Below are 227277 nucleotides of genomic sequence, written 5' to 3'. Positions count from 1 at the left end.
TCGGCGAATCGCTGACGCGCAACGTGCTGCTGAAGGTCGAGGGGCTTTCCGGCACCCAGCTTCCGCCGTTGCCGCTGCCCGACGTGCAAGGCCTGCGGCGCTACCCGGACCAACCGCAACTGGCCGACCAGAGCACCGACCAGGGCCTCATCGGCAGTCGCGAGGAGCGCGAGGCGCTGGTGCCCGAGCAGGCCGGGCGCATCGAGTTGCCGGCGCTCGAAGTGGTCTGGTGGAACACCCGCGAAGACCGCCTGGAGCGCACCAGCCTGCCACCGCGCACCCTGGAAGTGGCCGCCGCGCCGCAGGCCGAGGCGGAGCCGCCGGCGGCGGCGCTGCCGCTCGGCGAACGCCTGGAGCCGACGCTCTGGCCCTGGCAACTGGCTACCGCCGTGCTGGCCCTGACCACCCTGCTCGGCTTCGGCCTCTGGTGGCGCGCCCGCCAGCTGCCGGCGGTGATCCGCGCCGCGGCCAACGGCCCGAGCAGCCGCAGCCTGCTCGACGAGCTGCGCCGCGCCTGCCTGGCCAACGATCCCCAGGCGACCCGCCAGGCCCTGGACGCCTGGGCCCGTCAGCAACCCGATACCCTGGCCGACATGGCGGCCCGCTTCGTACCGCTGTCCGACGCCCTGGATGGCCTCAACGGCGCGCTGTACAGCGAGAGCGGCCATTCCTGGCAGGGCGAGGACCTGTGGCGGGCGATCCGCGCCCTGCCCACCACGGAACAAGCGCCGGCGGGAGCGGTCGACAATGGCGGCCTGCCACCGCTCTATCCGCGCTGAACGGCGCTATGGTTAGGACTGGCACGACATTCCGATTCCGCAAGAGGGCCCGCATGCGCTTCCGTACCCTGTACCTCGTCCTGTGCGGCCTGCTCCTGGGCCACGCCGCGACGGCCGCCGAACCGCCGACCGCGCCCACGCCGCCGACGCAGCCGGCCGAAGGGCCGGGCGGCGCGGACTATCGCCATGCCAGCGTGCATCAGTGGCACTTCGGCGAAGGCGCTCGCGAATACTGGGTGTTCACCCCCGAGCAACCGGTCCCCGGCAACGCTCCGCTGGTGATCTTCCTGCACGGCTGGAGCGTGATGCAGCCGGACCTCTACCGCGCCTGGATCGACCATATCGTCCGCCGCGGCATGGTGGTGGTCTACCCGCGCTACCAGCCGGACCTGAAGACGCCCAACGCAGACTTCCTCGACAATGCCGCCGGCGCCCTCGGCGACGCCCTCAGGCGCCTGCAGGCCGGCGAGCTGGGGGTGCGCCCGCGGCTGAACCAGGTCGCCTACCTCGGCCACTCCGCCGGCGGACTGCTCGCCGCCAACCTGGCGGCCGCCAGCGAACGCCTGAAGCTGCCGGCGGCGAAGGCGCTGATGGTGGTCGAGCCCGGCAAGAGCCAGGGCAAGCGCTGGGACGGCGTGGCCCAGGAACGCCTGTCGGGGCTGGCCAAGGGCACCCTGCTGCTGGCGGTCTGCGGCGACGAGGACAGCCACGTGGCCTGCACCGACGCCAAGCGCATCTACCGCCAGAGCCGGCACATTCCGCCCAGCGACAAGAACCTGCTGTTGCTGCGCAGCGATCGCCACGGCGCTCCGCCGCTGTTGGCCAACCACGCGGCGCCCACCGCGCCGGTATTCGGCCCGCAGTATCCGAAGGAAGAAGACAGCGACTGGTTGCTCGACCGCGTCGAGAAGCGCCTCGAAGTGCAGCAGGCCGAAGGCCGCTATACCGGCCACGACCCGCTGGTGATCGACGCCCTCGACTGGTACGGCACCTGGAAGCTGTTCGATGGCCTCACCGACGCGGCGTTCTACAACCGCAACCGCCAGTACGCCCTGGGCGCTACGCCGGAGCAGACCGGCATGGGCCAGTGGAGCGACGGCACCCCGGTGAAGCCGATCAAGGTGCTCAAGTAGGCGCGGGCAACGCCCGCGGCGAACCAGGCACAGCGTCCCATCCGTCATGCGAACAGATACCATGCATATCCACGTACTCGTCGTCGAAGACAACTTCGATCTCGCCGGCACCGTCATCGACTACCTCGAGGCCGCCGGGGTGGTCTGCGATCACGCCCGCGACGGCCAGGCCGGCCTCAACCTGGCGCGCGCCAACCGCTACGACGTGATCCTGCTGGACATCATGCTGCCGCGCATCAACGGCCGGCAGGTCTGTCGCCAGCTACGCGAAGCCGGCCTGCAGACCCCGGTACTCATGCTCACCGCCCTGGATACCCTGCAGGACAAGCTCGACGGCTTCGACGCCGGCGCCGACGACTACCTGCTCAAGCCCTTCGAACTGCCGGAGCTGCTGGTCCGCCTGCAAGCCCTCAGCCGGCGCCGCAGCGGCCAGGCCCAGCGCCTGCAGGTCGACGACCTGGTGATGGACCTCGACAGCCGCCAGGCCAGCCGCGGCGGCACGCCCCTGGCGCTGTCCCCCACCGCCTGGAAGATCCTTGAGTGCCTGATGCGCGCCAGCCCCGCGCTGGTCACCCGCGAGCAGCTGGGGCGCAGCGTCTGGGGCGACGAACCGCCGGAAAGCAACACCCTCAACGTGCACATGCACCACCTGCGCAGCACCGTCGACAAGGGGTTCGCCACCCCTCTGATCCATACCCTGCACAGCGTCGGCTTCCAGCTGGAGCGCAAATGAAACGCGGCCTGAGCCTGATCCCCATCGTCGGCGGCGGCGTCACCCTGATCCTCGCCGGGGTGTTGCTGGTCTACACGCGCATGCTCGGCGACTACGGCGAGACCGGCGCCCTCTACCTGCTCAGCATGATGATGGAAGAGGAAGGGCTGTACTTCGCCCAGCGCTACCAGGAAGACCCGGCTACGCCGGCGCCGGACAGCTACTACTTCAAGGGCAGCGTCGGCACCGCGGGGCTGCCGCCGAAACTCAGGGAGATGCTCGACACCCCGCCCTACAAGAGCATCGGCGCCATGCAACTGCTCGGCAACTGGGACGACGATGACGAAGAGGAGGATGACGACGTGCCCAGCGACGATGCCTACGTGGTGGTCCGCCAGCCACTGGCCGACGGCAAGACGCTCTACCTCTACGACAACGACGCCGCCGGCAGCATCGACACGCCGCTGTCCGACGCCATCATCGACGCCCGCGTCAGGCAGACCTGGATCGTCACCCTATCGGTCACCCTGCCTTCGCTGGCCGCCGTCGGCCTGCTGGTCTGGTTCATCGTCGCGCCGTTGCGCAAGCTGACGCGCTGGTCGATGACCCTCGACGACCTCGCCCCGGACAGCCAGCGGCCGCGCTTCAACTACCGCGAACTCAACGTGCTGGCGGATACCCTGTGGAACAGCGTGACCCGGATCAAGGACTTCAGCCAGCGCGAGGAACGCTTCCTGCGCTACGCCAGCCATGAGCTGCGCACCCCGCTGGCGGTGATCGGCATGAACCTGGAGTTGCTCGACCAACCCGGCCGCGCGCCCTCCCCGCATGCCTTGCAACGCATCCGCCGCTCGGCGCTGGGCATGCAGCAGATGACCGAGACCCTGCTCTGGCTCAGCCGCGAGAGCGGCGAACTGCGCGACGACGGACACATCGAGGTCGGCCGCCTGCTGGAGGAACTGCTCGAGGAACAGCAGGCGCTGAGCCAGCGCCGCGGCCTGACCTTCCACCTCGACGTGGAGCCACACAGCCTGCCGCAGACCCGCGCACGGATCATCATCGGCAACCTGCTGCGCAACGCCCTGCAGTACAGCGACGAGGGCGTGGTGGAAATCGTCGTGCGCGACCGCAGCCTGCTGATCAGCAACCCCATCGGTGCGGCCCAGGGCACGGAGGAGTCGATGGCGTTCGGTTATGGCCTGGGCCTCGACCTGGTCCAGCGCCTGTGCCAGAAGAGCGGCTGGCGCCTGCATTACAGCAGCGACGAGCAGCGCTTCCGCTGCGAGCTGCTGTTCCCCGCCACGCCGGACTGAAGCGCGACGGCCTTCCTCCGCACAAAAAAACCGCGGCCTGGGCCGCGGTCTTGGCGGGGCTCGGCGCGACTCAGTGAGCGAACACCGAGGCCTTCCTGGCCTGCAGCTTGGCCGGGTTGATCAGGAAACGCGCCAGGGCCGGCAGCAGCCAGAGGGCGCCGAACATGTTCCAGAGCAGCATGAAGGTCAGCATCAGGCCCATGTCGGCCTGGAACTTGATCGCCGAGAAGATCCAGGTGGCCACGCCGATCGCCAGGCACAGGCCGGTGAACAGCACCGCCTTGCCGGTGGAGCGGAGGGTCTCGTAGTAGGCCTCCTGCAACGGCAGGCCCATGCGCAGGAAAGACTCCAGGCGGGTGTAGATGTAGATCCCGTAGTCCACCCCGATGCCGACGCCGAGGGCGATCACCGGCAGGGTCGCGACCTTCACGCCGATGCCCAGCGCCGCCATCAGCGCGTTGCCGAGAACCGAGGTGAGGATCAGCGGCAGGACGATGCAGAGGGTCGCGGCGAAGGAACGGAAGGTGATCATGCACATGGCCGCCACGCAGATGTACACCAGAACCAGGATGATCAGTTCGGACTGCTTGATCACCTCGTTGGTGGCGGCCTCGATCCCGGCGTTGCCGGCGGCCAGCTGGAACTGCAGGTCGTCCTTGTCGTTCTCCGCGGCGAAGGCCTGCACCGCCGCCACCGCGCGGTCGAGGGTCTCGGCCTTGTGGTCGTTGAGGAAGACCAGCAGCGGCGCCAGCGAGCAGTCGGTGTTGTAGAGACCGTCGGCACGGGCGATGGAGTTGTTCAGCACGTCCTGGTTGCGCGACAGAGTCTCCCATTTCAGGTTGCCTTCGTTCATCCCCTTGATCACCTGCTTGGACACGGTGACCATCGAGATCGCCGACTGCACGCCCTCGGTGTTCTCCAGCTTCCAGGCCAGCTCGTCCATGGCCGCCAGGGCCTGGTGGGTGGAGCAGCCTTCCGGGGAGGTCTTGACCATCACCACCAGCACGTCCGAACTGGTCGAGTAGTTGCGGATGATGAAGTCGTTGTCGAGGTTGTAGCGCGAGTCGGGACGCAGTTCCGGCGCACCCTGGTCGAGGTCGCCGATCTTCAGGTGCTTGCCATACCAGAGGCCGCCGCCAAGCATCAGCAGGGCGATGGCGATGGACACCGGGGCCACCTTCGGGCTGGCGAAGTTCGACAGCAGGCGCCAGAACGGGTGCTCGCGCACCGCGTCATCCTTGCTGCGCTGCACCGCCTTCTTGCTGATGCCGATGTAGGAGATCGCCACGGGCAGCAGGATCAGGTTGGTGAAGACGATCACCGCCACGCCGATCGAGGCGCCGATGGCCAGCTCGCGGATCACCCCGATGTCGATCACCAGCAGGGTGATGAAGCCGACGGCGTCGGCGAGGATCGCGATCATCCCCGGCAGGAACAGTTGGCGGAAGGTCAGCCGCGCCGCCATCAGCGCATTGTCGGCGCCGCTGGACTGCAAGGCGATGCCATTGATCTTCTGCACGCCGTGGGAAATACCGATGGCGAAGATCAGGAACGGCACCAGCATCGAATAGGGATCGAGGCCGAAACCGACCAGGTTGAGCAGGCCGAGCTGCCAGAGCACCGCGACCAGGGTGGTGATCAGCACGGCGATGGTGCTGCGGATGCACTTGGTGAACCAGTACAGCAGGACCAGGGTGATCAGCAGGCAGATACCGAAGAAGCCGACCACCATCACCAGCCCGTCGATCAGGTCGCCGACCTTCTTCGCGAAGCCGACGATGTGCACCTTCACGTTGGGATTCTGCAACTGGTACTTGTCGCGGATCTTCTCTTCCAGCTCATGGGAGAACTGGCGGTAGTCGAGCTTGATCAGTTCGCTCTGGTTCTTCGGGTTCGGGTACATCTCCAGCAGCGGTACGTCGACGATGCTCGACTTGAAGTTGTTCGCCACCAGGCGGCCGATCTGCCCGGACTTGAGCACGTTGTTGCGCAGTTCCTCCAGCGCCCGCGGCGAACCGTCGTAGGTCTGCGGGATCACCTCGCCGCCGGCGAAGCCTTCCTCGGTCACTTCGGTCCAGCGCACGCTGGGGCTCCACAACGACTTCAGGCCGGAACGGTCGACGCCGGGGATGTAGAACACCTCGTCATGGATCTGCCGGAGCGTCTCCATGTACTCCTTGGTGAAGATGTCGCCGTTCACCGCCTCCACCGAGATGCGCACGGTGTTGCCGAGGTTGGCCAGGTCGTTGCGGTGCTCGAGCATTTTCTGGATGAACGGGTGCTCCAGCGGGATCATCTTCTCGAAGCTGGTGGACGGCCGCACCTGGGTGGCCTGGTAGAACAGGAAGACGCTGACCAGCACGCAGAGGAAGATCACCACCGGCCGGTTGTTGAAGATCAGGCGTTCGAGCAGGCTCGCCTTGTTTTGCTGATGCTGGTTCATGGCACTCATGCGACCCCCGCCTTATTGTTGTTGTTCGAGCGCGGCACCGTTCGCCGCAGCGAGGTGCACGCCGCCCTGGCCGACCAGGATCAGGTGGCCGTCGCCGGTGGCGCTGACGCCGGCCAGGGACAGCCGGTCGGGACGGTTGAACACGCTGAAGCTGCGCCCGCCGTCGGTGCTTTCGAGGACACTGCCGCCGTGGCCGACCACGACGATACGCCCGTCCGCCAGCAGCGCGCCGTCGGAGAGACCGAATTCCAGGTCGCCGGACGCCGCCTTCAGCGGTATCTCTTCCCAGCTGTCGCCGAAATCGGCGGAGCGGAACAGGTGGCCGCGCAGGCCGTAGACCAGCACGCCGCCCGCATCGGCGGTACCGATGGCGCCGAACAGCGAGCCCTCGTAGGGGCCTTCGAGTTTTTCCCAGGTGGCGCCCCAGTCCTTCGAGCGGAACAGGCTGCCGGCTTCGCCGACCACCAGCAGGCCGTTGTCCTTGACCGCGGCGATGGCGTTGAGGTGGAACTGGTCCTCGTTGTCCAGGCGCTCGCTGACGTCTTCCCAGTGCTGGCCGCCGTCGCGGGTCTCCAGCAGCGCGCCATAGGCACCGACGGCCAGGCCGTGCTGTTCGTCGGCGAACCAGATGTCCAGCAACGGCGCTTCGCGGCCGAGGTCCTCGAACTGCCTGGTCCAGGTGCTGCCGGCGTCGTCGCTGACGAGGATCTGCGCATCGTGCCCGACCGCCCAGCCCTTGCGCTCGTTGACGAAGAACACCGAGGTGAGCAACTGGCGGGTCGGCACCTTGGCCTGGGTCCAGGTCTTGCCGTCGTCGTCGGAGAGCAGGATATGCCCACGGTCGCCGACCGCGACCAGCCGCTTGCCGGCATGGGCGACGCTGAGCAGCAGGCTGCTGGCGGCCTTCGGCGACTCCACGGCGAATTGCGGCGGCGCGGCGGTTGGCGTCGACTCGGCCAGGACCGGGGTGGCGGCGAAGGTCAGAAGAGAAAGTGCCCCGAGAAACGACAGGGCCCTGCTGGCCAGGGGCGATCTGGAAGGAATGGCCGGATGCCGCGAAGCGTCCGCGGTTTGGCCGGGCGAAGTGCGCCACGTCATGGGCTCACGCATGGATACCGTCCCCGTTGTTGTTATTAGTGGTTCGTGGTGAGCGTTATATAGCCAGCGTTTGGCGACGGAGACAATTGAAGCCACGTTATCTTTTGTTAAGCGTGTAAGCCGTCTGTAACGGGGGGATCGGCGCCGCCCTCCTCCCCGGAGGGAAGCGGTCGGCGCCGGCGAGCGGAGCGATCAGCGGGTGCCGCGGCGGCGCAGGGCCGAGGGCTTGAAGTAGGAGTCGTCCGGTATCGCCTGGGTGAAGTCGATGGTACCCGGCTCCTCGTTGTCCAGGTTCTGCACGTGGTAGCGACGCGCCTGCAAGTCGTGAAACACGTCCAGCGCGCTCCAGGTGTACGGCAGGTCGTAGAAGTTCTTCAGGTAGGCCATCGACACCCGCCACAGTTCGCCGCGACCGTCGTACTGGTCAACCACCGCCGCGCTCCAGCTGTCCTCGTCGAGGTACAGGGTGCGCTTGGAGTAGATATGCCGCGCGCCCGGCTTCAGGGTACCTTCCACCACCCACACGCGGTGCAGCTCGTAGCGGGTGTATTGCGGATCGAGGTGGCCCGGCTTGAGCAGTTCCTCGTACTTCACCTCGGGGCTGCTGACCTTGTAGTTGTTGTAGGGAATGTAGATTTCCTTCTTGCCCAGCAGCTTCCAGTCATAGCGGTCCGGCGCGCCGTTGAACATGTCGGTGTCGTCGGCGGTGCGCAGGCCGTCGGCGGCGGCGATCGGCGTGTCGTAGGCAAGGTTCGGCGCACGCCGCACACGGCGCTGGCCGGCGTTGTAGCCCCAGGCCTGGCGCGGCTCCTTGACCTGGTCGAGGGTCTCGTGCACCAGCACCGCGCCGCCGGCCAGGCGCGCCGGGCTCTTGGTGAACGACAGGTAGTAGAACATCAGGTTGTTCAGGTCGGCGAAGCTGCCGCCCTTGAGGTAGTACTTGAACAGCGCTTCCTGCTGCGAGGTCACCAGCGAATAGCTACCGTTGCGCTGTACCGCGACTTCCGAAGCGCGGCGCACGACATAGGTGCCGCGGTAGCGGGCGACGTGGTTCCACAGCGCCTCCACGCCGCTCTTCGGAATCGGGAACGGCACCCCGCCATAGGCGTCGGCGAACCCGTTGCCGCCGTCCAGCAGCCTGGCGCTGGTGGCATTGGCGAAGGTGTTGTCGTACAGCCACTGCGGCGCCGAGCCGGAACGGCGGCTGGGGTAGACCGGCATCCGGAAGCTGTCCGGGTAGGTCTTGAACAGCGCCAGCTGGCCCGGGGTCAGGTGTTCCCTGTACTGCTCCAGGTTGGCCTTGTCGATGGTGAACAGCGGCTTGTCCGCGGCGAACGGATCCGGGTGGTGCTGGCCCGGCTTGTAGCCGGCCGGCGCCTGGGTGATGCCGCCGGTCCAGGCGGGAATGCTGCCGGCGGCGTTGCCGGCCTTCTCCGCGCCCAGCGGGGTGAGGCTCGACTTCAGTTGCGCCGCCTCGCCGGCGGAAACGCCGGCCAGCGCGCCGCCGCTGCCCAGTGCCAGCGCCAGGGAAGCGCCGATCAGCAGGTGCTTGTTCAACATGAGGGTTCTCCGTGTGAGGTGCCGGGCGCTCGCGGCGCCCGTGTCGTTATCGGTTCGGTCAGAAGGAGTACTTCACGGTCAGGCCGATGTTGTCGCGGTCGCGGATGTTGTTGTTCTGCCCGCCGCCGTAGAACTCGGTGTACTGCAGTTCGCCTTCCAGGCTGTTCAGGTAGGTGGCCTTGATCCCCAGGGTGTAGGCCTTGCGACCTTCGATGAAGTTGCCGGTCTGGTAGGAGTTGCCTTCGAAGTCGTCCTTGTAGACCACGTAGGGCGACACGTTGACCCCGGCGAACACGTCGTTCCAGGTGCCGCTGAGCAGCAGGGTGTAGCCGTAGGCGTTGCGGTTCACCTGGTCGCCACGGTCGCCACCGGAAACGTACGAGCTGTTGCCGCGCCCGGCATAGTAGCGGGTGCTGCCGTCGTAGGCGGTGTACTTCAGGCTGCTGCCACGCAGGTGTTCCGAGGCCAGCTCGGCGACGCCGGTCAACGAGTCGAAGCTCAGCGACGGGCCGAAGTTGTAGATGGTTCCGAGGGAGGTGTTGAACGCCTCGACCCGCTCGTAGTTGTGGATCTGCCCGCCGAGGCCGACCATCTGCCCGCCGACGTTGATCTGTCCGCCGTTGGCGGCTTCCGCCGCACCGTGGGCGAGGTCGCCGATCAGGTCGTTGGTGGCGGCGATGCCGATCGGCAGGTTCGGCCGATAGGCCAGCTCGCCGAACACCGAGGCGTCGCCCACCGTGGTGTTGAAGCTGAAGCCGTACATGCGGATGTCTTCGGCGAACTCGCGGCGGGCATTGATGTTGCCCATCACGTCGGCGGTCACCAGGCCGTTGGCCAGGGCTTCGGCGAGGTTGCCGGCGATCGGCCGCAGGGTGTTGGCCAGCGCCGCCAGGTCGGCCCCGGCATAGTCGCCGATGTCGGCGTACAGGGTCGGCTCCTTGGAGTGGTAGTTGACGAAGTAGAAGCCGAACTCGGTGCTGTTCAGTTCCTCGGCGATGTAGCGGAAGGCCACGCCGAACTGGCCGTCGTTGCGCGCGTTGATGTCCTTGCCGATGGACGACACCTTCATCACGTTGCCGTAGGCCGGGGTCACGCCGTTGGCATAGAGGCCGGTGTTCTTCAGCGCGCCGCTGAGCAGCGGATTGTTGCCCAGCGCCTGGTACAGGCCGATGACGTTGCCGAAGCCGGGCACCGGGGTGTCCAGCGCGGTACCGGTGAAGTCGCTGTAGCCGGTGTTGCCGCCGTCGGCGAACAGGTCGGTCTCGGAGAAGAAGGTACCGACCGGGTCGAGGCGGGTTTCCTTCCAGTTCCACTGGTAGAAGGTTTCCATCGACAGGTTGTCGGTCAGGCCGATGTTGAAGCTCAGCGCTTCCACCGGCATCAGCACTTCCTTGAGCTCGGAACCGGGCAGGCGGTACTTGGCGGCGTCCACCGGGTTGGTAGTGTTGACCCCGCCACGGTAGAAGATGCCCTCGCCCCAGTTGAACACCTGGCGGCCGAAGCGCGCGCTCAGCGGCATGTTGCCGATGTCCCAGCTGCCGTAGACGTAGGCGTCGAGGATTTCCGCCTTGTGCCCGGCGATGTCGCGGGTCTGGCTGGTGAAACGGTCGTCGTGGGGATAGCTCTGGCTCGGCTGCGATGGATCGTTGTGGCTGTAGTAGTCGTTGCGCTTGTCCATGATCTGGGTGTCATAGAACGCCGTGCCGCGGATGAACACGCCATAGTTGCGCCAGGTCGCCTCCAGGTCCGAGGTGATCTTGTAGACCTCGGAAACCAGGCCGGTATCGAAGTTGCGGTTGCCGTCGTTGGTGTTGATGTCGTTGTTGCTCTTGTCCTGCCCCTGCACCCGCCACAGGGTGCCGTAGGACAGGGTGGTGTCGAGCGAACCGGACACCTCGTTGTCGAGGAAGCTGAATTCGACGGCCTGGGCCTGGCCGCCCAGCAGCGGCAGCAGCCCGACGAAGGCGAAGCCGGCCCGGGCCGGCGCGGAGCGCAGCCGGGGCTGGCGGTTGGGGATGTACATCGGGAACTCACTCCATGTGGTCATGCGTTGGGCGCCGCCACTGCGGGCGGTTCGCCGTTCGGCCGTTTCTCTGCGGCCTTGTTATGGGTGGTCGCGGCGTCACCGGCCTAGCATCGACGAAAGGGAACCGCGCGACGAGGCAGTGCAACCGGGATGCCAATTCAACGGAATCCTCCAGGCAATTCAATGGATTGCGAAAAAAACAGGACTTCCTGCGGGATGACTGTTCATTCACTGACCAGAAAACAGGAAGTGTCCGACAAAACGCGCCAGGCGAATTTCGCCGGTGGCGCGAAAAGTCCCTTCGCAGAGCCTGCGCAGGGAGGTTCGCGAAACACGATTAAGCGGACTCCATCAATGGAAAACAGTGAAGCGATTCCCAGAAGTAACAAAGGGCGTTACCAGCCAGTGGCCAGTAACACCCTCTTCCGGGAGAAGCTGGCGGATCAGGCCAGGCTCTTGCTCACCACTTCGTAGACGTCGCTGGACAGCTCGCCGGAGGCCAGGATACGTTCCAGCTCGCCGCGCATCAGCGCCTGCCGCGCCTCGTCGTACTTGCGCCAGCGGGTCAGCGGCACCAGCAGGCGCGAGGCGATCTGCGGGTTGAGTGCGTTGAGCACGATCACCTGGTCGGCGAGGAAGCGATAGCCGGCGCCGTCAGGACGATGGAAGTTGACCAGGTTCTGGTTGGCGAACGCGCCGATCAGCGCGCGCACCTTGTTCGGGTTCTTCAGGGTGAAGGCCGGGTGCTGCATCAGCGCCTGGACCCGCTCCAGCCCGCCCGGCAGCGGCGAGCCGGCCTGCACGCTGAACCACTGGTCCATCACCAGCGGGTCGTCCTTGAAGTAGTCGGCGAACATGGCCAGGGCCTTGCCCTTCTCCGCCTCGAAGCCGGAATTGACCAGCACCGCCAGGGCGGTCAGGCGCTCGGTCATGTTGTCGCAGCCTTCGTACTGCTCCAGGCAGGCGGCGAGGATTTCCTCCCGGCCCGACAGCGACAGGTAGGACAGCGCGATATTCTGCAGGCTGCGCCGGGCGATGTGCGAGGCTTCGGCGAGGTAGGCGGTGTCGCGGGAAATCTTGCGGTTGGCCTGGTAACGCTGCCACAGCGGCTCGAACAGCGCTTCGCCGATACGCTGGCGGGCGAATTCGCGGGCGGCATGGATCGCGTCGACATCGGCGACTTCGCTGATCTCGGTGAGATAGGCCTCGCTGGGCAGCGAGAGCATCTCGGCGACCATCGCCTGGTCCAGCGCCTCGTCCGCCAGGAGGGTGCGGTAGGCCTCGATCAGGCGCGGGTCGAGTACCAGTTGCGCGCCGCGCTGGTGCTGGCCGATCAGCTCCTGCAGGACCTGCACCGAAAGCTGTTGGCCGGCCTCCCAGCGGTTGAAGCCGTCGCTGTCGTGCTGCATGAGGAACAGCAACTGGTCGCGGCTGTAGGGGAAGCTCAGTTTCACCGGCGCGGAGAAGCCGCGCAGCAGCGATGGCAGCGGCTGCTCCGGCACCTCGACGAAGACGAAGCGCTGCTCGGCCTCGGTCACCGCCAGCACGCGGTTGCCGCCCTGGGCCGCGGCCTCGCCTTCCAGGCGCAGCGGGAGTTCGTGGCCCTGGCCGTCGAGCAGGCCCAGCTCCAGCGGGATGACGAAGGGTTCCTTGCTCGGCTGGCCGGGAGTCGGCGGGCAGCTCTGGCGCACCGTCAGGGTGTAGCGGCGGGCGGCGGCGTCGTACTCGCCTTCCACCGCCAGGCGCGGAGTGCCGGACTGGCTGTACCAGCGCTTGAACTGGGTCAGGTCGACGCCATTGGCGTCTTCCATGGCCTTGACGAAATCGTCGCAGGTCACCGCCTGGCCGTCGTGGCGCTGGAAGTACAGGTCCGAGCCCTTGCGGAAGCCTTCGGCGCCGAGCAGGGTGTGGATCATCCGCACCACTTCCGAGCCCTTCTCGTAGACGGTCAGGGTGTAGAAGTTGGAAATCTCGATGAACGAGTCGGGGCGCACCGGATGCGCCATCGGCCCGGCGTCCTCGGCGAACTGGTTGGTGCGCAGGAAGGCGACGTCCTCGACGCGCTTGACCGTGCGCGAGTTCATGTCGGCGGAGAACTCCGAGTCACGGAATACGGTGAAACCTTCCTTGAGCGACAGTTGGAACCAGTCGCGGCAGGTGACCCGGTTGCCCGACCAGTTGTGGAAATACTCATGCGCCACCACGCCCTCGACCCGCTGGTGGGCGGCGTCGGTGGCGGTTTCGGCGCGGGCCAGGACGCAACTGGAGTTGAAGATGTTGAGGCCCTTGTTCTCCATCGCGCCCATGTTGAAGTCGTTGACCGCGACGATCATGAAGATGTCCAGGTCGTACTCGCGGCCGTAGACCTCCTCGTCCCAGCGCATCGACTTCTTCAGGCTGTCCATGGCGTGCTGGACCTTGTCGATGTTCTCCGGCTCGACGTAGATGCGCAGCGCCACGTCGCGCTGGCTCATGGTGCGGAAGCTGTCCTCGACGCACCAGAGGTCGCCGGCGACCAGGGCGAACAGGTAGGCCGGCTTCTTGAACGGGTCTTCCCAGGTCGCCCAGTGCCGGCCGTTGCCTTCGGAACCGCTGGCCACCGGGTTGCCGTTGGAGAGCAGCACCGGGTAGCGCTGCTGTTCGGCGCTGACGGTGGTGGTGAAGCGACTCATCACGTCGGGACGGTCGAGGTAATAGGTGATCTTGCGGAAACCCTCGGCCTCGCACTGGGTGCAGAACATCTTGCCGGACTTGTACAGGCCTTCCAGCGCGGTGTTGCTCTCCGGATGGATACGCACCGTGCTCCTGAGGACGAATTCGGCCTGCCGCGGTTGCACCCCGAGCTGCTCGTCGTCCAGTTGGTAGTCGTCCGCGCCGAGCGCCTGGCCGTCCAGTTCGAGCGCCAGCAGCTCCAGTTGCTGGCCATGCAGCAACAGCGGCGGCAGGCCGGCGCCGCGCTCGGGGTTGCGCCGCAGCTTCAACTCGGCGTGTACCAGGCTGTGGTCTTCGAACAGTTCGAACTTCAGGTGGGTCTCGTCGATCAGGTAGTCCGGCGCCTGATAGTCCTTGAGGTGGATGACTTTCGGTTGCTCGGTGCGCATGGCTTGTGGCCCTTCTGCTCAGTGATGCACGGCGATCTGGTAGGCCGTGTATTTGCGAATGTTGATCACCCCGGTGTCGAGGATCAGGTACTGGCCCTTGATACCGCGAAGCGTGCCTTCGACGATAGGCGTTTTTTCCAGGTCGAGGCTGGCGACCTTGCTCGGGTAGGCCTCGACCGGGTAGGCGATCTCGAGCGGATCGAGGTCGATAACCGGTTGGATCGCCTGCAGGCCGAAACGTTGCTGCAATTCGCGCAGGCCGTCGGCGCACTGGTCGAACAACTGCTCGCGGACTGCCGCCAGATCGACCGGCTCGGCTTCGCCCTTGAGCATGGCCCGCCAATTGGTGCGGTCGGCGACCTGGCTGCGCAGCAGGTCTTCCACCAGGCCAGACTGCTGGCGGGTGGCCACGCGCAGGATCGGCAGCGCCTGGCGCGCGCCCTGGTCGATCCAGCGGGTGGGAATCTGGCTGGCGCGGGTGATGCCGACCTTCACCCCGGAGGAGTTGGCCAGGTACACCACGTGATCGGTCATGCAGAACCGCTCGCCCCACTCCGGTTCGCGGCAGGTGCCCTGCTCGTAGTGGCACTTCTCCGGGCTGACGATGCAACTGTCGCACTGCGCCAGCCGGGTGAAGCAGGGATAGCAATAGCCCTGGCTGAAACTCTTCTTCGTCTTGCGGCCGCAATGGGTGCAGAAGATGCTGCCGAGGTACTCCAGGCGCAGCGGCCGGCCGATCAGCGGGTTCACCGCGACTTCGCGGTCGTCGAGGCGGAAGGCGTATTGCACGGGAGCATTGCTTTCCAGGCGCGCCGTCATCTTGCTCAGCGCGCCGCGGGCGATTTCTTCCATCAGTGCACGGAGTCCGACTTGAACAGGATGTTCGGGATCGGCTCGTCGGAATGCGAGGAGCAGTGCTGCGGGCCCATGTAGCCGGTGCGCTCCTCCTCGGGGAGGTTCTGCAGCTCCCAGGCGATCACCGCCTGCAGGCAGAGTTCCTTCTGCTCCTGGGTCAGCTTGCGGCCGTCCGGCCACTTGCCGATCTCGATGGCCAGCTTGAGGTTCTGGTAGATCTCAGGAGTGATGTTCTCGATCGCTTGATTGAAGGACGACATGGCCGGCTCCGGTGAAAAGGCGTACCGGCCATTCTACCGGGCCGGGGCCGGCGGCGCACATCGAAGCTGCCGCAGCCCCTCGCTCAACGGCGACGCCGCGCCAGCAGGCCGCCCAGCAAACCGCTGAGGCAACCGACCAGCAGCCCGCCAACGTGCGCGCCGTTGGCGATGGAGCCGAAGCCGAGCAGGTCGATCACCCCGGACAGGCACACCAGCAGCCAGATCAGCATCATCGCCACGACGCCCCTGGGCAGGCGATAGGCCTGGTTCGGCGCCAGGTACTGGAAGATCCAGCAGTGCCCGAGCAAGCCATAGAGCACCCCGGACAACCCGCCGAACAGGCTGGCGCCGCTCACCGCGTACTGCACCACGTTGGACACCAGGCCGAACAGCAGGGTCAGGCCGAGCAGCATCGGACGGCCCTGGCGGAATTCGATGCGCCGGCCCAGCTCCCAGAACCACATGGCGTTCATCGCCAGGTGCAGCCAGCCGAAGTGGATCAGCATCGGCGTGAACAGCCGCCACCATTGACCCGCCGCCAGGCTCTCGGCCAACGGCGTGAACAGCGCGTACTGGCCCTGGATACGGAAGTCCTGGAAGGTCAGCCAGCGCATCGTCGCGAAGTTGTCGCCAAGGTAGGTGACAGCGGCGACGACGAAGGTCAGCAGCAACACCGCGGCGGTCATCGGGCTCATCCGCAGTTGCCGGACGAAACCCTGCCCCGCCGGTCGCGGCGCGGCCTCCAGGGTCGCCTGCGGATCGCCTTCGGGATAACGCCGGTACAACTCGCGGACCTGCTCGGCGAGCCGCTCGTCGGGCACCCAGAGGACCTGCTGGCCGGATTCCTCGCTGACCCGGTGCGGCACGTTCAGCCGCCGCAGCAGGCCGACGAAGCCGGCCAGGTCGACCGACAGGGGAAACTTCAGGACCTGCACCGCGCTCACTCGTCAGCCTCCGGCCGCTTCACTTCGACCCAGACGAACTTGTGCCGGTCCAGGCGGGTTTCCTCATCCAGGCGATAGGCCGCCAGCTTGCCGTACATCACCGCGCTGTAGTCCAGGCAGGCCAGGTTCGGCCGGATCGGCGCCGGCGTGCCGCGTCGCCAGTAGTGGCCGACGAACAACAGCGGTTCGTCGGCGCCGTAGGTCAGCAGGCTGGACTTCTGCTCCTCGCTGAGCGGCTCGCGGGCGATCGCTTCGGGCAACGCGTCGGGCTGGAAGACGATATCGCCGTAGGTGCGCGGCGCCTCGTCCTCGACCCAGAACTTGGTGCGGAAGAAGGCGCGCGTATAGCCATCGCTGCTGGTCAGGGTGGCACCGTGCGGCAGGCGCATGTCGGTGCCGCGCAGCAGACGGTTGCAGGCCAGGTCGGCGAAGCTGCCGGGCTCCGCCGACTCCTGCAGGAAGGCTTCGCTGATCCGCCCGTCGGGGAACTGCCGGCGCAGGGTCGCGATCAGCTCGCCGTCCCAGCAGGCATGGACCATGCGGAAGCGCCCGGCATCGAGGAACAGCGGCAGTTGCTGGAACCAGCCGAGGAAGTCGCGCCAGTCGGCGTCGTGGCCCTCGAACTGCTCGAGGGTCTCCTTGATCAGCCGGGCATGCCGCGGCGTATGCTCGCGGACGTACTGGCGGCCGCTGCCGGGCGCCGCCGGGGTGCTCCAGCCGAGCGCGTTGAATTCGTGGTTGCCCATGATGCACAGCGCCTCGCCGGCGTCGACCATCGCGTGCACCCGGTGCAGGGCCTCGCGGATGCGCGGGCCGCGGTCGACGATGTCGCCGAGGAACAGCGCCTGGCGCCGCGGATGGCGCCAGACGCCGCCCTGCAGGCGGTAGCCGAGCAGGTCGAGGAGGCGGTCCAGGGTATGCGCGCAGCCGTGGACATCGCCGATCAGGTCGTAGCCACGTCCGGGGTCGAGTTGCATCAGTCGCCTCCGCCCAGGCGGCTGCCCCAGCCGAGCTTGGTCCGGCAGATCTCGTAGTAGTTGTGGTCGATGGGGTGGATCAGGCGCAGCTTCTGCGGCTTCTTGCTGATCGTCACGGTATCGCCGGGGGCGCAGGTGAAATGGTTCTGCCCGTCGCAGGAGACCTGCGGGTAGATCTGCATGTTCGGCGACACGACGATCTTCAGCTCGCTGTTGCCGTCCACCACGATCGGGCGGCTGGAAAGCATGTGCGGGTACATCGGCACGATGACGATGGCATCCAGCTTCGGATGCATGATCGGACCGCCGGCGGACAGCGCGTAGGCGGTGGAACCGGTGGGCGTGGCGACGATCAGGCCGTCGGCCTTCTGGCTGCAGACGAACTGGCCGTCGATATACAGCTCGAACTCGATCATCCGGGTCGACTTGCCCGGGTGCAGGACCACGTCGTTGAGCGCATCGCCCTGCCCCATCGAGTCGATACCGCGACGCACCTGGGCATCGAGGAGGAAGCGGCTCTCGACGATGTACTGGCCGTCCAGCACCTCGCCGACCTTGGCCTCCAGTTCATCCGGGCGGATGTCGGTGAGGAAGCCCAGGCTGCCGCGGTTGATCCCCAGCACCGGCACCTTGTGCCGGGCCAGCGCGCGGGCCGCGCCGAGCATGCTGCCATCGCCGCCGACCACCACCACCAGGTCGCAGATCTCGCCCATGATCTTCCGCGAGCAGGTCTGCAGGCCGTGTCCGGGCAGGACTTCGGCGATGGTGTCCTCGAGGATCACATGCAGGTGGCGATCGATCAGGAATTTCTTCAGCCGGCGAATGGTGTCCAGCACCTGGGTGCTGCCGAGGCGGCCGATGATGCCGATATTGCGAAAGGGTTCCATGCGGTTCCTGCGAAAAGCTGGCGGGCGGGATAGAGCGGATTATGGGCGAAAGCCGCGGACAGCGGCAAACCCGCGCATGTACGGGAAATCGCCGCGAGTGGCGCAACCCGGCTAACCTCTGGGTATGACGCTGCTGACCGAATTGCTCGACGAATTGCGCCACCCGGCCGTCCGCGACCTGGCCTGGACCCTGCTCGCCCCGCCGTTGCTGCGCCGGACCCCGGAGCCGCAGCGCCATCCGCTCGCCGCCAGCCGCTGGCGCCAGGAACCGGAGCGCCTGGCCGCCTGGTTGCGCGAACAGGAGCGACAGCCGCAGCATCTCGCCGCCTGGCTCGCGCAATGGCCACGGCAGCGTCTCGGCCTGTACTACGAACATCTCTGGCAATTCGCCCTGGAACAGGCCCCGGACGTGCGCCTGATCGCCGCCAACCTGCCGGTGCGCGACGGCGGGCATACCCTTGGCGAACTCGACCTGCTGCTGCGGGACGACGACGGCATCCACCACCTGGAACTGGCGATCAAACTCTACCTGGGGCCCCAGTCCGGCCCCGGCGACTGGCTCGGGCCCGGCGGCCAGGACCGCCTGTCACGCAAGCTGGAACACCTCTGCCGACACCAGTTGCCGCTGGCGGCGACCCGCGAGGGTCGCCAGGTGCTGGCCGCCCATGGCGCCGAATCGGCCGTTTCCGCATTGTGGCTGAGCGGCTACCTGTTCCATCCCTGGCCCGGGCCGGGCAGCCTGCCCGCCGACATCGAGCCACGGCATCTGCGTGGCCGCTGGCTCCGCCAGCGCGACTGGCCGGCGTACCTGGCCAGCCTGGCCGGACCGCAGACCGGGCAGCATTGGCTGCATCTGTCGCGCGAGCACTGGCTGGCGCCGGCCATGCGGCGGCAGGACCCGCTCGACCCACCGCGCGACGGCGCCTGCTGGAACATCGCCTTCGCCGACGAGGCACGTCCGCAAATGCTGGTAAGGGTGGTGCCGCGCGACGGCTACTGGGTAGAGGCCGAGCGCCTGTTCCTGGCCAGCGACGACTGGCCACCGGGGCTCAGCCTGTGGGGTAGCGCGCGCCAGGCCGCGGATGCCTGATCAGAGCAACGCCAGCAAACGCTCCTGCAATGCCCGGCGGCCCTGCAGACCTCCGCTGTGCAGCGCCACCAGCCGGCTGCCGCGAGCCACCGCGCCGCTCTCCACGGCCTCGCGCAGGGCGAGCAGCAGCTTGCCGGTGTACAGCGGTTCGAGGGCGACGCCGCTGGCCGTCTCGAACTCGACGATGAACCGCGCCAATTTCCCATCGAGGCGGGCGAAACCGCCACGGCTGGCGTCCAGCAGGCGATAGCCGGCATCGGCCCAGCCCGCCTCGGCAAGGGTCGCCGCGACCTGGGCGGCGACGCCGTGGTCCTCCGGCACCGCCAGCGCGCCCACCACGGGATGCCGCCCGGCCTCGCCGAGCACCAGGCCGGCCAGTGTCGTACCGGTACCGGCGGCCACCCAGATCGCGTCGTAATCGTCCCAGCCGAGCGTCGGCAACTGGGTCGCTATGCGCTCCACCAGCCCGATGCAACCGCGCGCGCCCAGCAGCCCGCCACCGCCCTCGGCGACCGGCAGCAAGCCTGGGTAACGTTCCCGCCAGGGAAGCCAGAAGCCGGCGGCATGCCGCTGGCGATAGCCGCCGTAGCCGAGCCAGTGCAGTTCCATGCCGAGACTGCGCAGGTCGCGCACCGTCGGCGTATCGACTTCGTGTCCGCGCAACAGGCCGACGCAACGGAAACCGAAACGCGCGCCAGCGCCGGCCAGCGCGTGCAGGTGGTTGGAATGGGCGCCGCCGAGGCTGATCAGGCCGTCCAGCCCCTGCTCGTGGGCCAGCGCCAGGTGTGGCGCGAGCTTGAACCCCTTGTTGCCGGAGATCAGCGGATCGGCCTGGTCCAGGCGCAGCAGCGCCAGTTCGACCCCGGCCCGTTGCAGCCAGTCGAGTTCGAGACGCTGCAAGGGTGTATGCGGTGACCAGTGGGGAAACGGCAAGGAGTCAGCTCACGGTGCGCAGGCGCCCCGTGGTCTTGTGCCGGGCGCAGCAGTTGGTGTCACCGGCGACGAAGCGCGCCGGGTTGTCGACCCGGTCGAGCGGCAGGTTGCAGCGTTCGCCGCCGGGCAGCAGCGCCTCGCAGCGCGGCTGCTGGAAGTGGTCCAGCCACTGGCGGTACTGGCTCTCGGAGACGAAGCACTTGGCCGCCGCGTAGGCCAGCGGATTGTCCTGGTAACGCGGGATGTCCTGCAAGGGGATGGTCAGGTGCCCGGCGCCGGGATGGTAGGCGACGAATACCACGCCCTGGCCGGATAGACGCTCCAGCAGTTGCTCCGGCCCCTGGGCGGCCAGACGGTCGCGCTCGGCGCGCAGCTCGGCCAGTTCCTGCTCCAGTTGCTGGTCCAGCTCGTTGCGGTAGGCCAGTTCGACGTCGCGGATCGAGACCTGCTCCTTGTAGCCGGCCACCGCCGCCGCCACCCGAGCCTCCAGTTCGTCGGCGAACTCCGAGCGCAGCAGGTCGGTCTCGTTGCGCCCCTGGTTCTCGATGAAACGCAGTTGCCGGGTCAGTTCCTCGCGGTTGCGCTGGAACTGCTCGCCCTGTTCCAGCAGACGCTGCTGCAATTCGGCGTTCTCCCGCGCCTGCCGTTCCAGGGCCTGTTGCAGGCTGAGCACTTCGCTGCGCAGGATGTCCAGTTGCCCGCGGGCGTCCTGTTCGCGCCTGGCCAGTTCCTCTTCGTGCTGCCGGGCGAGCCCGGCCAGGCGCTGCTCCTGCTGCCGGGCCAGGGCGGCGAGCTGTTGTCGCTGCTGCTTGACCAGTTGCGCCAGGCGCGCCGTCTGCTCGTCCTCCTGCTTGCGCGGAGGCTCCGCGGGCGGTGCCTTCGGGGCGGCGGGACCGGCGGCGTACCATTGCTCTTCGGCGGCCATCTGCAGCCGCTGCGGCTCCACCGCGGCAGGCTCTTCGTCCACCAGCAGGCCCAGCTGGTTGCGCCTGAGCGCGTCGCGGATGAGCACGAAATGGTTGCGTCCGGCGCTGCTCTCCGGGTCCCAGAGGTGCATCTGGTGCCAGGACACCGGGCACTGGCTGCGACAGGCCAGGCGGATCGGCCCGCCGCCCATGTCGGGGCCGCGTCCGGCGCGTTCGGCGAGGTTGCGCAGAGGCAGGTTCCAGCCGGTGTCGGCGCCGCCCTGCTCGTCGAAATCGAGATAGAAGAACACCGCCGCCCGCGCCTGCAGGCGCGGATTGATCAACACATAGGCCAGGTGCATCTGCCGGTCGGCGTATTCCGGCATGCGCACCAGGCCATCGAGCAGCGCCTCGAATTCGGGATACAGCATTTCCTTGCAGACGCCGCTGTCGTTGAAGAACAGCACGGCCTCCGCCATCTGTGGCTTTTTCTGCATGCTCATCGCTAACCCTCGAACGCCTGGCGAGGCGGCCCGCATCCGGCAGTACCCATCTGGCATGTCACCTGAAAAACAGGCGCTATCTCGTTGTTCGGGCAAGTCTAGGGGAAAAAATGTCGCGGGCAATGTGACTGGGTTGGCAGACACCCGGGCGATGCCGGACGGCCCGCCGAGCGGTAGGGGAAATTGTGAAGCGGTCGGGTTTTGAGCGGACGGAGATCACCGTGGCAGAGCGCCACCGTTCACCGAACCGGTGCGCAGCGCCCCGCCGCGCCGACGAGGGCGGACAGGGGCGATACGCAGAACCTGTGCGAGCTGGAGAAAAGCCGTTTTCAACGCAGTTTCTCCGCTACGCAACAGATCGCGGAAAGGCTCTCAGAGTTCGGCGGCCAGGCGCGAACCCTGGTTGATGGCGCGCTTGGCATCCAGCTCGGCGGCGACGTCGGCGCCACCGATCAGGTGCACGCTCTGGCCGGCCGCCAGCAGGCCGTCCTGCAACTCGCGCAGCGGGTCCTGGCCGGCGCAGACGATCACGGTATCCACCGGCAGCACCTGCGGCTCGCCCTCGGCAACGCGGATATGCAGGCCGGCGTCGTCGATCCCGAGATACTCCACGGCATTCACCATCTGCACCTGCTTGTTCTTCAGGCCGGCGCGATGGATCCAGCCGGTGGTCTTGCCGAGGCCGTCGCCGACCTTGCTCTTCTTGCGTTGCAGGAGGAACACCTGGCGCGCCGCCGGATGCACCTCGGCCTTGACCCCGGCGATGCCACCGCGGGCTTCCAGGCGAGTATCGATCCCCCACTCCTTCCAGAACGCCTCGCGCTCCAGGCTGGTGGACGGACCGGTATGGGTGATGAATTCGGAGACGTCGAAGCCGATGCCGCCGGCGCCGATCACCGCCACCTTGCCACCCACCGGCTTGCGCTCGAGGATCGCATCCAGGTAGCTGATCACCTTCGGATGCTCGATGCCGGGGATCGCCGGTGTGCGCGGAACGATGCCGGTGGCGAGGACGATCTCGTCGTAGCCGCCCGCGACCAGGTCGTCCACGTCGACCCGGCGGTTCAGGTGCAGTTCGACACCGGTGCTCTCCAGCTTGTTGCGGAAGTAGCGCAGGGTCTCGTGGAACTCTTCCTTGCCGGGAACCCGCTTGGCCACGTTGAACTGCCCGCCGATCTCGCCGGCGGCGTCGAACAGGCTGACCCGGTGCCCACGCTCGGCGGCCACGGTGGCGGCGGCCAGGCCGGCCGGGCCGGCGCCGACCACGGCGATCTTCTTCGGCCTGGTGGTGGGGATGTAGTTCAGCTCGGTTTCGTGGCAGGCGCGCGGGTTGACCAGGCAACTGGTCAGCTTGCCGCCGAAGGTGTGGTCGAGGCAGGCCTGGTTGCAGCCGATACAGGTGTTGATCCGTTCGGCGTGGCCGGCGGCGGCCTTGTTGACGAAATCCGGGTCGGCGAGGAACGGCCGGGCCATGGAGACCATGTCGGCATCGCCCTCGGCCAGGACCTTCTCCGCCACCTCGGGAGTGTTGATGCGGTTGGTGGTGATCAGCGGGATGCCGACCTCGCCACGCAGCTTGGCGGTGACCTTGGTGAAGGCCGCGCGCGGCACCTTGGTGGCGATGGTCGGGATGCGCGCCTCGTGCCAGCCGATACCGGTGTTGATCAGGGTCGCGCCGGCCTTCTCGACGGCCTTGGCCAGCAGCACGATCTCGTCCCAGCTGCTGCCGCCCTCGACCAGGTCGAGCATGGACAGGCGATAGATGATGATGAAGTTCGGCCCCACCGCCTCGCGCACCCGGCGGACGATCTCCACCGGCAGGCGCATGCGGTTCTCGTAGCTGCCGCCCCAGCGGTCGGTGCGCTGGTTGGTGTGCTGCACGAGGAACTGGTTGATGAAGTAGCCTTCCGACCCCATGATCTCGACGCCATCGTAGCCGGCGACCTGGGCCAGGCTGGCGCAGTTGACGAAGTCGGCGATCTGCTTCTCGATGCCTTCCTCGTCGAGTTCCTTGGGCTTGAACGGATTGATCGGCGCCTGGATCGCGCTCGGCGCCACCTGCTTCGGGCTGTAGGCGTAGCGGCCGGCATGCAGGATCTGCATGCAGATCTTGCCACCCGCCTCATGCACCGCCTGGGTCACGATCCTGTGCTTCTCCGCCTCTTCCGGCGTGCTCAGCTTGGCCGCGCCGGAATACACGCCGCCCTCCTCGTTCGGGCCGATGCCGCCGGTGACCATCAGGCCGACGCCACCGCGGGCGCGTTCGGCGAAGTACGCCGCCATGCGCTCGAAGCCCTGCGGCTTCTCTTCCAGGCCAGTGTGCATGGACCCCATCAGGGTGCGGTTGCGCAGGGTGGTGAAGCCGAGGTCCAACGGGGCGAGCAGGTGCGGATAGGGAACGGCGGCGGTCATCGGGGGTCTCCACATCGGGCGAAACGCGTTCACGGATATGCCGCGGCCTCGGGCGCAATGCGCGGGACGGGCAGCGGTCGGTATGGCGACGACTCTAAGGAGCGCCACCGGAGCGCTCAATGATCCTAAATGACAAGTTACTGATCGGAATGCACAGGGATGCTTGGCAAGCCGACGCCACTCCCCTACCCTGTGGGCTGCCTTGGAGACCCGCATGCGCAAGCTGATCTTCCTGATCCTCATCACCCTCTTCGCCGCCTACGCCGGCTGGGCCGAACGCCGCCCGGTAGGCCACTACCTGTCCGACCTGCGCAGCCAGGTCAGCGTGGTCCAGGGCCAGCCCGGCGAGCGCGGCAACCTGCTGGCGGTCCAGCCGGAACTGTTCACGCCGGACTACCAGAGCGCCGAACGGTTGCAACTGAAATTCCACGCCTACCTGGAAAATGCCCGCCGCCAGGGCCTGCTCAACGAGCGCACGGTGGTGGTGTTCCCCGAGCATGTCGGCACCTGGCTGGTGGCCAGCGGCGAGAAGCCCGAGGTCTACGCCGCTGCCGACTGGCCCACGGCGATGGACTGGATGGCCGCGAGCAACCCACTGAAGGTGGCGCGCGGCTGGATCACCGCGCGCGGCGATCAGCGTCTCACCGACACCCTGTTCCGGATGAAGGCGGTGGACATGGCCCACGACTACCAGACCCTGTTCGGCGGGCTCGCCCATGATTTCAAGGTGACGGTGGTCGCCGGCTCCATCGTCCTGCCCGACCCCGAGGTCGAGGACGGCGAGCTGCGTCCCGGCACCGGCCAGCTGTACAACGTCAGCCTGACCTTCGGTCCCGACGGCCGGCCGCTCGGCCAGCCGCAACGCAAGGTGTTCCCGACCCGCCACGAACTGAGCTACCTCAACAACGGTCGCGGCGAGCGCCTGCAGGTGCTGGATACGCCGGCAGGACGCCTGGGCGTGCTGATCGGCACCGACAGCTGGTACCCGGACACCTACGCCACCCTGGTCGAACAGGGCGTCGAACTGCTGGCGATCCCCGCCGCCCTGAACCAGAGCGGTCGCTGGCAGCAGCCCTGGCCCGGCTTCGATGCGGAGCTGGTTCCAGGCGACGTGCGCCTGGCGCCGAACAGCCTGAGCAACGCCGAGGCCTGGCAGCGCCTGGCGGTCGGCGAGCGCCTGCTGGCCAGCGGTGCGCGCGGCGCCGCCGTGGCCTTCGCCCATAGCCGCCTGTGGAACGTCACCGAAGACGGCCAGAGCCTGCTCGGTTCGTCGCAGGGCATGCGCCAGGCCAATCCCGGCGGCGGTGCGCAACTGGTCAATCTCTGGCTATGAGCGCGCCCCGGGTTCGCCTCGGCGACCTCTCGGTCGGCTTCGTCCAAGCGCTGGCCGACGCCCTGCTCGCCGCCGGCGTCGAGCCCGCACCACTGCTCGAGCAGTACGGCCTCGACCAGCGGCGCCTGGCCGAACCCGGGGCGCGCCTGTCGATCCCTCGCTACATGCGCCTCGGCCATGCCGCCATACAGCTCAGCGGCGACCCCGCCCTTGGCCTGCAGATGGGCCGCCTGAGCCGTCTCGGACAGATGGGCCTGGCCGGCGTCAGCGTCGCCCAGGCGCCCAACCTGCGCGCCGCCGCGCGGGCAATGATCCACCTGGAACCGCTTTACGCGCAGAACTACCGGGGCCAGTCGAGCCTGGTGGAAGACGCCGGCGGCGCCTGGCTGCGCTTCTATTCGATCAGCCCTTACAACGCCTATAACCGCTTCGTCGTCGATTCGGTGCTGGCAGGCTGGATCAGCCATCTCGGCGCCCTGGCAAGGCAGCCGTTGAAAGCGGAGCGGGTGGAGATCGAATATCCAGCGCCGCCTTGGGCCGAGCGCTACGAGGCATTCTTCGGCTGCCCGGTGGAATTCGGCGCGCCGACCAACCAGTTGCGCCTGAGCCAGGCCAGCCTGGCCCTGGCGAATGCCGAGCACTGTCCGAGCACCTGGAGCCAGATGCTGGAACTCTGCAACCGCGAACTGGAGCAGTTGACCCGCACCCGCAGTTGGCGCGAGCGCGTCAGCCGCCTGCTGGGGCCGATGCTCAATGGTCGCGAACCGGACCTCGAGGAAATCGCCGCGCGCCTCAAGTTGCCGACCTGGACCCTGCGGCGCAAGCTGGCCGAGGAAGGCACCCAGTTCCGCAGCATCCTCAACGACACCCGCCGCGACCTGGCGATGGTCTACATCCGCGAGACCGACCTGGCTTTCGGCGAAATCGCCTACCTGCTCGGCTTCGCCTCGGCGGAAGCCTTCCAGCGCGCCTTCAAGCGCTGGAGCGGGCAGACGCCCGGCGAATTCCGCCGCGCCCAGCGACAGAGCGCCTGATCACATCTCGGTGGCGTCGTCCGCCGGCTCTGGCAGATCGCATTCGGCGGCATGCTGCTCCAGCAGTTCTTCCTGGTAGTCGTCCATCGCGGATCACCTTCGTTCGTCTGTGTCTTTCAGCTGTAGACGAGGAAGATGACAGCGGGATTACCGCGCGCGGACCGACGGAGCAGGAAATCCGGCAAACAAGGAGAAAGCGGAAGGCGCAGGGGACGACGGAAACGAAAAAAGCGGCCATTGGCCGCTTTCTTCGTGGCTCACCCCGCCTCGGCGTGGTGAAGATGTATGGCGCAGCGGACGGGACTCGAACCCGCGACCCCCGGCGTGACAGGCCGGTATTCTAACCGACTGAACTACCGCTGCGCGTCGGCTGGGCAAGATGCCCGGTGAAGCGACTTCCTCTCGTTGCAGCCATGCTGCCCGCCTTCTGGTGGAAGACGGCGAGTTCGGGGTGGTGAACTCGGGAGGGGAAGTGAATGGCGCAGCGGACGGGACTCGAACCCGCGACCCCCGGCGTGACAGGCCGGTATTCTAACCGACTGAACTACCGCTGCGCGTAACTTGCGAGATTGGTGGGTGATGACGGGATCGAACCGCCGACCCTCTGCTTGTAAGGCAGATGCTCTCCCAGCTGAGCTAATCACCCTTCACTCTCGAAGTGGGGCGCATTCTACCGACCGAAAAACCTAAGTCAATGCCCTGATTGAATTTTTTTTGAAATTTCGGCGATCGCCTGTCGGCGCGGTTGGCGCCGGGGCCCAGGCCGGCCCCAGCCACGGGCCGCTCACTCGACCCGCAGGCTCAGGCGCGCCGAGACCCGGCCGTCGACCTGGCGGTCCAGGCCGGCCTCCGCCACCTGCACGCCCTGCCCGTTCAACTGCTCCAGCCAGGGCAGCAGCTTGGCGAATGGCGCCGGCTGCAGGGCCACCTGCACGGCGCCCTCGCCTTCGTTGTCGAGGCGCTCGACACTCAGTCCGGCCTGGGCCGCCGAAGCCGTGACCATGCCCTGCAGCGCCGCCGGGTCGATCTGCGCCTGTGGCGCCGCGGCATCGGCCTGGCGCACGTTGGGCGCCTGCTGCTGGATGTAGGCATGCAGCGCGCGCTGTTCGGTGAAGTACTGCCGCGCCGACTGCAGATGGCGCTCGGCCGGGCGCCACAGCGCCAGGTAAAGCACCACCAGCAGGAGGAACGCGCCGAGCCAGAGCAGCGCCAGGCGGTCCCGCGCCGGCAGCCCGCGCCAGCGGATCGCCAGCTGCGAGGTTTCCGCCTGGGCCCTGAGGCGCTCGTGGAATTGCGTCATCACCTTCATCTCAACCTCCTATCACCAGGCGCGCGCTGACCGTCGAGCCATCGCGGCTGGCCGAACCCAGCTGCACCGCCAGCCCGGACTCGCTGAGACGCGAACGCAGCCGTTCCAGCACGTCGAAACCGGGAGCCCGCACCTGGAGGGCGACGTCGCCGCGAGCGGCGCTGAAGTCCAGTTGCTCGACGCTCACCGTCGGCTCGCCGCCGATCACCGTGGCGGCCTGGCCAAGCAGGCCGAGCAACTGGCCCTCGCCGCCGCTGCTGGCGCTGTCGGCCAGGTGCTGGTCGAACTGCGCGCGCAGGTTGATCAGCTTGCGGTCCTCGGGAAACAACTGGCGGTAGAGCTCTGCGCTCTGCGCCGCGTAGCGGTCGCCTTCGCGCTGCAACTGCCAGGCCTGGACCAGGGTGAAGCCCCATTGCAATACCAGCCACAGCCCGACCAACCCCAGCAGCGGCCGCCAGCGGCGCCACTGGCTGCTCTGCTGGCGCGCGGCGAACTCGGCCTGGGCCAGGTCGGTGCCCAGCGGCTGCTCGCTCAGCCAGACGTGCGGATTGCCCGCCAGGGGCTGGACTTCCACCCCCTCCAGGGGCGCCACCTCCTGCGCGGCGAAGGCCCGCTGCGGCGGCGGGCAACTGTCGCGCAGTACCGGCCAATCCTCGCTGCCGCAGGCCAGGCGTACGGCGCCGCTGCCGCCGAGCAACCAGCGCTCTTCCAGCCAGAACAGGCAACTGCCCTCGCCCGGCAGGCAATCGGCATCGACATGCAGCGAAGCCGGCGCCTTGCCCGCGCCCTCGGCCAGCGCCAGCCAGGCGGCGAGCCAGGTGCGCTGCACGGCGAATACCCGGTGGCGGCCGTCGGCCAGCGCCGGACCAAGGGCAAGGTGCATCTGCTCGACATCGTCGGCCAGTTGTTCCTCCACCGCGAACGGCAGCGACTGGCGCAACCAGCGCGCCTTCTGTGTAGGCAGGTTCACCGCGCAGGCGGTCACCGCCTCCACCGGCAGGTACAGCCGCCAGGGCGCGCGGATCTCCGCCAGCGCCTGGGCGAACGGCGCGCGCCGGCACTCGCCATCCTGCACCCACCATACCGCCAGTTCCCCATCGGCCCCCGCCGTGCTGGCGGGCGGCAGGAACAGCGCACTCACTCCACTCATCGCTCGTCCTTCTTCCAATCGTCGCCGCCCGTCGACGGGATGGGCAGGCCGCCCTGCCCCATGTCGCGGGCCATCACGCGTATCTTGCCGTCCTTGCCCCGCTGCAAGGTACTCACCAGCACCTGCCGGCGGTCGCCCAGGCTGACCTCGCTGATCACCTGGAAGTAGCGGGTGCCGACGGCATAACTGACGTTTCCGGTCTTCGAACCCAACTGGGTCAGATGCTTGGTGAAATCGTCCTTGCTCTGGAAACCTTCCCGACCGCGGGCGTCCACGATGTTTTCCGCCTGTCCCGGATCGATCTCGAACATGGCGGCCAGCACCGGCACGCTGGCAGTGTTCACGTTCAGCGGCGCATCTTCGGGCAAGGCGCTGACGAACGGCAGCAGGCGTCGATAGTCGGCTTCCGACAATTTCAGCAGGCGCAGCTCGGACACGTCCTTGAAACTGCGGTTGGCGGCGCGGTAGGCCGGCGCCTCCAGCAGGTACTGGTTGTCCTCGGCGCCTTGCTCGCCCTGCGGATTCTGGTCGGCGTCGAGCCAGTCGGCCAGCCGGTCCGGCAAGCCCTGGACGATCTCTTCCTTCATCCCCAGGGTGGCCAGCAGGCGACGGAACTGCTTCACCGAATCCGGCTTGACCTTGCGCTTGCGCACCAGTCCGTTGAGATTGAAACGCCCGCTGGGGTCCTCGATCCGCACCCGCAGCTCGCCGCCGTCGTCCAGCTTGAACGGCGTCATCGGTCGAGCCCAGGCCTCGCCCAGGTGGTCCACCGGCTCGCGGGTATTCTCGCCGCCCTGGCGCAGGTCGCGGCGCAGCACCGCTTCCGCCAGGCGTTCGCCGCCCAGCGCATAGTGCCAGGCCTGGCGCACGTGCAACTGGTTGGCGCTGCTGCGTATCGCCAACTGCTGGCGGATGATCAGCCCGGCGCAGACGATGGTCACCACCGCCACCACCAGCAGCACGGTGATCAGCGCGACGCCGTTCTGCCCGCGCCTCATTCCGGCGCCCCCGGCATGCCTTCCGGCGGCTGCGGCACTCCGCCCTCGCCGTTCTCGCCATTCTCGCCGCCCGGCTGGCCCTGCGGCTGGTCCTGCTTGAGCGGCGGATCGAGCAGACGCCAGACGCGCACCAGCTTGCCGTAGTGGCGGTGCTCCAGGGTCATCTCCACCGCCAGCGGCAGGCTTTCCAGGCGCTCCTCCTCGCTGCCTTCGTCGGTCGGCCAGTGGCCCTGCCAGTTGTGCTCCTTGTCGAGGAAGCGCCAGCTCAGCGCGGTAACCCCGTCCAGCACCTGCTGCACCCGTGGCTTGCTGTCCTGGGCGCGGTCCAGAACCAGCCAGTAGCGGCGTTCGAGGGTCTCCCCGGACAGCGACCAGCGCACCCGCTGCAGGCGCGAGCGCGCCTGGCCGAGCGGGTTGCGCCAGCCACCACGGGTGAGTTCGACGATCTGGTCGTTCTCGCCCTCGCTGAGGAAGGCGCCACGGTTATCGCCCAGCTCGTCGCGTACCGGACGTTCGACCGCCTGGGTCAGGTCGCGCTCCAGCGCGCCCATCGCCCGCACCAGCTCGCGCATGCGCTGCTCCTGCACGCGAGTCGCCTGGTCGGTCTGCATCACGCTGTCGAACATGCGGTAGGTGGCCAGGGCCAGCAGGGCGAAGATGGCGATGGCGATCAGCAGCTCGAGCAGGGTGAAGCCCCGCTGTAGCCTCATGGCTGGCTCCCGAGGAAACCGACGAGGCGCGCCGCGGCGCGTTCCTCGATGCTGCCACGCTCGCGGCCGAGGGGCTTCGCCGCGACCCAGACGATCACCCGCCGCATATCCTGCTCGGCGGTGCTGTCGACCTGGGTGCGCCACTCCCAGCGGCGCCCGGCGAACTCCAGCTCGCCCTGGTTGCGGCCGCTGGAGGGCGGCGTCTGTTCCAGTTGCAATTCGTTGAGACGGTTGTCGGCGATCCACATCGCCAGGGTCTTGTCTTCCAGCCGCGAGGCGTTCTGCAGGCTGCGCGCGCTGGCACTGAGCACGCTGGCCGCGACCATGGCGAAGATCGCCAGGGCCACCAGCACTTCCAGCAGGGTGAAACCACGCGCGCGCTTCATCGCCGCGCCACCTCGACCCGTGGCAGGCGGAAACCGTCGCTGCTCAGCGACAACGCCCGCCCCTCGGGTCCGCGCTCGGCCAGGCGCAGGCGGAACGGACTGAGTTCGCCACTGGAGAGGATCAGCAATTGCGGCTGGTCGGTGCCTTTCTTCTGCTCCTTCTCGCCCTTGCTGCCGGCCAGCACCAGCGGCTGGCCGTCCAGCTCGAAGGTCAGCTCCGCCCACTCCGGCAGGCGGTGGCTGTCGCGCGCCACCGGCAACCAGCGCGCCTTCGCTTCGTCGTAGCGCAGTACCTGGTAGGCATCGCGCTCCAGGCGCAGGCCGTACTCGCGGTTGTCCAGCACGGCCTCGTCGGTCAGCACGCCGATCAGCCCGGCGAGCCGCTCGGCCTCGCTGTCCAGCTCCCGCGAGGTGCTGGCGAAGCCGGTGCTGAGCACCGCCAGGCCGATCAGCACGCTGATGATGACCATCACCACCATCAGCTCGATGAGGGTGAAGCCGCGCGAAGCCCGCATGTCCGGTCAGTTGTCCCAGTTGCCGATGTCGGCGTCGTTGTCGCTGCCGCCTTCCTTGCCGTCGGCGCCCAGCGAATACAGGTCGAACGGGCCCTTGGTGCCCGGCGCCAGGTACTGGTAGGGATTGCCCCACGGATCGACCGGCAGCTTCTTCAGGTAGCCGTCCTTGTTCCAGTTCTTCGGCTGCGGATTGCCGGTGGGCTTCTTCACCAGCGCCTCGAGGCCCTGCTGGGTGCTCGGATAGGCGAAGTTGTCCAGCTTGTACATGTCCAGCGCGGCAGCGATGGCCTTGATGTCGCCCTTGGCCACGGTGACCTTGGCCTGGTCGGGACGGCTCATCACCTGCGGCACCACCAGGGCGGCGAGGATGCCGAGGATGACCACCACGACCATGATTTCGATCAGGGTGAAGCCCGACTGTTGGCGACGCTGCAATGGGCGGCTCTGATTCACGCGATTACCCCACGAGTTGGTTGAGAGAAAGGATCGGAAGAAGAATGGCCAGGACGATGACCAGCACCACCGCGCCCATGAATATCAGCATGAACGGTTCGAACAGGCCGACCATCAGGCCGATCTGCGCCGCCAGGTCGTTCTCCTGGTTGCGCGCGGTGCGCGCCAGCATCTGGTCCAGCTCGCCGGAGCGCTCGCCGCTGGCGATCATGTGCAGCATCATCGGCGGAAACTGCCCGGTGGCTTCCAGCGAGCGGGTCAGGCTGGCGCCCTCGCGGACCTTCTGCGCGGCCTTGACCACTTCGTTGCGGATGATCCGGTTGGCGATCACCTCGGCGGCGATCGCCAGCGCCTCCACCAGCGGCACGCCGCTGCGGGTGAGGATCGCCAGGGTCGAGGCGAAGCGCGCGGTGTCGGTGGAACGCACCAGCCGACCGACCAGCGGCACGCGCAGCAGGAAGCCATGCCAGCGCTCGCGAAAGGCATCCTTGCGCAGCGCGTAGCGGAAGCCGATCACCCCGCCGATCGCCGCGACGAAGGCCAGCGCGCCCCAGGCCTTGACCCAGTCGCTGACGCCGATCAGCACGCGGGTCAACAGCGGCAGGGTCTGCCCGCTGTCGATGAACACCCGGACCACGTCGGGCACCACGTAGCCCAGCAGGAAGCCGACGATGGCCAGCGAAGCGCCCATCAGGATCACCGGATAGAGCAGCGCCAGCTGGATCTTCTGCCGCGACTGCTGGCGCTGCTCGGTGTAGTCGGCAAGTTGCTCCAGCACCGGGCCGAGGTGCCCGGCATGCTCGCCGGCAGCCACAGTCGCCCGGTACAGCTCGGGAAAGGCGGTGGGAAACTCGCGCAGGCTGCCGGCCAGGCTATGGCCTTCGAGGACCTTGGCGCGCACCGCGAGAAGCATCGACTGGATGCGCTGCGAGGTGGACTGCGCCGCGGCGGCGCGCAGCGCCTCCTCGATCGGCAACGCGGCCTGGACCAGGGTCGCCAGTTGCCGGGTCACCAATGCCAGGTCGCGCGCGGACAGTCCGCGGGCGAACGTCAGGCGCCCGCCCTGCCCGCTCTGCTCGCGGGTACGGGTGGGCTTCACGTCGAGCGGCGCCAATTGGCGCTCGCGCAGCAACTGGCGGACCTGGCGCGCGCTGTCCGCCTCCAGCACGCCCTTCTGCTGGCGACCGCTGGGGTCGAGGGCGAGGTATTCGAAGGCGGCCATTATTCTTCCCGGGTCACGCGCAGGACTTCCTCGACCGTGGTGACGCCTTCCAGCACCTTGCGCCGACCGTCGTCGCGGATGCTCGGTCCGCTGGTGCGTGCATGCCGGGTCATTTCCTGCTCGGAGGATTCGTTGTGGATCAGCGAGCGCATGTGGTCGTCGAACACCACCAGCTCATAGATACCGGTACGCCCGCGATAGCCATGCTGGTGGCACTCGCCGCAGCCGCGGGCGCGATGCAGGGTCGGCGGCGCGGCGGGATCGACGCCGAGCAGCGCGCACTCGGCCTCGTCGGCGCGGTAGGGCTCCTTGCACGCCGGGCAGAGCACCCGCACCAGGCGCTGGGCCAGCACGCCAAGCATGGAGGAGGACAGCAGGAACGGCTCGATGCCCATGTCCACCAGGCGGGTGATCGCACCGATGGCGCTGTTGGTGTGCAGGGTCGAGAGCACCAGGTGGCCGGTCAGCGAAGCCTGCACCGCGATCTCGGCGGTCTCCCGGTCGCGGATCTCGCCGACCATCACCACGTCCGGGTCTTGCCGGAGGATCGCCCGCAGGCCGCGGGCGAAGGTCATGTCGACCTTGGCGTTGACCTGGGTCTGGCCGATGCCCTCCAGGTGGTATTCGATCGGATCCTCGACGGTGAGGATGTTCCGCGTGCGGTCGTTGAGCGTGGTCAGGCTGGCGTACAGGGTGGTGGTCTTGCCCGAGCCGGTGGGGCCGGTGACCAGCAGGATGCCGTGCGGCTTGCGCACCGTTTCGTCCATCAGCTTGCGGTCGCGCTCGCTCATGCCCAAGTGTTGCAGGTTCAGGCGCCCGGCCTGCTTGTCGAGCAGACGCAGCACCACCCGTTCACCGTTGGCCGAGGGCAGGGTCGAGACGCGGATGTCCACCTCGCGCCCGCCGACCCGCAGGGAAATCCGCCCATCCTGGGGAATACGCTTCTCGGCGATGTCCAGCCGCGCCATGACCTTGATCCGCGATACCAGCAGGGCCGCCAGCTCGCGCTTGGGCTCCAGCACCTCGCGCAGCACGCCGTCGACGCGGAAGCGCACCACCAGGCGCTTCTCGAAGGTTTCCAGGTGGATGTCCGAGGCGTTCTCGCGGATCGCCTCGCCGAGGATCGCGTTGATCAGGCGAATGATCGGCGCGTCGTCCTCCTGCTCCATCAGGTCCTCGGTTTCCGGGACCTGGTCGGCCAGCGCGGCGAGGTCCAGGCTGCCGCCGAGGTCCTCGGCGAGCTGCATGGCCGCCGAGGAGTCGTGCTGGTAGGAGGCCGCCAGGGCCTGGTTGAAGGCGTCCTCGCCGAGCGCCCTGAGCGGCAGGCGGCGGCCGGCGAAGCGCTGCGCCTCGGCGATCGCCGCCAGCTCCACCTGCGGCCGGCAGGCCAGCCAGTACTGCTCCTCCAGGCACAGGAACAACAGGCCCTGGCGCTTGGCGAAGCTGAACGGCAGACGCCGTGGCGGTGCGGCCGGCGCGGCGATGTCGGGTAATGGGGCTGTCATCATGGATGCCTTATAGCGGTAACCTTACAGAAGTATCTTGGTCGTATATGACCACTGAACGGTTACCGTCAGTATTGTTAGTTGTTAGTCGTTTTGTGCGGCCGATCCCGAGTTCCTCTTGCAGAAGTATCCTGGCGAGCCGTTATCTTAAGCACAAGCGTGCCTGGCCCGGCCAGTCACACCTATTGATAGAAGTAGGTAGCCTACTGGCAACGAACTGCTATGATCCCTCGGCGATCTTCAGACATAACGATAAAGACCAGGAGTGATGTATTGCCTTTCTCCGGCGCCTCTTCCCGCTGGCTGCAGCGGTACGCCCCGGCCCTTCTGGCTGTTGCCCTGATCATCGCCATGAGCATCAGCCTCGCCTGGCAGGCGGCCGGCTGGTTGCGCCTGCAACGCAGCCCGGTAGCCGTCGCCGCCTCGCCGGTCAGCCACGAGTCGATCCGCAGCGATCCGACCCGCCTGGCGCGCCTCTTCGGCACCAGCGCCCAGGACCCCAACGCCCCGCCACCGGCCACCAACCTCGACCTGGTGCTCAAGGGCAGCTTCGTCCAGAGCGATCCCAAGCTGTCCAGCGCGATCATCCAGCGCCAGGGCGACAAGCCGCACCGCTACGCGGTCGGCGGCGAGATCAGCGACGGCGTGAAGCTGCACGCGGTCTACCGCGACCGCGTCGAACTGCAGCGCGGCGGGCGCCTGGAAAGCCTGCCCTTCCCGCACCGTTCCGGGGGACTGCTGGCCAGCGCGGACGACATTACAAGCGAGAACGACTCGATCGAACAACTGCAAAGCCTGCAGGATGAGAACGCTGCAGCATTGCGCGAGCGCCTGGACGCCTTGCGCCAGCAGATGGAAGCCACGCCCATCGCAGAACCCGCCGAAGAAGACTCGAGCGAGCCCACGACCACGCCTACGGAAAGCGACTGACCCGATGTCCCAGCCTTTGCTCCGCGCCCTGTTTGCCCCTTCCAGTCGTTCGTACGTTCCCGCCGTCCTTCTCAGCCTGGCCCTCGGCATCCAGGCGGCGCACGCCGAAAACAGCGGCGGGAACGCCTTCGTCCCAGCCGGCAACCAGCAGGAGGCGCACTGGACGATCAACCTCAAGGATGCCGACATCCGCGAATTCATCGACCAGATTTCCGAAATCACCGGCGAGACCTTCGTCGTCGACCCGCGGGTCAAGGGCCAGGTCAGCGTGGTCTCCAAGGCCCAGCTCTCGTTGAGCGAGGTCTACCAGTTGTTCCTCTCGGTGATGAGCACCCACGGCTTCACCGTGGTTGCCCAGGGCGACCAGGCGCGCATCGTGCCCAACGCCGAGGCCAAGACCGAGGCCGGCGGCGGCCAGAGCGCGCCGGATCGCCTGGAGACGCGGGTGATCCAGGTGCAGCAGAGCCCGGTATCGGAACTCATCCCGCTGATCCGTCCGCTGGTCCCACAATATGGCCACCTCGCCGCGGTGCCCTCGGCCAACGCGCTGATCATCAGCGACCGCAGCGCCAATATCGCGCGAATCGAAGACGTGATCCGCCAGCTCGACCAGAAGGGCAGCCACGACTACAGCGTGATCAACCTGCGCTACGGCTGGGTGATGGACGCCGCCGAGGTGCTCAACAACGCCATGAGCCGCGGCCAGGCCAAGGGCGCGGCGGGCGCCCAGGTGATCGCCGACGCGCGCACCAACCGCCTGATCATCCTCGGCCCGCCGCAGGCGCGCGCCAAGCTGGTGCAACTGGCGCAATCGCTGGACACCCCGACCGCGCGCTCAGCCAACACCCGGGTGATCCGCCTGCGCCACAACGACGCCAAGACCCTCGCGGAAACCCTCGGCCAGATTTCCGAAGGAATGAAGAACAATGGCGGCCAGGGCGGCGAACAGACCGGCGGCGGCCGACCGAGCAACATCCTCATCCGTGCCGACGAAAGCACCAACGCCCTGGTCCTGCTGGCCGACCCGGACACGGTCAACGCTCTCGAAGACATCGTTCGCCAGCTCGACGTGCCGCGTGCCCAGGTATTGGTGGAAGCGGCCATCGTCGAGATCTCCGGCGACATCCAGGATGCCGTCGGCGTGCAATGGGCGATCAACAAGGGCGGCATGGGCGGAACCAAGACCAACTTCGCCAATACCGGACTGTCCATCGGCACCCTGCTGCAATCGCTCGAGAGCAACAAGGCACCGGAATCCATCCCCGACGGCGCTATCGTCGGCATCGGCAGCAGCAGCTTCGGCGCGCTGGTCACCGCGCTCTCGGCCAACACCAAGAGCAACCTGCTGTCGACCCCGAGCCTGTTGACCCTGGACAACCAGAAAGCGGAGATTCTGGTCGGCCAGAACGTACCGTTCCAGACCGGCTCCTACACCACCAACAGCGAAGGTTCGAGCAACCCGTTCACCACCGTGGAGCGCAAGGATATCGGCGTCAGCCTCAAGGTCACTCCGCACATCAACGACGGCGCGGCCCTGCGCCTGGAGATCGAGCAGGAGATCTCGGCCCTGCTGCCCAACGCCCAGCAGCGCAACAATACCGATCTGATCACCAGCAAGCGCTCGATCAAGAGCACCATCCTCGCCGAGAACGGCCAAGTGATCGTGATCGGCGGCCTGATCCAGGACGACGTTTCCCAAGCCGAGTCGAAGGTTCCCCTGCTCGGGGACATCCCATTGCTCGGTCGCCTGTTCCGTTCCACCAAGGACACCCACACCAAGCGCAACCTGATGGTCTTCCTGCGTCCTACGGTGGTCCGCGACAGCGCCGGTCTCGCCGCGCTCTCGGGCAAGAAATACAGCGACATCCGGGTCATCGACGGCACTCGCGGCCCGGAGGGACGACCCAGCATCCTGCCGACCAACGCCAACCAGTTGTTCGATGGACAGGCCGTCGATCTGCGCGAACTGAAGACGGAATAACGGCGCCATACCGGCAAGGCGGCCTCATACGAAAAAAAGGCGCTGCTCCTTTCGGAACAGCGCCTTTTCCGCATCTCCCCACCAACTCAGTCGAGGTAGATCATTTTCCGGGTCATGCCGCCATCGACCAGGAATTCCTGGCCGGTGACGAAACCGGCGTCCTCGGAGAGCAGCCAAGCCACCAGCGACGCGACATCCTCCACCGTTCCGACCCGGCCGACCAGGTGCTGGTCGTGGTCCAGCTCGGTCAGCGGCGCAGCCTCGCGCTCGGCGGCCTCGCGGGTATCGATCCAGCCGGGGCTGAGCGCATTGACACGGATATCCGGGCCCAGGCTGGCGGCCAGGGCATGGGTCAGCGCCAGCAACCCGCCCTTGCTCGCGGCGTAGGCCTCGGAGTCAGGCTCCGACTGGTGGGCACGAGTCGAGGCGATGTTGACGATGGCGCCATTGTGCGCGCGCAGATAAGGCGTGCAGTACTTGGCCAGCAGCATCGGACCGGTCAGGTTGACCGCCAGGGTCCGGGTCCACTCGCCGAGACTCAGCGCCTCCAGCGGCGTATTGCGCGGATTGGCGATGGCGGCGTTGCAGACCAGGCCGTCGAGGCGGCCGAACTGACCGAGCACCTCGGCCACGCTCATCGCCACCTGGCCCTCCTGGGCCACGTCCATGGCCACGAACCAGGCGTGCTCGCCCAGCGCCTCGGCCACCCTGGCCCCGCGTTCACGGTCGTTGTCGGCAAGCACTACCTGCCAGCCCTCGGCGATCAGCCAGGCACTGATGCCCAGGCCAATGCCCCGGGCCGCCCCGGTGACCAGGGCGACCTTGCCGTTGCCTCGCAGGTTGGGTTCGATCACAGCGCAGCCAGCCCCCGAGCCATGTCGGCCTTGAGGTCGTCGAGGTCTTCCAGGCCGACCGCGACCCGGATCAGGCTGTCGCCGATCCCGGCGCGCGCGCGGTCCTCGGGGGACAGTCGACCGTGGGAGGTGGTCGCCGGGTGGGCGATGGTGGTCTTGGTGTCGCCCAGGTTGGTGGTGATCGAGACCATCCGGGTAGCGTCGATGAAGCGCCAGGCGGCATCGCGCCCGCCCTTCACGTCGAAGCTGACGACCGCGCCGAAGCCGCTCTGCTGGCGCCGGGCCAACTCATGCTGAGGATGGCTCGGCAGGCCCGCGTAGTAGACCCGCTCGATGCCCGGCTGGCGCTCCAGCCATTCGGCCAGGGCCAGGGCACTGGCGCTGTGCGCCTGCATGCGGATACGCAGGGTTTCCAGGCCCTTGAGGAACAGCCAGGCGTTGAACGGGCTGAGGGTCGGTCCGGCGGTGCGGAGGAAGCCGACCACTTCCTTCATCTGCTCGCCGCGACCGGCGACCACCCCGCCCATGCCCCGGCCCTGGCCGTCGATGTACTTGGTCGCGGAGTGGATCACCACGTCCGCACCGAGCTTCAGCGGCTGTTGCAGGGCCGGCGTGCAGAAGCAGTTGTCCACCGCCAGCAGCGCACCCTTGGCGTGGGCGATCTCGGCCAGCGCGGCGATATCCACCAGCTCGGCCAGCGGGTTGGATGGCGACTCGACGAAGAACAGCTTGGTATTCGGCTTGCACGCCGCCTCCCAGGCCGCGAGATCGCTCAACGGCGGATAGTCGACCTGGATACCGAAGCGCTTGAAGTACTTGTCGAACAGGCTGATGGTCGAGCCGAACACGCTGCGCGAGACCAGCACGTGGTCGCCGGAGCTGCACAGGCTCATCACCAGGGCGAGGATCGCCGACATGCCCGACGCCGTGGCCACCGCCTGCTCGGCTCCTTCGAGGGCGGCGATGCGCTCCTCGAAGGTGCGTACCGTGGGGTTGGTGTAGCGCGAATAGACGTTGCCCGGCACTTCGCCGGCGAACCGCGCGGCCGCGTCGGCGGCGGTGCGGAAGACGTAGCTGGAAGTGGTGAACAGCGCCTCGCCGTGCTCGCCCTCCGGCGTCCGCCGTTGCCCGGCGCGAACCGCCAGGGTGTCGAAGGCCGCGCCTTCCAGGTCGCTGTCGAGACGCCCGGCATCCCAGTCCTGAGTCATGCCGCTCTCCCCTTTGTCAGTCGTTGTACAGATCGATGATCGCGCTGACCGCCTGGCTCTTGGCCTTGGTCGCATCGTTGCGCGCCTGTTCGATCCGGCTCAGGTAGGCCTCGTTGACGTCGCCGGTCACGTACTCGCCGTCGAACACGGCGCAGTCGAAGTGATCGATCTTGATCTTGCCGCCGCCGACCGCGTCGATCAGGTCGGGCAGGTCCTGGTAGACCAGCCAGTCGGCGCCGATCAGCTTGCTGACGTCCTCGGTGCTGCGATTGTGCGCGATCAGCTCGTGCGCACTCGGCATGTCGATGCCGTAGACGTTGGGGTAGCGCACGGCCGGCGCGGCGGAGCAGAAGTAGACGTTCTTCGCCCCGGCCTCGCGGGCCATCTGGATGATCTGCTTGCAGGTGGTGCCGCGGACGATGGAGTCATCCACCAGCATCACGTTCTTGCCGCGGAACTCCAGCTCGATGGCGTTGAGCTTCTGCCGCACGGATTTCTTCCGCGCCGCCTGGCCGGGCATGATGAAGGTGCGGCCGATGTAGCGGTTCTTGACGAAGCCCTCGCGGAACTTCACGCCGAGCCGGTTGGCCAGTTCCAGCGCCGCGGTGCGGCTGGTGTCCGGGATCGGGATGACCACGTCGATGTCGTGGTCGGGACGCTCGCGGAGGATCTTGTCGGCAAGCTTCTCGCCCATGCGCAGGCGCGCCTTGTACACCGAGATGCCGTCCATGATCGAATCCGGACGCGCCAGGTAGACGTGCTCGAAGATGCACGGCGCGTACTTCGGCGCCTTGGCGCACTGGCGGGTATAGAGCTTGCCTTCCTCGGTGATGTACACCGCCTCGCCCGGCGCCAGGTCGCGGATCAGGGTGAAGCCGAGTACGTCCAGGGCCACGCTCTCGGAGGCGATCATGTATTCGACGCCATTCTCGGTATGCCGCTGGCCGAAGACGATCGGACGGATCGCATTGGGGTCGCGGAAACCGACGATGCCGTGGCCGGTGATCATCGCCACCACCGCGTAGCCGCCGACGCAACGGTCGTGCACGCAGGAAACCGCGGCGAAGATGTCCTCCTCGGTGGGCTGCAGCTTGTTGCGCACCGCCAGCTCGTGGGCGAACACGTTGAGCAGCACTTCCGAATCGGAGTTGGTGTTCACGTGGCGCAGGTCGGATTCGTAGATTTCCTTGGCCAACTGCTCGACATTGGTCAGGTTGCCGTTGTGCGCCAGGGTGATGCCGTAGGGCGAGTTGACGTAGAACGGCTGCGCCTCCGCCGAGCTGGAGCTGCCGGCGGTCGGGTAACGCACATGGCCGATGCCGACGCTGCCGATCAGGCGCTGCATGTGGCGCTGCTGGAAGACGTCGCGGACCAGGCCGTTGTCCTTGCGCAGGTACAGCTTATCGTCATGGCAGGTGACGATACCGGCAGCGTCCTGGCCGCGATGTTGGAGGACGGTGAGCGCGTCATACAGCGCCTGATTGACGTTCGACTTGCCCACGATACCGACGATGCCACACATGTGACGCAACCCCTACTTGGCTCAAGCTGGAAAGATGGGAAGCGCGATCGGTCCGTCCCGGACCATCGAGCTGACCAGGGCCTCGTGGGCCGCTGGCTCCCGCGAATCGGCGACCTTCGCCGCCGACTGGCTCGCGGCACGTCCTGTGCCGCCGGCGCCGCGCCATCGACGCGCCGCCCTGGAAAACCGCGGGACCCGGCCTCGGCCAGTGTCCCGCCAAAATCACTGGCTGGGAAGCAGCCCGCCGATGCCGCTCGGCGGCGTTATCGGCGCGGCCGGCAACCACTGGCCGGCGAAACCGAGAATGAAGTTCTTCGACCAGTCGGCAACCATCAGGAAATGCGGCATCAGCACCGACTGCTGCCACCAAGGGTCCTGCTGTACCGGGGCCAGGCTGAGCAGGCCGACCAGCAGCACGACCAGCAGTACGCCGCGCGCACCGCCGAAGACCATGCCGAGGAAGCGGTCGGTGCCGGAGAGGCCGGTGACCCGGATCAGTTCGCCGATGAGGTAGTTGACCAGCGCCCCGAGCAGCAGGGTCGCGATGAACAGCAGCGCGCAGGCTGCGATGATGCGGGCCGAGGGGGTCTGGATGTACTCGCCCAGGTGCTGCGCCAGCGCCCCGCCGAACATCCAGGCCACCGCGCCGGCGACTATCCAGGTAAGCAGGGACAAGGCTTCCTTGACGAAGCCGCGACTCAGACTGATCAGGCTGGAAACGACGATGATGGCGACCATCGTCCAATCGACCCAGGTAAATGCCACTATGCAGCCCACAAGCAGAAAAGGCGCTGCATTTTAGCAGAGCGCGCCCGCGACGGTAAGCCGCGGGTCGCGGTCAACCGCGTTCCGGCTGGAAGCGCACGACGAAGCCGTTGAGCTTCTGCTGCTTGCTCAACTGGTCGCGCAGGCGATCCGCCTCGGCGCGCTGGATCACCGGCCCGACGAAGACCCGGTTCATCCCGTCGAAGCTGCGGATGTAGGCGTTGTAGCCCTGGGAGCGCAGGGTCTTCTGCAATTCCTCGGCGCGCGCCCGGTTGGACAGGCTGGCAAGCTGTACCGACCAGCTCTGCGGCAGGTTGTTGGCGTCCAGGCGCTTCTCCGCGGGCGGCGGGCTCGGCGGCGCAGCGGGCGGTTGCGGCTGGCTTGGCGGCAGGCTGGCGGCCGGCGCCTGGGCCTGGGCCTGGGCGGGCGGCTGGGTGGCCGGCGGGGTCGCCGGCAGGCCGCCGATCGGCTGGCTGGGCTGGCCGGCGGCGGCCGGGGAGCCTTCCTCGACGATCTCGGGAGCGATGCCTTCCTCGCCGGGCTGCAGTTCCGGCACCTCGGTCGGCTGCACCTCGACACTGGGCATGGCCGGCGATTGCGGGCGCGGCGGCGCTTCCACCACGACCTGGCGCGACTCGTCTTCGCGGGTGAACAGCATCGGCAGGAAGATCACCGCCAGGGCGATCAGCACCAACGCCCCGACGATGCGCTGCTTCAGCCCTCTTTCCAGCAAGGCCATGATTTACTCCCCCTTATCCGTTCTACGGGCCAGCCATTCCAGGCCTTCGGCCACGCTATAGAACGATCCGAACAGCAGAATGACATCATCCGCGGTAGCCTTGGCGCACTGCGCGTCCAGGGCGGCGGCGATATCCGCATGACTGCTCGCCGGAACCTGGCGCAGGATCAGCGCCGCCTCCAGCTCCGCGGCCGGCCGCGAACGCGGAGTCGGCAACGGTGCAACGGCCCAATCCTGCACCAAGCCGGTCAAGGGTTCCAGTACGCCATCCAGGTCTTTGTCCGCCAGCAGGCCAAAGACCGCCAGGTAGCGTCCTCGTGGCGCTGCGGCACGCAGGCGTTGCGCCAGGTACTGGGCGGCCTGGGGATTGTGCCCGACGTCCAGCAGGAGCTGGCGTGGCTGGCCGTTCCAGGACAGGTCGCGGCGATCGAGGCGACCGGTCACCCGGGTCCGCCGCAGCGCCTCGGCCAGGCGCTCCGCCTGCCAGGGCAACTCGAGCAACGCGTAGGCCTGCAGGGCCAGCGCGGCGTTTTCCATGGGCAACCCGAGCAACGGCAGATCGTGCAGCGCCAGCGCCTGGCCGTCCGCGGCCAGCCCGCGCCAGTGCCAGCCATGATCGGCGAGCGCCAGGTCGTAGTCGCGACCGCGCAGGTAAAGCGGTGCCCCCAGCGCAGCCACCTGCTCCAGCAATGGCTGCGGGGGATCGAGATCGCCGCACAGGGCCGGTTTGCCGGCGCGCAGGATACCGGCTTTCTCGAAAGCCACGCTTTCGCGGGTATCGCCCAGCCAGTCCGCATGGTCCAGGCCGATGCTGGTGATCAGCGCCAGGTCGGCGTCGATCAGGTTGACCGCATCCAGGCGCCCGCCAAGGCCGACTTCCAGCACCGCGAAGTCCAGCCCGGCGCGCTCGAACAGCCAGAAGGCGGCCAGCGTGCCCATTTCGAAATAGGTCAGGGAAATCTCGCCACGTGCGGCCTCCACCGCGGAGAAGGCGTCGCACAGTTGCGCATCGCCGGCCTCGATGCCGTCGATCCGCACCCGCTCGTTGTAGCGCAGCAGGTGCGGCGAGCTGTAGACCCCGACCGACAACCCCTGCTCACGCAGCAGTTCGGCGAGCAGGGCGCAGGTGGAGCCCTTGCCGTTGGTCCCGGTAACGGTGACCACGCGTTTCGCCGGCCTTCCCAGGCCGAGCCGGCGCGCTACCTCGCGGGAACGCTCCAGGCCCATGTCGATGGCCGTCGGATGGAGTTGTTCGAGATAGCTCAGCCAATCGGCCAGGGAACGCTGGGTCATGCGGATACGGGGCTCGGCGAATGAGTGAAGGCCGACAGCAGATTGGCCAGGCGCGGCCGCAACTCGGCACGATGCACGATCATGTCGATGGCGCCATGCTCAAGGAGGAACTCGCTACGCTGGAAGCCTTCCGGAAGCTTCTCGCGGACGGTCTGCTCGATCACGCGAGGACCGGCGAAGCCGATCAGCGCCTTGGGTTCGCCGACGATCACGTCGCCGAGCATCGCCAGGCTGGCGGAAACGCCGCCGTAGACCGGGTCGGTCAATACCGAGACGAACGGGATGCCTTCTTCGCGCAGGCGCGCCAGAACCGCCGAGGTCTTGGCCATCTGCATCAGCGAGATCAGCGCTTCCTGCATGCGCGCGCCGCCGGAGGCGGAGAAGCAGATCAGCGGGCAGCGCTTCTCAAGGGCGACGTTGGCTGCGCGAACGAAGCGCTCGCCGACGATGGCGCCCATCGAACCGCCCATGAAGGAGAACTCGAAGGCGCAGGCGACCACCGGCATGCCCTGCAGCTTGCCGCTCATGGCGATCAGCGCGTCCTTCTCGCCGGTGTCCTTCTGTGCCGCGGCGAGGCGATCCTTGTACTTCTTGCTGTCGCGGAATTTCAGGCGGTCCACCGGCTCGAGGTCGGCGCCCAGCTCCTCGCGACCGTCCTCATCGAGGAAGATATCCAGGCGGGTACGCGCGTTGATGCGCATGTGGTGATCGCACTTCGGGCAGACATCCAGGGTCTTTTCCAGCTCCGGACGGTACAGCACGGCTTCGCAGGACGGGCATTTGTGCCACAGGCCTTCCGGTACCGAACTCTTCTGGGACTCGGAACGCATGATGGAAGGGATCAGCTTGTCTACCAGCCAGTTGCTCATGCTCTTTGTTCTCCAGTGCAAGGTCGGGATGGCCGCACCGATCCGGTGACGGCGTCCCTGAGCAAATTCATCTTCGTGACCGCCGGCAGCGGTGGGCCCCACGGCTGCGAAGCGTTTCGCGGCCTGTCCCATCCCCCGCCTGCGCGGTCACCTGGGCGATACCCGGCGAGCGGCTATCGCGAAATATCTGGCCTCCCTATCGGCGGCCGGGCGTTGTCGCGGAAACGGCGACACGCTAGTGGACGGCGGCGGGCCGCCCGTCGTCACATCATGTCTCGTCGCGGCGCCGCGAACGCACCGCGTCCACGAACGCACGGACCCTCGCCGCATCCTTGATTCCCTTGCTCGCCTCGACGCCACCGCTGACGTCCACCGCGTAGGGCTTGACCTGCTCGACTGCCCTGCCGACGTTATCCGGCGTCAGACCGCCGGCCAGCACCAGGGGTTTGCCCAGGTCGGTCGGCACCAGCGACCAGTCGAACGCCGCCCCCGTGCCGCCGGGCACGCCTTCCACATAGGTATCCAGGAGAATCCCGGCAGCTCCCGGATATGCCGCCGCGCGCCCGACGATGTCGTCGCCGGGCTTCATCCGCAGGGCTTTCAGGTAGGGTCGCCGATGTCCCTCGCAGTCCTCGGCGCGTTCGTCGCCATGGAATTGCAGCAGGTCCAGCGGCACCGCATCGAGAATCTCGCCCAGTTCGCAGCGGCTGGCGTTGACGAACAGGCCGACGCTGGTCACGAACGGCGGCAGGGCACGAACGATCTCCCGCGCCCGATGGATATCCACCGCCCGCGGGCTCTTCGCATAGAACACCAGGCCGATGGCATCGGCGCCCGCCGCGGCGGCGGCCAGGGCGTCCTCGACTCGGGTGATACCGCAGATCTTGATGCGAACGGCTGGCAACGACGGAGAATCCTCGGCGAGTGAGCGACGAACCGCCGGACGGCCGGTCCGGCGGGAATTCTCGATGGTAGCAAAAGCCCGATTCGACGTCAGCCGACGATATCGGGCAATCCGGAAAGGAAATGCGGCCCCAGGTAGCGCTCGGGCAACTCGAACTCCCCGGGGTACTCCACCCGCACCAGATAGAGTCCGTAGGGGTGAGCGGTGACCCCACCGGCGCGCCGGTCGCGCGCCTCGAGCACCTCCTTCGCCCATTCGATCGGCCGCTCGCCGGCACCGATGGTCATCAGGACGCCAGCGATGTTGCGCACCATATGGTGAAGGAAAGCGTTACCGCGGATGTCCAGCACGATCAACCGACCATGCTCCAGCAAGCGCACGTGATGCATGGTCTTGACCGGCGACTTGGCCTGGCACTGCACCGCCCGGAACGAGGTGAAGTCATGGGTGCCGACCAGTACCTGGGCCGCCTCGCGCATCCGCCCGATATCCAGCGGCCGATGGTTCCAGGTGACCTCCTCGGCCAGGTGCGCCGGGCGGATCGGATCGTTGTAGATGGCGTAGCGATAGCGCCGGGCCATGGCCGAGAAGCGCGCGTGGAAATGCGCCGGCATCACCCTCGCCCAGGTCACACTGATATCCGCGGGCAGGTTGGCGTTGGTGCCCATCACCCATGCTTTCAACGGGCGCTCCACCGCGGTGTCGAAATGCACCACCTGGCCGCTGGCATGAACGGCAGCGTCGGTACGGCCGGCGCAGATCACCCCGACCGGCTCGGCGGCAACCTTCGACAAGGCGCGCTCCAGCGCTTCCTGCACGGAAGGCACGCCGGCTTCCTGGCGCTGCCAGCCACGATAGCGGGAGCCCTTGTACTCGATGCCGAGGGCGATTCTGGAAACGCCAGCGGCAGCCGATTCGGCTGCCGCTGGCGGAACAACATCGTTCATGAGGGTCGCTTCATTTCCGGATCAGGCCAGGCGCTCCAGCAACTCGCGGGCTTCCGCCTGCTGGCTGTCGTTACCTTCGGCCAGGACTTCGTCGAGGATATCGCGCGCGCCTTCGCTATCGCCCATGTCGATGTAGGCGCGAGCCAGATCCAGCTTGGTCGCCGCTTCGTCGGCACCGGAGAGGAAGTCGAAGTCATCGTCGGCGTCTCCGTCCAGGGCGGAGGCGACCGCTGCATCCTCGGCGGAGAAACTCGGCGTCGCGCTCTTCGGCTCGTCAAGGTTGCTGGCCAACTCGTCCAACTGCGCACTCACCTCGTCCAACTGGGCGGCGAAACTGTCCTCGCCCTTCTCCGGAGCGGCCGGCTCCGTCGGCTCGTCGGCCAGCGACAGGTCGAAGTCGTCCGGCAGGGACAACGCCGGCTCTTCGGCAGCCTCGGTATCGAGGGTGAATTCGTTGTCGGCGGGCGCCGCGGCGGGCACTTCGTCGTTCAGCGAAAGCAGGAAGTCGTCGTCCGAAAGCTTGTCTTCCGGCGCATCGAGATCCAGGGAGAAATCGCCCAGGTCGTCATGCTTGGGTTGGCTCGGAGTCTCTGCCAACTCCGCGAAATCCAGGCCGAAGTCGAGATCGTCGACAGGCTTGTCCGCCGCGGTCGAGGCCGCCAGGTCCAGATCGCTGTCCAGGGTCAGGTCGTCCAGCGCCCCGCTGTCGGACTTGAGGTCGGCCTGCACGTCGTCGCCGCCCAGGTCGTCCAGGCTCAGGTCGAAGGCGTCGTCGAGATCCTGTCCTGCCGCATCCGGCTTGGCCGCGTGACCGCTGTCGTCGAGCGACAGATCGTCGAGGCTGAAGCTATCCAGCTCGTCCTGCGCCAGCTTGGCGCCGGCCAGGCCGGCAACCGCGGCGACCGCGACCATTGCCGGATAGCGCGACTTGAGCTGCTCGACCTGCGGCTGTGCGCCGCCGATTTCGCGCAGCTCGTTTTCCTGGCGAGCGAAACCTTCGCGATCGCCCATCTCGGCATAGACTTCCATCAGCTTGAGGCGCAGGTCGGTGCGCTGCGGCTCGTCGTAGATGGCGTTCTGCAACAGTTCGGCGGCCTGGTTGAAACGCCCGTAGGCGATATAGATGTCGGCCTCGCCCAGCGCATCGGAAGTCTGCGCGGTGGTCTTCTCGACCTGCGGAGCGACGGCTGCGACCTGCGGCTCAGGCTCGTCGAGGGTCAGGTCGTCGAAGCCGTCCTTTCCCAGGTCCAGCGCATCCTCCTGTTCCTCGCCGGTATCCGCGGCGAAAGCCTGGGCTTCTTCCTTCTCTTTCTGCGCATTGCGCCGCGACAGGATCATCAGCAGCACCAGCAACGCCAGCAGTGCGCTACCGCCGATCACCGCCAACCACAGCGGGTTGGCCAGCAGTTCGTCGAGGAAGCTCGGTGCCGGCTGCTCTGCCGCCTGTACCGGAGCGGGCGCCGGAACGGCAGGTGCCGGAGGCTTCTCGGCAGCTGGCGCGGGCGGCGGCGCCACCGGAGGCTGCGCCGGAGCGGCGGGTGCTTCTCCGGCTGGAGCAGGAGTCGGCGCTGCCGCAGCGGGAGTCCCGGGCTGAGCCGGCGCCTGCGCTGCTGCATTGGGCTGGGACGCATCCGGCAGGGCTGCGTTCGGCTGGGCTGCGCCCTGGCCTTCGGCGCCCAACTGCCCTTGCAGCTTGGCCAACTGGGCGTCCTTCAACTGGATCAACTTCTGCAGCTTGTCCAGCTGGCTCTGCAGATCCTGCATGCGGCTCTGCAGTTCTTCGTTCTCGCGGCGAGTGCTATCGAGGCTTTCCTTGGTCACCGCCAGGGTATCGGCGAGCGCCTTGCTGTCGCCCTTCCCGCCCTTGTCGGCACCCTTGCTGGCCTTGCCCTCGCCAGACACCAGGCGCAGGTTGTCCGTGGCGTCGACCTTGGATGGCGCCGACCCGGCGGCATTGCGCTGGGTCGCATCCAACTGCCTGGCGCCAGCGCTGCCCGCGGCCGGATTGCGGCTGCCGCGCCAGCTCTGGTTCTGCGCCTGCACCTGGGACAGCGCCTCGCGCGGCGAGCGCTCCAGCATCTGCTGTTCGGTGGGAATGCGCAGGACCTGGCCGCTCTTCAGCCGGTTGATGTTGCCATCGACGAAGGCGCCCGGATTCAGTTCCTGGAACGCGAGCATCGCCTGGGGTACGGAAACGCGATCGGTACGGTTGCGCTGGGCGATCTCCCAGAGCGTGTCGTTGGAAACGGTGCGATAGGTGTCGCTGCCTGCCGGCGCGGTGGTACGCACCGGAGCCGGAGCCTGCGGGGCTCGCGGGGCGCCGGTCGCGCGCGGCGCGCTGACCGGCGCTTGCGGAGCGCTTGCCGCGGCCTGCGGGGAGTACAGCGGCGGATCCAGCAGGACGGTGTACTCGCGCAGCAGGCGGCCGTTCGGCCAGAGCACCTGGACCAGGAAGTTCAGGTAGGGCTCCTGCACCGGCTTCGACGAGGTCACGCGAATGACGCTCTTGCCGTTGGGCTTCACCACCGGCGTGAACTTCAGGTCGGTGAGGTAGTACAGGCGATCGACGCCCGCCTTGCTGAACTCTTCCGGCGACGCCAGGCTCGGGATCACCTCGCCCGAACCCAGGTCACGAACTTCGAGCAGCTCGATCTCGGCATCCAACGGTTGGTTCAACGCCGACTTCAGGGTGATTTCCCCCAGTCCCAATCCATGCGCCATGCCGGAAGTCAGGACCGAGGCCGCCGCGATTGCCCGAACCAGTGTACGAAGCCGAACCATAGTGTAATCCCTTGGTTTTAATATCTTTTCTCGTTTCACGAGAGGGAGTGCGTCGGTGCTTGCTGTCCGCTCGCCCAGCCATGCATGGACGGACGCTCCCCGGCAGCAGCGGATCGAACCAGTATTAACAAGCTCGAATAATTCTACAAATCTGTGGGTAAGTATCTTTTACAGATAGTGTTTTATCAACAACTCACCCAGGAGCACGGCATTCAGCGCGGCACCTTTTCGCACATTATCAGACACAATCCACAAATTGACCTGACAGGGATCAGCCTGCCCCGCCCTCACCCGGCCGACATAGGTCTCGTCCTGGCCGAGGGCATCGCCGACCACCGTCGGATAATCGCCCTCGCCGACCCATTCGATACCTTTCGTCGCATCGAGGACCCGCGTCACCGCGGCCAGGTCCACCGGTTCCGCGCACTGCAGGGTCACGCTGAGGCTATCGCCGAAGAATACCGGCGCCTGGATGCAGGTAACGTTCAACGGTCCGATACGCTCGCCAAGCAAGGCCTGCACCTCCGCGAAGATGCGCCGCTCGATCGCGCTGTGTCCCTCGGCATCCACCGCTCCGACCTGCGCGAGCAGGTTGAAGGCGATCTGGCGGTCGAAGAGACGCGGCTCCAGGGGGCGCGCATTGAGCAGTTCGGCGGTCTGCCGGGCGAGTTCCTTGACCCCTTCGCGCCCCAGGCTGGAGACGGAGAGGCAGGCTGTCAGGTTCAGTTGCCGGCAATCCAGCGTGGCCAGGAGTGGCGCCAGCACTTCGCACAGTTCGGCGGCTACGGCGCAAGGACTGGACAAAAGGAACGGCGCCGCTTGCGAGGCCAGGCGTTCGGCATTCACCGAAACCATGACCGGCGGTGCGACGCTCGGTTCCAGGGCGCCGCTCAGGTCGATCACCGAACAACCCGCCGCGCGGGCGCGCTCGGCATGGGCACGCGACACCTCGGCTGCCGCGGCGAAGAAGGCCAGGCCGACACTGGAAAAATCGAAGCTATCGACATCGCCGACGCGCAGGCTGCTTTCGGCGAAACCCATGCGCTGCCCGGCCGACTCGGCGCTGGCCAGCAGGTGCAGACGATGAAGCGGGAAGTCGCGTTCGTCGAGGAGACCGACCAGAGCCTCGCCAACCGATCCGGTGGCGCCTACGACTGCGACATTGAGGGGCTGGGACATGGGAAAAGCCTCGGCGGTCTGCGAAATAGGCGTGGCACTTTACTTGCCCACCTTCGCCCAGGCAATCGAGGCGCCGCCCATTGCGGACGGCGCCGGATCGATCAGCGCTCCAGCAGGATGCGCAACATGCGCCGCAGCGGCTCGGCAGCGCCCCACAGCAACTGGTCGCCGACGGTGAAGGCGCCGAGATACTGGGAGCCCATGTTCAACTTGCGCAGGCGCCCGACCGGAACGCTCAGGGTGCCGGTGACGGCGGCCGGGGTCAGCTCGCGCACGCTTACCTCGCGGTGGTTCGGCACCAGCTTGACCCAGGGATTGTGCTGGCTGATCAGGCCCTCGATGTCGGTCAGCGGCACATCCTTGTTCAACTTGATGGTCAGCGCCTGGCTGTGGCAACGCATGGCGCCGACGCGCACGCAGATACCGTCGACCGGGATCGGGTTCTTGAAGCGGGCGAGGATCTTGTTGGTCTCCGCCTGGGCCTTCCACTCTTCGCGGCTCTGCCCGTTGGGCAGTTCCTTGTCGATCCAGGGGATCAGGCTGCCGCCCAGCGGCGCGCCGAAATGCTCGGTGGGGAAGGCTTCGCTGCGCAGGGTCTCCGCCACCTTGCGGTCGATGTCGAGGATCGCGCTGGCCGGGTTGGCCAGGTCATCCGCCACCGATGCATGGGCGGCGCCCATCTGCTTGAGCAGTTCACGCATGTTCTGCGCGCCGGCGCCGGAGGCGGCCTGGTAGGTCATGGCACTCATCCACTCGACCAGGCCGGCGTCGAACAGCCCGCCCAGGGCCATCAGCATCAGGCTGACGGTGCAGTTGCCGCCGATGTAGTTGCGGGTGCCGGCGTCCAGGGCCTGGTCGATGACCTTGCGGTTGACCGGGTCGAGGACGATCACCGCGTCGTCTTCCATGCGCAGGCTGGAGGCGGCATCGATCCAGTAGCCCTGCCAGCCGGCCTCGCGCAGCTTGGGGAATACTTCGCTGGTGTAGTCGCCGCCCTGGCAGGTCAGGATCACGTCGAGGGTCTTCAGCTCGTCGATGCTGTAGGCGTCCTTCAGCGGAGCGATGTCCTTGCCCACTTCCGGGCCCTGGCCACCGACGTTCGACGTGGTGAAGAACACCGGCTCGATCAGGTCGAAGTCCCGCTCTTCCAGCATCCGCTGCATGAGTACGGAACCCACCATCCCGCGCCAACCGATCAGACCTACACGCTTCATCGCAACTACACCTATATGAGAGAAGTGAGCTGGCCGGCAGCCATCATGGCGCCGGCCAAGCCCGTCAGATTACAGATTCTTGAGTGCCGCGACTACGGCATCGCCCATTTCCCGGGTGCCGACCTTGCGGCAGCCTTCGGACCAGATGTCGCCGGTGCGCAGCCCCTGGTCGAGGACCTTGCTCACCGCCTGCTCGATGGCGTCGGCGGCGGTCGCCTGGCTGAAGCTGTAGCGCAACATCATCGAGACCGAGAGGATGGTCGCCAACGGGTTGGCGATGCCCTGACCGGCGATGTCCGGGGCGGAACCGTGGCAGGGTTCGTACATGCCCTTGTTGTTCGCGTCGAGCGAGGCAGAAGGCAGCATGCCGATGGAACCGGTCAGCATGGAAGCCTCATCCGACAGGATGTCGCCGAACATGTTGTCGGTGACCATCACGTCGAACTGCTTGGGCGCGCGCACCAGTTGCATGGCGGCGTTATCCACGTACATATGGGAAAGCTCGACGTCCGGGTAGTCCTTCGCCACCTCTTCCACCACTTCCCGCCACAGTTGGCTGGAGGCGAGAACGTTGGCCTTGTCCACCGAGCAGAGCCTGTTGTTGCGTACGCGGGCCATGTCGAAACCGACGCGGGCGATACGACGGATTTCGCTCTCGCTGTACGGCAGGGTGTCGTAGGCCTGGCGCTCGCCGTTCTCCAGCACGCGCTGCTCGCGGGGCTGGCCGAAGTAGATGCCGCCGGTCAGTTCGCGGACGATGAGGATGTCCAGCCCGGCGACCACTTCCGGCTTCAGGCTGGAGGCCGCGGCCAGTTGCGGATAGAGGATGGCCGGACGCAGGTTGGCGAACAGGCCCAGTTGCGAGCGAATCTTCAGCAGACCGCGCTCGGGACGGATATCGCGTTCGATCCTGTCCCATTTCGGCCCCCCTACCGCGCCCAGCAGCACCGCATCGGCCTGGCGCGCGCGCTGCAGGGTCTGGTCGGCCAGCGGCACGCCGTGCTTGTCGATGGCCGCGCCACCGATGACGTCCTCGGCCAGTTCGAAGCCGAGCTGGAACCTGTCGTTGGCCAGTTCCAGCACCTTGACCGCTTCCGCCATGATTTCCGGGCCGATACCGTCACCGGGGAGAACCAGGATCTGCTTGCTCATAACACCCTCTTGTCCTTCATTCATTGAACGGCGGGCATGCGCCGCCGCGATCGAACCGTCACTCCCGACGCAGCCACAGCACCAGCACGTCGGTGCTGAACGAGCCGTCGTCGGCAATCTCGAAATACTCCCTGACTTCCTCGCCCACCGCCAGCTGCAGGCTGCGGATCGCCTGGCGGAACACCTCCGGCGTACGCATCCGCTCGACCCACGACTGGAACTCCAGGCGCAGGCGCTGGCGCCGGCTTCCGGTGACCAGCAACCCCGCCTCGCCGCTCAGGCGCGCCCACTCGGCCGGCGAGTAGTTGCGCACATGGCTGGTGTCGCGGAGCATCTCGACGGTCTGCAGGAAGGTATCCGGCAAGGCCTGCCCGGGCGCCGCCACGTCGACGAAGATCGCCACCCCGCCGGGCTTGAGCACCCGCCGCACCTCGCGCAGGGCCAGGCCGACGTCGCGCCAGTGATGGGTGGAATAGCGACTGAAGACGAAATCGAACTCGCCGTCGGCGAAGGGCAGGCTCTCCGCCTTGCCCTGTTCGGTACGGATGTTCGCCATGCCCCGTTCCGCGGCGCTCTGCGCCACCACGGCGAGCATCTCGGCGGAAAGATCGTAGGCCACCACCTCCCCTGCCAGGGCGGCGACCTGGAAGCTCACGTGGCCGGCGCCGCAGCCCAGGTCGAGGACCCGCGCTTCCGGGCGCCCGGCCAGGGCGTCGCGCAGCAAGGCGAATTCCTCGCCCTGGGCATGCACGGCGCTGCTCAGGTAGGCCGAAGCCTGGGCGCCGAACTGGCGCTGGACAACGTCATCGTGGTCGCTCATGAACCTACTCCGGGAGAAAAACCGGGCGCACCCTACCCAGGATGCGCCCGGCAAGGGGACTCGCGTGGCGCTCAGCGGAACAGCCAGGGCTGCTGCTGGCGGTAGCCGTCCTCGAAGGCACGGATCGTATCGGCGTCCTGCAGCGTCAGGCCGATGTCGTCGAGGCCGTTGAGCAGGCAATGCTTGCGGAACGGGTCGACCTCGAAACCCAGCACCTTGCCATCAGGACGGGTAACGGTCTGCGCCGCCAGGTCGATGGACAACTGGTAGCCTTCGTTCGCCTCGACCTGGCGGAACAGTTCGTCCACCTCGGCCTCGGGCAGGATGATCGGCAGCAAGCCGTTCTTGAAACTGTTGTTGAAGAAGATGTCGGCATAGCTCGGTGCGATCACCGTGCGGAAACCGTACTCGTCCAGCGCCCAGGGCGCGTGCTCGCGGGACGAGCCGCAGCCGAAGTTCTCCCGCGCCAGCAGTACGCTGGCGCCCTGGTAGCGCGGCTGGTTGAGGACGAAGTCCGGGTTCAGCGGACGCTTCGAGTTGTCCTGTCCCGGCTGCCCGACATCCAGGTAGCGCCATTCGTCGAACAGGTTGGGGCCGAAGCCGGTGCGCTTGATCGACTTGAGGAATTGCTTGGGAATGATCTGATCGGTATCGACGTTGGCGCGATCCAGCGGAGCGACGAGACCGGTCGTCTGGGTATAGGGTTTCATCTCGGTTCTCCTCAGGCGAGCAATTCGCGGACATCGATGAAGCGGCCGTTGACGGCCGCGGCGGCGGCCATCGCCGGGCTGACCAGGTGGGTACGGCCACCGGCGCCCTGACGGCCCTCGAAGTTGCGGTTGGAGGTCGAGGCGCAGTGTTCGCCGCTCTCCAGCCGGTCCGGGTTCATCGCCAGGCACATGGAACAGCCCGGCTCGCGCCATTCGAAGCCGGCCTCGATGAAGATCCGGTCCAGGCCTTCCTTCTCGGCCTGCTCCTTGACCAACCCGGAACCCGGCACCACCAGCGCCTGCTTGATGGTCGCGGCGACCTTGCGGCCCCTGGCCACTTCGGCGGCAGCGCGCAGGTCCTCGATCCGCGAGTTGGTGCAGGAACCGATGAATACCCGGTCCAGCTGGATGTCGGTGATCGCCTGGTTCGGCCGCAGGCCCATGTACTTCAAGGCGCGCTCGATCGAACCGCGCTTGATCGGGTCGCTCTCGCGGGCCGGGTCCGGCACGTTCTGGTCCACGGCCAGGACCATTTCCGGCGACGTGCCCCAGCTGACCTGCGGCTTGATCTGCGCGGCGTCCAGCTCGACCACGGTATCGAAGCGGGCATCGGCGTCCGACACCAGCCCCTGCCAGCAGGCGACGGCCTGGTCCCATTGCTCGGCGCTCGGCGCGAAGGGCCGGCCCTTCACGTAGTCGATGGTCTTCTGGTCGACGGCGACCAGGCCGACGCGGGCGCCCGCCTCGATCGACATGTTGCAGATGGTCATCCGCCCTTCGATGGACAGGTCGCGGATGGCGCTGCCGGCGAACTCGATGGCGTGGCCGTTGCCGCCGGCGGTGCCGATCCTGCCGATCACCGCGAGGACGATATCCTTCGCCGTGACGCCGGCCGGCAGCCTGCCTTCGACCTTGACCAGCATGTTCTTCATCTTCTTCGCCACCAGGCACTGGGTCGCCAGCACATGCTCGACCTCGGAAGTGCCGATGCCGTGGGCCAGCGCGCCGAAGGCGCCGTGGGTGGAAGTGTGCGAGTCGCCGCAGACCACGGTCATCCCCGGGAGGGTCGCGCCCTGCTCCGGACCGACCACATGGACGATGCCCTGGCGCACGTCGTTCATCTTGAATTCGGTGATGCCGAAGTCGTCGCAGTTCTCGTCGAGGGTCTGCACCTGCAGGCGCGAGACCTCGTCGGCGATGGCGGCGATGCCGCCCTTGCGCTCGGTGCGGGTGGTCGGCACGTTGTGGTCCGGGGTGGCGATGTTGGCGTCGATCCGCCACGGCTTGCGCCCGGTCAGGCGAAGACCCTCGAAGGCCTGCGGCGAGGTCACTTCGTGCAGGATATGGCGGTCGATGTAGATCAGCGCCGAACCGTCGTCGCGCTGCTTGACCAGGTGCATGTCCCAGAGTTTGTCGTAGAGGGTCTTGCCGGCCATCGGGATTTCCTCATCAGCTCATTTCTATGCCCACAGGGCTTGTGAGGATGATCCTATGGCTTGTCTACGAATAACTCAAATTCATATTTTTCATCCAAAGCATTCCCAACAGGAATCCATTGGCGCTAAGCTCCGGGCAGCCGAAACCAGCGGAGGCCCGCAATGGACCTGAACAGCCTCAACACCTTCATCGCCATTGCCGAGACCGGCAGCTTCTCCGAAGCCGGCGAGCGCCTGCACCTGACCCAACCGGCGGTGAGCAAGCGCATCGCCGCCCTCGAACAGCAGCTCAATGCCCGGCTGTTCGACCGGGTCGGCCGCGAGGTCAACCTCACCGAGGCCGGCCGCGCCCTGCTGCCGCGCGCCTACCAGTTGCTCAACGTGCTCGACGACACCCGCCGGGCGCTGAACAACCTCACCGGCGAGGTCAGCGGCCGGCTGGTCCTGGCCACCAGCCACCACATCGGCCTGCATCGCCTGCCGCCGCTGCTGCGCGCCTTCACCCGGGCGCATCCGCAGGTGGCGCTGGATATCCAGTTCCTGGATTCGGAAGTGGCCTACGAGGAGATCCTTCATGGTCGTGCGGAACTGGCGGTGATCACCCTGGCCCCGGAAACCGCCGAACCGGTGCGCGCAGTCCCGGTATGGGACGACCCGCTGGACTTCGTCGCCGCCCCGGAGCACCCGCTGGCCCGACAGGGCACGGTGTTCCTCGCCGACGTCGCCAAGCACCCCGCGGTATTCCCCGGCGGCAACACCTTCACCCACCACATCGTGCGGCGCATGTTCGAAGCCGAAGGGCTGACGCCGAACATCGCCATGAGCACCAACTACCTGGAGACCATCAAGATGATGGTCTCCATCGGCCTGGCCTGGAGCGTGCTGCCGCGGACCATGCTCGACGACCAGGTGGTGCGCCTGCCGCTACAGGACATCCAGCTCAGCCGCCAGCTCGGCTACATCCTGCACACCGAGCGGACCCTGTCGAACGCCGCGCGCGCCTTCATGCGCCTGCTCGACGAACAGGCATTCGGCAACGGCACTCCAGCGGCCTGAAGCGATTCAGGTCGGACGCCACGGGTAGGCCCTTCCCTCTTCGCCGTCCGCGGCCAGCGCTCACCCGACCTGCATGCCAATGCCCTCGCGACTCAGCCCTCGCCGACCCACGCCTGCACCTCGACCTCCACGTCGACCCCCAGCGCCAGCCCGGCGGTCACCGTCGAGCGTACCGGCAAGGCCCCCTGCACATGACGCTGGTAGACCTCGTTGAAACCGGCGAAGTGGGCCATGTCCGACAGCCAGACGGTGACCTTCACCAGTTGGTCGAAACGCGCGCCACAGCTCTCCAGGGTCTCGCCGATGCGTGCCATCACCGCTTCGGTCTGGGTCTGGATATCGCCACGTACCACCTCGCCGGTCGGACTCATCGGCACCTGTCCGGAAAGAAACAGGAAGCCGCCGGCCCACACCGCGCGGGAAAAGGGAAACGGCAGGCTGCTGGGGTAACGCTGGATGTCATCGCTCATCTGGATTGCCTCCTGTTACTGAAGCGCTAGGAAGAAAAGCTTTCGGCCGCGGAATCGGCGTATTCATGTAGCACTGCGATCAACCCTGGCTCATATCGACGCGCTCCGCCAGAAAGTCCAGGAACGCCCGCACGCGCAGCGGCAGATAGCCGCCCTGGCCGACGTAGACGGCGTGGACTTCCTCCAGGTCGCCCGGGTTGTATGCCTCGAGCACGGGAATCAGGCGACCGGCGGCTATGTCCTCGCGCACCTGGAACGCGGCCAGCCGCGCCAGGCCCAGGCCGGCCACGGCCAGACGGCGCAGCGCCTCGCCATCGCTGGCCTGGGCGTTGCCCGACAACGGCACCACGAGTTCCTCGCCGGCGTCCCGCAGCGGCCAGCCGGAGCGCGTTCGCACATAGTTGGCGCCGAGGCGGTTGTGCCCCAGCAGCGCCTGCGGCGTGGCCGGCATGCCATGCCGGGCCAGGTAGGCCGGCGCACCGACGATCAGCATGCGCGTGCTCCCCAGCTTGCGCGCCACCAGGCTCGAGCTTTTCAGCGGCCCCGCGCGCACGGCCACGTCGGTGCGCTGCTCGAGGATGTCGACGACCTCATCGGTCAGCACGATATCCAGCGTCACCTCGGGATGCTGCGCGAGGAACTCGGGCACCAGCGGCAGCAGGAAATGATGTCCGAAAGGCACGTTGGCGTTGACTCGCAAGCGCCCGCGCGGCGCCGCGTTTTCGCTCGCACACCGCTCGGCTTCCTCCAGGTCGGCCAGGATACGCACCCCGCGCTCGTAGAACGTGCATCCCTCGGGCGTCAGTTGCAATTGACGGGTGGAGCGGTTCAGCAAGCGGGTTCCCAGGCGCTGTTCGAGCCGGGTGATCAGCTTGCTGACTGCCGAGGGCGTCATGCCGCAACGTCGAGCGGCGGCGGAAAAGCCCCCCGACTCGACGACCCGGGCAAACACCTCCAGTTCGCCGGAACGGTTGACTTCAAGCCGGGCCATGGCGCCCTGCCTGATGATTTCGCTTCATAAATGATGTTCCCCGCTACGGTCTATTTCCCTTAAATCTTTGAATTCATCATCAGCTACAGGATAACCACTGAATTCAACGACATGAAACGACCCATCGAAAGACTTCCCGCCGCGACCTCCAGCGCAACCCGGGCCTTCGCGCTCGCGACGAGCCTGTTGTACGCCTGCGCCGCGCCGGCCGCTTCCTGGACCGCCAGCTGGCAGGCCAGCCCGCAGCCGGTCTGGGCTGAGGACTTCCTGTTTCCCAGCAACGTGCCGGCCGAACTGCACGACCAGACGGTGCGGCAACTGGCGCGAATCAGCCTGGGAGGAACACGCGTGCGCATCGTCCTGGCAAATACCTATGGAAAGCGCCCGATCCGGATCGGCCGGGCCACCCTGGCCAAACCCGGTTCCGAGCGCGCCGCGGTCGCCACCGGCAGCCTGCATGACGTGACCTTTGGCGGACGCCGGACGGCGACCATCGCGCCCGGCGCCACGCTACTCAGCGATCCGGTGGCGATGCCGGTGGCCGCGCTCTCGCAGGTGCTGGTGAGTCTCTACCTGCCGGCCGCCACGCCCATGGAAACCTTCCACTGGGACGGCCGCCAGACGGGCTGGATCGTCGCCGGCGAGCAGACCCAAAGCCACGCATTGCAGCTGGACGCGGCGGACAGCCAGAGCACCAGCGCGCGCCTGCTGTTGACAGGTATCCTGGTCGAAACCGAAACGGCAACGCGGACGCTGGTGACGCTCGGCGACTCGATCACCGACGGAGCCAGCGCCAGCCTCGACCGGAACAGCCGTTGGCCGGACTTCCTCGCCGAACGCCTGGCCCCGCATGGCGTCGCCGTGGTCAATGCGGGGATTTCCGGCGCCCGTCTGCTGAGCGACGGCATGGGCGCGAGCGCGCTGGCACGTCTGGACCGCGACGTACTGGCCCAGCCAGGCGCAAGCAGCATGGTGGTGATGCTCGGCATCAACGACATTGCCTGGCCCGGTACCGCTTTCGCCCGGAATGCCGCACCGCCCACCCTGGAAGCGCTGATCGCCGGCTACCGGCAATTGATCGAACGGGCGCACAACCGGGGTATCCGGGTCGTCGGCGCGACCCTCACGCCGTTCGAGGGCGCACTGCCCGGCACGCCGTTGAGCGATTATTACCATCCCGCCAAGGAAGCCCTGCGCAGGCAGGTTAACGAGTGGATCCGTCATGCCGGCGCCTTCGATGCGGTGATCGACTTCGACGCGGCATTGCGCGATCCGGAGCAGCCGTCGCGGCTCGCCGCGCGCTACGACTCCGGCGACCATCTGCACCCCAGCGACGAAGGCAACCGGGCGATGGCGGCCGCCGTCGACCTCGACGTCCTGCTGGACGAGGTGCCCGACGGCCTACCGGCGGAGCCCCGGGCCGATAGCGCAACGAAATGAAAAAAGGCGCCCGAAGGCGCCTTTTTTCGATCACCGCTGACGGTTACTGGTTGTCCAGTGCCGGGCGCTGGCCATTGATGGCGATACGCTTCGGCTTGGCTTCTTCCGGAACCAGCCGCACCAGGTCGATGTTCAGCAGGCCGTTGGCCAGCGAAGCCGCCTTGACCTCGATATGATCGGCGAGGCGGAACGACAGCTTGAAGGCGCGCTGGGCGATGCCCTGGTGCAGGTAGGTCACGTTGTCCGTGGACTTCTCGCGCTTGCCGCCACTGACGGTCAGCACGCCGCGCTCGACCTGCAGGTCCAGGTCTTCTTCCTGGAAGCCGGCGGCGGCGATGACGATGCGATACTCGTCGTCACCGTGCTTTTCGACGTTGTAGGGCGGGTAGGTACTCCCGGCCTCATTGCGCAGGGCCGACTCGAACAGATCGTTGAAGCGATCGAAGCCTACGGAATGACGGAACAGCGGGGCGAGGGAAAAAGCGTTGCTCATTGCGAATCTCCTGAATTATCAGCAAGTACTCTGGTGCGGAACCCGTCTTCGGCATCCCGCACGAACTAGATAGGGATCATCGGAAGTATTTCAAGAGCCTTGAGAACGACCGTTCGTCGTGCTCAGATCGAAACTCATCCTTTCGAGAACCGTCGCTATGGAACGCGCAATCCCGACCTTCCCCTGCCGCGATCTGGACAGCGCCAGCGCCTTCTACCAGTCCCTCGGCTTCCACCTTGGCGCTCGCTATCCGACCTACGCCATCCTCCAGCGCGGCGCCCTGGAGCTGCACCTGTCGCTGTTCGAAGCGCTCGAACCGAAGACCAATTGCAGCGCTGCCTACCTGCGCCTGGAGGACGCCCAGGCGCTGCATCGCCAGGCCGCGGCCCTCGGCCTGGGCGGCCAGGGGATTCCACGCATCACGGCCCTGGAAGACCAGCCCTGGGGTATGCGCGAATTCGCCCTGGTCGATCCCGACGGCAACCTGCTGCGGGTCGGCCAGGAGCTCGATGCGACGCCAGAGCAACACCGGGTTCGCCTGGCCAGCGCCGACGACGTCCCCGCGGTGGCCGCGCTCTGGCAAGCCAATGTCCGCGAAGCCGGGGAAACCCTGGATGCCGGCGACCAGCAGGCGATCCAGGCACTGCTCCTGGCCGCCTCGCGCAACCGCTTGCTCTGGCTGGCGGAGGCCCAGCAGCATCCCCGCGGTTTCGTCCTCGCCCACCTGTGGCAGATCGAGGACGGTCAGGCACGGGTGGGAGAGATCGCAGAGCTCTACGTACTGCCGCAGGCCCGCCGCCAGGGCCTGGCCCGGGAACTGGTGGGCAGTGCCGAGGAGGCCCTGCGCTCGCGCGGCGCCGGCCTGATCCGCGCGCAATCGGCCCTTGACGCGCCGCTGTCCAACCTGTTCTGGCAGGGCCTGGGCTGGGACGCCGACTACCTGACCTTCACTCGCTACTGACCTGGGGAGCATCATCATGCGCAACGTCATGCTGATCACCGGAGCCAGCCGCGGCATCGGCGCCGCCACCGCTCTGCTCGCCGCCGAGCGCGGCTATGCGGTCGTCCTCAACTATCTGCGCAACCGCGAGGCCGCCGAAGCGCTGCGCCAGCGCATCGAGCGCCAGGGCGGCGAAGCCCTGGCGGTGGCGGCCGACGTAGCCGAGGAAGGCGATGTCGAGCGGCTGTTCGCCGCCATCGACGAACGTTTCGGCCGCCTCGACGTGCTGGTCAATAACGCCGGCATGCTGGAAGCGCAGACGCGCCTGGAAAACATCGACGCGGCGCGCCTGCACAGGGTATTCGCGACCAACGTGACCGGCAGCTTCCTCTGCGCCCGCGAGGCAGTGAAGCGCCTGTCAACCCGCCACGGCGGGCGCGGCGGCAGCATCGTCAACGTATCCTCGATGGCCTCGCGGCTGGGATCGCCCAACGAATACATCGACTATGCCGCCGCCAAGGGCGCCATCGACAGCATGACCATCGGGCTGGCCAGGGAAGTGGCGGCGGAGGGTATCCGGGTCAACGCGGTGCGGCCCGGACTGATCGATACCGAGATCCACGCCAGCGGCGGCGAGCCCGGCCGTATCGAACGCCTGAAGGGCGGCATACCGCTAGGACGCGGCGGCACGGCGGAGGAAGTCGCGCGGGCGATTCTCTGGCTGGCGTCGGACGAAGCCAGCTACAGCACCGGCACCTTCATCGATGTCAGCGGCGGCCGCTAGGCCTGCTACGCAAGCTAGGCCGCCTGGCTGAACGACACCTGCAACAGCCGGTCGATGGTTTCGCAATCGCTTTCCCGGCGAATCCGCGCGAACAGCTCGACGGCTTCGGGATAGGTGCGCGTGAGCATGCCCAGCCACTGCTTGAGACGCCCCGGGGCATAGCGCGGGGCGAGCTTGCGCCGGGCCTGTAGCCAGAAGTCGCGCAGCAGCGGCAACAGCTCGCTCCAGGGCATCTCGCGGATTTCGCCGCCATCGCGCCAGGCGGCGATCTGCCGAGCCAGGCCAGGACGCGAGACCAGGCCGCGACCGAGCATGATGTCCTCCACCCCGCTGACCTCGCGACAACGCAGGTAGTCGTCGAGCGTCCACACTTCGCCGTTGGCGAACACCGGCACGCGCACCGCCTCGGCCACCCGCGCCACCCATTCCCAGTGCGCCGGCGGCCTGTAGCCATCGACCTTGGTCCGGGCATGCACCACTACATGGGCCGAGCCGCCGTCGGCCAGGGCCCGCGCACAATCCAGGGCGCCGTCGGGACTGTCGTAGCCCAGGCGCATCTTCGAGGTCACAGCAATCTCGCTCGGCACCGCGCGACGCACGGCGGCGACGATGTCGTGCATCAGCTCCGGCTCCTTGAGCAATACCGCGCCGCCGCGCGAGCGGTTCACGGTCTTGGCCGGACAACCGAAGTTCAGGTCGATCACCGGGGCACCCAGCTCACAGGCGAACGCGGCGTTATCCGCCAGGCACGCAGGATCGGAGCCGAGCAACTGCACACGCATCGGCGTCCCGGCGCAGGTCCGGCTGCCGTCGCGCAGCTCCGGCGCCAGCTTGTGGAAAGCCGTGGCCGGCAGCAGGCGATCGGTGATGCGGATGAATTCGGTGACGCACCAATCGATGCCGCCGACGCGGGTCAGCACGTCGCGGAGGATTTCATCCACCAGACCTTCCATCGGCGCCAGGGCGATTTGCACGAACCACTACCTCGAAAATGACAGGCGGCGGATTCTAGAGAATCCGCCGCCCGGAACAAAGTGCGAATGCCTGCCGGCCGACGCGCGACGGGTCAGGCCCCGGCGAGCAGAGCCTGGCCGTAGCCGTCGATGAACTCCGCCGGCATCCGCTTCGGCTTGCCGCTGGACAGTTCGATGCAGACGAAGGTGGTCTGCGCCCGCAGCAGCGTGGCACCATCCGCCGGGCGTACCAACTGGAAGCGCCGGTTCATCCGCAGGCGCTGGTCGGACTCGACGATCCAGGTCGCCAGTTGCAGTTCGTCGCCCTCGTAGGCCGCGGCCAGGTAGTCGATCTCGTGGCGCAGCACCGCCATCGCCCGGTCCAGCCGGCGGTACTCGGCCAGGTCCAGGCCCAGCCGCTGCGAGTGGCGCCAGGCGCAGCGCTCCAACCAACTGACGTAGACGGCGTTGTTCGCGTGGCCGAGCCCGTCGATGTCCTCGGTGAGGACCCTGAGGTCGATCACGAACGGATCGGCGTAGTCCCAATTCATCAATGCTGCTCCAGGCTGCCGGCCAGTTCGCGCGCTTCCCTGGCCAGTTGTGTGATCTGATCCCAGGCCCGCGCCCGGATCAAGCTCGGCGGCGCCAGCCAGGTGCCGCCGACACAGGCGACATTGGGCAGGCGGAGGAAATTCAGCAGGTTGTCCAGGTTGACCCCGCCGGTCGGGCAGAAGCGGATGCCGGTGAACGGCCCCTTCAGGCTTTTCAGCATTTTCACGCTGGCAGTGCCATCGGCCGGGAACAGCTTCAGCGAGCGATAACCGTACTCCAGCGCCAGCAACACTTCCGAAGGCGTCATCACCCCGGGCAGGTATGGCAGGCCGGCATCCTCCGCGGCGGCGGCAAGGCGCGGCGTGCATCCGGGGCTGACGGCGAACTGTGCGCCTGCGTCGCGCGCCTCGAGAAACTGCTCGGTGTGGATCAGGGTACCCGCCCCCAGCAGGACCTCGGGCACCTCGCGATGGATGGCGGCGATCGCGTCCAGCGCCTGCGGCGTGCGCAGCGTCAGTTCCAGCACCGTGACGCCGCCCGCATACAACGCGCGCGCCAGGTCGGGCGCCAGCGCCACGTCCTCGATCACCAGCACCGGCAATACCGGGCTGGCCTGCTGCAGGACCCGATCCAGCGGCAATGTCATGGGCACTCCTCGATTCGAAACGGTTCGCCCCGCCGGATCGCTCCGCGCGGGCCACAGCGCTTTTTACCGAAGAACCGAGGTCAGGACAACGACAACCCCTCTGCTACGCGCCTCAGGAAGCGCTCGCCGTCTTTTCCACGCGCCGGCAAGCGCGCATCGCCGGGCGCTCCTCGAGCAGCGCCAGCAGCGACTCGCTCAGCCTGCGCTCGCCGAGCAGTCGGTGGTGGCCGCCGCCCGGCAGACGCAGCAAGCGACTGGCCGGCCAGGCGGCATGGATGCGCTCGGCATTTTCCAACGCTACGCGCGTGTCGTCGTCGGCATGCACCACCAGCCCGGGCATTTCCAGACGGTAGCGCGCCACATCCAGGCACGCCGCGGATATGCCAGCCTGACGCTCGACCAGGCGGATGAAATGCGAGCGAGCCAGGGCCGGCAAACCGACGAAACGAGCGAACAGGCGCAACTGTTCGAGAATCCGCGACGGCGCCGAGACCGTCACCAGCGCTTCGCTGCGCAGCCCCATCTGGGCCGCCAGCAACGCCGCCGCGCCACCCAGGGAATGACCGACCACCGCACGCAGCGGCGGCAACTCGCCAGCGGCCTCCAGCAAGGCATGGGCGAACAGCACCACGTTCGCCTCCCTGCCCGGCGAGCGGCCATGGGCCGGCGCATCGAGGGCATACACCGAATAACCCGCGCCGACCAGTTGCTCGATCAGATGGGCGAACTGTGTCGGCCTGCCGGCCCAGCCATGCAGCAGCAGGACTGCCGGCCCCTCGCCCCAGCGCAACACCGACAGCCCGAAGCGCAGAGTGACGCGCTCCGAACTGGCCAGCAGCGGCAGCTCCCAATCCTTCGGCGGCCACTCGCCAGGCACCATGAACGTCCGACGCATACGCTCGGCCGTCCAACGCGGCGCGATGCGGCCGATCGTCCCGTTGAAACCGCGAATCCAGGTCAGGCTGCTCATCTCGCACCTCCTCAGTTCACCGCCTGCTTGGCGGCACGCAGAACCCGGTCGGACAGCTCCCCCGGCCCCAATGCCCGGGCCAGCGCCAAACCGCCAATCATCAGCACCAGGTCGGCCAGGGCGACGTCGGTTTCCTCGGGACTTTCCGCCAGGCTGGCGACCATGATCTCGACATGTCTGCTCAAGACCTCGCGAAACCCCTCCGGCAGGCGCGCCACCTCGGCTAGGGTCGCCGGCAGCGGACAACCGGCGTCGACCTGTGCGTCCCGATGCTTGCGCGACAGGTAGAAGGCGGCCGCCAAGGCACGACGCTCCTTTCCCGACAATCCGGGATCGAGTTCGCCGAGCAGTTCGCGGCGCTTGCCGAGCAATTGCTCGAACGCCTCGAGCATCAGCGCATCCTTGCTCTGGAAGTGGGCATAGAAGCCGCCGACGGTGAGCCCCGCCGCGCCCATCACTTCCCCGACGCTAGGTTCGACGGCGCCCCGCTCGAGCAGGGCCTGGGTGGCGGCACCGAGGATGCGGGCACGGGTCTGGGTTTTCTTGTCGCTCATGACGATCTCCGAAAATATTATGGATGAAATATTATATGCATAATAAAAATCGGCAAGCGTACGGCCGGGCCGTCTGTCAGGAAATTCGAAAAGGGAAAAAACAAAAGGGCCATTCCAATTCGGAATGGCCCTATAGAGCCCCGCAGAGCGGGAAAAAGTGGCGTCCCCTAGGGGACTCGAACCCCTGTTACCGCCGTGAAAGGGCGGTGTCCTAGGCCACTAGACGAAGGGGACAATGAAACCTTCGAAAAGTAAGGCCAGCGATGCTGGCCTTGGAATGTGGTGGAGCTAGACGGGATCGAACCGTCGACCTCTTGCATGCCATGCAAGCGCTCTCCCAGCTGAGCTATAGCCCCGAATTCGCCATCAGGCGGGCGATCTTCCGATCGCTTCGACAACCTTCCGGTCGTCGACACGTTCATCCATTGCTGGGACGGATGAACATGAAGTGGCGTCCCCTAGGGGACTCGAACCCCTGTTACCGCCGTGAAAGGGCGGTGTCCTAGGCCACTAGACGAAGGGGACGAAACCTTCGTAGGAATCCGCAAAACCAACCGCGTATTCCCGGCAATTTGGTGGAGCTAGACGGGATCGAACCGTCGACCTCTTGCATGCCATGCAAGCGCTCTCCCAGCTGAGCTATAGCCCCAAAGTACCGCTGGATCGCTTCACTTCGTTGAGTTCGTCGTGAAGACGGGGCGCATACTAAGGGCGAGGCTTGAGGCTGTCAACATTATTTTTCATCGAAACCTAAAAAATTTTACCGGAAGAACAATCACTTACCTCCCCTCCCCCAAAAACGAGGCCCGCAACTGGGCGGGCCTCGTCATCGACTGTGGGAGAAAGCCGGTCAGCCGGGAATGGCGTCGCGGATCTTCTCCCACTCCTTGGTTTCCTTTTTCGACGCCCCGCCCAGCAGCTCCAGGGCCTGGCGCAAGCGATAACGCGACAGGTCGGCGCCAAGGATCTCCATGGCGTCCAGCACCGAAACCGAGCTGGCATGCCCGGTGATGGCCGGGAACATCAGCGGCATCACGTCGCGCAGCTTGAGCTGGAGGTGCTCGGCGACAGCCTGGATGCAGCCGGTGATGCGTTCCTTCTCCCACTGGCGCAGGGATTCGAGTTTCCACAGCACCAGTTGCAGGACCTGGCGGACCTGGGTCGGATCGAGCTTCTTGTGTTCGAACAGCGAAGCGTCCAGCGGCACCCCGCCGCTGAAGAAGAATCCGGCCAGCGGCGCGATCTGGCTGAAGTTCTCCACCCGTCCCTGCACGTGCGGAGCGATCTTCATCAGGTATTCGGGATTCAACGCCCACTTCTGCACCTCACGGGCGAACTCCTCCACGGACTGCTCGCGGATCCACTGCCCGTTCAGCCAGGAGAGCTTCTCCAGGTCGAAGATCGGTCCGCCCAGGGAGACGCGCGACAGGTCGAAATGCTCGATCATCTCGGCGAGGGTGAATTTCTCGCGCTCGTCCGGCATCGACCAGCCCATCCGCCCGAGGTAGTTGAGCAGCGCCTGCGGCAGGTAGCCCATGCGCTCGTAGAAGGTGATAGAGGTCGGGTTCTTGCGCTTGGACAGCTTGCTCTTGTCCGGGTTGCGCAGCAGTGGCATGTAGCACAGCTGCGGCTGCTCCCAGCCGAAATACTCGTAGAGCTTGATCAGCTTGGGCGCCGACGGCAGCCACTCTTCGCCGCGCAGGACGTGGGTGATGCCCATCAGGTGGTCGTCGACCACGTTGGCGAGGAAGTAGGTGGGCAGGCCGTCGGCCTTCATCAGCACCTGCATGTCCATGCGATCCCACGGAATCTCGACATCGCCGCGGAGCATGTCCGGCACCACGCAGACGCCCTCGGTCGGCACCTTCATGCGGGTGACGTGGGACTCGCCGGCGGCGAGGCGGCGCTGCACCTCATCCTTCGGCAGGTGCATGCAGTGGCCGTCGTAGCGCGGGGTTTCCTTGCGCGCCATCTGCTCGGCGCGAACCGCATCGAGGCGCTCGGGCGTGCAGAAGCAGGTGAAGGCATGGCCCTTCTCGACCAGTTCGTCCGAATACTTCTTGTAGATATGCCCGCGCTCGCTCTGCCGGTACGGGCCATGCGGGCCGCCGACGTCCGGGCCCTCGTCCCATTCGATGCCGAGCCAGCGCAGGGCGTCGTAGATCTGCTGCTCGGACTCCCGCGTCGAACGCAGCTGGTCGGTGTCCTCGATGCGCAGGATGAACTGACCGCCGTGCTGACGCGCGAAGCACAGGTTGAACAGCGCGATGTATGCGGTACCGACGTGCGGGTCGCCCGTCGGCGACGGGGCGATGCGAGTACGAACAGTGGTCATGGAGACTCTCTTGCCAAGCGGAAGTTAAAACAGAAATTCAGGGGCGCGATGTTATCAGGCGGGCCGCCTCCGGCTCCAGTAAACGACCGGTGTCGGCCGGCAGGCGGCCGATCAGGAAATCGAGGAAGGCCTTGACCTTCATCGCCTGGAAACGCCGCGAAGGATAGACCGCATACAGTTCGCCGACCGGCAACGGCACGTCCGCCAGCAAACGCACCAGACGCCCGCTGTGCACGCTCTCCGCACAGATCAGCGCCGGTAGCGCGGCAATGCCGGCACCGGCGACCACCGCCTCGCGGGCGAAGGTGATGTTGTTGCAGGACAGCACCCGCTGGCAGGGCAGGCTGTCTCCGGAAAGCGGCCAGTAGCGCTGGGAGTCGGTGGACAGAAGGACCGCGCGATGCCCGGCAAGCTCGGCCACCGATGTCGGCGTGCCGTGCGCCGCCAGGTAGTCGGGGCTGGCGCAGAGCCAGCGGCTGGTAGAGAGCAGGCGACGGGCCACCAGGGTGGAATCCTCCGGCTGGCCGACCATGATCACGATGTCGACGCCCTCCTGCAGCGGATCGACGCTGCGCGAGGCCAGCTCGACCTCGGCGGTGATCTGCGGGTACTGGCGCATGAAGTCGCCCAGCAGGCTGGCGAGGAACATCTGGCCGAACTCTATCGGCGAGGTAATCCGCAGCAATCCCGACGGCGCCTGTTGCAACTGCATGACCGCCTGCTCGGCCTCGGCGAAATCGTGCATGATCTGCCGGCAGCGCTCGTAGTAGGCCTGCCCTACTTCGGTCAGGCGCAACTTGCGGGTAGTGCGATTGAGCAGGCGCACGCCCAGACGCTCCTCCAGCAGGGCGATGCGCCGGCTCACCGTGGACTTCTGCATGCCCAGGCTCTGCGCGGCCTGGGTGAAGCTGTGGTACTCCACCACGCGGGTGAAGATCAGCGCATCATCAAGCCCCATTATTGTTCCCTATAAGCAACAAAGAGTCCGAAGTGTAGCGCCTATAACGTCCGGCGGAACACTGCTAGATTGGCCGAATTTTGCCGACGGAACACTCCACCCATGCCCGCCCAACTCAAACGTCGCCTGACCGTCTTCCTGGTGGCCGTCGGCCTGATCGCCCTGGCCTTCTTCCTGCACTGGTGGTTCATCGGCCGCCACGTGGAAAACACCGACAACGCCTACGTCCAGGGCGAGATCACGCGGGTGGCCAGCCAGTTGGGCGCGCGGGTCGAGGAAGTCCTGGTGCGCGACAACCAGCACGTGGACAAGGGGCAGCTACTGGTACGCCTGGAAGACGCCGACTTCAAGCTCGCCGTCGAGCGCGCCCAGGCCGCGCTGGCCACCCGCGAGGCGGAACTGGCCCAGGCGCGCAGCAAGCTGGTGCAGCAGGGCAGCCTGATCGCCGCCAGCGCCGCCGACGTCAACGCCAGCCAGGCAACCCTCGGTCGCGCACAGATCGACCTGAACCGCGCCGAAGCCCTGCGCAAGCCCGGCTACGTTTCCGAGGAACGGGTCACCACCCTCACCGCCGACAACCATGTGGCTCGCTCGCAACTGGCCAAGGCCCGCGCCGACCTCGAGGCACAACGCGTCCAGCGCGACACCCTGGGCGCCGAGATCAAGCGCCTGGAAGCGCAGATCGCCAGCGCCCGCACCGAACTGGCGCAAGCCGAAATCAACCTGTCACGCACCCTGATCCATTCGCCGATCAGCGGCCTGGTCGGCCAGCGCAGCGCACGCAACGGCCAGTACGTGCAGGTCGGCACCCATTTGCTGTCGCTGGTGCCGGACGAAGACATCTGGGTCCAGGCCAACTTCAAGGAGACCCAGGTAGGCCGCATGCGCGACGGGCAGAAGGCGCGCCTGACCTTCGACGCCTTCCCCGACACGCCTATCGACGGCCGCATCGATAGCCTGTTCGCCGCTTCCGGCGCGCAGTTCAGCCTGCTGCCACCGGACAACGCCACCGGAAACTTCACCAAGGTGGTGCAACGCATCCCGGTGAAGATCGTGTTCGAGGCCGACAACCCGCTGCATGGCCGCATCCGCCCCGGCATGTCCGTCGAAGCCGAGGTCGAGCTCCGTGACCGCTGAGGCGCTGGCCCGGCCGCTTGGCGAACCGACCCGGCGCGACTGGATCGCGGTGCTCAGCGCCATGCTCGGCGCATTCATGGCGGTGCTCGACATCCAGATCACCAACTCCTCGCTGAAGGACATCCAGGGCGCGCTGGCGGCAACCCTCGAGGAAGGCTCGTGGATCTCCACCTCCTACCTGGTGGCGGAGATCATCATGATCCCGATGACCGCCTGGCTGGTGCAACTGCTCTCGGCACGCCGCCTGGCGGTGATGATCTCGGTGGGCTTCCTGGTGTCCTCGCTGCTCTGCTCGTTCGCCTGGAACCTGGAAAGCATGATCGTGTTCCGCGCCATGCAGGGTTTCACCGGCGGCGCGCTGATTCCGCTGGCGTTCACCCTGGCCCTGGTCAAGTTGCCGGAACACCACCGTCCGAAGGGCATGGCGCTGTTCGCCATCACCGCCACCTTCGCGCCCTCCATCGGACCGACCCTGGGAGGCTGGCTGACGGAAAACTTCGGCTGGGAATACATCTTCTATATCAACGTGCCGCCGGGCCTGTTGATGATCGCCGGGCTGCTCTACGGCCTGGAGAAAAAGGCGCCGCATTGGGAACTGCTGAAGAGTACCGACTACGCCGGCATTGTCACCCTCGGCATCGGCCTGGGCTGCCTGCAGGTTTTCCTCGAGGAAGGTCACCGCAAGGACTGGCTGGAGTCGCAACTGATCGTCAGCCTCGGCAGCGTCGCCCTGTTCAGCCTGGTCCTGTTCGTCATCCTGCAACTGTCGCGGCCGAACCCGCTGATCGACCTGGGCATCCTGCGCAACCGCAACTTCGGCCTCGCGAGCATTTCCAGCATCGGTCTGGGCATGGGCCTGTACGGCTCGATCTACGTACTGCCGCTGTACCTGGCACAAATCCAGGGCTACAACGCCATGCAGATCGGCGAGGTGATCATGTGGATGGGCATTCCCCAGCTGTTCCTGATCCCGCTGGTCCCGAAGTTGATGAAGCTGGTCTCGCCGCGCCTGCTCTGCGCCGCCGGCTTCGGCCTGTTCGGCCTTGCCAGCTTCTTCTCCGGGGTGCTCAACCCGGACTTCGCCGGACCGCAGTTCAACCAGATCCAGCTACTGCGCGCCCTCGGCCAGCCGATGATCATGGTGACCATTTCGCTGATCGCCACCGCCTACCTGCAGCCACAGGATGCCGGCTCGGCCTCGAGCCTGTTCAACATCCTGCGCAACCTCGGCGGCGCCATCGGCATCGCCCTGCTCGCGACCCTGCTCGACAGTCGCGCCAAGGTGTACTTCGACTATCTGCGCGAAGCCCTGATGCCGACCAACCCGCAGGTCGACGAACGCCTCGCGCAACTCGCCGCGCAACTGGGCAGCCAGCAGGCGGCGCTGGGCAAACTCAGCGAGATCACCCACCAGCAGGCGATGATCATGGCCTACAACGATGCTTTCCATGTCATCGGCATGGTGCTCGCAGTGAGCATGCTCGCGGTGCTGCTGACCCGCTCGCTGCCGGCCGGCATCGGCACCCGCGCCGACGCCGGGGCTCACTGAGGATCAGACGTTGACCAGGCGCTCGCGCAGCGTCTGGATCTCGTCGCGCAGTTGCGCCGCCGCCTCGAACTCCAGGTCGCGGGCCAACTGGTACATCTTTTCCTCCAGTTGGCGGATGCGCTTGCTGATCTCGCTCGGCGAGCGCAGTTCGTTCTCGTAGCGCCCGCTCTCCTCCGCCACCTTGGCCACGCCCTTGCGCTTGCCGCGCGCGCCGGGCACCACGGCGCCTTCGAGAATGTCCTTGATGTCCTTGCGCACCCCCTTGGGCACGATGCCATGGGCTTCGTTGAAGGCGATCTGCTTGGCCCGACGCCGCTCGGTCTCGTCGATCGCACGCTGCATCGAGCCGGTGACGTTGTCGGCGTAGAGGATCGCCTTGCCGTGCAGGTTGCGCGCGGCACGACCGATGGTCTGGATCAGCGAGCGCTCCGAGCGCAGGAAGCCTTCCTTGTCCGCGTCGAGGATCGCCACCAGCGACACCTCGGGCATGTCCAGGCCTTCGCGCAGCAGGTTGATCCCCACCAGCACGTCGAACGCACCGGCGCGCAGGTCGCGGATGATCTCCACTCGCTCGACGGTATCGATGTCCGAGTGCAAGTAGCGCACCCGCACGTCGTGATCGCCGAGATAATCGGTGAGGTCCTCGGCCATGCGCTTGGTCAGGGTAGTCACCAGCACCCGCTCGTCCTTGGCCACACGCTGGCGGATCTGCGAGAGCAGGTCGTCCACCTGGGTCATCGCCGGACGTACCTCGATCTCCGGATCGACCAGCCCGGTGGGACGCACCACCTGCTCGATGACCCGCCCGGCATGCTCCGCCTCGTAGGGGCCCGGGGTGGCGGAGACGAAGATGGTCTGCGGACTCACCGCCTCCCACTCTTCGAAGCGCAGCGGCCGGTTGTCCAGCGCCGAAGGCAGGCGGAAACCGTATTCCACCAGGGTCTCCTTGCGCGAGCGGTCGCCCTTGAACATCGCACCGACCTGCGGAACGCTGACGTGCGATTCGTCGATAACCAGCAGCGAGTTGGCCGGCAGGTAGTCGTAGAGCGTCGGCGGCGGCTCGCCGGGGGCCCGCCCGGAAAGATAGCGCGAGTAGTTCTCGATGCCGTTGCAGTAGCCCAGCTCGAGGATCATCTCCAGGTCGAAACGGGTGCGCTGCTCCAGGCGCTGCGCTTCCACCAGCTTGTTGTTGTTGCGCAGGTAGTCCAGGCGTTCCTTGAGTTCGGCCTTGATCTGGTCGACCGCCTCCAGCAGCGTCTCGCGCGGGGTCACGTAGTGGCTCTTGGGGTAGAAGGTGAAGCGCGGCAGCTTGCGGATCACCTCGCCGGTGAGCGGATCGAAGGCCGAGAGGCTTTCCACCTCGTCGTCGAACAACTCGACACGAATCGCCTCGAGATCGGATTCGGCCGGGAAGATGTCGATCACATCGCCACGCACACGGAAAGTCGCACGGGCGAAATCCATGTCGTTGCGGGTGTACTGCAGGCTGGTCAGTCGCCGCAGCAGTTCGCGCTGGTCGATGCGGTCGCCGCGGTCCAGGTGCAGGACCATCTTCAGGTAGGACGCGGGATCACCGAGGCCGTAGATGGACGACACGGTGGCGACGATGATCGCATCCGGACGCTCGAGCAGCGCCTTGGTCGCCGACAGGCGCATCTGCTCGATATGGTCGTTGATCGAGGAGTCCTTCTCGATATAGGTATCGGAAGACGGGACGTAGGCCTCCGGCTGGTAGTAGTCGTAGTAGGAAACGAAGTACTCCACGGAATTGTGCGGGAAGAACGTCTTGAACTCCCCGTAGAGCTGGGCCGCCAGGGTCTTGTTCGGCGCCAGGACCAGGGTCGGGCGCTGCACCTGGGCAATCACGTTGGCGATGCTGAAAGTCTTGCCAGAGCCCGTCACCCCCAGCAGGGTCTGGTGCGAAAGCCCCGCCTCCAGCCCCTCGACCATCTGCCGGATGGCTTCCGGCTGGTCGCCGGCGGGCTTGAAGCGCGAGTCGAGTTGGAACGTATCCATGAAAAACCTCGCAGGGAGCTGTGACGCCAAGGAAAATCCGGCGTCAGAAATAGCTGAAAGCATGCACCTAAATGTCGCCGCATGCATCAAGGGGTGTCTATAATAACCCCCCGTTTGCGCAACCCTTTGCGCCCCCGCATAACGGGTTGCGTTGCCCTCCTCTCTTCACACTCCGAGCAGCCGCAAAATGAGTCTGTTTTCTGCCGTCGAAATGGCACCGCGTGATCCCATCCTTGGCCTGAACGAAGCCTTCAACGCCGATACCCGTCCGGGCAAGATCAACCTGGGCGTGGGCGTGTACTACAACGAGGAGGGGCGCATTCCGCTGTTGCGTGCCGTGCAGGCTGCCGAGAAGGCCCGCATCGAGGCCCACGCGCCGCGCGGCTACCTGCCGATCGAAGGGATCGCCGCCTACGACCAGGGCGTACAGAAACTGCTGTTCGGTAACGAGTCCGAGCTGCTGGCCGCCGGCCGTGTGGTCACGACCCAGGCCGTCGGCGGCACCGGCGCGCTCAAGCTCGGCGCCGACTTCCTCAAGCGCCTGCTGCCCGACGCCACCGTGGCCATCAGCGACCCGAGCTGGGAAAACCACCGCGCACTGTTCGAAGCCGCCGGCTTCCCGGTGCAGAACTACCGCTATTACGACGCCGCCAGCAATGGCGTGAACCGCGCCGGCCTGCTGGAAGACCTGAATGCCCTGCCGGCCCGCTCGATCGTGGTCCTGCACGCCTGCTGCCATAATCCGACCGGCGTCGATCTCGAGCTGGACGACTGGAAACAGGTGCTGGACGTGCTCAAGGCCAAGGGCCACGTGCCGTTCCTCGACATCGCCTACCAGGGCTTCGGCAACGGCATCGAGGAAGACGCCGCCGCGGTGCGCCTGTTCGCCCAGTCGGGCCTGAGCTTCTTCGTTTCCAGCTCGTTTTCCAAATCCTTCTCGCTCTATGGCGAACGCGTCGGCGCCCTCTCGATCGTGACCGAAAGCCGCGATGAATCGGCCCGCGTGCTGTCCCAGGTGAAGCGGGTGATCCGCACCAACTATTCGAACCCACCGACCCACGGCGCCAGCGTCGTCTCCTCCGTGCTCAACAGCCCGGAACTGCGGGCCCTCTGGGAGCAGGAACTGGGCGAGATGCGCGACCGCATCCGCGACATGCGCCTGGCGATGGTCGAGCAACTGGCAGCCCACGGCGCCAAGCGCGACTTCAGCTTCGTCGGTCGCCAACGTGGCATGTTCTCCTATTCCGGCCTGACCGCCGACCAGGTCGAGCGCCTGAAGACCGAGTTCGGTATCTACGCCGTCAGCACCGGCCGTATCTGCGTCGCCGCGCTGAACAAATCGAACCTGGAGACCATCACCAAGGCCATCGTCCAGGTCCTGTAGGGAAAATGGGGAAGTCATCGGGAGAGGCTTGACTTCCCCTTTTTAATCAGTAACATACGCCTCGCTGTTCCGCGATAGCTCAGTCGGTAGAGCAAATGACTGTTAATCATTGGGTCCCTGGTTCGAGTCCAGGTCGCGGAGCCAAATTCAAAGCCCTCGGCACATGCCGGGGGCTTTTTCGTTATCGGGACGAAAGTTCGCCCCTTCAGTCGCACCTCACTCGATGACGATCCGCGCCCGGTTCTTCTCCAGCAACGCCGGGCCTACCCCTTTCACTTCCAGCAGTTGATCCACCGAGACGAACGGACCATGGGCCGCACGATACTCGAGGATCGCCCTGGCCTTGGCCTCGCCGACACCGTTGAGCCCCCGTATCAGGGCGGCCTCGTCGACCGTATTGATATTGACCTGCTCCCCCGGCGACACGGTCGTCGCAGGTGTCGTTGCGGCCAGCGGATTCTTGGCGACGGCGACCGGTGCGGCGGAAGCCGAAAACGGAAGACAGGCGAACAGGATGAGAAGCAGAGCGGATTTGATTAGGTGCATGGGTGCACTCCTTCAGAGATGAATGACCACGTAGAGGGCTTCATGCCCATCCACGAAACCACCTTATCGCCGTGGAACGCACCTGGATCGACAGCCCCAGCAAAGCAGTCGCTTCCTGGTCCGGCACCGGAAACATCGTACGGAGAAAACAAAAAAGGCCGCTAGGCGGCCTTTTCCGGAGAACGATGACTCAGGGTTCTCGCCGCCTCTGGCGATAGATCCAGTCGACGATTTCACCGTCAGGCGCATAGCCGCTGACGGTTTCCCGCAGCAACTGGCGAACCCGCGAGTAGTCGTCCTTCTCCACGGCGGCCAGCAACTGCTCCAGCACGACCTTGAAGGCCTCCCAGCTCAGGTGTTCCTCGTTGGCCCGCATGATCATCGGATGGTCGGTGGGATTCACGTTGTCACCGATCAGCAGCTCTTCGTAGAGCTTCTCGCCAGGACGCAGGCCACTGAACTCGATGGCGATGTCACCATGGGGCGAACGCTCGGAACGCACGCTCAGGCCGGACAGGTGGATCATCTTCTCGGCGAGCTCCAGGATCTTCACCGGCGGCCCCATGTCCAGCACGAATACATCTCCGCCCTGCCCCATCGAACCGGCCTGGATGACCAACTGCGCCGCCTCGGGAATGGTCATGAAGTAACGGGTGATGCTCGGGTGGGTGACCGTCACCGGGCCGCCGCGCTTGATCTGCTCGCGGAACAGCGGAATGACCGAACCGGACGAACCGAGGACGTTGCCGAAGCGGACCATGGTGAAACGGGTCTTGTTGACGTGATGCACGTCCTTCCGATCGCCGAACAGCACCGGTGCCGATTCGTTGCTGAGCGCCTGAAGGACCATCTCCGCCAGGCGCTTGGTGCTGCCCATCACATTGGTCGGCCGCACCGCCTTGTCGGTGGAAATCAGCACGAAGTTCTGCACGCCGACCTGCACCGCGGCCTGCACCGCATGCAAGGTGCCTATCACGTTGTTGAGAACGCCCTCGGCGATGTTGTGCTCGACGATCGGCACATGCTTGTAGGCCGCCGCATGGTAGACGGTATTGACCTTCCAGGTACGCATCACGTCCACCAGGCGCTCGGGATTGCGCACCGAACCGAGGATCGGCAACAGGTTCACCGAAAGCGACTCGCGCTTGATCCGACGCTCCAGTTCCTGATGGATGCTGTAGAGGTTGTATTCGCTGTGCTCGAACAGGATCAGCACGCTAGGCGAACAACTCATGATCTGCCGACAGAGTTCCGAACCGATAGAACCGCCCGCCCCGGTCACCATCACCACCTGACCGCGGATGCACCGTTCCAGCAGCTCCTTGCGCGGTGCGACGCTGTCGCGCCCCAGCAGGTCAGCGATGTCCACCTCCTGCAGGTCGTCCACCTTGACCCGACCGCTGGCCAGGTCCATGAAGCCAGGCATGCTACGCACGTGCAGCGGGAACGGCTCCAGGGACTCGAGAATCTCTCGGCGCCGGGCCCGAGTGGCGGAAGGAATCGCCAGGAGAACCTCCTGCGCGCCCGTCTCGTCGATCATCTGGCGGATATGCTTGGCGGTATAGACCCGCAGACCGGCGATGACCCGGTTGGCGATCTGCTTGTCGTCATCGATGAACGCCACCGGACGCATCGCCCGACCGAGACGCAATGCCGCAACCAACTGGTTGCCGGCCGCCCCCGCGCCATAGATGGCCACCCTGGGCAGGCCATCCTGGCGATTGAGAAATGGTACCGACTGCACAGCAGAGTACCAGTCGCCCATGAAATACTGGCGCATGGCCAGACGCAAGCCGCCGATCAGCAGCATGCTCAACCACCAGTAGTTGAACACCAGGGAACGCGGCACCACCGCCGGCGGGGAGCGGTACCAGTAGACCAGCAACGACAGGACCAGCGCGGAAATGGTGACGGCCTTGGCGATCGCGATAAGGGCGTCGTTGCCCAGGTAGCGCATCACCGCCCGGTACATGCCGAAGCGGATGAAGAGCGGGATGGCGGTTAGAGGCGCCGCTATGAACAGCCAGGCATGATCCCCGAACGGATCGATCATGTCTTCGGTGCCGAGACGCACCAGGAAAGCCAGCCACAATGAAAGCCACACCAGGCCGATGTCCGTCGCAACCTGGAGAATGCGCTTCTGGCGGCGCGGCAATCCCAGGAGGCGTCCACGCAAGTTATCCAACATCCTATTAATCAGCCCCCTTCACTGCACCCGCATCCACCCGAACAAGTCCGGGCAGTCCATTTCCTTGGTCTGGCAAATACCATTCCGGAACCCAAATCACGCTATCGGCAGTAGTCACTACTGATCATCGCTTGCACATTCCTTTCATATTATACGTTCCCGGAAAATCGTCCCGCGCCTCCAGCCAACCGGGACATTCAAGCAGCGCGTGATTCCAGGACTCCGGCCTTAAAACGGAGCGCCAGGAACGCCAGAGGCAGGTAGCCAATCAACAAAGCAAGCATGCCGTCGATCTTCCCCGCTGCGACAAGCAGTGCCAGTGGCAACAACCAGAAGATGTTGATGCCTCCCACTGCCAGGGTAACAGGAAGATGACGCCCGTAATGACGAGAAGCATACTGGTATGCGTGACTGCGATGCGCCTCATAAACCTTGTCTCCCCGCAGCAACCGGCGCAACAAGGTCAGGGTGGCATCAACAATGAATACCCCCAGCAGGATGAGCCAACCCCAGAAGAGTTGCGGCGAGACCCATGCGGCTTGCAGGGAAAGGCCACCAATGATAACCCCCAAGAAACCGCTACCAGCATCCCCCATGAAGATCCGCGCAGGAGGGAAATTCCAGAAAAGGAACCCCGTCACCGCGGCTGCCAGCAGCGCCGCCAACCAAACGCCCTGGGATGCCTCATCGGAACCTACACCACTGACCACGACAAGCAGGGCAGCGCCAACGCACACACACACAGCCTCAACGCTGGCAATCCCATCGATACCGTCCATGAAATTGTAGAGATTGAGCATCCATACCAGATAGAACGCCGCAGCTATGTGTCCAACCCACCCCAGATCGACCACAAGGCCGAAAAAGGCCAATGCAGGCAAACCTCCAAGCCAGTACAGCAGCCAGCAAGCACCGGCGAAATGGCCGAGCAAACGCCAACGGGCAGCGATATGGCCATGATCGTCGAGGAAGCCCAGCAATGCGATCCCAATACCCGCCCCCAGGATACCAGTGGCCAGATCCGGTTTCACCGCGCCCAATATCGCCGCAAGCAGCACTGCCAGCAGGAAGGAGAGCACGATAGCGACACCGCCCCCCCTAGGCGTCGGCACCTGGTGAGAACTTCGAGCATTGGGTACATCGATCAAGCTGCGGGCAATCGCGTAACGGCGCAAGCCGGCGGTCAACAGCAGGGAAAGAGCGGCAACCGCCGGCAACAACAACCATAGATTCATCATTGGCGATCCAGGAAAGAGCGGGCGGTTTTCTCCAATGCCTGGTCCACCCCTACCGGCGGAGTCCAGCCAAGCACTTGGCGGGTTTTCATGATATCGACTTGCAATGAGCCGCACAGGCGGCGAGCAAATGCCTGCCTGTTCAGAACTTTCGCCGCTGCACCGATCCAACTGGCGGGAACAGGCAGCAGGCGAGCGGGAGCGCCCAAGGCGCGTCCCATTCTCCGCAGCAACTCGGTGGTGGAAAGATCCTCACCGTCGCTTACGAGGAAAACTTGCCCGACCGCAGCCGGATGCTCGATGCAGGTGATGATGAGGTCGACAAGATTATCCAGCGACACCAGACTACGCCGATTATGAATAGCCCCTAGAGGGAGGGGCACGCCGCGCTTCAGCCAGCGCATCATGGTCTGTACGTTGGCCTTGACCCCTGGACCATAAACCAGGACCGGTCGGATGATCACAACCTCCAGTCCGGTCTCTTCCGCCAGATCCAATAGCGCTTGCTCCGCTTCCCGTTTGGAAACGCCATAGGGATCGACAGGATTGGGCGGACTGTCCGCAGTATAGGGCCGACCGGGCTCAGTTCCCTCGCCATTGACCTTTATCGAGCTGATAAAGATGAAACGCCGCACTCCCCGGGATACGGCCTCCCGGGCCAGATCAAGTGTCCCCTGAACGTTGGCCTTGCGGAACTCGACGAGCGGATCGGAGGCCGTCTCGCTCATGACATGCACGCGGGCAGCGCAATGAACCACCGTATCGATGGCCGACTCCGCATCCCAGACAACAGAACTGCCCAGTTCACCCAGAAGCAAGGGAGTAACCCCTCGAGGCCAGGCCCCACCTCTTCGGCGGCACCCGGCCCAAACCTTGTACTGCCCGGAAGAACAGAGACTATTGACCAGCGCGGCCCCGATGAATCCGGTTGCCCCCGTTACCAATACATTATGTCGCGTCAAGCTCCGCTCCCTAGTGCCCGATAAATATCCAGGTGCTGTTGGACGATACTTTCGATCGCAAAATCACGCTCTGCCAACGCTCGCCCAGCAGCTCCCATCTTCTTGCGCAACTCTGGCGACTCGATAAGACGCTGAATGGCATCCGCCAGAGCAGCAGAATCACGCACCGGCACGAGCAGGCCCGTAACATCAGCCTGGATTGCATCCCGGCAACCCGGTACATCGGTCGTCACAACCGCACGCCCGCACGCCGACGCCTCGACCAGGACCTTAGGAAGCCCTTCACGATAAGAAGGCAGAACGACTATATGCGAACGGGCGAAGACAGACGCGATATCCTGGCGATAACCAAGACACTCGATCGTGCCCTCGCTACGCCAACGCTCTAGTTCGGACGGCTCGATACTGGTGGGGTTCCCAGGATCCAGGTCTCCGACCAGTTGAAAATGTGCCGGTACGCTGCGCTGCCTAAGGATATTTGCCGCTTCGACGAATTCCAGCACACCCTTGTCCCTGAGCAACCGAGCCGCCAATGTGACCACCGGCGTTTCGGGGCTTTCCGGGGCCGGCTGGTACTGCGTCAGGTCGACCCCCGAACCGCGAATCAGGACGGACTTTTCAAAAGTGATCGCACCCAGGCCGATCAGCGCGTCCCGATCATCGGGATTTTGAAAGATGACACGCAACTTTTTCTTGCCCAAAGCCCGCCGATAAAGCCAGGCGACACAGGCACGAAACGCGCAGGCCTTCAGACCCTTGGCCATGAAAACGAAACCAAGTCCGGAAACGGCCGCCACGACCCCCTTCACCGGCGCCAAGCGTGCGGCGATACCGCCATAGATTACCGGCTTGATGGTAACCAAGTGTAAAACATCAGGCCGCAATCTCCACAAAAGGCGCCAGACATAAGTCAGCAGATACAGCTCTGAAAAAGGATTTTTTCCGCTTCTGGACAGTGGCAATTCATGATGCAGAAAACCTTGGGAGACGATCTTTTTCACCGCGTCACCAGGGCGTGTGGCGATATGTACCTGGAAACCAGCCTGCTGGGCTCCGACAGCGACCGGTAAACGGTGAGACATGAAGAAAGCCGGGTCGTTCACTATCATCAACAATACCGGCTTCATGCAAACTCCTCGATGCGTTTTACAAACATAACCTTCAAGCTCGTCAAGCTTTTCTTTTTACAAGAATGTCGCGATACAGACTCATGAAACGCTGAGAGGCACTGGCCATCGTGAAGTTCGAGTAAATCCTCTGTCTTGCAGCCTCACCAAGTGCCCGACGACCCTCGACATCCAACGCAATGAGATCCTCGATACCTTTGCCGAGCGCATTCGGATCCAAGGCCGGAACGACGACACCGTCGTTACCTAGCAAATAAGCCGCATCCCCCACATCAGTGGTAATACAAGGCAATCCCATGGCCATGGCTTCACCAAGAACATTGGGGAATCCCTCCGTGCGAGAATGCAGACAGAAGATATCCATGGCTTTCAGACACGAAGCTACATCTTGCCGCTCTCCAAGCAGGATGAAGCGCTCCGCATACCCGGTAGCTTCGATGAGGCGCTGCAATTCAGCATTGGAAGACAGCAGCTCCCGTCCCACCAAAAGAAACTTCAAGCGCGAATAACGTGGAGCCAGCAGACCGGCAGCTGCGACAAAGGAAGCATGATCCTTTACCGGGTGGAATCTGCCTAGACTGCCAATCACGATATCGCTGGCCTCTATGCCAGCTCCACTCCTGATAGCGGACCGCTGTTCGTCGGTCGCCTGCAGGCGAGTGAGATCGAAACCGTTGGGAATGACCAGCATCCTGCTTGCGTTGTAGCCAACAGCAATGTGTGAGCGCCTTGAGGCCTCGGCGGCGCAAACAATATATTTTGGCAAGAATCCGGATAGCCAGGCACACACCTTCCGTACCAGAACAGTCGTACTCTTGCCGCCCTCTTGAAGGTCGGTCGTGCGGACTCCCCATATAATCCCGCCAATACCGGCCATTCTGGCAGCCAATCCACCAAGAAGATCGGAATGATACATCCATGTTTGGACTATATCGGGCCTCCTTTCACGAAATATCCCTATCAGACGAAGGAGCACTCGAGGCATATCCCTCATCGAGGTCATGCCAAGCACATCAACAGATATACCAGCCTCAATCAGACCCTGCCCAAACTCACCAAGATCAGACAGTGAAATAATCGAATGTTCGAATTCACTGCCGCCATTTTGAGTCTCGATCAACCGCTTGAGCATTAGCTCAGCACCGCCGACTTTCTTCAGGCCGGCTATCACGTGGATAACTTTTACTGTGGTCATGACTCCAACCACGCTTGGAACATGAGAACACTCCAGAGGCGTCTTGAGTGGTCCCGCCTTCCCGCCAAGTGGTCGTTCCAGATCCTGCGTATCAACCTACTATCCAAATAACCTTCTTGCTGAAGGCGTCGCTCATCAAGCAGCGATTCAGCCCACTCTTTCAGAGGGCCTCTCAGCCAATCGGAGACAGGAACGGAAAACCCCTTCTTGGGCCGCTCTATGAGCTCTCGCGAAACATGCCTATACAAGACTTCACGAAGCAACCACTTTCCTTTTCCATTGCGAATCTTCATATGCAACGGCATGCGCCAAGCCAGTTCGAACACGCGATGGTCTATCAGTGGAACCCGGGTTTCCAGGCTGTTAGCCATCGCTGCTCTGTCTACCTTCACCAGAATGTCGTCAGGCATGTAGCCCTGAACATCCATGGCCATCATCCAGTGCTGGAACGAGTCCACCCTTGGCCATCTTTCTGGAGTATCCAATAGTGCCGTGTGACCTTGTGCACCTATGACCGGGTATTCGTGATTTCTCCAGTGACTGTTCAATCGATAGAAAAGCTCCTCGGCCGTCCTCGAAGCAAATACGTCACGCAGCTTCCCCAACTTGTCAGGTAAAGGTAAATCCTGAGCAAAAGCCGATGCGAAACGCCGCATGGAATGAGGAAATCGCTCCAGCATGCGCCAGACACGGGGAGTAAACTGATAGGGATTGTAGCCGCCAAACAGTTCATCACCACCATCTCCACTCAGCGCAACAGTAACTTGCTGCCTGGCCAATCCACTGACAATCAAGGTTGGTATCTGCGAACTGTCACCAAATGGCTCACAGTAGATCTTTGGCAAAGATGGAATTACATCTAGAGCATCTTTTGAATTGACATAGAGCTCTGTATGATCGGTACCGATATGTTCTGCAACCGCCTTTGCGTAAACAGCCTCATCATACCCAGGCTCATCAAAGCCAATAGAGAATGTCCGTATAGGGCGTGAGGACTGCTGCTGCATCAGCGCCACGACCGTACTACTATCCACCCCACCGCTCAGAAAAGCTCCCAAAGGAACATCGGAGACCATCTGATCCGATATGCTAGTTCTCAACTGGCTTTCCAGAAGATCAACTGCCTCGGCATCCGTTCCCTGGAATGGATTGGAGAGAGCCTCTTCTATCGCGGCGTTCGCACTCCAATAGGCAGCAGGTTCGCAGGTCTCGTTCAATGAACGTTCCGATAGGACCAAATAGCTCCCTGCCCTTAGCTTCCCGATACCTTTATAAATACTATAGGGAGCCGGGACATATCCATATCGTAGAAATAGGGCCAAGGCATCTCTATCAATATCCCCCCTAAAAAGCGGATGTTCTTTCAGGGCCTTCAGTTCGGATGCAAAAAAAAGCACGCCATTCTGCCAGCCCCAATAGAGAGGCTTTTCGCCCATTCGATCACGAGCCAGAGTAATTGTTTTCTCCTGTCGATCCCACAAGGCCAGAGCGAACATACCCACGGTGAGCTTGAGGGTACTCTCCACGCCCCATTGGGCAAAGCATGCCAATAAGGTTTCGGTGTCCGATCCGCCACGCCAGGAATGTGTTACACCTGCCTCGCTCAGGCGAGCCCTAAGAGCCAGATGGTTGTATATCTCGCCATTGTAAATCAGCACATACCGACCACAGTCGGAGTGCATGGGCTGGCTGCCTGCGGGGGAAAGCTCCAGAACCGCAAGACGCGCATGGACAAGTATCGGGGCGCGCGGAGCCTCGTACCAAATCCCCGACTCATCCGGTCCACGATGATGTATGGCGGCAGCCATCTGCCGGGCCACACGTGCATTATCCCCTAGGAGAGTTCCCGTAATATTCCAGAAGCCAGCGATACCACACATCAAATCACCTCGTTCCCTTTCCAGGCGCTACCGAGCCAATGACCATTGCCCACAGGTCACAAACGACATCGAGAGAATAGTGCCTTTCGATAATATCTCTTCCATTTTGCCCTGCACGCACACGGGCTTCCGGATCTTTGACCAAAGCCGCAAGTGACTCATACCAGCCCTCGTCGTCCACCGCACCATATCCGATGAAGCCTCGGGCTAGAACATCGCGGTTCATACCATACTCGGAAACCACTACCGGCAAGCCACAGGCCATATAAAGCAACATTTTGTAGCTACACTTCCCCCTCGACCATAGATCATCGGCAAGAGGCATTATACCGATATCCATTCCGGCAATCGTTTCGACCTCATTGGTCTCTGTCCAGCGAATGAACTCAACCTTTTCGGCTGGAATGACCTTGAACTCGGGAGGACGGTCCGAAACGATCCTCAATTTCCATTCGGGGTGATCTCTGAACAGGTGGGACAGCGGGATTTCTATGTCATAAAGAAAGCGGTAGCCACCCGACGTGCCGGACCAGCCGATCACTCTATTCTCCCTGCGTTCCCTTCTGGGTGAAAAACGAAGAGTATCGACGCCCGTCGGAATGATCGTAGTCGGCCTACCGAACTGACCGAAGTAATCGGCCAGGTATTGATTGCCACACACGATATGGTCGACACGACGAGCAATCGAATTCGCGGCGATCCCCCTACGATGCAGCCATATTGCATCATCGACATCCAGAATTCTGGGCGCCTTGGTAAGAAACTCAAGAGTTGGAATTGTCGAGAGAAGCTCTCGTTGAAGGATCACAACGTCACTTCCGTAAGAGCCGATTACCTGAGGAAGGCGGTGAAGCAGTTCTCTCAGCAACCAAAGCGGGCGATCCAGTCGACGAGGCGGAGGATAGGCAGAGACCAGCGCTTCCGACATATGCATGTCGATACCTCGCGTGCCAAGCCCTTCGAGCAGAGCCTTCACGCGAAATCTCGAACTGGGAACGGATCTACCTTGGGTAAAAGCCCGAACCCGCACTGCTGGGAGCTCCGCTATCATGATTTACCCCTCCTTGATTCCTGGACACGCCTGTCCAACGGGAGATCGCAGTGCTCTGGGCACTCCCCACCAAACCGGGACCCATCCCCTCCAAACAGAAAGCAAGTCGGCATACTGCTTATCATCGAATTAGCTTGCTCTTCAGGAAAGTACGCATGCCAGATACATCAAGAGCAATCATTGCCGCCAAATAGACCCCTCCCCCCAAGACAACTTTCACAACCAGGCCAAAAAAAGCACTCTCCAAACTGAAGGATGCAACTGACACCGCCATCAACAGCACAGACAACGCAATTTTCATAGCATCTTTCCCCGGAAGGGCGGGCATTGGGAAAACACGTCGCCCCAAGAAGATACTAATTAGTATTGCAGAGGAAAACGCCATAACAGAAGATACCGCCGCGCCAACTATCCCAAACTCCGGAATAAGGATTAAATTAAACACAACATCAACCACTGCCGACACCGCCACTGTCACAACCTGCACTCGTGTAGCACTAGCCAATTGGAAAGAGTAGTCAAAGTAAAAAGATTTCAAGGCCCCCAGAAAAGCCGAAAGGGATATCAACGGAATTATCTTTAGGGCACCCTCACGAAACTCTTCGCCCATAATAGATCCTGAAATTTCCGGAGCCACCATGGCCAGACCACAGGCAGCAGGCGAGACTACTGCAAAGATAAAAATAAAGGTCTTCCGCAGTTGGTCCTGTGTCTGTGGCAAGCCGCTCTTGGAAAGTTTCTCCATTACCAGCGGAAAAGCCGCCAGGTGAACGACAGAAGCCACTGTACCAACACTATATTGCGCTAGGTCATATGACACCGAGTAGACACCCACCGCGGCATCCCCCAGAAATGCCCCAATAAAGAAGCGATCAGACGCATTGACTATGAATGCAAAAAGGAAAGTAAGCGTCAGTGGTGCACCATAGGCAAACAACCTGGTTAACTGCTCCTTGTCTACCAACGCCCAACTGACTCCCCGCCACGCATCTTGGAAGAAAATGGTCGCCAGTACCAGAGACACAAGCGTACCCAGCAGCAAACCATCAACGCCAAACCCGAAATAAACAAGGAGAACACCGATAAAGAAGCTTCCAGCCCCTTTGATCAACAACATTTTCCCGTAGGTCAGCGGCTGCAAGATCGCATTTTGAATCTTCAGATTCAAATCATGCCAAGCCTGTGCCAGGCAAAGAAAACCGACCATATAATAAAGAATAGAGAAACCTATCTCTTCACGCCACTCCCAAAGCAGGAACGTGACGAATATGATAACGAGTGAAACAAGGAAGCTAATGGCCCTAGCCGTGCCAAGAAGCCTCGCCCGAGCTTGGTCATCACTACACTCAGGCAGATAACGACCAACCCCCAGCGCCACCCATTGCAAGAAAACCGTATTGAGGAAGCCAACAACTATAATTGTCAGCGAATAGACTCCATACTCACCCGGACTCAACAGACGAGTAAAAACGGAAAGACCGACAAGAGTCAATATTGCCGGAAAAGACTTGAACAAAAAATAAACCAGACTATGTTTTCCCAGCATACTTTTCTAAACCATAAAAAAGAGAAAACAATGAGTAAAAAATAAAAAAACAATCATAGAAAAAGTGCTCCGCGATGAAAATAGAGAATCACACGCCCCTAATATTGAGCACTTGGAGCACCAGGCGACTCTCAAAAGCAAAAATAGCGCCGCTCTTGGAAACGACGCTACTTTCATCCAAACGCACCAGAGTGAATATCATTTCAAAAACATGATGTACCAAGGCATGGCCAACGCCACACCTGCAGACACATCATATTTCGGCGCATACCCCAGCAGTTTGGCAGCCTTGCTGATATCAGCGAGAGAGTGACGTACATCCCCCTCCCTAAAATCACGATAAACAGGTTCCCGGTGATAGGACACACCGTTTTCGGCAAGGCCGTCGCGAAGCGCAAAGAACAACTGATTCAAACTCGTCCGCCCGCCAACAGCAATATTGTAAACTTGATTACGAGCATCAAGCCCCGCGGTTGCAGCAAGCAGATTGGCCTGAACGGTGTTTTCAATATAACAAAAATCCCGACTGGTCTCGCCATCACCGTTAATATAGACGTCATCACCCTGGATCATCGAAGAGGTCCATTTTGGTATGACTGCCGCATAGGCACCATTGGGATCCTGTCGACGACCGAACACATTGAAATAACGAAGCCCAATGGTCGAAAAGCCGTAGCAGCGCGAAAACACATCGGCATAAAGCTCATTCACATATTTGGTAACCGCATAAGGGGAAAGAGGCTTACCTATAGTATCCTCCACCTTCGGTAAACCGGGATGATCTCCATAGGTAGAGCTACTTGCCGCATAAGTGAAACTCTGCACCTTGGCATCTCTGGCTGCAATCAGCATATTCAAGAAACCATCGATGTTCGTTGCATTGGAGGTGATCGGATCGTTAATAGAACGCGGCACCGAACCCAAGGCAGCTTGATGTAAAACGTAATCAACACCTGCACAGGCGTTATTGCAATCATCCAGATTGCGAATATCACCTTGAATAAGTTTAAAATTTGACCATTGCTTCTCGCTAACCAAGGACCGCACTTCGTCCAGGTTCCGCTGATGACCAGTAGCAAAATTATCCAGGCCGACAACCTTCTGATCAAGTTTTAGCAAAGTTTCAAGAAGATTAGAGCCAATAAAGCCCGCCACACCTGTAATCAGCCAGACTTTCGGCTGCGCCGGCAATTCCTTTCTTAGCTCTTCATAACGACTCATCATATTCCCTCTCGTCTACTCACAAAGCTTACAACTGATCTTACAGGCGTAGATCAGACTGATCTTCATCGAGCAGATATTTCAGATCATAGAGAACATGCTCAGCCTTCCCTAACTTTCGTATATTTTCTGCGCCCATATTTTTGAATTCACTGTGCGCGACCGCAAGGATAATTCCATCATAAGCGCCATGGGATGGCGTACCGACTGGAGTAATCCCATACTCATGCATGGCATCTTCGGCGCTCACCCAAGGATCAAAAACATCAACCTGTATGTTGTATTCCGCCAACTCACGGACAATATCGACGACTTTGGTATTGCGGAGGTCTGGACAATTTTCCTTGAATGTAAGCCCCATAAGCAGAACGCGAGCACCGTCCACGTGGATACGACGCTTGAGCATAGCCTTGACCAGTTGCGAAACGACATAGGCACCCATACCGTCATTCAAACGGCGGCCAGCCAGGATGATCTCTGGATGATAGCCAATACTCTGGGCTTTATGAGTCAGATAATATGGATCGACTCCGATGCAATGACCGCCGACTAGGCCCGGGCGGAACGGCATGAAATTCCATTTCGTGCCGGCAGCCTTGAGGACCGCCTCGGTATCGATACCCATTCGATTGAAAATGATGGCGAGTTCGTTGATCAGAGCAATATTGAGATCTCGCTGCGTATTTTCGATCACCTTGGCAGCCTCAGCGACTTTAATGCTGCTCGCCTTGTGAGTACCGGCAGTGATGATTTCTCTATACAGGGAGTCAACCAACTCCGCGATCTCCGGCGTAGAGCCGGAAGTGACCTTCTTGATCGAAGAGACCCGATGTTCCTTATCGCCGGGATTGATGCGCTCGGGGCTATAACCGGCGAAGAAGTCCTCGTTAAACCTCAGCCCGGAAAATTTTTCCAGAACAGGTACGCAGTCTTCTTCCGTCGCTCCCGGGTAAACGGTAGACTCATAAATTACAATATCGCCCTTCTTCAGAACCTTTCCGATGCTCTCCGAGGCCTTTACAAGAGGGGTGAGGTCGGGTTGCTTATGTTCATCAATAGGTGTAGGAACCGTCACAATGAAAACATTGCACTTTTGCAAGTCCTGAAGATTGAAAGTAAAGCTCAGTTCGGACGCTTCTTTCAACTCAGCCGCATCTACTTCAAGAGTAGAGTCAATGCCTTGCCGCAGTTCAGCGATTCGCCCCTGATTGATATCGAAACCGACAACGGTTCGTTTTTTACCAAATTCAACAGCAAGCGGAAGACCAACATAGCCTAGCCCAACAACTGCAACCTTCAGATCCTTCATTTAACGCGCACCTCACTTCATGTAAAACAGTTCTCAACCAAAATCCGATGGATTGAAAACTGAAAATCCCATTGACTATAAACTTCTGCCGACCCTACAAGCAAAAAACTCATGCAGCATCGACCGTGCGCCTAAACCCACCTCTCACCATAAGGATGGCTAGAGCCACCGCAACCCCCAAAAAACCACCAGCAAGCATGCTTAGGATAAGCACTATGCCTTTTCTTGGACGGACGGGATCATCTGGCACCTCTATCGTACCATCCTGACGAAAAACAGCGACTTTATCGAGATTCAGCGTCAGCCCCTCCAGAAGAGCATACTTCTCCTGCAAGCCTCGTAATGCGGGAATGAAAGGATCATCGGAGACACGATCTTGCAGCGTTTTTATTTCTGCCCGAATAGCCTTGGCACCACGCATGTACATCAGTCCGCCTTCCATGATGGAGGAAAGCTGTTGATCAACCTGCCCTTCTATCAACGGAGGATTTTCCAGCTTCAAGGCCTCCGCAACGCGCAACGCCTCTTTCAGTCGAGAGATACGATCTTCACGGCGAGCCTTCGCAGTTTCACGCAAGATGTCGATCTGTTGCTGTATATTGCGATTCTTCACTTGAAACTCGCGGCGTACTCCTTCTTGCATTTCCTGCATGGAACGCTTGACTGCAATTCCTATATATTTCTCGCCCCACTCCGCCGCCTGCGAAGGATCATGCCGCTCGATGACGACAGTGTAGCGCTCGCTATCCTCTTTGCTAGGCTTCTGAATAGTTACCGAATTCATGAGAAGCGCATAAAGCTGATCCCGCGAACCAACAGAAGCCCCCTCCTCCAAGGAAGGAATATATACATCTCGAAAGAACTGACGGCGAGTCTCTTCGGACTGGAGATTTCGCACGAAGATTGAATAGACACCATTTGCCGAAAACGCGGGAAGCCCGTTTTCCGATCTTCCCAAGTTGAAACCAGCTATATCGCTGAGTGAAGGAGGCAGCGTCGAGACACGAGCCTCATAGACGGGCTTGGTGATGAATAGATAAACAATAGCCAACAACACCGGCAGCACTGCCAGCAAAGCAATCAGCCATCTCAGGGACCACAACCCACTCATAATCTCTATCAGATCGAACTCGCCGCTCTTGGCTTTATAGGAGGGAAAATTTTTTTCTGTCACAACGGATCCAATTCTTGGGTTAAGGAGTCATCATGCGGCAGCCCCCCTCCTGACGTGGAGATGCATCAGGAAGCTGCTGCATTTTGACAGCATGCTACGAGATTACAAGCCGCACGGTCGCGACCATCGACTCCAGGAGATAGGGATACGACGCAAACACCTTCAGCGCACCAATCGCTGATAACAGAGCCTAGCTCGCGATTCAGGATGCACGGACGTATGTTAGACAAGACAGTCAGAGATTAGTGCCCACAGCAGAAAAATGGGGTCAAGCAGGCCAGAGGATACCTTCCACGAGAGGTTACGACCCGCCGGCAGCAACCCTTTTCAGCAAGAAGAGACCCACTGCGGAGCTGGCACGCAATTAGTTCGGAAGGGACGAACTTATAGAGAGGTTGATTCAGAGCGAAGAGATTTTTGTCGACGCCCCCTCAAACGAAGCAATGCCCCACTCAACAACCCACCGAGCCCACCGAGGATGAAAGCCAGAGACACGAAGAGAGAAAGCGGACCGTCAGGAGTGTGCCACCCAAGGAAGGCAAGGCTGACGCTATTCTGATTTTCCAATACGAAAACCAGGACCACCAGCGCAACCACCAACACAAACACAGCAGTCAAAATCCGCCCGAGCCATTGCATTGAAAAAACCTCGTATCTGCCAGAGTCACTCCGGCTCGTTGACCCGATCCCGCAACTCCTTGCCCGGCTTGAAGTGCGGCACGAACTTGCCGTCGAGGCGTACCGACTCCCCGGTCTTGGGGTTGCGACCGACGCGCGGGGCGCGGTAGTGCAAGGAAAAGCTGCCGAAACCACGGATCTCGATCCGGTCCCCGGTCGCCAGGGCCTGGGACATTTGCTCCAGCATGGTCTTGATTGCCAACTCGACATCCTTCGCGGACAGTTGCCCCTGATGGGTAACGATCCGTTCGATCAACTCCGACTTGGTCATGGTTTTCCCTTCTTTTTCAAGCGGCTAGATCAGCTCAGGTCTCTTTTAGCATGCTGATCAGTCTTTGAACAGGTCCAAGAAGGGGAAAACGAAAAAGGGCGGCCTAGGCCGCCCTTTTTCATGATGGATCAGAGACTTAGCCCTGATTCTCCATCTGAGCACGGATCAGATCACCGATGGTGGTCGGACCAGCGCTTTCTACTTCCTGCTTACGCAGTTCTTTCATTGCGTCCTTCTCGTCGTCGACGTCCTTGGACTTGACGGAGAGGCTGATGACGCGGCTCTTGCGGTCGATGCTGATGATCTTGGCTTCGACTTCCTCGCCTTCCTTCAGGACGTTGCGCGCGTCTTCGACGCGGTCACGGCTGATTTCGGAAGCCTTCAGGATACCTTCGATGTCGTCGCCCAGGCTGATGACAGCGCCCTTGGCGTCGACTTCCTTCACGGTACCGCGGACGATGCTGCCTTTCTCGTGCAGGGACGCGTAGTTGGAGAACGGATCGTCTTCCAGCTGCTTGATGCCCAGGGAGATGCGCTCGCGCTCCGGGTCGACCGACAGGATGACGGTTTCCAGCTCGTCGCCCTTCTTGAAGCGACGTACGGCTTCTTCGCCGACTTCGTTCCAGGAGATGTCGGACAGGTGGACCAGGCCGTCGATGCCGCCGTCCAGACCGATGAAGATACCGAAGTCGGTGATCGACTTGATGGTACCGGAGATACGGTCACCCTTGTTGAACTGGCTGGAGAAGTCTTCCCACGGGTTGGATTTGCACTGCTTGATACCCAGGGAGATACGACGACGCTCTTCGTCGATGTCCAGAACCTGAACTTCCACTTCATCGCCAACCTGGACGACTTTCGACGGATGGATGTTCTTGTTGGTCCAGTCCATTTCGGAGACGTGTACCAGGCCTTCCACGCCCTCTTCCAGCTCGGCGAAGCAGCCGTAGTCGGTGAGGTTGGTGACGCGGGCCATGACGCGGGTACCTTCCGGGTAACGCGCCTTGATGGCAACCCACGGGTCTTCGCCCAGTTGCTTCAGGCCCAGGGATACACGGTTGCGCTCGCGGTCGAACTTCAGGACCTTGACGTCGATCTCGTCGCCAACGTTGACGATCTCGGACGGATGCTTGATGCGCTTCCAGGCCATGTCGGTGATGTGCAGCAGGCCGTCTACGCCGCCCAGGTCCACGAATGCGCCGTAGTCGGTGAGGTTCTTGACGATACCCTTGACCTGCTGGCCTTCCTGCAGCGATTCCAGCAGAGCTTCACGCTCGGCGCTGTTCTCGGCTTCCAGGACGCTGCGGCGGGAAACGACAACGTTGTTGCGCTTCTGGTCGAGCTTGATGACCTTGAACTCGAGCTCTTTGCCTTCCAGGTGGGTGGTGTCGCGAACCGGACGAACGTCGACCAGCGAACCCGGCAGGAACGCGCGGATGCCGTTGACGTCGACGGTGAAACCGCCCTTGACCTTGCCGTTGATGACGCCCTTGACCACTTCGTCGGCAGCGAAAGCCGCTTCCAGAACAATCCAGCTCTCGGCGCGCTTGGCTTTCTCGCGGGACAGCTTGGTCTCGCCAAAGCCGTCTTCTACCGCGTCCAGTGCGACGTGGACTTCGTCACCCACCTTGATGGTCAGCTCGCCCTGTTCGTTGTAGAACTGCTCGACCGGGATGACGCCCTCGGATTTCAGACCGGCATGGACGGTGACCCAGTCACCATCGATGTCGACCACGATGCCGGTGATGATGGCACCCGGCTGCATGTCGAGGGATTTCAGACTTTCTTCAAAGAGTTCTGCGAAGCTTTCGCTCATGTTCATACCTGTAGTCAAAGGCCCGGAAGGGCCCGATTCCGCATCACCAGCCAATGCGGTCAAGTCATTAAATGAAGCCGCAGGACAATTTGCTGGTTTCCTGCTAGCTTCTGATTGCACTCCCGAATGGGAATGCCCAGTTGGGTTGTTCTGCGATGGCGCCAGGCAAGTCGGGAGGCAACCCTCGTCGCACCTGCAAAACGCCACAACATAAGGTCTGGAATATTAGCAACCAGGCCCTGTATCGTCAATTCCCGCGCCGAAACCTCAGACGTCCCAGCCCTGCCGCTCGCAGTGCCGGATGATCGTCTCGACCACCGCCTCGATGCTCATTTCGGTGGAGTCCAGCAGGATCGCGTCATCGGCCGGTTTCAGCGGCGCGACCGCGCGCTGGCTGTCGCGCTCGTCGCGCTCGCGGATTTCTTCCAGCAAGGCAGACTGGTCGACATCCGCGCCCTTCGCCTTCAACTGCAGGTAGCGTCGACGCGCACGCTCCTCCGCCGAGGCGGTGAGGAAGATCTTCAGAGGCGCATCGGGAAATACCACGGTGCCCATGTCGCGGCCGTCGGCCACCAGTCCCGGAGCCTCGCGAAACGCCCGCTGGCGCTGCAGCAGCGCATCGCGCACGGCCGGCAGCGCCGCGACCTGGGAAGCGCCGGCACCGACCTGCTCGGTACGGATCACATCGGTCACTTCCTCGCCTTCGAGAATGATGCGCTGCCCATGGCTGCCATCGGCGGCGACGAACTGCACATCGAGGTGCGCAGCCAGGACCTTCAGCGCCTCTTCATTGGTCAGGTCGACACCATGGTTGACCGCGGCGAACGCCAACAGCCGATAAAGCGCCCCGGAATCCAGCAGGTTCCAGCCCAGGCGCCGGGCGAGCAGCCCGGCGACCGTGCCCTTGCCGGCGCCACTGGGGCCATCGATGGCGAGCATCGGTACAGCGCCGTTCATCAATTGTTCTCCACGGCGACCCGGATACCGGTCTGGGCACACAGGGCGAGGAAGTTGGGGAAGGAGGTGGCGACGTTGGCGCAGTCGTGGATGCGGATCGGCCCGCTGGCACGCAGCGAAGCGACGCTGAAGGACATGGCGATACGGTGGTCGCCGTGCGCCCAGACTTCGCCGCCACCGAACGCACCACCCTCGATGACGATGCCATCCGGGGTCGGCTCGGCCTTCACGCCCAGGGCCTTCAGGCCGTCGGCCATGACCTGGATACGGTCCGACTCCTTGACCCGCAGCTCTTCGGCGCCACGCAGGACCGTGCGCCCCTCGGCGCAGGCGGCAGCCACGAAGAGTACCGGGAACTCGTCGATGGCCAGTGGCACCAGGTCCTCGGGAATGTCGATGCCCTTGAGCCGCGCGGAGCGCACGCGGATGTCGGCGACCGGCTCGCCGCCGACCTCGCGCTGGTTTTCCAGGCTCAGGTCACCACCCATCAGGCGCAGGATCTCGATGACGCCGACGCGCGTCGGGTTGATGCCGACGTGCTGCAGGACCAGTTCCGAACCCTCGGCGATACTGGCGGCAACCAGGAAGAAGGCTGCCGAGGAAATGTCGGCCGGGACCTCGATATGGGTGGCGCTCAACTTGTGCCCGGATTCGACCTTGGCGGTGCTGCCCTCGACCACCACCGGATAGCCGAAGCCGCGCAGCATGCGCTCGGTGTGGTCGCGGGTCGGCGCCGGCTCGGTGACCGAGGTCTCACCCGCGGCGTAGAGCCCGGCGAGCAACAGGCAGGACTTCACCTGGGCGCTGGCCATCGGCATGTCGTAATGCATACCGGTGAGGCGCTGGCCGCCGCGAATGGTCATCGGCGGACGGCCTTCCGGCCCCGTCTCGATTACCGCGCCCATCTCGCGCAGCGGCTTGGCTACGCGATTCATCGGCCGCTTGGAAAGGGAAGCGTCGCCGGTCAGGGTGCTGTCGAACGGCTGGGCCGCCAGCAGACCGCTGAGCAGACGCATGGAAGTACCGGAGTTACCCAGGTAGATCGGCCCAGGCGGCGCCTTGAGGCCGTGCAGGCCAACGCCATGGACGGTGACGCGGCCGTTCTGCGGCCCCTCGATCACCACTCCCATGTCGCGGAACGCCTGGATGGTTGCCAGTGCGTCCTCGCCCTCGAGGAAGCCCTCCACTTCGGTGGTGCCTTCGGCCAGGGAGCCGAGCATGATCGAGCGATGGGAAATCGACTTGTCGCCCGGTACCCGGATGGTTCCGGACAGGCTGCCGCCCGGCTGGGCCAGATAAATCAGGTCGTTGTTGTGCATGGCGTCCACATAGGCCCGACGGGCCAGGATTTTGCTGAAATGCTCACGGGCTACCCGGGCGCGCGTGAAAACGCCCAACAACTGGTGCCCGTCCCCAGTGTCGACGGCCTCGCGCAGCGCGTCGAGGTCGTCACGAAAAACATCCAGTGTACGCAGCACCGCCTCGCGATTGGCGAGAAAGATGTCGTGCCACATCACCGGGTCGCTGCCGGCGATCCGCGTGAAATCACGGAAACCGCCGGCGGCATAGCGGAAGATCTCCAGATTCTCGCTGCGCTTGGCCAGGGAGTCGACCAGGGTGAAGGCCAGCAGGTGAGGCAGGTGGCTGGTGGCCGCCAGAACCTCGTCGTGATGCTCGACCTCCATGTGCTCGACGTCCGCGCCCAGCGCGCGCCACAGGCTGTCGACCAGCGCCAGCGCGTCGGCATCGGTCTCCGCGGAGGGCGTGAGAATCACCTTGTGCCGGCGGAACAGGGTCGCCTTCGCCGCGGTCACTCCGCTCTGCTCGGAACCCGCGATCGGATGCCCCGGTACCAGGTACCGCGGCATCCCGCCGAACGCGACACGCGCGGCACGCACGATATTGCCCTTGGCGCTGCCAACGTCGGTCAATACAGCCTTGCCCAGGTCGAGCTTCGCCAGGTCGGCCAGCACCCGCTCCATCGCCAGGATCGGCACCGCCAACTGGATCACGTCGGCGCCGACGCAGGCGCGGCCAAGATCCTCCTCGCAACGGTCGACCACGCCGAGTTCCACCGCCAGGCGGCAAGACTCGGCATCCCGATCCACGCCGACCACTTCCCGGAACAACCCTTTGCTCCGCAACCCCTTGGCGAAGGAGCCGCCAATCAGGCCCAGCCCCACCACCACCAGGCGGCCCAGCTTAGGGGTCGACTGTTGCAGCGGCGTGACCTCAGTCATGCGCCAGCACCTTGCCCAGCGCCTGGAGGAAACGATCGTTCTCTTCCGGCAGCCCGATGGAGACGCGCAGGAAGGTCGGCATCCCGTAGCCAGCCACCGGACGCACGATCACGCCTTCGCGCAGCAGCGCCTGGTAGACCGGACCGGCATCGTGAGCCAGATCCACGGCGATGAAGTTGCCCTTCGAGGGAATCCAGGACAGGCCCAACGCATGGAAGCCATCCTCCAGCTGCGCCATGCCGGAATCGTTTAGGCGGCGACTCTGCGCCAGGTAGTCATGGTCATCCAGCGCCGCGCAGGCAGCCGCCAGGGCCAGGCTATTGACATTGAACGGCTGGCGCACGCGGTTGAGCACATCGGCCACCGCCTTGCTCGAAAGCGCGTAGCCGACCCGCAGCGAAGCCAGGCCATAGGCCTTGGAGAAGGTCCGCGAGACCAGCAGGTTGGGATGGCGCGCCAGGTAGTCCAGGCCATCGGGCAGCTCGTCGCCCTCGGCGTATTCGATATAGGCCTCGTCCAGCACCACCAGCACCTCCGCCGGCACCTGGGCGAGGAACCGCTCCAGGGCGTCCGCACCGAACCAGGTCCCGGTCGGGTTGTTCGGGTTGGCGACGAACACCACGCGAGTTTGCCCATCGATGGCGGCGAGCATCGCTTCCAGGTCATGCCCCCAGGCGCGCGCCTTGACCGCCCGCCCCTCGGCGCCCACGGCCTGGGTGGCGATCGGGTAGACGGCGAAGGCATGTTCGCTGAACACGGCGTTCAGACCAGGCGCGAGGTAGGCACGGGCGACCAGGTCGAGAATGTCGTTGGAGCCGTTGCCCAGGGTCACCTGCGCCGCATCCACCGCGCAACGCTCGGCCAGCTTGCGCTTGAGTTCGAAACCGTTGCCGTCAGGATAACGGGTCAGTTCCGCCAGTTCGGCGCGGATAGCCTCCAGCGCCTTTGGGCTCGCACCCAGCGGGTTCTCGTTGCTGGCGAGCTTGACGATCGCCGCAGGGTCGATGCCCAGCTCGCGGGCCAGTTCGTCCACCGGCTTGCCAGGGACGTAGGGCGACAGCTTTTGCACCCCCGGCTGGGCCAGGGCAAGGAAATCGGACATGGATAGTTCAGCCTCGACGCGGGACGGGGCATTCATCGATGACCCGTCTCTTCGGAATGACAGCGCGCTCAGAGCACCGCTTTCGGATAGGAGCCCAGGACCTTCAGGGCGACGGCTTCCTGGCCGATCTTCTCCAGGACGTCCTTGATCAGCGGTTCTTTATGGTGGCCGACGAAATCGATGAAGAACACGTAGGTCCATTTGCCGCTGCGCGACGGGCGGGTTTCGATGCGGGTCAGGTCGATACCATTGTTGTGGAACGGTACCAGCAGCTCGTGCAGGGCCCCCGGCTTGTTGCGCATGGAAACGATGATCGAGGTCTTGTCGTCGCCGGTCGGCGGCACCTCCTGGTTGCCGATGATCAGGAAGCGCGTGGAGTTGTCCGGGCGGTCCTCGATCTTCTCGTGCAGCTTGCTCAGGTGGTACAGGCTGGCCGCCATGTCGCCGGCGATCGCCGCCGAATTCCACTCGCTCTTCACCCGCTTGGCCGCGTCGGCGTTGCTCGACACCGCCACCCGCTCGACGCTCGGGTAGTGCGAGTCCAGCCACTTGCGACATTGCGCGAGGGATTGGGCATGGGAATAGATCCGGGTGATGTTGTCGGTCTTGGTGGTTTCGCCGACCAGCAGGTGATGGTGGATACGCAACTCGACTTCGCCGCAGATCACCATGTCGTGCTCGAGGAAGCTGTCGAGGGTATGGTTGACCGCCCCCTCGGTGGAGTTTTCCACAGGCACCACGCCGAAGTTCACCGCGCCGGCGGCGACCTCGCGGAACACCTCGTCGATCGCCGCCATCGGCGTGCTGATCACCGCATTGCCGAAATGCTTGAGTGCCGCGGCCTGGGTAAAGGTGCCCTCGGGTCCGAGATAGGCCACTTTCAGCGGCTGCTCGAGCGCCAGGCAGGACGACATGATCTCGCGGAACAGCCGCGCGACCTCTTCGTTGTCCAGCGGCCCCTTGTTCAATTGCATGATGTGCTTGAGCACCCAGGCTTCGCGCTCGGGACGGTAGAACACCGGCGCCTCGCCCTCGCCCAGGGTCTGGGTCTTGACTCGCGCCACGTCCTGGGCGCAACGGGCACGCTCGCTGATCAGCTCGAGCAACTTCTCGTCGAGGCTGTCGATGCGCAGGCGCAAGGCCTTGAGCTGGTCCTGGTCCGCCATCAGCCGTGCTCCTTCTCGAACTCCGCCATGTATGCGACCAGCGCCTCGACCGCGTCCAGGCCAAGGGCGTTGTAGATGGAAGCGCGCATGCCGCCGACCGAGCGGTGGCCTTTCAGGTTGAGCAGCCCGCGCGCCTCGGCGCCTTCCAGGAACGGCTTGTCGAGACGCTCGTCGGCCAGGCGGAACGGCACGTTCATCCAGGAGCGGGCGCTCGGCTGGATCGGGTTGGTGTAGAAGTCGCTGGCATCGATGGTCTTGTACAGCAGGTCCTTCTTGGCGCGGTTGCGCTGCTCCATCGCGGTCACCCCGCCCTGCTCCTTCAGCCATTCGAAGACCAGGCCGGACAGGTACCAGGAGTAGGTCGCCGGGGTGTTGTACATGGAACCGTTGTCCGCGGCGACCTTGTAGTTGAGCATGGTCGGACAGACGCTGCGGGCGCGGCCGAGCAGGTCTTCGCGAACGATCACCACCACCAGGCCGGACGGGCCGATGTTCTTCTGCGCCCCGGCATAGATCAGGCCGAAGCGGGACACGTCGAGCGGGCGCGAGAGGATGTCGGAGGACATGTCGGTGACCAGCGGCACGTCGCCGGTCTCGGGAATCCAGTCGAACTCGAGGCCGCCGATGGTCTCGTTGGAGGCGTAGTGCACATAGGCCGCGTCCTTGGTCAGCGTCCACTCGTTCTGACCCGGAATGGCGAAGTAGTCGTACTCCTTGGCGCTGGCCGCGACATTCACGGTGCCATAGCGACGAGCCTCCTCGATGGCCTTCTTCGACCAGATACCGGTATCGATATAGTCGGCGACGCCATCTTCGGGCAGCAGGTTCAGCGGAATCTCGGCGAACTGCTGGCTGGCGCCGCCCTGCAGGAACAGCACCTTGTAGTCCGAGGGAATGTCGAGCAGGTCGCGCAGGTCCTGCTCGGCCTTGCTGGCGATGGCCACGTAGTCATCACTACGGTGGCTCATTTCCATGACCGAAAGGCCCTTGCCCCGCCAGTCGAGAAGCTCGGCCTGGGCACGTTGCAGAACTGCGTCGGGAAGCGCCGCGGGACCGGCGCAGAAATTGAAGGCTCGCTTGCTCACATCCACTCTCGCTATAGGTAGGGCGGATAGCCGTGAGTTATCCGCCGAGGTCATCGGCCGGGCGGGCGCAGGCGCCCGCCCCGAGCCTTACTCTTCGTTGCCTTCCGCTTCCGCCGCGGGCTCGGACTCGGACTCGGCCGACTCGCCCAGAGATTCGGCAGCTTCCTCGCCCTCGGGCAGGTCCTCGTCATCTCCGCCCGACGGCTCCTGGACACGCTCCAGACCGACCAGTACCTCGTCGCTGGCGAGCTTGATCAGGGTTACGCCCTGGGTATTGCGGCCGGACAGGGAGACTTCGTCGACACGCGTCCGCACCAGGGTGCCCTGGTCGGAAATCAGCATGATCTCCTCGCCTTCCTGGACCTGTACCGCGGCGATCAGCGCGCCGTTGCGCTCGTTGGTGACCATGGCGATCACCCCCTGGCCGCCGCGGCCGCGACGCGGGAACTTGCTCAGCGGGGTACGCTTGCCGAAGCCGCGCTCGGAGGCGGTGAGGATCTGCGCCCCGGACTCCGGAATCAGCATGGAGATCAGCTGCTGCCCCTTGCCCAGGCGCATGCCACGTACGCCGCGGGCGTTGCGGCCCATGATGCGCACCACGCTCTCGGCGAAGCGGATCACCTTGCCGGCGCTGGAGAACAGCATGACTTCCTTGGCGCCATCGGTGATCGCGGCGGCGATCAGGGTGTCGCCCTCTTCCAGCTTGAGCGCGATCAGGCCGCTGCTGCGCGGACGGCTGAACTGCACCAGCGGGGTCTTCTTCACGGTACCGAAGGCGGTGGCCATGAAGATGTAGGCGCCGGTCGGCTCGGCCACCAGCTCGGCGGTCTCGCCCTCGACTTCCTCGACCTCGGCGGCCTCGACCACCTCGCCCTCGAGCACCGCTCCTTCGGCTTCGTCGAGGTCGTCATCGGCGCCGCCGTTCTGCTGCAGCGCCTCCAGGTCGATCTGCAACATCGCGGTGATCCGCTCGCCCTCGTCCAGCGGCAGCAGGTTCACCAACGGCCGGCCACGCGCGGTACGCGAGGCTTCCGGAATCTCGAAGGTACGCAGCCAGTAAACCTTGCCCTTGCTGGAGAACAGCAGGAGGGTCGCATGGCTGTTGGCCACCAGCAGGTGTTCGATGTAGTCCTCGTCCTTCATCCCGGTGGCGGACTTGCCTTTGCCGCCGCGACGCTGCGCCTGGTAGGCGGCCAGCGGCTGGGACTTGGCGTAGCCGCCGTGGGAGATGGTCACCACGCGGTCTTCCTCGGTGATCAGGTCGGCGATGGTCAGGTCGACCTGGGAAGCCACGATCTCGGTGCGGCGAGCATCGCCGAATTCGGCCTTGACCGCTTCCAGCTCCTCACGGATCACCTCCATCAGGCGCGCCGGGTTGGTCAGGATGCGGATCAACTCGCCGATCAGGTTGAGGATTTCCTGGTATTCGGAGAGCAGCTTCTCGTGCTCCAGGCCGGTCAGGCGATGCAGGCGCAGCTCGAGGATCGCCTGGGCCTGTTCCGGCGACAGGTAGTACTTGCCGTCGCGCAGGCCGTACTGCGGATCCAGGTCTTCCGGGCGACAGGCGTCGGCGCCGGCACGCTCGACCATCGCTTCCACCGCGCTGGACTCCCAGGCAGTGGCGATCAGGCGTTCCTTGGCCTCGGCCGGGGTCGGCGAACTCTTGATCAGCTCGATCACCGGGTCGATGTTCGACAGGGCGACCGCCTGGCCTTCCAGGATGTGCCCGCGCTCGCGGGCCTTGCGCAGCTCGTAGACGGTACGCCGGGTCACCACTTCGCGGCGGTGGCGGACGAACACCTCGAGCATGTCCTTCAGGTTCAGCGTGCGCGGCTGGCCGTCGACCAGGGCCACCACGTTGATGCCGAACACACTCTGCAGCTGGGTCTGGGCATAGAGGTTGTTGAGGACCACCTCGCCCACCTCGCCGCGACGCAGCTCGATGACCACGCGCATGCCGTCCTTGTCGGACTCGTCGCGCAGCTCGGAAATACCCTCGATCTTCTTCTCTTTCACCAGCTCGGCGATCTTTTCGATCAACCGCGCCTTGTTCAACTGGTACGGCAGCTCGGTGATGATGATCTGCTCGCGACCGCCGCCCTTCTCCATCTCCTCGACGACGGCGCGGGCACGGATGTAGATGCGCCCGCGACCGGTGCGGTAGGCCTCGATGATCCCGGCGCGGCCGTTGATGATGCCGGCGGTGGGGAAGTCCGGACCGGGGATGTACTGCATCAGCTCATCGACGGTCAGGTCGGGGTTGTCCATCAGCGCCAGGCAGCCGTCGATCACTTCGCCGAGGTTGTGCGGCGGGATGTTGGTCGCCATACCCACGGCGATACCGCTGGAACCGTTGACCAGCAGGTTGGGAATCTTGGTCGGCATGACCGCCGGGATCTGCTCGGTGCCATCGTAGTTGGGCACCCAGTCGACGGTTTCCTTTTCCAGGTCCGCCAGCAGTTCATGGGCCAGCTTGGCCATGCGCACTTCGGTGTATCGCATGGCTGCGGCGTTGTCGCCGTCCACCGAACCGAAGTTGCCCTGGCCGTCTACCAGCATGTAGCGCAGCGAGAACGGCTGCGCCATGCGCACGATGGTGTCGTAGACCGCGGTGTCGCCGTGCGGGTGGTACTTACCGATCACGTCGCCGACCACACGGGCGGATTTCTTGTAGGGCTTGTTCCAGTCGTTGCCCAGCTCGCTCATGGCATAAAGCACACGGCGGTGCACCGGCTTCAGGCCGTCACGTGCATCCGGCAGGGCCCGCCCGACGATCACGCTCATCGCGTAGTCGAGATAGGACTGTTTCAGCTCGTCTTCGATATTGACCGGGAGAATTTCTTTGGCCAGTTCGCCCATGAGAAGCCTGGTTCCTTTTTCTGGTGGAACTTCGCCGCCTCGATCCTGAGGCAAACGAAGTAGGTCGGCGCATGCCCGAGCAGCGCCAACTCACTACAAATCAACGACTTGAGTCAAGGATTCGCGCACTCTCGAGGCCCCTCCGCGGGGCGCTCGAATAACCGTCGGAGCTTACCACAGCCCACGCCCCAGCCCAAGGCAAAGGCCCTGGCGGGGACGACCTCCAGTCGCCTCGTTCAATGCAGGCGCTTGCGGCTCATCAGGGCGGCCATGCGCTCGGCGTCGGGACGCTCGACGACGCCACGCTCGGTCACGATGGCATCGATAAGGTCCGCCGGGGTCACGTCGAATACCGGATTGTAGGCATCGACCTCGGCCGCCACCCGTCGCCCGCCGATTTCCAGCAGTTCGCGACCGTCGCGCTCTTCGATCGGGATGTCCTCGCCGCTCTCCAGGTTCATGTCGATGGTCGAACTCGGCGCCACCACCATGAAGCGCACGCCGTGGTGCATGGCGTTGACCGCCAGCTGGTAGGTGCCGATCTTGTTGGCGACATCGCCATTGGCGGTGATGCGGTCGGCGCCGACGATGACCCAGGTGATGTTTTCGGTCTTCATCAGGTGCGCGGCGGCCGAATCCACGTTCAGGCTGACCGGGATGCCTTCGTTGGCCAGCTCCCAGGCGGTCAGTCGCGAGCCCTGGAGCCAGGGCCGGGTTTCGTCGGCGTAAATGCGATTGACCAGGCCTTCCAGGTGCGCGGCGCGGATCACCCCCAGCGCGGTGCCGAACCCGCCGGTCGCCAGGGCGCCGGTATTGCAGTGGGTGAGGATGTTCTGCGGGCTGCCCTGCTGCTTGCGGATCAGCTCCATGCCCAACTGGGCCATGGTCAGGTTGGCCTCGCGGTCGCTTTCATGGATGGAGATCGCCTCGGCTTCCAGCACCGCCAGCGGCTGGTCGCCCTCTTTCATTCGCTCCAGACGGTCGCGCATGCGGTTCAGCGCCCAGAACAGGTTGACCGCCGTGGGTCGGGAGTCGGCCAGCAGGCGGAAGTCCTCCTCCAGCGCGGCGCGCCAGTCGCCGCCCTGCGCCAGGCGCGCGCGGGCGCCAAGGACGATGCCGTAGGCGGCGCTGATGCCGATGGCCGGCGCGCCGCGCACGACCATATCGCGAATGGCCTTGGCCACCTCGGCCGCCGACTCGTGTTCGAGCCAGACCTCCTCCTGGGGCAGCAGGCGCTGATCCAGCAACCGCAGCGTACCGTCCCGCCACTCGATCGCCTTGACCCGCTCGGCCGCCAGCAGTCGCTCTCGCATGCACACACCTCTCGCTGAATCACGGAAAAGCTGCGGATTATAACGAGCCCCAGCCGCGGACGCTCGGGTATACTTCCGGCTTCCCGCTCTGCGCCCAGGATGCGCCGCCATGCCCAACGTCCGTAACCCCTTCGACCTCCTCCTGCTGCCGACCTGGATCGTCCCCGTGGAGCCCGCCGGGGTGGTGCTGCGCGACCACGCGCTGGGCATCCGCGACGGCCAGATAGCCCTGGTCGCGCCGCGCGAGCAGGCCATGCGCCATGGCGCCACGGAAATCCGCGAATTGCCGGGCATGCTGCTCGCCCCCGGTCTGGTCAACGCCCACGGCCATTCGGCGATGAGTCTGTTCCGCGGTCTCGCCGACGACCTGCCGCTGATGACCTGGCTGCAGGACCACATCTGGCCGGCCGAAGGCCAATGGGTCAGCGAGGATTTCATCCGCGACGGCACGGAGCTGGCCATCGCCGAACAGGTAAAGGGCGGCATCACCTGTTTCTCCGACATGTACTTCTATCCACAGGCCATCTGCGGCGTGGTCCATGACAGCGGGGTCCGCGCCCAGGTGGCGATCCCGGTACTGGACTTCCCGATCCCCGGCGCCCGCGACAGCGCCGAGGCGATCCGCCAGGGCATGGCGCTGTTCGACGACCTCAAGCACCACCCGCGCATCCGCATCGCCTTCGGCCCGCACGCTCCTTATACGGTGAGCGACGACAAGCTGGAGCAGATCCTGGTGCTCACCGAGGAACTCGACGCCAGCATCCAGATGCACGTCCACGAGACCGCCTTCGAGGTGGAGCAGGCCACGGAGCGCAACGGCGAGCGCCCGCTGGCCCGCCTGCACCGCCTCGGCCTGCTCGGCCCGCGCTTCCAGGCGGTGCACATGACCCAGGTGGACGACGACGACCTGGCGATGCTGGTGGAAACCAACAGCTCGGTGATCCACTGCCCGGAATCCAACCTCAAGCTGGCCAGCGGCTTCTGCCCGGTGGAAAAACTCTGGCAGGCCGGGGTCAACGTAGCCATCGGCACCGACGGCGCGGCGAGCAACAACGATCTCGACCTGCTCGGCGAGACCCGCACCGCGGCGCTGCTGGCCAAGGCCGTGTACGGCCAGGCCACCGCCCTCGACGCCCACCGCGCGCTGCGCATGGCCACCCTGAACGGCGCCCGCGCGCTTGGCCTGGAGCGCCTGATCGGCTCCCTGGAAGCCGGCAAGGCCGCCGACCTGGTGGCCTTCGATCTGTCCGGCCTGGCCCAGCAACCGGTCTACGACCCGGTTTCGCAACTTATCTATGCCAGCGGCCGCGACTGCGTGCGGCACGTCTGGGTCGGCGGCAGGCAACTCCTCGACGACGGCCGCCTGCTCCGTCACGACGAACAGCGTCTGATCGCCAGGGCCCGCGAATGGGGGGCGAAGATCGCCGCCAGCGACAGGTCCTGAACCGCGGCGGGCCGGCCCGCTGCGACAAACTGACATAGGAAGGCGAACCGCCGCCGGCCCCATCCCTCCGCCAAAGCTGGCAACATGAAGGATTGGATTCCGCCGCCGCGGCCCTTCCCCCAAAGGCTTCACTCTTCAACGGGAACGATTATGAGCAACGTCGACCACGCCGAGATCGCCAAATTCGAGGCACTGGCCCATCGCTGGTGGGACCGCGAGAGCGAGTTCAAGCCACTCCACGACATCAACCCGCTGCGCGTCAACTGGATCGACGAGCGCGCCGGCCTGGCCGGCAAGAAGGTGCTCGACATCGGTTGCGGCGGCGGCATCCTCAGCGAAGCCATGGCCCAGCGCGGCGCCAGCGTCACCGGCATCGACATGGGCGAAGCGCCGCTCGCGGTGGCGCGCCTGCACCAGCTGGAATCCGGCGTCGCCGTCGACTACCGGCAGATCACCGCCGAGCAGATGGCCGAGGAAATGCCCGGGCAATTCGACGTGGTCACCTGCCTGGAGATGCTCGAACACGTGCCGGACCCGGCCTCGGTGATCCGCGCCTGCCACCGCCTGGTCAAGCCGGGCGGACAGGTATTCCTCTCGACCATCAACCGCAATCCCAAGGCCTACCTGTTCGCGGTGATCGGCGCGGAATACATCCTCCAGTTGCTGCCGCGCGGGACCCACGATTTCCGCAAGTTCATCCGTCCGTCGGAACTCGGCGCCTGGTCGCGCGAGGCCGGTCTCGAGGTCAAGGACATCATCGGCCTGACCTACAACCCGCTGACCAAGCACTACAAGCTGGCCAACGACGTCGACGTCAACTACATGGTCCAGACCCAGCGGGAGGCGTGAAGCGCATGCGGCTCAAAGCGGTACTGTTCGACATGGATGGCACCCTGCTCGACACGGCGCCGGACTTCATCGCCATCACCCAGGCCATGCGTGCCGCCCACGGCCTGCCGCCGGTGGACGAGCAACGGGTGCGCGACGTGGTCTCCGGCGGCGCGCGCGCGATGGTTGCCGCGGCCTTCGGCCTGTCGCTGGACAGCCCGGAAGTGGAACCCCTGCGCCAGGAGTTCCTCGACCGCTACCAGGAGCATTGCGCGGTTCTCAGCCGGCCCTACGACGGCATCCCCGAACTGCTCGCGGCGATCGAGAAAGCCGGGTTGATCTGGGGCGTGGTGACCAACAAGCCGGTGCGCTTCGCCGAACCGATCATGCAGCGCCTGGGCTACGCCGAGCGTTCCAGGGTGCTGGTCTGTCCGGACCACGTGACCCGCAGCAAGCCCGATCCCGAGCCGCTGCTACTGGCCTGTAGCCAGCTCGGCATCGATCCGTCGAGGGTGCTGTTCATCGGCGACGACCTGCGCGACATCGAATCCGGCCGCGACGCCGGGACCAAGACCGCGGCGGTGCGCTACGGCTACATCCACCCCGAAGACAACCCCGCGCACTGGGGCGCCGACGTGATCGTCGACCACCCGCGCGAACTCATCGACGTTCTCGACCGCGCGCTCTGCGACTGCTGATCCGCAGCGCCGCCGACAGACAACGACCCGCCGCCAGGCGGGTCATGCATTCAAAGGATTCGACATGTTCCAGTACTCCGCCCGCCCCGACCTGCTGAAAGACCGCGTGATCCTGGTCACCGGCGCCGGCCGCGGCATCGGCGCCGCCGCCGCCAAGACCTTCGCCGCCCACGGCGCCACCGTGCTGCTGCTGGGCAAGACCGAGGAGTACCTGAACGAGGTCTACGACGCCATCGAGGCCGCCGGCCATCCGCAGGCCGCCGTGATCCCGTTCAACCTGGAGACCGCCCAGCCGCACCAGTTCGAGGAACTGGCGGCAACCCTGGAGAACGAGTTCGGCCGCATCGACGGCCTGCTGCACAACGCTTCGATCCTCGGTCCGCGCTCGCCGATGCAGCAGATTTCCGGGGAGAACTTCATGCGCGTGATGCAGGTGAACGTCAATGCCATGTTCATGCTGACCACCGCCATGCTGCCGCTGATGAAGCTCTCCAGCGACGCCTCGATCATCTTTACCTCGAGCAGCGTGGGCCGGAAGGGCCGCGCCTACTGGGGCGCCTATTCGGTATCGAAGTTCGCCACCGAGGGCCTGATGCAGACCCTTGCCGACGAACTCGACGGTACCAGCGCGATCCGCGCCAACAGCGTCAACCCCGGCGCCACCCGCACCAGTATGCGCGCCCTCGCCTACCCTGGGGAAAACCCGCTGAACAACCCCACCGGCGAGGAGATCATGCCGGTCTACCTGTACCTCATGGGGCCGGACAGCGCCGGCGTCAACGGCCAGGCCTTCGACGCCCAGTGATTCCCCGGCAGCCTCGCCGCCCGGCGAGGCTGCCCTGTCCTTCCCTTCCCTCTTCCCGTCCGGAACTTCCCATTCTTTTTGCATATTTTTCCCACTGAGTGGGAAAGTGGTTTCATTTTCCGGGAAATCGCCTTCACCCTGTGGGTCAAGGAGTTCCCATGTCGAAGCATTCCCCCACCGATCGCCTGCTGCAGATCCTCATTGCCCTCGGCCAGGCTCCCGAAGCCCTGTCTGCCAAGGAGCTGTCGCTGACCCTGGAGCAGCCGCTGAGCAGCACCTACCGGCACCTGAAGACCCTGTTGCGCTGGGGCCTGGCCGAAGAACAGGCCGGCCAGGGCCGCTACCTGCCCGGCCCGGCCTGCCTGCAACTGGCGAAGAAATTCGATCGCGAGGCCTCGCTGATCGGTCTCGCCAAACCAGAACTCAAGCGCCTGGCCGACCTGAGCCAGGAGAGCGTGGCGCTGATGGTGGCCAGCAACCAGCAGGCGATCTGCCTGGAACTATTCGACAGTCCGCAGCCGCTGCGCTGCTGCTACCAGAAAGGGCTGGCGCAGCCGCTGTTGCATGGCGCCTCGGCCAAAGCCCTGCTGGCGCACCTGGAGGACGAACGGCGCGAGGAGCTGTACCTCGCCCAGGAACTCTCCGCCGAGCGTATCGACAAGCTGGAGCAGGAACTCCGGCTGATCCGCGAACAGGGCTACGCCGTCAGCCAGGGCGAGATCGACGAAGGCGTCTGGGGCATCAGCGTACCGCTGCTGGACAGCCGCCAGCGCCTGCACGGCGCCCTCAGCCTGATGGCCCCCGCCTTGCGCGCCCAGTCGCGCAGCGAACGCTTGCGGCAATGGACCCTCGACGCCGCCGCGCGACTTTCCGCGCGGCTGGACTGACCAACAGGAGTTTCGATGTACCCCGCCCCCGACATGAGCCTCTGGCAAGGCCGGATCGATAGCCAGGAAGGCGCCGACGCGCGGCGCTGGCACCAATGGATGCGTCCCTACGCAGACGACGCCGAAGCGGCCAGCGTGCTGCTCGGGTTCGCCAGCGACGAAGGCGTGCGCCGCAACCAGGGTCGCCAGGGCGCGCGCCACGGACCGCCAGCCTTGCGTCGCGCGCTGGCCAACCTGGCCTGGCACGGCGAGCAAGCGATCTACGATGCCGGCGACATCGTCGCCGGCGACGATCTGGAAGCCGCCCAGGAATGCTACGCGCAACGCGTCGCCGACCTGCTCGCGCGCGGCCACCGGGTGGTCGGCCTGGGCGGCGGCCACGAAATCGCCTACGCCAGCTTCGCCGGCCTCGCCCGCCACTTGAGTCGGCATGAGCGCCTGCCGCGCATCGGTATCCTCAATTTCGACGCGCATTTCGACCTGCGCCACGCCGAACGGGCCAGCTCCGGCACGCCGTTCCGCCAGATCGCCGAACTCTGCCAGGCCAGCGACTGGCCGTTCGCCTACTGCTGCCTGGGCATCAGCCGCCTGAGCAACACCGCGGCGCTGTTCGACCAGGCCCAGCGCCTGGGTGTGCGCTACCTGCTGGACCGCCAGTTGCAGCCATGGAACCTGGAACGCAGCGAAGCCTTCCTCGACAGCTTCCTGCAATCCGTCGACCACCTCTACCTGACCGTTTGCCTCGACGTACTCCCGGCCGCCCAGGCGCCCGGCGTCAGCGCGCCCTCGGCGCACGGCGTGGAGATGCCGGTGGTGGAGCACCTAGTCCGCCGCGCCAAGGCCAGCGGCAAGCTGCGCCTGGCCGACATCGCCGAACTCAACCCGCAACTCGATAGCGACCAGCGCACCGCCCGGATCGCCGCGCGCCTGGTCGACAGCCTGGTCAACTGATCGCCCTTTCGCCCACACAACAACAATAGAGCCACGCCATGCCGACATTGCCCCTGGACGCCCTGTCCACCACCGCCCTCGCCCTGCTCCTGCTCGCCCTCGGCAGCCAATTGAAGAAGCGCAGCCGCTGGCTGACACGTCTGTGCGTACCGTCGCCGGTGATCGCCGGCTTCGGCTTCGCCTTCCTGGTCTGGCTGCTCAGGGATCGCGGCTGGCTCGACATCGGCCTCGACACCAGCCTGCAGACACCCCTGATGGTGGCGTTCTTCACCACCGTCGGCCTCGGTGGCAGCCTCGGCCTGCTGCGCAAGGGCGGCAAGACCCTGCTGGTCTACCTGTCGGCCTGCTGGGCGCTGGCGATACTGCAGAACCTGATCGGCGTCGGCAGCGCCGGACTGCTCGGCCTCGACCCGTTGCTCGGGATCATGGCCGGCGCGGTCTCGCTGGAAGGCGGCTTCGGCGCGGCGGCGGCCTTCGGCCCGGTTGCGGAAGGGCTCGGCGCCCAGGGCGCGACCACCGTGGCGCTGGCCTCGGCCACCTTCGGCATGGTCGCTGGCGGGCTGCTCGGCAGCCCGGTGGCGCACTGGCTGATCGAACGCAACCGCCTGCCGGTGCAGGCGGAAAGCGACAATCGGCTGGAAGCCCTCGGCCAGCAGGAGCGACGCCAGCATGCGGCGGCCACGCTGGACGGCAATCTCCTGCTGCGCCTGCTGACCTGCGTGCTGCTGGTGATGGTGCTCGGCTTCTGGCTCGGCGACGCGCTCGAGGAACGCCTGGGCCTGGTGCTGCCCAGTTATGTCGGGGCGATGTTCATCGCCATCGTCCTGCGCAACCTCGACGACCGGCTCGGCTGGCTGCGCATTCCGGACCACGCCGTCGGCACCCTGGGCGACGTCTGCCTGGGCATCTTCCTGACCATGGCGATGATGAGCCTGAAGTTCTGGGAGCTGGAGAACCTCGGCCTGCCGCTGCTCGGCGTACTGTTCATCCAGGTCGCGGTGCTGTTGCTGCTGACGATCTTCGTGCTGTTCCGCCTGCTCGGCCGCAACTACGACGCCGCGGTGCTCTGCGCCGGCTTCCTCGGCCACGGCCTGGGCGCCACGCCCAACGCGGTGGCCAACATGGGCGCGGTCTGCGAGCACTATCGGGTGTTCTCGCACAAGGCCTTCATCATCGTGCCCCTGTGCGGCGCGGTACTGATCGATCTCGTCGCCATCCCGGCGATCACCTGGTTCATCAACGCCTTCAGTTGAACCATGGCGGCGCTCCGCTAGCGGAGCGCCAGCTTTCCGACGAGCGCCTCGGCCACTCGCCAGCAAAACGCCATTATTCCGTCGAAATCTCTCCGAAATTCCTACAGAATGTGGAAACCATTCCTAGGAAAACCTGTCTGTGCCTCTGATTTCTCCGTTCTTCAGTTGGCTGGCACGAAACTCGCCTTAGCCCTACTGTCGCCGTCTTTCGCGCCAGAGGTTCCGCGCATGGCTCCTCCCAAGCAGTCCAATACCATCGATTTCGACGCCGCCAAGCAGAAGCGCGGCCCCCAGCCCGGTGGCAACGCCAGCGGGCCGCGCGCCAGCAACCTGACGGAGTTGCGCCAGCAACTGACCCTACAGTTGCAGAGCAGCCTGGAGGCGGAGCGGATTCTCGGCCTGTTCTTCGAGGAAGTCCGCCAACTGATCCCGCTGGATGCCCTTGGCTACCGCCATCCGGGCTCCGACCTGCGCCTGGAGTTCGGCAGCAGCGCCAAGCATTCGGTGAGCTATCGCCTGAGCCATGACAGCGACTACCTCGGCGAACTGATCTTCCGTCGCCGCCAGCGCCTCGGCGAAGACGAACAACGGCAACTGGAGAGCCTGCTCGGCACCCTGCTGTTCCCGCTGCGCAACGCCCTGCTCTATCGCGCCGCGATCCAGACCGCCCTGCGCGACGCCCTGACCGGCACCGGCAACCGCATCGCCATGGACCAGGCGCTCGGCCGCGAACTGGAACTGGCCCGGCGCAACCTGCAACCGCTCTCGGTGCTGATGCTCGATATCGACCACTTCAAGCGGGTCAACGACCACTACGGTCACGCCGTCGGCGACGAAGCCCTCAAGGCCGTGGCGGAAACCATCAAGGACCACCTGCGCAATGTCGACATGGTGTTCCGCTTCGGCGGCGAGGAATTCCTCGTCCTGCTGTCCAGCACGCCGCTGCAGGCTGCCTGCATGGTCGGCGAACGCCTGCGCCAGGCGGTGGAGGAACTGGACTACCGGCACGCCGGCGAACCGCTGAAGCTGTCGATCAGCCTCGGTTGCGCCGACCTGCGGCCCGGCGAAGGCAGCGACGACCTGCTGCGACGGGTCGACGAGGCGCTCTACGAAGCCAAGCGCGACGGCCGCAACCGCCTGCGCTGCGCCTGAGGCTTGCCGACTCGCACACCCCGAAGCGCGGAGCGGGCGCATCGGGCGACGGCAGTAGCAACGGCTCTCACCGGCGCAGTCACGATTTCCGCCAAGGTCCTGCCTCTTATGGCTGCGCCGGCTCGTCCGGGCCGCCATAGGCCTGGCGCAAGCGGACGCGCTTCTCCAGCAGCCAGCCGCTGGTTTCCTTGCCGTCTCGAGCCACGTACATGACGTTCAGCCACTCGCCGCTCGGCTTGTAGACAGTGATGAAGTCGCCGGGAATCACGAAGACCCCGGTGACACAGTCGGCACGCGGCGCGCTGTGGAAATAGGCGCGCCCCTTGTCGATCACCTCGCCCTCCAGCGGCGGACGGAAGTTGTCCTCGGGGCCGGCCGTCGCCTCGCCAAGGCTTGCGCAGCTCTGCGCCGGCATCGCCGCATCCGCGGCCAGCCCGGCGACGCTCCATAGCATGCAGAGCGCGATAGCCAGGATCCTGTGCATTTCACCACCTCCTTGTGTGCGGGCGACCATTAGACACCGATTCCCTGGCATGAAAAAGGCCCCCGAAGGGGCCTTTCCAGGGCGCTTTCCGCTCAGCGGCGGAAGCCCGGACGCATACCGTCGCCGGCCGGTTTCGGCCGCCGCTTGACCTGCGGCTTGCGGGCCGCCGGCTTGTCGCCCGGCGCGCTGGCCGGACGCTCGTCGCGCGGCTTGCTCGGGCGCGGCTTGCGGTTGCTCTCGCGGGGCCGCTCGGCAACCGGAGTGCCCTGCTCGCGCCCCTTGCGCTCGGCGCTCGGCTGCGGACCGCGCGCGGGACGCGAAGCCGGCGCGCGACGAGCGGCATTTTCGCCGTCCTCGCGCCGCGGCGCACGCTTGCGCCCGGCTTCCGGACGCTCGCTGCGCGCCAGCGGACGGGCCTGCTTGCGCTGCTGGCGTTCGGCCTTCTCGCGCGCCTTGGTGGTCATGCCCGGCAGGGCCACCGGCTTGAGGCCGACTTCCTCGCTGAGGATGTCGATCTCGCGCTGGTCCATTTCGCGGTAGCGGCCCATGGTCAGCTCGGAGGTCAGGAACACCGGGCCGAAACGCACCCGCTTGAGGCGGCTGACCACCAACCCCTGGGATTCCCACAACCGGCGCACCTCGCGGTTGCGGCCCTCCATCACTACGCAGTGGTACCAGTGGTTGAAGCCTTCGCCGCCCGGCGCCTGCTGGATATCGCTGAACTTGGCCGGGCCGTCCTCGAGCATCACGCCGTTGAGCAGGCGCTCGATCATCTCTTCGGTGACCTCGCCGCGCACCCGTACCGCGTATTCACGGTCCATCTCATAGGAAGGATGCATCAGGCGGTTGGCCAGTTCGCCATCGGTGGTGAACAGCAGCAGGCCGGTGGTATTGATGTCCAGGCGACCGACATTGATCCAGCGACCGGTGCGCAGGCGCGGCAGGCGGTCGAAGATGGTCGGGCGGCCTTCCGGATCGTCGCGGGTGCAGACCTCGCCTTCCGGCTTGTTGTAGATCAGCACGCGACGGACACTCTCGGCGGCCTCTTCGCGGCGGATCAGGTGGCCATCGACGGTGATAGCATCGTGGCTGTCGACCCGCTGGCCGAGGCTGGCCACGCTGCCATTGACGTTGACCCGGCCTTCGGCGATCCACACTTCTACGTCGCGCCGGGAACCGACGCCGAGACGGGCGAGGACTTTCTGCAATTTTTCCCCGACCGGTACGTGGGGATTCTCTGGGGTATCGTTCATCTGGGCACCTCCCGGTGTGGCTGGCAACGAATCGAAGGGCGCGCATCATACGCGCTTCGTCAGGACAAAGCACCGTCCCCGGGCGGAAACCCGGACAATCCCGCTAGACTAGGCCGGGTTCACCCACCCCGCCACCCGGAGGCCCCGGTGCACGACATCCCTCCCTTCAGCGGCGCCAAGCTGGCGCTGTTCTATGGCGACCACCTGGTCGTCTACAAACGCGACGAAAAACCCGGCATTCCCTTCCCCGGCTACTGGGACTTTCCCGGCGGCGGCCGTGAGGGCCTGGAGACGCCTGCCGAATGCGCCCTGCGCGAACTCGAGGAAGAGTTCTCCATCCGCCTGGAAGAACCTCGTATCGAATGGCAGCGACAGTATCCGAGCACCAGCGGCAGCGCGCCCTTCGCCTACTTCCTGGTGGCGCGCCTGGAGGACCGCGAGTTCGAGGCCATCCGCTTCGGCGACGAAGGACAATACTGGCGATTGATGGAGGTGGACGCCTACCTCGCGCATGCCATGGCCGTACCCTACCTGCAGAGCCGGCTCGGCGACTATCTGCGGGAACGCCGGCGCATCGGCGAATAACGCCGATGACGTTAGCCGTTCCATGCCCCGGATAATCCGGACGGCATAAAAAAACCCGGCCGAAGCCGGGCATGCCCAGGCGGGCAGTCTCAGTGTCTGCGGTGCTCGGCGAAGCGCTCCAGGGCTTCGCGGCTGAGGCGCTCGACCTGGGCCCAGTCGCCGCGGTCGACCACGGCCTTGGGCAGCATCCAGGTGCCGCCGACGCACATCACGTTGGGTACCGCCAGGTAGTCGGCGAGATTGTTCAGGCTGACGCCTCCGGTGGGGCAGAAGCGGATATCGGGGAATGGTCCCGAGAACGCCTTCAGCGCCGCCGGGCCGCCGCTGACTTCGGCGGGAAACAGCTTGAAGCGGCGGTAGCCATGGCGGTAGGCGAGCATGATCTCGGAAGCGCTGGCCACGCCGGGCAACAGCGGGACTTCGCTGTCCAGGGCGAAGCGCAGCAACTCGTCGGTGCAACCCGGGGTGACCACGAAGCTCGCCCCGGCCTTTTCCGCAGCGGCGAAGGTCCGCGGGTCGAGCACGGTGCCGGCGCCGATGCGCAGGTGCGGGCGCTCCTCGCTGAGGCGCCGGATGGCGGTCAGCCCGTGCGCCGTGCGCAGGGTGATCTCCAGGGCGGTCAGGCCGCCGGCGGCGAGGGCATCGGCCATCGGCAGGATGTCCGCCTCGCGGTCGATGGTGATCACCGGGAGGATGCGCGCCTCCCGGCACAGCGTGTCGATGCGGGCGATCTTCTGTTCAAGGTTGTGCATGGCTACAGCTCCGCCACTCAGGGGTACCAATGGATCGTCAGCGGCGCGCGGAGGAAGGCGCGAACCGGCATCCGCCGTTCGTCCTCGACCGCCAGCGCGGCGTTCAGGGTGGCCAGCTTGGACTGGCCCTGGATCGCCAGCAGCTGCACCTTCGCCGCCGCCAGCACGGCGCGCGGCAGGGTCAGGCGCTGGTGCGGCACGCTCGGCGCCCACATCGGCAGGCAACGGCGCGTCCCCTGGGGATCCATCGCCAGGTCCAGGCCAGGGCTGTTCGGGAACAGCGAGGCGGTATGGCCGTCGTCGCCCATGCCGAGGACCAGCACGTCGATCGGCAATGGCAGCTCGTGCAGGTGATGGTCGGCCAGCTCGGCCGCTTCCTCCAGGCTCGCCGCCGGCTGGTAGAGGCCGATGAAGCGCGCCTTCGCCGCCTCGCCACGGAGCAGGTGGCGGCGAACCAGGCCGGCGTTGCTATCGGCATGCGACTCCGGCACCCAGCGCTCGTCGGCCAGGCTGACGGTGATCCGCGACCAGTCCAGCGGCTCCTCGCTCAAGGCTTCGAGGAAGGCCACCGGACTGCGCCCACCGGACACCACCAGCAGCGCCTGGCCCTGCTCGGCCAGCGCCGAGCGCAACCGGCCGGCGACCTCGGCGGCCAGGCCGCGGGCCTGCTCGGCGGCGCTGCCCCAGACCTGCAGGCCGACGCCGGCCGGCAGCTTCAACTCAGAAATCGCCATACCAACTCCTCCCATCGCGGGCCACCAGGGCCACCGAGGCCACCGGCCCCCAACTCCCCGCCGGATACGGCTTGGGCGCTTCGCTCAGGCGTTCCCAGCCAGCGATCAGCTGGTCGCACCACTTCCAGGCGAACTCCACCTCGTCCTTGCGCACGAACAGGTACTGGTTGCCCTGGGTGACCTCCAGCAGCAGACGCTCGTAGGCATCGGGAATCCGCGCCGCGTGGTAGGTCTCGGAAAAACTCAGTTGCAGCGGGCCGGTACGCAATTGCATGCCCTTGCCCAGGCCCTGGTCCTTGGTCATCACTTGCAGGGAGATACCTTCGTCCGGCTGCAGGCGGATGATCAGCCGGTTGCTGATCAGCGAACGCTGCTCGGGAGCGAAGATGTAGTGCGGCGGCTCCTTGAAGTGGATGACGATCTGCGACAGCTTCTGCGGCATGCGCTTGCCGGTGCGCAGGTAGAACGGCACGCCCGACCAGCGCCAGTTGCGGATGTCCACGCGCAGGGCGACGAAGGTTTCCGCGTCGCTGTCGCGATTCGCATGTTCCTCCTCCAGGTAGCCCGGCACTGCCTTGCCGTCGCTGAAACCGGCGGTGTACTGCCCACGCACCACGCGCGAAGCCAGTTGTTCTGCGGGAATCGGCTCGAGGGCGCGGAGGACCTTGACCTTCTCGTCGCGAATGCTGTCCGCCGAAAGGTCGCTGGGCGGATCCATGGCGATCAGGCAAAGCAGTTGCAGCAGGTGGTTCTGCACCATGTCGCGCAGTTGCCCGGCCTGGTCGAAGTAGCCCCAGCGGCCTTCGATGCCGACCTTCTCGGCCACGGTGATCTCCACGTGGGAGATGTGGTTCTGGTTCCACTGGGTCTCGAAGAGGCTGTTGGCGAAGCGCAGGGCGATCAGGTTCTGCACTGTCTCCTTGCCCAGGTAATGGTCGATCCGGTAGATGCGGCTTTCCGGGAAGAACCGGGCGACTGCCTCGTTGACCTCGCGGGACGACTCCAGGTCATGACCGATAGGCTTCTCCAGCACCACCCGGGTGCGCTCGGCGAGACCGGCGGCGGCGAGGTTCTCGCAGATGCCGCCGAACACCGAGGCCGGCGTGGCGAAGTAGGCGACCAGCGGCAGTTCGTCATCCACCGCCTCGCGCAAGCCGACATAGGCCTGCGGGTCGAGGAAGTCCATGCTCAGGTAGTCGAGGCGTTCGCGGAAACGCTGCCAGACCACGTCGTCCCACTCCTTCGCCGGCACTGCCAGGCGCAGGCGCTGCTCCAGCGTCGCCAGGTGTTCGGCGGGAGCGCCTTCGTCACGGGCCAGGGCCAGGACGCGGGTATCGCGGTGCAGCAGGTTCTCACGATCGAGTTGGTAGAGCGCCGGGAACAGCTTGCGCAAGGCGAGATCGCCCAGCGCACCGAACAGCGCTAACGTGCAAGGCAGAACGCGGACATCAGGCATTTGTTGTTACCAACCAAATATTGAGTGATATTGAGCCATCCACTGCGCAATTAAGACAAATATGTAGTAATTAAACAACATATTTTTCCCAGCCCGCCACGCTGTTGGTCGCATGCCGGCCTGACGTTAGGATAGGCGCCGCCGCCGGCCCTTCCCCGCCGGGCCGACAGAACACGAGGAACCCGGATGAAAAACCTGCTGGAGCAGATCCAGAGCCGCCTGGACGAACTGAACAAGGCGGAGCGCAAAGTCGCCGAGGTCATCCTGCAGAACCCGCAGCAGGCCACCCGCTTCAGCATCGCCGCCCTGGCCCAGGCGGCAGCGGTCAGCGAACCGACGGTGAACCGCTTCTGTCGCTCCTTCGGCATGAGCGGCTATCCGGAACTGAAGATCCAGCTGGCCCAGAGCCTGGCCAGCGGCGCTGCCTTCGTGACCCAGGCGGTAGCCGAGGACGACGGGCCGGAAGCCTATACGCGGAAGATCTTCAGCAACACCATCGCCTCCCTCGACAGCGCCCACAAGCTGCTCGACCCACGCGTCATCGACCGCGCCGTGGACCTGTTGATCCAGGCCCGGCAGATCCACTTCTTCGGTCTTGGCGCCTCGGCCTCGGTAGCGCTCGACGCGCAGCACAAGTTCTTCCGCTTCAACCTGGCGGTGAGCGCCCAGGCCGACGTGCTGATGCAACGGATGATCGCCTCGGTGGCGCATACCGGCGACCTGTTCGTGGTGATTTCCTATACCGGACGCACCCGCGAGCTGGTGGAGGTGGCGCACCTGGCGCGGGAGAACGGCGCCTCGGTGCTCGGCCTGACCGCCGCCGGCTCGCCGCTGGCCAGGGCCAGCACCCTGTGCCTGGACATCCCGTTGCCGGAAGACACCGACATCTACATGCCGATGACTTCGCGGATCGTCCAGCTCACCGTGCTCGACGTACTGGCCACCGGAGTGACCCTGCGCCGCGGCGTGGACTTCCAGCCGCACCTGCGGCGGATCAAGGAAAGCCTGGTGCCGACCCGCTATCCCCTCGACGAGGACAACTGACCGCCCACCTATTGCAGGCCGGCGGCGAGACTCAGGCGCATGCGTTCGCCGGGCGCCAGGATCAGCCCGCCCGGGCGGTAGCCAGCGGCGCCGATACAGAGGAAGCGTTCCGCTTCGCCCGGCTCGACCTGCTCCACCGGGCGGCTGCCGGGGTGCCAGATCACGCTGCCGGCGCTGACGTTCTTGTCGATCCGCAAGCGGCGGTTCCAGCCGCCGTCCTCCAGCACCAGCGATCCGGGATGGTAGAGCACCTGCTTGACCGCGCCGCGCGGTATCCAGGTTCCCGGAATCCGCGAAGCGCCGCGCTGGCCGCGAGCCGACTCCAGCTCCATGCCGTGCACCACCACCCGGCTCAGCGCGCCGACCCGCCAGTAGGGCTGCAGGGCGAAGCTGAACAGGCAATCGTCGTCTTCCTCATGGTAGCTGCACAGCTCCAGCTCCAGGCGCTGGCCAAGGCGCGCATCGAGGCGCACGTGCCAGTCCTCCAGGTCCAGTTGCCAGCTCACCACCACCTTGCTTTCGTCGGCGTAGGCATCCAGCAGGCGCCATTCGCGTTGCCGCGCCCAGCCCTGCTGCGGCCATTCGCTGCCGTTCGGATGGCTGCCGAACCACGGCCAGCAGACCGGGATGCCGCCGCGCACCGGCGCGCTGCTGAGGGCCGGCCATTCGCTGGCGCACCACAGCAACGGGCGTTCGCCCTGCGGCTGGAAATGCAGGAGCTGCGCCCCTTGCCGACTGAATACGGCCTGGCACAGCGGATGGTCGATCAACAGCAGATCGCGACGTTGGAAGCGTACCCAGTCGAACGGTCGCTTGGCCCGCATGGAATGAAAGAAACGCTGCAGCGGATGCTCAAGCATGTCCGATTGTCCTACCCTCTCCCCTTCCCGGAAAGCCCGGGCGTGCATCCGTGTAGTTTTACTACATTTCGCACGCAAGCCCCAAATGATCGGCACAGGAAAAGCGTAGTCGGTTTGTAACAGGCAGCCGGGAAGAGCGGTCGCCGGAAAAAAACGGCCCGCCCGAAACGCTCGGGCGGGTCCAGGCACAACACCGGAGCAGGCAACGCGACGATCAGAACACCGTCTGGATCTTGATCCCCGCCACCAGCGCGTTGTCGACCTCGTCGACCCCGCCCGGCTGCTTGATGTATTGCAGGTTCGGCCGCACCGTCAGCCAGTCGGTCACATGCACCCCGTAGTACAGCTCGGCGTTGTACTCGGTGTCCTGCAGCGGCTGGTACAGCGGGTTGTCGTAGTCGTCGATGCCGTTCACCTGGTTCACCAGGCGCTGGCGCTTCTTCACATCGTCGTTGACATGGATGCGCGCGATGCCCAGGCCGATGTCGTCCTTCGGCCGCGCGTCGAACGACCCCTTGTAGACCACCCCGAGCTGCTGGTAGTTGTCCACCACGTTGGTCGCCTTGTCGTGGACCGTCAGGTTGGCGAACAGGCTCAACCCGCGCGAGGCATCGCCGTTGTGCGAAGTGACCTGCTGCTGCGCCACCACCCACCAGCCATGCTTGCTGCCGCGCGACTTGAAGTCGTTGCCGGTCAGCCCCTGCGGCTGGCCGTCGACGTCGTCGTAGACGTCATCGGCCTTCGCCGTGCTGTAGTAGTAGCCCAGCCGGTACTCGCCCGGCAGTTGCTCGGCGCCGACCTTCGGCTGCCAGATCAGCTCCACCGGCAGCAACGCGCCCTTGGTCCCGCTGCCGCTCATCTTGAAGCCGTTGCCGGTCTCCAGGTTCGACGGGTTCTGCTCGTAGGCGCCGACCTGCACGTACCAGTCCGGCGCGAAGTTGTACTTCACCCGCAACGCCCACTGGCTGACCGGCCAGTTGTACCAGATGCTCCCCGCCCAGTTGCCCACCTGCGAGCCGCAGAAGGCCAGGTTCTGGAAATCGCAGGGGAAGCTGTTGAAGTCCTCGCCCTCGCCGAAACGGCCGAATTTCACGTCCAGCGCGCCGTCGAAGTACTGCTGCTTGAGCCACAGCTGGGTCAGCCGCCAGGTCTGCCCGCGGCCCCAGACCTCCTGCACCGAGCTGATGTGCCCGGCACGCGGGTCGCCGATGCGGTCGTTGGAAAGGTTCTTGCCGTTGCGCTCGGTGACGGTGAACTGGAACTCGGTAGCCTTCCAGCCGAGGATCTTCTCCAGGTCCATGTGCACGCCCAGGGCGAACTGGTCGGTGTAGCGTCCTGTCTTGTCGTCGTCATAGCCGCCGTCGAGGTTGGCCGCCGCCTCGCCGACGTACTCCAGCTTGAAGTCGTAGCCCTTCTCCAGCAGCTCGGTGCGCTTGCCGCCCCAGTCGCCGAGCATCCATTTCGAGTTCGGGGAGAACGCCTCGGCGGCGTGCGCCGCGCTCCCCAAGCCCAGCGCTCCAAGGGCAAACAGGCAGCCAACGGTCCTGGCGGCCGGTCTGGTTTTCTTGTTCTTGTACATTTCCAGCGTCCTCGTGGTTGTGGTCTAGGCAGTACGAAAGGATTCAGGAGTTCTTCTGGCGATTGCCGTTCAAGGCGGTGACCTTCTCCGCCACCACGCCCGCCGTGCGCACGGCCACGCGCTCGCCGCTCTGCGCGTCGAACAGCAGGACCCGCGCGGGATCGAAGCGCAGGCTCATGCCGCTGCCCGCGGCCGGCGCGACGTCCGGCGCCAGGCGGCAACAGACCTTGACCTGGTTGACGGTGACGAAGACCAGGGTGTCCGGCCCGGTCGGTTCGAGCACCTCGACCTCGGTACGCAGGTCATGGGCAGCGCTGCCATCGCCCAGGGCGATCTGCTCCGGTCGTACGCCGAGGATCAGCTCGCGCCCCTCCTCCAGGCCGGGCTCCAGGCTCAGCGGCAGTTCGATACGGTCCTGGCCGCTATCGAGCAGGCCGGTCCAGCGTCCGTCCCGGCGCTGCAGGCGCAACGGAATGAAATTCATCGGCGGCGAACCGATGAAGCTGGCGACGAACAGGTTGGCCGGGTCGTTGTAGATCTGCTGCGGCGTGCCGAACTGCTGGATGACGCCGTCCTTCATCACCGCCACCTTGTCGCCGAGGGTCATGGCCTCGATCTGGTCGTGGGTGACATACACGGTCGTGGTCTTCAGCCGCTGGTGCATCAGCTTCAGCTCGGTGCGCATTTCCACCCGCAGCTTGGCATCGAGGTTGGACAGCGGCTCGTCGAACAGGTAGACCTTGGGCCGCCGCGCCAGCGCCCGGCCCATGGCCACCCGCTGCTGCTGGCCGCCGGAGAGCTGCGAGGGCTTGCGTTCGAGCAGGTGCTCGATCTGCAACAGCCGGGCCACCCGCGCCACCTCCTCGTCGATGGCGGCCTGGGGCATCTTGCGGATCTTCAGGCCGAAGGCGATGTTCTCGCGCACGCTCATGGTCGGGTACAGGGCGTAGGACTGGAAGACCATGGCGATGTCGCGGTCCTTGGGGCTCATGCCGCTGATGTCCTGGCCGTCCACCAGGATCGCACCGCCGGTGATGCTCTCCAGCCCGGCGATGCAGTTCATCAGGGTCGACTTGCCGCAACCCGAGGGCCCGACGAGGATCAGGAATTCGCCGGAGTCGATCTTCAGCCGGATGTCCCTGAGGGTATCCGCCAGGCCGCTGCCGTAGCTCTTGTGCAGGTTGCGCAGTTCGAGGGTTGCCATGTTTCGTTCGTCTCCGGGGTCAGCGACCCGTCTCAGCCTTTCACGGCGCCGGCGGTGAGGCCGCGCACGAAGTACTTGCCGGCCAGTACGTAGACCACCAGCGTGGGCAGCGCGGCGATCATCGCCGCGGCCATGTCGACGTTGTATTCCTTGACCCCGGTGGTGATGTTCACCAGGTTGTTCAGGGCCACGGTGATCGGTTGCGAATCGCCGCTGGCGAACACCACGCCGAACAGGAAGTCGTTCCAGATCTGGGTGAACTGCCAGATCAGGCAGACCATCACGATGGGCGTGGACATCGGCAGCAGGATGCGCAGGAAGATGGTGAAGAAGCCGGCGCCGTCCAGGCGCGCGGCCTTGACCAGGGCATCCGGGATCGCCACGAAATAGTTGCGGAAGAACAGCGTGGTGAAGGCCAGGCCGTAGATCACGTGGACCAGCACCAGGCCACTGGTGGTATTGGCCAGGCCGAGCTTGCCGAGGGTGAAGGACATCGGCAGGAGGATCACCTGGAACGGCAGGAAGCAGCCGAACAACAGCGCGCCGAAGAACAGCTGGGAACCGCGGAAGCGCCACATCGACAGCACGTAGCCGTTCAACGCGCCGATGAAGGTGGAGATCAGCACGCCGGGCACGGTGATCAGCACCGAGTTCCAGAAGAACGCGCCGACGCTGTCCCAGGCCTTGAGCCAGCCGATGACGGTGAAGGTGTCGGGCAGCGACAGCAGGTTGCCGGTGCGGATGTCGTCCGGCGTCTTGAAGCTGGTCAGCAGCATCACCAGCAGCGGCACCAGGTAAAGCGCGCAGGCGCCCCAGAGGGTCAGGTGCACGGCCAGGCGGCTGACGCTGAAGCTCGGGTTCAGGGACGCGTCACGCATGGCGCTTGCCTCGCAGTTCGGAATACAGGTAAGGCACCACGATCGCCAGTACAGCGCCGAGCATCAGCATCGCGCTCGCCGCGCCGAGCCCCATCTGGCCACGGGTGAAGGTATGCGCATACATGAACATCGCCGGCAGGTCGGAGGAATAACCCGGGCCGCCGGCGGTCATCGCCGCCACCAGGTCGAAGCTCTTGATCGCGATATGGGCGAGGATCATCAGCGCGCTGAAGAACACCGGGCGCAGGCTCGGCAGGACGATGCGCAGGTAGATGGTCGGCAGGCTCGCACCGTCGACCTGGGCGGCGCGCACGATGGCCGGGTCGACCCCGCGCAGGCCGGCGAGGAACAGCGCCATGACGAAGCCGGAGGCCTGCCACACGGCGGCGATCACCAGGCAGTAGACGACCCGCTCCGGGTCCACCAGCCAGTCGAAGCGGAAACCTTCCCAGCCCCAGTCGCGGAGCAGCTTGTCCAGGCCCAGGCCCGGATTGAGCAGCCACTTCCAGGCGGTGCCGGTGACGATCATCGACAACGCCATGGGATACAGGTAGAGGGTGCGGATGAAGCCTTCGCGGCGGATGCGCTGGTCCAGCAGCACTGCGAGGAACACTCCGAGCACCAGGCAGATGGCGATGAACGAGCCGCCGAAGAGCAGCAGGTTCTTGCTCGCCACCCACCAGCGGTCGTTGTCCCACAGGCGCTGGTACTGGCTCAGCCCGGCCCACTTGTAGCTGGGCATGAAGCGCGAGTTGGTGAAGGACAGCAGCAGCGTCCAGCCGATGTAGCCATACATGCAGAACAGCACCACGACCACGCTTGGCGCCAGCACCAGCTTCGGCAGCCAGCCTTGCAGGCGATCGAGTGGCGAGACGCGACGAGGCGCTACCGGAGCCGTGGGATAGACAGGGGAATTGGTCGCCATGCGTTTTCTCGCGTGCGAAGGAACCCACCCGTGCCGCTCGGCGGCACGGAGCCAGTCGGGAGGATCGAGCGGAGCCCTGGCCGGGATCCGCGCCAGGGACTTACTGCGCCGCCGCCTCGATGGCGGCCGCCAGTTGCTGGGCGGCCTTCTGCGGATCCGCGGCGGGGTCGTTGAAGAAGTTGGTCACCACGTCGAAGATCGCCCCCTGCACGTAGCTGGAAGCGGCCATGCTGTGGGCCATGCTCGGCACCAGGTTGCCGTCCTGGGAAGCCTGCTTGAAGTCCTTCATCGACTGCTGGGCGCAACTGTCGAACGGCGCCATGTCGGCGTCCAGGCGAACCGGGATGGAGCCCTTGTTGAGGTTGAAGTCCTTCTGGAAGGACGGGTCGAGCACGCTGCGCGCCAGGTCTTCCTGGGCCTTGCGGTTCTCCGCGTTGCTCAGCTTGAACATCACCAGCGAGTCGATGTTGTAGTCGAAGGCTTTCTGCGTGCCGGGGAACGGCAGGCACTGGTAGTCCTTGCCCGGCACCTTGCCGGCGGCGGTGAACTCGCTCTTCGCCCAGTCGCCCATGATCTGCATCCCGGCCTTGCCGTTGATCACCATCGCCGTGGCGGCGCTCCATTCGCGACCGGCGGCGTCGGCATCGACGTAGCCGCGGAGCTTCTTCAGCGCGGCGAACACCTCGACCATCTGCGCTCCGGTGAGGGTCGCCTTGTCCTGTTCGACGAAGGCCTTGCGATAGCCTTCCGGACCCATCTTGCTCAGCACCAGGTTCTCGAACACGGTGCCGTCCTGCCACGGTTGGCTGCCATGGGCCAGCGGCGTGAAACCGGCGGCCTTGAGCTTGTCGGCGGCGACGAACAGTTCGTCGAGGGTGGTCGGCGGGGTGGCGCCGGCCTTCTTGAACACTTCCGGGTTGATGTAGAGCCAGTTCACCCGGTGTACGTTGATCGGCACTGCTACGTAGTCGCCGTCGTACTTCATGATCTGCGCCACCTGCTTCGGCAGCAGGCTGTCCCACTTGCCTTCGGCGGCCACCGCGTTGAGGTCGGCGAGCAGGCCCAGTTCGCCCCACTCCTGGATATCCGGCCCCTTGATCTGCGCCGCGGCCGGCGGATTGCCGGACACCGCGCGGGTCTTCAGCACGGTCATCGCCGCCTCGCCGCCACCGCCGGCCACGGCGAAGTCCTTCCAGGTGTGGCCCTTGGCTTCGACCAGCTTCTTCAGGGTTTCGGCGGCGCGCTTCTCGCCGGCGGAGGTCCACCAGTGCAGCACTTCGACTTCGCCGGCCTGGGCCAGCAGCGGGGAGAGACAGAGGGAGGAAAGACAGATGACGGCAGAGAGGCGACGGATCGCATTCATGAGGAAAACCTTCTTCTTGTTATTCGGAGCAAGTCTGCGCTTGCAATGCTTCGAGTCTATTCAAGCGTTCCGCGTCGCGGGTAACGAAGCGATCCGGGTTTGTCACGGAGTGGTTACATTGGGATTGAGGCAGAGCAGGAAAATCTGGACTTGAACTCGGCAAGGCGGTTTCGCGACAGAAACCTCCTACAACACGAGAATGACCTCCAGCAGCACCTCCCTGCGCGCCAGCACCTTGTCGTTCCAGAACCGCAGTACCCTGGTCCCCGGCTCTCCAGCCAGGCATCGGCCGGCGAACCCACATGCTGCCCGCCATCCAGTTCGATCACCAGCATCCGCTCATGGCAGACGAAATCGACGATGTACGGCCCGAGAACCTTCTGCCGACGAAACTTCAGCCCGAGCAATCGATGCCCGCGCAAACACTGCCATAGCGCCCGCTCCGCCTCTGTCTGCGGCTGCCGCAGAACGCGGGAGAACCTCGTGCCTGCCCGCCTCGTTCAAGGGCCCACCAAGCCAGCCCATCACTCCAGCCCCAGGCGCGGCAAGCGCAGGCTGACCCGCAGGCCGCCCTCGCGACGGTTCTGCAAACTGACTTCGCCGCCATGGGTGTGCGCGATGTTGCGCGCGATGCCCAGGCCCAGCCCGTAGCCCTGCCCTCGCGGAGACAGACGGAAGCGCGGCTCGAAGATCTGTTCCAGGCGCTGCTCGGGCACGCCGGGGCCGTCGTCGTCGACGTGCAGCACCACCGCTTCCGGCCCGTCCTCCAGGCTCAGGCGGGCGCGTTCGCCGTATTTCAGCGCATTGTCCAGCAGGTTGCCGATACAGCGCTTGAGCGCCAGGGGCTTGCCCGGATAAGGCTCCGCGGCGCGACCGACGACCTCCACCCGGCCATCGGCCAGGTAGGGCTCGGCGATGTGCTGGAGCAACAGGTCGAGGTCGACCGGCTCGACGTTCTCGTGGATATCGGTGTCCTTCACGCACTGCAGCGCGCCCTTCACCAGCAGTTCCAGCTCGTCCAGGTCGCGCCCGAACTTCTCCTGCAAGCGCTCGTCCTCGAGGAGTTCTACCCGCAGGCGCAGGCGGGTGATCGGCGTGCGCAGGTCGTGGGAGATGGCGCTGAACAACTGCCCGCGCTCGTTCAGGTAGCGGTCGATGCGCTCATGCATGGTGTTGAAGGCGCGCGCCACCTCCACCAGTTCGCTGGCGCCGCGCTCCTCCAGCGCTGCCGACGGACTGCCCAGGGCCAGGTCGCGGGCGGCGCGCGCCAGGCGCTTGAGCGGACGGCTCTGCCAATGCATCAGCAAACCGGTGAAAAGCAGCAGCAACAGGCTGGTGAAAACGATCGAGAGCACCTGCTGCGGTTGCAGTCCCTCGGGTTCCAGGCTGACGTACGGCGCCGGCATCAGGCTGGCGATGTACAGCCACTCGCTGTCGCCGATGCGGATCTGGGTCACCAGCACCGGCGGGTTCACCGGCTCCAGGGTCAGCGCGTAGTGCGCCCAGGAACGCGGCAGCTCGTCGAGCTTCAGCGCGCCGTTGAACAGGCGCAGCTCGTCGGGACTGACGAATTCGACCTGCAGCTCGACCTCCTTGCCCAGGCGTTGGTGCAACACGTCCTGGACGATCTCCAGCACCGCCTGCTTGTTCGGCGTGTCCGGCAGGGCACGCATCTCCAGCGGCCGGTCGTTCAGCGAGACGAAGAAGCGCGTACCGCCCATGCTGCGCAACTGGTCGAGCACCAGCGGACGGTAGCCGAGCGGCAGGGAACGGAAGTAGCTGACGCTGGCCGCCATCGAGTAGGCCAGGCTGCGCGAGCTGGTGAGCAGGCCCTCGCGCTGGCTGGAGCGCAGGTGCGACAGCCAGAACAGGCTGGAAAGCCCTTGCGCGACCAGCACCGCGAGCAGGGTCAGGAGCAGCATGCGCCCGAGCAGCGAGCGCGGCACCGGCGACCAGCGCCGCCGTTCGCTCATGGCTGCAGGTGCGGCCGCACCTGCGCCGCCAGCAGGTAGCCACTGCCGCGCACGGTCTGGATCAGCCGCGGCGCCTTGCCGGTGTCGCGCAGGCGCTGGCGCAGGCGGCTGACCGCCATGTCGACGATGCGCTCCAGCGGCAGCACCTCGCGGCCGCGGGTGGCGTTGGCGATGGTGTCGCGGTCGAGGATCTGCTGCGGATGGTCGAGGAACAGCTTGAGCAGGGCGAAATCCGCGCCGCTGAGGAAGAACTCCTCGCCGTCCTCGTGGAACAGTCGGTGGCTGACCGTGTCCAGCCGCCAGTCCTCGAAAGCCAGTACGTCGCCACCGCGCACCTGGGTGAACTGCGCGCGGCGCAGCAGGGCCTTGATCCGCGCCAGCAGCTCGCGCGGGCTGAACGGCTTGCCCAGGTAGTCGTCGGCACCCAGTTCCAGGCCGATCACCCGGTCGGCCTCGTCGGAACTGGCGGTGAGCATGATGATCGGCATGCAGGCCAGGCGCTGGTGGGAGCGAATCCAGCGACAGAGGCTGAAGCCGTCCTCGTCCGGCAGCATCACGTCGAGGATCGCCAGGCTCGCCTCCTCCTCGCACAGCGCCTGGCGGAAGTCGGCGCCCCGCGAGACGCTGCGGACCTGGAAGCCGGCGCGGCTCAGGTAGGTCTCCAGCAATTCGCGGATTTCCTGGTCATCGTCTACCAGCAGGATCGATCGTCCGTTCGCGCTCACGAGGCTCCTCCTTATGCGGTTGCTCGACGCCGACTCAGCCCTCGGCGTCCAGGGCCTGCTGCAGGGCGACCCCGGCGCCGAGCAGGCCCGGATGTTCGGCGGTCATGACCCACACCGGTACGTCCTGCAGGTAAGCGCCGCTAGTCTTGCCACGGCTGGCGAAGGCCTCGGCGAAGCCGCTGGCGATGAAACGCTCGAGGAAACGCGGGACGATGCCGCCGGTAATGTAGACGCCACCGAGCGCGCCGACGGTGAGCACCGCGTTGCCGGCGACCCGCGCCAGCCACAGGAAGAAGTGCTCCAGCACGGCGTCCGCCTGGGCGTCGCCGGCCATGGCCAGGGCACCGACTTCCGCCGCACTGCTCGCGCGTACGGCGACCCCGTCCAGGGCACAGCTGATTTCATAGAGGGCGAGCAGGCCGTTGCCGGACAGTGCGCGCTCGGCGGAGACATGTCCGTAGCGCGCCTGCAGGCCCTGCCAGAGCGCGAAGTCGCGCGGCGAAGTGACCGGCAGGTCGACGTGCCCGCCCTCGCAGGGCAGCACTTCCCAACGTCCCCCGCCCAGCGGCAGCAGGCTGCCGACGCCAAGGCCGGTGCCGGGACCGATGATCAGCCGGGCGCGATCCGCCTGGGCACTGCCGGCGCGGACCTGCACCAGCTCGTCCGCACCTAGCCGCGAGGCGGCCCAGGCCATGGTGCTGAAGTCGTTGACCAGCAGCAGGTGATCCAGCCCCAGCTCCTCGCGGAACGCGGCACGATTGATCACCCAGTGGTTGTTGGTGAAACGGAAATCGGCCGCCCCGACCGGACCGGCGCAGGCCAGGCAGACCGAGTCGATGTTCGCCACCGATTCGCCGATCCGCGCCAGGTAGTCGCGCACGGCCAGTTCAGGCCGCGGGTAGTCGGCGCAGGCGAGCACCTCGATGGATTCCAGGCGCTGCCCGCGCCAGAGCGCGAAACGCGCATTGGTGCCGCCGATATCGCCGACCAGGCCGAGGCCGCCGGCGCTTCTCTTGTTGTCGTTATTCATCGTCGTTGAACCGCAATGCCCCGCGCCAGGGCGGGACGGTCGGCAGATGTTGCCGGAGAGACAGCCGCCAGCCAAGCGCCGGCGGATATCGACCTATCAGAATCAGCGCCAGCCGTTGAGGCTCTCGGTAAAGCTGCAGGCGCCCTCTTCCGCGCTGCTCATGGCGTTGCGCATGAAGGCGAACAGCTCGCGGCCGCAACCGAGATTGCCGTCCTGCGGCGCCGGCTCCAGGCTGCGCGCCTGCCATTCGGCGTCGTCGACCAGCACCCGCAACTCGCCGTTCACCCCATCCACCCGCACCCGGTCGCCGTCGCGCAGGCGCGCCAGCGGACCGCCGGCGATGGCTTCCGGACTCACATGGATGGCCGCGGGCACCTTGCCCGACGCCCCGGACATGCGCCCGTCGGTGACCAGCGCCACCTTGAAGCCACGATCCTGCAGGACCCCGAGGAACGGCGTGAGCTTGTGCAGCTCCGGCATGCCGTTCGCCCGCGGGCCCTGGAAACGCACCACGGCGACCAGGTCGCGCTCCAGCTCGCCGGCCTTGAAGGCCGCGGCCAGGCTGGCCTGGTCGTGGAAGATCCGTACCGGCGCCTCGACCACCTGGTGTTCCGGCGCCACCGCCGAAACCTTCATCACGCCGCGACCGAGGTTGCCCTCCATCAGGCGCAAGCCGCCTTCGGCGGAGAACGGCTTGTCCAGCGGACGCAGGATGGCTTCGTCGAGACTCCGTTCCGGCCCTTCGCGCCAGACCAGCCGGCCATCCTCGAGGAACGGCTCGCGGGTGTAGCGGCGCAGGCCGGGGCCGGCGACGGTCTGTACGTCCTCGTGAAGCAGCCCGCCGTCGAGCAGTTGGCGGATCAGGAAGGACATGCCGCCGGCCGCCTGGAAGTGGTTGATGTCGGCCTGGCCGTTCGGATAGATGCGCGCCAGGGTCGGCACCACATGGGACAGCTCGGACATGTCCTGCCAGGTCAACTGGATGCCCGCCGCCTGGGCGATCGCCAGCAGGTGCAGGGTGTGGTTGGTCGAGCCGCCGGTGGCGAGCAGCGCCACCACCGAGTTGACGATGGCCTTCTCGTCGACGATCTCCGCCATCGGCACGTAGTTGCCGTTCTCGGGGGTCAGCCGGCTGGCCTGGCGTGCCGCTTCGCGGGTGAGTTCGTCGCGCAGGGGGGTGTTCGGGTTGACGAAGGAGGCACCGGGCAAGTGCAGGCCCATCACCTCCACCAGCAACTGGTTGGTATTGGCGGTGCCATAGAAGGTGCAGGTGCCGGGTGCATGGTAGGAGGCCATTTCCGAGGCCAGCAGCTCTTCGCGAGTGGCCTTGCCCTCGGCGAACAGTTGGCGCACCGCGGCCTTTTCCTTGTTGGAGATGCCGGTCGGCATCGGCCCGGCCGGGACGAACACGGTGGGCAGGTGGCCGAAGCGCAGCGAGCCGATCAGCAGGCCCGGCACGATCTTGTCGCAAACACCCAGGCACAGCGCTGCATCGAACATGTTGTGAGACAGCGCGATGGCGGTGGACATGGCGATCACGTCGCGGCTGGCCAGCGACAGTTCCATGCCCGGCTCGCCCTGGGTCACCCCGTCGCACATGGCCGGCACGCCGCCGGCGAACTGGCCGACCGAACCGATCTCGTGCAGCGCCTGCTTGATCAGCCCCGGAAAGCGCTCGAACGGCTGGTGCGCCGAGAGCATGTCGTTGTAGGCGGAAACGATGGCCACGTTGGCCTGGTTCATCAGCCGCAGGGTCTGCTTGTCGCTTTCGCCACAGGCCGCGACCCCGTGGGCGAGGTTGCCGCACGGCAGGGTGCCGCGGTGCGGCCCCTTGCTGGCCGCAGCCCGGACCATCTCGAGGTAGCGCTGGCGAGTGGCCGCGCTACGGGCCTGGATGCGGCGGGTGACTTCGAGCACACGAGGGTGCATGGCAGATTCTCCTACAGACTATCAATTGTTGTTTTTACAACATAATCATCGGTTGAAGGATGTTTACTTTTCTTTCTGGACGAAATGTAATGGTTTTTACCACAACAATAGAAAAGAGACGACCTCATTATGACTATCCGCCTGGCCATCAACGGCTTCGGTCGCATCGGCCGAAACGTTCTTCGCGCCCTGTATACCGGCCACTACCGCGAACAGTTGCAGGTAGTGGCGATCAATGACCTCGGCGACGCCGCGGTCAACGCCCACCTGTTCCAGTACGACAGCGTCCATGGACGCTTTCCCGGCGAGGTCGAGCACGATGCCGAAAGCCTGCGGGTGATGGGCGACCGCATCGCCGTCAGCGCCATCCGCAACCCGGCGGAACTGCCCTGGAAGAGCCTCGGCGTGGACATCGTGCTCGAGTGCACGGGGCTCTTCACCAGCCGCGACAAAGCCGCTGCCCACCTGCAGGCCGGCGCCGGCAAGGTGCTGATCTCGGCGCCCGGCAAGGACGTCGACGCCACCGTGGTCTACGGCGTCAACCACGAGGTGCTGCGCGCCTCCCATCGGATCGTCTCGAACGCCTCCTGCACCACCAACTGCCTGGCACCGGTGGCCCAGGTGCTGCATCGCGAGCTGGGCATCGAGCACGGCCTGATGACCACCATCCATGCCTACACCAACGACCAGAACCTCTCCGACGTGTACCACCCGGACCTGTACCGCGCACGTTCGGCGACCCAGTCGATGATCCCCACCAAGACCGGCGCCGCCGAGGCGGTCGGCCTGGTCCTGCCGGAACTCGCCGGCAAGCTTACCGGGCTGGCGGTGCGGGTGCCGGTGATCAACGTGTCGCTGGTCGATCTCACCGTGCAGGTGGCCCGGGATACCAGCGTAGACGAGGTCAACCGCCTGCTGCGCGAGGCCAGCGAGGGCTCTCCGGTGCTCGGCTACAACACCCAGCCGCTGGTGTCGGTGGATTTCAATCACGACCCGCGCTCGTCGATCTTCGACGCCAACCACACCAAGGTCAGCGGCCGGCTGGTCAAGGCGATGGCCTGGTACGACAACGAGTGGGGCTTCTCCAACCGCATGCTGGACAGCGCCCTGGCGCTGGCCGCCGCCCGCGACTGACGCGCCTCAGCGGAACTTGCGCCGACCGCGCGCCTGCAACGCCAGCAGGCGCAGGTCGGCCTCGGCGAGGATCAGTCGCTGCTCGGCCTTGTCCGCGCGCTTCCAGGCACGGATTTCCTGGCGCGTACGCCCGCAGCCACGGCACACGTCGGCATCGAACTCACAGATATTGATGCAAGGACTTTTCAAGCGTTCCCCCTTTTTCGGCGCGGACCGCAACCGGTCCTCGCCCGTCACTTCACGACAGGCGGCGGGCCGGCGTCCAGGAGGGAATGACTATCGGGCCGATCGAGCGGCCCGCGGTCACTCGGCCTCGGCGTCGCGCAGGCTTTCGTAGGCAGGCGCGGCATAGATGCCGGCCTCGACGCAGAGCGCCATGACCCGCGGCAGGTCCTGGGTATAGACCAGCACCGCCTGCAACTCGTCGTCCAGCGGCTCGCTGAAATCCACCAGCACGTAGCCGCCCTTTTCCGGATACATGCTGCTCAGTTGCACCTGGATACGGTTGAGGGCGACCAGCGGCTCGGTCTTGAGCAACTGCTTCGGCTTGATGTTGAACGCCACGTCCTTGCCGAAGGAGGCGACGATCCGGGCGAACAGCTCGGCATAGGTGTCGGCCTGGAACAGCACGATATCCGGCAGGCTACCGACCACCACCCACTCGCCGAGCGGGATCGGGAAGCTGTCGTCGTAGTTGATATCCGGGTTGGCGGCGAGGAACCCTGCCGGATCGGCATAGGCCTGGGCCGCCTCGTCGGCGATCCGCCGGATCTCCTCGGCGCCCATGCAGCCGGTGCTGATGAGGGTGATCAGTTCGTTCAGGGTCTCTTTCATGGGCGGGTTCCAGGGTCGATGAAACGGAGCGGGCCGGCCTCGCCGGCGCGGCCGGATGAATTCTACAGGGTGGAACGACGGTCAGCGGCGCGGCCAGTCGTCGTCGGCGTCCAGTGCCTCGCGCTCCTCGCGCATGGCCTCCGCCAGGGCGCGCTCCTCGTCATCGGGATCGGCGCCCGCGACAGCCTCCGCGACGGCAGGCTCGACGGCTTGCTCCGCGACCACGGGAATCGGCCCAGCCGCTGGCTCGGCGGACTCGTCGCCCTGCTCCGAGGGCTCCGGAGGGTCGAGCAGGTCGTCGAAGTCGGTCTTCAGGCCCTGCTCCATCTCGTCCAGTTCCAGCAGCAGGCTGCGGAAGCTGGTTTCCTCGCGCGGCTTCTCCGGCTCGCCGGCCTCCCCCTCGATCTCCTCGAGGCTTTCCCCGGCCTCGGCGATGGCGCGATCGGCCAGGGCCTGGATCGAGGCAGGAATCGCATCCTCGTCGAGATCGTCGCGCGGCGGCTGCGCCGCGGGCGCCACTTCGACCGGCGGTTCCGGCTCGGGCTCCATCTCGCGCAGCGCCGACAGCGGCGGCAGCTCGTCGAGGCTCTTCAGGTTGAAATAATCGAGGAACGCCTTGGTAGTCGCCAGCATCGCCGGGCGCCCCGGCACCTCGCGGTAGCCAACGATGCGGATCCACTCCCGCTCCATCAGCGTCTTGACGATCTGGGTGTTCACCGCCACGCCGCGGATCTCCTCGATCTCGCCACGGGTGATCGGCTGGCGGTAGGCGATCAGCACCAGGGTTTCCAGCAGCGCGCGCGAATAGCGCTGCGGACGCTCCTCCCAGAGGCGGCCGACCCACGGCGAGAAACGCTCGCGAATCTGCAGGCGATACCCGGACGCGACTTCCTTCAGCTCGAAGGAGCGCCCCGCGCAGGACAGTGCCAGGATCGCCAGGGCGTCGCGGAACTGCCCCGGCTCCGGCCGCTCTGCCTCGTCGAACAGCTCGGCCAGGCGTTCCAGCGACAGCGGCTTGCCGGCCGCGAGGAGGATGCCTTCGAGCAGGGTGGCGAGTTCGTGGGGATCGGACAGGTTCATCGTCGCAACGGATACCGGAGCCAGGAAGAGGGAAAGATAGCGGAATCGGGCATGCAGCTTAACAGGCCACGGCAGGGAGCGAAGCCGGAAGCTCGGAAAAGGCGACCGTCCGCAGGAGGACGAACGGCCAGCGGCGCGCTCACTCGAAATCGTCTTCCAGGGCTTCCTCCAGGGTTTCGCCTTCCTCCGCTTCGCGGGCTATCCGCAGGCGCACATGGATGGCGCCGAAAGCCTCGTTCTGCACCAGTTCCACCATCTGCTCCTTGACCAGTTCGAGGATCGCCATGAAGGTGACCACCACGCCGAGCTTGCCCTCCTCCAGGGTGAACAACTGGATGAAGGGCACGAAGGCGCCGCCTTTCAGGCGCTCCAGCACTTCGCTCATGCGTTCGCGGGTGGACAGTACCTCGCGGGTCACCTGGTGGCTCTCGAACAGGTCGGCGCGGCGCAGCATCTCGCCCATCACCAGCATCAGCTCCTGCAGCGCCAGCTCCGGCAGCAGCTTGCGCGCCCGCGCCTCGGGAGCAGCCACCGCCGGCACCAGCACGTCGCGGCCGACCCGGGGCAGTTCGTCGAGGTCTTCGGCGGCCCTCTTGAACCGTTCGTACTCCTGCAGGCGGCGGATCAGCTCGGCCCGTGGATCTTCCTCTTCCTCCTCGGCTTCCGCCGAGCGCGGCAGCAACATGCGCGACTTGATCTCCGCCAGCATCGCCGCCATCACCAGGTACTCGGCGGCCAGCTCCAGGCGCACCGCCTTCATCAGCTCGACATAGCCCATGTACTGGCGGGTGATTTCCGCCACCGGGATATCCAGGATGTCGATGTTCTGCTTGCGGATCAGGTACAGCAGCAGGTCGAGCGGGCCCTCGAAGGCCTCGAGGAAGACCTCCAGCGCGTCCGGCGGGATATAGAGGTCCTGCGGCAGCTCGGTGACCGCCTCGCCGTAGACCAGCGCCAGTTGCAGCGGCACCCGCTCGGCGGCGGGTTCGGCTGGAGGGGTGTCGGCGTTGGCCGGGTTATCGTCCTGCATCGCTAGGCTCGTGGTGGGCGGATTCGGGCGGCGCTCAGGCCGGCTGCATGAACGGCGCCGGATCGCCGCAACCCACGCGGATCACTTCGGGATCGGTGTCGGTCAGGCTGATCACGGTGGAGGCCTCGCCGCCGCCATAGCCCCCGTCCACGATCAGGTCGACCTGGTGTTCCAGTACCTGGCGCATTTCATAGGGATCGTTCAGTGGCTCGCCGCTGCCGGGCATGATCAGGCTCACGCTCATCAGCGGTTCGCCCAGTTCCTCCAGCAGCGCCCGGGCGATCGGACAGTTCGGCACGCGCAGGCCGATGGTGCGGCGCTTGGGGTGCAGGAGCATGCGCGGCACCTCGCGGGTGGCGCTGAGGATGAAGGTGTAGGGACCGGGGGTGTGCGCCTTGAGCAGGCGGAACAGGCCGGTGTCGACCTTGGCATAGACGCCCAGCTCGGAAAGGTCGCGGCAGACCAGGGTGAAGTTGTGCTTGTCGTCCAGTTGGCGGATGCGGCGGATGCGATCCACCGCGGTCTTTTCGCCGATGCGGCAGCCCAGGGCATAGGACGAGTCGGTGGGATAGACGATCACCCCACCCTGGCGGACAATTTCCACCGCCTGCTTGACCAGCCGCGGCTGGGGATTTTCCGGATGGATCTGGAAGAACTGGCTCATTCGGCCCCCTTGGCTTCGGAATGACGTTCGGTATCGCGAAAATGCCTGGCGAAACGCGGCCACATGGCCGGAAGGTCCTCTGGAACCGCACGGTACATGCCCAGTTCGGACCAGTCGCCCGGCGCGTGGAAATCGCTGCCGGCGGTGACCATCAGGCCGAACTCGCGGGCCAGGATCGACAGGGTACCGACCTGTTCGGCCGGCTGCACGCCATTGACCACCTCGATGGCGTGTCCGCCGGCCTGGAGAAAGTCGGCGACCAGGCGCCGGCGCTTGGTCCGGGTGAAATCATAATGATACGGGTGCGCCAGGCTGATCCAGGCGCGCGCCTCGCGCAGGCAGCCGACCACTTCCTCCAGGGTCGGCCAGTGCTGCTTGACGTCTCCCAGCTTGCCGGCCCCCAGCCACTTGCGGAACGCGTCGGCGCGATCCTTGACCCAGCCGCCCTGGACCAGGAACTCGGCGAAATGCGGCCGCGCCGGCGCGTTGCCGCTGTCGCCCAGGGCCTGCTGGATCGCCCGCGCGCCCTCCAGCGCACCGGGCATACCCTTGGCCGCAAGCCGCCGGTCGATTTCCTCGGCGCGCGCCCAGCGGCCCCGGTGCAGGGCTTCGGTCGCCTGGCGCAGGGGAGCGGCGTCGAGGTCGAAACCGTAGCCCAGCACATGAATGGTGGCACCGCCCCAGGTGCAGGACAGCTCGACACCGTTGACCAGTTCGATACCGAGTCGAGCGGCCGCCTGGTGGGCTTCCGGCAGGCCTTCCAGGGTGTCGTGGTCGGTCAGCGCCAGCAGCCCGACGCCTTTCTCGTGGGCCCGCTGCACCAGGGCGGCGGGCGCGAGCACGCCATCGGAGGCGGTACTGTGGCAATGCAGATCGACACGCATGGCTGAATCCTGATTCCAGTGAAGAATGGTGATGAAGCAACGCCGATTCGCTGCCTCGCGGTATCGAGACGTACCGTTCATGGGTCCGGGGAGCCTGCTCCACCTGGCGAATGCGCCTGCGGCACAGGCCTGACGCATTCGGAAAGACAGGATGACTGTTTCAGAACATCCAGAGGTTGCTATTATGCCGTTTCAACCGTGTCCTGACTGCCACCATGAAGCAATTCATCGATTTCATCCCACTGATCCTGTTCTTCATCGTCTACAAGATAGACCCTCAGAACGTCGAGTTCGCCGGGTTCAATCTGAGTGGCATCTACGGCGCGACCGCGACCCTGATCCTCGCCTCGGTGATCGTCTACGGCGCCCTCTGGCTCAAGCACCGCCACCTGGAAAAGAGCCAGTGGTTCACCCTCGGCGCCTGCCTGGTCCTCGGCGGCCTGACCCTGGCCTTCCACGAGGACACCTTCCTCAAATGGAAGGCGCCGCTGGTCAACTGGCTGTTCGCCCTGGCCTTCGCCGGCAGTCACTTCATCGGCGACAAGCCGATGATCCAGCGCATCATGGGCCATGCCATCCAGTTGCCGCAGGGCCTCTGGGTGCGCCTGAACATCGCCTGGGTGGTGTTCTTCCTGGTGTGCGGCTTCGCCAACCTGTACGTGGTCTTCACCTATCCGAACTTCTGGGTGGACTTCAAGGTGTTCGGCAGCCTCGGCATGACCTTGCTGTTCCTGATCGGCCAGGGCCTGTTCCTGGCTCGCCACCTGCACGACGCCGATACCGGCGAAAAGCCCAAGGACTGACATGCTCTACGCGATCATCGCCCGTGACATCCCCGCTTCCCAGGAACGCCGCCTGGCCAGCCGCCCGGCCCACCTGGCCCGTCTCGAACAGCTGAAGGAAGAAGGCCGCCTGGTACTCGCCGGCCCGCACCCGGCGATCGACAGCAACGACCCGGGCGCCGCCGGCTTCACCGGCAGCCTGATCGTCGCCGAATTCGATTCGCTGGCCGCGGCGCAGAGCTGGGCCGAGGCCGATCCCTACCGGGCCGCCGGGGTGTACGCCGAGGTGGTGGTCAAGCCGTTCAAGAAAGTCCTGCCCTGAGGCAGTCGCCGGGTACCGGCGGCCGGCCCGGTCGCCCTCCCGGCAAACGTTTTCGCACCGGACGCCGCTTTCCGGTGCCCGCCGCAGCGCAACCAGGCCGGCCCGGCGCTTTCGCCAAGCCGGAAGGGCGAACCGGAAGACAGTGCAATCCGTCGCTTCATCGGTACAAGGAGTCATGATGCGTCCATCCGCTGCCCATTGCCTGCTGCTGAGCCTGGGAGCTTCCCTGGCCCTGGCCGAGGAACCCGCGCCGGCACCGATTCCAGCCGCGCAGCCTTCCATTACGCAGGCTACCGCCGAACTGGAGCGCCGCCTGGTGGAAACGGAACGCCAGCGCGACGAACTGGTCAGTCGTATGCGCCAGGAGAACCGCCAGTTGCGCGAGCAGCTGCAGGCGGCCCAGGCGCAGCGGCAACCGCCGCTGCTCACGGAAGAGCAGACCTGGTATGTCGCCGGCGCCGCCACGGCCCTGCTCGCGTTCGTCCTCGGTGCCCTGAGCCGCGGCCGCCGGCGACAGCGACGCGAATGGATCAATTGAGCGACACTCGATGAGCGAACTGCTGTTGATCGACGATGACCGGGAGCTCTGCGAGCTGCTCGGTACCTGGCTGGTCCAGGAAGGTTTCTCCGTGCGTGCCAGCCACGACGGCGCCCAGGCCCGTCGCGCCCTCGCCGAGCAGACACCGGATGCCGTGGTGCTCGACGTGATGCTGCCGGACGGTAGCGGCCTGGAACTGCTCAAGCAACTGCGCGGCGACCATCCCGACCTGCCGGTGCTGATGCTGTCCGCCCGCGGCGAGCCGCTGGACCGCATCCTCGGTCTGGAACTGGGCGCCGACGACTACCTGGCCAAGCCCTGCGACCCGCGCGAACTCACCGCACGGCTGCGCGCCGTGCTGCGGCGAACCCACCCGGCGCAACCCAGCGCGCAGATGCAACTGGGCGACCTGTCGCTGAACCTGACGCGCGGCGTGGCGCAGATCGACGGCCAGGAGATCAGCCTGACCCTTTCCGAAAGCCGCATCCTCGAAGCGCTCCTGCGCCAGCCCGGCGAGCCGCTGGACAAGCAGGCCCTGGCGCAACTGGCGCTGGGCCGCAAGCTGACCCTCTACGACCGCAGCCTGGACATGCACGTCAGCAACCTGCGCAAGAAGCTCGGCAGCCACCCCGACGGCAGCCCGCGCATCCTCGCCCTGCGCGGCCGCGGCTACTACTACAGCCACTGAGCGGGTTTCGTCAGCCCGCCGACACAAGGTCTTTACCCAAGCTTTACTCAGGGCTGACCGCGCTTGACCTTGACCTCCCTAGACTGGGCTCATCCGGTAAATGGCCGGACCCAGAAAGGAGAAACACCATGCGCAAGACGCTAACCGCCCTGTTCATCGCCGCCGCCCTGCCGACCTTCGCCATGGCCGCGCCCGCCGCCAACGACCTGCCCCCCCCGCCGATGGAAGGCGGCCACATGATGGGCCAGCACGGTCCCCGGCATGGCGGCCCGATGAAGGAACTGGACCTGACCCGCGAACAGCGCCAGCAGATGGGCAAACTGATGGGCGAACAGATGAAGGCCCGCCACGAGATCACCCAGCGCTACCTGGCCAAGCTGCCGGCGGCCGAGCAGAAGGCCCTGAAGGACGAACTCAAGGCCAGCCACGAGAAGACCCAGAAGGACATCCGCGCCCTGCTCACCCCCGAGCAGCAGAAGAAGTTCGACGAACTGCAGAAGAAGCGCGAGCAGCGCAAGGCAGAGTGGGCCGAATTCCAGCAATGGAAGGCCGACAAGAAGTCCAACTGACGTCCGAGCCACCGCTACCGGGTCCTCCGGTAGCGGTCTTCCGACCAGCCGGAATCGCATATCCTAGGGGTTTACCCTCGCGGCCGGCCCGACATGCGATTCAACAGGAAAACCATGCGTTCACTCTTCTGGCGAATCCTCGCCGCCTTCTGGCTGGCCCTGCTGCTGGTCGCCGGGCTGTCCATCCTGCTGGGTCGTGCGCTGAACCAGGACACCTGGATCATCGCCCGCCATCCTGGCCTGAAGGATCTCGCCGAGCAGTGGACCGCCCTCTACGAAGAACAGGGCAGCTACGCGGCCCAGGGCTTGCTGGAGCAACGCCGTCGCGACTACGGGATTTCCATCCAGGTGCTCGATGAAAGCGGCCAGCGCCTGGTCGACGGCACCTACCTGCCGCGCCCCCACCACCGCCCGCCGCGCACCAGCGACCGCAACCTGCCGCGCTTCCCCTGGCGCCAGCTGAGCCAGGAATACGTCAGCCCGCAGAGCAACCATACCTATCTGTTCATCTACCGCATCCCGCACCCGGAGCTGGAGGCCTGGCACCGCGGCAGCCTGCTCTGGCCGCTCAGCGCGCTGGGCATCGCACTGGTGGTGCTGACCCTGTTCAGCCTGCTGCTGACGCTGTCCATCACCCGTCCGCTGAACCGTCTGCGGCGCGCCGTGCACGACCTCGGCCAGACCGCCTACCAGAAGGACAGCCTGGCCCGCCTGGCGCGGCGCGGCGATGAACTGGGCACCCTGGCGCGCGATTTCAACCGCATGGGCGAACGCCTGCAAAGCCTGATCGGCAGCCAGCGTCAGTTGCTCCGCGACGTATCCCACGAACTGCGCTCGCCGCTGGCTCGCCTGCGCATCGCCCTGGCCCTGGCCGAACGCGCCGAACCGGAAGCGCGGGCGCAGATGTGGCCGCGCCTGGAACAGGAATGCGACCGCCTGGAAGCGCTGATCGGCGAGATCCTCGCCCTCGCCCGGCTCGACGCCGAACCCGGCGCGAGCCAACGGATCGCCCTGCTACCGCTGCTCCAGCGGCTGCGCGAAGACGCCCTGCTGCTGGCTCCGGAACAGGATATCCGCCTGGAGGTGGCGCCTGACCTGAGCATCGACGGCTGGCCGGACATGTTCGAACGCGCGGTAGACAACCTGCTGCGCAACGCCGTGCGCTTCAACCCCGTCGGCCAACCCCTGGAGGTGCGTGCCAGCAGCGCCGGCGACTACCTGCGCCTGAGCGTCCGCGACCATGGGCCAGGCATCGCCGCCGAACTGCAGGAGCAGTTGGGCGAGCCGTTCTTCCGCGCACCCAACCAGAGCAGCCCGGGACACGGCCTGGGCCTGGCCATCGCCCGCCGCGCCATCGAGCGCCACGGCGGGCACCTGCGCCTGGGCAACCATCCCGACGGCGGCTTCATCGCCACCCTCAGCCTGCCGCTACGGCGCAAGGCGACCGAATGACGCCGCGCCCAGATGAACAATTCCCCAGGAGCATCCGGCATGACTCTTCCCGCTTCGTTGTTCCTCGATGAACGCCCGCTCGCCCAGGCCATCGCGCCGCCGCCGGAACCTCCCGGCGACGAACCGCAATCGCTGGTCCTGGCGGTCGAGCTGGGACAGGTCGCCCAGCAACTGCGGCATCGCTGGGCGCGCCTCGACCTGAACCTGCCGGAACGCGGCACCTGGCCGCTGGAAAGCTGGCGCCCGGCCTTGCACGAGGCGCTCTACGGCCTGCTCGGCGGCGCCGCACAGGCCCGCCCGTGGCAGCGCATCACACTGAATCCGGCGCTGGACGCACGCCACGGCCGGCTGCGCCTGGACATCCTCGGCCAGGCGGAAGAAGGCCGGCGCTGGCTGCCGGCGGCCGTGGAAGCCGCCCGACGACTGGCCGGCTGGCAGGGCGGACGACTGCTCTGGCACGCCCAGGGCGCGTATTGGTGCGTACGCCTGCTGTTGCCGCTCAGCCCGGCCAGGCGCTGACGAAGGCCGTCGGGTCGAGTTCCGCCGGCGTGCGCAACTCGCCCATCGGCGTACCCAGGTAGACGAAGCCGATGATCCGCTCCTGCTCGCCGAGCCCCAGGCCGGCGTGCACCACCGGATCGGTGGCCATCTCGCCGGTCCGCCACATCGCCCCCAGTCCCTGGGCATAGGCGCCCAGCACCAGGCCGTGGGCGGCGCAGCCGGCAGCCAGCAGTTGCTCAGCGTGCGGCACCTTCGGGTGGTCCTGCAGGCAAGCGACCGCCACGACCAGCAGCGGTGCGCGCAGCGGCATGTTGCGGGCCTTGGCCAGCGCTTCCTCGGCGGCGTCCGGCTGGCGGCTCGCCAGGGCGCGGGCGTAGAGGTCGCCCAGGGCCCGGCGGCCTTCGCCCTCTACCAGGATGAAGCGCCAGGGCCGCAGTTGCCCGTGGTCCGGGGCACGCAAGGCGACCCGGAACAGCCGGTCGAGCTGCTCCGGCGAGGGCGCGGGATCGCTCAGGCGGGCGTGGGAAACGCGAGTGAGCAAGGCGTCGAGAGCCTCCATGGGCGAACTCCTGTCAGAAACGAAATCGCCATTGTAGACGCAATCACCAGGCTCACGCCCGCTCTCAGGCGACCCGTCCCGGCGCCAGGTGCGGCTGCAGCGGCGGGGTCAGCGGCGGCAGGCCGTAGGCGGCGCGCGCGGCATCGCAGGCCGGGTTGGGCTGGCCGTTGGCCCAGGCCGCCTCGAACTCGCGGCAGGTACTCGAGCGCTGCTCGTAGACGGTGCAGCGAACGCCGCAACCGACCTCGCCGAGCAGCCCGACGCAGCGTGCCGGCTTGTTCTCGGTACCGCTCATGGCAACCATCTGCGGGCTGATGCGGACGGTCAGTTCGTCGGGTACGACGCCGCCTGCGGAACGGCACTCGCCCCAATAGAAAGACACACGAAAATGCGCACAGCAGGCGCCGCAGGTAAGACACGGATTGTCAGTGGACATGGTTGGCAGAACACCAGAGAAACCGGCGAGCGCCGGCGGGCGAAGCGAGATTCTAGCGATTTCGCGGCAGCTGTGAAGAGGGGTGCAGCGGCAGATTTACTCTCCGCGGACGGCTGGTAGAATGGCCGGTCCGCCACAGCCCAGAGCCCCACGATCCATGGCCTTGCCGACCCTACGTATCCTCGGTTTCATCATCGGCATCTTCCTGATCACTCTGGCCGCCAGCATGCTGGTCCCGATCCTGACCATGCTCGCCTTCGACCGTACCGAAGGCATCCAGGCATTCATCTGGTCCAGCGTCGCCACCTTCGTCACCGGCCTCGGCCTGGTCCTGCCGGGACGTCCCGAGCATGTCCACCTGCGCCCGCGGGACATGTACATGCTCACCGTATCGAGCTGGGTGCTGGTATGCATCTTCGCCGCCCTGCCGTTCGTCCTGCAGCAGCACATCAGCTACACCGATGCCTTCTTCGAAAGCATGTCGGGAATCACCGCCACCGGCTCCACCGTGCTCAGCGGGCTGGACGACATGTCCCCGGGCATCCTCATCTGGCGCTCTCTGCTGCACTGGCTGGGCGGCATCGGCTTCATCGCCATGGCCGTGGCGATCCTGCCGATGCTGCGGATCGGCGGCATGCGCCTGTTCCAGACCGAATCCTCGGACCGCTCGGAAAAGGTCCTGCCACGCTCGCACATGGTCGCCAAGTACATCGTCGCCACCTATGTCGGCATCACCCTGCTCGGCAGCCTGGCCTTCTGGGGCGCGGGCATGAGCCCGTTCGACGCGGTCAACCACGCCATGTCGGCGATTTCCACCGGCGGTTTCTCCACCTCCGACCAATCCCTGGCCAAGTGGAAGCAGCCAGCGGTGCACTGGACCGCGGTAGTGGTGATGATCCTCGGCAGCCTGCCGTTCGCGCTCTACGTCGCCACCCTGCGCGGACACCGCAAGGCGCTGATCAAGGACCAGCAGGTCCGCGGCCTGCTCGGCCTGCTGCTGGTGACCTGGCTGCTGATGGGCACCTGGTACGCGGTAACCTCCAAGCTGCCCTGGATGGATGCTTTCCGCATCGTCGCAGTGAACGTCACCTCGGTGGTCACCACCACCGGCTTCGCCCTCGGCGACTACAGCATGTGGGGGCACTTCTCGATCATGCTGTTCTTCTACCTCGGCTTCATCGGCGGTTGCTCCGGTTCTACCGCCGGCGGTATCAAGATCTTCCGCTTCCAGGTCGCCTATACCCTGCTCAAGGCCAACCTCTACCAGTTGATCCATCCGCGCGCAGTGCTCAAGCAGAACTACAACGGCCATCGCCTGGACGAGGAAATCGTCCGCTCGATCCTGACCTTCTCGTTCTTCTTCGCGATCGTCGTCTGCCTGCTCGCCCTCGGCCTGTCGCTGATCGGCCTGGACTGGATGACCGCGCTCACCGGTGCCGCCAGTACCGTGGCCGGCGTAGGCCCGGGGATGGGGCCCATCATCGGCCCCTCGGGCAACTTCGCCAGCCTGCCGGACGCCGCCAAGTGGCTGCTGGCCGCCGGCATGCTGCTCGGTCGCCTGGAGATCATCACCGTGCTGGTCCTGCTGACCCCGGCGTTCTGGCGCCACTGAGCGCTCACGGGCCTGTCTGCAATGGCTCTACTCAGGGACTGAAAAGCCGGTGTAAGCTTCTGCACCATGACGACACAGCCGCAACCCGGCCACGTGAGCCTGGATAGCTCCACCCAGCCCGCCCGCGTCAGAGCCATAGGTGATTGGACGCTCGCCCACTACACGGCTCTGGAGCGCGAGGTGACGCGCCTGCGCAGCGAAGTGGCGGGCAACGCCAGCTTCGACCTGAGCCAATTGGGCGCCCTGGATACCGCCGGCGCCGCCCTGCTCGCCGAATTGCTCGGCGCCGAGCGCCTGGCCGACCTCGCCGAGCTGGAGCCCGGCCTGCCGCGCGAGCGCCAGGCCCTGCTGAAGACCGTCGGCCACGCCCTGCACGACTTCTGCGAGCCGGAGAAACCCAAGCCGCCAACCACCGCCATCGAACTGCTGGCTCGCATCGGTTGTGCCATGGAGACCTTCTGGCTGCACCTCAAGGCACTCCTCGGCTTCATCGGCCTGACCCTGGAGACCCTGTTCCGCAGCCTGGTCCGCCCTGCCAGTTGGCGGGTCACGCCGCTGGTGGCGAACATCGAGAAGAGCGGCCTGGACGCGGTGCCAATCATCGCCCTGCTGACCTTCCTGGTCGGCGCGGTGATCGCCTTCCTCGGCGCCACGGTGCTGGCCAACTTCGGCGCGACCATCTACACGGTCAACCTGGTGGTGTTCTCCTTCCTCCGCGAGTTCGCCGTGCTGCTCACCGCGATCCTCATGGCCGGCCGCACCGCCAGCGCCTTCACCGCGCAGATCGGCTCGATGAAGGCCAACGAGGAGATCGACGCGATCCGCGCCCTCGGCCTCAACCCCATCGAGCTGCTGGTGCTGCCGCGGGTGCTGGCGCTGCTGGTATCGCTACCGATGCTGACCTTCGTCGGCATGCTCTGCGGCATCGTCGGCGGCATGACCGTCTGCGCCTGGACCCTGGACATCCCGCCGGCGATGTTCCTGTCGATCATGGAGGACGGAATCGGCGTACAGCATTTCCTGGTCGGTATCAGCAAGGCCCCGCTGTTCGCCTTCCTGATCGCCGTGATCGGCTGCCTGGAAGGCTTCAAGGTCAGCGGCAGCGCCCAGTCGGTGGGCGAGCACACCACCACCAGCGTGGTCCACTCGATCTTCGTGGTGATCCTGCTCGACGCCCTCGCCGCGCTGTTCTTCATGGAGATGGGCTGGTGAACCAGGACAACCCGCAGGCGATCATCCAGGTCCGCGACCTGTGCAACCGTTTCGGCGCCCAGGCGGTCCACGAGCACCTCGACCTCGACGTCCGTCGCGGCGAGATCCTCGGCGTGGTCGGCGGCTCCGGCACCGGCAAGTCGGTGCTGCTGCGCAGCATCGTCGGCCTGCGCCGGCCGACCTCCGGCAGCGTGCGGGTGTTCGGCGAAGACCTGCTGCAACTGCCAGAGGAGCGCCGCTCCCTGGTCGAACGGCGCTTCGGCGTGCTGTTCCAGCAGGGCGCGCTGTTTTCCTCGCTTACCGTGGTGGAGAACGTCGCCCTGCCGCTGATCGAGAACGCCGGCCTGCCGCGCGCCGACGCCGAGCACCTGGCCCAGGTCAAGCTGGCCCTGGCCGGGCTACCGGCCAACGCCGGCGACAAGTATCCGGCCTCGCTTTCCGGCGGCATGATCAAGCGCGCCGCCCTGGCCCGCGCCCTGGCGCTGGACCCGGACATCCTGTTCCTCGACGAGCCCACCGCCGGCCTCGACCCGATCGGCGCGGCGGCCTTCGACAACCTGATCCGTACCCTGCGCGACGCCCTCGGCCTGACCGTGTTCCTGGTCACCCATGACCTGGACACCCTGTACACCATCTGCGACCGGGTCGCCGTGCTGTCGCAGAAGAAGGTCCTGGTAGTCGATACCCTGGAACGGGTCGCCGCCACCGACGACGCCTGGGTCCGCGAATACTTCCACGGGCCGCGCGGGCGCGCCGCCCACCAAGCCGCCGCCGTGCCGGAGAATCACTGAGATGGAAACCCGAGCCCACCATGTGTTGATCGGCCTGTTCAGCGTGATCGTGATCGGCGCCGCCCTGCTCTTCGGCCTGTGGCTGGCCAAGTCCGGCTCGGAGGGCAAGTTCAACTACTACGACATCGTCTTCAACGAAGCGGTCAGCGGCCTTTCCCAGGGCAGCTCGGTGCAGTACAGCGGGATCAAGGTCGGCGACGTGGCCTTCCTCCGCCTCGATCCGAAGGACCCGCGCAAGGTCTGGGCACGCATCCGCGTGGTGGCCAGCGCGCCGATCAAGCAGGACACCACCGCCAAGCTGGCGCTCACCGGGATCACCGGCACCTCGATCATCCAGCTCAGCAGCGGCACGCCCGCCAGCCCGATGCTGGAGGGCAAGGACGGGAAGATCCCGGTGATCGTCGCCACGCCCTCGCCGCTGACCCAGTTACTGAGCAACGGCGAAGACCTGATGGGCAACATCAACCAGCTCATCGCGCGCTTCAGCAACCTGCTCTCCGAGGAAAACACAGCGCGCATCAGCCGCACCCTCGACCATCTCGACCAGGCCACCGGCGCGCTCTCCGCCGAACGCGAGAACGTCAGCGCGGTGATGCAGCAGTTGGCCCAGGCGAGCAGGCAGGCCAACGCCGCCCTGGCCCAGGCCAGCGAGTTGATGCGCAGCGCCAACGGCCTGCTCAACGAGCAAGGCAAGGGGATGCTGGAAAACGCCAACAAGACCATGGCTTCGCTGGAGCGCACCAGCGCCACCCTCGACCAGTTGATCAGCGAGAATCGCCACTCGCTGGACGGCGGCATCCAGGGACTCGCCGAGCTGGGCCCGGCGGTCAGCGAACTGCGCGATACCCTGGCGGCACTGCGCGGAATCAGCCGGCGCCTGGAAGAGAACCCGGCGAACTACCTGCTGGGCCGGGAAAAAACCAAGGAGTTCACCCCATGAGGCTCGCCCTTCGCCCGCTGCGTCGCCTGTCCCTGGCCGCCGGCCTGGCCGCGCTCGCCACCCTCGGCGCCTGCTCGATCCTGCCGGAGGCGCAGGTCCTCCAGGTCTACCTGCTACCGGTGCACAACCCTCCGGCCAGCGCCGCCGCGCGGCCGGTCGACTGGTCGCTGCGGATCGCCCGGCCGCGTACCAGCCTGGTGCTGGAGAGCCCGCGCATCGCGGTGCGCCCGCACGGCGACGAAATCAGCGTGTACCAGGGCGCGCGCTGGAGCGATCCGGCGCCGTCGCTGCTGCGCGACCGTCTGATGCAGGCGTTCCAGGCCGACGGCCGGGTCCGCGGCCTGAGCAGCGACGACAGCAACCTGCAGGCCGATTTCGAACTGGGCGGCGACCTTCGCGCCTTCCAGACCGAGTACCCGAACGGCCAGGCCAGCGCGCTGATCCGCTACGACGCGCGCCTGGTGCGTACCGACGACAAGCGCGTGGTCGCCAGCCGGCGTTTCGAGGTCAGCCAGCCGGTGGATGGCAAGAAGGTCGCGGCGGTGGTCAGCGCCTTCGGCAAGGCCGGCGATACGCTGTCGGCCCAGGTTCTCGACTGGACCCTACGCCAGGCCTCGGCGCAACCCGCCGTGCAGCCCTGAAGCGTCCCGCCTGGCCTGGCGACTAGCCCGGGCGCTCCTGGCGGCGCGCCCGGTATTCGTTGGGCGTGCAGCCGAACCAGCGGCGGAATGCCCGGAAGAAATTGCTCGGATCGGCGAAACCCAGCAGGTAGGCGACTTCCAGCAAGGTCAGGCCGGGCTGCTGGAGATACTGTTCGGCCATATCCCGGCGCGTGTCGTCGAGCAGTTGCTGGTAGCTGGTGCCTTCTTCCTGGAGGCGCCGTTGCAAGGTGCGCTGCGACAGGTGCAGCGCCTGGGCCACCCGTTCGCGCTTGGGCTCTCCCTGCGGCAGCAGCCGGCACAAGGTCTGCCGGGTCAGATGGGTAATGCGGCTGGTACTGAAACGCGCCAGGTATTCGCCGGCGAAGCGATCGTGCAACTGGGCCAGCGCCTCGTTGGCCGAGGGTAGCGGCGTCTCGAGGTCGACGCGGGAAAACACCAGCGCGAACTCCTCGGCGTGAAAGCGCAGCGGCGCGCGGAACAGCTCGACATAGGGTGCCAGCGGCTCGCGGGGCGCGCCGGGCAGTTCCACCGCCAGCGGGTCCAGCGACCGGCCGGTGATCCAGCGGACCATGTCCACCAGGTAGGCCAGCGAGCATTCGGCACTCTGCGGTGGCGCCGGCAGGCGATCGCCATGCACCGTGACGCCGATTCGATAGCCCTGCGGCGTGCGGCGGAAAGTCAGGTCGGACGCTTCCGCGATGATCCGCTGGTAGCGCTCCAGGCGCGCGAAGCCTTCCGCCAGGTTGCGGCTCGACATCAGCGCATAGCCGACGACGTGGAAAGCCGGGCGCCGGACCCGGGCGATGTTCAGGGCGATCGCCGGGTTGCCGCTGAGCGCCACCGCACGCTGCCACAGACGGCTCATGGCGTCCTGCGGGAAGCGCGCGTCGGGGTCCTGCAAGGCCTGGTAGTCGAGGCCCAGCTCGGCGAACAGCTGGCGTCCGTCGAGGCCTTCCAGCTCCAGGGCGAGGACGATGCCCTGGACCCAGCTGGACAAGGTTGTACGTTCCGGCATCGGTCTCTTCTTGTTCTGGCGGGAGGCACGCCGACCGTCGTCCGGCCTGGCGGCCCAAGGATACTAAACTGGCCCTGTATGTCATCCGCGACATCGTGCGGCCCGCACTACACTGCGCGGACACAACGAGAGGAGGCATTCCATGAGCAGCCCTGATGACGAGCGTTTCCACAGTTTCGCCGAGTTCTACCCCTACTACCTGCAGGAACACAGCAACGCGGTGTGCCGCCGCCTGCACTACGTCGGCAGCCTGCTGGTGCTGGCGGTGCTCTTCCACGCCGTGGCCAGCCAGCAGTGGCTATGGCTGCTGGCGCTGCCGCTGGTGGGCTACGGCTTCGCCTGGGTCGGCCACTTCGTCTTCGAGAAGAACCGCCCGGCCACCTTCAAGTACCCGCTGTGGTCGTTCATGGGCGACTGGGTGATGCTCAAGGACGCTTTCACCGGCCGCATCCGCTTCTGACCCATCCGCGCGGCTGGCCCCCGGGCCGGTCGCTCCCCCGGGACGACCGTCGGTCCCGGATCGGCGCGCTTTCCTGAACTATCGATCAGCTGTCACTGGCCGCCGCGCAAACGCTTGGTTAAGATTCCGCCAGCAACCTGGCCACCCGCCATTCCCCAGGCGGAAAGCTCACGAGGCCGAGCCGGGACGAAAATACACAGGGATCCTCTCCAGCGCATGAAGCCTACCCTCCCCGACCGCTCGCCGACGAGCCGGTCCGTCGCGTCCATGCGTGAATACTATTCGCGCGTGCTGGCCTATATCGCCTGTGGCGCCAGCATCGCGGCGGGAACCTACACCCAGTATTTCAGCTACGGCATCCTCTGGATGGTGCCCTATGCGCTGCTCTACCCGCACCTGGCGTACCACCTCGGCCAGCGCTTCCGCCAGCACGACCCGCGCAAGGTGACCCGCGCCCTGCTCGCGGTCGACGCCGTGCACTGTGGCCTGGGCATGGCGCTGCTCGGCTTCTCCGTGGTGCCCAGCCTGATGTTCCTGCTGGTGCTGAGCTTCACCGCGCTGGTCATCGGCGGCCTGCGCCTGCTCGGCATGGCCTTGCTGGTATCGGCCAGCAGCGCCCTGCTGGTCGCCGTGCTCGTCGCCCCGCCGCTGCTGGGCAATACCCCGGTCGAGGTGGCCGCGGTCAGCATCCTGTTCTGCGGACTGTACATCTGCATCACCGCCTTCTTCGGCCACCAGCAGGGCCTGCGCCTGGCCCAGGTGCGCCAGGAGATCGCCCGCGAGCAGGAAAAGGCCGCGCGGCTCGCGCGCAACCTGGCCAAGTACCTGTCGCCGCAGGTCTGGGAAATGATCTTCAGCGGCAAGAAGAGCGTGCGCCTGGAAACCCAGCGCAAGAAGCTCACCGTGTTCTTCTCCGACATCCGCGGCTTCACCGAGCTATCCGAGGAACTGGAAGCCGAGGCCCTGACCGACCTGCTCAACAACTACCTCAACGAAATGTCGAAGATCGCCCTCAAGTACGGCGGCACCATCGACAAGTTCGTCGGCGACTGCGTCATGGTGTTCTTCGGCGACCCCAGCACCCAGGGCGCGAAGAAGGACGCGGTGGCTGCGGTATCGATGGGCATCGCCATGCGCAAGCACATGAAGGTGCTGCGCCAGCAGTGGCGGGCCCAGGGCATCACCAAGCCGCTGGAAATCCGCATGGGCATCAACACCGGCTATTGCACGGTGGGCAACTTCGGCGCCGACACGCGCATGGACTACACCATCATCGGCCGCGAGGTGAACCTCGCCAGCCGCCTGGAAAGCGCCTCGGAAGCCGGCGAAATCCTCATTTCCCACGAGACCTACTCGCTGATCAAGGACGTGATCATGTGCCGCGACAAGGGCCAGATCGCGGTCAAGGGCTTCAGCCGCCCGGTGCAGATCTACCAGGTGGTGGACTCGCGCCGCGACCTCGGCGCCGCGCCCAGCTACGTCGAGCACGAATTGCCCGGCTTCTCCATGTACCTGGACACCAACAACATCCAGAACTACGACAAGGAACGGGTCATCCAGGCCCTGCAACAGGCCGCCGAACGCCTGCGCGACAAGGTCATCCTCTAAGTTCGTCGAACGCCGCCGGCAGTTCGTCGCGCCATTCCGGCGCAGTCCGCGGGCCGCTCGCCTGCAGAGCCAGGAACTCCTCCGCCGAAACCCGCCAGGACTGTTCTCGCGCCCAGCACCCGCAGGCCTGGCGATCCAGCGCCAGCGCCTGGCGGCAGGCTTCGCCAAGATCCTCGTGCATGACCCCGGTCACGCCCTGCTGCAATACATCCAGCGGCCCCGGCACGGCGAAGGCCGCCACCGGCACGCCACAGGCCAGGGCTTCGAGCATCACCAGGCCATAGGTATCGGTCAGCGAGGGGAACACCAGCACCGAGGCCGCCCGGTAGGCGTCGGCCAGCGCGCGGCCATGGCGGTAGCCGAGAAAACGCGCCTGTGGATAGCGCTGCTCCAGCGCCGCCCGCTGCGGGCCGTCGCCCACCAGCCATTTTTCGCCCGGCAGTTCGAGATCGAGGAACGCCTCCAGGTTCTTTTCCGTCGCCAGCCGCCCGACATACAGGAACACCGGCGGCCGCTCTTTCGCCGGAGGTGTCTCGGCGGGATGGAACAATTCGGTATCGACGCCCTTGCGCCACAGCCGCAGGTGCTGGAAGCGCCAGGCGCAGAACTCGTCGCGCAGGCGCGGGGTGCTCACCAGCACCGCCCGGCTCGGCCGATGGAAGGTGCGCAGGAAGGCATAGCCCCAGGACAACGGCAGCCACGGACAGCGGTCACGCAGGTATTCGGGAAAGCGCGTATGGATCGCCGAGGTGAAGTCCAGGCCGCGCTTGCCCAGCCAGCGCCGCGCGGCCCAGCCGAGCGGCCCCTCGGTGGCCAGGTGCACGGCATCCGGGGCGAAGGCCTCGATCAGCCCGCCGAGGCGCCAGAGGTTCCAGGCCAGGGGGATTTCCGGATAGCTGGGACAGGGCAGGCAGCGGAAGTCGGCGGGCGACAGCACCCGTACCTGGTGGCCCAGCAGTTCCAGCTCGCGCTGCAGGGCCAGCAGGCTGGTGACGACTCCGTTGACTTGCGGTAACCAGGCGTCGCTGACGATCAATAGCCTCATGCCGCCGGCTCGACCGCCGCGGCCTGCGCCGCCAGCCGCGCCTGCTCCTCGGCCAGGCGGTAGAGCTGGATGCTGCCGTCCCAGTGTTCGATCAGCGCCGTGCAGGACTCCACCCAGTCGCCGCAGTTGAGGTAATCGACGCCCTCGATGCGGCGGATCTCGGCATGGTGGATGTGCCCGCAGACCACCCCGTCGAGCCCGCGCTTGTGGCACTCGTGGGCGATGGCTTCCTCGAAGTCGCTGATGAAGTTCACCGCGGTCTTGACCTTGTGCTTGAGGTACGCCGACAGCGACCAGTAGCCGTAGCCCCAGCGCCGCCGCCAGTGGTTCAGCCAACGGTTGAGGAGCAGGGTGAACTCGTAGGCGGAATCGCCGAGGAACGCCAGCCAGCGGTGGTAGCGGGTGATCACGTCGAACTGGTCGCCGTGTATCACCAGCAGCTTGCGGCCGTCGGCGGTACTGTGCACCGCCTCGTCGACCAGGCGGATGTTGCCGAGGATCAGGCTCGAATAGCGGCGCAGGAATTCGTCATGGTTGCCGGTGACGTAGATCACCTCGGTGCCGCGCTTGCTCAGGGTGAGCAGGCGGCGGATCACGTTGGTGTGCGCCTGCGGCCAGTAGATGCCGCCGCGCAGCTTCCAGCCGTCGATGATGTCGCCCACCAGGTAGATGCGATCGGCGTGGTAGCGCTTGAGGAACGCCGCCAGGTGTTCGGCCTGGCAATCCCGCGTCCCCAGGTGGACATCCGAGATCCACAGGGTCCGGACCCGCTGCTTGCGGTTCGAGGTGAAGCGTTGCGCGGTGCTCATCGGCGGGTCTCCGACGGTGTTTTTCCGATCTTGGCCGGCGCCGGTGAAACGACTGTGACAGGCCGGCGACCGTTGCGTGACAGGGCCCGGCTGTCTGTCGCCGGCGCCAGCGGGTAGACTGGGCGCCTGCCTCCGGGAGCTTCGCCATGGGTTCGATCCTTTCCCTGCGCCACTACAGCCACGACCAGATCGTCCACAGCCATGACCATGCCCAATTGGTCCTGGGCCTCAGCGGCTGCCTCGACTTCGAGGTCGAGGGGCGCGGCAGCCGCGTGTTGCGGCAGACCTTCGCGGTGGTTCCGGCGCAAGCCCGGCATGCCTGCTCGAGTCCCTCCGGCAGCCGCTGCCTGGTCCTCGACCTGCCCTGCGACGGCAGCCTGCTGCTGGGCCTGGGCGAACACGCCGAAGCCGGCAGGCGGCTGTTCGAGCGACCGCAGGCGCTGTCGCTGACGCCCGCCCAGGGCCAACTGGTGAACTGGCTGGCCAGCGGCCCGATCAACGACCCGGTGATCGCCCACCAGGGCGCCGGCCTGCTCCTCGCCAGCCTGGCCAGCGAGCGCCAGCCGCCGCGCCAGCAGCCCCGCCTGCCACTGGCCAGCCTCGACGCCTACCTCGACCGCCATGCCGCCCATCCGCTACAGGTAGCCGACCTGGCGCGGCTGGCCGGTCTTTCGGTGGCGCGCTTCCACAGCCTGTTCCTCGCCGAGACCGGACAGACGCCCATGGACTACGCGCGCAGCCGACGCCTGCACCAGGCCCACGAACTGTTGCTGGAGAGCAGCCTGGCGGTGGGCGAGATCGCCGCCCGGGTCGGCTACGCCTCGCAGAGCGCCTTCACCGCAGCGCTGGTCCGCGAGTTCGGCGTCACCCCGCGACAACTGCGTCGCGAGTCCCGCGACAAAACCGGCTAGCCGCACGACAGACAAATCCGTCACGACTCCTTACTCTCTGCCCATCGACAGAACAGGAGTCAGCATGGACATCATCGAATGGCAGGATTTCGAACGCGTCGAACTGCGCGTCGGCACCATCCTCAGCGCCGCTCCCAACCCCAAGGCACGCAAACCCGCCTATGTCCTCGAGGTCGACCTCGGACCGCTCGGCCTGCGCACCTCCAGCGCGCAACTGACCGCACACTACCAGGCCGAGCAACTGGTCGGACGCCAGGTCCTCTGCGTCTGCAACTTCGCTCCGAAGCAGATCGCCGGGGTGCGCTCGGAGGTCCTGGTCACCGGGGTCTACGATAGCGAGGACAAGGTGGTCCTGGCCGGCTTCGACAAGCCCCTGCCCAACGGTGCGCGCCTGGCCTGAAGGATCCCCATGAATCGACGTTCCGCCCTCGCCGCCCTGCACGGCGGCGCCCTCCTCTTCGGCCTGACCGGGGTGTTCGGCAAGCTGGCCAGCGCCTCCCCCGGGGTGATCGTGTTCGGTCGTGCGCTGTTCGCGGTGCTCGCCCTCGGCCTCTTCGCCCGCCTCGCGGGCCAGGCCTGGCGCGCCCTGGGACCCGCGCAATGGCTGCGCCTGGCGCTCTGCGGCCTGCTCCTGGCCGGCCACTGGGTGAGTTTCTTCATCGCCGTGAAGACCGCCGGCGTGGCCATCGCCACCCTCGGCTTCGCCAGCTTCCCGGCCTTCACGGTAATCCTCGAAGGGCTGCTCTTCCGCGAGCGCATTCATCTCGCGGAAGGACTGCTGGTGGTCCTGGTCAGCCTTGGCCTGGTGCTGGTCACGCCGAACTTCGACCTCGCCAGCAGCGCCACCCTCGGCCTGCTCTGGGCGATCCTTTCCGGCCTGCTGTTCGCCCTGCTGTCGCTGGCCAACCGTAGCAACAGCGGGCAGGTCGGCCCGGTGCAGGCGGCGCTCTGGCAGAACCTGGTAGTCGCCCTGTGCCTGCTGCCATTCGCGGTCGGCGAACTACCGGCGCTACCCGCTCTCGACTGGCTCTGGCTGGCCCTGCTGGGCGTCTTCTGCACCGGCCTGGCGCACAGCCTGTTCGTGGCCAGCCTGGCGGTGGTCAAGGCCCGCACCGCGGCACTGGTATTCGCCCTGGAGCCGGTCTACGGGATCGCCTTCGCCTGGCTGCTGTTCCATGAGACGCCGGGGCCGCGGATGTTCCTCGGCGGTGCCCTGATCATCCTCGCCATCGTGCTGTCGGCGCGCCTCGGTGCACGGGGCAGGAAAACCGCAGTCGGCGACGAACGAGGCGATCCCGAGCGCGCCTGAATCCGCCCCGGCCGTCACACCGGCAACCATCGAAAGTCCGCAGGGAATAAAAAAACCCGGTCGAACACGCGGGGGGAAGGGGTTCGACCGGGTGCTGCGTCCAATCACCGGAGCGTTGGCAGAGGGACGCAAAGGGAGGTGTCGGTTTCCAGCGCCTGCCGCATCCGCTCACGGGCTCGCGCCAGGCCTTTCTCACGGAATTCCGGGCCCATGTTCATGCCCTCCGCGTGGATGAAGGTGACGTCGTGGATGCCGACGAAGCCCAGCACCTGGCGCAGATAGGGTTCCTGGTGATCGAGACCACCGCCGGCGTAGATCCCGCCGCGGGCGGTGAGAACGAAGGCGCGCTTGCCCTGTAGCAGGCCTTCCGGCCCCTGCTCGGCGTAACGGAAGGTCAGGCCGGCGCGCAGCACATGGTCGAACCAGCTCTTCAGGCTGCTGGGAATGGCGAAGTTGTACATCGGTGCCGCCAGCACCAGCACGTCCGCCATCCGCAACTCCTCGGTCAGGCGATTGGAACGCTCGAGGGCGCGCCTTTCCGCAGCGCTATGGCCATCACAGGGGGTGGTCCAGGCTCCCAGCAATAATTCATCGAGGTGCGGCAGCGGCTCGCGCGCCAGGTCGCGGACCTGGAAGCGATCAGCGGGATGCGCGATTTTCCAGTGGGAGATGAATTCCGCCGTCAGCAGGCGGGAAACCGAGCCCCGTTGGCGGGCACTGCTCTCGATAACCAGGACACGGGACATGACTCGACCTCCACCCACTGCGCTACAACGATGGAGGTGAGGGTAGAGAATGATTAATCGATTAAAAAGTTGAAAAAACCGCTGTTAAATATCGACCAGGTTGATTTATAAACAGGCACCACCTAGTCTTTCGGTGAGAGAACGCTCTATTTCGCGATCTTGCAGGTCAGCTTGATCCGCAACTTGATGATGTCGCGGCCGAATTGCGCGGTGAAGTTGCTGTTCTGCCCGGGCTGGATCACGCCCTTGCGCACTTTCGGGGTCTCCGGGCCGTTGCGGAACACCGCCGTGCACTCTGCCGCCTGGCCTCCCAGGTTGGTGAGAAGGATCGCGCCCATGTCGCGCCCGATGTCCTGGGTGCTGTAGGAGACCTCGGTGCCGTTGAGTTGCGGGTCGACCTCGATCGGATAGGCGAAAGCGGACAGGGGCAGCAGCGATAGTGCGAAACAGCAAAGCCTTTTCATGGCCGGACTCCCGGTAGCGACAGATGGAAAAATGGCAACACCCTGAAAACCACGGCATCCCGTACGTCAAGAGAATGGACAGCTACCCCGTACAGGACGCCGACGACACGATAAGCGAAGTCGCCCCTCCGGCGCACTCGTCATCGCCTGCCGGCCGCGGAAACGCCGGCGAGGCATCCCTGCATTCGAGGAGGCGGAAATGAAAGCGCCACGCGTAACCCTGGACCAATGGCGGACCCTGCAGGCGGTGGTCGACCACGGCGGCTTCGCCCAGGCCGCGGAAGCCCTGCACCGCTCGCAATCGTCGATCAGCTATACCGTGGCGCGCATGCAGGAACAGCTCGGCGTGCCGCTGCTGCGCATCGACGGACGCAAGGCGGTGCTGACCGAGGCCGGCGAAGTATTGCTGCGCCGTTCGCGGCAACTGGTCAAGCAGGCCGGGCAACTGGAGGAACTGGCGCACCACATGGAACAGGGCTGGGAACCCGAGGTGCGCCTGGTGGTGGACGCCGCCTACCCCACCGCGCGGATCGTCCGCTCGCTGTCCGCCTTCATGCCGCAGAGCCGCGGCTGTCGCGTGCTGCTGCGCGAGGAAGTGCTCTCCGGCGTCGAGGAAGCGCTGATCCAGGGCGCCGCCGACCTGGCGATCAGCGGCCTGATCATTCCCGGCCACCTCGGCGCCGACCTCAGCGTGGTCGAGTTCGTCGCCGTGGCCCACCCCGACCATCCGCTGCACCGCCTGCAACGCGAACTGACCCACCAGGACCTGGAAACCCAGATGCAGGTGGTGATCCGCGACAGCGGCCGGCTACAGCCGCGCGACCACGGCTGGCTGGGCGCCGAACAGCGCTGGACGGTGGGCAGCCTGGCTACCGCGGCGACCTTCGTCGGCAACGGCCTGGGCTTCGCCTGGCTGCCGCGACACATCATCGAGCGCGAACTGCAGAGTGGCCAGCTCAAGCCGCTGCCGCTGAGCCAGGGCGGCGTGCGGCAGAGCCGCTTCTACCTCTACACCAACAAGGAAAAGCCGCTCGGCCCGGCCAGCCAGATCCTCATGGAAATGCTCAAGTCGTTCGCCAACGTACCGCTCAACGCGCCCTTCGCGGCGCCCGAACCGGCCGCCGAGTGAACGCAGATGCCTGACTTCCAGCACCGCGACTGCACCCTCGTCTACGACGACCACCCCGGTCCCACCGAGCGCGCGCCGGTCCTGCTGCTGCACGGTCTCGGTTCGAGCGCCCGCGACTGGGAATACCAGTTGCCGGCCCTGCTGGGCCGCTACCGCCTGCTGGTCCCGGACCTGCGCGGCCACGGCCGCTCCGGCAAGCCGCGCGGCGGCTACAGCATGGCCGGCTTCGCCGAGGACTGCGCGGCGCTGCTCGACCGGCTCGGCTGCGGCCCGGTACACCTGGTCGGCATCAGCATGGGCGGGATGATCGGCTTCCAGTTGGCCTGCGACCGACCCGACCTGCTGCGCAGCCTGACCATCGTCAACAGCACTCCGGAAGTCATCCCGCGCAAGCCTCGCGAACATCTGGAGGTGGCCAAGCGCAAGCTCCTCTCGCGCCTGCTCAGCCTGCGGACCATCGGCCGCGCCCTCGGCCGGCTGTTGTTTCCCAAGGCGGAACAGGCCGGGCTGCGAGAGAAGATCGAGGCGCGCTGGGCGGAGAACGACAAGCGCGCCTACCTGGCCAGCCTCGACGCGATCATCGGCTGGGGCGTGCAGGAACGATTGGCCGAGATCGCCTGTCCGACCCTGGTGATCAGCGCGGATCGCGACTACACGCCGGTATCGCTGAAGCAGGCCTATTGCGAGCGGATCGCCGACGCCCGCCTGGTGGTGGTGGAGGACTCCCGCCACGCCACGCCGATGGACCAACCCGAGATTTTCAACACCACCCTGCTCGGCTTCCTCGCCGATATCGATAAAACCAAGGAACAACCATGCTCAAACGTCTCCTGATCGCCGCCTGCACCCTGCTCTTCGCCGGTTCCCTGCTGGCCGCCACTCCTGCCGCCAAGCCGCACGTCCTGATCTCCACCAGCCTCGGCGAGATCGAGGTAGAACTCGATCCGGCCAAGGCGCCGATCAGCGTGAAGAACTTCCTCGAGTACGTCGACAGCGGCTACTACGACGGCACCCTGTTCCACCGCGTGATCCCGGGCTTCATGGTGCAGACCGGCGGCTTCAGCGCCGGCATGCAGGAGAAGAAGACCCGTGCACCGATCAAGAACGAGGCCGACAACGGCCTGCTCAACGAGCGCGGCACCCTCGCCATGGCCCGTACCGGAGTGGTCGATTCGGCCACCAGCCAGTTCTTCATCAACCTGACCGACAACGACTTCCTCAACCATGGTGCCCGCGACTTCGGCTATGCCGTGTTCGGCAAGGTGGTGCGTGGCATGGGCGTGGTCGACCAGATCGCCAAGGTTCCCACCACCCGCCGCAACGGCTTCGCCGACGTGCCGAGCGACGACGTGGTGATCCTGTCCGCCAAACGCCTCTGAGTCCAGCCGCAGGGGCTTGATCCGGCGGGCCCAGGACGGGCCCGCTCCAGAAGAGAGCCATCATGCTTTATCGTCGTTTCGAACGTCTGATCGACCCGTTCCGCAGTGCTTCCGAACGCATGCCGCCCAGCGAAGTGCTGCGTTTCTATGTCTACTTCCTGCGCCAGGTCTGGCCGGTGTTCCTGGCCCTGCTGGTGGTCGGCCTGATCGTCGCGCTGATCGAGGTGGCGCTGTTCAGCTACCTCGGCCGCATCGTCGATCTCGCCCAGAGCACGCCCAGCGCGGAGTTCTTCCGCGTGCACGCCAACGAACTGATCTGGATGGCGGTGGTGGCGCTGGTCCTGCGCCCGCTGTTCAACGCCCTGCACGACATGCTGGTGCACCAGAGCATCAACCCGAGCATGACCAACCTGATCCGCTGGCAGAACCACCGCTACGTGCTCAAGCAGAGCCTCGGCTTCTTCCAGAACGATTTCGCCGGGCGCATCGCCCAGCGCATCATGCAGACCGGCAACTCGTTGCGCGATTCGGCGGTGCAGGTGGTGGACGCCCTCTGGCACGTGCTGATCTATACCGTCAGCGCCCTGGTGCTGTTCGCCGAGGCCGACTGGCGCCTGATGATCCCTCTGGTGCTGTGGGTGTTCGCCTACGTCGGCGCCCTCGCCTACTTCGTTCCCCAGGTCAAGCGCCGCTCGGTGGAGGCCTCGGATTCGCGCTCGAAGCTGATGGGGCGGATCGTCGACGGCTACACCAACATCACCACGCTGAAGCTGTTCGCCCACACCCGCCAGGAAGAGGACTACGCCCGCGAAGCGATCGGCGACCAGACCCTCAAGTCGCAACGCGCCGGGCGCGTAGTGACCTCCATGGACGTGACCATCACGGTGATGAACGGCGTGCTGATCACCGGCACCACCGGCCTGGCCCTGTGGCTGTGGAGCCAGGAGCTGATCTCGGTGGGCGCCATCGCCCTGGCCACCGGGCTGGTGATCCGCATCAACAACATGTCCGGCTGGATCATGTGGGTGGTCGGCGGCATCTTCGAGAACATCGGCCAGGTCCAGGATGGCATGCAGACCATCGCCCTGCCGCGCAAGGTGGTCGACCGCGAGGACGCCCAGCCGCTGCGGGTAGAGCGCGGCGAGGTGGAGTTCGAGCACATCGCCTTCCACTACGGCAAGGGCAGCGGCGTGATCCAGGGTCTCGACCTGAAGGTCCGGCCCGGCGAGAAGATCGGCCTGGTCGGACCTTCCGGCGCCGGCAAGTCGACCCTGGTCAACCTGCTGCTGCGCCTGTACGACCTGGAGAGCGGACGCATCCTGGTCGATGGCCAGGACATCGCCGGGGTGACCCAGGAAAGCCTGCGCGCGCAGATCGGCATGGTCACCCAGGACACCTCGCTGTTGCACCGTTCGATCCGCGACAACCTGCTCTACGGCCGCCCCGGCGCCAGCGACGCGGAACTCATGGAAGCGGTGCGCAAGGCTCGCGCCGACGAGTTCATCCCGCTGCTCAGCGACGCCGAGGGCCGCCGCGGCTTCGACGCCCATGTCGGCGAACGCGGAGTGAAGCTCTCCGGCGGCCAGCGCCAGCGCATCGCCATCGCCCGGGTGCTGCTCAAGGACGCGCCGATCCTGATCCTCGACGAAGCGACCTCGGCGCTGGACTCGGAAGTCGAATCGGCGATCCAGGAAAGCCTGGAGACCCTGATGCAGGGCAAGACGGTGATCGCCATCGCCCACCGCCTGTCGACCATTGCGCGCATGGACCGCCTGGTGGTGCTGGACAAGGGCCACATCGCCGAAAGCGGCACGCATGCCGAGTTGCTCGCCCATGGCGGCCTCTATGCGCGCCTCTGGCAACACCAGACCGGCGGCTTCGTCGGCGTCGACTGAAGCCTCGGCACCGGGCGGCGGCTCGCGCCGCCCGGCCTGGGTGACCTTGTCAAAGGCTCTGCAACGGGCCTTTTCGCGGCAATCATCACCGCCGTCGATCTCGACTAGCACGCGCTTCGATTTTTTCCGCCAGCGAAACGGTGTTCTTATCGAACCCGTGCCCCGGCTCGATCCCGACGCCTGCCGCATCGTCCCCGTCCACCTGGCGTCGGCCACGGACGACCAAGGATGCCAGTGCTCGGTACCGGGGATTTCGCCCCATCGCTACGGAGAATCACAGAATGAAACTTGCCTCTGTCGTGTCCGCCGTCATCACCAGCCTCGCCCCCATGGCCTTCGCCCAGGACGTGGACAAGGACCCGGGCCGCGGCCTGCCGGTCGAGGAATACCACTACGGCATGCAACTGGACGTGAAGAATGTCCTGCACCGTACCGACAATTCGACCAGGACCGGCGTAGTGCCGGTGACCGTGGTCTACGAGGACCATAGCGGCGAGCTGCACAAGATCCGCTTCCTCGAATGGGGCGGCAGCACCAGCAACGGCTGAGCGGACGCCACGCCCTATCGTTCCGGCCCCCTTCAGGCCTGGCGGTAGGGCAACAGGCCGTGGGCCTCCTCGGCGTAGGCGCGCACACCCGCCCGCTCCTGTTCGAGGAACTGCGCCACGGCATCGCGCAGACCGGGATGCGCCAGGTAGTGCCAGGAGCGCGTCAGCACCGGCTCGAAACCGCGGATCAGCTTGTGTTCGCCCTGGGCGCCGGCGTCGAAGCGCACCAGGCCGGCGCCGATGGCGAATTCCAGGCCCTGGTAGAAGCAGGTCTCGAAGTGCAGCCGGTCGAACTCGGCCAGGCATCCCCAGTAGCGCCCGTACAGGGTATCTCCAGCGACCAGGCTGAACGCCATCGCCACCGGCTTGCCACGCTGGTGGGCGAAGACCACGCGGATCGCCTCCGGCATGCGCTCGGCCAGCAGGCCGAAGAACTCGCGGCTCAGGTAGGGATCGCGGTCGCGCACCAGGTAGGTGTTGGCGTAGCAGAGATAGACGAAATCCCACTCCAGTTCGGACAACTGGCCGCCTTCCCGCCATTCGAACTCGATGCCCTGTCCGCCGACCTGTTCGCGCTCCTTGCGCAGTTGCTTGCGCTTGCGCGAACTGAGGGCCTCGAGGAAGTCCTGGAAGTCCCGATAGCCGCGGTTGTGCCAGTGGTACTGGCAACCCAGGCGTTCGAGCCAACCGTCACGCGCGGCAAGCAAGGTGTCCGCCCGGGCGTCGGTGAAATTCACATGGATGCTCGACAGACCGCTCGCCTCGGCCTCCTCGCCAAGGGACGCGAGCAGCCCCTGCAGCCCTTCGTCCTCGCCCAGCAGGCGCGCACCGGCGACCGGGGTGAAGGGCACCCCTACCAGCAGCTTCGGGTAGTAGCGGATACCGGCCCGCTGGCAGGCGTCGGCCCAGCTCCAGTCGAACACGTATTCGCCGTACGAGTGCGCCTTCACATAGGCCGGCAGCGCCGCGCACAGCCGCCCTTGCGGATCGCGCAGCACGCGATGAGCCGGGCGCCAGCCGGTAGCGGGCGTCACGCTGTGGCTGTCTTCCAGCGCGGACAGGAAAGCATGACGCAGGAATGGCTGGGCGGGAGGCAGCAAGGCGTCCCACTCGGCGGCGTCGATATCGGCAAGGGTGGCAAGCGTCTGGATCGGCATGCGCGCCAGTCTGGCGCGAGACGCAAGGCAAGTGAAGCCGGTCGATGGAAAAAAAGCGCCCGGCGGACCCGCGATGAAACCGCCCTTCACCAAGCGAAGGCTTCGATCCATCCTACGTAGAGCGCATAACGCCAACGGCGTTATCCGCCGATACCCCGCCGCAACGGCGGAGCGAAAGCTGGGAACCCTCCGCGTAGGGCGAATAACGCCGGAGGCGTTATCCGCCGATACCCGCCGCAACGGCATTCCCGATCGGGCCCTAGATCATGCCCAGCAGCAACAGGACCAACAGCACCACCAGCAATGCGCCGATGATCCCCGAGGGCCCGTAGCCCCAGTTGCGCGAATGAGGAAAGACCGGCAGGCCGCCGATCAGCAGCAGGATCAGGATGATCAGAAGAATCGTACCGAGACTCATGGGCGTCGCTCCTGTTCGGCTCATGGGGCAAAGGGCGGGAGATTCCGCCCTTGTAGTTCTCGACCCCCGCCGAGCAACGAAGATTCAATAAATCCGCGACCTCCAGCCTCAGTGGATGACCTTGGGCGCCGGCCCCTTGAGCAGACGCATGAACATCAGCGCCACCGCCTGGGCGTCGCCGAGGGCGGTGTGGCGACCGCTGACCGGCACATCCAGGGCCCGCGCCAGGGTGTCGAAGCGCAGGTCGATGTGTGCGTCGGGAAAATGCCGGCTGACCTTCCGGTGGTACAGCGACGAAATCTCGATGGAGGGGTTGTGCAACTGTCGGTCGAGGAGCTGGCGCAGGTGCCGGTTCAGCACGGCGACATCGAACGACAGATAGTAGCCCAGCAGCGGTCGGTCGCCGATGAACGCCAGCACCTGGCGCAGGGCCTGCTCCAGCTGCAACTGTCCCTCCAGGTCGGCGCGGCGCAGCTTGTGGATGCGGATCGACTCCGCATCCAGGCTCGGCGGCGGCTCGACGTAGAGTTCCAGGCGCTCGCCCATGACCAGTTTGCCGCGCCGCACCAGCACCGCGCCGATGCTGAGGATGTCGGCACGACGCGGGTCGAGGCTGGTGGTCTCGAGATCGAGGGAGATCACTTCCTCCGCCTCGACCGCCTCGTGCATCCACCAGTACAGCCGGCGGCGCCAGCCCGGCCAGCGGCTGTCGGGCAACTTGACCATGGTGTTCATCGGGTCTCCAGGTGGAATTGACGGGCCACGCTCTGCTTGAACTTCTTCACCACATGCAGGCCGTAGCGCAGCATGTCGCGATCGTGGCGGCTCATGCCGCTGACGTCCAGGCCCTGCTGGCGACCGTCGCGTTGGCCGGCCAACTGGCGGGTCAGGCGCAGTTGCAGGAACAGCTCGAAAGACTCGCTCAGGTCGTCCGCCAGGCGTGCTTCGAGGACCTTGTGTCGCTTCAGCGCCTCGATCCGTGCCAGGGTCCCGCGGGTCTCCAGGCCTTCGCGCAGGGCCAGGGTGCGGATGCCGTGGACGATGGGGAAGATCCCGCCGCGCTTGAGATCGAGGCGGGCGTCCTGGGTTTTCAGCTGGCCGAGGAAGGTCAGCGGCGTATCGAATTGCAGGGCCGCCGCCGCGATATCCACCAGCCAGCGCTCGCCGCCGTCGGCGAAACCGCGCAGTTGCCGACGCAACGGCTCGAACAGCTGCAGGTTGCCGGCCACCGGCCAGGCATCGGCCAGGATCGACAGGCGCAACAGCTGCTCCGGCTTGCCCTCCAGCAGCGTCCCGCGCAGCTCCGCCTGCCAGGCCGCCAGCGGCTTGCACCATTCCGGCCGACTGGCCATCACCCCTCCGGGACAGGGCGGATAACCGAACTCCAGCAAGGCCGCGCTGAAGCGCTGCATCATCGCCAGGGCCTGTTCCTGCGGCAGATCGTCGGCCAGGACCAGGGCATTGTCCTGGTCGGTCTTCAGCAACTGCTCGCCGCGTCCTTCGCTGCCCATCACCAGCAAGCAGCAGCGCCCGCGCAGGGTTGGCGGCAGCAACAATTCGAAAAGCCGTTCGAGCAATTGCTCGTTGAGCGCGCTGACCAGCTGCATGATGAAGCGCAGGCGGATACCGTTGCCGGCCAGGGTAGCGATCAGGGTGTCCAGGGTTTCCGCGCAGCGGCGCAGGTCGCCGAGGTCGTCGGCGCGGGCGATGCGCAGCGCCAGGACGTGGGAATGGGTGGAGAACAGGCTGAGCACCTGGGTCAGGTGCAACAGGCCGATCACCTGACCGTCCTCCGTGACCGCGACCCGCTCGATACGCTGGCGCGTCATGAGGATCATCGCGTCGAACAGGAAATCGCCCAGTTCGACGCTGGCCAGCGGACCATGGGCCAACGGCCCGATCGCCTCCAGCTCGCTGCGCCCGTCGCGGAAGTGCGCGCTCATGAGGTCGGTGCGGGTGACGATGCCGAGCTCGGGCCCGTCCCTCTCCAGCCGCACCAGCAGGGCATCGGCGCCGTGGCTCAATTGCAGGCGCGCGGCGTCGCCGAGGGACAGCGAGGCCTCCACCTCCAGCGCCGGCAGCAAGTGCTCGCGGGCGATGCGGGTAAGGATGAACTCGGCAAGGTTCTGCCCGTCGCGCTGGGCCAACTGGCGCTTGGCCGCCAGGTCGGCCTGGAAGAACCGGGCGAAACCCGGGTTCTCCCCGCACAACTGGTGGAAGCAACTGGCCGGCAGTTCGTAGACGATGCTTTCCTCGATCGCCAGGTAGCGATGCTTGCTGCTGCCGGAAAACAGCCCGCGGACGTCGAACAGGTCGTCCGCGGCGTACTGGGCGAACACTCGCCCGTCGTCGCCGCGCTCCTCGACCACGCCCTTGAGCAGGACGAACAGCCCGGGGACCGCCGAACCGGCCTCCAGCAAGGTTTCCCCCGGCGCGTAGTAGCCTACGCTGAGGGCCTGCTTGAGGGTCTCGCGCTGATGGGGACGCAACTGGTCGAAGGGCGGCGAGGCGAAGTTGAAACTGTCAGGCATGGCTCATCTCGCTGTAACCGGGACGCTGAAACGAAAGGCGGCGGACCGGAAATCCGGCCGCCGCCTCGGGCTACGTCTTCACGTAGCGCTTAGTGGGCCACCGCGCCAGAGGCGCCCAGGCCGGTCTGGGAACGGATGAACTGCGGGAAGAAGCGCGCCCGCTCCTCGTCGGCCGCCGCCGACTTGTCGGTGATGGAGAAGAACCAGATACCGACGAAGGCGACGATCATCGAGAACAGCGCCGGGTACTCGTACGGGTAGATGGCTTTCTCGTGGCCGAGGATCTGCACCCAGATGGTCGGGCCGAGGACCATCAGGCCCACCGCGGTGATCAGGCCCATCCAGCCGCCGATCATGGCGCCGCGGGTGGTCAGCTTCTTCCAGTACATGGAGAGCAGCAGCACCGGGAAGTTGCAGCTGGCGGCGATGGAGAAGGCCAGGCCGACCATGAAGGCGATGTTCTGCTTCTCGAAGAGGATGCCGAGCACGATGGCGACCACGCCCAGGGCCACGGTGGTCATCTTCGAGACCCGCAGCTCGTCCTTCTCGTTGGCCTTGCCGCCCTTGAACACGCTGGCGTACAGGTCATGGGAGACGGCCGAGGCCCCGGCCAGGGTCAGCCCGGCGACCACCGCGAGGATGGTGGCGAAGGCCACCGCCGAGATGAAGCCGAGGAACAGGCTGCCGCCCACCGCGTCGGCCAGGTGCACCGCCGCCATGTTGTTGCCGCCGATCAGCGCGCCGGTGGCGTCCTTGAAGTCCGGGTTGGTGCTGACCAGCAGGATCGCGCCGAAACCGATGATGAAGGTCAGGATGTAGAAGTAGCCGATGAAACCGGTGGCGTAGAACACGCTCTTGCGCGCTTCCTTGGCGTCGCTGACGGTGAAGAAGCGCATCAGGATGTGCGGCAGCCCGGCGGTGCCGAACATCAGCGCGAAGCCCAGGGAGAATGCCGAGATCGGATCCTTGACCAGGCCGCCCGGACTCATGATCGCCTCGCCCTTCGGATGCACCTTGATGGCTTCGGAGAACAGCGTGCTGACGTCGAAGTTGACGTGCTTGAGCACCATGATCGCCATGAACGAGGCGCCGGAAAGCAACAGCACGGCCTTGATGATCTGCACCCAGGTGGTCGCCAGCATGCCGCCGAACAGCACGTAGAGCACCATCAGGATGCCCACCAGGACCACCGCGACATGGTAGTTGAGGCCGAACAGCAGCTCGATCAGCTTGCCGGCGCCGACCATCTGCGCGATCAGGTAGAACGCCACCACCACCAGCGAGCCGCAGGCCGACAGGGTGCGGATCTGCTTCTGCTTGAGGCGGTAGGAGGCGACGTCGGCGAAGGTGTACTTGCCCAGGTTGCGCAGGCGCTCGGCGATGAGGAAGAGGATGATCGGCCAGCCGACCAGGAAGCCGATCGAGTAGATCAGGCCGTCGTAGCCGGAAGTGAAGACCAGCGCCGAAATACCCAGGAAGGATGCCGCCGACATGTAGTCGCCGGCGATCGCCAGGCCATTCTGGAAGCCGGTGATGCGGCCACCTGCGGCATAGTAGTCGGCCGCCGAGCGGTTGCGCTTGGATGCCCAGTAGGTGATGCAGAGGGTCGCGCCGACGAAGGCGACGAACATGACGATGGCCGAGACGTTCAGCGGCTGGCGCTGCACGTCGCCGGTCAGCGCGTCGGCCCAGAGGGCCGGAGCGAAGGCCGCAAGGCCGAGCGCGGCAAGGAGACGAGCGATCATTGCTGCGCCTCCTTGAGGATTTCCTGGTTCAGGCTGTCGAACTCGCCGTTGGCGCGACGCACGTACAGGCCGGTCAGGATGAACGCGGCAAGGATCAGTCCGACACCCATCGGGATGCCCCAGGTCACGGACGAATCGGGACTGATACGCGCGCCCAGCAGCTGCGGCTGGAAAGCGATCAGCAGGATGAATATCACGTAGAGGCCAAGCATGATCGAAGAAAGTATCCAGGCGAAACGCTCTCGCTTGGCCACCAACTCCTTGAAGCGCGGATTGGTATCAATCCGCTGGTAGATGCTGTCGTTCATTGTTTTTATCCTCACAGCGGGGTGACGCGGAATGTCGTCGATATCCACTGTAGGACGCTGGTGCAAGCGCTCCAGACGACTTTAGTCGTAGCGTTTCGCCAGCCGCTCTAGACCGGTATTCCCGGGCCTTCCGGCAGATTCCGGAGCCAGCCTTCGGCAAGGAAAAACGCCGTGCCCGGTTGCCCGGGCACGGCGTTCCCCGATCGAACCAGCCGTGCTACTGCACCCAGTCCTTGACCCGTCCCGGGTTGGCCGCCACCCACTGCTTCGCCGCATCCTCGGGTTTGGCGCCCTCCTGGATCGCCAGCATCACCTGGCCGACCTCGTTGCCATCCTTCCAGCCGAACTTCTTCAGGAACTCCCAGACCGGCTTGGCCTTGGCCTCCAGCGCCGGGTTGGCGACGGTGTCGACATGCTCGGTATCGCCATAGACCTTCTTCGGATCGTCGAGGAACTTCAGCTTCCACTTGGCGAACATCCAGTGCGGAATCCAGCCGGTCACCACCACCGGCTTCTTCTCGTTCTCGGCACGGGTCAGCTCGGCGATCATGCCGCTGCCGGAACTGGCCACCAGCTTGTAGTCGAGGCCATATTGCTTGATCGCCTCGTCGGTCTTGATCATCACCCCGGCGCCGGCATCGATACCCACCACGCGGCCGCCGAAAGCGTCCTTCTGCGCCTGGAGGTCGGCGATGCCGTTGGCGCTCACGTATTCGGGGACGATCAGGCCGATGCGTGCGTCCGGGTAGTTGATGGCAAGGTTGACCACCTTATCCTTCATCTTCTCGTAGTAGGCGCCGTGGGTGCCCGGCAGCCAGGCCGAGAGCATGGCATCGAGCTTGCCGCGCGCCACGCCCTGCCACATGATCCCCGCCGCCACCGGCATCAGCTTCACCTCGTAGCCGAGCTTCTCGCGGATCACCTCGGCGGCCACATGGGTGGTCGCCACGCTGTCCGACCAGCCGTCCACGTAACCGATGGTGATCACCGGCTTGTCCGCCGCGGCCGCCATCCCCACAGCCGCCGACATTGCCAGGCCCGCACTCCAGCACAACAGTCGTCGCATCATTCGCATCAGACGTACCCCTTGTTCTATGCCGACGGGGACGCTCCCCGGCGGTCGCGGCACTCTGCGGTGCCGCCGTCCATCATCGGCGCGCCCGGACGGCGGACTGCTCTGAGAACGACACCTATCGCACCCGATAACGACATGCCTCGAACTGCGCTGCGGCACGCTGCGGATGTGCTCCGAGACAGTGCGATCGAAGCGCTCTATGCACTCGATTGGACAGGCCGATTTCCGCTTGGCCGAGCGCCTGGATAGGCTTTCGCCAAAGAGGAATGATTCTCGATCAAAGGAGAGCAGCCATGCTCAAGACCCTGACCTTCACCGTCATGCACTTCATCATCGCCTTCAGCGTGGCCTATGCGCTGACCGGCAGCATAGCGGTCGGCGGGCTGGTGGCGGCGGTCGAGCCGCTGTGCAACTCGGTCGGTTTCTACTTCCACGAGAAGATCTGGAAACGCTTCGAGAAAGACGGCGCGCCGCGCCCGGCTAGCGCCCATGGCTGGCTGCACCGCCACGCCTGAAGGGATATTCGCGAGGCACGGCAAGAGGCGGGAAAGACCGATTGGAACGCTGGCTGCAATAACCCACTGCACTACTGAGGCTTGCAGTTGTCATAGCGGCAGTATATTCACTCAGTACTTTTCCCTCGAAGGGATTCCCCCGATGCCCCACTTCCTCCGTTTCGCTGCCCTGCTCGGCGGCCTCGCCCTCGGTTGTGCCAATCTGGCGCAGGCCCGGGACGTGGACGCCGCGAGCTACGGCTATCCACTGACCAACCCGTTCGAGGCGACCATCGCCACCACGCCGCCGGAACTGCGTCCCGAGCTTCCGCACAGCGAGGACATCGACCAGAAGGACTACAGCCTGAAATTGCGCCCGGAGCGCGAGTTCGCCCTGCCGGACAACTTCTGGCCGGTGAAGAAGCTGCGCTACCGCCTGGCCCGCCAGGATCATGCGGCGCCGCTGATCTTCATCATTGCCGGGACTGGCGCCCACTACGCCAGCAGCTTCCCGGAATACCTGAAGAAGCTCTTCTACCAGGCCGGCTACCACGTGGTGCAGTTGTCCTCGCCGACCAGTTGGGACTTCATGGCCAGCGCCTCGCGCTTCGCCACACCGGGCTTTTCCAGCGACGACGCCGATGACCTGTACCGGGTGATGCAGGCGGTGCGCGCGCAGCAGCGCGACCTGCCGGTGACCGACTATTACCTCACCGGCTATAGCCTGGGGGCGCTGAACGCCGCGTTCGTCAGCCACCTCGACGAAAGCCGCCGGAGCTTCAACTTCAAGAAAGTGCTGCTGCTCAACCCACCGGTGAACCTCTACACCTCGGTGAGCAACCTCGACAAACTGGTGGAAACCCAGGTCAAGGGCATCACTGACTCGCGCACCTTCTACGAGGTGGTGCTGAGCAAGCTGACCCGCTACTTCCGGCAGAAAGGCTACGTCGACATCAACGACGCCATGCTCTACGACTTCCAGCAGTCGAAGCAACGCCTGAGCAACGAAGAAATGGCCATGCTGATCGGCACCTCGTTCCGCTTCTCCGCCGCCGACATCGCCTTCACCTCGGACCTGGTCAACCGTCGCGGCCTGATCACCCCGCCGAACTACCCGATCAACGAAGGCACCAGCCTGGAGCCCTTCTTCAAGCGCGCGCTACAGTGCGACTTCGAGTGCTACATGACCGAGCAACTGATCCCGATGTGGCGAGCCCGTTACGACGGCGGCAGCCTGACCCAACTGGTCAACCAGGTCAGCCTCTACAAGCTGCAGGACTATCTGCACGACAGCCCGAAGATCGCCGTGATGCACAACGCCGACGACGTCATCCTCGGCCCGGGCGACCTCGGCTTCCTCCGCCGGACCTTCGGCGAACGCCTGACCGTCTATCCCTATGGCGGTCACTGCGGCAACCTCAACTACAAGGTCAACGCGCAGGACATGCTGGACTTCTTCGCCACGCCCGCTGCCGGACAGACCCAGGTCGCCAGCGCGGCCCTCACCCAGCAGGCAGGAAACTGATCGATGAGCCGAACCGCACACTGGATGTTCGCCCTTCTGCTGAGCGCTGCCGCCAGCGCCCAGGCCGACGAGGCCGCCGCGCCGGCCGAACTGCCGCCACGCCAGCTCGACGGCGACGGTTTCAGCCGTCCACTGGACCAACTCAAGTTCAATCCCGGCCTGGATCAACGCGAATTCGAGCGCGCCACCCTCGACGCACTGAACATGTACGATCCCTGGGAATCCTGGAACCGCCGGGTCTACCACTTCAACTATCGCTTCGACGAGTGGGTGTTCCTGCCCGTGGTACGAGGCTACGAATACGTCACCCCGCACTTCGTCCGCAGCGGCGTGAGCAATTTCTTCGACAACCTCGGCGACGTGCCCAATCTGCTGAACAACCTCGCCCAATTGAAGGGCAAGGCGGCGATGGAAACCACCGCGCGGCTGCTGTTCAACACCACCTTCGGTGTGCTCGGCCTGTGGGACCCTGCGACCAGGATGGGCCTGCACAAGCGCAGCGAGGATTTCGGCCAGACCCTCGGCTTCTACGGCGTGGGCAGCGGCCCCTACCTGGTGCTGCCGATCCTCGGCCCGTCCAACCTGCGCGACACCGGCGGACTGGTGGTGGACTACGTCGGCGAATACCAGGTGAACTACCTCAACGTTCCCCAGGCCAGCGGCGACCACCCGGAGATCACCGCCCTGCGCGTGGTGGACAAGCGCTACAACACCAGCTTCCGCTACGGCCAGATGAACTCGCCGTTCGAGTACGAGAAACTGCGCTACATCTATACCGAGGCGCGCAAGCTGCAGATCGCCGAGTGAGACGAAGAACCGCCGCCCTGTGCGGCGGTTTCTTTTCCTCAGAACGATTCAATAAATCGATAGGAATCACATAAAACTCGCATCCATATATCGATCGTAGAGGACTATCATCGAGCCATACACGAACCAGGAGGTTCCCATGACCCGCTACCGTGATGTCCTCGAACTGCATACCGGCCACCCCGCCTCCGATGGCGCCGGCGTCCGCCTGACCCGCGTGATCGGCGGCCCGTCCCCGGAACGCTTCGACCCGTTCCTGATGCTCGACCAGTTCGATACCCAGAACCCGGATGACTATGTCGCCGGTTTCCCTTCGCACCCGCACCGCGGCTTCGAGACCGTGACCTACATGCTCGAAGGGCGTATGCGCCACGAAGACCACCTCGGCAATCGCGGCCTGCTCAAGCCCGGCGGCGTACAGTGGATGACCGCCGCCCACGGCATCATCCACAGCGAGATGCCGGAACAGGTGGAAGGCGCGATGCGTGGCTTCCAGCTGTGGGTCAACCTGCCGGCGAAGAACAAGCTGGCCCCGGCCGGCTATCGCGATATCGAGCCGGAAGACGTGCCGCGCCTGGAAACCGCCGGAGGCGTGAAGGTCACGGTGATCGCCGGTCGCTTCGACGACGGCCAGGCGCAGCAGATCGGCGCCGTGGAAAGGCCGGACACCGAGCCGCACTACTACGACCTGCAACTGCCTGCCGGCGGCCGCATCGCCCCGCGCCTGCCGGACGGCCATCGCGTGCTGCTGTACGTCTACGAAGGCAGCCTGACGGTGGAAGGCGAACGCCCGGTGGAAATCGCCACCAATCGCCTGGCTCGGCTGTCCGAAGAAGGGGAACTGAGCCTGCGCAGCGAAGCCGGCGCCCGGGTACTGGTGCTCGCCGGCAAGCCGTTGCGCGAGCCGATCGTCCAGTACGGTCCGTTCGTGATGAACAGCCGCGAGGAAATCGAGCAGGCGCTACGCGACTATCGCGACGGTGTCCTGGCCGTCTGAGCCGTGCGCGAGCCGCCCTTCGGGGCGGTTTTTTCCTTCCGCCTGTCCCGTCCTGAATAAGGTTTACCGCTCGATCCGCAGGAAGCGCTCCAGTTCCGCCCGCTTGCCCATCGCATCGTGGTAGCCCAGTTCGATCAGTTCGCTGCAATAGCCGCGCTCGAACAACAGGTAGCTCAATACCCCCGCCCCGCTGGCGCGGGTCGCTCCGGGACCGCGCAGGAAAAGCCGCAGCACCCGCGACAGCTCCCGGTAGTGCCGCGCGGCGATCTCGTCCAGCGGCCGGCTCGGCGACACCAGCAATACCTCCACCGGCTCCAGCCCACCCGCCTGGCGGCGCACCTCCGGCGCCACCAACTGGCCGATCTGGTTCATCCGCTGCAACTGCTCGATGTCGCCTTCCAGGCTGTCGATGAAGGTGCTGTTCAACAGGTGGGCGCCGATCTGCGCCAGGCTCGGCGGTCGGTCGGACGGCGGCAGGCCGGTCATGGCACTGTCGCCACCGGTGGCCGGGTTGCCGCTGACGCCGATCACCAGCACCCGCGTGGCGCCCAGGTGCAACGCCGGGCTGATGGGCGCCTGGGAACGCACCGCGCCGTCGCCGAAGTATTCGCGGTTGATCCGCACCGGCGGGAACAGCAGCGGGATCGCCGCGCTGGCCAGCAGGTGCCGAAGCTCCAGGCGGGTGGGAATGCCCAGGCGCCGATGGCGTACCCAGGGATCGATGGTCGCGCGCCCCTGGTAGAAGGTCACCGCCTGCCCCGACTCGTAGCCGAACGCGGTCACCGCCACCGCGCGCAACTGGCGCTGGCGCACCGCCGCATGAATCCCGGAAAAATCCAGCTCACGTGCCAGCAGCTCATGCAACGGCCGGTTGTCCAGCAACGCCACCGGCACCCGCCGCCCCAGGCCGAGCAGGCTATGGCCGAGGAAGCGCGAGGCCTGGCGGGTCACGCCCGGCCAGTCGCTGCGATAGACATGTTCGGTGCGGAATCCCTGCCAGACCGCGGTCAGGCGCTGGATCGCCTGGCGGAATTGCAGGGCGCCGCAAGCCAGGCCAACGGCGTTGATGGCGCCGGCGGAGGTACCGACGATGACCGGGAAAGGATTGCCGGCGCTGTCCGGCAGCAGGTCGGCGATGGCGGCCAGGACCCCGACCTGGTAGGCCGCGCGGGCGCCGCCCCCGGAAAGGATCAGGCCGGTGAGCGGCGGACGTGGGGCAAGGGGATCGGACACAGCGGGGCTTCCGTCATGAACTGCGGCGAGTATAGCCAGACCCCGCGCGCGTCCGGAATGCCCGTCCTCAGCGCTTGCGCCGTTTCGGATAGAGCTTGGCTTCGCCTGGCGGGCGGGTCTTGAAACGCCGGTGCGCCCACAGGTACTGCTCGGGCTGCTGGCGCACGCAGCGCTCGACCCACTGGTTGATCCGCAGGCAATCGGCTTCCTCGCTCTCGCCGGGGAAGTCCTCCAGCGGCGGGTGGATGGTCAGGCGATAACCGCTGCCATCGGCCAGGCGGCTCTGGGTGAACGGCAACACCCGCGCCCGGCCCAGGCGGGCGAACTTGGTGGTGGCGGTGACGGTGGCCGCCGGGATGCCGAACAGCGGCACGAACAGGCTCTGCTTGGCGCCGTAGTCCTGGTCCGGTGCGTACCAGATGGCGCGGCCGCCACGCAGCACCTTGAGCATCGAGCGCACGTCCTCGCGCTCGATGGCGGTGGCATCGAGGTTGTGCCGCTCGCGGCCACGGCGCTGGATGTAGTCGAACACCGGGTTGTCGTGCTCACGGTACATGCCGTCGATGGTGTGCACCTGGCCGAGCAGCGCCGCGCCGATCTCCAGGGTGGTGAAATGCAGGGCCATGAGGATCACCCCCTCGCCCTGCGCCTGGGCCTCGCGCAGATGCTCCAGGCCTTCTATATGGGCAAGACGGGCCAGGCGCGCCTTCGGCCACCACCAGCTCATGGCCATCTCGAAGAAGGCGATGCCGCTGGAGGCGAAGTTCTCCTTCAGCAGACGCTCGCGTTCGGCGGGCGACTTTTCCGGAAAGCACAGTTCGAGGTTGCGCGCGGCAATCTCGCGGCGCGAGCCGACCAAGCGGTACATCAGCGCCCCCAGGCCACGGCCGAGCATCAGCAGGACGGGATACGGCAACTGCACCACCAGCCAGAGCAGCCCCAGGCCGAACCAGAGCGGCCAGTAGCGGGGATGGAGGAAAGCGCTGGAGAAACGGGGGCGATCCATGGACGGTTCCGACGACGATCAAAGCCCGCCATTCTACCCTGCCCGCCGTCCCGGCGGGACGCCGCGTTGCCGATCGATGCCGCCCCGGCTATCTGCCACGCTTGCGGGCATCCGGCGTTCTCGTTATAAGTCCCTGCAATTCAACGACCGACAAGCCCCATGAGCCAAGCCGACCTCCTCGATCAAGACCCCGTATTCCAGCTCAAGGGCAGCATGCTCGCGGTGACCATCCTCGAACTGGCGCACAACGACCTGGCGAGGCTCGAACGGCAACTCGCCGACAAAGTGGCGCAAGCGCCCAACTTCTTCCGCGACACCCCCCTGGTCATGGCCCTCGACAAGCTGCCCGAAGGCGAAGGTCGCCTCGACCTGCCGGCGCTCCTCGAGGTCTGTCGCCGCCACGGCCTGCGCACCCTGGCGATCCGCGCCGGGCGCGAGGAGGACATTGCCGCCGCCCAGGCCCTGGACCTGCCGGTGCTGCCGCCCTCGGGCGCCCGCGAACGACCGCTGGACATCAAGGACAGCGCCCCGCGCAAGCCTGCCGAAGAGCCCAGCCCGAGCGCCGGTGAAGCCAGGCCCGAGCCGGCCAAGGCGGAAGAGAAGCCCGCCGAGCCCGTCAGCCGCCCGACCAAGGTGGTGAAGACCCCGGTGCGCGGCGGCATGCAGATCTACGCCGCCGGCGGCGACCTGATCGTGCTGGCCGCGGTCAGTCCCGGCGCGGAACTTCTCGCCGACGGAAACATCCATGTGTACGGCCCGATGCGCGGACGCGCACTGGCCGGCGTGAAAGGCGACGCCACGGCGCGAATCTTCTGCCAGCAGCTGGCCGCCGAACTGGTCTCCATCGCCGGTAACTACAAGGTCGCGGAGGACCTGCGACGCAGCCCGCAGTGGGGCAAGGCAGTGCACGTCAGCCTGTCGGGTGACGTGTTGAACATCACCCGCCTTTAACGGATACTGCCGCCACTTTCAGGGACCAGAATTCTTACGTTTTTCATTGGGGTGAATCACCTTGGCCAAAATTCTCGTAGTCACTTCCGGTAAGGGTGGCGTCGGTAAAACCACCACCAGCGCAGCTATCGGCACCGGCCTGGCCTTGCGCGGTTTCAAGACCGTCATCGTCGACTTCGACGTCGGCCTGCGTAACCTCGACCTTATCATGGGCTGCGAACGCCGCGTGGTGTACGACTTCGTCAACGTCGTCAACGGCGAGGCCACCCTCACCCAGGCCCTGATCAAGGACAAGCGCCTCGAAAACCTGCATGTCCTGGCCGCCAGCCAGACCCGCGACAAGGACGCCCTGACCAAGGAAGGCGTCGAGAAAGTCATGGCCGAACTGCGCAAGGATTTCGAATACATCATCTGCGACTCCCCGGCGGGCATCGAGAAAGGCGCCCACCTGGCCATGTACTTCGCCGACGAAGCGATCGTCGTGACCAACCCCGAGGTTTCCTCGGTACGCGACTCCGACCGCATGCTCGGCCTGCTGGCAAGCAAGTCGCAGCGCGCCGAGAAAGGCGAGGAGCCGATCAAGGAACACCTGCTGCTGACCCGCTACAACCCGGAGCGCGTCACCAAGGGCGAGATGCTCGGCGTCGACGACGTCGAGGAGATCCTCGCCATCCGCCTGCTCGGGGTGATCCCGGAATCCCAGGCCGTGCTCAAGGCGTCGAACCAGGGCGTGCCGGTGATCCTCGACGAGCAGAGCGACGCCGGCCAGGCGTACAGCGATGCGGTCGACCGCCTGCTCGGCAAGGAAATACCGCATCGATTCCTCGATGTGCAGAAGAAAGGATTCCTGCAAAGACTGTTCGGAGGACGTGAATGAGCCTTTTAGACTTCTTTCGCAGTCGGAAATCGCAGAACAGCGCTTCCATCGCGAAAGAACGACTGCAGATCATCGTTGCCCACGAACGTGGCCAGCGCGCACAGCCGGATTATCTGCCCCAGTTGCAGAAAGACCTGCTGGAAGTGATCCGCAAGTACGTACCGATCGACCAGGAGCAGATCCAGGTGGAACTGGAGAACCAGGGCAACTGCTCGATCCTGGAACTCAACATCACCCTGCCGGATCGTTGATTCGCCCAGGGTCCATACTGCGGCGGCCATTGGCCGCCGCAGTCGTTTCACCGAGCCTGCCCGCCAGGCTCCCTGCCGCCTCCCGGCGATGAGCCCGTTCGCTATGCCGCTGTCCCAGATCCGAATCGTTCACCAGGATGACGCCCTGCTGGTGGTCGACAAGCCCACCCTGCTGCTGTCGGTGCCCGGTCGCGCCGATGACAACAAGGACTGCCTGGTCACCCGCCTGCAGGAAAACGGCTATCCCGAGGCCCGCATCGTCCACCGCCTGGACTGGGAAACCTCCGGCCTGATGGTGCTCGCCCGCGACGCCGACAGCCACCGCGAGCTGTCCCGCCAGTTCCACGACCGCGAGACCGAGAAAGCCTATACCGCCCTTTGCTGGGGCCTGCCGGAACTGGACAGCGGGCGCATCGAACTGCCGCTGCGCTACGACCCGCCGACCAAGCCGCGTCACGTGGTGGACTTCGAGCACGGCCGCCACGCCCTGACCTTCTGGCGCGTGATCGAGCGTCATGAACGCTGGAGCAGGGTCGAGCTGACGCCGATCACCGGCCGTTCGCACCAGTTGCGCGTGCACATGCTCTCCATCGGCCATCCGCTGCTCGGCGACCGCCTCTACGCCAACCCCGAAGCCCTCGCCGCCCACGAACGCCTGTGCCTGCACGCCAGCCTGCTGTGCCTGACCCATCCGCAGAGCGGCGAACGCCTGCGCTTCGAGTCGCCGGCGCCGTTCTGAGCCTTCCCCGCCGCGTCCCGGCCCGCCGGGACGCCGCCCGCCGATTTCCGGTACCCCGTCTTGCCATACAACGACCAGCTTCCGCTTTTTCTGGCCGGCCCCGCCGCCAACGACCTGAACCCCGTCGGACAATACGATAGACTGCATGGATTGCCGTCCGGAGCCACTATGCGCGCAGAACTCAACCAGGGCCTGATCGATTTCCTCAAGGCCTCGCCCACGCCTTTCCATGCAACCGCCAGCCTCGCCCGCCGCCTGGAAGCCGCCGGCTACCGCCGCCTCGACGAGCGCGACGCCTGGCACACCGAAACCGGCGGCCGCTACTACGTGACCCGTAACGACTCGTCGCTGATCGCCATCCGCCTGGGCCGTCGCTCGCCCCTGGAAAGCGGCTTCCGCCTGGTCGGCGCGCACACCGACAGCCCCTGCCTGCGGGTCAAGCCGAACCCGGAGATCGCTCGCAACGGCTTCCTCCAGCTCGGCGTCGAAGTCTATGGCGGCGCCCTCTTCGCCCCCTGGTTCGACCGCGACCTGTCACTGGCCGGGCGCGTCACCTTCCGCGCCAATGGCAAGCTGGAAAGCCGCCTGGTCGACTTCCGCAAGGCCATCGCGGTAATCCCCAACCTGGCCATCCATCTCAACCGCGCCGCCAACGAGGGTTGGCCGATCAACGCGCAGAACGAACTGCCGCCGATCATCGCCCAACTGGCGCCGGGCGAGGCCGCCGACTTCCGCCTGCTGCTCGACGAACAGCTGCTGCGCGAGCACGGCATCACCGCCGACGTGGTACTGGACTACGAGCTGTCGTTCTACGACACCCAGTCCGCCGCGGTGGTAGGTCTCAACGACGAGTTCATCGCCGGGGCGCGCCTGGACAACCTGCTGTCCTGCCACGCCGGCCTGGAAGCCCTGCTCAACGCCGAAGGCGACGAGAACTGCATCCTGGTCTGCACCGACCACGAGGAAGTCGGTTCCTGTTCGCATTGCGGCGCCGACGGTCCGTTCCTCGAACAGGTACTGCGCCGCCTGCTGCCGGAAGGCGACGCCTTCAGCCGGGCGATCCAGCGCTCGCTGCTGGTCTCGGCCGACAACGCCCATGGCGTACACCCGAACTACGCCGACAGGCACGACGCCAACCATGGCCCGGCGCTGAACGGCGGTCCGGTGATCAAGATCAACAGCAACCAGCGCTATGCCACCAACAGCGAAACCGCCGGCTTCTTCCGCCACCTCTGCCAGGACAGCGAAGTGCCGGTGCAGAGCTTCGTGACCCGCAGCGACATGGGATGCGGCTCGACCATCGGCCCGATCACCGCCAGCCAGGTCGGCGTGCGCACCGTCGACATAGGCCTGCCGACCTTCGCCATGCACTCGATTCGCGAGCTGGCCGGTAGCCATGACCTGGCGCACCTGGTCAAGGTGCTCGGCGCCTTCTACGCCAGCAGCGAGCTGCCCTGAGCGCCAGGCGCGCTCACGCCCCGGGCATTCGCCCGGGGCCACTCAGGCGTGCGCAGCGTGCCATTCGCTGCGCAACAGCGTGTAGATCGCATGGTCGTGGGCACGCCCGGCGATGATCTCGTTGGCCCGGATCACTCCGTCGCGCCGGAAGCCCTGGCGCTCGGCGGCGCGCTGGCTGCGCAGGTTCTCGGTGGAACAGCGGATCACCAGGCGCTGCCGGTCGTAGCCAAGGAAACCCAGCTCGATCGTCTTCCCCAGCGCGCGGGCCAGCAGCCCGCGCCCTTGCGCGGACGCCGCCAGCCAGTAGCCGATGCTGGCGCTGCGACTGTCCTCGGTGAAGTCGTGCAGGTCGATGACGCCGACCAGGCATCCGGATTCTACGATCCCGCAGCGGCAGCTCCTGCGCTCCGCCCACAACCGCTGGCCTTCGCCAATGAAACGGCGGGTATCGTCCACGCTTTGCGTCAGCGGCACCCACGGCATCCAGGGCGCCAGGTGCTCGCTGTTGGCACGCACCAGGCGGAACAGCTCCTCCGCGCGCGGCTGGTCGAGCAGCTCCAGGTGCAGGTCGGACGAAATCGGCAGTATGAACATGCGAGGGCTCCTTTTCCCGGAGCCCCATCCTCGCAGAAGGTGCCGCAGGTCGTCGACGCGTGGCGTTACTGCGGTACCTCGACGCTGATATGGATGGCGTCGTGGCGCCAGAACTCCAGGTCGCAGTCGATCAGCCGATCACGCTGGTCGCGGTTGATCCGGCTGATGCGCAGGGCCGGGCTGCCCACCGCCACCTTCAGCGGCGCCGCAGCCTCGGCATGCAGTGCCGTGGGCACCATGTCGAAACGCACCCGCCCATAGTGGATGCCGTACTCGCTGGCATAGAGTTCGGTCAGCGAGCGGGTCAGGTCGTGGCCGAGGATCCCGGGGAAGTACTGCGCGTTCAGGTAGTGCTCGACATACAGCACCAGCCGCCCGTCCACCCGCCGCGCCCGGCGGATCTGGTAGACGCTGGACAGCGCCGGCAGCTCCAGCAGCTCGCAGACCGCCGCGCTCGCCGGCATCTGCCGGGCCGACAGAACCTCGGTCGCCGGCACCCGGCCCTGTTCGCTGACCATCGCATGGAAGTGACTGCGGACCAGCGGGTTGTAGGCCAGCCGCTCGGGGGAGACGAACCAGCCGCGGCGCTCCTCGCGGTAGATCAGGCCCTGCGACTCCAGTTGGATCAGCGCCTCGCGCAGGGTGATCCGGGTCGTCGCGAACAGCTCGCTGAGCTTGCGCTCGGCCGGCAGCTTGCCACCCGCCGGCAGCAGACCATGGCCGATCTGCTCGCTGAGCGCCCGGCAGATCGCCGTTACGGTGGGGAGCGCTTCGTCACGCATCGACAGCTTCCTTATTGGTCTAGTCCAGCCCCAACAAGGGGCATTTCCGCCGGCCCGCCCTGTGCCTCCGGCTCGTCCGATGCTAGGAAACCCAGATGACCGGGACGTGACAGCTACAAGACAACGGTCTTCCCGGAGGCGCCCGGCGCCCATGGAGTCGAGGGCTTAAGCATGGTCTACGCTTCTGCGGATGCAAGCCGCGGCGATGCCAGGCGCGGCTAGTTGACATGAAACCGTCATCCAGCGGCTCTAGATTGGCCTGGGTCTTGCTGATCTAGACCACACCCGCGGCAGTCCCGCCCGAAGGAGCGTCGAGAACTCCCGAGGCTGCCCGACCGAACCTCTCGAACGAAGGAGCACCGAATGAAACGCATGCTTGCTTCATTGCTGGGAACCGCCATCGCCCTCGGCAGCGGCCTGGCGTTGGCCGCCGAAGCGGACCTGCAGGCGCTGGAACAGGCCGCGCGCAAGGAAGGCCAGGTCAACAGCGTCGGCATGCCCGACAGCTGGGCGAACTGGAAGGACACCTGGAAGGACCTTGAGAGCAAGTATGGGCTCAAGCACATGGATACCGACATGAGTTCGGCCCAGGAGCTGGCCAAGTTCAAGGCCGAGAAGGACAACGCCAGCGCCGACATCGGCGACGTCGGCGCCGCCTTCGGCCCCATCGCCGTGCAGCAGGGCGTCAGCCAGCCGTACAAGCCGAGCACCTGGGAACAGATCCCGGCCTGGGCCAAGGACCAGGACGGCCACTGGGCACTCGCCTACACCGGGACCATCGCCTTCATCGTCAACAAACAACTGGTGAAGGACGTACCGCACAGCTGGGCCGACCTGCTGCAGGGCAAGTACAAGGTCACCATCGGCGACGTCAGCGCTGCCGCCCAGGCGGTCAATGGGGTGCTCGCCGCGGCCATCGCCAACGGCGGCGACGAGAAGAACATCAAGCCGGGCCTGGAGTTCTTCGGCAAGATCGCCAAGCAGGGCCGCCTGTCGCTGACCAACCCGGTGATCGCCACCCTGGAAAAGGGCGAGGTCGAAGTCGGCATCGTCTGGGACTTCAACGGCCTCAGCTACCGCCAGCAGATCGACCCGGAGCGCTTCGAGGTGCTGATCCCCTCGGACGGCTCGGTGATCTCCGGCTACACCACCATCATCAACAAGTACGCCAAGCACCCGAACGCCGCCAAGCTTGCCCGCGAGTACATCTTCAGCGACGCCGGACAGATCAACCTGGCCAAGGGCAACGCGCGACCGATCCGCGCCGAGAGCCTGACCCTGCCGGACGACGTGAAGGCCCAACTGCTACCCAACGAGCAGTACGCCAAGGCCCAGCCGATCAAGGACGCCAAGGCCTGGGAGGAAACCTCCAAGCGCCTGCCGCGGCAGTGGCAGGAAGCGGTGATCATCAACATGCAGTGACGCGGAGCGCGGCCGCCCTCCCCGGCGGCCGCCCCGCATCGACGGATACCCCGAATGCGCCACGACGTCATCCTCGTCCTGCTGGACGGCCTCAACCATAGCGTCGCCCGCGACTGCATGGGGCATCTCCAGGCCCTCTGCGGCGCCGGCCGCGGCCAGTCGTACCGCCTGGAATGCGAGTTGCCTTCGCTGTCCCGGCCGCTCTACGAATGCATCCTCACCGGAGTGCCGCCGATCGATAGCGGCATCCTGCACAACGACGTGGTCCGCCTGAGCCAGGAACAGAGCCTGTTCCACTACGCCCGCGCGGCCGGCCTGAGTACCGCGGCAGCGGCCTACCACTGGGTCAGCGAACTGTACAACCGCGCGCCGTTCGACCCGGCCCGCGACCGCCACACCGACGACAGCGCAATGCCGATCCAGCGCGGACACTTCTACTGGAGCGACCACTATCCGGACTCGCACCTGTTCGCCGACGCGGAAAGCCTGCGCCGCCGGCACGCACCGAACTTCATGCTGGTCCACTCGATGAACATCGACGACGCCGGGCACAGGCACGGCCTCGCCAGCCCCGCCTACCGCAACGCCGCGCGGCGCGCCGACGCACTGCTGTCGGAATACCTGCACCAGTGGCTGGCGGCCGGCTACCAGGTGGCGATCACCGCCGATCACGGAATGAACGAGGACCGCAGCCACGGCGGCATCCTCGAGGAGGAGCGCGAGGTGCCGCTGTTCGTCTTCGGCGACGCCTTCAGCCGCGACGACCTGGCGCAACCGCTGCAGACCGACCTCTGCGGCACGCTCTGCGAAATCCTCGGCGCCGCCCACGACAAACCCGTCTGCCGGGAGCTGCTCGCCCCATGAAACGACTCTCCGGCAAATGGCTGGCGCTGCTGTTCCTGCTGCCCTTCGCGGCGTTCTTCGTGATTTTCCAGATAGCGCCGCTGGCCTGGGTCGCGCTGAACAGCCTGAAGGCCAGCGACGCCTGGAGCCTGGCCAACTACCTCGAGCTGTTCGGCTCGCCCTTCTACCGCCAGGCGATCCGCCACAGCCTGGAGATCGCCGGCTGGTCGAGCCTGCTCGGCCTGCTCATCGCGGTGCTCGGCAGCCATTCGCTGCGCCACGTCGACAGCCGCCTGCGCGACTTCGTCATGGCCTTCTCCAACATGACCAGCAACTTCGCCGGGGTACCGCTGGCGTTCGCCTTCATCATCCTGCTCGGCTTCAACGGCGCGCTGACCCTGTTGCTCAAGCAGGCCGGCTGGATCGACGACTTCAATCTCTACTCGAAGACCGGTCTGATAATCCTCTACACCTATTTCCAGATCCCCCTCGGGGTGATGCTGCTCTACCCGGCCTTCGACGCCCTGCGCGAGGACTGGCGCGAGTCCGCCGCGCTGCTCGGCGCCAACGGCTGGCAGTACTGGCGACACATCGGCATCCCGGTGCTGACCCCGGCGCTGCTGGGTACCTTCGTCATCCTCCTGGCCAACGCCCTCGGCGCCTACGCCACGGTGTACTCGCTGACCACCGGCAACTTCAACGTGATCCCGATCCGCATCGGCGCGCTGGTCGCCGGCGACGTGTTCCCCGACCCGAACATGGCCAGCGCCCTGGCCATGGTGCTGGTCGGCCTGATGACCCTGATCACCCTGGTCCACCAATGGCTGCTGCGCAGGAGCTACCATGTCGCGCGCTGATCGACGTCCTGCCGCGCTCTACCATCGCCTGGTGGTCTGCGCGCTGTTCCTGATCCTGGTCCTGCCGCTGGCGGCGACCCTGCTCTACTCGCTGGCCACCCAGTGGTCGGCGACCCTGCTGCCGGACGGCCTGACCCTGAAGTGGTACCTGACGCTGTGGAGCGACCAGCGCTTCCTGCTGGCCTTCGCCCGCTCGCTGCTGGTCTGCTTCGGCGCCCTGGCGTTCAGCGTGTTGCTGATCCTGCCGCTGATGTTCGTCATCCACTACCACTTCCCGCGCCTGGACGGCGTGATGAACGTGCTCATCCTGCTGCCCTTCGCGGTGCCGCCGATCGTCTCCTCGGTGGGCCTGCTGCAACTCTATGCCAGCGGGCCGCTGGAAATGATCGGCACGCCCTGGGTGCTGGTCGGCTGCTACTTCACCATCGCCCTGCCGTTCATGTACCGGGCGATCACCAACAACCTGCAGGCGATCAACCTGCGCGACCTGATGGACGCCGCCCACCTGCTCGGCGCCAGCACCTGGAAGGCGGCGCTGCTGGTCGTGCTGCCGAACCTGCGCAAGGGCGTGATGGTGGCCCTGCTGCTGTCGTTCTCCTTCCTCATCGGCGAATTTGTCTTCGCCAACCTGCTGGTCGGTACCCGCTACGAGACCCTGCAGGTGTTCCTCAACAACATGCGCAACAGCAGCGGCCACTACACCAGCGCAGTGGTGGTCTCCTACTTCGTGTTCGTCCTGGTCCTGACCTGGGCGGCCAATCGACTGAACAAGGACAAGGCCTGATCATGTCGTTCGTCAGCGTCGAACAGCTCGACAAGAGCTACGGTGCCACCAGCATCTTCCGCGATATCGACTTCGCCGCCGCCCGCGGCGAGTTCGTCACCCTGCTCGGCCCCAGCGGCTGCGGCAAGTCCACCCTGCTGCGCTGCATCGCCGGGCTGACCGAGGTCGACAGCGGGCGCATCCTCATCGACGACGAGGATGTGGTGCCTTTGCCGCCGCAGAAGCGCGGGATCGCCATGGTGTTCCAGAGCTACGCGCTGTTCCCCAACATGACCGTGCAACAGAACGTCGCCTTCGGCCTGCGCATGCAGAAGGTGCCTGCGGCGGAACTGAAGCAGCGGGTCGCCGAAGCCATCGAACTGGTGGAACTGGGCGAGTACGCCGCACGCTACCCGCACCAACTCTCCGGCGGCCAGTGCCAGCGCGTGGCGCTGGCCCGCTCGCTGGTGACGCGCCCGCGCCTGCTGCTGCTCGACGAGCCGCTGTCGGCCCTCGACGCGCGCATCCGCAAGCACCTGCGCGAACAGATCCGCCGCATCCAGCAGGAGCTGGGGCTGACCACGGTGTTCGTCACCCATGACCAGGAGGAAGCGCTGACCCTGTCCGACCGCATCGTCCTGATGAACGCCGGACGCATCGTCCAGAGCGGCGACGCGGAGACCCTCTACACCGCGCCGGAAAACGCCTTCGCCGCCGGCTTCATCGGCAACTACAACCTGCTCGACGCCGAACAGGCCAGCCGCCTGCTCGGCCAGCCCTGCGCGCAACAGGTGGCGATCCGCCCGGAATCCCTGCGCCTGGGCAACGAACCGAGCGAAGGCGTGCCGGCGCTGGTACGCTCGCACAGTCTGCTCGGCAACGTGATCCGTTACCGCGTCGAGGCCGCCGGGGTGGAACTCACCGTCGACGTCCTCAACCGCAGCGCAGACCGCCTGTATCCGGCCGGCAGTCAGCTGACGCTGGTCATCGATCGCAACAGTATTCGAGAGGTAGCTTGATGAGCCTGGTGATCTTCGACCTGGACGAGACCATGATCCACGGCGACTGCTCCAGCCTGTGGAGCCAGCGCATGGCGAGTCTCGGCTGGGTCGACGAATCCTTCGTCCGCCGCGACGCCGAACTGATGGAGCAGTACGCCGAAGGCAAGCTGTCCATGGACCTGTACATGGACTACACCCTGCAACCGCTGATCGGTCGCAGCGTCGAGGAAGTCGAGCGGGAAGTGGAGGCCTACGTCGAGGAGGTCATCGAGCCGCTGATCTACAGCGACGCCTGCGCCTGCCTGGCGCGCCACCGCAGCGCCAACGACCGGGTGCTGATCGTCTCCGCATCCGGGGTGCACCTGGTCAAGCCGATCGCGGCGCGGATCGGCGTCGACGAAGTCCTCGCCATCGATCTCGAAGTGCTCGACGGACACTACACCGGCCGCACCCTCGGCACCCTCACCTATCGCGAAGGCAAGGTATTGCGTCTGCTCGACCTGCTGGAAGGAGACGATCGCCAACTGGCCGACGCCTGGTTCTACTCGGATTCGCGCAACGACCTGCCGCTGCTGAAGCTGGTCGGCCATCCGAATACGGTCAATCCGGACCCGACCCTGCTCGCCTACGCCAAGGAAATGGGCTGGCCGGTCAACGCCTGGCGCTGACAGGCTCGCTGCGAAAGCGCGAGCGGATCGCGCTTTCCATCGCGTCGCCGAAGCGGCCCTTCAGGCCAGCGACGGGTCCACCACCAGCACGACCTTGCCCTGCACCTGGTTGCTCGCCAACGCCTCGAACGCCGCCTCGGCGTCGACGATCGGGAAGGTTCGCTCCAGCTGCGCGCGGAGTTTCCCGGCGGAGAACAATGGCCAGACCTTCAACCCCAGTTCGGCGATCAACTGCGCCTTGAACTCGGCATCACGGGTACGCAGGGTCGAGCCGGTCAACTGGATGCGTTTGCCTAGCAGTTGAGCCAGGTCCAGTTGCGCCTCGCGGCCGCCCATCAGGCCGATGATCACCCAGCGCCCGTCGCGCCGCAGCAACTCCAGGTTCAACCCGGCATAGCGGGCGCCGACCGGATCGAGGATCACGTCGAACGGGGCGAAATCGCGCAGCGATTCCAGGCTCTGCTTGCGCAGCACGCCGCCGGCGGCGCCCAGGGATTCGCAGTAGGCCAGGCGTTCGGCGGAACCGACGCTGACCCAGCAGGGGTTGCCGAACGCCTTGCACAATTGGATGCCGGCCGAACCGACGCCGCTGGCGCCGGCGTGCAGCAGCACTTTCTCGCCGGGCTGCAACGCCGCCAACTGGAACAGGTTCAGCCAGGCCGTGGCGTAGACCTCCGGAATCCCCGCCGCCTCCGCCAGGCTCAGCCCTGCCGGGACCGGCAGTACGTGGCGCGCGTCCACCACCACTTCCTCGGCCATGCCGCCGCCGGCGAGCAGCGCGCAGACCCGGTCGCCGACCTGCCAGGTGCAGCCCGCGCCCACCTCGCTGACCACACCCGCACACTCGAGCCCCAGCGCCGGGCTGGCGCCGGGTGGCGGCGGGTAGAGCCCGGCCTTCTGCAACAGGTCGGCGCGGTTGAGTCCGGCGGCCGCCACGCGGATGCGGATTTCGCCCTGACCGCAGGACGGGGCGGCGATTTCCGACCACTCGACACGACCTTCGATACCTTGCAATGCGTTCACGCTGCCTCCATAGTGGGGTTGTCACGGCCCGATCACCCAGAGTCGGGCTTTTTGCATTGCGCCAAGGGAACCCGGCGCCGGCTAATAAGGCCTAATATGCGTCATTACTCCGCGATCAGTCGAATCAGCATGAAGCGTTTTCTGCCCCGTACCGCCCTGTTGCTCCTCCTCGGCGCCAGTTCGCTGCCGCTGTTCGCCTCGACCGCCGTCTCCGTCGGCAGCGCCCAGAATTCCTGGGACAGCCTGCAGCCGGACCGCGAGCAGGTCATCGCCAGCCTCAACGTGGTGGAACTGCTCAAGCGGCACCACTACAACAAGCCGCCGCTGAACGATGAACGCTCGGCCAAGATCTACGACAGCTACCTGAAGATGCTCGATCCGGCGCGGATGTACTTCACCGCCGGCGACATCGCCGAGTTCGATCGCTGGCGCAACAGGTTCGACGACTTCCTCAAGAGCGGCGACCTCGATCCCGGCTTCGTCATCTACAAGCGCCACCTCGACCGCCTGAAAGGTCGGCTCGACTACGCCCTGGCGATGCTCGACAAGGGCGTCGACAAGATCGACTTCAGCGTCGACGAGAGCCTGCTGATCGACCGCGAAAAGGCCCCCTGGGCGAAGGACACCGCAGAGCTCGACGACCTCTGGCGCAAGAAGGTGAAGGACGAGGTCCTGCGCCTGAAGATCACCGGCAAGGACGACAAGGCGATCCAGGAACAGCTCACCAAGCGCTACAAGAACCAGCTGTCGCGCCTGAAGCAGACCCGCAGCGAAGACATCTTCCAGGCCTACATCAACGCCTTCGCCCAGTCCTACGATCCGCACACCCAGTACCTGTCGCCGGACAACGCGGAAAACTTCGACATCAACATGAGCCTCTCGCTGGAAGGCATCGGCGCGGTGCTGCAGAGCGACAACGACTACGTCAAGGTCGTACGCCTGGTGCCGGCCGGCCCGGCGGCGAAGAGCAAGCAGATCGCCACCTCCGACAAGATCATCGGCGTCGCCCAGGGCAAGGGCGAAATGGTCGACGTGGTTGGCTGGCGCCTGGATGAAGTGGTCAAGCTGATCCGTGGGCCGAAAGGTTCCCAGGTACGCCTGGAAGTGATTCCGGCGAGCAACGCGCCGAACGACCAGACCAGCAAGATCGTCGCCATCACCCGCGAGGCGGTGAAGCTGGAGGACCAGGCGGCGAAGAAATCCATCATCAAGGTCGACCACGAAGGCCGCAGCTACAAGCTCGGCGTGATCGACCTGCCGGCCTTCTACCTGGACTTCAAGGCCTACCGCGCCGGCGACCCGAACTACAAGAGCACCACCCGCGACGTGAAGAAGCTGGTCGCCGAATTGCAGAAGGACAAGGTCGACGGCATCGTCCTCGACCTGCGCAACAACGGCGGCGGCTCCCTGCAGGAGGCCACCGAGCTGACCGGCCTGTTCATCGACCAGGGCCCGACCGTACTGGTGCGCAACAGCGACGGCCGCGTCGACGTGCTCAACGACGACGAAGGCAAGGCCTTCTATACCGGCCCGCTGGCGGTACTGGTCAACCGTCTCTCGGCCTCCGCCTCGGAGATCTTCGCCGGCGCCATGCAGGACTACCACCGCGCGCTGATCCTCGGTGGACAGACCTTCGGCAAGGGCACCGTGCAGACCATCCAGCCGCTCAACCACGGCGAACTGAAGCTGACCCTGGCGAAGTTCTACCGAGTCTCCGGTCAGAGCACCCAGCACCAGGGCGTGATCCCGGACATCAGCTACCCGTCCATCGTCGACGACAAGGAAATCGGCGAAAGCGCCCTGCCCGACTCGATGCCCTGGGACACCATCCGCCCGGTGGTGAAGGACGAGGCCAACCCGTTCAAGCCGTTCCTCGCGCAACTCAAGGCCCAGCACGACGCGCGCACCGAGAACAATGCCGACTTCGTCTACGCCCGCGAGCGCCTGGCGCTGGCCCAGGAGCTGATGAAGGAGAAGACCGTCAGCCTGAACGAGGCCAAGCGCCGCGCCCAGCAGACCAGCATCGAGAACCGCCAGTTGGCCATGGAGAACGCCCTGCGCAAGTCCAAGGGCCAGGAGCCGCTGAAGGAACTCAAGCGCGAGGACGAGAACGCCCTGCCGGAAGAGGACGACAAGACCAAGCCGCAGGACGACGCCTACCTCACCGAGTCCGGGCACATCCTGCTGGACTACCTGAACCTCAACTCGGCGGTGGCCAAGCACTGAGTTCAGCGGGAGCGTCATAAAACAGTCATGGGACTGTCGTGAAATACGGGGCCGGTTGCACAACCGGCCCTTTTTCATTGCGACGAGAGCGTTCCATGACCGTCACCGAGCAGTTGAGCGCCCTGGACAGCATCCTGGCCCACGGCGACCTGCACTGCCTGTTCCAGCCCATCCTCTCGCTTTCCGAACGGCGCCTGGTCGGCTACGAAGCGCTGACCCGCGGTCCGTCCAACAGCCCACTGCACTCGCCCCTGGCGCTGTTCGCCGTGGCCCGCCAATGCGGAAGGCTGAGCGAACTGGAACTACTCTGCCGACAACGCGCCTTCAGCCGCTTCCGCGACATCCAGGGCGACGCCATGCTGTTCCTCAACGTCTCCCCGGAGTCCCTCCTCGAGGCCGGTCATCCGCCCGGCCGCACCCTGCAATTGCTGCAACAGCTGGGGATCTCGCCGAACCGGGTGGTGATCGAACTGACCGAGCAGACCCCCATCGACGACTTCGACCTGCTCGACACCGCGCTGCACCACTATCGCGCCATGGGCTTCTCCATCGCCCTCGACGACCTCGGCGCTGGCTACTCCAGCCTGCGCCTGTGGTCGGAACTGCGTCCGGACTACGTGAAGATCGACCGCCACTTCGTCGACGGCATCCACCTGGACACCGTGAAACGCGAGTTCGTCGGCTCCATCCTGAAGATGGCGCGGGCCTCTCGCGCCCAGGTCATCGCCGAAGGCATCGAACTGCCCGAGGAACTCGCGGTGCTTAGCGAGATGGGGGTCGACCTGGTGCAAGGCTATCTGTTCGGCCGCCCGCTGGAACACCCGGCGAGCGACGTACAACAGATGCTGCCCAGCGCTGACGCCCCCAGCCAGTCTTCCAGCGACGAGCACGGCGACCTGCGTGCGCTGCTGCTGGAACAGCGCGCGGTCGACGTTCGCACCTCGACCCAGGAAGTGGTGGAAATCTTCCGCCGCCAGGCCAACCTGAACTCCCTGGCGATCCTCGACGAAGAGGGGCGTCCCATCGGCATCGTCCATCGCCACGCGCTCACCGACGCCTTGCTCCGGCCCTTCGCCTGCGACCTGTTCCTGCGCAAGCCGATCAGCCGCCTGATGAGCGACGATTTTCTCGCCGTGGAACTCGGCCAGACCCTGCAGCAGGTCAGCCGCCTGCTGACCAGCCGCGCACGCCAGCGTATCGAGGAAGATTTCATCATCACCCGCGGCGGGCACTATGCGGGCATGGGCCGGGTGATCGACGTGCTCAGGCTGATCACCGAGGAAAAGCTCCAGCAGGCGCGGCACGCCAATCCGCTCACCTTGCTTCCCGGCAACGTGCCGATCCAGCAATGCCTCGAACGCCTGCTGCAACAAAGGCGCGAGGCGGTGATCTGCTACATCGACATCGACAGCTTCAAACCCTTCAACGATCTCTACGGCTACGCCCGCGGCGACGAGGTCCTGCTGTGCCTGGCACAGTGCCTGAGCGAACGGATCGACCCGGGCAGCGACTTCGTCGGCCATATCGGCGGTGACGACTTCATGCTGGTGCTCGGCCCCGAGGACTGGCGCACACGGATCGACCGGTTGCTGGAAACCTTCCAGAGCCAATGCCGGCGCTTCTACAGCCGCGAGCACCTGGACGCCGGCTGTTTCGTTGCGCACAACCGCCATGGCCAGCGCGAGGAGTACCCGCTGCTGTCATTGTCCGTCGGCGTGGTGCATCTACCGGCCGAAGCCTGCCAGGGAATGGATGCCGCGCACCTGGCGACGCTGGCCTCCGAGGCCAAGCGCCAGGCCAAGGCGGTGCCAGGCTACAGCCTGCACCTGATCGAGGCCGCCTGAACCGTTCGTTCAGCTATAGACCGAGCGCGGACGCCCGTTGCGCATAGTGCTCGGCGCGCTCGCTGTCCGGCGCCAGGCCCGGGCCTCCATCGCGGTAGAGTTCCGCCAGCTTGCGCGCCGCCAGCGGGTGGCCCGCCTCTGCCGCTAGTGCCCAGTGGCGGCTGGCTGCCAGCGCGTCGGGCGCTTGCCGGCTGTCGCCCTTGAGCGCCTGCACGCCGAGCTGGTAGGCCGCTTTCCCATCGCCCGCGCTGGCAGCCAGGCGCAGCAGGCGCAGGCCCTCCTCGCGCGCGCCGAAGCCCTGTCCACGGAACAGCAGCAGGTGACCGTAGAACGCCTGGGCGTCGCGGTGTCCGAGGTTGGCCATGCGCGAGAACTGCCCCTGCATCCACTGCCAGGCTCGCGGCTGCTTGACCAGCCAGGGCCAGCCCAGCAACTGCCGGGCCACGCCGTAACCGAGGCGGGCGCGCAGGCGCCAGATCCATTCAGAGTTCATCGGGATACTCGAATTCGAAGACACGGACCACTTCCGCCGCATGCCAGCCAGCCGCGGCCGGGCCGTCCGGCGGACCGGAAAAACGCCCGAGGCGCTCCACGCACTCGAAGAAACCGGTGCGTGGCAAGCGGCTTGCGCCCTGGCTGATGACCAGCGAACTGCGCAACGGACGCCCCGAGCGCGCATCCAGCGATGCCAGGTGCTCGAGAGCCGCGGTGAGGGTGGTCATCGCCGGAGTCGGCAGTTGCAGGCGCTCGATCAGCGCCCGGTAGGTGAGCAGATGACGCTGGCGACGCGCATCTTCGATTTCCAGCAGCAGGCTATCCCAGTGTTTACGGCTGATCAGCACACTCAAGGTCAGGCCCCCGTCGCTTTGCCCAGCACACGCTCCAGGGCGAACAGGATGGCCTCGCTGGCCTCGCGTTCGCCGCGTTCGATCATCGCCATATAGGAAGGACTGATACCGACCTCCCGGGCCACCTGTTCCAGGCTCAGGCCGCGCGCCTCGCGGCGCTCCAGCAGACTCGCGGAAGGCGGCGCCGGCGCGGTCGTCTCCACCGCGACACTGGCGGCCGGGCGACCAGCGGCGGCCAGCAACGCCTGGTATTCGGCCCAGGGCAACACCGCGTATTCCGCCTCGCCGTCTCGCGTGATCACTTGGACATTCATGTCGGTCTCCTTGCAAGCCGCCATCTTATCAGGCACCGCGCCGCTACGGACTGGCTATACTGCTGCCCTGGTCACACAGTCTGCCTGGTGGAGGAGCCCACGGGTGCGCCGGAGAAGTCTTGGTTTGTGCATCCTGCTGGGAGTCGGACAGGCCTTCGCCGGCGAGCTGCGCTGGGGCTTCAGCCCTGCCGACGGCATGCCCTACGTGGACATCGTCGACCACCAGCTGCAAGGCGGCTTCACCCGCCAGTTGGGGGAGCGGGTCGCGCAGCGGCTGGGATTGTCGCTGCGTTTCGTGGAAACGCCGAACCGAAGGATCGACGGCTTCATGGCCAGCGGACATATTCACGTGATCTGCAACTCCAACCCCGGATGGGATAGCAAACCCGAACGCTACCATTGGTCTCCTGCCCTCTTCGAAGAGCAGGACGTCCTGCTGCAGCGCGACGACCGTCCGGCGATCCGCGACTTCGCCGAGCTGCGCGGCAAGACCCTGGGTACAAGTCTAGGCTATGTCTACGCGGACAATCTCATGCAGGCCTTCGCTGCCGGGGAAATTCGCCGCGAAGATACCCGCGACCTGGCCAGTCGCGTGCAGATGCTCAAGCGTTCGCGCCTGGACGCCGCGGTGGACATGCGCCGCCCGCTGCTCTACCTGACGCGCCAGCATCCCGAGCTGGGCCTGAGGGTCAGTCCGCTGGTACTGCAGAGCTATCGGATGCACTGCATCTATGGCGGACAACTGCCGGTCCCCGTCGAAAGTATGGACCGGGTGCTCGATGAGATGGTCAGGGACGGCAGCATCGGGCGCCTACTGGAAAACAGCCTGCAAGCGCCTCAGGAACCCTGAACGCGCTCCGCCCTGGGAGCCGGCAGCTCTCGCAGCGCCTGTTGCGTCTCGACGCCCTGGGCGTCACGCCAGACCTTGAAGGCATCCAGCTCGGCCTGCCAGCGACGCACTACCCAGGCCAGGACGGCCAGATCGTCGAGCAGGCCGACACCGAAGATGAAGTCGGGAACGATATCCACCGGCGAAAGGAAATAGGCCAGCGCCGCGATCACCGAGAGCAACGCCTGGCGGCTGAGTCCGCGGTATTCGCCGCGAACCCAGGCCACCAGCAGTTCCTGCAGCAGGCGCAGGTCGCTCTTCACCAGCTTCAGGCGCGAGCGCTTGCGTGCTACTGCAATCAACAAGGCGGGCACCCGGCCACGGGCCAGGAAACGTTCCGCGATCCCCAGGTAACGACTGAATCCTCGTGGTGCATCCATCCTTCCACCTCGCTCAAGCGCTTGCCGCCGAAGCTCTCCGGGTTATCCACGCATACTGTGGATAACCTTGTGAACAGCCCCCCCTTCCGTCGGCGAGAAGCCCGTCGCTACAGGCTTTCCGACAGATCGGACACTTTTTAGACAATACTCTAAAAGCATTGAAAATCAAGGGTTTGACCTAGCGCAACGGACAACCCGAGGTCAATACCGTAGGTCGGGTCGACGTGCGACAAATGTGTGCATAAGGGTAACACCGGCCGTGCCCTCGACCTGTTTTCAGACCCTCGCGGCAGCGCCTGGGTTCAGCCGAATCCGCAAATGAAAACGCCCCGTCATGGACGGGGCGTTTCATGCATCGCGGCGGAAAAATTACTTCTTCGCGTCCGCCTTGGCTTCGGGCTGCGCTGCGGCACCGGCCTCGGGCTCCGCGTCCGGTTTGGACGGATCCTTGATGCCGAGCAGTTCCATGTCGAAGACCAGTACCGAGTTGGCCGGGATCGCCGGGCTCGGGCTCTGCGCGCCGTAGGCCAGCTCGCTGGGGATGTACAGCTTGATCTTCTCGCCGACGTGCATCAGTTGCAGGGCTTCGACCCAACCCGGGATCACGCCGCTGACCGGCAGGTCGATCGGGCTGCCGCGCTCGATGGAGCTGTCGAAGACGGTGCCATCGGTCAGGCGGCCTTCGTAGTGGACGGTCACCACGTCGGTGGCCTTCGGTTGCGGGCCATCGGCCTTCTTCACGATTTCGTACTGGAGGCCGGAAGCGGTGGTGGTCACGCCGTCGCGCTTGCCGTTTTCCTCGAGGAACTTCTTGCCGGCCTTGGCGTTTTCGTCGCCGATGGCGGCCATCCGCTCCTCGGCACGTTTCTGCAGGAAGGCGAAGGCTTCGGTCAGCTCTTCATCGGTGAGCTGCTGCTTCTTCTTGCCGAGGGCGTCTTCGATGCCCTTGGCGACGGCTTTCGAATCCAGGTCGTCCATGCCTTCCTGGGACAGGCTCTTGCCCATGTTCAGGCCGATACCATAGGAAGCTTTCTGTGCCGGAGTCTTCAACTCAACGTTGGTCTGCGAATCGCAGCCGGAGAGAACCAGACCGACCAGTGCGATCGCTGCTGCCAACCGATGTTGTTTCATGCTGAGTCCTTTAATCTGTTCGCCGCTCGGGCATATTCGATGAAGCCGCGAGCTTAGCAGGCTGTCGCGACCAGTGGCTATGGGCAATAGGAACAGGTGCGCGCGGATAAGTTCAAGGCCGAACTTTCCGAAAAATGAAGGAGATAGCAGAACGAACGCGTGGAACGAGGACAGAAGAACAGCGGAAAGGAAGCGTCGAGAAACGTCGAATTATGAAGCGGGAAGGAAGCGCAAGAGATACAGCTGAGGAAGGAAATGGCGCAGCGGACGGGACTCGAACCCGCGACCCCCGGCGTGACAGGCCGGTATTCTAACCGACTGAACTACCGCTGCGCGTAACTTGCGAGATTGGTGGGTGATGACGGGATCGAACCGCCGACCCTCTGCTTGTAAGGCAGATGCTCTCCCAGCTGAGCTAATCACCCTTCACTCTCGAAGTGGGGCGCATTCTACGGAGCGACTCGCCCCCTGGCAAGCCCCTCGATGAAAAAAATTTTCTGCCGTTCCAAGGAGTTAGCGACGGACCGGGGTTGGCCTGAGCCGCCAGCGGCGGAATAATGGGTCCTTTGTGCCCGGAGAGAACGACCCCATGTGGTTCCGCAATCTGCTCGTCTACCGCCTCACCCAGGATCTGCAACTGGATGCCGATTCCCTCGAGAAAGCCCTCGGCGAAAAACCCGCCCGCCCCTGCGCCAGCCAGGAGCTGACCACCTACGGCTTCACTGCGCCGTTCGGCAAAGGCCCGGACGCACCGCTGGTACACGTCAGCCAGGACTTCTTCCTGATCTCGGCACGCAAGGAAGAGCGCATCCTGCCGGGCAGCGTCGTGCGTGACGCACTGAAGGAAAAGGTCGACGAGATCGAAGCCCAGCAGATGCGCAAGGTCTACAAGAAGGAACGCGACCAGTTGAAGGACGAGATCGTCCAGACCCTGCTGCCGCGCGCCTTCATCCGCCGCTCCAGCACCTTCGCCGCGATCGCGCCGAGCCTCGGCCTGATCCTGGTCGACTCGGCCAGCGCGAAGAAGGCCGAAGACCTGCTCTCGACGCTGCGCGAAGCGCTCGGCTCCCTGCCGGTACGCCCGCTGAGCGTGAAGGTCGCGCCGACCGCGACCCTCACCGACTGGGTCAAGACCCAGGAAGCCGCCGGCGACTTCCACGTGCTCGACGAATGCGAGCTGCGCGACACCCACGAGGATGGCGGCGTGGTCCGCTGCAAGCGCCAGGACCTGACCAGCGAGGAAATCCAGCTGCATCTCACCGCCGGCAAGCTGGTCACCCAGTTGTCCCTGGCCTGGTCGGACAAGCTGTCCTTCGTCCTCGACGACAAGTTGGCGGTCAAGCGCCTGCGCTTCGAAGACCTGCTGCAGGAGCAGGCGGAAAAGGACGGCGGCGAAGACGCCCTCGGCCAGCTCGATGCCAGCTTCACCCTGATGATGCTGACCTTCGCCGAATTCCTTCCGGCGCTCTTCGAGGCCCTCGGCGGCGAAGAAATCCCCCAGGGCGTCTGACGCCCCGCTCTCCCGGCGGCGCCCGCCGCTGGGAGAGTCGCGCCCGGCATGGCAGACTGGCGGCCGTCCAATAACAAGGAAAGCCCATGCGTGCCCTGACCGCCCTGAGCCGCTTCGTCAGCGCCAGCTTCCCGTTCTGGGTCCTGCTGTTCGCCATCCTCGCCTTCTTCCGACCTGCCTGGTTCCTCCCGCTCACCGCAGCCATCGCGCCACTGCTCGGCCTGGTGATGTTCGGCATGGGCCTGACGCTCAAGGGCGAAGACTTCCGCGAGGTCGCCCGGCACCCCATACGGGTGCTGATCGGCGTGCTGGCCCAGTTCGTCATCATGCCCGGCCTGGCCTGGTTGCTCTGCCGCCTGTTGCAGTTGCCGGCGGAGATCGCGGTGGGCGTGATCCTGGTCGGCTGCTGCCCCGGCGGCACCGCTTCCAACGTGATGACCTGGCTGTCCCGTGGCGATGTCGCCCTGTCGGTGGCGATCACCTCGGTGACCACCCTGCTCGCCCCGCTGGTCACGCCGGCGCTGGTCTGGCTGCTGGCTTCGGCCTGGCTGCCGGTGTCGTTCGCGGCAATGTTCCTGTCGATCCTCCAGGTGGTGCTGGTGCCCATCGCCCTCGGCCTGCTGGCACAGCGCCTGCTCGGCGAGCGCACCCGGCAGGTGGCGGAGGTGCTGCCGCTGGTCTCGGTATTCAGCATCGTGGTGATCATCGCCGCGGTGGTGGCCGCCAGCCAGGCGCGGATCGCCGAGTCCGGCCTGCTGATCATGGCCGTGGTGATGCTGCACAACGGCTTCGGCCTGTTGCTCGGCTATCTCACCGGCAAGCTGACCGGCATGCCGCTGGCGCAGCGCAAGGCCCTGGCCATCGAAGTCGGCATGCAGAACTCGGGGCTCGGCGCGGCGCTGGCCAACGCCCATTTCTCGCCCCTGGCAGCGGTGCCCAGCGCGCTGTTCAGCGTCTGGCACAATCTCTCCGGTTCGCTGCTGGCCGCCCTGTTCCGGCGCCTGGATGATACGCCGCGTTGAACTGGGTCCCGGTCGGGAAGCCTTGTCCCGACCGATGAACCATGCAAAATACCGCACGCAGTGAGGACGACCTCACCACCCGCCTCCGGCCGGTGATCGAATGGGGACGGCCCCGCCACCCGTTGCCCTGGAGATCGCCATGTCCTGGATCATCCTGTTTTTCGCCGGCCTGTTCGAAGTGGGCTGGGCCGTTGGTCTGAAATACACCGAAGGCTTCAGCAAGCCGCTTCCCACGGTCCTCACGGCGCTCGCCATGCTGGTCAGCCTGGGCCTGCTCGGCCTGGCCATGAAGCACCTGCCGCTGGGCACCGCCTATGCCGTCTGGACCGGGGTCGGCGCGGTCGGCACGGTAATCGCCGGGATCATCCTGTTCGGCGAATCCATGGCATTGCTGCGCCTGGCCAGCGTCGCGCTGATCGTCTGCGGACTGGTCGGCCTCAAGCTGAGCCATTAGACATCCATCGAATATGCTCCGAGGGGTATCGCTTTCCGCAGTTTTATCGCGTACTCTGCGACCACTGTGCTTGCTTGGGTCACAGTGAATCGTGACCTGGTGTGGTAGATCTCGGTCCGCTCATCGCCTCGGCTCCTCGTACTCTTTGCAACTCAGTACCTACCGGCTCGGATATTTCCGTCGCCGCAATCAACTTTGTTTCAGGAGTTACACCATGTCGAATCGTCAGAACGGCACCGTAAAATGGTTCAACGACGCCAAAGGCTTCGGTTTCATCACCCCGGAAAGCGGTAACGACCTGTTCGTTCACTTCCGTTCCATCCAGGGCACCGGCTTCAAGAGCCTGCAGGAAGGCCAGAAGGTTTCCTTCGTGGTCGTCAACGGCCAGAAAGGCCTGCAAGCCGACGAAGTACAAGTTGTCTAACTTGTAGTTCGCCAAAAAAAGCCCCGGCATCGCCGGGGCTTTTTCGTTTCTGCGGATCGATCAGCGAGCTTCGCCGCGCAAGCTCGTCACCCGCGCCTGCAGGTCGAGGCGCTCCACCGCCTCCGGCGCCACCGATTCGCCGGCCACCAGGCTTACCCGCGACCACAGTCGGCGGAAGAAGCCCTTGTTCGGGTCGCGGCTGAAGAAGCTGCCCCACAGCCCCTGCAGCGCCATGGGGATCACCGGAACCGGGGTTTCCTCGATGATCCGCTCGATCCCGGCGCGGAACTCGTTCATCTCGCCGTCGGCGGTCAGCTTGCCTTCAGGGAAGATGCACACCAGCTCCCCGTCCCTCAGGTAGTCGGCGATGCGCTGGAAGGCGCGTTCGTAGATCCCTTCGTCCTCGTGGCGCGCCGCTATGGGCACCGCGCCGGCGGTGCGGAAGACGAAGTTGAGCACCGGCAGCGAGAAGATCCTGTAGTACATGACGAAGCGCACCGGCCGCCGGATCGAGCCGGCGATCAGCAGCGCGTCCACGTACGAGACGTGGTTGCACACCAGCACCGCCGCTCCCTCGTCCGGGATCGCCTCCAGGTTCACATGCCGGACCCGGTACATGGTGTGGCTGAGCAGCCAGACCAGGAAGCGCATGGTGAATTCCGGGACGATCTTGAAGATGTACACGTTCACCGCGACGTTCATCAGCGACAGGGCGAGGAACAGCTGCGGGATCGACAGCTTGGCGACGCTGAGGAAGAGGATCGAGACCAGCGCAGCGGCGACCATGAACAGGGCGTTGAGGATGTTGTTGGCGGCGATCACCCGGGCCCGCTTGTCCTCGTCGGTGCGCGCCTGGATCAGGGCGTACAGCGGTACGATATAGAAGCCGCCGAAAATGCCGATGAACAGGATGTCGGCCAGCACCGCCCAGGTCTCATGGTGGCGCAGCACCGCCAGCCAGTCGTAGGGCGCCTCGCCTGGGGGAATGCCGCCGGCGTGCCACCAGAGGAGGATGCCGAAGACGGTCAGGCCGATCGAGCCGAACGGCACCAGGCCGATCTCCACCTTGCGACCGGAAAGCTTCTCGCACAGCATCGAGCCCAGCGCGATGCCCACCGAGAACACGGTGAGGATCAGGGTCACCACGCTTTCGTCGCCGTGCAGCCATTCCTTGGCGAAGGTCGGGATCTGCGTCAGGTAGACCGCGCCGAGGAACCAGAACCAGGAGTTGCCCACCAGCGAGCGCGAGACCGCCGGGCGCTGGCCGAGCCCCAGGCGGAGGATGCTCCAGGACTGGGCGAAGATGTTCCAGTCGAGCTTCAACCCCGGCAGCGCCGCCGCCGCTCGCGGAATGCCGCGGCTGGCCAGGTAGCCGCAGGCGGCCACCAGCACCACCGCGGTGGCCACCGCCGCCGCGTAATGCGCATGGGACATCAGCACGCCGGCGCCGATGGTGCCGGCCAGGATCGCCAGGAAGGTGCCCATCTCCACCAGCGCGTTGCCGCCGACCAGTTCGTCCTCGTGCAGGTGCTGGGGCAGGATCGAATACTTCACCGGGCCAAATAGCGCCGAGTGGGTGCCCATGGCGAACAGCGCGACGAACATCAGCGGCAGGCTGCCGAAGACGAAGCCGGCAGCGCCGACCAGCATGATGCCTACCTCGGCCAGCTTCAGCGCGCGCATCAGCGCGTCCTTGTTGTACTTCTCGCCGAACTGTCCGCCCAGTGCCGAGAACAGGAAGAACGGCAGGATGAACAGCAGTGCGCAGAGGTTGACCAGCAGGCTGCGGTCGCCGCTGACGCTGAGGTGATAGAGGATGGCGAGGATCAGCGACTGCTTGAAGATGTTGTCGTTGAAGGCGCCGAGCAGCTGGGTGATGAAGAACGGCAGGAAACGCCGCTTGCCCAGCAGGGCGAATTGCGAATGTTGGGTCATCGTCCTTGTTACCTTGCGTGGCCGCCGAAAGGAAGCCCGTCATCGATTGGACTGCATGGACCGCGGATCAGGCCACAGCGTTCCGATGGAAATTCCGCGCCCATCATAGAACAGGCGTCCGCGTTACCGCAGGACGCCTGTCGTCGGACGATGCGCCAAGTCGCATCCGAATATTCAGAAACCGACGCTGGCCTGCATGAACAGCGTTCGCGGCTGACCCACGTAGATTCCCGAATTGTTGTCGCTGGAGCGGGTGAAATACTGCTTGTCGAACAGGTTCTTCACCCCGAGTCCGAGCTTCAGGTTCGACGCCTGCGGGCCGAAGTCGTAGCCGACGCGGGCATTCCAGGTCACGTAGCCGGGAATGTCGCCGTACTGGCCGTCGGCGCTGGGCTCGGTGATGTAGTTGTGGGTGAAGTTGCCCTGGCTGTCGGTGCTCAGCCCTGGCGCGCGCTGCATGGACTGGGCGAAGGCGTCGAGGTTGTAGGTCCAGCGGTCGACCTCGTAGCGCACCCCGGCGGTGGCCACCTGGCGCGAGTAGAGCGGCAGGTCGCGCCCCTTGAAGGAGGGAATGTCGCCTTCGTAGGTGGCACGGGTATAGGTGAGGCTGCCGTAGACCGACAGGCCGTCCAGGCGCGGATCGAGAGCGGCGAAGTCATAGTGGCCGGAAGTCTCGATGCCCTGGTGCTTGGTGGCGCCGAGGTTGGTCCAGCCGACGTCGTTGCTGACGTACTGCAGCTCGTCGTCGAAGTCGATGTAGAACAGCGTGATCTCGCCGCCCCAACTGCCGTTGTCGTAGCGCGTGCCCAGTTCGTAGGTCTTGGCCTTCTCCGGCTCCAGGCCGGCGGCGGTATCGTTGCCGCTGCCGCCCTGGCCGAGCTGGAAGTACTGCAGGCTGCCGAACGATTCGGAGTAGTTGGCGAACAGCTTCCACTCGTCGCTCAAGTGATACATCAGGCTCAGCGCCGGCAGCGGTTCGTTGTAGTCCTTGCTGCGCTTCTTCTCCTGCACCGGCTTGCCGTTCAGACCGAGCACCGGGCGGTCGCGCCAGTCGCTGTCGATCTTCTCGAAGCGGATGCCGGGGGTGATGGTCCAGTTGCCGACATCGATCTTGTCGTCGATGTAGAAGGCGCTGGCCTCGGTACCGCCGGTACGGTCCTGGTAGGTATGGCCGTCCGAGCCGGGACGCACGGTCGGCACATTGTCGACCAGGGCCAGCTGGCTGGCGCGCTCGTTCATCGCTTCCTTCAGGTAGCGGTAGCCGATGCCGACCTCCTGGGTGGTCGGGCCGGCGAAGAAGATCCGCGAGACCCGCGGCTCCACCGCGAACACATGGTAGTCGCGCGGGTACGAGGTGATGGTCCTGAGGTTGCGCGCGGCGATGCTGCTGCCGCGGAAACTGTCGCTGTAGTAGGTGAGCACCTCGAACTGGGTGAGGTCGTCGACCTGGCGGGTGTACTTCAGCGAGAAGTCCTTGCGCCGACCACGGAAATTGTCCCAGTCGCGTACCGACTGGAAGGGATCGTCGTCGTACTGCGCCTGGGTCAGGCCGCCCGGCATATCGGCGTAGGCGTCGTAGTAGTGGAAGTTGGCCGCCAACTGGTCGCTGTCGGTGAGCTGCCAATGGGTCTTGAGCAGCACGTCGTCGATATCGTTGTCGTTGTTGCCGTCGCGGTAGTCGGCGCCCTTCACCCCGGAATACAGCAGCGCCACGCCCAGGCCGTTGTCGGCGGTCCCGCCGAGGAACGCCTGGTTGAGCTTCTTCCAGCCGCCGTGGCCGGCATGCTCGATGGTGGTGCCGATTTCGCCGGAGAACTTCTCCGGAATCGCCCGGGTCACGAAGTTGATCACCCCGCCGACGTTCTGCGGGCCGTAGCGCACCGAGCCGGCGCCGCGCACGACGTCGATACTCTCCAGGTTGCCGATGGACAGCGGCATCATCGACAGCTGCGGCTGGCCGTAGGGCGCCACCGCCGCCGGCACGCCGTCGATCATCACCGTCGAGCGCGGCGACAGGCGTGAAGTCAGGCCACGCACCCCGACGTTCAGGGAGATGTCGCTGCCGCCGGTACCGTTGTTGTCCTGCACTTGCACGCCGGGCACCTTGCGCAGCACGTCGCGGACGTTCTGCGCACCGCTCTCGAGCATTTCCCGACGACGCACCACGCTGCGCGCGCCGGGATGGTTCTGCACCACCGCCTGGTCGGCTTCGCCCAGCCAGTCGCCGACCACGGTGACCGTGCCCAGCTCCTTGGCTTCCTCTTCGGCCTGCGCCGCCTGCATGGACACACCCAGCGCGATGGCGACGGCCAGGCGCGACAACGAACTCACGGACGACATCGAGGCTCCCCCAGGGACGCAGGAAAAAGTGGGGCGCAAAATTACGGCAAATCGTAAAGAACGTAAATACAAATGATTTGCAAATGTGAGCTTGACTTATTCGTATGTCGTCAAGGACGAGCGCGCGCAGGCCGAGCGGTATTCACCCGGTGCCACCCCGTAGGCCTGCTTGAACTGGCGACCGAGGTGGCTCTGGTCGGCGAAGCCCAGCTCCAGGGCCACCTCCAGCGGCGCCCGGCCGCTCTTGAGCAGTGCCCTGGCCTGCTCCAGGCGGCGCTGTCTGAGCCAGGCGTGGGGCGGCATGCCGGTGGCGCGACGGAAGACCCGGGCAAAATGGAACGGGGACAGATTGACCGCCGCCGCCAGTTCCTCCAGCGAAGGCGGATCGAGCAACCGCGCCGCCAGCAGTTCGCGGGCGCGGGCCACCGCCAACGGCTCCTGCCCGGCCTTCGGCGCTTCTGGCAGGCGGGCGTGGCGACGGAACAGGGCGAGCATCGTCTCGCGCCAGCGGGTCTGGGTTTCCAGGCTGCCGGCATGCTCGGCCAGCAGGCGGTGCAAGTGGACGAAGGCGCGTGCCAGGGGCTGGTCGTGGATCACGCTGTCGGCGAAACGCGGCACGCCGCCATGATGGATTTCCAGCTCGTCGAGAATCCCGTCGATCTGTTCCATTTCCGGGTAGTAGCCGCGATAGAGCCAACCGGCATCATGGGCCTTGGAGCCGGTGTGCACTTCGTCGGGGTTGATCAGCACCATGCTGCCCAGCGGGGCCAGGTGCTCGCCGCCACGATGGCGGAAGCGCTGCGCGCCCTGCTCGATGATGACCAGGGCGAAGCTGCTGTGCACGTGCGGCGCGAAGCGCTGCTCCACATAGCGCGCGTGCAGCAGTTCGACGCCGCCCAGTTCGGCGGCGCGCCAGAAATGCGTGTGTTCTCCGCTCGTCTCGTCCGGCACTGCCGTCTCCTCGTTCGCCCGTCCGGACGGGCCGCCCAGCATACCGCAGGAGCGACGGAACCGGCTTCAGCCGGTGAAGCTGGCTTCCAGCGCCGCCTTGACCTGCGGCCATTCGTGGTCGGTGATGCTGTAGACGAAGGTGTCGTCTAGCCGCCCGCCGGCCAGCCGCCGGTGGTTGCGCAGCACGCCCTCGCGCTGCGCGCCGAGCTTGTCGATGGCGCCCTGGGCGCGCAGGTTGCTCGCCGCCGTGCTGAGCTGCACGCGGACCATGCGCAGGTTGTCGAAGGCATGCTTGAGCATCAGGTACTTGATCATGCGGTTCAGGCCGCTGCCGTGCTGGGCCTGGTCGAGCCAGGTCCAGCCGATCTCGCAGGCCGGCAAGGCGGGAAGGAACTCGGCGAAGCGCGTGGTCCCGACCAGTTGCACACCGAGGCGGACGGCGAGCGGCAACGCCCTGCCCTCGCGCTGCTCGGCGAGGCTCTGGCGGTACCAGTCCGGCCGCGTCGGTCCGTCCATGTACTGCAGCGCCTCGCGGTTGGCTTCGGCGAGGCTCACCAGCTCGGGAATGTCCGCTTCCACCAGCGGCTCGAGACGCAAGGCTCCGCGCTGCAGGGTGATCGGTAGCGGCTTGAACATGGGCGCCCTCCTCGACATCGACGCAAAACTCCGCTCCCATCAGAGCGTAGCGGCCGCGTTTAGTGCCGCAGCCGAAACCGGCTACGATGAACGGACAGCCGGCCGCCGGGGCCGTCCGCGCTCACGCAGCCCGGCACGCTACCAACTCCGCGCGTCCGGCTCAAGCATGCGTGCGACCTTGGTCGCAGGCGGCCTGACGCGCGGGCCGACAAGTGCGAAACTGGCGCGAAAGCAAGACCCCCGCCTCACGCCAGCTTCACGCGGGGACATCATCGGAGTTCGCATGTCGCTGTCCATCGGGCTGATCGCCGTGGTCGCCCTGGTCTACATGGCCATCCTGTTCGCCATCGCCTTCTATGGCGACCGTCGCCGCACCCCGCTCTCACCCCGCCTGCGCGCCTGGGTCTACAGCCTCTCCCTGGCAGTGTACTGCACCAGCTGGACCTTCTTCGGCGCGGTCGGCCAGGCCACCGACCAGCTCTGGTCGTTCCTGCCGATCTACCTCGGACCGGTGTTGCTGATGCTGTTCGCGCCCTGGGTGCTGCAGAAGATGATCATGATCAGCAAGCAGGAGAACATCACCTCCATCGCCGACTTCATCGCCGCCCGCTACGGCAAGTCGCAGGCACTGGCGGTGGTGGTGGCGCTGATCTGCATGGTCGGCGTGCTGCCCTACATCGCCCTGCAACTGAAAGGTATCGTCCTCGGGGTGAACCTGCTGATCGGCTCCGGCGCCGACTCCACCGGTACCCGCGCCCAGGACACGGCGCTGATCGTGTCGCTGGTGCTGGCGCTGTTCACCATCGTCTTCGGTACCCGCAGCCTGGATGTCACCGAACACCACCGCGGCATGGTCCTGGCCATCGCCTTCGAGTCGCTGGTCAAGCTCACCGCCTTCCTCGCCGTGGGCATCTTCGTCACCTTCGGCCTCTACGACGGCTTCGCCGATCTCTTCTCCCAGGCCCGCGCCGCGCCGCAGTTGGCCGACTACTGGGAAGAGACCGTGCACTGGCCGGCGATGCTGCTGCAGACCGGCGTGGCGATGACCGCGATCATGTGCCTGCCGCGGCAATTCCACGTCACCGTGGTGGAGAACATCGAGCCGCGCGACCTCAACCTGGCGCGCTGGGTGTTCCCCATCTACCTGGTGCTGGCCGCGTTGTTCGTGGTGCCGATCGCCCTCGCCGGCCAATTGCACCTGCCCGCCGGGGTAATGCCGGACTCCTTCGTCATCAGCCTGCCGCTGGCCGAGGCGCACCCGGCGCTGGCCCTGCTGGCATTCATTGGCGGCGCCTCGGCCGCCACCGGAATGGTCATCGTCGCCAGCGTCGCGCTGTCGACCATGGTCTCCAACGACATGCTCCTGCCGTGGCTGCTGCGACGCCGGGAAAAGGACACCGAACGGCCCTTCGAGGCCTTCCGTCACTGGCTGCTGACCGTACGCCGGGTGAGCATCGCGGTGATCCTGCTGCTCGCCTACGTGGCCTACCGCCTGCTCGGCTCCAGCGCCAGCCTGGCGACCATCGGCCAGATCGCCTTCGCCGCCATCGCCCAGCTCGGCCCGGCGATGATCGGCGCGCTGTACTGGAAACAGGCCAACCGCCGCGGGGTCTTCGCCGGCCTCGCCGCCGGCTCGCTGCTGTGGGCCTATACGCTGGTCCTGCCGGTGGTGGCCAAGGGCCTCGGCTGGCCGCTGGAGCGCATCCCCGGCCTGACCTGGCTGGCAAGCAATCCCTTCGGCCTGCCGATCGAGCCGCTGACCCAGGGCGTGCTGATCTCGCTGGTCGGCAACTTCGCCCTGTTCGGCCTGGTCTCGGTGCTCTCGCGCACCCGCGTGTCCGAGCACTGGCAGGCCAGCCGCTTCATCGGCCAGGAGATCTCCCAGCGGCAGAACTCGCGCTTCATGCTCGCGGTGCAGGTGGAAGACCTGCTGATGCTCGCCGCGCGTTTCGTCGGCGAGGAACGCGCGCGGCAAAGCTTCATCCGCTTCGCCTACCGCCAGGGCAAGGGCTTCACCCCGAACCAGACCGCCAACAACGAGTGGATCGCGCACACCGAGCGCCTGCTCGCCGGGGTCCTCGGCGCGTCCTCGGCGCGGGCGGTGGTGAAGGCCGCCATCGAAGGGCGCGAGATGCAGGTGGAGGACGTGGTGCGGATCGCCGACGAAGCCTCCGAGGTGCTGCAATTCAACCGCGCCCTGCTGCAGGGCGCGATCGAGAACATTACCCAGGGCATCAGCGTGGTCGACCAGTCGCTGCGCCTGGTGGCCTGGAACCACCGCTACCTGGAGCTGTTCGAGTACCCGGACGGGCTGATCTACGTCGGCCGGCCGATCGCCGACATCATCCGCTACAACGCCGATCGCGGCCTGTGCGGGCCCGGCGATCCGGACATGCACGTGGCCAAGCGCCTGTACTGGATGCGCCAGGGCACTCCGCACACCTCCGAGCGGCTGTTCCCCAACGGCCGGGTCATCGAGCTGATCGGCAACCCGATGCCCGGCGGCGGCTTCGTCATGAGCTTCACCGATATCACCGCCTACCGCGAGGCCGAACAGGGCCTCAAGGGCGCCAACGAGTCGCTGGAACAGCGGGTCCAGGAGCGTACCCAGGAACTCTCGCAGTTGAACCAGGAACTCAGCGAGGCGAAGAGCAACGCCGAGGCCGCCAACCAGTCGAAGACCCGCTTCCTCGCCGCCGTCAGCCACGACCTGATGCAGCCGCTGAACGCCGCGCGGCTGTTCTCCGCCGCCCTCGCCCACCAGGACGCGCTGCCCGGCGAGGTCCGCGACCTGGTGCAGCACCTCGACTCGTCGCTGCGTTCCGCCGAGGACCTGATCACCGACCTGCTGGACATCTCGCGCCTGGAAAGCGGCCGGGTCAGCGCCGAACGCAACCCGTTCCCGCTTAACAACCTCTACGATGCCCTCGGCGTCGAGTTCAAGGCGCTGGCCCAGGAACAGGGCCTGCATTTCCGCCTGCGCGGCAGCCAGCTGCGGGTGGACAGCGACATCAAGCTGCTGCGGCGCATCCTGCAGAACTTCCTGACCAACGCTTTCCGCTACGCCAAGGGCCACGTGCTGCTCGGCGTCCGCCGCGAGGACGGCTACCTGCGCCTGGAGGTCTGGGACCAGGGGCCGGGCATCCCACCGGACAAGCAGAAAGTCATCTTCGAAGAGTTCAAGCGCCTGGACAGCCACCAGACCCGCGCGGAGAAAGGCCTCGGTCTCGGCCTGGCGATCGCCGACCGGCTCTGCAAGGTCCTCGGCCATCCGCTGGAAGTACGTTCCTGGCCGGGCAAGGGCAGCGTCTTCAGCGTCCGCGTACCGCTGGCGCGGCAGGCGCCGCCGGCCCTGGCCAACGGCCACAAGGCCGAACCGGCGCAGGCGCTGAACGGCGCCCAGGTGCTCTGCGTGGACAACGAGGACAGCATCCTCGCCGGCATGAACAGCCTGCTCAGCCGCTGGGGCTGCCAGGTCTGGACCGCGCGCAGCCGCGAGGAATGCGCCACGCTGCTGGACAGCGAGATGCGCCCGCAACTGGCGTTGATCGACTATCACCTGGACGACGGCGAGACCGGTACGCAATTGATGGCCTGGCTGCGCACGCGCCTGGGCGAGCCGGTGCCGGGGGTGGTGATCAGCGCCGACGCGCGGCCGGAACTGGTGGCGGAGATCCACGCCGCCGGCCTCGACTACCTGTCCAAGCCGGTCAAGCCGGCCGCGTTGCGGGCCCTGCTCAGCCGCCATCTGAGCCTGCGCTGAGCGGGCCTCAGTGACGGCGGATCAGCAGCGCACGGATCTGCTGCGCGGTTTCGCCGTCGACTTCCGCGAGCATCCGCACCTTGCCGGCTACCAGCGCCGCCAGCGGCGCTCCGTCTCGATAGAGCAGGCGGTTGCCGGTCACCGCCGGCACCCGTTCGCCGGGTAGCAGGCCGCCGACCAGGTTCAACGGATCGACTGCCGACACCACCAGCATCGCCCCATCCGGCGGTCGCTTGCGCACCTCGCGCAACAGGCCGACCGCTTCCGCCAAGGCGAACTGCTCGCCGGCCAGGCCGGCGATGAAGCGCCCGCCGCGAATCTCGCCGCGCGCTTCCAGGCGATGGTAGACGCGCAGCAACTCGCGCCACGGCGGCAGCCAGTCAGCCTCGCGCTCCAGCAGGCGCCAGGCGACCACCCCATAGCGCCGCAGCAAGGTCCGGGCGACATGTTCGAGAACCTCCGCCGGCAAACGCTGCCCCGCCTCTTCCGCCTTCGCCCGGCGCAGCGGCGCCCAGCGCCCGGCGTCCTGCATGCCGCCCGGCAGGCCGCGCGAGCGGCGCTCCTGGCGGCTGCGCTTGTCCGCCGGCATCAGCAGGGTGCGCAGCCCGGCGAAGCTGTCGGCGTTGACCCGGCCGACCGAGACCAGCTCGCCGAGGGCGTTCTCCAGCTCGCTGCGCAGCAGGTGGGCATCCTGGCTCAGTTCGTCGAAGAACGATGCACCCTGCTCGCGCAGCACCTCCAGTACCCTGGCCGCGCGCGGCGACAGTTCCGGCTCCGGCGCGTCGCGCTGCAGGACGCTCCAGAGCCCCAGCTCGCGGCGCGGCAGGAGCACGATCGGCGCGCTGCGCAGCGGACCGCCGGCGGCCTTGCTGCGTCCGGCCAGGCGCGCCCATACGATGCGTCCGGAACGGCACAGCTGGTCCAGCCAATGGCTGGCGTAGTCGGCCACCCGCGCTGCCAGCAGTTCGCTTTCCCAGGCGGCCGCCGCGGCCTGGAAGCCTTCCAGTTGCTCGACCACCGTAGCCAGGGACTCCGCTCCCCGGCCACGGGTGCCCGGCGCCAGGCGCTGCCAGTCGAACAGGAAGCGCATGAAATCGGCGCGCTGCACCGGCTCGATTTCCCGGCGCAGGCGCTTCACCGTATAGCGATGGATGCGCGCCAGCAGATGGCGTTCGCACCACTCCTCTTCCGTCGCGCCAGGACTGAAGCGGCCACGCAGCACATAGCCTTCGCGCTCCAGGGCGCCCAACGCGTACTGCTGGTCGGCCAGGCCGATGCCCAGGTCGGCCGCCAACTGCCCGGCCGTGCGCGGCCCGAAGCCACCCAGGCGGGCGCGGGTCAGCTCCACGGTCGCCGCTTCCGCCGAGTCCAGCGGCGGATAGCCGCGAGGCGCCTGGAAAGCGTCGGGCACCTTCGCCGCGGGATGCACCAGGCGCATCGCCGGCAGGCGCTCCGCCGCCAGCCAGAGAGTGCTGCCTGCGCAGTCCAGGCGTCCGGCGCGGCGTTGCTCCGACAGTTGCGCAAGCCATTCCCCCCAGCCCGGATTGGCCTCGGCCTCGCCCGAGGTGAGGAAGCCCAGGCTGTTCAGCGCCTCATGCATCTCGTCGGCGTTGCGCGCTTCCGGCCAGGCCTCGCCACGCACCGCCTCGATCGCCTCAAGGTCCAGGGCGCCGAGGTCGTCGGCGGACTCGGGATCGCTCCAGCGGCGATTCTGTACCGCCTGGGTACGCCGCTCTTCCAGCGGCGCATCGTCGAGATAGGCGTAGGGACGCGCGGTGAGTATCTCCGCCGCCAACGCCGAAGGCGCCGGCAGGTCGCGCGCCAGCAAGTCCACCGCCCCGCTCTCCATGTCGCGCAGCAGGGCCAGCCAGCCGTCGCAATCCATCGCCTCGTGCAGGCAGTCGTCGAGGGTCTGCGCCACCAGCGGGTGATCGGGCACCTCGCGCTCGCCGACGATATTCTCCAGGCACGCCACCTGGTCGGGGAACACGCTGGCCAGCAGATCCTCGCTCTTCATCCGCAGCAGTTGCGGCGGCACCTTGCGACCGCCGGCATAGCGCGGCAAACCGAGCGAGGTGGTCAGGTTCCAGCGCCAGCGCACGCCGAACAGCGGCGCGTCGAGCACGGCCTGTACCAACAGGTGCTCGGCGCTCGCCGAATGCAGGTAGCGCCAGACCTCGTCGAGGGGAAAGCTGTGGCTGGTGGACAGCGAGAGGATGATCGCGTCTTCGGTGGCCGCCGCCTGCAGCTCGAAGTTGAAGCTGCGGCAGAAACGCTTGCGCAGCGCCAGGCCCCAGGCGCGGTTGAGGCGGCTGCCGTGGGGACTGTGGATGATCAGTTGCATGCCGCCGGATTCGTCGAAGAAGCGTTCCATCACCAGCCGCCGGCTCCCGGGCAGGCCACCCAGGGCCTGGCGGGCGCGGGCCAGGTACTCGACGATCTGCCGCGCGGCGCCATCGTCCAGCCCGAGGGTGGCGCCGAGCCAGGCGATGGCTGGCTCCAGCCGCTGCCCTTCCGGCAATGCCTGGCCTTCGCCGAGCAGCTCGTCGAGGGTGTCGCGCAGGCGCGCCACGCTGGCCGACAGCTCGTCGCTGCGCCCCGGCGCCTCACCCAGCCAGAACGGAATGTTCGGCGGCTGGCCCTGGGCGTCCTCGACCCGTACCCGTCCCGGCTCGATGCGGATGATCCGGTACGAGGTGTTGCCCAGCTGGAACACATCGCCGGCCAGGCTCTCCACCGCGAAATCTTCGTTGACCGTCCCCACCAGCAGGCCCTGCGGCTCCAGCAGCACGCTGTAGTCGCCGGTATCGGGAATGGTCCCGCCCGAGGTCAGCGCGGTCAGCCGCGCGCCACGGCGGCCACGGAGCAGGCCGTTGAGCGCATCGCGATGGAGATAGGCGCCGCGCACGCCGAGGCGTGAGTGGTAGCCCTCGGCAAGCATCCGCAGGACTTCGTCGAAGCGCTCGCGCTCCAGCCCGGCGTAGGGTTCGGCGCGGATCACCAGCCGATAGAGGTCGTCCTCGCGCCACTCCTGGCAGGCCACTTCGGCGACGATCTGCTGCGCCAGCACGTCCAGCGGCTGGCGTGGCAGCACCAGGCTGTCCAGCTCGCCACGGCGCACGCTGTCGAGCAGCGCCGCGCATTCCACCAGGTCGTCGCGGGAGGTCGGGAACAACCGGCCCTTGGGGGTGCCGCCGACACTGTGCCCGGAACGCCCGACCCGTTGCAGGAAGGCGGCGATGGAGCGCGGCGACGACAACTGGCAGACCAACTCGACGTCGCCGATATCGATGCCCAGCTCCAGCGAGGCGGTCGCCACCAGTACCTTCAATTGCCCGGCCTTGAGGCGCTGCTCGGCATCCAGGCGCAGCTCCTTGGCCAGGCTGCCGTGGTGGGCCGCCACCTGGCGGCTGCCGAGGCGTTCGGCGAGGAAGCGGGTGACCCGCTCGGCCATGCGCCGGGTGTTGACGAACACCAGGGTGGTGCGGTGCTCGCCGGCCAGGTGCGCCAGGCGGTCGTAGACCAGCTCCCAGGTGTCGTTGGACATCACCGCTTCCAGCGCCACCGGCGGTACCTCGATGCCCAGGTCGCGGGGGCGCGTATAGCCGATGTCGACGATCCGGCAGGCCGGATCGCGCGGATTGCCGCTGGCGCCGACGAGGAAGCGCGCGACCTTCTCGATCGGTTTCTGCGTGGCGGACAGCCCGATCCGCAGCAGCGGTCGCGGACACAGCGCCTGCAGGCGCTCCAGCGACAGCGCCAGGTGGCTGCCGCGCTTGCTGCCGGCCAGGGCATGGATCTCGTCGACGATCACGCTGCGCACCCCGGCAAGCATCTGCCGGCCCGACTCCGAGCCGAGCAGGATGTACAGCGATTCGGGCGTGGTGACCAGGATGTGCGGCGGGCGCTTGCGCATCGATCCGCGCTCGACCTGCGGCGTATCGCCGGTGCGCACCGCGCTACGGATATCGACGTCGGGCAGGCCGAGACGCGCCAGTTCCTCGCGGATGCCAGCCAGCGGTTGCTCCAGGTTGATGCGGATGTCGTTGGACAGCGCTTTCAGCGGCGAGACATAGACCACCTGGGTGGCATCCGCCAACTCGCCGCCGGCGGCCAGCCCCTCCACCACCAAGGCATCGATGGCGGCGAGGAAGGCGGTCAGGGTCTTGCCCGAACCGGTGGGCGCGGCGACCAGGGTCGAAAGCCCCTCGCGGATCGCCGGCCAGGCCTCCACCTGCGCCGGCGTGGGCGCGGCGAAGTGGCGTTCGAACCACTGGCGGACGACGGGATGGAACTCCGCCAGGGGCCGCGGAGCCGGCTCGGCGCGGCGGGCGGAAGAGGATGAAATAGGCATCATGCTTCGCACTATGGTGGCGCCGCGGGCGACTCACAAGCCCCGCCGATCGCCCGTCGGGCGCAGTTTCAGAGCCCGGCGACGAAACGGTCGAAGCGCTCGGCGTGCAGCGCTTCGCTGCCGTTCTCCTCGAGCAGCCGGCGAGCCTCGGCGGCCTTCGGCGTCTCGCCGCCGATCAGGCCGAGCAGGCGCTCGCCGCGCGGCGTGAGGACGAAGTTCTCGCCATTGCCGCCCTGCTCTTCCGGACGCGGCTCGATGAAGCCGCCCTCCAGCAGGATCGCCTCGTAGTCGGCGGCCTTCTGCTTCAACGCATCCATGTCGCCGACCCGCTGCCCGGCCTGGGAGCGTTCCTCGGCCAGGCGTTCGGCATGGGCGCGCGGGGCGAAGTTCTCATGGGCGGACTGCCGGACCTCCAGCAGCAACCGTTCGACCAGATCCCAATCGTGAGTCATGGCATACCTCCTGCGGCATAAGCAACGAGGGTCCTTCGCACCCTCTCTATGCGTGCGACCCGCAACCCGCCGCGAGGGTTCGAATCGGTCGCCGTCCGGCGTTGCGGCTGAACTTTGTCGGCTCGACCGGGCTCCACCGCTCAGGACCACCCCACAGGAGTACGCCATGAAACCGCTTTTCGCCCTCGCCAGCGCCTGCGCCTTGCTGGTCGCCACGCCGGTCTTCGCCTGTTCCGAAGCGGAGGCGGAAAAGATGGGCAGGGAAGTCGCCACCAAGGTCGCCTCGATCACCCAGAAGAACCCGCAACGGGCCAGGGAACTCAACGAGCAGTTGCGCCAGCGCCAGGAAGCCCGCTCGGAACAGAACCGGCCGAGCGATTGCGATGCCTACGCGCAGATGCTCAAGGAACTGGATCAGGAAAAAGGTGACGTACAGCGCAACACTTCGCAGTGATCCGCCGGTTCGGGGTGCGGCGGCCCGGGACGGCGGGGTCCGGCGCCCGTGACGGGCGCGCCACCCACCCCGCCTGAGTCACTGAGACAGGCGCGGGCCGAACAGCACGACGCTGGCACCGACCACGCACAAGGCCACGCCCAGCCAGTCGCTCCATAGCGGCCGCGAGCGCTCGACAAAAGCCAGCCAGAACAGCGACGCGGCGACGTAGATGCCGCCATAGGCGGCATAGGCGCGGCCGGCGTAGCTGGCCTCCACGCGGGTCAGCAGCAAGGCGAACAGGGTCAGGCTGAGCAGGCCGGGCAGCACCCACAGGGCGCTCTTGCCCAGCCGCAGCCAGAGATAGAAAGCGTAGCAGCCGGCGATCTCGCAGAACGCCGCGAGGACGAACCAGAAGTAGTTGATCACCGCCGCCCGCCCTCCCGCTCCCAGGCGCAGCGGACCTGCAGGTCGCTCTCCTGGGGGGTATGGAAGCCACGCTCGGACTCCCAGCGGAAGGTATGGCTGCCGTTCACTTCGGTCTCCAGGTGGACCACCGCGCTGGCCCAGTAGAGGCGCCTGAGCAACGCCTCGAACTGCTCGACCCACAGGCTCCACTCGTATTCGATGGCCTGGTAGCTGGCACCGAAGTGGATGATCTGGGTCTGGTAGAGCCCGGCCCCGGACTGCTCGCAGCGGCTGAACATCTCGCGTCCGAGGAACGGCCAGGCCTCGCCGCCCGGCAGGCTGTCCAGCACGCGGCGGTTGGCGGCACGACGCATGCGCCGCTCCATCGAATCGCCCGGCCAGTCGCGGATGCAGCCATAGACGATGGATTCAGACTCCACAGGGGTACTCCAGAACAGAACGGACTCGCAGAGGCAGCCTTCTAGCACAGGGCGCGAGGCCGGAAAAGCAAAAAGCCTCGCAAATGAGCGAGGCTTCTTGTGGGGTCCAACGTACTTCGGCAGGCAGGCCGGTGACTCAAGCTACTCGATCGCACCGCCTTGGGCAAGCACTATCTGCGCCGCACCGCAATGGTGCAAAGCCGCGCCCCTGCTGGCCTGCAGCCATTTCCACTCAGGCCTGGCGCTGACGCTTGGCCTGCATCTTGCCGGCCATCGCGGTCATCTCGTCATAGATCGCCTGGGGATTCTGCTGCTTGATCCTCCAGGCCATCCGCGCCTGCTCGTGGGGCAGGATCAGGAAACTGCCCTTGGCCACTTCGGCGTGGATGTAGTCGGCGATGTCGGCGGCGCTGATCGGCGAACTCTCCAGCAACTTGCCGACCTGGTGCTTCATCTCGGGGCTCGGGCCGCGGAAAGAGTCCAGCAGGTTGGTCTGGAAGAACGAAGGACAGACCACATGGACGCCGACCTCGACCAGCGCCAGCTCTACCAGCAGGCTTTCCGAAAGCGCCACCACCCCGGCCTTGGCCACGTTGTAGTTGCTCATCGCCGGGCCCTGCATCAACGCCGCCATCGAGGCGATGTTGACGATCTTGCCCTTGCTTCGCTCCAGCAACGGCAGGAAGGCCTTGCAGCCCTTGACCACGCCCATCAGGTTGATCGCGATCTGCCAGTCCCAGTCCTCCAGGGACAACTCGCCGAAGAAGCCGCCGGAGGCCACCCCGGCGTTGTTGACGATGACGTCGATGCCGCCGAACTTCTCCTCGCAGCTCTGCGCCAGCGCGGTCAGTTGACTGTAGTCGCGTACGTCGCAACGCTGGGTGAAGCCATCGCCACCCGCCTCGCGCACCAGTTTCAGGCTTTCCGCCAGGCCGGCCTCGTTGACGTCGGCCAGCGCCAGGCGCCAGCCGTCACGCGCCCAGCGCAGGGCGATTTCGCGCCCCAGCCCGGAGCCGGCACCGGTGATCATCATGCGGTTTTGCATAGGGGGTCCTGCCTTCCTGTTCGTGTGATGAAGGCCAGTGTAACCAAGGGTTTCAGCGCCCTCCGGCTAAATCAGGAAGCTGAATGCCTCGGGCAAACCCGGACATGCCGGGCCGCGCGAGGGGCTCAGGCGAGCAGCAGGACGCAGAGCTTGCCCAGGACCAGGGCGATGCCGCAGGAAACCAGCAGGTAGGAGGCGCCATCGAGACGCCGGCGGTACAACTGGGCGAAGGAACCCACGTGATGCTGCAGGACGAACATTCCCAGTGCCACCAGGATCGCCGGGATCAGGAAGACGAATTGCCAGAAGTGTTCGACCGCCAGCGTCGCTTCGCCGTCGTCCGCGAGCAGCAGGGCGCCCCCCAGCAACTGGCCCAGCAACAGCAGCCCCCCGACGCCAATACAGGCACGTCCCCAGCCGATCATCAGTCCCTCCCAGAGCGTTTCCGAGGGACCAGCATAGCCAGATGCCGCCATGCGATCTGTGCCCTGGGTCAAGCTGGGCGGCCCGCCCGGACATCCACCAGGCAATTTCATGACGCGGGTAACATCCTGCGGAAACGAGCCCCGCCCGCCGGACGGGGCCCGAGCGCCTCAGAACACGTACTGCAGGCGCATCACCAGGCCATCGCCGCTATCGTCGCCGTTGGCATTGCTGATCTTGTCGGTCTTCGCCTTGACGTAGTTGGCGGAAACCTTCACCGCCTCGTTGGCGTACCAGTTGACGCCCAGGGTATGGGTCTTGCCCTTGGCGTCGCCGACCTCGCGGGTGGCGCTGTCGACGACGATGTTGTCATCCTCGACCTTGATCGAGTCGTAGCGGTAGAACAGCTCCCAGGCGCCGATTTCCTTGTTCTCCGGCTTGATGGTGTCGAACTTGGCGCCGTCCAGCTTGTAGAGGCGCGGCTCGCCGGTGAGGGTGTAGGCCAGTTGCGCGTAATAGCCGGAGGCCTTGAGATCCTCGCGGTCGCGCTCGGCCTTGACCGTGCGCCGCAGGTACTCGGCCTGGGCCGAGAAGGCACCCAGCGCCCAGGCGCCTTCCAGGCCCCAGACCGAGTCGTCCTTCCACAGCCCCTCGACTGCCGAACTGCCGCCGAACAGACCGCGGTTGCCATTGCTGCCGGCATCGTTGCCGCCATTGGTGGAGACGCCGCGCATGCCCATGCGCGGGCGGATCCGGGTATCCACCGCGCTGTCCTCCAGGTCGCGATAGGCGTATTGCAGGCCCAGGTGCACCACGTTGCCCGGCTCGTGCAGCGGCGCGAACACGCCGCGCAGGTTGTAGCGCTTGACGCTGTCGCCGTCGGTATCGTTGTTGTTCTCGCTGAACACGCTGCCCGAGAGGAAAGCCATGCCGCCCACCACCGAGCTGGCCTGGATACCGGTACCGACGTTGTCGTTGACCCAGTCGGCGATGTCGTAGGTGAGGTTGCGCTCCAGCGCGGTGACCCATTTGGAGCTGGTGGCCTTTTCCAGGCCGAAGTCGGTGTAGAAGCGGCCGAACTTCAGGTTGACCGGGTTGAAGCCGGTATAGGTGACCGAAGCTTCGTCAAAGTAGCCGGCGCTGTCGTTGCCGACGTTGCGCGACAGGTCGTAGTTGATCTGGTACTTCCAGTCCCGGTAGACGGTGCCGCCGAACTCCAGGTAGGCGCGGCGGAAGTAGGCGGCATCGGCGGTATTGCCGTTGTTCGTGTAGTAGCCGTCGAAGCGGCCGTAGTCGGCCTGCAGGCGGCCGCCGAGCTTGAAGCTGAATTCCTTGTCGGTGGTGGCGACTTCGAGGCCGCCCTTGGTCTTGATCACGATGTCGGCACCGTCGGTGGTCACGGTCCCGGCCAGGCTCTGCGCGGAAATCGCCAGGCCCAGCAAACTCCAGGCAACACTGCTCCCCACCCCTTTGCACGAGTGTCTGCGAATCATCAGGTAAGTCCCCTGTTCGGATTTCGAATGGTCTTGAGCAGCGCGGAAACGGCCGGTTCTGTCGCCGGCCGGCGCTGCTGGAGGGGGATCATCTGGATGGGTTGTGACAGCGAGACTGCAAAGCGCGAAAGCTTTTGTGACAGGCAGCCGGATAGCGCCTGGATGAGGCCGTCGGATAAGGGCGCAGGCCTAGAGGCATCAGGTCCGGGCGACAGATGTAACAGTTTATTTCATATATTGCGGCAACCTTGCGAAGATTGCATGACTGCAATGAAAATCAAGAGTTTCTGCCGATAACCGTCTGGCTTTCGGATATTCCTGCCAGTACCTGCGGGTGGACCTGTAACGAAAGAAAGACCCGGTTGCAGGCTGCCAACATCGCCACAACCGGGTAAGGAAGCGATTAAAAAGACCTCGCCGGAGCGAGGCCGAAAACAGGAGCAGATCGTTGTCGCTTCTTAGAACACGTACTGCAAACGGGTCACGAAGCCGTCGCCGTCATCGTCGCCATTGTTGTTGGTGATCTTGTCGGTCTTCGCCTTGACGTAGGCCGCGCTGATCTTCACCGCATCGTTGACGTACCAGTTCACGCCCAGGTTGTGGGCCTTGGCCTTGGTGTCGCCGACTTCGCGAGTGGCGGTATCGGCGACCACGTTGTCGTCTTCCACCTTGATGTTGTCGTAGCGGTAGAACACTTCCCAGGCGCCGATTTCCTTGTTTTCCGGCTTGACGGAGTCGAACTTGGCACCTTCCAGCTTGTACTGGCGGGACTCGCCGGTCAGGGTGTAGGCCAGTTGCGCGTAGTAACCCTTGGCCTTGATGTCCTTGTAGGCGTTGTCATCGGCCTTCAGCTTGCGTGCCAGGTATTCGGCCTGGGCCGAGAACGGGCCCATCGCCCAGGCGCCTTCCAGGCCCCAGACGCTGTCGTCCTTGTAGGAACCGGCCGGCGAGTTGGAGACGCCGCCGAAGGTCGCGCGGTTGCCGTTGTCACCGGCGTCGTTGCCGCCGCTGGTGGCGATGCCGCGCATGCCCAGGCGCGGACGGATGCGCGAGTCGAAGGCGGTGTCGTCGAGGTCGCGGTAGGCATAGTTCACGCCGACATGCAGAACATTGCCGGCTTCGTGCATCGGCGCGAACACGCCGCGGAAGTTGAACTGCTTGACGCTGTCGCCGTCGCTGTCGTCGGCGTCCTTGGCGGATACGCCGGCGGACAGGTAGGCCATGTCGGCGAGGGTCGAGTTGACCTGGGCGCCCATGCCGTCCTGGTGGGTGTTGATCCAGTCGGCCAGTTCGTAGGCGGCGTTACGCTCGGGAGCGGTCACCCACTTGGAGCTGGTGGCCTTTTCCAGGCCGAAGTCGGGGTCGAAGCGACCGAACTTCAGGTTGACCGGGTTGAAGCCGGTGTAGGTGACCGAAGCTTCGTCGAAATAGCCGTTGTCGGAGCTGCCGGTGTTGTGCGACAGGTCGAAGTTGATCTGGTATTTCCAGTCCTTGTATGCGGTGCCGCCGAGTTCGATGAAGGCGCGGCGGAAGTAGGCGGCGTCGGCGGTGTTGCCATTCTTGGTATAGAAACCGTCGAAACGGCTGTAGTCGGCCTGCAGGCGACCGCCCAGCTTGAAGCTGAATTCCTTGTCGGTGGTGGCGACTTCGAGGCCGCCCTTGGTCTTGATCACGATATCGGCGCCGTCGGTGGTCACGGTGCCGGCGAACGCCTGGGCAGATACGGCCAGAGCCAGAGCGCTGGCAACGAAGCCGAGCGAGTGCTTACGGATCATCGAAGATTTCCCCTTAATGGTGTGTGCATTGGCAACACGCGAGTGCCTGGCTACAGCGCGCCCCTTGTTCCGCGCTGGCCGTAAGGCGGCCCCTTTGTGTTGGGGGGAATCTTGGCGATGGCAGATTGCAGCCAAATTGCATGGAGATAAATGTTTCATTACAGAGGAACTTTTTATCTCCAATGCGAATAACGCGAAAAGCCCTCTACTACGGGCCTTTCGGGTTATTCGATATGGGTAGAAATCTCAGCGCAATTTTTGAGCAATCCAGAAGTCAGCAGAAAGCCACTTGCCGGCGCCGCCGAAGAACAGCGCGAGCAACATCACCAGGTAGGTCGCGGCGAACTCGATGCCGTTGTTGACGATGGCGAAGCTTCCGCTCGACGTCAGCCAGTCGTAGTTGCCGTATTCGCGCAGGATTTCCCGGGCCCGCGCCAGCTTCTCGCCGGCCTCCAGCACCTGGGCGTTGGCGAACGGCGCGGACGGATCGGCGATCGCCTGCCAGCCGTTCGGCCAGTGCACGGCGAAGATCGCTACCAGCATGGTCACCATCAGCGGCAGGCTGATCCAGCGCACGGCCAGGCCGCACAACAGCAGCACGGCGCCACCGGCCTCGCTCAGCGCGGCGAGCCAGGCCAGCAGTTCGGGAAACGGCAGGCCGAGTCCCCAGTCGGGATTGCCGAACCACTCGATGGTGGCCGGCATGTCCGCCAGCTTCTGGCAGCCGGCCATCCAGAACACCGGCGCCAGGTACAGGCGTAGCGCCAGCGGGGCGAGGAAATCCGCTCGACGGGTGACGTCGAGGGCATGCTGTAAACGCAGGAAGACAGTCTTCATCATCACTCCAGAGCGCCCTCGCCCATGAGGATGCCCTGGGCGTGCCAGTCCTCCAGCAAGGCGAAGGCATTTTCGAAATACTCCACGTCGGCGCTCAGGCCGCAGCTTCCGGCCAACTCGCGCAACAACGGCAGCAGCGCCACCGGCGCCTCGCCCTCCTCGCTCAGGCGCTGCGCGAGGCGATAGGCGAATGGCGACAGGTGCAGGAAGCGCACCCGCTCCGCCGGATCGCGCCAGACCAGCAGGCAGGTCGGCTCGGCCGGCGGCTCCATCGGCCGATGGCTCGGCCCCAGGCGATGGACCGGCCAGCGATAGGCCAGCGGCCAGGCCAGTGGCGACCACGACCAGGCCTGCGGCAGCGTCTCGACAGGCGCCTCGGCCAGCGACAGGGCCAGCTCGACCCACTCGTAGTGAGCCAGCTCCAGCAGGAAGGGCGGATCGCCCTCCTCCGCGCGGTAGCCGTCCTGCAGCCAGCCGATGAACTCCTCGCCCAATTGGCTGAAGTACGGTGTGCGGCAGCGATGCTCGCGCATGAAGGCACGCACCAGGCGATGCCAGCGCGGCTCGTCGAACAACTGGCGCAGGACCGGGAAACCGCTACTGATGAAACCGTCCAGGTTGTTGAAGAACAGTTCCTCGTAGATCGCCATCCGCTCCGTCGCGATGCCGGGCGGCAAGGCCTGCTGCGGATCGCGGATACGTGCGGCGAAACGCCGTTGCAAGGTCGTGTGGTTCATGTGCCGTACCCCAGGCTGCGCAGTTGCGCTTCACCGCTGCGCCGCTGCAGCTCGCGGATGCGATCGGTTTCGGCATACAGCTCGCTCAGTGGCGGGAGGTTGAAATCGCGCTCCAGCAGCGTCGGGCGTTCGCCATGGCAGGCATAGGCATGTGCCAGCAGTTCCCAGACCGGATCGCAGACCGGCGCGCCATGGGTGTCGATCTTCAGGCTGGCGCCCTGTTCGTCGTGCCCGGCCATGTGCAGGTAGGCGATCCTCCGGCTGGGCATCGCGGCGATGTAGGCGTGTGCGTCGAAACCGAAGTTGCAGGCGTTGACGTAGACGTTGTTGACGTCCAGCAGCAATTGGCAATCGGCTTCCTCCAGTACCGCGCGGACGAAATCGACCTCTTCCAGCTCGCCCGGCAAGCGCGCATACGCCGAGACGTTCTCGACGATCAACGGCCGCTCGAGGACGTCCTGTACCACCCGGACCCGTTCGGCGACCCGGCGCACCGATTCGTCGCTGAACGGTAGCGGCATCAGGTCGTAGAGCTGGCCGTCGTCGGCGCAGGCCGACAGGTGCTCGCTGTAGGCACGGATGTCATGCTGCTCGATGAAACCCTTGATCGCGCGCAGCAACGACATGTCCAGCGGGGCGTAGCCACCGAGGTTGAGAGACAGACCATGGCAGAGGAACGGCAGGCGCTCGGTCAGCTCGCGGAACTGGCGGCCGAGACGGCCGCCGATGCCGATCCAGTTCTCCGGAGCGACCTCGAGGAAGTCGACCCGGACCCCATCGCCGGCGCCGAGCGGCTCCAGCAGCGCGCGACGCAGGCCTAGCCCGGCGCCGCTGACGAATTCCCGTTGCATGGTCCGTCTCCTCAGGCCTTACGACTTCTTCTTGTCGGCGCCGCAGTTGCCTTCGCCGGCCTTCTTCTCGCCACCGCAGGAACCTTCCTTGGCCTTGCGATCCGCACCGCAGCTGCCTTCATGACCGGCCTTGGAGGCTTCGCGCTTGCCCTTGTCGGCACCGCACTTGGCCTCGCCGCAGGAACCTTCCTTGGCTTTCTCGGCGGCAGCCACGCTGTAGCCGCTGCTCAGCTCCTGCACGGCGAAGGGATTCTGCGCGGCATGCGCGCCGACACTGGCTACGCCGAGCAGAGCAGCGCCGACGACGGAGGAAGCGAGGGAAATCTTTTTCATGGGTAACTCCTGAAGTTGGTAGCGGGCGCCGGTATGGCGTCCTCGCTCCAATGGACGGAGCACCCCTGGCGGCGTTACAGCGGAGTCGAAAAAAATTTCCCGTCCCTTTGCCTGAACTCAGGGATTGCCCCTGCTGGAGAAATATCGGTCGGCGATATTCGCCAGGTCCCAGGCGTTCTCCTCAACTTCGGATGCTCGCCCAGCGAAACGGATTGCCGCCCCTCCGTAGGGTGCATATCGCGCAGCGATATCCGCCAAGCCCAGCCACACTCCTCGACCTCGTCACGCGGAAGGGAGAGCCACCCATGCCAGGCCGGGTTCGGTTCGCCCACGCCGGATAGCGGAAACGAAAAAGCCGCCGCCCACGAATCGCGGGCGGCGGCTTGGTGTCGAGGATACCCCGGCTCAGCGCCGCGCGGCGTCCTTGCGCAATTCGGAGAGATGCGCGGCCAGACGGTCGAGTTCCGGCCCCTGCCCCTCCGGCAGATGGCGCACGGTCGCCTGGGTCAGGCGCATCTGGCGGATGAAGCGCCGGCAATGCCGGCACATGAGCAGGTGGCTGCGCACCGCCAGTTGTCCGCGGAAGTCCAGTTGCCCATCGAGAAAGTCGCTGGACCGGGCGACCAGTTCCTTGCAACTCAGCATTGGCCGGTCTCCTCGAAATGCTCCAGGGTGGCGAAGACCTTCAGGCGGGCGCGATGCAGCAGCACCCGGACATTGGAAAGCGTGATATCCAGGAGATCACGGATTTCCTCCAGCTCCAAGCCCTGGCGTTCGCGCAGGGTCAGCACGCTGCGCTGCAGCTCGGACAGACCGTTGAGGGTCTTGTCCAGGCAATCGCGCAGTTCGCCCTCGGCGAGCAGGGCTTCCGGCGAATCCTCGTGCCAGGCGTGCGGCGGCTGGCTCCAGTGACCGTCGGCGGCAAAGCGCTGGTCATCCACCGTACCATGGGGCCCCGGCAGGTCGTCGAGGAAAACTTCCCGGCGAACCTGGCGCAAGCGGCTCTTGGCGGTATTGGCGGTAATGGTCAGCAGCCAGGTCTTCAGGCTCGAACGCCCCTGGAACCCGTCCAGCCCGCGAACCGCCGCGAGCCAGGCGTCCTGCACCACTTCCTCGGTATGCGATCTGCCGATGATCGCCCAGGCCACGGCCCGCATGGCGCCCTGGTAGGCGCCAACCAGCTCGCGGAAGGCTCGCTGCTCGCCGGCCAGCAGGCGCGGCAGCAGCTCGGCGTCGGTAGGCGCCGCCACGATCAGTGTTTACGCAGGATCACGCTACCGATCGAGTAACCGGCGCCGAACGAGCTGAGCACCCCGATGGCGCCGCTGGGCAGGTCGTCCTGGTGCTTGTGCAGGGCGATCACCGAGCCGGCGGAACTGGTATTCGCGTAGCTGTCGAGGATCACCGGCGCCTCGTGCGCCTCGGCGTCGCGGCCGAGCAGCTTGCGGGTGATCAGCAGGTTCATGTTCAGGTTGGCCTGGTGCAGCCAGAAGCGCTTGACCTCGGCGACCTGGATTTCATTGGCCGCCAGGTGCTCGCCGATCAGCTCGGCGACCATCGGGCAGACATCCTTGAACACCTTGCGGCCTTCCTGGACGAACAGCTTGTCGCGCTTGCCGATACCGCTCTCGTCGGCGCGGTTGAGGAAGCCGAAGTTGTTGCGGATGTTGTTGGAGAACTGGGTCAGCAGCCTGGTGCTGACGATGTCGAACTGGTGCTTCGACACGGCCAGGTCGGCGCGCTCGACGATCACCGCGGTGCAGGCGTCGCCGAAGATGAAGTGGCTGTCGCGGTCGCGGAAGTTCAGGTGGCCGGTGCAGATCTCCGGGTTGACCATCAGGATCGCCCGCGCCTGGCCGGTCTGGATCGCGGTGGTGGCGGCCTGGATACCGAAGGTGGCCGAGGAGCAGGCCACGTTCATGTCGTAGCCGTAGCCCTGGATGCCCAGCGCGGCCTGCACCTCCACCGCGATCGCCGGGTAGGCGCGCTGCAGGTTGGAGCAGGCGACGATCACCCCGTCGATGTCGGCGGCGCTGCGGCCGGCACGCTGCAGCGCCTCCCTGGCGGCGGCCGCGGCCATCTCGCAGAGGATCGACCACTCGTCGTTGCTGCGCTCGGGAAGGTACGGAACCATGCGCTGCGGGTCGAGGATGCCTTCCTTGTTCATCACGAAGCGGCTCTTGATGCCGGACGCCTTCTCGATGAACGCCGAGCTGGACTCGGCCAGCGCCTCCAGTTCGCCCTTGGCGATGGCCTCGGCGTGCTGGTCGTTGTACTGGCGCACGAAGGTATTGAAGCTCTCCACCAGCTCATCGTTGGAGATGCTGTAGGGCGGAGTATAAAGACCGGTTCCGCTGATGACGGCTTTATGCACAGTTGTTCCTCTTCTCTCGCTGGGCCGCCGTCGAACGGGGCCGATTAGGCATAGCGGTGCCCGCCTGGGGCCGGCACCGGAAACGGGTTCGCTCGCGGCGATGCCGGGCGCTCTACGAAAAGACGTTGGCGACGCGCTTTCGTACAGGGCCCGGGCAAGGTCGGCCATTGCGCAGTGTGCCACCGCCTCGCTTCGGCAAGCGCGCGCACCGCTCAGTGGTATCGAAGGCGCCAAGGATATTCCAGAGTGCGCGCCGGGCACAGCCGATAGGCGCACGATCGGTTTATTTTCCCCGTTTTCGCCACCGATATCCGTATCGAACTGTAAAGACGACGCAACCAGGCCGGCTTCCGGTCACAGCAGGCTGGCACCTTCCCACCCCAACCATCGATTGAATTTGCCAACCCGCCCCATAGGCAATGCTCAACAGCCCACCTCGGCAAGGCCGCCTATCATTCGGCAAACCCGGTATTCACAAGGAAGCAGCCCCATGACCGATAGCCCTCGCCCAGAACTGGATATGGAAACCCAGGAGTTCGTCCACCAGTTGTTCGACCTGGCCCGCCAGGGCAACAGCCAGCGCCTCGAGCAACTGCTGCAACAGGGCCTGCCGCCGAACCTGCGCAACCACAAGGGCGATAGCCTGCTGATGCTGGCCAGCTACCATGGCCACGCCGACACGGTACGCCTGCTGCTGGCCTACAAGGCCGACCCGGACCTGCGCAACCTGGCCGGGCAGACACCGCTGGCCGGCGCTGCGTTCAAGGGCGACCTGGCGATGGTCGAACTGCTCCTCGCCGGCGGCGCCGACGTCGAGGGCGCCTCGGCCGACGGCAAGACCGCACTGATGATGGCGGCCATGTTCAACCAGGCCGAGGTCGCCGCCAGCCTGCTGGCCCACGGCGCCCGTCGTGACGCCCAGGACGCCGCCGGGCTGACGCCGCTGGCGGCAGCGCGGATGATGAATGCCGAGGCCACGGTCGCGCTGCTCAGCCGGCCCCACTGAGCCTCAATCCGCCAGCACCTCGGCCAGGCTGACGACCTGGCCGAAATGATGCTTCCACAGGCGCACACCCAGCTCCCCCGAGCGATCCAGCGAGGAGCCGAACACCAGGTCGCCGACCAGGGTCGGTTGCAGGCCGGCGTCGAACAGGGCGAAGCCGGCGGCGAGCACGCAGGTGTCGGCCTGGATGCCGCATACCAGCACCCGTTCCGCTCGCAGCGCACGCAGATGGTCGACGAGTTCCGCCGTCGGCAGGTAGCCATGCTTGACGAAGACCCGGTCGGCCGCCACCAGGCAGGCATCGTCGAGCGGGGGTCGCCAGCCGAGCTGGCGCTGGAACGGCGTACGGGATTCGTCATGGCGCTCGACGCTGGCCACCGAGGGCATCCGCCCGAGCAGTTGGCCGATGCCTTCCAGCAGCCAGTCCGGCGGGGCGAAACAGGGTTGCACGTCGACGATCAGCAGGGCCTGGCGCATCGGTAGTCGGCTCCGGAAGAACAGGCCAGGCATTCTAGCCCACTCCGCCCCGTCGCTCCGCGCTCCAGCGAAACTGGGCTAGCCTGAGGGAACCTTTCGACGGAGAGCCTTCATGCGCCCGATGTACGCCGTAGCGATCCTTTTCCTCCTGGCCGGCTGTTCCTCGGTTCCCGCCGAGAAGACCCGGGCGATCCCCGCCGAACGCCTGCTCGGCTACCAGCAACCGGTGAGCGGTGGCGGCCGGCTGGAAGTCCACCGCGACTATGGCTACCTGGGCGGCGGCTGCTACGTGGCGTTCCTTATCGACCGCCAGGTCGCCGCGCGCATCGGCGTCGGCGAGGAAGCCAGCTTCCAGGTGCCGGCGGGCGAGCATGTGGTCGGTATCGGCATCGATACCCAGGACGACACTCTCTGCGGCAAGGGCCTGCTGAACCGCGAGCTGAGAACCCGGATCGCCGCGGACGGCAACACGCGCTTCCGTATCGTCAGCGAGGCCAGCAGCGGGTTCGACATCCGCACCGAATGATCCGGGGCGACAGGTCGGCCGCGTTCGCCGGTCGAGGTTCAAAGCGATTCCATCAAGTCCTTGCCGCGCTGCAGCCAGCCCGGCGCCGAGCCGGGGTCCGGCGGTTGCGCCTGCTCCGTACCCATGTCCTGCAAGGCCTGCTTCGCCTCGGCGAGCCAGGCCGGCGTCGCCGCCGCGGGCGCCTGGGTGAGTTCGGCCTTGGCCACCAGCCCGGCCAGGCTGCCCAGGTCGCGCGCCTTGAGCGCCTCCACGGTCTGCTGAGCCAGCAGCACCTGCTGCAATGCGGGCGATTGCACCGCCGCGACCGCCAGCGGCGGCGGTGGCGGCAACTGGCCGATCTGCTCGACCTTGTCGCCAGGCTCGCGGGTGAAGGCCCGCAGGTTGTCCAGCGCCGCCCCGCCGACCATCGGCAAGGCGATCCCGGTCAGCGGGTCGAAGGCGCTGATCTCCGGCAGGCCGACCTTGCCGCTCAGCAGCGGACGCGCCAGCGATGGCAGGAACAGCCCGAGCAGCATCCGCGGATCGCGACGCTTGACGCTGAGGCCGACGCTGGCCAGCATCACCCCTACGCCTACCACCCGCCCGGCGGTGGCCAGTACCGAGAGCCGCTTGTTCGACTCGTTGTCGAAATGCACCAGGCGATAGCGGAAGTAGTCGGTGAAGGGTTCTCGCGGGCCTATCGCCGAAGTGTTCATGAACCAGGCGCGGGAGTCGTGCACCTGTTCATCGAACAGCGCCACCAGCTTTTCCTGGCCCGGCGCCACCCGGTCGGGAGCGCTGAACAACTGGTGGTAGCGCGCGCTGCCGTCGCGGTGGATCTGGCTGTATTCCTCGGCTTCGTCTTCCTCGTTGATCAGGAATACGGTGCCGCCGAGCAGCAGGTCGATCACTCCGCCCACCGTCATGCCGTCGTCGAGCACGCCCCAGTCGCCCTTGTAGTCATGGGCGAACTCGGCGGCGGCGCCGAGTAGTTGGCGCTGGTCCAGCGGCGGATCGAACTGCTTCTCCACCCGCAGGTCGCGCAGTTTGTCCTCGCCGCCGATCAGCGCCACGTTGCGATCCCACTCCGCCTGTTCGGCGGCGCTCATCGGCGGGACCGGCTCGCCCTGCTGGGCGGCCGCGTACTCCCGGCTACGCCGCTTGTGCAGGGCCTCCCAGGCCTTCTGCTGGGCTTCCGGCATGTCCGGCGGGACATTGGCGAAGAACGCCTTGTTGCGCAGCCCGCCGGCATAGCGGTCGATGCGCCAGGCGGTGATCAACGCGGTCTCGCGACGGATCACCTCTTCCAGGGGGCCGGCCTTGGCCTGGGCCTGCCAGGCGTTGAAACGGGTGGCGAGTTCTTCGGAGACGCTGAACTCCGCTTCAATCTTGGGCACCATTACCCGCCACTCTTCATGAAAGTCTGGATGGACGGCAGGTGCTGGAACTTGCAAAGGAGCACCTGCCTCGAAAGCCTCCGCATACATATGCTGCAACGCTATCTGGGATAGTAGAAATTCCGAACCTCCCACAGCTTTCCCCTGGTTGCCGACGCCATAACCGCCACCAACATCCGAGTGAACACCAGGATAAGCATATTCCACCGTCCACTTCCGGTAGCAGGAGGGCCCCATCCGACGTCCGTTGGCATCCATGTCACGACGGCGGATCGAATCGAGTGGAAAACTGGCACGCTGCTCATGACAGGAAACCAGATGCACGCAACGTTTCAGAAAAGAACAGTCTTCCGGCAGGATGGTCGGCAGGCACTGGGAGAGGGCCTCATCGGGCAGGCGCATGGTGTCATCGGCCCAATCCATATGCCCGGCAGCGAACGGCGCACTATCCGCCAGCCCAACTGCCGCCACGGTATCGAAAAGGCCGAGGAACTCGATCGAGATCGGCAGACCGGCAAAGCGATATTCCACCCGACCATCGGCATCGCTGACCCGGGTTAGCTCCTGCAGCCAGTTGGCAAAGGCTCGTGCTTCTGCCGCCCCACGGGAGAATCCGTAGACATACAAGCGCATGGCCAGGATATGCGGTTTCTGTCCAGAGTTCTGACGCTGTCGAAGCTTTTCTTCCAGTTCCTTGAGTTTTGGCTCCAAGGCAGTTCGGCGTTTTTTCTCGCCGTTTTCCAATAAACCACCAGTGAGCGTACTGACGGTCCAGTTAGTGGACATTTCTTCTACTAGGCCCTGAACCTCATTTAGTTTAAGCCTACTTTTTAATAAAGTATAGAAAAGAGCATCAACTAACTGAACCAGCCCCCAGTTTATTCGATTTTCGCCTCCCTCAGCACCAATTAATCCCATGTTTGAAGGCGTAAATTCTTTA

General features: G+C 65.7%; 213 protein-coding genes and 10 tRNA genes (2 of these 223 running past the window's edge). 76 read left to right on the top strand and 147 right to left on the bottom strand.

Annotated features, from left to right (window positions below; all coding sequences use genetic code 11):
• From ACI766_RS09525 to cprS, 4 genes are all read left to right on the top strand, one after another.
• A protein-coding gene (locus ACI766_RS09525; RefSeq protein WP_003113945.1) for a BatD family protein crosses the window boundary here: on the top strand, nt 1-779 show its 3' end. 853 nt of this gene lie to the left of the window's left edge; the window shows 779 of its 1632 coding nt (coding positions 854-1632); its start codon lies beyond the left edge, outside the window; the stop codon is at nt 777-779.
• Between the two features lie 53 nt (nt 780-832).
• Nucleotides 833-1912, top strand: coding sequence for a chlorophyllase/cutinase-like alpha/beta fold protein (locus tag ACI766_RS09520; protein WP_003105002.1), 1080 nt, complete (start codon nt 833-835; stop codon nt 1910-1912).
• 61 nt (nt 1913-1973) lie between these two features.
• Nucleotides 1974-2645 (top strand): cationic peptide response regulator transcription factor CprR, encoded by a 672-nt coding sequence (cprR, locus tag ACI766_RS09515; RefSeq protein WP_003091311.1) that lies wholly within the window; start codon nt 1974-1976, stop codon nt 2643-2645.
• Nucleotides 2642-3937, top strand: coding sequence for a cationic peptide sensor histidine kinase CprS (cprS, locus tag ACI766_RS09510; RefSeq protein ID WP_058198106.1), 1296 nt, complete (start codon nt 2642-2644; stop codon nt 3935-3937). The genes cprR and cprS overlap by 4 nt, the downstream gene beginning before the upstream one ends.
• A gap of 70 nt (nt 3938-4007) precedes the next feature.
• Here the strand turns inward: cprS and ACI766_RS09505 are convergent, their stop codons facing one another.
• The 10 genes from ACI766_RS09505 to ACI766_RS09460 all read right to left on the bottom strand — a co-directional run bounded on the left by ACI766_RS09505 (nt 4008) and on the right by ACI766_RS09460 (nt 18097).
• Nucleotides 4008-6389: an efflux RND transporter permease subunit gene (locus tag ACI766_RS09505; RefSeq protein WP_003122448.1), complete on the bottom strand. Its 2382-nt coding sequence runs from the start codon at nt 6387-6389 to the stop codon at nt 4008-4010.
• Between the two features lie 12 nt (nt 6390-6401).
• Nucleotides 6402-7499 (bottom strand): WD40/YVTN/BNR-like repeat-containing protein, encoded by a 1098-nt coding sequence (locus tag ACI766_RS09500; RefSeq protein WP_003119767.1) that lies wholly within the window; start codon nt 7497-7499, stop codon nt 6402-6404.
• A gap of 180 nt (nt 7500-7679) precedes the next feature.
• Nucleotides 7680-9047: a DUF1329 domain-containing protein gene (locus ACI766_RS09495; protein ID WP_003091320.1), complete on the bottom strand. Its 1368-nt coding sequence runs from the start codon at nt 9045-9047 to the stop codon at nt 7680-7682.
• Between the two features lie 58 nt (nt 9048-9105).
• On the bottom strand, nt 9106-11070 hold the full coding sequence (locus ACI766_RS09490) for a DUF1302 domain-containing protein (protein WP_003119764.1): 1965 nt from the start codon (nt 11068-11070) through the stop codon (nt 9106-9108).
• 446 nt (nt 11071-11516) lie between these two features.
• Nucleotides 11517-14174 (bottom strand): aminopeptidase N, encoded by a 2658-nt coding sequence (pepN, locus tag ACI766_RS09485; protein ID WP_022580539.1) that lies wholly within the window; start codon nt 14172-14174, stop codon nt 11517-11519.
• 18 nt (nt 14175-14192) lie between these two features.
• The gene (locus ACI766_RS09480) at nt 14193-15026 is read right to left on the bottom strand and encodes a DUF2797 domain-containing protein (protein ID WP_003091329.1); all 834 of its coding nucleotides are present in this window, start codon (nt 15024-15026) and stop codon (nt 14193-14195) included.
• On the bottom strand, nt 15026-15289 hold the full coding sequence (locus tag ACI766_RS09475; RefSeq protein WP_003104989.1) for a YeaC family protein: 264 nt from the start codon (nt 15287-15289) through the stop codon (nt 15026-15028). Before ACI766_RS09475 ends, ACI766_RS09480 begins: the two co-directional genes overlap by 1 nt.
• 83 nt (nt 15290-15372) lie before the next feature.
• The gene (locus tag ACI766_RS09470) at nt 15373-16233 is read right to left on the bottom strand and encodes a rhomboid family intramembrane serine protease (protein WP_003104987.1); all 861 of its coding nucleotides are present in this window, start codon (nt 16231-16233) and stop codon (nt 15373-15375) included.
• A complete protein-coding gene (locus tag ACI766_RS09465; protein WP_003091336.1) occupies nt 16230-17210 on the bottom strand; it encodes a metallophosphoesterase in 981 nt (326 codons plus the stop codon). Before ACI766_RS09465 ends, ACI766_RS09470 begins: the two co-directional genes overlap by 4 nt.
• On the bottom strand, nt 17210-18097 hold the full coding sequence (locus tag ACI766_RS09460) for an NAD(+) kinase (RefSeq protein WP_003091343.1): 888 nt from the start codon (nt 18095-18097) through the stop codon (nt 17210-17212). Before ACI766_RS09460 ends, ACI766_RS09465 begins: the two co-directional genes overlap by 1 nt.
• 124 nt (nt 18098-18221) lie before the next feature.
• Here ACI766_RS09460 and ACI766_RS09455 point away from each other — a divergent pair, with 124 nt between their 5' ends.
• Nucleotides 18222-19187 (top strand): DUF1853 family protein, encoded by a 966-nt coding sequence (locus ACI766_RS09455; protein ID WP_003113939.1) that lies wholly within the window; start codon nt 18222-18224, stop codon nt 19185-19187.
• On the opposite strand, the gene ACI766_RS09450 is transcribed toward ACI766_RS09455, so the two are convergent.
• The 3 genes from ACI766_RS09450 to ACI766_RS09440 form a co-directional block, all read right to left on the bottom strand.
• The gene (locus ACI766_RS09450) at nt 19188-20087 is read right to left on the bottom strand and encodes a 1-aminocyclopropane-1-carboxylate deaminase/D-cysteine desulfhydrase (protein ID WP_017001936.1); all 900 of its coding nucleotides are present in this window, start codon (nt 20085-20087) and stop codon (nt 19188-19190) included.
• 37 nt (nt 20088-20124) lie between these two features.
• Complete coding sequence (locus ACI766_RS09445; protein ID WP_003119759.1) at nt 20125-21564, bottom strand: hypothetical protein; 1440 nt, start codon at nt 21562-21564, stop codon at nt 20125-20127.
• Nucleotides 21565-21900: 336 nt separating this feature from the next.
• Entirely contained in the window at nt 21901-23940 is a 2040-nt protein-coding gene (locus ACI766_RS09440; protein ID WP_023089343.1) for an NADPH-dependent 2,4-dienoyl-CoA reductase, read from the bottom strand.
• Nucleotides 23941-24154: 214 nt separating this feature from the next.
• On the opposite strand from ACI766_RS09440, the gene ACI766_RS09435 reads away from it, so the two are divergent.
• Together ACI766_RS09435 and ACI766_RS09430 are read left to right on the top strand one after the other, a co-directional pair.
• A complete protein-coding gene (locus tag ACI766_RS09435) occupies nt 24155-25273 on the top strand; it encodes a carbon-nitrogen hydrolase family protein (protein ID WP_003113936.1) in 1119 nt (372 codons plus the stop codon).
• Nucleotides 25270-26307, top strand: coding sequence for an AraC family transcriptional regulator (locus tag ACI766_RS09430; protein ID WP_003116451.1), 1038 nt, complete (start codon nt 25270-25272; stop codon nt 26305-26307). Before ACI766_RS09435 ends, ACI766_RS09430 begins: the two co-directional genes overlap by 4 nt.
• A gap of 286 nt (nt 26308-26593) precedes the next feature.
• On the opposite strand, the gene ACI766_RS09425 is transcribed toward ACI766_RS09430, so the two are convergent.
• The 12 genes from ACI766_RS09425 to xcpR form a co-directional block, all read right to left on the bottom strand.
• Nucleotides 26594-26670, bottom strand: a tRNA-Asp gene (locus ACI766_RS09425).
• Between the two features lie 114 nt (nt 26671-26784).
• Nucleotides 26785-26861 (bottom strand) — tRNA-Asp (locus tag ACI766_RS09420).
• A gap of 16 nt (nt 26862-26877) precedes the next feature.
• Nucleotides 26878-26953: transfer RNA gene (locus tag ACI766_RS09415), tRNA-Val, on the bottom strand.
• A 138-nt stretch (nt 26954-27091) separates the two neighbouring features.
• Nucleotides 27092-27616, bottom strand: coding sequence for a GspM family type II secretion system protein XcpZ (gene xcpZ / locus ACI766_RS09410; RefSeq protein WP_003091369.1), 525 nt, complete (start codon nt 27614-27616; stop codon nt 27092-27094).
• A gap of 1 nt (nt 27617) precedes the next feature.
• Nucleotides 27618-28766 (bottom strand): GspL family type II secretion system protein XcpY, encoded by a 1149-nt coding sequence (xcpY, locus tag ACI766_RS09405; RefSeq protein WP_016852650.1) that lies wholly within the window; start codon nt 28764-28766, stop codon nt 27618-27620.
• The gene (gene xcpX, locus ACI766_RS09400; RefSeq protein WP_003103524.1) at nt 28763-29764 is read right to left on the bottom strand and encodes a GspK family T2SS minor pseudopilin variant XcpX; all 1002 of its coding nucleotides are present in this window, start codon (nt 29762-29764) and stop codon (nt 28763-28765) included. Before xcpX ends, xcpY begins: the two co-directional genes overlap by 4 nt.
• Nucleotides 29761-30474: a GspJ family T2SS minor pseudopilin variant XcpW gene (xcpW, locus tag ACI766_RS09395; protein WP_003103526.1), complete on the bottom strand. Its 714-nt coding sequence runs from the start codon at nt 30472-30474 to the stop codon at nt 29761-29763. Before xcpW ends, xcpX begins: the two co-directional genes overlap by 4 nt.
• Nucleotides 30471-30860 (bottom strand): GspI family T2SS minor pseudopilin variant XcpV, encoded by a 390-nt coding sequence (gene xcpV, locus ACI766_RS09390; RefSeq protein ID WP_003103528.1) that lies wholly within the window; start codon nt 30858-30860, stop codon nt 30471-30473. The genes xcpW and xcpV overlap by 4 nt, the downstream gene beginning before the upstream one ends.
• Nucleotides 30857-31375: a GspH family T2SS minor pseudopilin variant XcpU gene (gene xcpU / locus ACI766_RS09385; protein ID WP_003103530.1), complete on the bottom strand. Its 519-nt coding sequence runs from the start codon at nt 31373-31375 to the stop codon at nt 30857-30859. The genes xcpV and xcpU overlap by 4 nt, the downstream gene beginning before the upstream one ends.
• A gap of 6 nt (nt 31376-31381) precedes the next feature.
• Entirely contained in the window at nt 31382-31828 is a 447-nt protein-coding gene (gene xcpT / locus ACI766_RS09380) for a GspG family T2SS major pseudopilin variant XcpT (RefSeq protein WP_003119751.1), read from the bottom strand.
• Between the two features lie 4 nt (nt 31829-31832).
• The gene (xcpS, locus tag ACI766_RS09375) at nt 31833-33050 is read right to left on the bottom strand and encodes a GspF family T2SS innner membrane protein variant XcpS (protein ID WP_010793224.1); all 1218 of its coding nucleotides are present in this window, start codon (nt 33048-33050) and stop codon (nt 31833-31835) included.
• Nucleotides 33050-34558, bottom strand: a complete 1509-nt coding sequence (xcpR, locus tag ACI766_RS09370) for a GspE family T2SS ATPase variant XcpR (protein ID WP_003158838.1) — start codon at nt 34556-34558, stop codon at nt 33050-33052. Before xcpR ends, xcpS begins: the two co-directional genes overlap by 1 nt.
• A gap of 219 nt (nt 34559-34777) precedes the next feature.
• Between xcpR and xcpP the strand changes: the two genes are divergently transcribed.
• Together xcpP and xcpQ are read left to right on the top strand one after the other, a co-directional pair.
• On the top strand, nt 34778-35485 hold the full coding sequence (gene xcpP / locus ACI766_RS09365; protein WP_003119750.1) for a type II secretion system protein N: 708 nt from the start codon (nt 34778-34780) through the stop codon (nt 35483-35485).
• Nucleotides 35486-35489: 4 nt separating this feature from the next.
• A complete protein-coding gene (gene xcpQ / locus ACI766_RS09360) occupies nt 35490-37466 on the top strand; it encodes a GspD family T2SS secretin variant XcpQ (RefSeq protein ID WP_003103536.1) in 1977 nt (658 codons plus the stop codon).
• 86 nt (nt 37467-37552) lie between these two features.
• Here the strand turns inward: xcpQ and ACI766_RS09355 are convergent, their stop codons facing one another.
• From ACI766_RS09355 to leuC, 16 genes are all read right to left on the bottom strand, one after another.
• Complete coding sequence (locus ACI766_RS09355) at nt 37553-38320, bottom strand: SDR family oxidoreductase (protein ID WP_003103539.1); 768 nt, start codon at nt 38318-38320, stop codon at nt 37553-37555.
• Complete coding sequence (locus tag ACI766_RS09350) at nt 38317-39528, bottom strand: O-succinylhomoserine sulfhydrylase (protein WP_003113933.1); 1212 nt, start codon at nt 39526-39528, stop codon at nt 38317-38319. The genes ACI766_RS09355 and ACI766_RS09350 overlap by 4 nt, the downstream gene beginning before the upstream one ends.
• 16 nt (nt 39529-39544) lie before the next feature.
• Nucleotides 39545-41050, bottom strand: a complete 1506-nt coding sequence (purF, locus tag ACI766_RS09345; RefSeq protein ID WP_031689664.1) for an amidophosphoribosyltransferase — start codon at nt 41048-41050, stop codon at nt 39545-39547.
• Nucleotides 41051-41272: 222 nt separating this feature from the next.
• The gene (locus ACI766_RS09340) at nt 41273-41815 is read right to left on the bottom strand and encodes a CvpA family protein (RefSeq protein ID WP_003113932.1); all 543 of its coding nucleotides are present in this window, start codon (nt 41813-41815) and stop codon (nt 41273-41275) included.
• 73 nt (nt 41816-41888) lie between these two features.
• Entirely contained in the window at nt 41889-42554 is a 666-nt protein-coding gene (locus ACI766_RS09335) for an SPOR domain-containing protein (RefSeq protein ID WP_016253172.1), read from the bottom strand.
• Nucleotides 42555-42557: 3 nt separating this feature from the next.
• Complete coding sequence (folC, locus tag ACI766_RS09330) at nt 42558-43847, bottom strand: bifunctional tetrahydrofolate synthase/dihydrofolate synthase (RefSeq protein ID WP_003115014.1); 1290 nt, start codon at nt 43845-43847, stop codon at nt 42558-42560.
• Nucleotides 43844-44716, bottom strand: a complete 873-nt coding sequence (gene accD / locus ACI766_RS09325; RefSeq protein WP_003104199.1) for an acetyl-CoA carboxylase, carboxyltransferase subunit beta — start codon at nt 44714-44716, stop codon at nt 43844-43846. The genes folC and accD overlap by 4 nt, the downstream gene beginning before the upstream one ends.
• A 268-nt stretch (nt 44717-44984) precedes the next feature.
• Nucleotides 44985-45620, bottom strand: a complete 636-nt coding sequence (locus ACI766_RS09320; protein ID WP_003104200.1) for a phosphoribosylanthranilate isomerase — start codon at nt 45618-45620, stop codon at nt 44985-44987.
• A gap of 89 nt (nt 45621-45709) precedes the next feature.
• A complete protein-coding gene (gene truA, locus ACI766_RS09315; RefSeq protein WP_003091390.1) occupies nt 45710-46567 on the bottom strand; it encodes a tRNA pseudouridine(38-40) synthase TruA in 858 nt (285 codons plus the stop codon).
• Nucleotides 46568-46588: 21 nt separating this feature from the next.
• Nucleotides 46589-49348, bottom strand: coding sequence for a motility hub landmark protein FimV (gene fimV / locus ACI766_RS09310; RefSeq protein ID WP_003122265.1), 2760 nt, complete (start codon nt 49346-49348; stop codon nt 46589-46591).
• 168 nt (nt 49349-49516) lie between these two features.
• On the bottom strand, nt 49517-50527 hold the full coding sequence (locus ACI766_RS09305; protein WP_003115016.1) for an aspartate-semialdehyde dehydrogenase: 1011 nt from the start codon (nt 50525-50527) through the stop codon (nt 49517-49519).
• A gap of 101 nt (nt 50528-50628) precedes the next feature.
• Nucleotides 50629-51741 carry an aspartate-semialdehyde dehydrogenase gene (gene asd / locus ACI766_RS09300; RefSeq protein WP_003111187.1) on the bottom strand — a complete coding sequence of 371 codons (1113 nt, stop codon included), beginning with the start codon at nt 51739-51741 and terminating at the stop codon, nt 50629-50631.
• 69 nt (nt 51742-51810) lie between these two features.
• Nucleotides 51811-52893, bottom strand: coding sequence for a 3-isopropylmalate dehydrogenase (gene leuB / locus ACI766_RS09295; RefSeq protein ID WP_003091395.1), 1083 nt, complete (start codon nt 52891-52893; stop codon nt 51811-51813).
• Between the two features lie 58 nt (nt 52894-52951).
• Nucleotides 52952-53713: a class I SAM-dependent methyltransferase gene (locus ACI766_RS09290; protein ID WP_010793226.1), complete on the bottom strand. Its 762-nt coding sequence runs from the start codon at nt 53711-53713 to the stop codon at nt 52952-52954.
• A 71-nt stretch (nt 53714-53784) separates the two neighbouring features.
• Nucleotides 53785-54423 (bottom strand): 3-isopropylmalate dehydratase small subunit, encoded by a 639-nt coding sequence (gene leuD / locus ACI766_RS09285; RefSeq protein ID WP_010793227.1) that lies wholly within the window; start codon nt 54421-54423, stop codon nt 53785-53787.
• An 11-nt stretch (nt 54424-54434) separates the two neighbouring features.
• Nucleotides 54435-55859 (bottom strand): 3-isopropylmalate dehydratase large subunit, encoded by a 1425-nt coding sequence (gene leuC, locus ACI766_RS09280; RefSeq protein ID WP_061189781.1) that lies wholly within the window; start codon nt 55857-55859, stop codon nt 54435-54437.
• Nucleotides 55860-56021: 162 nt separating this feature from the next.
• Between leuC and ACI766_RS09275 the strand changes: the two genes are divergently transcribed.
• The gene (locus tag ACI766_RS09275; protein WP_003091401.1) at nt 56022-56915 is read left to right on the top strand and encodes a LysR family transcriptional regulator; all 894 of its coding nucleotides are present in this window, start codon (nt 56022-56024) and stop codon (nt 56913-56915) included.
• 92 nt (nt 56916-57007) lie between these two features.
• Here the strand turns inward: ACI766_RS09275 and ACI766_RS09270 are convergent, their stop codons facing one another.
• Nucleotides 57008-57385: a RidA family protein gene (locus ACI766_RS09270; RefSeq protein WP_023084090.1), complete on the bottom strand. Its 378-nt coding sequence runs from the start codon at nt 57383-57385 to the stop codon at nt 57008-57010.
• Between the two features lie 79 nt (nt 57386-57464).
• Nucleotides 57465-58376, bottom strand: a complete 912-nt coding sequence (locus ACI766_RS09265; protein WP_003111185.1) for a LysR substrate-binding domain-containing protein — start codon at nt 58374-58376, stop codon at nt 57465-57467.
• 111 nt (nt 58377-58487) lie between these two features.
• On the opposite strand from ACI766_RS09265, the gene ACI766_RS09260 reads away from it, so the two are divergent.
• Entirely contained in the window at nt 58488-59816 is a 1329-nt protein-coding gene (locus ACI766_RS09260) for an SGNH/GDSL hydrolase family protein (RefSeq protein WP_003119739.1), read from the top strand.
• Between the two features lie 43 nt (nt 59817-59859).
• On the opposite strand, the gene ACI766_RS09255 is transcribed toward ACI766_RS09260, so the two are convergent.
• Complete coding sequence (locus ACI766_RS09255; RefSeq protein WP_003091405.1) at nt 59860-60309, bottom strand: Hsp20 family protein; 450 nt, start codon at nt 60307-60309, stop codon at nt 59860-59862.
• 157 nt (nt 60310-60466) lie between these two features.
• On the opposite strand from ACI766_RS09255, the gene ACI766_RS09250 reads away from it, so the two are divergent.
• A complete protein-coding gene (locus tag ACI766_RS09250; protein ID WP_003091406.1) occupies nt 60467-61270 on the top strand; it encodes a glyoxalase/bleomycin resistance/extradiol dioxygenase family protein in 804 nt (267 codons plus the stop codon).
• 16 nt (nt 61271-61286) lie between these two features.
• Nucleotides 61287-62033: an SDR family oxidoreductase gene (locus tag ACI766_RS09245; protein ID WP_003104218.1), complete on the top strand. Its 747-nt coding sequence runs from the start codon at nt 61287-61289 to the stop codon at nt 62031-62033.
• 14 nt (nt 62034-62047) lie between these two features.
• Here the strand turns inward: ACI766_RS09245 and ACI766_RS09240 are convergent, their stop codons facing one another.
• The 11 genes from ACI766_RS09240 to ACI766_RS09190 form a co-directional block, all read right to left on the bottom strand.
• Nucleotides 62048-63007, bottom strand: a complete 960-nt coding sequence (locus ACI766_RS09240; RefSeq protein ID WP_023084087.1) for a tRNA dihydrouridine synthase — start codon at nt 63005-63007, stop codon at nt 62048-62050.
• Nucleotides 63008-63099: 92 nt separating this feature from the next.
• On the bottom strand, nt 63100-63537 hold the full coding sequence (locus tag ACI766_RS09235; RefSeq protein ID WP_003111181.1) for an acyl-CoA thioesterase: 438 nt from the start codon (nt 63535-63537) through the stop codon (nt 63100-63102).
• Nucleotides 63537-64184 carry a bifunctional 4-hydroxy-2-oxoglutarate aldolase/2-dehydro-3-deoxy-phosphogluconate aldolase gene (locus ACI766_RS09230; RefSeq protein WP_023104570.1) on the bottom strand — a complete coding sequence of 216 codons (648 nt, stop codon included), beginning with the start codon at nt 64182-64184 and terminating at the stop codon, nt 63537-63539. The genes ACI766_RS09235 and ACI766_RS09230 overlap by 1 nt, the downstream gene beginning before the upstream one ends.
• 112 nt (nt 64185-64296) lie before the next feature.
• On the bottom strand, nt 64297-65154 hold the full coding sequence (locus ACI766_RS09225) for an alpha/beta fold hydrolase (RefSeq protein WP_023104571.1): 858 nt from the start codon (nt 65152-65154) through the stop codon (nt 64297-64299).
• 11 nt (nt 65155-65165) lie between these two features.
• Entirely contained in the window at nt 65166-65708 is a 543-nt protein-coding gene (locus tag ACI766_RS09220) for a TetR/AcrR family transcriptional regulator (protein WP_003091415.1), read from the bottom strand.
• Between the two features lie 158 nt (nt 65709-65866).
• Nucleotides 65867-65942 (bottom strand) — tRNA-Glu (locus ACI766_RS09215).
• A gap of 46 nt (nt 65943-65988) precedes the next feature.
• Nucleotides 65989-66064: transfer RNA gene (locus tag ACI766_RS09210), tRNA-Ala, on the bottom strand.
• Nucleotides 66065-66157: 93 nt separating this feature from the next.
• Nucleotides 66158-66233, bottom strand: a tRNA-Glu gene (locus tag ACI766_RS09205).
• 48 nt (nt 66234-66281) lie between these two features.
• Nucleotides 66282-66357 (bottom strand) — tRNA-Ala (locus ACI766_RS09200).
• A 201-nt stretch (nt 66358-66558) separates the two neighbouring features.
• A complete protein-coding gene (gltX, locus tag ACI766_RS09195) occupies nt 66559-68043 on the bottom strand; it encodes a glutamate--tRNA ligase (protein WP_003104596.1) in 1485 nt (494 codons plus the stop codon).
• 37 nt (nt 68044-68080) lie between these two features.
• Entirely contained in the window at nt 68081-69001 is a 921-nt protein-coding gene (locus tag ACI766_RS09190) for a LysR family transcriptional regulator (RefSeq protein WP_023104572.1), read from the bottom strand.
• 102 nt (nt 69002-69103) lie between these two features.
• Between ACI766_RS09190 and ACI766_RS09185 the strand changes: the two genes are divergently transcribed.
• Complete coding sequence (locus ACI766_RS09185; RefSeq protein ID WP_176421652.1) at nt 69104-70138, top strand: HlyD family secretion protein; 1035 nt, start codon at nt 69104-69106, stop codon at nt 70136-70138.
• A gap of 49 nt (nt 70139-70187) precedes the next feature.
• Nucleotides 70188-71687: an MDR family MFS transporter gene (locus tag ACI766_RS09180; protein ID WP_077144055.1), complete on the top strand. Its 1500-nt coding sequence runs from the start codon at nt 70188-70190 to the stop codon at nt 71685-71687.
• A 3-nt stretch (nt 71688-71690) separates the two neighbouring features.
• Here the strand turns inward: ACI766_RS09180 and uvrB are convergent, their stop codons facing one another.
• Nucleotides 71691-73703, bottom strand: a complete 2013-nt coding sequence (gene uvrB, locus ACI766_RS09175) for an excinuclease ABC subunit UvrB (protein WP_003104590.1) — start codon at nt 73701-73703, stop codon at nt 71691-71693.
• Between the two features lie 187 nt (nt 73704-73890).
• Between uvrB and ACI766_RS09170 the strand changes: the two genes are divergently transcribed.
• Nucleotides 73891-75087, top strand: a complete 1197-nt coding sequence (locus ACI766_RS09170) for an amino acid aminotransferase (RefSeq protein ID WP_003104588.1) — start codon at nt 73891-73893, stop codon at nt 75085-75087.
• Nucleotides 75088-75155: 68 nt separating this feature from the next.
• Nucleotides 75156-75231 (top strand) — tRNA-Asn (locus tag ACI766_RS09165).
• A gap of 72 nt (nt 75232-75303) precedes the next feature.
• On the opposite strand, the gene ACI766_RS09160 is transcribed toward ACI766_RS09165, so the two are convergent.
• From ACI766_RS09160 to mtnA, 22 genes are all read right to left on the bottom strand, one after another.
• On the bottom strand, nt 75304-75633 hold the full coding sequence (locus ACI766_RS09160; protein WP_003104586.1) for a ComEA family DNA-binding protein: 330 nt from the start codon (nt 75631-75633) through the stop codon (nt 75304-75306).
• Nucleotides 75634-75823: 190 nt separating this feature from the next.
• On the bottom strand, nt 75824-77821 hold the full coding sequence (locus tag ACI766_RS09155) for a polysaccharide biosynthesis protein (RefSeq protein ID WP_003122257.1): 1998 nt from the start codon (nt 77819-77821) through the stop codon (nt 75824-75826).
• A 197-nt stretch (nt 77822-78018) separates the two neighbouring features.
• Nucleotides 78019-79056 (bottom strand): MraY family glycosyltransferase, encoded by a 1038-nt coding sequence (locus ACI766_RS09150; RefSeq protein WP_003452706.1) that lies wholly within the window; start codon nt 79054-79056, stop codon nt 78019-78021.
• Nucleotides 79056-80018, bottom strand: coding sequence for a UDP-glucose 4-epimerase family protein (locus tag ACI766_RS09145; protein ID WP_016253165.1), 963 nt, complete (start codon nt 80016-80018; stop codon nt 79056-79058). The genes ACI766_RS09150 and ACI766_RS09145 overlap by 1 nt, the downstream gene beginning before the upstream one ends.
• Nucleotides 80015-81145, bottom strand: coding sequence for a glycosyltransferase family 4 protein (locus ACI766_RS09140; protein WP_003122254.1), 1131 nt, complete (start codon nt 81143-81145; stop codon nt 80015-80017). The genes ACI766_RS09145 and ACI766_RS09140 overlap by 4 nt, the downstream gene beginning before the upstream one ends.
• 43 nt (nt 81146-81188) lie before the next feature.
• Nucleotides 81189-82340, bottom strand: coding sequence for a glycosyltransferase family 4 protein (locus tag ACI766_RS09135; RefSeq protein ID WP_003122253.1), 1152 nt, complete (start codon nt 82338-82340; stop codon nt 81189-81191).
• Nucleotides 82337-84220 carry an asparagine synthase (glutamine-hydrolyzing) gene (gene asnB, locus ACI766_RS09130; protein ID WP_003122252.1) on the bottom strand — a complete coding sequence of 628 codons (1884 nt, stop codon included), beginning with the start codon at nt 84218-84220 and terminating at the stop codon, nt 82337-82339. The genes ACI766_RS09135 and asnB overlap by 4 nt, the downstream gene beginning before the upstream one ends.
• A gap of 4 nt (nt 84221-84224) precedes the next feature.
• Nucleotides 84225-85196 (bottom strand): glycosyltransferase family 4 protein, encoded by a 972-nt coding sequence (locus ACI766_RS09125; RefSeq protein ID WP_169787782.1) that lies wholly within the window; start codon nt 85194-85196, stop codon nt 84225-84227.
• A 196-nt stretch (nt 85197-85392) separates the two neighbouring features.
• Complete coding sequence (locus tag ACI766_RS09120; RefSeq protein ID WP_003122250.1) at nt 85393-86817, bottom strand: oligosaccharide flippase family protein; 1425 nt, start codon at nt 86815-86817, stop codon at nt 85393-85395.
• Between the two features lie 198 nt (nt 86818-87015).
• Nucleotides 87016-88038: an NAD-dependent epimerase/dehydratase family protein gene (locus tag ACI766_RS09115; RefSeq protein ID WP_003122249.1), complete on the bottom strand. Its 1023-nt coding sequence runs from the start codon at nt 88036-88038 to the stop codon at nt 87016-87018.
• 40 nt (nt 88039-88078) lie between these two features.
• Nucleotides 88079-89347, bottom strand: coding sequence for a Vi polysaccharide biosynthesis UDP-N-acetylglucosamine C-6 dehydrogenase TviB (gene tviB / locus ACI766_RS09110; protein ID WP_003122248.1), 1269 nt, complete (start codon nt 89345-89347; stop codon nt 88079-88081).
• 109 nt (nt 89348-89456) lie between these two features.
• Entirely contained in the window at nt 89457-90521 is a 1065-nt protein-coding gene (locus ACI766_RS09105) for an LPS O-antigen chain length determinant protein WzzB (RefSeq protein WP_014602695.1), read from the bottom strand.
• Between the two features lie 384 nt (nt 90522-90905).
• Nucleotides 90906-91160: a lipopolysaccharide assembly protein LapA domain-containing protein gene (locus ACI766_RS09100; protein ID WP_003452745.1), complete on the bottom strand. Its 255-nt coding sequence runs from the start codon at nt 91158-91160 to the stop codon at nt 90906-90908.
• Between the two features lie 25 nt (nt 91161-91185).
• The gene (gene ihfB, locus ACI766_RS09095; protein ID WP_003091441.1) at nt 91186-91470 is read right to left on the bottom strand and encodes an integration host factor subunit beta; all 285 of its coding nucleotides are present in this window, start codon (nt 91468-91470) and stop codon (nt 91186-91188) included.
• A gap of 136 nt (nt 91471-91606) precedes the next feature.
• A complete protein-coding gene (gene rpsA, locus ACI766_RS09090; protein WP_003091442.1) occupies nt 91607-93286 on the bottom strand; it encodes a 30S ribosomal protein S1 in 1680 nt (559 codons plus the stop codon).
• Nucleotides 93287-93553: 267 nt separating this feature from the next.
• Nucleotides 93554-94243 carry a (d)CMP kinase gene (gene cmk / locus ACI766_RS09085; RefSeq protein WP_003106707.1) on the bottom strand — a complete coding sequence of 230 codons (690 nt, stop codon included), beginning with the start codon at nt 94241-94243 and terminating at the stop codon, nt 93554-93556.
• The gene (locus tag ACI766_RS09080) at nt 94243-96483 is read right to left on the bottom strand and encodes a bifunctional prephenate dehydrogenase/3-phosphoshikimate 1-carboxyvinyltransferase (protein WP_003106705.1); all 2241 of its coding nucleotides are present in this window, start codon (nt 96481-96483) and stop codon (nt 94243-94245) included. Before ACI766_RS09080 ends, cmk begins: the two co-directional genes overlap by 1 nt.
• Nucleotides 96476-97585: a histidinol-phosphate transaminase gene (hisC, locus tag ACI766_RS09075; protein WP_004344904.1), complete on the bottom strand. Its 1110-nt coding sequence runs from the start codon at nt 97583-97585 to the stop codon at nt 96476-96478. Before hisC ends, ACI766_RS09080 begins: the two co-directional genes overlap by 8 nt.
• Nucleotides 97586-97653: 68 nt before the next feature.
• Entirely contained in the window at nt 97654-98751 is a 1098-nt protein-coding gene (pheA, locus tag ACI766_RS09070; RefSeq protein WP_012613863.1) for a prephenate dehydratase, read from the bottom strand.
• Nucleotides 98751-99836 carry a 3-phosphoserine/phosphohydroxythreonine transaminase gene (gene serC / locus ACI766_RS09065; protein WP_023104574.1) on the bottom strand — a complete coding sequence of 362 codons (1086 nt, stop codon included), beginning with the start codon at nt 99834-99836 and terminating at the stop codon, nt 98751-98753. Before serC ends, pheA begins: the two co-directional genes overlap by 1 nt.
• Before the next feature lie 87 nt (nt 99837-99923).
• Nucleotides 99924-102695: a DNA gyrase subunit A gene (gyrA, locus tag ACI766_RS09060; RefSeq protein ID WP_003091448.1), complete on the bottom strand. Its 2772-nt coding sequence runs from the start codon at nt 102693-102695 to the stop codon at nt 99924-99926.
• A 236-nt stretch (nt 102696-102931) separates the two neighbouring features.
• Complete coding sequence (gene mtnA, locus ACI766_RS09055) at nt 102932-104008, bottom strand: S-methyl-5-thioribose-1-phosphate isomerase (protein WP_003091449.1); 1077 nt, start codon at nt 104006-104008, stop codon at nt 102932-102934.
• 109 nt (nt 104009-104117) lie between these two features.
• On the opposite strand from mtnA, the gene ACI766_RS09050 reads away from it, so the two are divergent.
• The 8 genes from ACI766_RS09050 to ACI766_RS09015 all read left to right on the top strand — a co-directional run bounded on the left by ACI766_RS09050 (nt 104118) and on the right by ACI766_RS09015 (nt 112026).
• Entirely contained in the window at nt 104118-105452 is a 1335-nt protein-coding gene (locus ACI766_RS09050) for a TRZ/ATZ family hydrolase (RefSeq protein ID WP_003116418.1), read from the top strand.
• A 150-nt stretch (nt 105453-105602) separates the two neighbouring features.
• The gene (ubiG, locus tag ACI766_RS09045; protein ID WP_003122245.1) at nt 105603-106301 is read left to right on the top strand and encodes a bifunctional 2-polyprenyl-6-hydroxyphenol methylase/3-demethylubiquinol 3-O-methyltransferase UbiG; all 699 of its coding nucleotides are present in this window, start codon (nt 105603-105605) and stop codon (nt 106299-106301) included.
• Entirely contained in the window at nt 106298-106978 is a 681-nt protein-coding gene (gene mupP / locus ACI766_RS09040) for an N-acetylmuramic acid 6-phosphate phosphatase MupP (protein ID WP_010895650.1), read from the top strand. Before ubiG ends, mupP begins: the two co-directional genes overlap by 4 nt.
• Nucleotides 106979-107042: 64 nt before the next feature.
• Nucleotides 107043-107783, top strand: coding sequence for a YciK family oxidoreductase (locus ACI766_RS09035; RefSeq protein WP_003091453.1), 741 nt, complete (start codon nt 107043-107045; stop codon nt 107781-107783).
• Between the two features lie 158 nt (nt 107784-107941).
• Nucleotides 107942-108670, top strand: a complete 729-nt coding sequence (locus tag ACI766_RS09030) for an IclR family transcriptional regulator (protein WP_003091454.1) — start codon at nt 107942-107944, stop codon at nt 108668-108670.
• Nucleotides 108671-108685: 15 nt separating this feature from the next.
• On the top strand, nt 108686-109621 hold the full coding sequence (gene hutG, locus ACI766_RS09025) for a formimidoylglutamase (protein ID WP_003105932.1): 936 nt from the start codon (nt 108686-108688) through the stop codon (nt 109619-109621).
• A gap of 38 nt (nt 109622-109659) precedes the next feature.
• Entirely contained in the window at nt 109660-110874 is a 1215-nt protein-coding gene (gene gltS / locus ACI766_RS09020) for a sodium/glutamate symporter (protein WP_023104577.1), read from the top strand.
• 228 nt (nt 110875-111102) lie between these two features.
• The gene (locus ACI766_RS09015) at nt 111103-112026 is read left to right on the top strand and encodes a GGDEF domain-containing protein (RefSeq protein WP_003105929.1); all 924 of its coding nucleotides are present in this window, start codon (nt 111103-111105) and stop codon (nt 112024-112026) included.
• A 106-nt stretch (nt 112027-112132) separates the two neighbouring features.
• Here the strand turns inward: ACI766_RS09015 and ACI766_RS09010 are convergent, their stop codons facing one another.
• Together ACI766_RS09010 and rluB are read right to left on the bottom strand one after the other, a co-directional pair.
• On the bottom strand, nt 112133-112510 hold the full coding sequence (locus ACI766_RS09010) for a hypothetical protein (RefSeq protein WP_003116415.1): 378 nt from the start codon (nt 112508-112510) through the stop codon (nt 112133-112135).
• 92 nt (nt 112511-112602) lie between these two features.
• Nucleotides 112603-113763, bottom strand: coding sequence for a 23S rRNA pseudouridine(2605) synthase RluB (gene rluB, locus ACI766_RS09005; protein ID WP_003113439.1), 1161 nt, complete (start codon nt 113761-113763; stop codon nt 112603-112605).
• Nucleotides 113764-113910: 147 nt separating this feature from the next.
• Between rluB and ACI766_RS09000 the strand changes: the two genes are divergently transcribed.
• Entirely contained in the window at nt 113911-114348 is a 438-nt protein-coding gene (locus ACI766_RS09000) for an NUDIX hydrolase (protein ID WP_003119712.1), read from the top strand.
• 89 nt (nt 114349-114437) lie between these two features.
• Here the strand turns inward: ACI766_RS09000 and ACI766_RS08995 are convergent, their stop codons facing one another.
• Genes ACI766_RS08995 through zwf form a run of 3 tightly spaced genes read right to left on the bottom strand, consistent with a single transcriptional unit; the run spans nt 114438 to nt 117290 of the window.
• Complete coding sequence (locus tag ACI766_RS08995) at nt 114438-115100, bottom strand: bifunctional 4-hydroxy-2-oxoglutarate aldolase/2-dehydro-3-deoxy-phosphogluconate aldolase (RefSeq protein ID WP_017149203.1); 663 nt, start codon at nt 115098-115100, stop codon at nt 114438-114440.
• A gap of 17 nt (nt 115101-115117) precedes the next feature.
• Nucleotides 115118-115834: a 6-phosphogluconolactonase gene (gene pgl / locus ACI766_RS08990; protein ID WP_003113441.1), complete on the bottom strand. Its 717-nt coding sequence runs from the start codon at nt 115832-115834 to the stop codon at nt 115118-115120.
• Nucleotides 115821-117290 carry a glucose-6-phosphate dehydrogenase gene (gene zwf, locus ACI766_RS08985; protein ID WP_003113442.1) on the bottom strand — a complete coding sequence of 490 codons (1470 nt, stop codon included), beginning with the start codon at nt 117288-117290 and terminating at the stop codon, nt 115821-115823. The genes pgl and zwf overlap by 14 nt, the downstream gene beginning before the upstream one ends.
• A gap of 186 nt (nt 117291-117476) precedes the next feature.
• On the opposite strand from zwf, the gene ACI766_RS08980 reads away from it, so the two are divergent.
• Nucleotides 117477-118334, top strand: a complete 858-nt coding sequence (locus tag ACI766_RS08980; RefSeq protein ID WP_003091466.1) for a MurR/RpiR family transcriptional regulator — start codon at nt 117477-117479, stop codon at nt 118332-118334.
• 8 nt (nt 118335-118342) lie between these two features.
• On the opposite strand, the gene ACI766_RS08975 is transcribed toward ACI766_RS08980, so the two are convergent.
• From ACI766_RS08975 to edd, 11 genes are all read right to left on the bottom strand, one after another.
• Entirely contained in the window at nt 118343-119194 is an 852-nt protein-coding gene (locus ACI766_RS08975) for a D-hexose-6-phosphate mutarotase (protein WP_003112064.1), read from the bottom strand.
• A 214-nt stretch (nt 119195-119408) separates the two neighbouring features.
• Nucleotides 119409-120773 (bottom strand): carbohydrate porin OprB, encoded by a 1365-nt coding sequence (gene oprB, locus ACI766_RS08970; protein ID WP_017149204.1) that lies wholly within the window; start codon nt 120771-120773, stop codon nt 119409-119411.
• A gap of 43 nt (nt 120774-120816) precedes the next feature.
• Nucleotides 120817-121977, bottom strand: a complete 1161-nt coding sequence (locus ACI766_RS08965) for an ABC transporter ATP-binding protein (RefSeq protein ID WP_003119710.1) — start codon at nt 121975-121977, stop codon at nt 120817-120819.
• 32 nt (nt 121978-122009) lie between these two features.
• The gene (locus tag ACI766_RS08960) at nt 122010-122855 is read right to left on the bottom strand and encodes a carbohydrate ABC transporter permease (protein ID WP_003091470.1); all 846 of its coding nucleotides are present in this window, start codon (nt 122853-122855) and stop codon (nt 122010-122012) included.
• Entirely contained in the window at nt 122848-123780 is a 933-nt protein-coding gene (locus tag ACI766_RS08955; RefSeq protein WP_003091471.1) for a carbohydrate ABC transporter permease, read from the bottom strand. The genes ACI766_RS08960 and ACI766_RS08955 overlap by 8 nt, the downstream gene beginning before the upstream one ends.
• 100 nt (nt 123781-123880) lie before the next feature.
• On the bottom strand, nt 123881-125143 hold the full coding sequence (locus ACI766_RS08950) for an ABC transporter substrate-binding protein (protein ID WP_003091472.1): 1263 nt from the start codon (nt 125141-125143) through the stop codon (nt 123881-123883).
• A 113-nt stretch (nt 125144-125256) separates the two neighbouring features.
• Nucleotides 125257-125610 carry an endonuclease domain-containing protein gene (locus ACI766_RS08945; RefSeq protein ID WP_305954495.1) on the bottom strand — a complete coding sequence of 118 codons (354 nt, stop codon included), beginning with the start codon at nt 125608-125610 and terminating at the stop codon, nt 125257-125259.
• Between the two features lie 57 nt (nt 125611-125667).
• Complete coding sequence (gtrS, locus tag ACI766_RS08940; protein ID WP_003116410.1) at nt 125668-127089, bottom strand: two-component system sensor histidine kinase GtrS; 1422 nt, start codon at nt 127087-127089, stop codon at nt 125668-125670.
• Nucleotides 127090-127112: 23 nt separating this feature from the next.
• Entirely contained in the window at nt 127113-127841 is a 729-nt protein-coding gene (gene gltR, locus ACI766_RS08935; protein WP_003091475.1) for a two-component system response regulator GltR, read from the bottom strand.
• A 34-nt stretch (nt 127842-127875) separates the two neighbouring features.
• Nucleotides 127876-128871: a glucokinase gene (locus ACI766_RS08930; RefSeq protein WP_003114838.1), complete on the bottom strand. Its 996-nt coding sequence runs from the start codon at nt 128869-128871 to the stop codon at nt 127876-127878.
• A gap of 102 nt (nt 128872-128973) precedes the next feature.
• Nucleotides 128974-130800: a phosphogluconate dehydratase gene (gene edd / locus ACI766_RS08925; protein ID WP_003091478.1), complete on the bottom strand. Its 1827-nt coding sequence runs from the start codon at nt 130798-130800 to the stop codon at nt 128974-128976.
• A gap of 129 nt (nt 130801-130929) precedes the next feature.
• Between edd and gap the strand changes: the two genes are divergently transcribed.
• Nucleotides 130930-131934 carry a type I glyceraldehyde-3-phosphate dehydrogenase gene (gene gap / locus ACI766_RS08920; RefSeq protein ID WP_003091480.1) on the top strand — a complete coding sequence of 335 codons (1005 nt, stop codon included), beginning with the start codon at nt 130930-130932 and terminating at the stop codon, nt 131932-131934.
• Between the two features lie 6 nt (nt 131935-131940).
• On the opposite strand, the gene ACI766_RS08915 is transcribed toward gap, so the two are convergent.
• The 6 genes from ACI766_RS08915 to ACI766_RS08890 form a co-directional block, all read right to left on the bottom strand.
• The gene (locus ACI766_RS08915) at nt 131941-132123 is read right to left on the bottom strand and encodes a DUF1289 domain-containing protein (RefSeq protein WP_003091481.1); all 183 of its coding nucleotides are present in this window, start codon (nt 132121-132123) and stop codon (nt 131941-131943) included.
• A 114-nt stretch (nt 132124-132237) separates the two neighbouring features.
• Entirely contained in the window at nt 132238-132768 is a 531-nt protein-coding gene (locus tag ACI766_RS08910; protein ID WP_003114836.1) for a hypothetical protein, read from the bottom strand.
• A gap of 81 nt (nt 132769-132849) precedes the next feature.
• A complete protein-coding gene (scpB, locus tag ACI766_RS08905) occupies nt 132850-133848 on the bottom strand; it encodes an SMC-Scp complex subunit ScpB (RefSeq protein WP_003114835.1) in 999 nt (332 codons plus the stop codon).
• 139 nt (nt 133849-133987) lie between these two features.
• Nucleotides 133988-134740 (bottom strand): segregation and condensation protein A, encoded by a 753-nt coding sequence (locus ACI766_RS08900; protein ID WP_073624860.1) that lies wholly within the window; start codon nt 134738-134740, stop codon nt 133988-133990.
• A 172-nt stretch (nt 134741-134912) separates the two neighbouring features.
• On the bottom strand, nt 134913-135542 hold the full coding sequence (locus tag ACI766_RS08895) for an L-threonylcarbamoyladenylate synthase (protein ID WP_003091486.1): 630 nt from the start codon (nt 135540-135542) through the stop codon (nt 134913-134915).
• Nucleotides 135539-136426 carry a PHP domain-containing protein gene (locus tag ACI766_RS08890; protein ID WP_003114833.1) on the bottom strand — a complete coding sequence of 296 codons (888 nt, stop codon included), beginning with the start codon at nt 136424-136426 and terminating at the stop codon, nt 135539-135541. Before ACI766_RS08890 ends, ACI766_RS08895 begins: the two co-directional genes overlap by 4 nt.
• A gap of 215 nt (nt 136427-136641) precedes the next feature.
• On the opposite strand from ACI766_RS08890, the gene ACI766_RS08885 reads away from it, so the two are divergent.
• The 7 genes from ACI766_RS08885 to ACI766_RS08855 all read left to right on the top strand — a co-directional run bounded on the left by ACI766_RS08885 (nt 136642) and on the right by ACI766_RS08855 (nt 141296).
• A complete protein-coding gene (locus ACI766_RS08885; RefSeq protein WP_003091488.1) occupies nt 136642-137229 on the top strand; it encodes a septation protein A in 588 nt (195 codons plus the stop codon).
• Nucleotide 137230: 1 nt separating this feature from the next.
• Nucleotides 137231-137530, top strand: a complete 300-nt coding sequence (locus ACI766_RS08880) for a YciI family protein (RefSeq protein WP_003091489.1) — start codon at nt 137231-137233, stop codon at nt 137528-137530.
• 175 nt (nt 137531-137705) lie between these two features.
• Nucleotides 137706-138068: a hypothetical protein gene (locus ACI766_RS08875; protein WP_003114832.1), complete on the top strand. Its 363-nt coding sequence runs from the start codon at nt 137706-137708 to the stop codon at nt 138066-138068.
• Between the two features lie 10 nt (nt 138069-138078).
• Nucleotides 138079-138756: a response regulator transcription factor gene (locus tag ACI766_RS08870; protein ID WP_003091491.1), complete on the top strand. Its 678-nt coding sequence runs from the start codon at nt 138079-138081 to the stop codon at nt 138754-138756.
• A gap of 128 nt (nt 138757-138884) precedes the next feature.
• The gene (locus ACI766_RS08865) at nt 138885-139325 is read left to right on the top strand and encodes a Spy/CpxP family protein refolding chaperone (RefSeq protein ID WP_003114831.1); all 441 of its coding nucleotides are present in this window, start codon (nt 138885-138887) and stop codon (nt 139323-139325) included.
• Between the two features lie 114 nt (nt 139326-139439).
• The gene (locus ACI766_RS08860; RefSeq protein WP_003114830.1) at nt 139440-140777 is read left to right on the top strand and encodes a sensor histidine kinase; all 1338 of its coding nucleotides are present in this window, start codon (nt 139440-139442) and stop codon (nt 140775-140777) included.
• Between the two features lie 39 nt (nt 140778-140816).
• A complete protein-coding gene (locus ACI766_RS08855; RefSeq protein WP_003114829.1) occupies nt 140817-141296 on the top strand; it encodes a hypothetical protein in 480 nt (159 codons plus the stop codon).
• On the opposite strand, the gene ACI766_RS08850 is transcribed toward ACI766_RS08855, so the two are convergent.
• Both ACI766_RS08850 and ACI766_RS08845 read right to left on the bottom strand, forming a co-directional pair.
• Entirely contained in the window at nt 141277-141837 is a 561-nt protein-coding gene (locus tag ACI766_RS08850; protein WP_003114828.1) for a nitroreductase family protein, read from the bottom strand. The two genes, ACI766_RS08855 and ACI766_RS08850, sit on opposite strands and share 20 nt — an antisense overlap.
• Nucleotides 141838-141901: 64 nt before the next feature.
• Nucleotides 141902-142273, bottom strand: a complete 372-nt coding sequence (locus tag ACI766_RS08845; protein WP_003114826.1) for a YkgJ family cysteine cluster protein — start codon at nt 142271-142273, stop codon at nt 141902-141904.
• 157 nt (nt 142274-142430) lie between these two features.
• On the opposite strand from ACI766_RS08845, the gene ACI766_RS08840 reads away from it, so the two are divergent.
• From ACI766_RS08840 to ACI766_RS08820, 5 genes are all read left to right on the top strand, one after another.
• Nucleotides 142431-143885 (top strand): TrkH family potassium uptake protein, encoded by a 1455-nt coding sequence (locus ACI766_RS08840; RefSeq protein WP_003114825.1) that lies wholly within the window; start codon nt 142431-142433, stop codon nt 143883-143885.
• 66 nt (nt 143886-143951) lie between these two features.
• Nucleotides 143952-145097, top strand: coding sequence for an MlaE family ABC transporter permease (locus ACI766_RS08835; RefSeq protein WP_003116404.1), 1146 nt, complete (start codon nt 143952-143954; stop codon nt 145095-145097).
• Nucleotides 145094-145888, top strand: a complete 795-nt coding sequence (locus tag ACI766_RS08830) for an ABC transporter ATP-binding protein (RefSeq protein WP_003114823.1) — start codon at nt 145094-145096, stop codon at nt 145886-145888. The genes ACI766_RS08835 and ACI766_RS08830 overlap by 4 nt, the downstream gene beginning before the upstream one ends.
• Nucleotide 145889: 1 nt before the next feature.
• Entirely contained in the window at nt 145890-146828 is a 939-nt protein-coding gene (locus ACI766_RS08825) for an MlaD family protein (RefSeq protein ID WP_003114822.1), read from the top strand.
• A complete protein-coding gene (locus ACI766_RS08820; RefSeq protein ID WP_003109195.1) occupies nt 146825-147469 on the top strand; it encodes an ABC-type transport auxiliary lipoprotein family protein in 645 nt (214 codons plus the stop codon). The genes ACI766_RS08825 and ACI766_RS08820 overlap by 4 nt, the downstream gene beginning before the upstream one ends.
• 22 nt (nt 147470-147491) lie before the next feature.
• Here the strand turns inward: ACI766_RS08820 and ACI766_RS08815 are convergent, their stop codons facing one another.
• Nucleotides 147492-148505 carry an AraC family transcriptional regulator gene (locus ACI766_RS08815; RefSeq protein ID WP_003114821.1) on the bottom strand — a complete coding sequence of 338 codons (1014 nt, stop codon included), beginning with the start codon at nt 148503-148505 and terminating at the stop codon, nt 147492-147494.
• Between the two features lie 142 nt (nt 148506-148647).
• Between ACI766_RS08815 and ACI766_RS08810 the strand changes: the two genes are divergently transcribed.
• Together ACI766_RS08810 and ACI766_RS08805 are read left to right on the top strand one after the other, a co-directional pair.
• Nucleotides 148648-148965, top strand: coding sequence for an Mpo1-like protein (locus ACI766_RS08810; RefSeq protein WP_003114819.1), 318 nt, complete (start codon nt 148648-148650; stop codon nt 148963-148965).
• A 216-nt stretch (nt 148966-149181) separates the two neighbouring features.
• The gene (locus tag ACI766_RS08805) at nt 149182-150573 is read left to right on the top strand and encodes a protein CyaB (RefSeq protein ID WP_003124349.1); all 1392 of its coding nucleotides are present in this window, start codon (nt 149182-149184) and stop codon (nt 150571-150573) included.
• Here the strand turns inward: ACI766_RS08805 and ACI766_RS08800 are convergent.
• Both ACI766_RS08800 and ACI766_RS08795 read right to left on the bottom strand, forming a co-directional pair.
• Nucleotides 150563-151618 carry a glycosyltransferase family 4 protein gene (locus tag ACI766_RS08800; RefSeq protein ID WP_015649197.1) on the bottom strand — a complete coding sequence of 352 codons (1056 nt, stop codon included), beginning with the start codon at nt 151616-151618 and terminating at the stop codon, nt 150563-150565. The two genes, ACI766_RS08805 and ACI766_RS08800, sit on opposite strands and share 11 nt — an antisense overlap.
• Nucleotides 151615-152427 (bottom strand): UDP-2,3-diacylglucosamine diphosphatase, encoded by an 813-nt coding sequence (locus ACI766_RS08795; protein ID WP_003091510.1) that lies wholly within the window; start codon nt 152425-152427, stop codon nt 151615-151617. The genes ACI766_RS08800 and ACI766_RS08795 overlap by 4 nt, the downstream gene beginning before the upstream one ends.
• Nucleotides 152428-152573: 146 nt before the next feature.
• Between ACI766_RS08795 and ACI766_RS08790 the strand changes: the two genes are divergently transcribed.
• From ACI766_RS08790 to ACI766_RS08780, 3 genes are all read left to right on the top strand, one after another.
• Complete coding sequence (locus tag ACI766_RS08790; protein WP_003114816.1) at nt 152574-153338, top strand: helix-turn-helix domain-containing protein; 765 nt, start codon at nt 152574-152576, stop codon at nt 153336-153338.
• Between the two features lie 64 nt (nt 153339-153402).
• Entirely contained in the window at nt 153403-153738 is a 336-nt protein-coding gene (locus tag ACI766_RS08785; protein WP_003109191.1) for a tRNA-binding protein, read from the top strand.
• 9 nt (nt 153739-153747) lie between these two features.
• Entirely contained in the window at nt 153748-154647 is a 900-nt protein-coding gene (locus ACI766_RS08780) for a DMT family transporter (protein ID WP_003162234.1), read from the top strand.
• Nucleotides 154648-154751: 104 nt separating this feature from the next.
• Here the strand turns inward: ACI766_RS08780 and azoR3 are convergent, their stop codons facing one another.
• Together azoR3 and ACI766_RS08770 are read right to left on the bottom strand one after the other, a co-directional pair.
• A complete protein-coding gene (azoR3, locus tag ACI766_RS08775; protein ID WP_003114814.1) occupies nt 154752-155393 on the bottom strand; it encodes an FMN-dependent NADH-azoreductase AzoR3 in 642 nt (213 codons plus the stop codon).
• Between the two features lie 146 nt (nt 155394-155539).
• On the bottom strand, nt 155540-155857 hold the full coding sequence (locus ACI766_RS08770) for a hypothetical protein (protein ID WP_003091533.1): 318 nt from the start codon (nt 155855-155857) through the stop codon (nt 155540-155542).
• A 199-nt stretch (nt 155858-156056) separates the two neighbouring features.
• On the opposite strand from ACI766_RS08770, the gene ACI766_RS08765 reads away from it, so the two are divergent.
• From ACI766_RS08765 to ACI766_RS08745, 5 genes are all read left to right on the top strand, one after another.
• On the top strand, nt 156057-156986 hold the full coding sequence (locus ACI766_RS08765) for a LysR family transcriptional regulator (protein ID WP_003091534.1): 930 nt from the start codon (nt 156057-156059) through the stop codon (nt 156984-156986).
• A 6-nt stretch (nt 156987-156992) separates the two neighbouring features.
• A complete protein-coding gene (locus tag ACI766_RS08760; RefSeq protein ID WP_003114813.1) occupies nt 156993-157820 on the top strand; it encodes an alpha/beta fold hydrolase in 828 nt (275 codons plus the stop codon).
• Nucleotides 157802-158365 carry a peptidylprolyl isomerase PpiA gene (gene ppiA, locus ACI766_RS08755; RefSeq protein ID WP_016253153.1) on the top strand — a complete coding sequence of 188 codons (564 nt, stop codon included), beginning with the start codon at nt 157802-157804 and terminating at the stop codon, nt 158363-158365. Before ACI766_RS08760 ends, ppiA begins: the two co-directional genes overlap by 19 nt.
• 62 nt (nt 158366-158427) lie before the next feature.
• Complete coding sequence (locus ACI766_RS08750; protein WP_003109184.1) at nt 158428-160260, top strand: ABC transporter ATP-binding protein; 1833 nt, start codon at nt 158428-158430, stop codon at nt 160258-160260.
• A gap of 281 nt (nt 160261-160541) precedes the next feature.
• Nucleotides 160542-160808, top strand: coding sequence for a DUF2790 domain-containing protein (locus ACI766_RS08745; protein ID WP_003091540.1), 267 nt, complete (start codon nt 160542-160544; stop codon nt 160806-160808).
• A gap of 32 nt (nt 160809-160840) precedes the next feature.
• On the opposite strand, the gene ACI766_RS08740 is transcribed toward ACI766_RS08745, so the two are convergent.
• The 7 genes from ACI766_RS08740 to ACI766_RS08710 form a co-directional block, all read right to left on the bottom strand.
• Entirely contained in the window at nt 160841-161965 is a 1125-nt protein-coding gene (locus tag ACI766_RS08740) for a GNAT family N-acetyltransferase (RefSeq protein ID WP_023117706.1), read from the bottom strand.
• 259 nt (nt 161966-162224) lie between these two features.
• Nucleotides 162225-162383 carry a DUF3309 family protein gene (locus ACI766_RS08735; protein ID WP_003109182.1) on the bottom strand — a complete coding sequence of 53 codons (159 nt, stop codon included), beginning with the start codon at nt 162381-162383 and terminating at the stop codon, nt 162225-162227.
• 108 nt (nt 162384-162491) lie between these two features.
• A complete protein-coding gene (locus ACI766_RS08730) occupies nt 162492-163118 on the bottom strand; it encodes a 3'-5' exonuclease (RefSeq protein ID WP_003114810.1) in 627 nt (208 codons plus the stop codon).
• Nucleotides 163115-164914, bottom strand: a complete 1800-nt coding sequence (locus ACI766_RS08725) for a cyclic nucleotide-binding/CBS domain-containing protein (RefSeq protein ID WP_010793238.1) — start codon at nt 164912-164914, stop codon at nt 163115-163117. Before ACI766_RS08725 ends, ACI766_RS08730 begins: the two co-directional genes overlap by 4 nt.
• An 89-nt stretch (nt 164915-165003) precedes the next feature.
• Nucleotides 165004-166659 (bottom strand): cation acetate symporter, encoded by a 1656-nt coding sequence (locus ACI766_RS08720; protein ID WP_003091546.1) that lies wholly within the window; start codon nt 166657-166659, stop codon nt 165004-165006.
• Nucleotides 166656-166967, bottom strand: a complete 312-nt coding sequence (locus tag ACI766_RS08715; RefSeq protein ID WP_003091547.1) for a DUF485 domain-containing protein — start codon at nt 166965-166967, stop codon at nt 166656-166658. The genes ACI766_RS08720 and ACI766_RS08715 overlap by 4 nt, the downstream gene beginning before the upstream one ends.
• A 217-nt stretch (nt 166968-167184) precedes the next feature.
• A complete protein-coding gene (locus tag ACI766_RS08710; protein ID WP_021265067.1) occupies nt 167185-168042 on the bottom strand; it encodes a glycine betaine ABC transporter substrate-binding protein in 858 nt (285 codons plus the stop codon).
• 293 nt (nt 168043-168335) lie between these two features.
• On the opposite strand from ACI766_RS08710, the gene ACI766_RS08705 reads away from it, so the two are divergent.
• The 4 genes from ACI766_RS08705 to ACI766_RS08690 all read left to right on the top strand — a co-directional run bounded on the left by ACI766_RS08705 (nt 168336) and on the right by ACI766_RS08690 (nt 171865).
• Entirely contained in the window at nt 168336-168557 is a 222-nt protein-coding gene (locus ACI766_RS08705; RefSeq protein WP_003091551.1) for a DUF2061 domain-containing protein, read from the top strand.
• 142 nt (nt 168558-168699) lie between these two features.
• On the top strand, nt 168700-170061 hold the full coding sequence (locus ACI766_RS08700; RefSeq protein ID WP_003114807.1) for an alpha/beta fold hydrolase: 1362 nt from the start codon (nt 168700-168702) through the stop codon (nt 170059-170061).
• A gap of 3 nt (nt 170062-170064) precedes the next feature.
• Nucleotides 170065-170868: a VacJ family lipoprotein gene (locus ACI766_RS08695; RefSeq protein ID WP_003114806.1), complete on the top strand. Its 804-nt coding sequence runs from the start codon at nt 170065-170067 to the stop codon at nt 170866-170868.
• Between the two features lie 139 nt (nt 170869-171007).
• Complete coding sequence (locus tag ACI766_RS08690) at nt 171008-171865, top strand: pirin family protein (protein WP_003116397.1); 858 nt, start codon at nt 171008-171010, stop codon at nt 171863-171865.
• A 63-nt stretch (nt 171866-171928) separates the two neighbouring features.
• Here the strand turns inward: ACI766_RS08690 and ACI766_RS08685 are convergent, their stop codons facing one another.
• Nucleotides 171929-173098, bottom strand: a complete 1170-nt coding sequence (locus ACI766_RS08685; protein WP_003091575.1) for a patatin-like phospholipase family protein — start codon at nt 173096-173098, stop codon at nt 171929-171931.
• A gap of 67 nt (nt 173099-173165) precedes the next feature.
• Nucleotides 173166-174104, bottom strand: coding sequence for a lipid A biosynthesis lauroyl acyltransferase (locus ACI766_RS08680; protein ID WP_003158335.1), 939 nt, complete (start codon nt 174102-174104; stop codon nt 173166-173168).
• A gap of 159 nt (nt 174105-174263) precedes the next feature.
• Between ACI766_RS08680 and minC the strand changes: the two genes are divergently transcribed.
• The 5 genes from minC (at nt 174264) to ACI766_RS08655 (ending at nt 178380) form a co-directional block, all read left to right on the top strand.
• Nucleotides 174264-175055: a septum site-determining protein MinC gene (gene minC / locus ACI766_RS08675; RefSeq protein ID WP_003114802.1), complete on the top strand. Its 792-nt coding sequence runs from the start codon at nt 174264-174266 to the stop codon at nt 175053-175055.
• A 61-nt stretch (nt 175056-175116) separates the two neighbouring features.
• Nucleotides 175117-175932: a septum site-determining protein MinD gene (gene minD / locus ACI766_RS08670; RefSeq protein WP_003091579.1), complete on the top strand. Its 816-nt coding sequence runs from the start codon at nt 175117-175119 to the stop codon at nt 175930-175932.
• Nucleotides 175929-176183, top strand: coding sequence for a cell division topological specificity factor MinE (minE, locus tag ACI766_RS08665; protein WP_003091581.1), 255 nt, complete (start codon nt 175929-175931; stop codon nt 176181-176183). Before minD ends, minE begins: the two co-directional genes overlap by 4 nt.
• 103 nt (nt 176184-176286) lie before the next feature.
• Nucleotides 176287-176922: an RluA family pseudouridine synthase gene (locus tag ACI766_RS08660; protein WP_003114801.1), complete on the top strand. Its 636-nt coding sequence runs from the start codon at nt 176287-176289 to the stop codon at nt 176920-176922.
• Nucleotides 176923-177090: 168 nt separating this feature from the next.
• Complete coding sequence (locus ACI766_RS08655) at nt 177091-178380, top strand: M18 family aminopeptidase (RefSeq protein WP_003114800.1); 1290 nt, start codon at nt 177091-177093, stop codon at nt 178378-178380.
• Nucleotides 178381-178422: 42 nt separating this feature from the next.
• Here ACI766_RS08655 and ACI766_RS08650 read toward each other — a convergent pair whose 3' ends face one another.
• Together ACI766_RS08650 and ACI766_RS08645 are read right to left on the bottom strand one after the other, a co-directional pair.
• Complete coding sequence (locus tag ACI766_RS08650) at nt 178423-178974, bottom strand: GNAT family N-acetyltransferase (protein ID WP_003114799.1); 552 nt, start codon at nt 178972-178974, stop codon at nt 178423-178425.
• Nucleotides 178975-179039: 65 nt separating this feature from the next.
• Complete coding sequence (locus ACI766_RS08645; protein ID WP_003122232.1) at nt 179040-179756, bottom strand: UTRA domain-containing protein; 717 nt, start codon at nt 179754-179756, stop codon at nt 179040-179042.
• A 363-nt stretch (nt 179757-180119) separates the two neighbouring features.
• Between ACI766_RS08645 and ACI766_RS08640 the strand changes: the two genes are divergently transcribed.
• The 6 genes from ACI766_RS08640 to ACI766_RS08615 are packed head-to-tail and all read left to right on the top strand — an operon-like array spanning nt 180120 to nt 185310.
• Nucleotides 180120-181178 carry an ABC transporter substrate-binding protein gene (locus tag ACI766_RS08640; RefSeq protein ID WP_003091586.1) on the top strand — a complete coding sequence of 353 codons (1059 nt, stop codon included), beginning with the start codon at nt 180120-180122 and terminating at the stop codon, nt 181176-181178.
• A gap of 54 nt (nt 181179-181232) precedes the next feature.
• Complete coding sequence (locus ACI766_RS08635) at nt 181233-182042, top strand: alkaline phosphatase family protein (RefSeq protein ID WP_015649204.1); 810 nt, start codon at nt 181233-181235, stop codon at nt 182040-182042.
• Nucleotides 182039-182878, top strand: coding sequence for an ABC transporter permease (locus tag ACI766_RS08630; protein ID WP_003091588.1), 840 nt, complete (start codon nt 182039-182041; stop codon nt 182876-182878). Before ACI766_RS08635 ends, ACI766_RS08630 begins: the two co-directional genes overlap by 4 nt.
• The gene (locus ACI766_RS08625) at nt 182865-183662 is read left to right on the top strand and encodes an ABC transporter permease (protein WP_003091589.1); all 798 of its coding nucleotides are present in this window, start codon (nt 182865-182867) and stop codon (nt 183660-183662) included. The genes ACI766_RS08630 and ACI766_RS08625 overlap by 14 nt, the downstream gene beginning before the upstream one ends.
• Nucleotides 183663-183664: 2 nt before the next feature.
• The gene (locus tag ACI766_RS08620; protein WP_003158332.1) at nt 183665-184660 is read left to right on the top strand and encodes an ABC transporter ATP-binding protein; all 996 of its coding nucleotides are present in this window, start codon (nt 183665-183667) and stop codon (nt 184658-184660) included.
• Between the two features lie 32 nt (nt 184661-184692).
• Complete coding sequence (locus tag ACI766_RS08615) at nt 184693-185310, top strand: HAD family hydrolase (protein ID WP_134568645.1); 618 nt, start codon at nt 184693-184695, stop codon at nt 185308-185310.
• 60 nt (nt 185311-185370) lie between these two features.
• Here ACI766_RS08615 and ACI766_RS08610 read toward each other — a convergent pair whose 3' ends face one another.
• Complete coding sequence (locus ACI766_RS08610) at nt 185371-186333, bottom strand: NAD(P)H-quinone oxidoreductase (RefSeq protein WP_003114796.1); 963 nt, start codon at nt 186331-186333, stop codon at nt 185371-185373.
• Nucleotides 186334-186462: 129 nt separating this feature from the next.
• On the opposite strand from ACI766_RS08610, the gene ACI766_RS08605 reads away from it, so the two are divergent.
• Nucleotides 186463-188559: a carboxy terminal-processing peptidase gene (locus ACI766_RS08605; RefSeq protein ID WP_003091593.1), complete on the top strand. Its 2097-nt coding sequence runs from the start codon at nt 186463-186465 to the stop codon at nt 188557-188559.
• Between the two features lie 95 nt (nt 188560-188654).
• Nucleotides 188655-190403, top strand: a complete 1749-nt coding sequence (locus ACI766_RS08600) for a bifunctional diguanylate cyclase/phosphodiesterase (protein WP_014602681.1) — start codon at nt 188655-188657, stop codon at nt 190401-190403.
• 13 nt (nt 190404-190416) lie between these two features.
• Here the strand turns inward: ACI766_RS08600 and ACI766_RS08595 are convergent, their stop codons facing one another.
• From ACI766_RS08595 to ACI766_RS08585, 3 genes are read right to left on the bottom strand one after another with little or no spacing between them, the layout of a single operon-like run.
• Nucleotides 190417-190896 (bottom strand): sel1 repeat family protein, encoded by a 480-nt coding sequence (locus ACI766_RS08595; protein WP_003109166.1) that lies wholly within the window; start codon nt 190894-190896, stop codon nt 190417-190419.
• Nucleotides 190886-191251 (bottom strand): hypothetical protein, encoded by a 366-nt coding sequence (locus ACI766_RS08590; RefSeq protein ID WP_003114793.1) that lies wholly within the window; start codon nt 191249-191251, stop codon nt 190886-190888. The genes ACI766_RS08595 and ACI766_RS08590 overlap by 11 nt, the downstream gene beginning before the upstream one ends.
• Nucleotides 191252-191253: 2 nt before the next feature.
• Nucleotides 191254-191565, bottom strand: coding sequence for a helix-turn-helix domain-containing protein (locus tag ACI766_RS08585; RefSeq protein ID WP_003114792.1), 312 nt, complete (start codon nt 191563-191565; stop codon nt 191254-191256).
• A gap of 103 nt (nt 191566-191668) precedes the next feature.
• Here ACI766_RS08585 and ACI766_RS08580 point away from each other — a divergent pair, with 103 nt between their 5' ends.
• Nucleotides 191669-192415: a substrate-binding periplasmic protein gene (locus ACI766_RS08580; protein ID WP_014602680.1), complete on the top strand. Its 747-nt coding sequence runs from the start codon at nt 191669-191671 to the stop codon at nt 192413-192415.
• Here the strand turns inward: ACI766_RS08580 and ACI766_RS08575 are convergent.
• From ACI766_RS08575 to ACI766_RS08560, 4 genes are all read right to left on the bottom strand, one after another.
• Nucleotides 192403-192834, bottom strand: coding sequence for a YkvA family protein (locus ACI766_RS08575; RefSeq protein ID WP_003114790.1), 432 nt, complete (start codon nt 192832-192834; stop codon nt 192403-192405). The genes ACI766_RS08580 and ACI766_RS08575 overlap by 13 nt on opposite strands.
• A 369-nt stretch (nt 192835-193203) precedes the next feature.
• Nucleotides 193204-193965, bottom strand: a complete 762-nt coding sequence (locus ACI766_RS08570) for an FKBP-type peptidyl-prolyl cis-trans isomerase (protein WP_003091600.1) — start codon at nt 193963-193965, stop codon at nt 193204-193206.
• Nucleotides 193966-194221: 256 nt separating this feature from the next.
• Nucleotides 194222-194298: transfer RNA gene (locus ACI766_RS08565), tRNA-Asp, on the bottom strand.
• 16 nt (nt 194299-194314) lie between these two features.
• Nucleotides 194315-194390 (bottom strand) — tRNA-Val (locus tag ACI766_RS08560).
• A gap of 164 nt (nt 194391-194554) precedes the next feature.
• On the opposite strand from ACI766_RS08560, the gene rdgC reads away from it, so the two are divergent.
• The 4 genes from rdgC to ACI766_RS08540 all read left to right on the top strand — a co-directional run bounded on the left by rdgC (nt 194555) and on the right by ACI766_RS08540 (nt 197375).
• Nucleotides 194555-195475, top strand: a complete 921-nt coding sequence (rdgC, locus tag ACI766_RS08555; protein ID WP_003091601.1) for a recombination-associated protein RdgC — start codon at nt 194555-194557, stop codon at nt 195473-195475.
• An 86-nt stretch (nt 195476-195561) separates the two neighbouring features.
• The gene (locus tag ACI766_RS08550) at nt 195562-196497 is read left to right on the top strand and encodes a bile acid:sodium symporter family protein (protein WP_003115569.1); all 936 of its coding nucleotides are present in this window, start codon (nt 195562-195564) and stop codon (nt 196495-196497) included.
• 139 nt (nt 196498-196636) lie between these two features.
• Nucleotides 196637-196951 carry a quaternary ammonium compound efflux SMR transporter SugE gene (sugE, locus tag ACI766_RS08545; RefSeq protein ID WP_023087138.1) on the top strand — a complete coding sequence of 105 codons (315 nt, stop codon included), beginning with the start codon at nt 196637-196639 and terminating at the stop codon, nt 196949-196951.
• 214 nt (nt 196952-197165) lie between these two features.
• Nucleotides 197166-197375 (top strand): cold-shock protein, encoded by a 210-nt coding sequence (locus ACI766_RS08540; RefSeq protein WP_003115568.1) that lies wholly within the window; start codon nt 197166-197168, stop codon nt 197373-197375.
• A 60-nt stretch (nt 197376-197435) separates the two neighbouring features.
• Here ACI766_RS08540 and ACI766_RS08535 read toward each other — a convergent pair whose 3' ends face one another.
• From ACI766_RS08535 to ACI766_RS08520, 4 genes are all read right to left on the bottom strand, one after another.
• Nucleotides 197436-199310 (bottom strand): MFS transporter, encoded by a 1875-nt coding sequence (locus ACI766_RS08535; RefSeq protein ID WP_003117607.1) that lies wholly within the window; start codon nt 199308-199310, stop codon nt 197436-197438.
• 174 nt (nt 199311-199484) lie between these two features.
• Nucleotides 199485-201650 (bottom strand): TonB-dependent receptor family protein, encoded by a 2166-nt coding sequence (locus ACI766_RS08530; protein ID WP_003115567.1) that lies wholly within the window; start codon nt 201648-201650, stop codon nt 199485-199487.
• 96 nt (nt 201651-201746) lie between these two features.
• Nucleotides 201747-202601: an AraC family transcriptional regulator gene (locus ACI766_RS08525; RefSeq protein WP_003091607.1), complete on the bottom strand. Its 855-nt coding sequence runs from the start codon at nt 202599-202601 to the stop codon at nt 201747-201749.
• Nucleotides 202602-202667: 66 nt separating this feature from the next.
• Nucleotides 202668-203255: a GNAT family N-acetyltransferase gene (locus ACI766_RS08520; RefSeq protein WP_003119682.1), complete on the bottom strand. Its 588-nt coding sequence runs from the start codon at nt 203253-203255 to the stop codon at nt 202668-202670.
• 265 nt (nt 203256-203520) lie between these two features.
• Here ACI766_RS08520 and ACI766_RS08515 point away from each other — a divergent pair, with 265 nt between their 5' ends.
• On the top strand, nt 203521-207000 hold the full coding sequence (locus ACI766_RS08515; protein WP_003117605.1) for a PAS domain-containing hybrid sensor histidine kinase/response regulator: 3480 nt from the start codon (nt 203521-203523) through the stop codon (nt 206998-207000).
• Nucleotides 207001-207007: 7 nt separating this feature from the next.
• Here ACI766_RS08515 and ACI766_RS08510 read toward each other — a convergent pair whose 3' ends face one another.
• Both ACI766_RS08510 and ACI766_RS08505 read right to left on the bottom strand, forming a co-directional pair.
• Nucleotides 207008-211354, bottom strand: a complete 4347-nt coding sequence (locus tag ACI766_RS08510; protein WP_023121985.1) for a DEAD/DEAH box helicase — start codon at nt 211352-211354, stop codon at nt 207008-207010.
• A 68-nt stretch (nt 211355-211422) separates the two neighbouring features.
• On the bottom strand, nt 211423-211806 hold the full coding sequence (locus tag ACI766_RS08505; protein WP_003091614.1) for a hypothetical protein: 384 nt from the start codon (nt 211804-211806) through the stop codon (nt 211423-211425).
• Nucleotides 211807-211972: 166 nt separating this feature from the next.
• On the opposite strand from ACI766_RS08505, the gene ACI766_RS08500 reads away from it, so the two are divergent.
• Nucleotides 211973-212260, top strand: a complete 288-nt coding sequence (locus tag ACI766_RS08500) for a hypothetical protein (protein ID WP_412828496.1) — start codon at nt 211973-211975, stop codon at nt 212258-212260.
• A gap of 78 nt (nt 212261-212338) precedes the next feature.
• On the opposite strand, the gene ACI766_RS08495 is transcribed toward ACI766_RS08500, so the two are convergent.
• The 13 genes from ACI766_RS08495 to ACI766_RS08435 form a co-directional block, all read right to left on the bottom strand.
• Nucleotides 212339-212668 carry a YnfA family protein gene (locus ACI766_RS08495; RefSeq protein ID WP_003111657.1) on the bottom strand — a complete coding sequence of 110 codons (330 nt, stop codon included), beginning with the start codon at nt 212666-212668 and terminating at the stop codon, nt 212339-212341.
• Nucleotides 212665-213087, bottom strand: coding sequence for a hypothetical protein (locus ACI766_RS08490; RefSeq protein ID WP_003091617.1), 423 nt, complete (start codon nt 213085-213087; stop codon nt 212665-212667). Before ACI766_RS08490 ends, ACI766_RS08495 begins: the two co-directional genes overlap by 4 nt.
• A 232-nt stretch (nt 213088-213319) precedes the next feature.
• Entirely contained in the window at nt 213320-214132 is an 813-nt protein-coding gene (locus ACI766_RS08485; RefSeq protein WP_003091619.1) for an SDR family oxidoreductase, read from the bottom strand.
• Between the two features lie 125 nt (nt 214133-214257).
• On the bottom strand, nt 214258-214557 hold the full coding sequence (locus ACI766_RS08480) for a hypothetical protein (RefSeq protein ID WP_003091621.1): 300 nt from the start codon (nt 214555-214557) through the stop codon (nt 214258-214260).
• Nucleotides 214558-214725: 168 nt separating this feature from the next.
• Nucleotides 214726-216048, bottom strand: coding sequence for an outer membrane porin OprP (gene oprP, locus ACI766_RS08475; protein WP_003122437.1), 1323 nt, complete (start codon nt 216046-216048; stop codon nt 214726-214728).
• A 458-nt stretch (nt 216049-216506) separates the two neighbouring features.
• Nucleotides 216507-217823 carry an outer membrane porin OprO gene (oprO, locus tag ACI766_RS08470; protein ID WP_003104423.1) on the bottom strand — a complete coding sequence of 439 codons (1317 nt, stop codon included), beginning with the start codon at nt 217821-217823 and terminating at the stop codon, nt 216507-216509.
• A 246-nt stretch (nt 217824-218069) separates the two neighbouring features.
• Complete coding sequence (locus ACI766_RS08465) at nt 218070-218660, bottom strand: DoxX family protein (protein ID WP_003119673.1); 591 nt, start codon at nt 218658-218660, stop codon at nt 218070-218072.
• Nucleotides 218661-218662: 2 nt separating this feature from the next.
• The gene (locus ACI766_RS08460; RefSeq protein ID WP_003114075.1) at nt 218663-219397 is read right to left on the bottom strand and encodes a DUF2063 domain-containing protein; all 735 of its coding nucleotides are present in this window, start codon (nt 219395-219397) and stop codon (nt 218663-218665) included.
• A complete protein-coding gene (locus ACI766_RS08455; RefSeq protein ID WP_003114074.1) occupies nt 219394-220248 on the bottom strand; it encodes a DUF692 domain-containing protein in 855 nt (284 codons plus the stop codon). The genes ACI766_RS08460 and ACI766_RS08455 overlap by 4 nt, the downstream gene beginning before the upstream one ends.
• A gap of 18 nt (nt 220249-220266) precedes the next feature.
• Complete coding sequence (locus ACI766_RS08450) at nt 220267-220581, bottom strand: hypothetical protein (RefSeq protein WP_003091625.1); 315 nt, start codon at nt 220579-220581, stop codon at nt 220267-220269.
• A 405-nt stretch (nt 220582-220986) separates the two neighbouring features.
• Nucleotides 220987-221226 (bottom strand): anti-sigma factor family protein, encoded by a 240-nt coding sequence (locus tag ACI766_RS08445; protein ID WP_003091627.1) that lies wholly within the window; start codon nt 221224-221226, stop codon nt 220987-220989.
• The gene (locus tag ACI766_RS08440; RefSeq protein ID WP_003104434.1) at nt 221220-221831 is read right to left on the bottom strand and encodes an RNA polymerase sigma factor; all 612 of its coding nucleotides are present in this window, start codon (nt 221829-221831) and stop codon (nt 221220-221222) included. Before ACI766_RS08440 ends, ACI766_RS08445 begins: the two co-directional genes overlap by 7 nt.
• A gap of 2 nt (nt 221832-221833) precedes the next feature.
• Complete coding sequence (locus tag ACI766_RS08435; protein WP_017149223.1) at nt 221834-222955, bottom strand: beta-ketoacyl-ACP synthase III; 1122 nt, start codon at nt 222953-222955, stop codon at nt 221834-221836.
• Nucleotides 222956-223445: 490 nt separating this feature from the next.
• Here ACI766_RS08435 and ACI766_RS08430 point away from each other — a divergent pair, with 490 nt between their 5' ends.
• Entirely contained in the window at nt 223446-223961 is a 516-nt protein-coding gene (locus ACI766_RS08430; protein WP_003091630.1) for an ankyrin repeat domain-containing protein, read from the top strand.
• A 3-nt stretch (nt 223962-223964) separates the two neighbouring features.
• Here ACI766_RS08430 and ACI766_RS08425 read toward each other — a convergent pair whose 3' ends face one another.
• Complete coding sequence (locus ACI766_RS08425; RefSeq protein ID WP_087823931.1) at nt 223965-224468, bottom strand: cysteine hydrolase family protein; 504 nt, start codon at nt 224466-224468, stop codon at nt 223965-223967.
• Nucleotides 224469-224547: 79 nt separating this feature from the next.
• Between ACI766_RS08425 and ACI766_RS08420 the strand changes: the two genes are divergently transcribed.
• Nucleotides 224548-224961, top strand: a complete 414-nt coding sequence (locus ACI766_RS08420; protein WP_087823932.1) for a 3-isopropylmalate dehydratase — start codon at nt 224548-224550, stop codon at nt 224959-224961.
• A 38-nt stretch (nt 224962-224999) separates the two neighbouring features.
• On the opposite strand, the gene ACI766_RS08415 is transcribed toward ACI766_RS08420, so the two are convergent.
• Nucleotides 225000-227277 carry the 3' portion of a T6SS phospholipase effector Tle1-like catalytic domain-containing protein gene (locus ACI766_RS08415; RefSeq protein ID WP_128723219.1) on the bottom strand. 371 nt of this gene lie beyond the right edge of the window, so the window shows 2278 of its 2649 coding nt (coding positions 372-2649); its start codon lies beyond the right edge, outside the window — the gene reads right to left on this strand; its stop codon occupies nt 225000-225002.

The sequence above is a fragment of the Pseudomonas sp. DL genome (assembly GCF_047199225.1).
Lineage (GTDB): Bacteria > Pseudomonadota > Gammaproteobacteria > Pseudomonadales > Pseudomonadaceae > Pseudomonas > Pseudomonas aeruginosa.
The sequence above is the reverse complement of the archived record's forward strand: the minus strand, read 5'-3'. Positions and strand labels throughout refer to the sequence as shown.

Coding starts and splice junctions, on each gene's coding strand:
- ACI766_RS09520 (WP_003105002.1), top strand. CDS start 833: ATGCGCTTCCGTACCCTGTACCTCGTCCTGTGCGGCCTGCTCCTGGGC.
- cprR (WP_003091311.1), top strand. CDS start 1,974: ATGCATATCCACGTACTCGTCGTCGAAGACAACTTCGATCTCGCCGGC.
- cprS (WP_058198106.1), top strand. CDS start 2,642: ATGAAACGCGGCCTGAGCCTGATCCCCATCGTCGGCGGCGGCGTCACC.
- ACI766_RS09505 (WP_003122448.1), bottom strand. CDS start 6,389: ATGAGTGCCATGAACCAGCATCAGCAAAACAAGGCGAGCCTGCTCGAA.
- ACI766_RS09500 (WP_003119767.1), bottom strand. CDS start 7,499: ATGCGTGAGCCCATGACGTGGCGCACTTCGCCCGGCCAAACCGCGGAC.
- ACI766_RS09495 (WP_003091320.1), bottom strand. CDS start 9,047: ATGTTGAACAAGCACCTGCTGATCGGCGCTTCCCTGGCGCTGGCACTG.
- ACI766_RS09490 (WP_003119764.1), bottom strand. CDS start 11,070: ATGTACATCCCCAACCGCCAGCCCCGGCTGCGCTCCGCGCCGGCCCGG.
- pepN (WP_022580539.1), bottom strand. CDS start 14,174: ATGCGCACCGAGCAACCGAAAGTCATCCACCTCAAGGACTATCAGGCG.
- ACI766_RS09480 (WP_003091329.1), bottom strand. CDS start 15,026: ATGGAAGAAATCGCCCGCGGCGCGCTGAGCAAGATGACGGCGCGCCTG.
- ACI766_RS09475 (WP_003104989.1), bottom strand. CDS start 15,289: ATGTCGTCCTTCAATCAAGCGATCGAGAACATCACTCCTGAGATCTAC.
- ACI766_RS09465 (WP_003091336.1), bottom strand. CDS start 17,210: ATGCAACTCGACCCCGGACGTGGCTACGACCTGATCGGCGATGTCCAC.
- ACI766_RS09460 (WP_003091343.1), bottom strand. CDS start 18,097: ATGGAACCCTTTCGCAATATCGGCATCATCGGCCGCCTCGGCAGCACC.
- ACI766_RS09455 (WP_003113939.1), top strand. CDS start 18,222: ATGACGCTGCTGACCGAATTGCTCGACGAATTGCGCCACCCGGCCGTC.
- ACI766_RS09445 (WP_003119759.1), bottom strand. CDS start 21,564: ATGCGGGCCGCCTCGCCAGGCGTTCGAGGGTTAGCGATGAGCATGCAG.
- ACI766_RS09440 (WP_023089343.1), bottom strand. CDS start 23,940: ATGACCGCCGCCGTTCCCTATCCGCACCTGCTCGCCCCGTTGGACCTC.
- ACI766_RS09435 (WP_003113936.1), top strand. CDS start 24,155: ATGCGCAAGCTGATCTTCCTGATCCTCATCACCCTCTTCGCCGCCTAC.
- ACI766_RS09430 (WP_003116451.1), top strand. CDS start 25,270: ATGAGCGCGCCCCGGGTTCGCCTCGGCGACCTCTCGGTCGGCTTCGTC.
- xcpZ (WP_003091369.1), bottom strand. CDS start 27,616: ATGAAGGTGATGACGCAATTCCACGAGCGCCTCAGGGCCCAGGCGGAA.
- xcpY (WP_016852650.1), bottom strand. CDS start 28,766: ATGAGTGGAGTGAGTGCGCTGTTCCTGCCGCCCGCCAGCACGGCGGGG.
- xcpX (WP_003103524.1), bottom strand. CDS start 29,764: ATGAGGCGCGGGCAGAACGGCGTCGCGCTGATCACCGTGCTGCTGGTG.
- xcpW (WP_003103526.1), bottom strand. CDS start 30,474: ATGAGGCTACAGCGGGGCTTCACCCTGCTCGAGCTGCTGATCGCCATC.
- xcpV (WP_003103528.1), bottom strand. CDS start 30,860: ATGAAGCGCGCGCGTGGTTTCACCCTGCTGGAAGTGCTGGTGGCCCTG.
- xcpU (WP_003103530.1), bottom strand. CDS start 31,375: ATGCGGGCTTCGCGCGGCTTCACCCTCATCGAGCTGATGGTGGTGATG.
- xcpS (WP_010793224.1), bottom strand. CDS start 33,050: ATGGCCGCCTTCGAATACCTCGCCCTCGACCCCAGCGGTCGCCAGCAG.
- xcpR (WP_003158838.1), bottom strand. CDS start 34,558: ATGATGACAGCCCCATTACCCGACATCGCCGCGCCGGCCGCACCGCCA.
- xcpP (WP_003119750.1), top strand. CDS start 34,778: ATGATCCCTCGGCGATCTTCAGACATAACGATAAAGACCAGGAGTGAT.
- xcpQ (WP_003103536.1), top strand. CDS start 35,490: ATGTCCCAGCCTTTGCTCCGCGCCCTGTTTGCCCCTTCCAGTCGTTCG.
- ACI766_RS09350 (WP_003113933.1), bottom strand. CDS start 39,528: ATGACTCAGGACTGGGATGCCGGGCGTCTCGACAGCGACCTGGAAGGC.
- purF (WP_031689664.1), bottom strand. CDS start 41,050: ATGTGTGGCATCGTCGGTATCGTGGGCAAGTCGAACGTCAATCAGGCG.
- ACI766_RS09335 (WP_016253172.1), bottom strand. CDS start 42,554: ATGGCCTTGCTGGAAAGAGGGCTGAAGCAGCGCATCGTCGGGGCGTTG.
- folC (WP_003115014.1), bottom strand. CDS start 43,847: ATGACCCAGCGTTCCCTGGCCGATTGGCTGAGCTATCTCGAACAACTC.
- accD (WP_003104199.1), bottom strand. CDS start 44,716: ATGAGCAACTGGCTGGTAGACAAGCTGATCCCTTCCATCATGCGTTCC.
- truA (WP_003091390.1), bottom strand. CDS start 46,567: ATGAACGATGTTGTTCCGCCAGCGGCAGCCGAATCGGCTGCCGCTGGC.
- fimV (WP_003122265.1), bottom strand. CDS start 49,348: ATGGTTCGGCTTCGTACACTGGTTCGGGCAATCGCGGCGGCCTCGGTC.
- ACI766_RS09305 (WP_003115016.1), bottom strand. CDS start 50,527: ATGTCCCAGCCCCTCAATGTCGCAGTCGTAGGCGCCACCGGATCGGTT.
- asd (WP_003111187.1), bottom strand. CDS start 51,741: ATGAAGCGTGTAGGTCTGATCGGTTGGCGCGGGATGGTGGGTTCCGTA.
- leuB (WP_003091395.1), bottom strand. CDS start 52,893: ATGAGCAAGCAGATCCTGGTTCTCCCCGGTGACGGTATCGGCCCGGAA.
- ACI766_RS09290 (WP_010793226.1), bottom strand. CDS start 53,713: ATGAGCGACCACGATGACGTTGTCCAGCGCCAGTTCGGCGCCCAGGCT.
- leuD (WP_010793227.1), bottom strand. CDS start 54,423: ATGAAACCCTATACCCAGACGACCGGTCTCGTCGCTCCGCTGGATCGC.
- leuC (WP_061189781.1), bottom strand. CDS start 55,859: ATGGCCGGCAAGACCCTCTACGACAAACTCTGGGACATGCACCTGGTC.
- ACI766_RS09275 (WP_003091401.1), top strand. CDS start 56,022: ATGGACCTGAACAGCCTCAACACCTTCATCGCCATTGCCGAGACCGGC.
- ACI766_RS09270 (WP_023084090.1), bottom strand. CDS start 57,385: ATGAGCGATGACATCCAGCGTTACCCCAGCAGCCTGCCGTTTCCCTTT.
- ACI766_RS09265 (WP_003111185.1), bottom strand. CDS start 58,376: ATGGCCCGGCTTGAAGTCAACCGTTCCGGCGAACTGGAGGTGTTTGCC.
- ACI766_RS09260 (WP_003119739.1), top strand. CDS start 58,488: ATGAAACGACCCATCGAAAGACTTCCCGCCGCGACCTCCAGCGCAACC.
- ACI766_RS09255 (WP_003091405.1), bottom strand. CDS start 60,309: ATGAGCAACGCTTTTTCCCTCGCCCCGCTGTTCCGTCATTCCGTAGGC.
- ACI766_RS09250 (WP_003091406.1), top strand. CDS start 60,467: ATGGAACGCGCAATCCCGACCTTCCCCTGCCGCGATCTGGACAGCGCC.
- ACI766_RS09245 (WP_003104218.1), top strand. CDS start 61,287: ATGCGCAACGTCATGCTGATCACCGGAGCCAGCCGCGGCATCGGCGCC.
- ACI766_RS09235 (WP_003111181.1), bottom strand. CDS start 63,537: ATGAATTGGGACTACGCCGATCCGTTCGTGATCGACCTCAGGGTCCTC.
- ACI766_RS09230 (WP_023104570.1), bottom strand. CDS start 64,184: ATGACATTGCCGCTGGATCGGGTCCTGCAGCAGGCCAGCCCGGTATTG.
- ACI766_RS09225 (WP_023104571.1), bottom strand. CDS start 65,154: ATGAGCAGCCTGACCTGGATTCGCGGTTTCAACGGGACGATCGGCCGC.
- ACI766_RS09220 (WP_003091415.1), bottom strand. CDS start 65,708: ATGAGCGACAAGAAAACCCAGACCCGTGCCCGCATCCTCGGTGCCGCC.
- gltX (WP_003104596.1), bottom strand. CDS start 68,043: ATGACCACTGTTCGTACTCGCATCGCCCCGTCGCCGACGGGCGACCCG.
- ACI766_RS09190 (WP_023104572.1), bottom strand. CDS start 69,001: ATGGGGCTTGATGATGCGCTGATCTTCACCCGCGTGGTGGAGTACCAC.
- ACI766_RS09185 (WP_176421652.1), top strand. CDS start 69,104: ATGCCCGCCCAACTCAAACGTCGCCTGACCGTCTTCCTGGTGGCCGTC.
- uvrB (WP_003104590.1), bottom strand. CDS start 73,703: ATGGATACGTTCCAACTCGACTCGCGCTTCAAGCCCGCCGGCGACCAG.
- ACI766_RS09170 (WP_003104588.1), top strand. CDS start 73,891: ATGAGTCTGTTTTCTGCCGTCGAAATGGCACCGCGTGATCCCATCCTT.
- ACI766_RS09160 (WP_003104586.1), bottom strand. CDS start 75,633: ATGCACCTAATCAAATCCGCTCTGCTTCTCATCCTGTTCGCCTGTCTT.
- ACI766_RS09155 (WP_003122257.1), bottom strand. CDS start 77,821: ATGTTGGATAACTTGCGTGGACGCCTCCTGGGATTGCCGCGCCGCCAG.
- ACI766_RS09150 (WP_003452706.1), bottom strand. CDS start 79,056: ATGAATCTATGGTTGTTGTTGCCGGCGGTTGCCGCTCTTTCCCTGCTG.
- ACI766_RS09140 (WP_003122254.1), bottom strand. CDS start 81,145: ATGAAGCCGGTATTGTTGATGATAGTGAACGACCCGGCTTTCTTCATG.
- ACI766_RS09135 (WP_003122253.1), bottom strand. CDS start 82,340: ATGACCACAGTAAAAGTTATCCACGTGATAGCCGGCCTGAAGAAAGTC.
- asnB (WP_003122252.1), bottom strand. CDS start 84,220: ATGTGTGGTATCGCTGGCTTCTGGAATATTACGGGAACTCTCCTAGGG.
- ACI766_RS09120 (WP_003122250.1), bottom strand. CDS start 86,817: ATGCTGGGAAAACATAGTCTGGTTTATTTTTTGTTCAAGTCTTTTCCG.
- ACI766_RS09115 (WP_003122249.1), bottom strand. CDS start 88,038: ATGAGTCGTTATGAAGAGCTAAGAAAGGAATTGCCGGCGCAGCCGAAA.
- tviB (WP_003122248.1), bottom strand. CDS start 89,347: ATGAAGGATCTGAAGGTTGCAGTTGTTGGGCTAGGCTATGTTGGTCTT.
- ACI766_RS09100 (WP_003452745.1), bottom strand. CDS start 91,160: ATGCAATGGCTCGGGCGGATTTTGACTGCTGTGTTTGTGTTGGTGGTT.
- ihfB (WP_003091441.1), bottom strand. CDS start 91,470: ATGACCAAGTCGGAGTTGATCGAACGGATCGTTACCCATCAGGGGCAA.
- rpsA (WP_003091442.1), bottom strand. CDS start 93,286: ATGAGCGAAAGCTTCGCAGAACTCTTTGAAGAAAGTCTGAAATCCCTC.
- cmk (WP_003106707.1), bottom strand. CDS start 94,243: ATGAACGGCGCTGTACCGATGCTCGCCATCGATGGCCCCAGTGGCGCC.
- ACI766_RS09080 (WP_003106705.1), bottom strand. CDS start 96,483: ATGACTGAGGTCACGCCGCTGCAACAGTCGACCCCTAAGCTGGGCCGC.
- hisC (WP_004344904.1), bottom strand. CDS start 97,585: ATGTCCGATTTCCTTGCCCTGGCCCAGCCGGGGGTGCAAAAGCTGTCG.
- pheA (WP_012613863.1), bottom strand. CDS start 98,751: ATGGCGGACCAGGACCAGCTCAAGGCCTTGCGCCTGCGCATCGACAGC.
- gyrA (WP_003091448.1), bottom strand. CDS start 102,695: ATGGGCGAACTGGCCAAAGAAATTCTCCCGGTCAATATCGAAGACGAG.
- mtnA (WP_003091449.1), bottom strand. CDS start 104,008: ATGCGAGAGCGACTGCTGGCGGCCGAGCGGGTCAAGGCGATCGAGTGG.
- ACI766_RS09050 (WP_003116418.1), top strand. CDS start 104,118: ATGCCCAACGTCCGTAACCCCTTCGACCTCCTCCTGCTGCCGACCTGG.
- ubiG (WP_003122245.1), top strand. CDS start 105,603: ATGAGCAACGTCGACCACGCCGAGATCGCCAAATTCGAGGCACTGGCC.
- ACI766_RS09035 (WP_003091453.1), top strand. CDS start 107,043: ATGTTCCAGTACTCCGCCCGCCCCGACCTGCTGAAAGACCGCGTGATC.
- ACI766_RS09030 (WP_003091454.1), top strand. CDS start 107,942: ATGTCGAAGCATTCCCCCACCGATCGCCTGCTGCAGATCCTCATTGCC.
- hutG (WP_003105932.1), top strand. CDS start 108,686: ATGTACCCCGCCCCCGACATGAGCCTCTGGCAAGGCCGGATCGATAGC.
- gltS (WP_023104577.1), top strand. CDS start 109,660: ATGCCGACATTGCCCCTGGACGCCCTGTCCACCACCGCCCTCGCCCTG.
- ACI766_RS09015 (WP_003105929.1), top strand. CDS start 111,103: ATGGCTCCTCCCAAGCAGTCCAATACCATCGATTTCGACGCCGCCAAG.
- ACI766_RS09010 (WP_003116415.1), bottom strand. CDS start 112,510: ATGCACAGGATCCTGGCTATCGCGCTCTGCATGCTATGGAGCGTCGCC.
- rluB (WP_003113439.1), bottom strand. CDS start 113,763: ATGAACGATACCCCAGAGAATCCCCACGTACCGGTCGGGGAAAAATTG.
- ACI766_RS08995 (WP_017149203.1), bottom strand. CDS start 115,100: ATGCACAACCTTGAACAGAAGATCGCCCGCATCGACACGCTGTGCCGG.
- pgl (WP_003113441.1), bottom strand. CDS start 115,834: ATGGCGATTTCTGAGTTGAAGCTGCCGGCCGGCGTCGGCCTGCAGGTC.
- zwf (WP_003113442.1), bottom strand. CDS start 117,290: ATGCCTGATGTCCGCGTTCTGCCTTGCACGTTAGCGCTGTTCGGTGCG.
- ACI766_RS08980 (WP_003091466.1), top strand. CDS start 117,477: ATGAAAAACCTGCTGGAGCAGATCCAGAGCCGCCTGGACGAACTGAAC.
- ACI766_RS08975 (WP_003112064.1), bottom strand. CDS start 119,194: ATGCTTGAGCATCCGCTGCAGCGTTTCTTTCATTCCATGCGGGCCAAG.
- oprB (WP_017149204.1), bottom strand. CDS start 120,773: ATGTACAAGAACAAGAAAACCAGACCGGCCGCCAGGACCGTTGGCTGC.
- ACI766_RS08965 (WP_003119710.1), bottom strand. CDS start 121,977: ATGGCAACCCTCGAACTGCGCAACCTGCACAAGAGCTACGGCAGCGGC.
- ACI766_RS08960 (WP_003091470.1), bottom strand. CDS start 122,855: ATGCGTGACGCGTCCCTGAACCCGAGCTTCAGCGTCAGCCGCCTGGCC.
- ACI766_RS08955 (WP_003091471.1), bottom strand. CDS start 123,780: ATGGCGACCAATTCCCCTGTCTATCCCACGGCTCCGGTAGCGCCTCGT.
- ACI766_RS08950 (WP_003091472.1), bottom strand. CDS start 125,143: ATGAATGCGATCCGTCGCCTCTCTGCCGTCATCTGTCTTTCCTCCCTC.
- ACI766_RS08930 (WP_003114838.1), bottom strand. CDS start 128,871: ATGAATAACGACAACAAGAGAAGCGCCGGCGGCCTCGGCCTGGTCGGC.
- edd (WP_003091478.1), bottom strand. CDS start 130,800: ATGCACCCTCGTGTGCTCGAAGTCACCCGCCGCATCCAGGCCCGTAGC.
- gap (WP_003091480.1), top strand. CDS start 130,930: ATGACTATCCGCCTGGCCATCAACGGCTTCGGTCGCATCGGCCGAAAC.
- ACI766_RS08910 (WP_003114836.1), bottom strand. CDS start 132,768: ATGAAAGAGACCCTGAACGAACTGATCACCCTCATCAGCACCGGCTGC.
- scpB (WP_003114835.1), bottom strand. CDS start 133,848: ATGAACCTGTCCGATCCCCACGAACTCGCCACCCTGCTCGAAGGCATC.
- ACI766_RS08895 (WP_003091486.1), bottom strand. CDS start 135,542: ATGAGCCAGTTCTTCCAGATCCATCCGGAAAATCCCCAGCCGCGGCTG.
- ACI766_RS08890 (WP_003114833.1), bottom strand. CDS start 136,426: ATGCGTGTCGATCTGCATTGCCACAGTACCGCCTCCGATGGCGTGCTC.
- ACI766_RS08885 (WP_003091488.1), top strand. CDS start 136,642: ATGAAGCAATTCATCGATTTCATCCCACTGATCCTGTTCTTCATCGTC.
- ACI766_RS08880 (WP_003091489.1), top strand. CDS start 137,231: ATGCTCTACGCGATCATCGCCCGTGACATCCCCGCTTCCCAGGAACGC.
- ACI766_RS08875 (WP_003114832.1), top strand. CDS start 137,706: ATGATGCGTCCATCCGCTGCCCATTGCCTGCTGCTGAGCCTGGGAGCT.
- ACI766_RS08870 (WP_003091491.1), top strand. CDS start 138,079: ATGAGCGAACTGCTGTTGATCGACGATGACCGGGAGCTCTGCGAGCTG.
- ACI766_RS08865 (WP_003114831.1), top strand. CDS start 138,885: ATGCGCAAGACGCTAACCGCCCTGTTCATCGCCGCCGCCCTGCCGACC.
- ACI766_RS08860 (WP_003114830.1), top strand. CDS start 139,440: ATGCGTTCACTCTTCTGGCGAATCCTCGCCGCCTTCTGGCTGGCCCTG.
- ACI766_RS08855 (WP_003114829.1), top strand. CDS start 140,817: ATGACTCTTCCCGCTTCGTTGTTCCTCGATGAACGCCCGCTCGCCCAG.
- ACI766_RS08850 (WP_003114828.1), bottom strand. CDS start 141,837: ATGGAGGCTCTCGACGCCTTGCTCACTCGCGTTTCCCACGCCCGCCTG.
- ACI766_RS08845 (WP_003114826.1), bottom strand. CDS start 142,273: ATGTCCACTGACAATCCGTGTCTTACCTGCGGCGCCTGCTGTGCGCAT.
- ACI766_RS08840 (WP_003114825.1), top strand. CDS start 142,431: ATGGCCTTGCCGACCCTACGTATCCTCGGTTTCATCATCGGCATCTTC.
- ACI766_RS08835 (WP_003116404.1), top strand. CDS start 143,952: ATGACGACACAGCCGCAACCCGGCCACGTGAGCCTGGATAGCTCCACC.
- ACI766_RS08825 (WP_003114822.1), top strand. CDS start 145,890: ATGGAAACCCGAGCCCACCATGTGTTGATCGGCCTGTTCAGCGTGATC.
- ACI766_RS08820 (WP_003109195.1), top strand. CDS start 146,825: ATGAGGCTCGCCCTTCGCCCGCTGCGTCGCCTGTCCCTGGCCGCCGGC.
- ACI766_RS08815 (WP_003114821.1), bottom strand. CDS start 148,505: ATGCCGGAACGTACAACCTTGTCCAGCTGGGTCCAGGGCATCGTCCTC.
- ACI766_RS08810 (WP_003114819.1), top strand. CDS start 148,648: ATGAGCAGCCCTGATGACGAGCGTTTCCACAGTTTCGCCGAGTTCTAC.
- ACI766_RS08805 (WP_003124349.1), top strand. CDS start 149,182: ATGAAGCCTACCCTCCCCGACCGCTCGCCGACGAGCCGGTCCGTCGCG.
- ACI766_RS08800 (WP_015649197.1), bottom strand. CDS start 151,618: ATGAGGCTATTGATCGTCAGCGACGCCTGGTTACCGCAAGTCAACGGA.
- ACI766_RS08795 (WP_003091510.1), bottom strand. CDS start 152,427: ATGAGCACCGCGCAACGCTTCACCTCGAACCGCAAGCAGCGGGTCCGG.
- ACI766_RS08790 (WP_003114816.1), top strand. CDS start 152,574: ATGGGTTCGATCCTTTCCCTGCGCCACTACAGCCACGACCAGATCGTC.
- ACI766_RS08785 (WP_003109191.1), top strand. CDS start 153,403: ATGGACATCATCGAATGGCAGGATTTCGAACGCGTCGAACTGCGCGTC.
- ACI766_RS08780 (WP_003162234.1), top strand. CDS start 153,748: ATGAATCGACGTTCCGCCCTCGCCGCCCTGCACGGCGGCGCCCTCCTC.
- azoR3 (WP_003114814.1), bottom strand. CDS start 155,393: ATGTCCCGTGTCCTGGTTATCGAGAGCAGTGCCCGCCAACGGGGCTCG.
- ACI766_RS08770 (WP_003091533.1), bottom strand. CDS start 155,857: ATGAAAAGGCTTTGCTGTTTCGCACTATCGCTGCTGCCCCTGTCCGCT.
- ACI766_RS08765 (WP_003091534.1), top strand. CDS start 156,057: ATGAAAGCGCCACGCGTAACCCTGGACCAATGGCGGACCCTGCAGGCG.
- ACI766_RS08760 (WP_003114813.1), top strand. CDS start 156,993: ATGCCTGACTTCCAGCACCGCGACTGCACCCTCGTCTACGACGACCAC.
- ppiA (WP_016253153.1), top strand. CDS start 157,802: ATGCTCAAACGTCTCCTGATCGCCGCCTGCACCCTGCTCTTCGCCGGT.
- ACI766_RS08750 (WP_003109184.1), top strand. CDS start 158,428: ATGCTTTATCGTCGTTTCGAACGTCTGATCGACCCGTTCCGCAGTGCT.
- ACI766_RS08745 (WP_003091540.1), top strand. CDS start 160,542: ATGAAACTTGCCTCTGTCGTGTCCGCCGTCATCACCAGCCTCGCCCCC.
- ACI766_RS08740 (WP_023117706.1), bottom strand. CDS start 161,965: ATGCCGATCCAGACGCTTGCCACCCTTGCCGATATCGACGCCGCCGAG.
- ACI766_RS08735 (WP_003109182.1), bottom strand. CDS start 162,383: ATGAGTCTCGGTACGATTCTTCTGATCATCCTGATCCTGCTGCTGATC.
- ACI766_RS08730 (WP_003114810.1), bottom strand. CDS start 163,118: ATGAACACCATGGTCAAGTTGCCCGACAGCCGCTGGCCGGGCTGGCGC.
- ACI766_RS08725 (WP_010793238.1), bottom strand. CDS start 164,914: ATGCCTGACAGTTTCAACTTCGCCTCGCCGCCCTTCGACCAGTTGCGT.
- ACI766_RS08720 (WP_003091546.1), bottom strand. CDS start 166,659: ATGATCGCTCGTCTCCTTGCCGCGCTCGGCCTTGCGGCCTTCGCTCCG.
- ACI766_RS08715 (WP_003091547.1), bottom strand. CDS start 166,967: ATGAACGACAGCATCTACCAGCGGATTGATACCAATCCGCGCTTCAAG.
- ACI766_RS08710 (WP_021265067.1), bottom strand. CDS start 168,042: ATGCGAATGATGCGACGACTGTTGTGCTGGAGTGCGGGCCTGGCAATG.
- ACI766_RS08705 (WP_003091551.1), top strand. CDS start 168,336: ATGCTCAAGACCCTGACCTTCACCGTCATGCACTTCATCATCGCCTTC.
- ACI766_RS08700 (WP_003114807.1), top strand. CDS start 168,700: ATGCCCCACTTCCTCCGTTTCGCTGCCCTGCTCGGCGGCCTCGCCCTC.
- ACI766_RS08695 (WP_003114806.1), top strand. CDS start 170,065: ATGAGCCGAACCGCACACTGGATGTTCGCCCTTCTGCTGAGCGCTGCC.
- ACI766_RS08690 (WP_003116397.1), top strand. CDS start 171,008: ATGACCCGCTACCGTGATGTCCTCGAACTGCATACCGGCCACCCCGCC.
- ACI766_RS08680 (WP_003158335.1), bottom strand. CDS start 174,104: ATGGATCGCCCCCGTTTCTCCAGCGCTTTCCTCCATCCCCGCTACTGG.
- minC (WP_003114802.1), top strand. CDS start 174,264: ATGAGCCAAGCCGACCTCCTCGATCAAGACCCCGTATTCCAGCTCAAG.
- minE (WP_003091581.1), top strand. CDS start 175,929: ATGAGCCTTTTAGACTTCTTTCGCAGTCGGAAATCGCAGAACAGCGCT.
- ACI766_RS08660 (WP_003114801.1), top strand. CDS start 176,287: ATGCCGCTGTCCCAGATCCGAATCGTTCACCAGGATGACGCCCTGCTG.
- ACI766_RS08655 (WP_003114800.1), top strand. CDS start 177,091: ATGCGCGCAGAACTCAACCAGGGCCTGATCGATTTCCTCAAGGCCTCG.
- ACI766_RS08650 (WP_003114799.1), bottom strand. CDS start 178,974: ATGTTCATACTGCCGATTTCGTCCGACCTGCACCTGGAGCTGCTCGAC.
- ACI766_RS08645 (WP_003122232.1), bottom strand. CDS start 179,756: ATGCGTGACGAAGCGCTCCCCACCGTAACGGCGATCTGCCGGGCGCTC.
- ACI766_RS08640 (WP_003091586.1), top strand. CDS start 180,120: ATGAAACGCATGCTTGCTTCATTGCTGGGAACCGCCATCGCCCTCGGC.
- ACI766_RS08635 (WP_015649204.1), top strand. CDS start 181,233: ATGCGCCACGACGTCATCCTCGTCCTGCTGGACGGCCTCAACCATAGC.
- ACI766_RS08630 (WP_003091588.1), top strand. CDS start 182,039: ATGAAACGACTCTCCGGCAAATGGCTGGCGCTGCTGTTCCTGCTGCCC.
- ACI766_RS08625 (WP_003091589.1), top strand. CDS start 182,865: ATGTCGCGCGCTGATCGACGTCCTGCCGCGCTCTACCATCGCCTGGTG.
- ACI766_RS08620 (WP_003158332.1), top strand. CDS start 183,665: ATGTCGTTCGTCAGCGTCGAACAGCTCGACAAGAGCTACGGTGCCACC.
- ACI766_RS08615 (WP_134568645.1), top strand. CDS start 184,693: ATGATCCACGGCGACTGCTCCAGCCTGTGGAGCCAGCGCATGGCGAGT.
- ACI766_RS08605 (WP_003091593.1), top strand. CDS start 186,463: ATGAAGCGTTTTCTGCCCCGTACCGCCCTGTTGCTCCTCCTCGGCGCC.
- ACI766_RS08600 (WP_014602681.1), top strand. CDS start 188,655: ATGACCGTCACCGAGCAGTTGAGCGCCCTGGACAGCATCCTGGCCCAC.
- ACI766_RS08595 (WP_003109166.1), bottom strand. CDS start 190,896: ATGAACTCTGAATGGATCTGGCGCCTGCGCGCCCGCCTCGGTTACGGC.
- ACI766_RS08585 (WP_003114792.1), bottom strand. CDS start 191,565: ATGAATGTCCAAGTGATCACGCGAGACGGCGAGGCGGAATACGCGGTG.
- ACI766_RS08575 (WP_003114790.1), bottom strand. CDS start 192,834: ATGGATGCACCACGAGGATTCAGTCGTTACCTGGGGATCGCGGAACGT.
- ACI766_RS08570 (WP_003091600.1), bottom strand. CDS start 193,965: ATGAAACAACATCGGTTGGCAGCAGCGATCGCACTGGTCGGTCTGGTT.
- rdgC (WP_003091601.1), top strand. CDS start 194,555: ATGTGGTTCCGCAATCTGCTCGTCTACCGCCTCACCCAGGATCTGCAA.
- ACI766_RS08550 (WP_003115569.1), top strand. CDS start 195,562: ATGCGTGCCCTGACCGCCCTGAGCCGCTTCGTCAGCGCCAGCTTCCCG.
- sugE (WP_023087138.1), top strand. CDS start 196,637: ATGTCCTGGATCATCCTGTTTTTCGCCGGCCTGTTCGAAGTGGGCTGG.
- ACI766_RS08540 (WP_003115568.1), top strand. CDS start 197,166: ATGTCGAATCGTCAGAACGGCACCGTAAAATGGTTCAACGACGCCAAA.
- ACI766_RS08535 (WP_003117607.1), bottom strand. CDS start 199,310: ATGACCCAACATTCGCAATTCGCCCTGCTGGGCAAGCGGCGTTTCCTG.
- ACI766_RS08530 (WP_003115567.1), bottom strand. CDS start 201,650: ATGTCGTCCGTGAGTTCGTTGTCGCGCCTGGCCGTCGCCATCGCGCTG.
- ACI766_RS08520 (WP_003119682.1), bottom strand. CDS start 203,255: ATGTCGAGGAGGGCGCCCATGTTCAAGCCGCTACCGATCACCCTGCAG.
- ACI766_RS08515 (WP_003117605.1), top strand. CDS start 203,521: ATGTCGCTGTCCATCGGGCTGATCGCCGTGGTCGCCCTGGTCTACATG.
- ACI766_RS08510 (WP_023121985.1), bottom strand. CDS start 211,354: ATGCCTATTTCATCCTCTTCCGCCCGCCGCGCCGAGCCGGCTCCGCGG.
- ACI766_RS08505 (WP_003091614.1), bottom strand. CDS start 211,806: ATGACTCACGATTGGGATCTGGTCGAACGGTTGCTGCTGGAGGTCCGG.
- ACI766_RS08500 (WP_412828496.1), top strand. CDS start 211,973: ATGAAACCGCTTTTCGCCCTCGCCAGCGCCTGCGCCTTGCTGGTCGCC.
- ACI766_RS08485 (WP_003091619.1), bottom strand. CDS start 214,132: ATGCAAAACCGCATGATGATCACCGGTGCCGGCTCCGGGCTGGGGCGC.
- ACI766_RS08480 (WP_003091621.1), bottom strand. CDS start 214,557: ATGATCGGCTGGGGACGTGCCTGTATTGGCGTCGGGGGGCTGCTGTTG.
- oprP (WP_003122437.1), bottom strand. CDS start 216,048: ATGATTCGCAGACACTCGTGCAAAGGGGTGGGGAGCAGTGTTGCCTGG.
- oprO (WP_003104423.1), bottom strand. CDS start 217,823: ATGATCCGTAAGCACTCGCTCGGCTTCGTTGCCAGCGCTCTGGCTCTG.
- ACI766_RS08465 (WP_003119673.1), bottom strand. CDS start 218,660: ATGAAGACTGTCTTCCTGCGTTTACAGCATGCCCTCGACGTCACCCGT.
- ACI766_RS08460 (WP_003114075.1), bottom strand. CDS start 219,397: ATGAACCACACGACCTTGCAACGGCGTTTCGCCGCACGTATCCGCGAT.
- ACI766_RS08455 (WP_003114074.1), bottom strand. CDS start 220,248: ATGCAACGGGAATTCGTCAGCGGCGCCGGGCTAGGCCTGCGTCGCGCG.
- ACI766_RS08450 (WP_003091625.1), bottom strand. CDS start 220,581: ATGAAAAAGATTTCCCTCGCTTCCTCCGTCGTCGGCGCTGCTCTGCTC.
- ACI766_RS08445 (WP_003091627.1), bottom strand. CDS start 221,226: ATGCTGAGTTGCAAGGAACTGGTCGCCCGGTCCAGCGACTTTCTCGAT.
- ACI766_RS08430 (WP_003091630.1), top strand. CDS start 223,446: ATGACCGATAGCCCTCGCCCAGAACTGGATATGGAAACCCAGGAGTTC.
- ACI766_RS08425 (WP_087823931.1), bottom strand. CDS start 224,468: ATGCCTGGCCTGTTCTTCCGGAGCCGACTACCGATGCGCCAGGCCCTG.
- ACI766_RS08420 (WP_087823932.1), top strand. CDS start 224,548: ATGCGCCCGATGTACGCCGTAGCGATCCTTTTCCTCCTGGCCGGCTGT.